Here is a 219189-nt window from a genome sequence, read left to right as displayed (position 1 = left end):
GTCGGATAGTAGCGGGCGAGTTCCGGGGTCTTTTCCGGCCAGCCGAGCGTCGAGAACGGCCACAGCGCCGACGAGAACCAGGTGTCGAGCACGTCTTCGTCGCGTGTCAGGATTTCGCCCGGCTGGAAGTTCTCGATCTTGTCCTGCACCCAGGCCTTCCACGGGCCTTCATGGGCGAGGTAATGCTGGATCGCGGCCTCGAGCGCCTCTTCCTCGGTCTTCTCGACGAAGACCTGACCATCCGGGCCATACCAGGCCGGAATCTGGTGACCCCACCAGAGCTGGCGCGAAATGCACCAGGGCTGAATGTTTTCCATCCACTGGAAATAGGTGTTTTCCCAGTTCTTCGGGACGAACTTGGTGCGGCCCTCGCGAACCGAGGCGATCGCCGGCTTGGCGAGCGTCTTGTTGTCGACCCACCACTGTTCCGTCAGGCGCGGCTCGATCGGCACGCCGCCACGGTCGCCATGGGGTACCATGTGCGTGTGCGGCTCGATCTTGTCGAGCAGGCCGGCTTCCTCGAAGATTTCGACGATGATCTTGCGGGCCGTGAAACGGTCCTGGCCTTCGAGACGGTCCCATGCGCCATGAAGTGCCGCCGGATGATCAAGGCCTTCGAGGAAATCCTCGTTGTCCTTGATATTAACGGAGGCATCGACGTTCAGGACGTTGATGGCGCGCAGGCCGGTGCGCTTGGCAACGTCGAAGTCGTTGAAGTCATGCGCCGGCGTCAGCTTGACGGCGCCGGTCCCTGCCGTCGGATCGGCGTAGCTGTCGGCGACGATCGGGATCTTGCGGCCGACGATCGGCAGGATGACATGCTTGCCGACGATCGACTTGTAGCGATCGTCATCCGGGTTCACCGCAACACCGGTATCGCCGAGCATGGTTTCCGGGCGCGTCGTGGCAACGACGAGATAGTCGCGCGTCTCGAATTCGGTCGGCTTGCCGTCCTCGTCGAAAGCGACCGGATGCTGGTAGGTGACGCCTTCTTCCAGCGGGTAGCGCAGGTGCCAGAGATTGCCCTTCACTTCGATCTGCTCGACTTCCATGTCGGAAATCGCCGTCAGAAGCTTCGGATCCCAGTTGACCAGGCGCTTGTCCTTGTAGATGAGGCCTTCCTTGTAAAGCGTTACGAAGACTTCGAGAACGGCTACCGAAAGGCCCTCGTCCATCGTAAAGCGCTCGCGCGACCAGTCGCAGGAAGCGCCAAGGCGCTTCAGCTGGTTGAAGATCAGGCCGCCCGATTCAGCCTTCCACTCCCAGACCTTGTCGATGAAGGCATCGCGGCCCATTTCGCGGCGGCCGGGAAGCTGCTGTTCCATCAGCTTGCGCTCGACGACCATCTGCGTGGCGATGCCGGCATGGTCCATGCCCGGCTGCCAGAGCACGTCCTTGCCGCGCATGCGCTCGAAGCGGATCATGACGTCCTGCAGCGTGTTGTTGAGCGCGTGGCCCATGTGCAGGGAGCCCGTCACGTTCGGCGGCGGGATCACGATCGTGAACGTTTCGGCGCCAGGCTTCTTGTTGGCACCGGCACGGAAGGCATCGGCTTCGTCCCATTTCGCAGCGATTTTCGGTTCGACTGCGGCGGAATCATAGGTCTTGTCGAGCATTTTATGACCAAACTTCGGGGTTTTAGGATGCGGGTTTGTAAATAGGATGGCTGCAGGCAAGTCAATAAAAAAGCCGCCCCGGAGACCGGAGCGGCGCATTCGGCAAAAGGCGTTTCCGGTTAGCGGCGCGGACCGCGCGCCACGCGCTCGATTTCCTCGCGCACGAGGCGCTCGACCAGCGTCGGCAGATTGTCGTCGAGCCATTCGCGCAGCATCGGGCGCAGCATGTCCTCGGCGATCTCGTCGAGCGAGCGGCGCTCGGCACCGTCGATTGCCAGCGCCAGCTCTTCGAAGGAGCGCGCAACCTGGAGGCTGGCATCCTGCGAGATCAGCGCCTGGGCTTCTTCGAGAACCTGCGGCAGGAAGGACGGAACCGGTGCTTGCGCAGTGAGCACCGGAGCAACTGCGGCCTCAGGAGCGATCGTCGCCTGCGGTTCGGCAACCGGCTCGATCTTGGGTTCGACTGCCTGCGGCAGCGGCTGAGGCTCGAGCTCGACAGGCTGAACTTCGGCAACAACCGGAGCAGGCTTCGGCGCCGGCAGCGGCGCAACGACCGGTGCAGCGGCGACCGGCTCGACCGGACGGCGGATTTCCTCGGCAACGGGCGCAGCGACGGGTTCCGGCTGACGGAAGACCGGCGGCAATTCGCGCGGCGGCTGGGCCGGCAGGCGCTCGGAAGCGGCGCGGACGCGGGCGGCGACATCTGCAAGCGACATGGCGCGCGCCGGCTGCTCGGCCTCGCGGGTACCAGCCGAATTGGCGGCAACGAAGCGCGGATCCTGTGTCAGCACCGGCTCGGGGAATTCGACATTGGCGTAGGTGTCATCGACCGTCAGGTGGATGTTGGAATCGTGGCCTTCATCCTCGGCATCGTCACCGTAAACCGGAGGCAGAGACGGGGAAATGGCCTTGCCGGCGCCCGGCTCATTGCTCTCGATGATCTGGCGGATCGACGCCAGGATCTCTTCCATGGACGGTTCACGCGCTACGCTTGGCTGAGCCATATCTATCCCCGTTAAGCTTAAAGCAACGATCGGATTGCATGGAGTGGGCATCCGAATCACCCAGACAGTAGAATACCCCAGACGCGAAAAAAATCATCGCGAATCAAATGAATGCGTCCATGCACAGTTTTGTTGGATGAACCGACGGGCAGCAAATGACGCCCGAAAACAGAAACGGGCGCCCATGGCGCCCGCATCGAAAAAGGCCTTTAGGAAAGGCTCAGAATACGAATTCGCGAAGCTTGGCAAAGCCCGGAAGCGGCTTGACCGAAGCGTTGAAGAAGACGTTTTCGGAAACGGCGCCGCGCTCGGAAACGAAGACCTTGGCGCGGGCCGCATTGCCGTAACCTTCGACGGTGACCAGACGGCCGCCTTCGGCGAGCTGGCCGAGAAGCGAAGCCGGAACTTCCTCGACGGAACCGTTGACGAAGATCAGATCGTAGGGGGCGCCGGCCGTGTGGCCCTTGGCGAGATCGCCTGCAACGACCGAGACATTCGCATAGCCGGAGAGATTGGCCTTGGCCTGTTCGGCAAGCGCTGCATCGGATTCGAGCGCGACGACGGAGCCTGCGGTCAGCGACAGCAGCGCCGAGGTATAACCCGTGCCGCAGCCGACTTCGAGAACCGTGTCTTCCTTGGTGATCGCGGCAAGCTGCAGCAGCTTGGCGAGCGGCGAAGCTTCCATCAGGAAGCGGCCGGGACAGATTTCGACATCGTTATCGATATAGGCCAGAACCTTGGCCTTCTCGGGAACGAACGCCTCGCGCGGAACCGTGAGGAACGCGCTCAACACGGAATGGGACGTCACGTCCGTCGTACGGATCTGGTTGTCGACCATCTTTACGCGTGCTGCTTCGAAATCCATCGTATCCTCTCGCCCGGCTACCGCGGCCATGTGTTCCGTCTCTTAATCCCGGGTTCGGATGCTTTCAAGGCTCCGTTCGCGCCTGCGGCAAGAATCCTTGCGGCATATCGGCCGCCTTTGCGGTGCAGGAGCGCTTTCTGAACTCCGAAGTGGAACAAAGCTTTCTCCTGTGGTATTATTGCAACCGGAGGAAATGAGGAGGAGCAGGCCATGTCTGCCTTTTTCGTACATTTGACGTTCTTCGACCTTTTCATCGCTGTGGCGCTCGTCGGCGTACTTTGCTGCGGGCTCGTCAACAGCCGGACGAGTTGAAGATAAACACAGCGCAGCAGGCAGGAATCAGACGGCCCGCTCTTTAGGTCTGAATGCGAAGCACGGGTTTTACGATTTTCATTCTGCTGCTGATCGCCGCCGCGAGCGTCATCCTCGCAGGCGTGCTGTCCTTGCGGCTATCCGTGGCGGGAACGCTCGGAGATTGCTTCGAAGGCGCTTGCGGCTACACGACCGTGTTTGTGGCCTGGCCGGGCTTTACGCTGATCTTTTTCGCCGTCGGCAGCTATCTCTACCTGAAATCCGGCCCGAAGCGCTGATGCAGCCTTCAGGAATCCGTCAGCTTTGTACAGCATAAGCTAAAAAACAAAGGCAGAGACGGAGCCCGCATGAACAGATCCCTGATGCTCGGCGCCTGCTTCATCGGCGGGCTCATCGTCATCATTCTCTGCATTCCGCTGATTGCGTCGAGCGCGCCCGGTGTGATCACCGGCGGCATCTCGCCCCTTCCCTCGCTCAGAAGCGTGAATTGAGAGCCTGCCCCCGCCGACCGGCGGCCGGCAGAATCAGCGCATCGTCTTCAGAAGCGCCATGAGAGCGGCGGAATCGGCGCGCGCCATAAGGTCCTGGATATGGCCCTCGACCAGTTCGCCGACGGCATCCACGGCTTCCTGCTCGCTCCACCCGGCCTCAACCGCGGCCTCGATCAGATCGCGGAACGCATACTGCAGCGCATCCTGACAGCGTATGTGCCGGTCAGGATCATCCCTGGTGACAAAGGGTTTTGAGATATTCCTCATATAAGGATAATGAGCGGATTCGCCGAATGATCAAGCGCATTGAATGCGACGGCCTGATGACGGCCCGATTTTTTTCGGAAAACACCTCTTGCGGTTTCCTTTGGATCATTCTAAATCCGCGCCACCACTGAACAAGTCGTTCACGGATGGCCTCGTGGCGGAGTGGTGACGCAGAGGACTGCAAATCCTTGTACCCCGGTTCAATTCCGGGCGAGGCCTCCAACTTCAAACAATCCCCGTTTGAATGATTCCGAATATAATCGCGATGATTTCATCGCGCGGGATCGTATTGCCCATTTTTGGGATAATGCTGTTTTAGGCTTATCTTATTTGTGAATAGACCAATCCTCAACTTCTGATAATATAGACAGATCTAAAATCCCATGTGACGTTGTATCTTGCGTATAGCGGCAGGATAACACATGGCGAAAACACGATATATTTTCGATCATCGATCCGAAAAGGCCGTTCTCTATCAAGCCGGCAAGTTTCTCTTCCCGATCGGCGGCAGCAAGGCCGAGCATTGGGTGGATGGCGACTATGTCTTTTCTCTTGCGACGCAGAAGATCACCTACTGGATTCTCGGCAGGGATTTGTACGGCCATCTCGGCAATGGCGAATTGACGCGCGATCCGGTTTTCTACTTCGGTGAGTGAAGCTCTTGACATTTGCATTCGTGAGAACAAAATAGGAACAAACGACGGAGGTTCCTATGACGCATGCCGAGCAGGTTATCGCAAATGCCCTCGCGACCGTCGCCGCCAGCCGGGCGGAACGGGAGAAGGACGAGGAACGCCGCAGGCGGGTTTTCGGCAAGATCGAGATCGGCCTGCCGCTGCCGCAGATCAAGAACAGGCAGCTGACGCTCGATCTTCATTGAGAGTGTGACAGCTGTGGCGGCCTGTGTGATCTCAGCCGCAAACGCGTGGAAAAGCCCGAGGCTGCGGCCCTTCCCGGCCAGCTTTTATTGCAACAGAACCCCATTTGTGACAGTTGCGTGACAACTCAAGCATCCACGGGGTCACCATGTTAAGCTGGTTTCGCAAACTTCTTCCGCGCGAAGACCGATTCTTCGATCTCTTCGCTCAGCATTCACGCACCGTCGTCGGCGCCGCAGAAGCGCTGAACGAACTTCTGGCCGGGAATGATCCGGAGCGCCATTGCGAGCGCATCGTCGCGCTCGAAAACGAGGCGGACGATATCACCCGCGAAGTTCTGCTCGCGGTCCGCCGCAGCTTCATCACGCCCTTCGACCGCGGCGATATCAAGGATCTGATCCAGTCGCTCGACGATGCGATCGACATGATGCACAAGACGGTCAAGACGATCCGGCTGTTCGAGCAGAAGAGCTTCGATCCCGGCATGCAGGAGATGGGCAAGGAAATCGTCAAGGCGGCGCATCTGATCGCCGAGGCCGTCCCGCTGCTCGACCGGATGGGCGCCAACGCGCCGCGGCTGACGGCGATCGCCGAAGAGGTGACGCGCGTCGAGGGCCGGTCCGACGAACTCTACGACCTCGGCCTCAAGGATCTCTTCCGCCGCCACGGCGGCTCGAACCCGATGGCCTATATCATCGGCAGCGAGATCTATGCCGAGCTTGAGAAGGTCGTCGACCGTTTCGAGGACGTCGCCAATGAAATCAGCGGCATCGTGATCGAGAACGTGTGATGGATGCCACCCTCGCCTTTCCGCTGCTTGCCGGGCTGATCGCCGTCGCGCTGTTCTTCGACTTCCTGAACGGACTGCATGACGCGGCGAACTCGATCGCCACGATCGTCTCGACACGCGTTCTCAGGCCGCAATATGCGGTGATGTGGGCGGCGTTCTTCAACTTCATCGCCTTCCTGTTCTTCGGCCTGCATGTCGCCGAGACCCTCGGCACCGGCATCATCAATCCTGAGATCGTCAGCCCGATGGTGATCTTTGCGGCGCTGATGGGCGCCATCATCTGGAATATCGTCACCTGGGTCTTCGGCATACCGTCGAGCTCCTCGCATGCGCTGGTCGGCGGCCTCGTCGGCGCCGGGCTTGCCAAGGTCGGTTTCAGCTCGATCGTCTGGGGCGGCCTTTTGAAGACGGCGGGCGCCATCGTGCTGTCGCCGATGATAGGCTTCCTGCTGGCGCTGTTCCTGGTGCTCGCGGTGTCCTGGATCTTCGTGCGCCAGACGCCCTTTGCCGTCGACAGCACCTTCCGCATCCTGCAATTCGTCTCGGCCTCGCTCTATTCGCTCGGCCACGGCGGCAATGATGCGCAGAAGACGATGGGCATCATTGCCGTGCTGCTCTATTCGCAGGGCTATCTCGGCGGCAGCTTCCATGTGCCGCTATGGGTGGTGCTGTCCTGTCAGGCGGCGATGGCGCTGGGCACGCTCTTCGGCGGCTGGCGAATCGTCCATACGATGGGTTCGAAGATCACCAAGCTCAATCCGATGCAGGGCTTCTGCGCCGAGACCGGCGGCGCGTTGACGCTGTTCGGCGCCACATGGCTCGGCATTCCGGTCTCGACGACGCACACGATCACCGGCGCGATCATCGGTGTCGGCGCTGCCAAGCGCGTCTCGGCCGTCCGTTGGGGGCTTGCCGGCAATATCGTCGTTGCCTGGGTCGTCACCCTGCCCGCGGCAGCGCTGATCTCGGCGCTGTTCTATTGGGCCGCCAGCCTCTTCGCCTGATGTGAGGCCTCAGTTACCGGCGGGCTTGCCCCGCCGGTGCCACCAGACCGACAGCCTGCGGCGCCAGCGCCGGGCGATCGGCAGGTCGTGCGACAGCACGATGAAGCCCAGCGGCAGCATCCAGAAGCCGAGGATGGGCAAAAATCCCAGCAAACCGCAGATGATCAGCAACAGGCCGATGGCCATGCGTGCGATGCGCGAGCGCGGCAGCGGTATGCGCCATGACCCAAGAATGAGTTCTCCGGTCGCGTGATCGATGCCGAAACGCTTTTCGCGCTTTTTATCCGTGTTGTTTTTCCCGTCAGTCATCCACAGGAGATGGGGATAAGTCCAATAATTGCAAGGAGATGTCATTTTTTTGAAAAAACCGCTTGGCAAATCGAACAAGCATTTGTATTAGCCCACTCACACCGCGGCAAGCGGTGATCCCTGGTAGCTCAGCGGTAGAGCATTCGACTGTTAATCGACAGGTCGCCGGTTCGAATCCGGCCCGGGGAGCCAGTTTCATCAGCGATAAGCTGACAGATTGAATGAGCCGGTTCGACCACGAACCGGCTCTTCTTTTTTCCACGACATCGAAACTCGGAACAATCATCCGCCTCGCCTCTTACCGCTTTATGGCAAATGATTTTTCAGAACGTTGCGAGCAGGCGCTCCAGGCCTTCATGCGGGAGTTCGGCATCACCGACCGCGACCGGGCGATGCGCCACATCGTCAAGGACTGGCTGATCAGCCACGGCTATACGAAGCCCGCAGACGAGGCTGACGGCACGCGAGAGCGCGCGGACGGCCGCGATCCTGAATTCGTGCAATACCCAAGCTATTACAAGGATGGCGGTAGCCTTTGATCAGAGCGCCGAGGCGCCGATCAGGTCGCAATCGATTCTAAGGCCGATATTGCTGACGCAGACAGCGCCGGCATCGGCGGCGACCTGCGCCGGATCATTGGCGGCGAAGCGGAACGGTGCGGGCACCCGTGTCGGCTCGGACGGCCAGAGGACGGGCCGGGAGAGGTCGAGGCGGGTGGTTTCCGTCGCCTCGGTTTTCAGCATCGCGGTCGCGGCCATCATGCCGCCGATCGTCACGGCGACCGACAGGGCTGCCTTGAACGACATATCCGCTGCTTCGAAAAAGGAAATGACCATTGGAGACCCCGGCGCCGCATCATGCGGCTGAGGGCTTCCTAGCGGCGCCCCGACGCATCTGCCAGCGGCTTTGCCTGTTAAGGTTTACGCGTAACCACGCTGCCCTACAGGCGCCTGAAACCTCTGCGGGAAAGTTCGGAACAATGACGCGGCCCGCGGGTTCCGTTTCTGTCACCCCTAGAGAAAAGCAGATCAAGGAGGAGTTTCTCCATGCGTAAGACATTTGCCGCAGCCTCGCTGCTCGCCCTCGGCCTTGCCGCTCCGGCCTTCGCCCAGTCGGCACCGGCTTACGACACCACGGCTCCCGATGCGCCGCTCTATTCTTCTGACGCGAGCAACGACAGCAACGGCTCCCATCCTGTCCGCATCGAGCGCGTCGATCCGACAACGACACAGAGCATTGCGGAGCCCCGCGGCGTTCTGGAATGCCCGAACATGCCGCGTCAGGGCCAGGGTGTGGATAGTCGCGCCGGCCAGGGCGGCGCTTCGATCAGCGAGCGCTGCCGCGAATACGACAACTGATCTCCGGATCAGCCAAGCGAAAAGGCCGGTTCTCACCGGCCTTTTTCATGTGCGCGGCAAGGCGAATAAAACTGTCTTCCCAACTGAAACTTTTGATCCAAGCCTACCGTAGATACGTAGCAGACCAAAAGAACGGGACAGGGAACGAAAGCATTGGCGAAGGCAGCGGAAAAACCGGTTATTCTCTGGTTTCGCAAGGATTTGCGTCTCGACGACAATCACGCGCTGCACGAAGCCTGCGCCTCCGGCCGCCCGATTATCCCCCTTTATATCCGCGAGCCTGAAACGTCGGGCAACGGGCCTTTGGGTTCGGCCCAGGCATGGTGGCTGCACCATTCGCTGGAGGCGCTGGAGACCTCGCTGCACAAGCACCACGGCAGGTTGGTGCTGATCACAGGAAATGCGCTGGAGGTGCTCCAGGCGCTGGTCAAATCCACCGGCGCGGAGACGGTGCTCTGGAACCGGCGCTACGATCCGCCGGGCATTGCCGTCGATATGAGGATCAAGCACGAGCTGGAGCGGCAGGCCGTCGAGGCGCGCAGCTTTGCCGGGCAGCTGCTGCATGAGCCTTCGAAGCTAAAGACCGGCGGCGGTACGCCCTATCGCGTCTACACGCCGTTCTGGCGGGCGCTCGAAGGCTCGGGCGAGCCGCCGCATCCGCTCGATGCACCGAAGAAATTCTCCTTCCCCAGCCATTGGCCGCATTCGGAGCCCCTCGCCTCCTGGAAGCTGCTGCCGGTCAAGCCGGATTGGGCATCGGAATTCAGCGATATCTGGACGCCGGGCGAAGATGCGGCGCTGGAGAAGCTGCAGGATTTCGTCGACGAGCGGCTGAACGGCTACAAGAAGGACCGCGATTTCCCGTCGGTTGCCGCGACCTCGATGCTCTCGCCGCATCTGGCACTCGGCGAAATCTCGCCGGCACGGATTTGGGAAGCGACGCGCGGTCTCTCCAAGCGGGTACCGTCAGACGATCTCGTCCATTTCCGCAAGGAGCTTGCCTGGCGCGAGTTCTGCTACCACTTGCTCTTTCATTTCCCGAAGCTTCCCTATGCCAACTGGAACGACCGCTTCGACGGCTTCGAATGGCATAATGACAAGGGACATTTCAAAGCCTGGACGCGTGGCCTGACCGGCTACCCGATCGTCGATGCCGGCATGCGCCAGCTCTGGCGTCACGGGATCATGCACAATCGTGTCAGAATGATCACCGGCTCGTTCCTGATCAAGGACCTGATGATCGACTGGCGCCGCGGCGAGAAATGGTTCCGCGACACGCTCGTCGATGCCGATCCGGCAAGCAATGCCGCCAATTGGCAATGGGTGGCGGGATCGGGCGCCGATGCCTCGCCGTTCTTCCGGATATTCAACCCGATCCTCCAGGGCGAGAAGTTCGACCCCGATGGAGATTATGTGCGGGAGTTCGTCCCGGAGCTCGCAAAGCTCGACAACAAATATATCCACCGCCCCTTCGAGGCGCCGGCGGCCGTGCTTGAGAAGGCCGGCATCGTGCTCGGCGAGACCTACCCGAAACCGATCGTCGATCACGCCAAGGCCCGCGACCGGGCGCTGAAGGCCTATAACGCCATAAAGGACGCTGCATGAACGCGCATTTTCATCTCGCCCGGCCGCCCGAAAGCCGCTTGAAGATCGCCGTCATCGGCTCGGGAATATCGGGGGCGTCGGCGGCCTGGGCGCTGAACCCAGTGCACGACGTCACGCTGTTCGAAAAGAGCAGCCTGCCCGGCGGGCACACGGCGACTGTCGATATCGACTATGACGGACAACGTGTCCCGGTCGACACGGGCTTCATTGTCTACAACGAACATTGCTATCCGAACCTGACGGCGCTGTTTGCCGAACTCGATGTCGCGACCCATGCCAGCGACATGAGCTTCTCACTGTCGCTCGATCAGGGGCGGCTGGAATGGAGCGGCTGCGGCCTGTCCTCGCTCTTTGCGCAGAAGCGCAACCTGCTGCGACCGTCCTTCCTGCTGATGATCCGCGAGATCCTGCGCTTCAACCGGACCTGCCTCGAAGACCGGGCGGCCGGCCACCTCGCCTCGCGCTCGATCGGCGACTATCTTGACTGGCGCGGTTTCTCGCCGGGATTCACCAACAATTATCTGGTGCCGATGGCGGCAGCGATCTGGTCGACGCCGTCGCAGCGGATGCTGCAATTCCCGGCCGAGCATTTCGTCAATTTCTTCGACAATCACCGGCTGATCTACAGCAAGCAGCATCAGTGGCGCACGGTGACTGGCGGCAGCCGCAACTATCTCGAAAAGCTGCTGGCGCCGCTCGGCAGCCGCCTGAAGCTTTCCTGCGGCGTGCGCGGGGTGATGCGGCATGCCAATGGCGCGACCGTCATCGACGAGAGCGGCAACGAGCAGTATTTCGACAAGGTGATCTTCGCCTCGCATAGCGACCAGACGGCGCGGATGCTCGCCGATGCCAGCGACCGCGAAAAGCGCCTGCTCGCCGCGGTTCCCTACCAGCCGAACCGGGTCGTACTGCATCGCGACACGGCATTGATGCCGAAGCGGCAGAAGGTCTGGGCCTCCTGGAACTACCTGCGCTCCAGCCAGGAGGATGGCCGGGCCGGCGTTGCCGTCAGCTACTGGATGAACCGGCTGCAGGGCATCGACGAAAAACTGCCGCTGTTCGTCACGCTCAACCCGGACCGCGAGCCCGATCCTTCCAAGGTCTTTGCCGAGTTCAGCTACGAGCACCCGCAATTCTCCGCCGATGGAATGAAGGCGCAGCAGGAGATCGCGGCAATCCAGGGCAAGAACAATTGCTATTTCGCGGGCGCCTGGACGGGCTACGGCTTCCATGAGGATGGGCTCGTATCCGGCCTGGCGGCGGCAGAGGCTCTGGGCGGGGTCATTCCCTGGCGGACTACCCAGGCTTCTTCCCGCGAACCTCTTCTGGAAGCGGTGGCATGAGCGTTGGCATGCAAAAGCATGGCGCAAGCATGGGGCGGAACGGTCCGCCGCCTGATGCGCCTGCCGTGCTCTATTGCGGCCATGTCATGCATCAGCGGATGAAGCCGTTCGGCCACCGGTTCCGCTACAGCGTCTTCTCGCTGATGGTCGATCTCGATCGTCTCGATGAGGCTGACGGTCTCTCGCCGCTGTTCTCGGTCAATGGCCGCAACCTGATTTCCTTTCATGAGGCCGATCACACCGGCGATGCTGCTGTCGCGTTGCGGACTTATGCCGACCGGCTGCTCGCGGCTGCCGGAGTTGCGGAACGCGCGACGCGCATCCTGCTCGTCTGCTATCCGCGCATCTTCGGCTACGTCTTCAACCCGCTCTCCGTCTATTACGCCTATGACGGAGCCGATGATCTGATCGCTCTGATCTACGAGGTGCGCAATACCTTCGGCGAGCGGCACACCTATGTCTGCCCGGTGGAACCGGGCGAGTTGACGGACAGCGGCCTGCGCCAGAGCTGCGGCAAGCTTTTCCATGTCTCGCCCTTCATCGGCATGGATATGGACTATCACTTCCGCATGCTGCCACCCGGCAACGAGATCCGCTGGCGGATTCTAGAGACGGATTCGGAAGGCCCGCTTCTCGCTGCGACCTTCTCGGGGGCGCAGATGCCGCTCACCAGCCGAGCGCTGGCGCGGCTGACGGCGCGCATCCCGTTCCTGACCTTCAAGATCGTCGCCGGCATCCACTGGGAGGCGCTGAAACTCTGGATCAAGGGTGCCAAGTACATCTCCCGCCCGGCTCCCCCGCCACCGGTGAGTGTGCGCCGTCCGCGGCATATTGCAGAAGCTGCTGAATGACATTAGCGTTCTCTACAAATGCCGGGGGGCTGGCTCATGCAATCGCTGTCCTTAACCGGCTAAGAGGCTGGAGGAGCCGATCATGACTGCAGAAGACTGGAATTCCTTTGCCCGCGGCGCGGTGGCGCTGACGGCCGAGAATGTCGGGCGCTTCACGAAGGGGTTGCCGCTCAAGGCGAAGCTGGCGCTCCGCGGTCTTCTGCAGATGCAGCATGGCGCGCTGGCGATCGAACTTCCCGATGGACGCAAGGCCCTGATCAGGGGCAGCGTCGAGGGACCGCAGGCGGCCGTGAGGCTGAACAACTGGAACCTCGCCAGCCGGGCGATGAACAGCGGAACGATCGGCGTTGCCGAAACCTATATGGATGGCGACTGGCAGAGCCCCGATATCACGGCTTTCCTCGAGCTTTTCCTGATCAACAGTGAATCGGCGGACAGGCATTTCAACGGCAAGCAGGGCATCATGCGCGTCGTCGAGCGCGTCCGCCACTGGATGAATGCCAATACCCGCAAGGGCTCGAAGCGCAATATCTCGGCGCACTACGATCTCGGCAACGACTTCTACAAGCAGTGGCTCGATCCGACGATGACCTATTCGTCGGCACTCTATTCCACCGGCGCAAACGATCTGCAGTCGGCGCAGAATGCCAAATACCGGGCGCTCGCCGAAGCGACCGGCATCCGGCCGGGCGATCATGTGCTGGAGATCGGCTGCGGCTGGGGCGGGTTTGCCGAATTTGCAGCGAGCGAAATGCGCTGCAAGGTGACCGGGCTGACGATCAGCCGCGAGCAGCTGGCTTTCGCGCAGGAGCGCATCCGAAAGGCCGGTCTTTCCGACCGCGTCGATCTGCGCTTTCAGGATTACCGCGACGAGAAGGGCCTGTACGACCGGATCGTCTCGATCGAGATGTTCGAGGCGGTCGGCGAGAAATACTGGCCGGCCTATTTCTCCAAGCTGCGCGAATGCCTGAAGCCGGGCGGCAAGGCCGGGCTGCAGATCATCACCATCAAGCCCGAGGCTTTCGACCAGTATCGCAGCAATCCTGATTTCATCCAGAAATACGTCTTCCCCGGCGGCATGCTGCCGACGCCGGATCATCTCGCCGAACTCGGGCGCAAGGTCGAACTGTCGATAGTCAAGGATTTCGGCTTCGGGCTCGATTATGCCCGTACACTCGCCGAATGGCGCGAGCGCTTCTGGAACGTCTGGGAGCGCGTGCGGCCGCTCGGCTTCGACGATCGCTTCAAGCGGCTCTGGGAGTTCTATCTCTTCTATTGCGAGGCGGGTTTCCGGGCGAAGAATATCGACGTCCGCCAGGTCGTCTTTTCGCGCAGCTGACGGCCGCGGATGGGAAAGCCGCGGCGGAGCGAGAGTATGACACCCGGCACGCGCCTCGCCTACGCTCTTCCCGCCGCCCCGCTCGCAGCCCTCGGCCTGCCGCTCTATGCCGTCGTTCCCACCTATTACACCGAGACGCTCGGCCTGCCGCTGGCGGCTGTCGGACTGACGCTGCTGCTGGTCAGGATTTTCGATGCCGTCTGCGATCCAGCGATCGGGGTGATTGCCGATCGGTACAGGCCGAAAATGGGGCGCAGACGCTTCTTCTTTGCGCTGGCATTGCCGGTGGCCGCTATATCGGCGCTGGCGCTCTACGCGCCTCCTGACGGCGCGGGCGCGCTCTGGCTTGGCCTCTGGGGCTGTGTTCTCTCCCTCGGCTTCACGCTCGCGACCGTTCCCTATTCCGCCTGGGGCGCGGAGCTCGTCAGCGACTATGCCGGGCGCACCTCGCTGGCAGCACTTCGGGAGGGAACGACGCTGGTGGGCACGCTGATCGCCATCGTGGTGCCCTTCGCGATCGGGCTTGATCCGCCGGGCGGACTTTCGGGGCTTGCCGTGCTCGGCATTGTCGTTGCCATCGCTCTGCCGCTCACGGGCGCACTAGCGGTCGTCAAGGTGCCCGAACCGGCAGAGCATACGGCCGCGATCGTCGGACTACGCAAAGGGCTTGGCTATCTCGCGGCGAACCGGCCGTTCGTCCGCCTGCTCGCCGCCTATTTCCTGAATGGTTTTGCCAACGGCATACCGGCAACGCTGTTTCTCTATTTCGTCTCCGACCGGCTCGGCATGCCCGAGGCTCGCGGACCGCTGCTGTTTCTCTATTTCCTCTCCGGTATCGCCGGCGTGCCGCTCGCGGCGCTGACCGCAAAGCGCCTCGGCAAGCATCGCGCCTGGTGCATTGCAATGATCGCGGCCTGCGCGTTCTTCGTCGCCGCACCGCTTCTGCAGCCCGGCGCCATCTATGCCTTCGCCTCTATCTGCGTGCTCACAGGATTGATGCTCGGTTTCGACCTGTCGCTGCCGCCGGCAATGCAGGCCGATGTCATCGATGAGGATACCGCCAATTCCGGTGAGCAGCGCAGCGGGCTCTATTTCGCGGCCTGGGGGCTCGCGACCAAGGCGTCGCTTGCGGCCGGGGTCGGCCTGGTCTTTCCGGCACTCGCCGGTTTCGGCTTCGACGCTTCCAAAGGCATGGCAAATGCGCCAGACGCATTGACGGCGCTTGCCGTCATCTATGCGTGGCTACCGATTGCGCTGAAACTCACGGCTGTCGCCCTGATGTGGAATTTCCCGCTCGACGAGGCGAAGCATCGAGAACTGCGCCAGCGGATCGAGAACCGCTGATCACTCCGCAGGATGCGGTGTCGCCGGATGGTGACCATGCTTGATGAGCGGCCGTTCGCGCCATCCCGTCGAGCGGTTCAGCAGCCAGAAATACAGGCTGTAGGGCAGCATGCGCAGCAGCTTCAGCTGATAGGTGAAGCGCTTCGGGAAGTTGATCTCAAAGGATTGCGACTTGAGCCCGGCGGCGATTTCGCTGGCGGCTTCATCGACCGAAATCAGCGACGGCATCGAGAATTCATTCTTCTGTGTCGCCGGCGTATCGACGAAGCCGGGGCAGATGACCTGGATGCGGATGCCCATCTTGTCGAGGTCGAATTTCAGGCTCTCGGCCATATTGATCAACGCCGCCTTGCTGGCACCGTAGGCTGCACTCGTCGGCAGGCCACCATATCCGGTGACGGAGGAGACGATGGCGATCTGGCCCTGCCCCTTGGCCTTCATGTGGCGGACGGCGGGGACCAGGCAGTTGACGACACCCGACAGGTTGACGGCAAAGGTCTTCTCGAAATCGTCGCGATTGAGATCTTCGGCATGGACGGGCAGGTAGACGCCGGCATTGAAAATCGCCATGGCGAGAGCGCCGTGCTCGTATTCGATCGAGGCAAAGGCATGTTCCATGTCTTCGGGGTCTGTCACATCGCCGTCGAGCACGATGATGCTGCCGGAAAGACCGTTCGCCTCGGCCTGGAGGTCGGCGAGTTTTTCATGATCCCGGGCGGTCACGGCGACCTTATAGCCCTCGCCCGCGAGCTTCAGCGCCAGCGCGCGCCCGATTCCCGAGCTTGCACCGGTAATCCAGACGATGCCGTGTTCGGGGCGGGCAATGAAATCGCGCATGATGCAATCCTCCGGGACTTCAGATTCAACACGAAACCACGTCCGGAAGTTCCTCACTGCCTCCCGGATTCAAGCCTCTATCACGCTAATGTGGCTGCTTTCAGCCGATCAGGTCGCCGATCAGCTGGCGGAACGAACCGGTGAGCTTGATCGGCGCATCAAGCACCGAGAAGGCGATGCAGGGACGGTCCTTTTCGGCGACCGGCCGGTGGTTGAGGGTCTCGTCGGCGACGGAAATGTCACCCGGGCCGAAACGGCCGCGCTCGTCGACGAAGGCGCCGTCGAGGATCAGAATCAGCTCCATGCCCTTGTGGGTATGCGCCGGAAGCGCGCGGCCCGGCCGGATCCACATCAGGCTGACCTCGCAGCCGTCGATATCGACCGAATATTCCTTGAAGCCCGGCAGCTTCGTCTTCCACGGCACCGTATCGGCGTCGAAGCCGACGAGATCGCGGATCGGGCGCGGAAAGACGCCTTGTTGATTATCCTTTGTCGCGCCTGCCGGCGCGCTCGAAGCGAAGATCGCGGCGAGGCGTTCGTCGCGGCCGGATATCGGCGTGCCCGCCGTATCCTCAAGCGCTTCACCTGCCAGCAGTTCCAGATCCTGGACCAGGGCACGGTTATCCGGCTTAATTTCAAGATGAGATTGCACGAGAACCCGCGCCGGTTCAGGTAAAGAACCGGCGACATAATGCGCCATCAATGCATCGACCGTGTCGATATGCTCGTGAACCATGTCGGATTCGGCCACGCCCTTTTCCTGCGTTCCGCGTTTGCTTTGTCGTCGTGCATACGCCGAAAGTCAATCTTCGGATCACCTGCCACTTTTGGGCGGACTGCGGGACTTGCTCAAGACGAAGACTAATTTTACCGGCGCGGGCGAAGGCGTGGAATAGCATTTCTTGCCAACCCTGCCTTGTGAAGGGAAAAGACCGTTCTTACAGTAAGAGCTCCAAAGAGGCAGATTCCATGACCTTCTACCCCTCCGTGATCGAGGCGATCGGCAACACCCCGCTCATCAAGCTCAAGGGCGCTTCCGAAGCGACCGGCTGCACCATTCTCGGCAAGGCGGAATTCCTCAATCCCGGCCAGTCGGTGAAGGATCGCGCCGCGCTCTACATCATCCGCGATGCGGAAAAGAAGGGCCTGCTGAAGCCGGGCGGCGTCATCGTCGAAGGCACCGCCGGCAACACCGGTATCGGCCTCACCGTCGTCGCCAAGGCGCTCGGCTACCGCACCGTCATCGTCATTCCTGAGACGCAGAGCCAGGAAAAGAAGGACGCGCTGAAGCTACTCGGCGCCGAGCTCGTCGAAGTGCCTGCCGTTCCCTACAAGAACCCAAACAATTACATCAAGGTCTCCGGGCGTCTGGCCGAACAGCTGGCGAAGAGCGAGCCTGATGGAGCGATCTGGGCCAACCAGTTCGACAATGTCGCCAACCGCCAGGCGCATATCGAGACCACCGCCAAGGAAATCTGGCGCGATACCGACGGCAAGATCGACGGCTTCATCTGCGCCGTTGGCTCCGGCGGGACGCTCGCCGGCGTCGCGGCCGGCCTCAAGGGCTTCAACAAGGACATCAAGATCGGGCTTGCCGATCCTGAGGGTGCGGCCCTCTACGAATTCTACAAGAACGGCGAACTGAAATCCTCCGGCAACTCGATCACCGAAGGCATCGGCCAGGGCCGCATCACCGCCAATCTCGAGGGCTTTGCGCCCGACTTCGCCTATCAGATCAGCGATGCGGAAGCCCTGCCCTACGTCTTCGACATGGTCGAGCACGAAGGCCTCTGCCTCGGCGGCTCCAGCGCCATCAACATTGCCGGCGCGGTGCATCTCGCGAAAGATCTCGGCCCGGGTCACACCGTGGTGACGATCCTCTGCGACTATGGCAACCGCTACCAGTCGAAGCTTTTCAATGCCGATTTCCTGAAGTCCAAGGGCCTGCCGGTCCCCTCCTTCATCAAGTCGTCCAGCGACCTCAAGATACCCTACGAACCTGCAGCGTGAGACCCGATGCCAGTCAATGCCCTCTACCGTGACGACTTCTACCTTTCGACATGCGAGGCGGTCGTCACCGCCGTTCACGAAGACGGGGGCATCGAGCTGGATCAGACCTGCTTCTATGCAACATCAGGCGGGCAGCCGGGCGATACCGGCTTCCTGGAACGCGCCGATGGCGCGAAGATAGCGCTGGGGCAGACGAAGCACGGCGCCACCAAGGATATCGTCATCCACGTGCCGCTCGAGGGTGAGCCGCGTCCTGATATCGGCGAGAAGCTGGTGCTGCATGTCGACTGGCCGCGCCGTTACAAGCTGATGCGCATGCACACCGCCTGCCACCTGCTTTCCGTCGTCTGCTCCTTCCCGATCACCGGTGCCGCCGTCGGCGAGGACGAAAGCCGCGTCGATTTCGACATGAGCGAGACGATCGACAAGGACGAGGTGACGGCGAAGATGATGGAACTGGTGAGCCAGAACCATCCCGTCTACCTGCAATGGATCACGGACGAAGAGCTTGCGGCCAACCCCGGCATCGTCAAGTCGAAGAACGTCCGCCCGCCAATGGGCCTCGGGCGCGTCAGCCTCGTCTGCATCGGCGAAAACTCTTCAATTGACAGCCAGCCCTGCGGCGGGACACATGTGTCCGAAACGCAGGAAGTCGGTCAGATTCACATCGCCAAGATCGAGAAGAAGGGCAAGGAAAACCGCCGCTTCCGCATTCGCTTCGGCGCTCCCGGCGACGAGGCGTAAGGCAGTCCCCGCGACTGCGACCGTGTATTCTAGGGAGATTGGAATGAGTGACGAGAAAAGCCGCTTCGTGGTTTCGGCCGACTGGCTGCAGGGCGAACTCGGAAAGCCGGATCTGCGCGTCCTCGACGCCTCCTTCTATCTCCCGGCGCAGAAGCGCGATGCGGACGCCGAATACGCCGCGGGGCATATCCCGGGCACGATCCGTTTCGATCAGGACAAGATCGCCGACCACTCCACCAACCTGCCGCACACAATCCCCTCGCCCGATCAATTCGCCGCCGAAGTCGGCAAGCTCGGCATCAGCGAAAACGACCGGATCGTCGTCTATGACGGCATCGGCATGTTCGCCTCGCCACGCGTGTGGTGGCTGTTCCGGGTGATGGGCGCCAAGAACGTCTTCGTGCTCGACGGCGGCCTGGATGGCTGGAAGGCCGAGGGCCGTGCGCTGGAAACGGCTACGCCCGCCTACCCGGCTGCGACCTTCAAGGCAAACTATGACGAAGCCCGCGTGGTGACGCTCGAGCGGATGCGCGACATCGTTTCCAGCGGCGCACTGCAGATCGCCGATGCCCGCAGCGCCGGCCGTTTCGCGGCAACCGAGCCCGAGCCCCGCGCCGGCATGCGCTCCGGCCATATGCCGGGCGCCCGCAGCCTGCCGTCGGGCGTCTTTGCCACGCAGGGCCGTTTCAAGTCGCTGCCGGAGCTGAAGCAGACGATCGAGGATGCCGGTATCGACCTTTCGAAGCCCGTCGTCACCTCCTGCGGCTCCGGCATCACCGCCGCCATCATCACGCTGGCGCTAGAGTCACTCGGGCACAGCGACAACAAGCTCTATGACGGCTCCTGGAGCGAGTGGGGCAGCCGCGACGACACGCCTGTCGTCACCGGCCCTGCCGATCCGATCAAGGTTTGAGCGGCATGGCGAAATCTCCCGCGTCGCTGACGGCCCATATCACCCGCCTTGAAATGACGGCCCCGCCGAAGAGCAGCCTGCCGATGCCGGTCAATATCCAGACGGCGATCATGCGCACCAGCGAGATCCCTCTGCCCTTCTACCGCCATCTCTACCGGCAGGTGGGCGCGCGCTGGCAATGGGTCGACCGCCTGCGGATGAGCGACGAGGAGCTGACGGCAGCGCTGCACGACAAGCGCAACAATATCAGTGTGCTCTACGTCAACGGCGCGCCGGCCGGCTTCTACGAGTATTTCTGTCAGGACGAGGACACGATCGAGCTGTCGCATTTCGGCCTGATCGAGCATGCGCTCGGCCTCGGCATCGGCAAATGGTTCCTGCTGCAGGCGCTCTACGCGATCTGGACGCTGAACCCGAAGCGCGTGCTGACCACCACCAACAATCTCGACCATCCGCGCGCCCTGCAGCTCTACCAGATGTTCGGCTTCTCGCCGGTTTCGACCGGCACCGGCATCGTCCGGCCGCTGAGCGACAAGGAATTGCTGGAGATCGCGCGCAAGAGCTGAGCCCGCAGGAATCGGGTGGTTTCGGCCGCCCGATCGGCGCATTTCATGGTGGAACCCAAGAGGAGACCGCCGTGACCGATATCCGTTTTTCCGCAATGCCGACTGCCGACGCCGATCATCTCTGGAATGGCGGCAGCGATTCCTATGGCTTTCTGCCGGAGACCATGGTCTCCGATGGGCCGGGCCATCCCTGCCGTCACTGCCTTGGGAATATCGATGCGGGCGAAGAGCTGCTAGTCTTTGCCTATCGTCCCTTCCCGGAGATGCAGCCCTATGCCGAGACCGGGCCGATCTTCCTGCACAAGCAGCGCTGCGCGCGCTATGCCGCCGAAGAGATTGCGCCGCCGGCGCTGAGCAGCAGCGACTATATCGTGCGCGGCTATGGCGAGAACAACCGCATCGTCTATGGAACGGGCGCCGTCACGCCGACGCCGGAGATTGCCGCTTACGCCGGTGGCCTGCTCGCAAGGGGCGACATTGCCTATGTGCATGTTCGCTCGGCACGCAACAACTGCTTCCAGTGCCGCATAGAAAAGGCGCCGGATTACAAGGAATCCGGCGCCTTCATCTAACGTAACGCGATGGGAATTACGCTACGTTAAGTACACTTTCCGGTGCGTAGGCTTCATAGCCCAGCGCTTCGGCGACCGGCTTGTAGGTGACACGGCCCTTGTGGACGTTCAGGCCGTTGCGCAGGTGCTTGTCTTCGGCAATGGCGCGCAGGCCGCGATCGGCGAGCGCCAGGCCGTGGACCAGCGTGGCGTTATTCAGCGCATGGGCCGAGGTGACCGGAACGGCGCCCGGCATGTTTGCGACGCAATAGTGGACGATGCCGTCGACTTCGTAGGTCGGCTCGGAATGCGTCGTTGCATGCGACGTCTCGAAGCAGCCGCCCTGGTCGATCGCGACGTCGACGATGACGGCGCCCTTCTTCATGCCCGAGAGCATTTCGCGGGTGACGAGCTTCGGCGCAGCAGCGCCCGGGATCAGCACGGCGCCGATAACGAGATCGGCAGTGAAGACTTCTTCTTCCAGCGCCTGGATGCTGGAATAGCGCGTGTGGACCCGGCCGCCGAAGATATCGTCGAGCTGGCGCAGACGCGGCAGCGAGCGATCGAGGATGCTGACATCGGCGCCGAGACCGGCTGCCATCTTCGCTGCATGCAGACCGACGACGCCGCCGCCGATGATCGCGACCTTGGCCGGCAGAACGCCGGGGACGCCGCCGAGCAGGATGCCGAGGCCGCCATTGGCCTTCTGCAGCGCAGTCGCGCCGGCCTGGATCGACAGCCGGCCGGCAACTTCAGACATCGGCGCCAGCAGCGGCAGGCCGCCGCGCTCGTCGGTGACGGTTTCATAAGCGATCGCGGTGACGCCGGAGGCGAGCAGGCCCTTGGTCTGTTCCGGATCCGGAGCGAGGTGGAGATAGGTGTAGAGAAGCTGGCCATCGCGAAGCTGCGCCCATTCGGAGGGCTGCGGCTCCTTGACCTTCACGATCATATCGCACTTCTCGAAGATATCCTTGGCGGAGGCGGCAATCTTTGCGCCAGCGGCGATATAGGCGGCGTCATCGGCACCAATGCCGGCGCCTGCCTTGGTTTCGACCCAGACCTCGTGGCCATGGGCGACATATTCACGAACCGAAGCGGGTGTCAGACCGACACGATATTCATGGTTCTTGATTTCCTTCGGGCAACCGACACGCATACTGCGTTCCTCTCATATATGCCCGCTTGGCGCGGGACGTTTTCAATGGACAAATCCAACCACCGCCGCCGCGAAATGTCCTTGCAAAGAGGCATTGCCTGAAAGCTATTTTTCGAAGATTGTGCGGTTTGATCAAACCAAATCGAAGGTTCTTCGAATGTCCGAACTCGACAGTATCGATCTTGCGATTCTGAGAGCACTTCAAGCAAACGCCCGGATCACCAACGCCGAGCTTGCCAACAAGGTCGGCCTCTCGGCTTCGGCCTGCTCGCGGCGTCTCGACATCCTGGAGAAGAACGGCGCAATTGCCGGCTATCACGCGCGCCTTTCCAACAAGGTGCTCGAATACAAGATGATCGCCATCGTCCATATCTCGCTTTCAGGGCAGTTCGCCAAGACGCTCTCGGAATTCGAGGTGGCGGTGAAGCGCTGCCCGAACGTGCTGGTCTGCTACCTGATGTCGGGCGAATACGACTATATCCTGCGGGTCGCCGCCCGCGATCTCGAAGACTACGAGCGTATCCACCGCGACTGGCTCTCGGCGCTGCCGCATGTGGTGAAGATCAATTCCAGCTTTGCGCTGCGCGAAATCTTCGATCGACCCAATGTCGGCTTCTGAGACCTTGCAAAGGATCGGGAATCCTGACCAAGCTTTGATGACGCGGATGCCCCATCCGCCTGACGGCAAGACATGAAATCCAAGACGCAAGGCTATATCTTCGTCCTTCTGGCGCTGACGATCTTCTCGACGCAGGATGCGATCTCCAAGCATCTCGGCGGCCTCTATCCGCCGATCTTCGTGACGATGATCCGCTACTGGGCCTTCGCTCTGTTCACTATTCTTCTCGCGTCGAAGATGCGCGGTGGCATCCGGCAGACGGCGAAAACCAAGCGGCCGCTGCTGCAGGTGACGCGCGGCATCCTGCTCGCCGTTCAGGTGGTGCTCGCCATCACCTGTTTCGCGGTCATCGGGCTCGCCCATTCGCAGGCGATCTTTGCGGCAACGCCGATCGTCATCGCGCTGCTGTCAATGCCGATCCTCGGCGAGCGTGTGGGCTGGCGGCGCTGGACAGCGATCGGCGCCGGGCTGTTCGGCGTGCTGCTGATCCTGAAGCCGGAGGGCGAATTCTTCGATCTCAAGCTGCTGCTCGCCATCGTCTCCTGCTTCATCTTCGCCTTCTATGTGATCGCCACGCGCCTCGTCTCCCGCGACGATTCATCGATGACCAGCTTCTTCTATACCGGCGTCGTCGGCGGCATCACCATGACGCTGATCGGGCCGTTCTACTGGACATGGATGTCGCCCGGCGACTGGGGCTGGATGGCGCTGGTTTGCATGACCAGCATCTCCAGCCATTATTTCCTGATCCGCGCCTATGACATGCTGGATGCGGCAGCCGTGCAGCCGCTCACCTACCTGCAACTCGTCTATGCCTCGATCCTCGGCGTCACCATCTTCGGCGAGAGCCTCAGCCTCAATACGGTGATCGGCTCCGTCATCGTCGTGGCGGCCGGGATTTTCACCATCTGGCGCGAACACGTGGTCTCGCGGCAGGCGGCAAAGGCGCATTAGATTTGGCGCAATTTTATCGAACAGTCTAAACGGATTTCAATTCTTCGTTGCTACGGTCTCTGCAGTATATTTTCGGAGACCCTGCATGCAACGCAATCTCAACATCATCACCCGCAAGTCGGAGCGCAAGTATTGCCGTCTCTTCGGCAAGCTGCGTTACCTGAACCAGGAGATCGACGCCCGTATCGTCAACCTGTCGACGACAGGCATCGCCGTCGACCTCAGGACACCGGTTGCCGCCGCATCCGGCAGCCGAGTGCGCATCGAAGCCGAGGATCTCGGTTCGCTCGAAGGCATCATCCGCTGGAGCCACAACGGCCGCCTCGGCATCCACTTCGACCCGAATTCCAACGCCCGCGCGCAGGTCGCCTCCTACTTCCGTTTCTTCCATAGAGACGTGAAGCCGGTGCTGGCGCGCTAGACTCTATTTCTGGACACCGACGCTGAAGTCATAGGGCTGGATCGACCTGTTTCCGAAGCCGCGCCAAAAGTCATTGGCATAGTTTCGATCACGCGCGACATCCAAGGTGACAGTTCCGTTGTTTGCGTCAGGTGCAACCTTCTGAAGATCAACGACCGCGGGGTTTGTTGCGCCGCCCGAGATCCAGACTTCTTTCGTATTGTTCGGTACGGGAACCGAGGGTGTGCCGTCTTGAGGCCCGATCGGCTGGCTCTTCAAGAGCTCGCCATTTTTGCTATAGAACTTGATTTCGCAATCTCCGCAAACGGTACCCGTCCAGGCAGGCTTTATCTGGAGTTCCAAAGAATTCGGCAGAGCCTCTTGGGCAATAGCGGGCGTGAAAAGCATCGAGACGACGGTAGGTGTCGTCACTTTGGGTATCCCATCCACATTTCCAGACTTTGCGGAAATAATAAGCGACGGAGCAGCGATACCGATAAGGATGGCCTTCCAGCCGTCCTGTTCTTTGATGCTCAGAACAACAATGCCGCCAATGATGAAGAAGATGAATGCACCGGCGGCTCCAGCCGCCAGAGAAAATAGTGCTTCTCCATGACTTGCGATCCAAGTCGTCAAGCTGCCCTCTAGCAGCGTCCGTGCAAAATCGACCAAACTCGGGGCAATTCCCCCAAAGCCACCGCAGAGAAAAATAACCAGCTTATTCATAGCGCGCCCCAACGTTTCAACAGGTTGCAGCAGACTACCATAAGCAACCCTCGGATGATTACTGCACGTTTCGCGCTTTTAGCGAGTAGCCGATTGCAGGTGATGAGCCACTGTCATTTTACGGATGCACTCCCGTGCAAATCATTCTACGTTCGACCCCGGGCTGGGCGTTGCGTGATTTTTTGAAGGAGTGTTTTGATGTCTTCCATTCTCGATTTGCACCCGATCAGCCGCAGGTCGCTGCTGAGCGGAATCGCTGCCACCTCGGCCCTCGTCCTGCTCCATCCCTTCACCGCCCGTGCCGCCGCAAACCAGGCGCATCTCCGGCTGATGGAAACGACGGATATCCACGTCAACGTCTTCCCTTACGACTATTATGCCGACAAGCCGAACGACACGATGGGCCTCTCGCGCACCGCGACGATCATCGATTCGATCCGCGCCGAGGCCGCCAATTCGCTGCTGATCGATAATGGCGACGTGCTGCAGGGCAACCCGATGGGCGACTACATGGCCTATCAGCACGGCATGAAGGACGGCGACGTCCACCCGGTTATCAAGGCGATGAACACGCTCGGTTACACGGTCGGCACGCTCGGGAATCACGAGTTCAACTACGGCCTCGATTTCATGTTCAAGGTGCTCGGCGGCGCGAACTTCCCGTTCGTCTGCGCCAACCTGACGAAGGGGCAGCTTGCCGCCGATCCCAAGAAGGACGACCTGTTCTTCAAGCCCTACATGATCGTCGAAAAGCAGATCAAGGACGGCGCCGGCAACGAGAGCCCGGTCAAGATCGGCTTCATCGGCTTCGTGCCGCCGCAGATCATGCTCTGGGACATCAAGAATCTCGAAGGCAAGGCGCAGACGCGTGATATCGTCGAGGCCGCCAAGGCCTGGGTGCCCGCCATGAAGGAGGAAGGCGCGGATATCGTCATCGCGCTTTCCCATTCCGGCATCGACGGGGCAGCACCATCCGAGAAGATGGAAAACGCCTCGCTTTACCTCGCGGCGGTCGACGGTATCGATGCGATCTTCACCGGCCACCAGCATCTGGTCTTCCCCGGCCTGAAGACCTGGGACGGCATTGCCAATGCCGATCCGGTCAAGGGCACGCTGCACGGCAAGCCCACCGTCATGGCCGGCTTCTGGGGCTCGCATCTCGGCCTGATCGATCTGCTGCTCGAAAAGGACGGCAAGAGCTGGAAGATCGTCGATTTCACCGCCGAGGCGCGGCCGATCTATCACCGCGACGACAAGAAGAAGGTGGTCGCCGACGTTGCCGACAAGAAGGAAGTCGTGGAGGCCGCCAAGGCCGAGCATGAGGCAACTCTTGCCTATGTCCGCACCCCGGTCGGCAAGACCTCGGCACCGCTCTATTCCTATTTCGCGTTGGTTGCCGATGACCCCTCGGTACAGATCGTCAGCCAGGCACAGACCTGGTACATCAAGCAGATGCTCGCCGATACCGAGTTCAAGGATCTGCCGGTGCTCTCGGCAGCAGCCCCCTTCAAGGCGGGCGGCCGCAACGGTGCCGACTACTATACCGACGTTCCCGCGGGCGACGTGGCGATCAAGAATGTCGCCGACCTCTATCTCTATCCGAACACCGTGCAGGCCGTCGTCATCAATGGCGAGCAGGTGAAGAACTGGCTGGAAATGTCGGCCGGGATGTTCAACGAGGTGAAGCCGGGCTCCAAGGACGCGCCGCTGCTGAACAACGAATTCCCGTCCTATAATTTCGACGTCATCGACGGTGTGACCTACCAGATCGACCTGTCGCAGCCGCGCAAATACGACAATGACGGTAAGGCGGTGAACGAGGCGTCGAACCGCATCCAGAACTTGCAGTTCGACGGTAAGCCGATCGATCCGAAGCAGAAATTCGTGGTGGTGACCAACAACTATCGCGCCGGCGGCGGCGGTCATTTCCCGGATATCGCTGCCGACAAGGTGGTGTTCCAGGCACCGGATACGAACCGCGACGTCATCGTCCGCTTCATCCACGATCAGGGCACGATCAACCCGTCTGCCGACGGCAACTGGACGTTCAAGCCCCTGCCCGGCACCACGGCCGTCTTCGAAAGCGGACCGAAGGCCAAACAGTTCATGGCCGACGTCAAGGGCGCCAAGATCGAGGAAGCCGGCGACGCTGCTGAAGGCTTTGCCAAGTTCCGGCTGGTGCTCTGAGATTTGATCGACAACGGGGCCGGCGGCGACGCCGGCCTATTCCGCCGCTTCCTGCATCGAGGTCAGCGCGGCAAGCTGCTCCTGGAATTCACTGTGGCTCGGGCACATGGACAGGAGATTGCGGAAGCGGTCGATCAGCCAGGCCGTCGCTGGTCCCGGGGGATTGGCGATCTTGTGCAGGCTGTAGATCGGATATTCGCCCTGCTCGTAGGCAGGAAGATCGAGCTGCACCAGTTTGCCGGAATTCAGGTCGTCGCGTGAGACCGAAGCCGGCAGACCACCCCAGCCGAGGCCGCCTGCAATGAGTTGGTGCTTGATAGCGATGTCGCTGACCCGCCAGGTCCGGTAGGAGAGCACGTTGAAATCGCGCCCGTTGGTGATGCCCGAGGTATCGCGCACCACCATCTGAACCTCTTCGCGCACATCCGAAAGCGTCAACGGACGGCGAAGCTTCGCGAGCGGATGGAAAGGTGCGGCGACGGGGATCATGAAGGAATGGCCGATGCGCTCGGCAACCAGCGTATCGTCCTGCTTCATTAGCGCGCCGCCGATGCCGACGGTCGCTTCCCCGGTTGCCACCATGTTCATGACTTCGCCGAGCTCGCCGACCATCAGGTTGACAGTCACCGACGGGAATTTGGTGCGGAACTCGCGCAGCACCATCACGACGGCCTGCGACGGCACCATGACGCTGATGGCGATCGACAGCTCGGCTTCCAGCCCCTCTTTCAGGTTTTTCACGCGGGCGCGCATGACTTCGAGATCGGCGACAAGCCGGCGAGCATCGGCCAGCATGGCGTGGCCGGCCTTGGTCAGCTTCGGCTGGCGGGCGCCGGAACGCTCGAAAAGCTCGACCTCCAGCTGCGCCTCGAGATTGGCGATCGTGTAGCTGATGACGGACTGCGCGCGGTTCAAAAGGCGCGAGGCAGCCGAGAAGCTGCCGCTATCGGCAACGGTCAGAAAGACCTGCAACTGGTCCAGCGTCGGGTTCGGGAGCATATCTAATCCATCGATAGTTTCGATCTATATTATCCCAGTTTTTTCGATAGCAGGCCAGTCCTATTTCTCTCCTCGAAGCCGCGGCGAACCTCCCTGACAGCCACGGCAAACCCAATTCGAAATGAGGAGCCTGCCATGTCTTCCATCCTTCTTCTGACCTCCAGCCCGCGTGCTGAATCGCTGTCGACGACGATCGCCGCCGATCTCGCCAACAAGATCGCCGCACAGAACGCAGGCAGCGTCGTCGTTCGCCGCGATCTTGCCGCCAACCCGCTGCCGCATATCGACGACCTCTTCACCGCCGCGATCCGCAAGCCGGCCGACCAGCGCACCGCGCAGGAAGCCGAAGCCGTCAAGACCTCCGACGCGCTGGTTGACGAACTGCTCGCTGCCGACACCGTCGTCATCGGCACCGGCCTCATCAACTTCAACATCTACTCGTCGCTGAAGACCTGGATCGACAACGTCGCCCGCGCCGGCCGTACCTTCAAGTACACGGAAAGCGGCCCGGTTGGCCTCGCCACCGGCAAGAAGGTCTATGTCGTTCTGGCTTCGGGCGGCGTCTATTCGCAGGGCCCGGCCGCCGGCATGAACCACGCCGTACCGTACCTGAAGTCGGTCCTCGGCTTCCTCGGCATCGCCGATGTCGAAACCATCTATGTCGAAGGCCTGGCCTTCGGTCCGGAAGCTGCCGAAAAGGCAATCGGTGCGGCCAAGGCCCGCGCCGAAGAGATCGCGCTCGCAGCCTAATCGGCGCAACGCATATTCGAGCAAAACGGCCGGTTCATTACCGGCCGTTTTTCATTTCCCGGCGAAGTCGTTGACGAAGCTTTCGGCGGTTTTCAGGATCTCGGCGGCGAATGCCTCGTCATTGGCGACCCGCGCCAGGCCGACCGCGCCGGTCATCAGCGCGCTGAGGATGATTGCCTTGCGGCGTGCCTCGGCATCCCCCTCGTCACCGCCGGCGATTCGCGCCGTCATCCGTCCGACATTGGTCTTCAACTGATCGGTCGCCAGCGTCCGGCATTCGTCGCCGGAGCGCGCGAGATCGGCCGTCAGCGCCGCAAACGGGCATCCTTCGCCAACACCCTCGCGATGATCCCCGCCGAGATAGGTTGCCGCATAAGCGCTGACGGGAATATCGGCCGGGTCGACGCCTTCGGCCCGAACCTTCGCTTCCCAGGAGCCGAAGGCCAGCTGCATCGCCTCACGAACCAGCTGGTCGCGTGATTCGAAGTGCTTGTAGAAGCCGCCGACCGTCAGCCCCGCTTCCTTCATAAGGTCGGCGACGCCGATGCCTTCGAGACCCTTTTCCCGGAGACGGCGGGAAGCGATCTCGACGATCTTCTCGTGCGTCTTCTGTTTTTCGACCTGCGAATGACCCATGCGACGCTCCCGCAATGCTGCTTGACAATTCTGGATTACAATCATAATCCTATTTGTGGATTTCAATCATAATCCAGAACGCAGTCAATTCCAAGAGGAGTGCTCTCATGCGTCTCAAGAACAAGGTCGCCCTGATCACCGGCGGCAATAGCGGCATCGGCCTTGCAACGGCCAAGGTCTTTCTCGCCGAAGGCGCCAAGGTGATCATCACCGGCCGCAACCCCGATACGCTCGCCGCCGCCGTCAAGACGCTCGGCGATGGCGTGCTCGCCATTTCGCTCGAGCTCACCGATGTTGCCGCGATCGACAAGGCTTTCGAGGAAGCCGCCGCCAAGTTCGGCAAGTTCGATATCGTCTTCGCCAATGCCGGCATCGGCGGCGTCACGCCGCTCGGCCAGACGTCGCTCGAACAGTTCGAGCGCTTCGTCAGCACCAACCTGACCTCGGTGTTCTTCACGGTTCAATCCGCCCTGCCGCATCTCAATGACGGCGCTTCGATCATTCTCAACGGCTCGGTTCACGCCGTGCTCGGGGCTCCGGGCTGGACGGCCTATGCAGCCACAAAGGGCGCGATCCGCGCCATGACGCGCACCATGGCCTCGGAGCTCGCCCCGCGCGGCATCCGCGTCAACCAGGTGACACCCGGCGGCACGAAGACGCCGATCTGGTCGCCCTTTGCGCCGACGGCGGATGCGAGTGCTGCTCTCGAAGAAAAGCTCGGCAGCCTCAGCGCGCTCGGCCGGATGAGCGAAGCCGAGGAGATCGCCAAGGCGGCGCTCTATCTGGCGTCTGACGATGCGGCGAATGTCACGGCGATCGAGATCACCGTCGATGGCGGCATGACCAATGCACCTTCAGGCGCGAAACTGTTCCGTGAAGGCTGATATCAGCCGACCTTGACGAGACCGGAGCGGCCGACAACGCAGTTGCGGCCGCTTTTCTTTGCCTGGTAGAGCCGGTCGTCGGCGGCAGCGAGAACGGTGGTGAAGCTGACGCCGTCCTCGTCGGCGGTGGCGACGCCGTGACGGGCTTGCCATCCGGGGTCTTGACGCTCGTCGCGATCGTCCAGCGCAACCGCTCTGCGACGATCAGGCCTTCCTCGTGATCCGTTCCCGGGCAGACGGCGACGAATTCCTCGCCGCCAAAGCGGAAGACGCGGTCGGCTGAACGCAGGATGGTGCCGAGCCGCCCGGCGATCGCCTTGAGCACCTCGTCGCCCTGCAGGTGGCCGAAATTGTCGTTCACATCCTTGAAGTGGTCGGCATCGATGATGATCACGGTGCCGTAGAGACCCTGGCGCTGCGCCTCGCGGATCATTACCGGCGCTTCCAGCTCCATGCGGCTGCGGTCATAGACGCCGGTCAGGATATCGCGGCCGGTGCGGTCGAGGAGATCATTGTAGCGCTCGCGGAAGGTCAGGTCGCCGAAGACGTCGCTGATCGAGCGGGCGGCGGCCGGCACGCCGTCGCGGCGGACGTAGATCTCGTAGAGCGCAAACAGCACGGTGTAGACGCAGACGGCGAACATCTTCGCCTTCCAGCCATCCCAGAAGGCCGACAGCGGCACGCCGAGGAAATAATGCAGGCCGCCGAAGAAGCCGACCTGGTCAAACGTCAGCAGCACGAATCCGCAGATCATGAAGCGCAGGATGACCCTGCGCTTGATGTAACGGCCGAGCCGCTCGTAGAGCAGGATGATGCCGATGGAATCGAGATAGAGGATGGCCGTACCCCAGATCATCAGCCATCCCATTTCCTTGAGGAAACCGAAATCCGCCTCGTTCCCCGGCGACATCTCGATCGTGTGATGCAGCTGCAGGATCCAGGCGATTGCCACCGTCAGCAGGTTGCCGATGAACAGGCCGTAGATCGGCTGGCGGACTGTAGAGGCATCCTCCTGCAGATAGAGCATCAGGATCATCATCAGCTTGCCGGCGAAGAACACCGACGAACCCGGTGACGCGACGCCGAACGGCAGGTTCACGTAGAAGACCGCCGCCAGATAGGTTTCCATGAAATGCATGACGCCGAGCGCGGTGACGAACACACCGAGGCCGAGGCGATTGCGGAAATGCAGGAGTGTCACCATCAGCCCGAAGTAGCCGATGGCTTCAAGAACGAAGAGACCGAGATTGGTGGCCTCTATCATGCGCCGGAAACCCTGCCCTGGCAGAACTGCCAGCGGCGCTTCATTCCGGTCTTGGGACGGGCTGCAACAACCACGAAATGATCCTGCGATTCCTTTCGCAGCACCTTTGACGGCAATCACTTAAAATTAAGTGACAAAGCAGCCGCTTGTGGATTTAGACCTGACGCTGCTTGACACCATCGCCGAACAGCGAGGCGCCGTGCTGATCGATGATCTGCTGGGCCTTGCGCACGGTGCATTCGTTGGCATCGTCGAGCGAGGAGAACATGTCGGCGCGGATGAAGGTGCGCACCAGCACCTCATCGCCGGACGTCTTTTCGATGCGGCCCGCCAGGCGATACTGGCCGCCTTCCTTCTGCGGTTCGGCATAGATCGCGCAGTCTCCGTAGAGCTGCGGCTCTGCAGCCTTGGCGCTGCCGCCGCCTTCGCTGGGCTTTGCGCCACCTGAGAATATCGAGACAATGCTGGAGAATATCGAAGCCATGTTTCGCCTTTAACACGCGGGACTTGCTGCCGCAAAGTCAAATGATGAGGTTTGCCAGGATCTCGTTTTCGGTGATGTCCTCGAAGCCCATGCCCGACTTCTCGAAATTTTCGACCAGGGTGGCGAAATTCTCGGGCGCCTTGGTTTCGATGCCGATCAGGATCGAGCCGAAATTGCGCGCCGTCTTCTTCAGATATTCGAAGCGGGCGATATCGTCGTCAGGGCCGAGCAGATTGAGGAAATCGCGCAGTGCGCCGGGGCGCTGTGCCAGCCGCAGGATGAAGTATTTCTTCAACCCCGCATAGCGCATGGCGCGCTCCTTGACGTCAGGCAGGCGCTCGAAATCGAAATTGCCGCCGGAGACGACGGCAACGATCGTCTTGCCGCGGATATCTTCCGGGTTCATCGACGCCAGCGCCGTCAGCGACAGGGCACCGGCCGGCTCGAGCACGACGCCCTCGACATTCAGCATTTCGGAGATCGTCACGCAGATCGCGTTCTCCGGCATCAGCATCACCTGCCTCGCCGGGAAATTCTTAAGGGCCGCGAAGTTCAGATCGCCGATGCGGGCAACGGCTGCGCCATCGACGAAATTGTCGACCTTGGCGAGCGTCACCGGTTCGCCGGCCTCGATGCTGCGCTTCAGGCTCGCGGCACCCGCGGGCTCGGTGAAGACGAATCCGGACTTTGCGACGATGCCGTCGAGATAGCCGGTGATCCCGGCTGCCAGACCGCCGCCGCCGACAGGCATGACGATCATGTCGGGCACCTTGCCATCCGGCAGCTGCTGCATGACCTCGGCGGCAACCGTCGCCTGCCCCTCGATGATATCCTCATGATCGAAGGGCGGCACCATGACGCCACCGGCCTGCTCCGCGTGATCGCGCGCTGCCTGGTAGCACTGGTCGAAGAAGTCGCCGTAGAGCTTGATGGTGATGAATTCGGCGCCGAACATGCGGGTCTTGTCGATCTTCTGCTGCGGCGTGGTCACCGGCATGAAGACGACGCCCGGCACGCCGAAATGACGGCAAACGAAGGCGAAGCCCTGAGCGTGATTGCCGGCCGAGGCGCAGACGAAGGTGCGCCCCTCGCCGCCTTCGGCGATCGCCTTGCGGAAGAAATTGAAGGCGCCGCGGATCTTGTAGGAACGGACCGGAGAAAGGTCTTCGCGCTTCAGCCAGATATCGGCGCCATAGCGTGCCGAAAGATGATCATTGAGCTGCAGCGGCGTAGCCGGGAAAAGGCTGCGCAGCGCTTCCTCGGCCTTTTCAACATCCTGACGGTTGACGGTCATCGGTCCATTCCTCATTTCGCCCGCCCGCTATGGCACAGAGCGGCGCCCGAAAGAAAGCCTCAAACCGGGCAAGCCGGTTCGCCCTTCGCGAAAGCATTTCTTAAGCTCAGCCGCCGAACACGCGGTGGACACGGCTTTTTGCAGTGCACCACGCGGCGCGCCCTGCTAATATGACAGGATGATAACACCGAAATTCATGAGGCCGCTGGCCTGGCTGGTGCTGGCCGGCATCATCTTCGTCACGATCTCCCCGATTGGCCTGCGCCCGCACACCGTGACCACCGTCGATTTCGACCGGGCGCTCGCCTATGCCGTGACCGGCTTCATCTTCGTGCTCGGCTATCCCAAGCAGTGGAAGCTGATCGTACTGCTCCTCGCCTTCGGCGCGATCGCCATCGAGGCGCTGCAATATTTCTCGCCGACCCGCCACGCCCGCCTGCATGACGGCATCATCAAGGGCATGGGTGCTGCAATCGGCGCTATGGCTGCCCACGCCCTCCTGAAAATCCGCGCCCGCAAGGCCATACCCAAAGCGCCCACGGAACCCGCCTCCTCCAGCGCCGCCCTTGACTGAATCGCCGATGTCGTTGATTGAGAAGCGCGCGCTGCGGGCGTGGCGAAACTGGTAGACGCAAGAGACTTAAAATCTCTCGGCCTTAGGCTATGCGGGTTCGATCCCCGCCGCCCGCACCAAGCGTTCATTCCGGATCCTTGTCGTAGACGGTGATGCCTTCGGGCAGTTGTACCCAGCGGTGCCTGCGGCAGTCGTAGACGGAATCCTGGGGCGGCGGGAAATCGGGGTCGGCGAAGGCGCCGACGGCGACGCCGACCGAGCGGTTATCCTCGCCTTCTTCCGTATGATAGAGATTGGTGCCGCAAACCGGGCAAAAGCGGAAGCGGAATTTGGCGCCCTGGTCGCCGGTGCGGACATAATCGGTGGCGCGGCCGGTTACCTTGTAGCCGGGGCCGAAGGCTGCGAGGGCGGCGAAGACGCTGCCGGTGCGGCTCTGGCAGGCGAAGCAGTGGCAGACGCCGACGCCGAGAGGCTCGCCCTCGACCGTGATCTGCAGCTGGCCGCAGGTGCATTTGGCAATTCTTGTCACCATGGCGCGAAACTCCGTGGGCGGGACCTGCCCGAAAGCTGGCGCGGATGGCGGTGAAGTCAAACCGCCGATCTCACCAGTGGCGGATCTTCCAGTAGTCGGAACCGGTGCGGCGCGAGATCAGTTTCAGCGTGCCATCGGGCTGGACGACATATTTCTCGAAGACGCGATAGCCGAACTTATCGGGGAATTCGTGGTCGACGACATGGCCGGGCGCCGCCCCATAATAGACCACCCGGCCGCCATAAGTCAGGCTGCCGCGCATCGGTTCGGGCGGCGGCATGGCGGTATTGCAGCCTGCAAGGGCCAGCAGAAGCATCAGCGAAATGACGGCGCGCATCGGCGAATCTCCTTTTCATTCAGCCATATAGGAGCTTCGTGCAGGGTGTCAGCGGCGATTGCCCCATTTTTGAGCAAGCGGGTGATTTGCCGAAGGCTTTATCATGCTGTTCGAATGTGCTTGTATACCGGGGAAAACGAGGCCCGGGCGGTTGAATGCCGGGTTCAGCATGCAAGAATGACGATGCGGCGTATGGGTAAAGCTAGTCTTGTGGGAGTAAGACGGTGGTTTACGATTGGGATGGCGTCAGAACGAAGCGTTTGAAATTCTATAAGACGACGATGGCCTGCCTGTTTGCAACGGCGGTTGTCGCGGCTTCGTTCTTCGCGTTAGCTTCGCAACTTCACAATCTCGGCGGGTGAACCCGTCTTCAGCTTGGCGCTTTCATCGTCCTTACCGTCGAAATCGATAGTTAGCGCGAGAAGGATCACCGAAAGGCACACCAGCCCGGCGATCACGCAAGCCAGCAGTTTCATCATATAGCGGTCCATCAGGGCCTCCTTACGCGTCTCCTTATGATTTTATCATATACGCATGGAATGCGCCAAAACGCCGCCCGCACGAAGACGTGAAAACGGCGCAGCCTCGGGCCGCGCCGTTTTCAATTTTTCAGGCCGTATGAAGCTTAGGCGAGCTTCGCAGCGATCTTGGCGACGTGGGCGCCCTGGAAGCGTGCACCTTCGAGTTCGATCTCGGAAGGCTGGCGCGAGCCGTCACCGTTGGTGATCGTCGACGCGCCGTAGGGCGAGCCACCCTTGACTTCTTCGGTGCCCATCTGGCCCTGGAAAGCGTAGGGAAGGCCAACATAGGCCATGCCGTGATGCAGGAAGGTCGGCACGAAGCCGAGGATCGTCGATTCCTGGCCACCGTGCTGCGTAGCGGACGAGGTGAACATCGAGCCGACCTTGCCGACGAGCTTGCCGCCAAACCAAAGACCGCCGGTCTGATCCCAGAAATTGCGCATCTGCGAGGCAACAGTGCCGAAGCGGGTGCCGGCGCCGACGATGATCGCGTCATATTCTGTGAGTTCGTCTACCGTTGCGATCGGAGCCTTCTGGTCGAGCTTGTAGTAGGAAGCCTTGGCGACTTCTTCCGACACGAGTTCCGGAACGCGCTTGACGGTTACGTCGGCACCAGCCGACTTCGCGCCTTCAGCAACGGCATAGGCCATGGTTTCGATGTGGCCGTATGCCGAATAGTAGAGAACGAGGACTTTTGCCATTTTCAAGCTCCGTCTGGGTTGATGTGCATTTAAACCGGCGATGGTTCTATCAGCGCGGCGGTGATGGCGCATCCCTTCCGGCAAGAACTCACTGTTCACTCAGCGGAGACGCGAAAGTGCTTGCTGTCTTATTTTTGTGATATTGCTTTGCCGTTCAGCCGCATTTGCAAGCGGGGAAATCGGCGCTACCTATAGCGGACCCATTTCATTCCGGACGTTTTCCATGACCAATCAGACCATCGTTACCGCCGCCATGCTCGCCATCGGCGACGAACTGCTTTCGGGCCGCACCAAGGACAAGAATATCGGCTACCTCGCCGATCTGCTGACGCTGTCGGGCATCGACCTCAAGGAAGTCCGCATCGTTGCCGACGAGGAGGATGCGATCGTCGAGGCGCTGAATGCGCTGCGCGCCCGCTACGAATATGTCTTCACCTCCGGCGGCATCGGCCCGACCCATGACGACATCACCGCGGATGCGGTTTCAAAGGCTTTCGGCCTGCCCTGCGAGCACGATGCAAAGGCGATGTCCCTGCTCGGAGACATGTACAAGCGCCGCGAACTGGAATTCACCGAGGCACGCCAGCGCATGGCGCGCATGCCGCGCGGTGCCGCCCATATCGAGAACCCGGTCTCGACGGCACCGGGCTTCATCATCGGCAATGTCTATGTGATGGCCGGGGTGCCGCAGGTGTTCCAGGCGATGATCGGCAATGTGCTGCCGACACTGAAGACCGGTGCCAAGGTTCTGTCGCTGGCTATCGCCTGCCCTTACGGCGAAGGCGATATCGGCACGCCGCTCGCGGCTATCCAGAAGGCGCACCCGGAAACCAGCATCGGCTCCTATCCGCGCTATGTCGGCCAGAAATTCTCCACCGAAATCGTCGTGCGCGGCCGCTCGCAGGATGTCATTGAGGCTGCCGGCAAGGATGTCGAGGCGATGATCGAGGATATCCGCAAGGCCAAGGAAATCGCCGAGAACCATTCGGCGGAAGCGTAAGCCCCAGCCCCCTCCTCTCAAACCATTGATCTCAGTCAAGGAACCGCAACGCAGGCCAACGCATTCTTTTCATGCGGAAGTTCATTTCAGCCGCCCAAGGAGAATTTGATATGTCCTACAAAACCATACTCGCCATTCTCGATACCGCCGATAACAGCGGTGCCGTTGCCGATTTTGCGATGACGATTGCTGCTGCCCACGGCGCGCATGTGATCGGGCTGCATGCCGAGACGATCTCGGCCGTGCCGCTGGTGGCGCCGATGGAGATTCCCGATCCCGTCGCGGTGCAGGCGCTGCAGGACATGGCGCATTCGGAGACCATAGAGGTCGAGCGGATCTTCAAACAGAAGGCGGCGGCGAGCGGCGTCTCCTTCGAGTGGCGCAGCTTCGCCACCTCGACCGGCTACGGCTCGGCGCCGCTGATCGAAACCGCCCGCAGCGCCGATCTGCTGATCGCCTCGCAGGCCGATCCGGCGCGGCCCTCCGACAGCCATGTCGATGTCGACAACTTCCTGTTTGAAAGCGGCCGTCCCGTTTTGATGATCCCCTACATCATCCGCAACCCCAAGCCGATCAAGCGGGTGCTGATCGCCTGGAACGGCTCGAAGGAAGCGGCCCGCGCCACATTCGACGCGCTGCCGATCCTCAAGGGTGCCGATGCGGTGGAGATCTTCTCCGTCGATCCTGTCGATAGCGCAACGCAGAGTGCCGGTCTCGCCGGCGCCGATATCGCCGCCACCCTCGCCCGCCATGGCGTCAACGCGACGCTTGCGACTGCCGAGAGCGCCAGCAAGAGCGCGTCGTCGGTCATAGAGAACCGGCTTTCCGACAACAGCATCGATCTTCTGGTCATGGGCGCCTATACGCATTCGTGGCTCTGGCAGACGATCTTTGGCGGCACGACCAAGTCTCTCTTGCAGTCGATGACGGCGCTGACGCTGCTATCCCGTTGATGATTGCGTGCCGGGACTTGCGCTCCGGCCGCAAATGCCGCTATTTCAGGCGACCGGTGACGGGCCCCGGCAATCATTCGCGCAGCTCCGGCTGCGCGATTTGCGTTTGTGGTCGCCCTGAGGTCGCCGGCGGTTTCCATCATGCCGCGGAGCAGTCCCATGTCCCTTCCCGATAAAGCCTTTCCCGTTTCCTGGGACCAGTTTCACCGCGATGCGCGCGCGCTCGCCTGGCGGATCGCAGGATTGAACAAGGAATTCACAGGCATCGTCTGCATCACCCGCGGCGGCCTGGTTCCGGCAGCGATCATCTGCCGCGAGCTCAACATCCGCCTGATCGAGACGGTTTGCGTCGCCTCCTACCACGACTATGTGAACCAGGGTGACATGGTCGTCCTGAAGGGCATCGCCCCCGAGCTGCAGGAAAATGGCGGCGAAGGCATTCTCGTCATCGACGATCTGACCGACACCGGCAAGACGGCGGCCCAGGTGCGCGGCATGCTGCCGAAGGCGCATTTCGCCTGCGTCTACGCCAAGCCCCAGGGCGTGCCGACCGTTGATACCTTTGTCACGGAAGTCAGCCAGGATACGTGGATCTATTTCCCGTGGGATATGGGCTTCACCTATCAGGAGCCGATTGCAAAAGGCCCGAAATAAACCTAAAGATGATAATATCCGAAGCAGCAGCCGCTGCGGGTATTGATTGTTATCTTAGTAATATTGCGAATGTATAGTGGGTGCTCGGCAAGGGCATCCACAGTTTACCGGCATCAGGGCGCGCCGGAAAACATGCCCCCGCTGCATAGACTATATGGGCAACCGCGTGCCGTCAGGCGCGCAGCAAGGAAGGGCAATGCGCTACGGGGGTTGGGTCATTGCGGTCGTGGCTTCAGGGCTTTCGATCTCGCCATTTGCGCTGCCCGCGCCGTCCTATGCCGAACCCGCCTATATCTCCGTCGTGCGCGAATATGTGGATACCGTGGTCCGGCCGATGGTCAACAATCCCGTCGTGCTGAAGGCCATCAAGGACCAGAACGTCCGCTTCGGCGATGTCAGCAAGACCGATATCCAGGTTCTGGACGGCACCTACCGCTCCGAGGTCGAGACCGGCCAGTTCCAGATGATCTCGAAGCTGATGATGAACCCGGTCTCCCGCTATCTGAAATCGAAGCAGGACAATTCCCAGGGCGTCATCATCGAGTTCTTCGTCACCGACAAGAATGGATTGAATGTCGGCGAGAGCCGCACGACGATGGATTACTGGCAGGGCGACGAGAACAAATACCTCCGAACCTTCGCGCGTGATTCGGACGAGACCTTCATCGACCGCGCCGAGCGCGATGACGTGACGCAAATCCTTGAAACACAAGCGAGTTTCACGATCCGGGACGAGACCGGCAAGGCCATCGGCATCGCCACCGTGACGATCGCGCTGGACGCAATCTGAAGCTTCTTCGCGTTTCGAATCGCTAGACCGATTTGCCGGCGAAACACCATCGCTAGATTTAAAATTTCGTGTTTTTTTGATGACATCGGTATCATTTACCGGCTTGACCGCGCCAAGCCCTTGAAAAACAAGGCCTCCAGGCTTTTCCCCAGTGTCCACAGCCCCATCCACAATATGTTGTGGTGAACGCTTCGTTAAAAACCACCCCTTGACGGAATCGCGTGTTTCAAACTTAATGGGATCCGATGTTGCGGCGGCAACTGGACCGGAATTAACGAGGCCGGTTCTCTTCAAAATTCAAGCGTGGAATCAGGGCGTTGCATCTATGACGGATGACCGCTGCGTGGCATTCCCTGCGCAAATTTTTGACCGCCCGGCAGTGACATTGGGGCTGGCGAAAAATAGCTGTTAATACTATATTTAGTGCTAGCAGCCATCATCACCACAATATACAGGAAAGACATCTCCGGATGACACCCCTGTCACAATACGGATACGAGAACTGGCTGCGCCCTTCCTGGCGCGCTGCCGGATGAGGAAACTTGCGCCTTGGTCATCGGGGACGGGCGCGCAGATTAGAGGTTGGCGACATGCGCATTGAACGGCGTTTCACGAAAGCGGAACAAGGTGCCTATGGGGAAATCGAATTCCGCAAGGCGACCAGCGAGATCAAGAACCCCGACGGTTCGATCGTCTTCCGCCTCGAGAACATCGACGTTCCCGCGCAGTTTTCGCAGGTCGCCGCCGACATCCTGGCGCAGAAGTATTTCCGCAAGGCCGGCGTTCCCGCACGCCTGAAGAAGGTCGAGGAAAACGACGTTCCGTCGTTCCTGTGGCGCTCGGTTGCCGATGAAGCAGCGCTGAAGGATCTGCCGAAGGATCAGCAGTACGGCTCGGAAACCGACGCCCGTCAGGTTTTCGACCGCTTGGCCGGCACCTGGACCTACTGGGGCTGGAAGGGTGGTTACTTCTCTTCGGAAGAAGATGCGTCGGCCTTCAAGGACGAGCTCGCCTACATGCTCGCCACGCAGCGCGTTGCCCCGAACTCGCCGCAGTGGTTCAACACCGGCATGCATTGGGCATACGGCATCGACGGCCCGGGCCAGGGCCACTATTACGTCGATCCGTTCACCGGCAAGCTGACGAAGTCGAAGTCCGCCTACGAACATCCGCAGCCGCACGCCTGCTTCATCCAGTCGGTTGAAGACGACCTCGTCAACGAGGGCGGCATCATGGACCTCTGGGTGCGCGAAGCGCGCCTCTTCAAGTACGGCTCCGGCACCGGCTCCAACTTCTCCATGCTGCGCGGCGAAGGCGAAAGGCTTTCCGGCGGCGGCCGCTCCTCCGGCCTGATGAGCTTCCTGAAGATCGGCGACCGCGCTGCCGGCGCCATCAAGTCGGGCGGCACGACCCGCCGTGCGGCCAAGATGGTCGTCGTCGACATCGACCATCCGGATATCGAGGAATACATCAACTGGAAGGTCAAGGAAGAGCAGAAGGTTGCCGCTCTCGTCACCGGTTCGAAGGTCGTCGCCAAGCATCTGAAGGCGATCATGAAGGCCTGCGTCAATTGCGACGGCGGCGATGACGGCGAGTGCTTCGACCCGGCCAAGAACCCGGCCCTGAAGCGCGAAATCCGCGCTGCCAAGAAGGACCAGGTTCCGGAAAACTATATCGGCCGCGTCATCCAGTTCGCCCGCCAGGGCTACACGGACATGGAATTCAAGACCTATGACACGGACTGGGATAGCGAAGCCTATCTCACCGTTTCGGGCCAGAACTCCAACAACTCCGTCTCGATCAAGGACGACTTCCTGCGCGCCGTCGAAAACGATGGCGACTGGCACCTGACCGCCCGCAAGGACGGCAAGGTCATGAAGACGCTGAAGGCCCGCGACCTCTGGGAGTCGATCTCCTACGCCGCCTGGGCATCGGCCGATCCGGGTCTGCACTTCAACACGACGATGAACGACTGGCACACCTCGCCGGCCGGCGGCCAGATCCGCGGCTCGAACCCGTGCTCGGAATACATGTTCCTCGACGACACGGCCTGCAACCTGGCTTCGCTGAACCTGCTGCAGTTCAAGGACAAGGCAACGAAGCGCATCGACATCGCCGACTACGAACACGCCGTCCGCCTCTGGACCGTCGTGCTCGAAGTTTCGGTCATGATGGCGCAGTTCCCGTCGAAGCGGATTGCCGAACTCTCCTACGAATACCGCACGCTCGGCCTCGGCTACGCCAATATCGGCGGCCTGCTGATGTCCTCCGGCATCCCCTATGACTCGGCAGAAGGCCGCGCCATTGCCGGCTCGCTGACCGCGATCATGACCGGCATCTGCTACGCAACCTCGGCTGAAATGGCCTCCGAGCTCGGCCCGTTCCCGAACTTTGCGCCAAACCGCGAGAGCATGCTGCGCGTCATGCGCAACCATCGCCGCGCCGCTTACGGCGAGACCTCGGGCTATGAGGCCCTGTCGGTCAACCCGGTCGCGCTGATCCACTCGGAAAACCCGGATCAGGACCTTGCCGCCCATGCCAAGAGTGCCTGGGACAAGGCGATCGAACTCGGCGAAAAGCATGGCTACCGCAACGCCCAGGTCTCGGTTATCGCTCCGACCGGCACGATCGGCCTCGTCATGGACTGCGATACGACGGGCATCGAGCCTGACTTCGCACTCGTGAAGTTCAAGAAGCTCGCCGGCGGCGGCTACTTCAAGATCATCAACCGCGCCGTTCCGGATGCGCTGCGTTCGCTCGGCTATTCCGAAGCGCAGATCGCCGAGATCGAGGCCTACGCTGTCGGCCACGGCAACCTGAACCAGGCGCCCGGCGTCAACCCCTCGACCCTGAAGACCAAGGGCTTCACCGACGAGAAGGTGGAAGCCGTCAACGCCGCGCTGAAGAACGCCTTCGACATCAAGTTCGTCTTCAACCAGTGGACGCTCGGCACAGATTTCCTCAAGGACACCCTGAAGGTTTCCGACGAGCAGCTCGCCGACATGAGCTTCAACCTGCTCGACCACATGGGCTTTTCGAAGAAGGACATCGAGGCCGCCAACGTTCACGTCTGCGGCGCGATGACCCTGGAAGGCGCCCCCTTCCTGAAGAACGAGCATCTGCCGGTCTTCGATTGCGCCAATCCCTGCGGCAAGATCGGCAAGCGTTATCTCTCGGTCGAAAGCCACATCCGCATGATGGCGGCTGCCCAGCCGTTCATCTCGGGTGCGATCTCCAAGACGATCAACATGCCGAACGACGCCACCGTCGAGGATTGCAAGAGCGCCTACATGCTCTCCTGGAAGCTCGGCCTGAAGGCAAACGCCCTCTACCGCGACGGCTCCAAGCTGTCGCAGCCGCTGAACGCTTCGCTGATCGAAGACGAGAGCGATGAGGATGCACTCGAAGAACTGCTGCAGCAGCCGGTCGCGGCCCAGGCCGTTACCGTCACCGAGAAGATCATCGAGCGCGTCATCGAGCGTGTGACCCGTGAACGCGAAAAGCTGCCGAACCGCCGCCAGGGTTACACCCAGAAGGCTGCCGTCGGCGGACATAAGGTCTATCTCCGCACCGGCGAATTCGGTGACGGCCGCCTCGGCGAAATCTTCATCGACATGCACAAGGAAGGCGCTGCTTTCCGTGCGATGATGAACAACTTCGCGATCGCCATCTCGCTCGGCCTGCAGTACGGCGTGCCGCTCGAGGAATATGTCGAGGCCTTCACCTTCACCAAGTTCGAGCCGGCCGGCATGGTCATCGGCAACGACGCGATCAAGAACGCCACGTCGATCCTCGACTACGTGTTCCGCGAACTCGCCGTCTCCTATCTCGGCCGTCATGACCTGGCGCATGTCGACACGTCCGACTTCTCGAACACGGCACTCGGCAAGGGCATCCAGGAAGGCAAGACCAACCTCGTCTCGACCGGCTGGACCCGCGGCTACAAGCCGACGCTCGTTCCCGGCACCGGCGACCGCCTGGTCGGCGAACCGAAGGGCGCATCGGCAGCAACGCCTGTCCGCGCCTCCTCGGCCGGCACGGTCACCGCCTTTGCTGGCTCTGCCGCCCGCAAGCTCGAACCGGCAACCGCCGTCGCCACCTCCGAAATTGTCGCCTTCAAGCGCGATTACGAGGAGCGCGCCAAGGAACTGGCCGAAGAGATCGCCGAGGAAGTGAACGAAGAGCTCGCTTCCGAAGCCCAGCAGCAGGCCACCGCCCTCTTCTCCGACAAGGCCGCCGCCGATGCTGCGACCGCCAAGACGGAAGCCAAGAAGGTCGAAGCCGAACGCCGCGCCCGCTCCATCATGCAGGGTTACACGGGCAACATGTGCTCCGAGTGCCAGAACTTCACGATGGTCCGCAACGGCACCTGCGAGAAGTGCGATACGTGCGGCGCGACAAGCGGCTGCAGCTGATTTCTTGATGGACAGTGAATGTGATAGGGGCGCTTCGGCGCCCCTTTTTGTTTTCGTGGCACGGCCGATCATCACCCGCCCTCGTCCTTCGAGGCTCCGGCTTCGCCTCCGCACCTCAGGATGAGGGCTAATTGTCGGCGCCTGGCCTACGGCAGGCAATGCTGCGATCAAGTTGCTTGAGGCTCGCTCCTCGCCACAGGCGCGGCACCCACTCCAGCCTCATCCTGAGGTGCGAAGCCCGCAGGGCGTAGCCTCGAAGGATCGGGGCTGGCCACCACCCCTACTTTACCGACACCGGCCCGCGCTTCGACAGACTAGGCAACGCCTCATAATTTAGGGCGATCAGCGCCTCCTTCTTGCGCCGCGACCAGCCCTTGATCTGCCGCTCCCGTGCGATGGCATCGATGATGCGGTCGTAGGTCTCGGTGAAGACCAGTTCGACGGGCAGGCGTTTGGCGGTGTAACCATCGTATACCCCGGCATTGTGCTCCCAGACGCGCGCTTCGATATTCTGCTTCGTCAGCCCGGTATAATAGGAGCCGTCGCGGCATCGCAGGATGTAGACGGTCACTTCCATGGATTGCTCCGATACCAACGACGGACGCTACCATGGCGAGTGCCAGAGCGACAACCCGCCCTCGTCCTTCGAGGCTTCGGCTTCGCCTCCGCACCTCAGGATGAGGGCTGGTCGTTGTGCGCGCGTGTTGTTTTTGCCTAGAAACACCGGCCGGCTTCATGCCATATGCAGACATGATGACAGCCGGTTGAGTTGGATAGGATCATGGACGAAAAACAATTCCTCGCGCTTTGCAAGAACGGGCAGTTCAAGGAAGCGCTGGCGCTGGCGAATGAGGGCCGTGAGGACCAGAAGTTTACGCCGAGCCGGTTCTCGATGGACAAGAAGACCAAGCGGCCGATCTTCTATCGTGGCAACAAGCGCGTCGAAGTCGATGAAAACGGCGAATGGCAGATTTCCAAGAATACGCATGATTGAGCGCTTGCGGTGACCGGCGGCGCGCGAAGCGCATAGGCGAAAAACCTATTCTGGAATATCCTGATCGGACCAGAAACGGAGGATCGCACCATGGCCTTCATTCACACTCCCGATGCATCCACAAATGACAAGACGGCATCGATGTATGCCGCGGCGGAGGCGAGTTACGGTTATCTGCCGAACATGTACCGCGCCTTCGGGCACCGGCCGGAGGTGATGGAGCACTGGGGCGCGCTGCTCTCAAGCATCCGCAGCCACATGACGCTCAGGCGCTACGAGCTGGTGACGCTGGCCGCCGCCAAGGAGCTCAAATCCTCCTATTGCATGCTGGCACACGGTTCGGTGCTGCTGCGCGAGGGCTTTACCAATGACGGGCTGGCGGCAACCGCCGATGGCGGCGAGAAGGCGCCTGTCGATGCGGCCGAGCGGGCGATCATGGCGTTTGCCGCCAAGGTGGTGCGCGACGCCACCAGCGTCACCCAGCAGGATGTCGACGCGCTGAAGAAGCACGGACTCTCGGATGCGGAGATCTTTGACATCACGGCAGCGGCCGCCGTTCGCTGCTTCTTCTCGAAGATGCTCGATGGTCTCGGCGCAGCACCGGACCACGCCTATGCCGAACGGCTCGATCCCAATCTGCGCAAATCGCTCGCCGTCGGCCGGCCGATCGACGGGCTCGTCTGACGCTGCAATCGGCCTCTCGCCGTCCACCACCTTCCGGCTGTGGCTGGTTCGTGGAGCATGCGGCTTTTCTCGCTTAGTTTCCTTGCGTCACTCAACGCTGACGGGAGGGAATGATGGCTTACAGGAAGCGCAACGGCAAAGATACCTGGCATTGGTGCCGCAACTGCAGCAACTGGCCGATGTCAGACTATGACGAACGCCCTACGAAGCCCGCGAGCGGCGAGCTTTGCAATGAGTGCTTGGCCAAGGACAATGCAGGAAACTGCACCAAGTAGATTATTCACCCCTCGGTCCCTTTGCGTCTCAGTGGGATCAAGTGCGCCCAGTATTGGGGCATGGGCGTGGAGACGTGAGTCATTCACCGCGCAGACGCGCGGTGGCTGGGTTCCTGTGACAGGCACAGGCATGGGGGAGCGGCCCTAAGCCCGCCGTCTGGCGAGCGCGATCACCGCGACGCCGACGATGGCGGCCAGCGCGCCCCAATAGATCCAGGGCGTCTGGTCGATCATGAAGCTCTCGGCGGGATAGGGGAAGTAGCCGCTGCCCTGCCCCATCCAGACGAGGCCGACGAGGATCAAGAGTATTCCGAGCACATAGGCGGCCTTGGTCATTGGCGGTCTCCTGCCTGCGTTATTGCTGCGGGCTGTCGGCGAAATGGCGCATGGCGAATTCGGCGATGCGCTGGTTGGATTTGTCGGCATCCTCGAGCAGATGCGGGAAGAGCTGCCAGCCGTGGATCAGGCCCGGCCAGACTTCGAGCGTCACATCGACACCGGCCTGGCGTGCCTTGTCGGCAAGGCGCAGGCTGTCGTCGAGCAGCGCTTCGCTACCGGAGACCTGCAGCAGCATCGGCGGCAGACCGGAAAGATCGGCGAAAAGCGGCGAGACGGCTGGATCCTGCGGCGCGGTGGCGCCGAGATAGGGCTTGGTGAACGCATCGATCACCGCCTTGCTGATCACCGGATCGGTCGCGGCATTGGCCTGCATCGAGGCGCCGCTGGCGGACAGATCGGAAACCGGGCTGATGGCGACGAACGCTGCCGGTAGCTGGCGTCCTGCCGCCTTCTGCCGCAACACCGCTTCGAGCGCCAGATTGGCGCCGGTGCCATCACCGGCGACGACGATATTGCCGCTCTCGTAGCCGTTTTCGAGCATCCAGCGATAGGCGGTCCTGATATCGTCGATCTGCGCCGGATAGCGCCCCTCCGGCACCAGACGGTAATCGATCAGCAGCACGTCCGACGAGGCCGCCTTGGCGAGCGAGCCCGCCAGCAGCCGGTGCGTGCGCGGCGAGCCACCGTGAAAACCGCCGCCATGGACATAGAGAATGCCGCGGCGGCCGAGCGGATGGTGAAGGCGGGCCGGCCAGATGAGATCGGCCTCGACGCCATCCGCATCCATATGGCGGATCTGCACACGGGTCGGTTCGGGGTTGTCGGCCATGAAGCTGCGGAAGGCGGCGGCCCGCTTTTCCGGCGTCGCGGCCTCGGCGAAATGCTTGGTCCAGCGGGAGCTCAGCGTCTCGACCTCGGTCTTCGACTTGGCGCTCTGCGGTGGCACATCGGCGGCGATCGCGAGCCCGGCCAAAGCAGGCAGGAGCGCAAGCGCCAGAACGGCCGTCCTCATCGCCCTCGCCTGAGATATTAACCGGTCACGCATCCAACCCTCCGAAAACCGCGGCCGCCCTGCCCGATCATCGGACAGGACGGCCGCAGAAGTCAAAGGGTTGCTCGGGATTGCCCTCAGCTTTTCGGGAAGTCGGCGCCGATGCTGGTATCCTTCCAGGCTTCGACCAGCGCCAGACGCTCGGCAAGCTTCTTGGTCACCGCCTCATAGCCGAAGGCGCCGAGCACGAGATGGCGGGGCGCCTTCTCGACCTCGGTGATCTTGATCATCGCTTCGGCGGCGCGCACGGGATCGCCCGGCTGCTGGCCGCTATAACCCGACGTCTGCTTCATGCGCCCGGCAGCGGTCTCGGCATAGTCGGCGATCTTGCTCTCCGTCTGGCGCAGCGAGCGGCCGGCCCAATCGGTGCGGAACGGGCCGGGTTCGACGCAGGTGACCTGGATGCCCAGGGCAGCCGTCTCGGCCGCCAGCGAATCCGAGAAACCTTCGACGGCGTGCTTGCTGGCCGAATAATAGCCGGATGCCGGGAAGCCGATGAAACCGGCAACGGAGGTGATGTTGATCACATGGCCGCGGCGGCGGGTGCGCATGCCGGGCAGTACGGCGCGGGTCATGGCAAAGAGGCCGAAGACATTGGCTTCGAACTGATCGCGGATTTCCTGATCGTCGCCTTCCTCGATCGAGGACTGGTAGCCGTAGCCGGCATTGTTGACGAGAACGTCGATGCGGCCGAAGCGCTCCTCGGCTTCCTTGACTGCCGAGGCGATCTGTCCCTTGTCGGTGACATCGAGCGCGATGGCCAGCGCATTGTCATGACCTTCGGCGAGATCGGCGACGCGGGCCTTGTCGCGGGCAGTGACGATGGTCAGCCAGCCGCGGGCAATGGTGAGCTTGGCCAGCTCGCGGCCGAAGCCTGTCGAGCAGCCGGTGATGAACCAGACGGGGGCGTTGTCTTGGGACATGGTATTTTCCTGATCTTTGGGGAGTGCCTCTGGGAGGCGAAAGGTAACAAGACTGATGTAGGTCGTGATGGCGGAATTTCCAGATTACCGGCGGAAGCTCCCCCGCCCTTTCGGCATATAAGCGATGGCTGCATCAAGCCGATCGTGCTACTTTGACGAGGGGGACGACAATGGATGCGCAAGCGCTGATCGGCACATGGAAGATGATTTCCTGGACGCGGAGAGTGGTCGCGACCGGCGAGGTCAGCGATGCCATGGGCGCCGATCCTGTTGGGTACATCGCCTATCAGCCCGATGGCCGGATGATGGCCTTCGTTGCCAACCGCCAACGCCCCGCAGGGCGCCGCGAAGGCTATTCGGATGCCGACAAGGCTACCCTCTTCGACACCATGCTTGCCTATACAGCCACCTACACGCTGGAGGGCGATCGCGTCGTCCATCATGTCGACGCCGCCTGGGACCCGGCATGGCAGGAAGATCAGATCCGGCCCATCCGGCTCGAAGGCGACAGGTTGGTGATCCACAATGCGCCGGGCAAGGATCTCCTGAGCAGCCAGGATGTGATCTTCCGCCTCGAATTCCGCAAGCTCTGACGCGCTACTCCGCCCGGATCGCCTCGATGAGCGCCCGGAAGCCGGCCGACATGTGGCGGCGGCTCGGATAGTAGAGGTAGAGCGGCTCCTCGGGCTGGCACCAGTCGTCCAGCACCTTGATCAACCTGCCGGCGGCGACATGCTCGGCGACGCGGTTTTCCCAGACATAGGCGAGCGCGACGCCGCCCAGCGCAGCCTGGGTCATCAGTTCATGATCGTCGAGCGACAGCGGCCCGTTTGGATGGAAGGTGACCGGCTGGCCGTCGCGCTCGAAATCCCAGGGATAGCGGACGCCCGAAGGATACATGTTCTGGATACAGAGATGGCGCTTCAGATCATGCGGCGTCAGCGGCTTCGGGCGATACTCGAAATAGGCGGGCGAGCCGACGACGACGAGGCGCAGGCGCGGCCGGATGCGCAAGGCAATCATCCCCTCGGTGACGCGCTCGCCGAAACGGATCCCGGCATCGAAGCCTTCCTCGACGATATCGACCAGCCGGTCCGTGGCGCTGATTTCCAGCTGCAGATTGGGGTTCTTCGACAGCAACGGGCCGATGATATGTCCGATGACGAAGGGGGCGATCGAATTGGCGACGTTGAGGCGCACCTTGCCGAAGGGCGTGTCGCGGAACTGGTTGAGCGCATCGAGCGCCGAGCTGATCTCGCCGAAGGCGGGATCGAGGTGAGATTTCAGGAGCTCGCCCGCTTCGGTCAGCGAAACGCTGCGGGTCGTCCGGTTCAACAGGCGCACGCCGATCCGCTCCTCGAGATTGAGCACGGCATGGCTGATCGCGGACGCGGTGACACCCCGCTCCTCGCCTGCCTTGCGGAAACTGAGATGCCGGGCAACGGCAGCGAAGGCTGCCATTTCGGAGAGATCGGTCGCACGCATTAATGAATCTCACTCAGCATAATTTGGAAAATAACGAATCTTATGCAGGAGCGGCTTTCAGGTCAAATTCCCCTCACCGGCACAGAGAGACCGGCACACAACGAAGAGAGATCTGAAAGGAACGTGTCATGAAAGTCTGGTTCATCACTGGTGCATCCCGCGGTTTCGGCGCGCTGATGACCAAGGAAGCCCTTGCCGCAGGCGATGCCGTCGTTGCCACCGCCCGCAATCCGAAGACCGTCATCAATGCCATCGGCAAGCATCCCAATCTGCTTGCGACGGCACTCGATGTCACCGATGAGCGACAGGCGCAGGAAGCTGCGGCCGCGGCCGTCCAGCGCTTCGGGCGCATCGACATTCTGGTCAACAATGCCGGCTACGGGCTGCTCGGCGCCGTCGAGGAGGCCACGGCCGAGGAGATCGAGAAGATCTATGCGACCAATGTCTTCGGGCTGCTGAAGGTCACCCGCGCCGTGCTGCCCCATATGCGCCGCCAGCGCTCGGGCCGCATCCTGAACTTCTCGTCGATCGGCGGCTATGCCGGCTATCCCGGCTGGGGCGTCTATGGCTCGACGAAGTTTGCGGTAGAGGGCCTGTCGGAATCGCTGGCAACCGAGATCGCGTCCTTCGGCATCAAGGTGACGATCGTCGAGCCCGGCTTCTTCCGCACGGATTTCCTCGCCGACAATTCGCTGTCGATCAGCCCCGCCTCGATCCCCGACTATGTGGGGACGCCGGCCGGCGACATGCGGGACTTCGCCGCCAGCGCCCATCATGCACAGCCCGGCGATCCCGCAAAGTTTGCGGCCGGCATCGTGACGCTCGTGAATGCCGAAAACCCGCCGCTGCGCATGCCCTTCGGCAGCGATACGGTCGCCAAGCTCGGCGAGAAGAATGCTTTCGTCGAGCAGGAACTTTCGGCCTGGCGGGCGCTTGCGGTCTCGACCGACTTCGCCGCCTGAGGCAGACCTCATCGCCAAAACGCCGCTCGCAGATTGCGGGCGGCGTTTCGGTGTCTCAGGCGATATCGACCACCAGCTTGCCTTTGGCCTGGCGTTCCTCGATCAGGCGGTGCGCCTCGGCGGTTTCCTCGAGCGTGAAGCGGCGGGCATCGAGGCGCGGGACAAGCTTCCCGGCTTCCGCAAGCCTGGTTGCCTCCTGCATGATTTCGCCGTGGTGCTCGCGGCCCTCGCCGGTCAGGAGCGGCAGCAGCGTGAAGACGCCGGAATAGCTCGCAGCCTTGAAGGAGAGCGGCGCCAGCGCATGCGTGCCCCAGCCGAGACTGGTCACAACATGGCCGAAACGCTTGACGGCCTTGAAGGCGGCATCGAGCCCTGCCCCGCCGACCGTGTCATAGACGAGATCGAAGCCCTTGCCGCCGGTATATCTGGCGACATAGTCCTCGACGCTTTCGGCAGTGTGGTCGATCGGTGTCGCGCCGAGGCTGCGGATATAATCGGCCTTGGAGGCACCATCGGCAGCGTAGACGTCGGCGCCAAATGCCCTGGCGATCTGAACCGCGACGTGGCCGACGCCACCGGCTCCGCCAAGGACCAGAACGCTCTGACCTGATTTCACGGCAGCGCGGTCGACGAGGCCTTCCCAGGCGGTGATGAAGACCAGCGGCAGGGCTGCCGCCTCGCGCATCGTCAGGTTCGCGGGCTTGATCGCCAGCAGGCGGGCATCGACAGCGGCGAATTCCGCCAGCGATCCCTGGACGCCGCCGACGCCGCCGGTCATACCGTAGACTTCATCGCCGGGGCGGAAGCCAGAGACACCCTGCCCGACCTCTTCGACGACACCGGCCATGTCGATGCCGAGAATGGCAGGCAGCGGCTGGCGGGCATGCTCTGCGGCACCGGCGCGGATCTTGGTGTCGAGCGGATTGACGCCGCTCGCCTTGATGCGGACCAGGACTTCGCCGGCAGCAGGCTTCGGACGAGCGATCTCGGCCAGCCGGAACGGTGCATTGTGGTTTTCAAGGATCAGGGCTTTCATCGTGCTCATGTCGGTCACTCCGGTTTCGATGGCCGGATGATCTCCCCAACACGATTGAATGAAAATCAAAGATATCGCATGATCTCCATTCATTATTGAATGAGGCGATCATGGAATGGAGCGATGTCAGGATCTTTCTCGCGATTGCCCGCGAAGGCACGCTCGGCGCTGCCGCCCGAAAGCTCGGGCAGACGCAGCCGACCATGGGGCGGCGGCTGAAGGCGCTGGAGGCGGCGACCGGCCACATGCTGTTCCAGCGAACAGCCGACGGCTTCGTGCTGACCGACGAGGGCAGCATCGTTCTGCAGCATGCATTGCGGATGGAGGAAGAAGCCGTTGCGCTGGAGCGGCAACTGCAAGGCAGCACGCGATCGCTCGAGGGCATGCTGCGGATCTCGTGCTCTGACTGGTTCGGCCTTCACATGCTGACGCCGGTTCTGGCGGAATTCTCGCAGGCACATCCGAAGGTTTCGGTCGAATTGCTCACCGATGCGCGGCTCCTCAACCTCTCGCGGCGCGAGGCCGATCTGGTGTTCCGCATCCGGCCGTTCACCGAGCCGGAGGTGATCTCACGCAAGCTGATGCATATCGGCTACGGGCTTTACGTTGCGAAAGGCACGCATCACCCCACGGCAGGCGATGGCAGCGGTTTTACCATCGTCACCATGGACGAGGCCTTTGCCGAAATGCCCGATGTGCATTGGGTGACGCGGACCTTCCCGAAGGCGACGATCACCATGCGCAGCAACAATCGCGATGTGCAGGCGGCACTTTGCGCCCGCGGTGCGGGAATGGCCGTTCTGCCGCGGCCGCTCGGCGATCATTTTGCAGGATTGGAGCGCGTCGAAGTGCCCGAAGCACCGCCCGGGCGCGATACGTTCCTCGGCTATCACCGCGATCTAAAGCGGCTGCCGCGGCTGCGGGCATTCATGGATGTGGTAATCAGCCGGCTCACTCCGGCCGGCTGATCACTGGTCGGTGACTTACTGCAGCGTGCGGGTCGGGATCGCCTGCGCGGCAACGCCTGGAGCAGCAGCGGGAACGCCGTTGCCATCGAGGCCGGTCGCCACGACGGAGACCCGGAACTTGCCATCGAGATTGCGGTCGAAGATCGCGCCGACGACGATGTCGGCATCGTCCTGAACCTCGTCGCGGATGCGGCTTGCGGCTTCGTCGACTTCGAACAGCGTCATGTCGGAGCCGCCGGAGATCGAGATCAGCACGCCCTTGGCGCCCTTCATCGAGATATCGTCGAGCAGCGGGTTGGCGATTGCCGCTTCGGCCGCCTTCATCGCACGGCTCTCACCGGCCGCCTCGCCCGTGCCCATCATCGCCCGGCCCATGCCGCGCATGACGGACTTGACGTCGGCGAAGTCGAGGTTGATCAGGCCTTCCTTGACGATGAGATCGGTGATGCAGCCGACACCGGCGTAGAGAACGCGGTCGGCGGTCATGAAGGCATCGGCGAAGGTGGTCTTCGCGTCGGCGATACGGAACAGGTTCTGGTTCGGGATGACGATGACGGTATCGGCGGCCTGACGCAGGGCCTCGATGCCGATCTCGGCCATCTTCATGCGGCGGTTGCCCTCGAAGGTGAAGGGCTTGGTGACGACGCCGACGGTCAGGATGCCGGCCTGGCGCGCGGCGTGGGCGATCACCGGCGCTGCACCCGTTCCGGTGCCGCCGCCCATGCCGGCGGTGACGAAGCACATGTGCGAACCGGCCAGGTGATCCATGATCTCGTCGATCGATTCCTCGGCCGCCGCATGACCGACTTCCGGGAGCGAACCGGCGCCGAGACCTTCGGTGACATGCGCACCGAGCTGGATGCGGCGCGAAGCCTTGGAGGTGGCGAGCACCTGGGCATCGGTATTGGCGGCGATGAAATCGACGCCCTCAAGATTTTCCGCGATCATGTTGTTGATCGCATTGCCGCCGCCGCCGCCGACGCCGATTACCGTAATACGCGGCCGCAGTCCCGAAATGCCGCTCTTGGCGTCCGTCATCCCATTCTCCTTTGATGCAAAGTGTATGCCCCGCCCTCGTTGCGGAACAGCGAATCGAGCGTCAGGTTATGGCTGCAAGAAGGCAGAGGCAGGGCGAAAGAACAAGATGGAGACCATCCGAAATAAAATACGGAACCTTTTCCACTGTCGTGCATTGTGACGGATTCATGTCACCATCTAACGGAGAGGAGAAAAGCTGAAATGCCTAGCATTGCCGCACGCCAGACCGTCGCCCCGCCGCATGATCACGTCCTGACAGTCCAGGAGGCGCTCGAGCCGCTGTTCCTGGCGCTCGAACAGGAAGTCGAGGTCAAGATGGTGGCCGCAGCCCTTCGCGCCGGCTGGTCAGCCGAAGACGCGGTGGCCGCCATCGACGAGCTGCGCCGTAACGAACTCGTCGACCCTCCGGCCACGCATTAATTTGATGGCCCGCGAAAAATTGTCATTCGCCATCGCGCGCGAATGACCTAAGTCTAGCGCGACACTTCATGTTCGCGGAGCCTCCCCATGTCCTTCAAATCGATCTGCGTTTACGGCGCCGGTGCGCTCGGTGGCGCCATTGCGGCAAAGCTTGCCGCCGCCGGTAACGGCGTCACTATCTCCGCCGTCGCCCGCGGCGCCCATCTCAAGAGCATCCGCGAAAACGGCCTGAAGCTCTACGAAGCCGGCGCCGAAAAGCCGATCAAGGTGGAGATCACCGCGACCGACGATCCCTACAGCCTGCCGAAACAGGACCTGATCATCACCGGCCTCAAGGGCCATCAGCTCGGCGATGCCGCCGAGGGCATTGCTGCGCTCCTGAAGGACAGCACGCGGGTGATGATGATCCTGAACGGCATTCCCTGGTGGTATTTCCACCGCGACAGCCAGAGCCCGCATGCCGAGCTGCAGTTCGAAGAGCTCGATCCGGCTGGACGCCTATGGCGGCTGATCGGACCGGAGCGCGTGATCGGCTGTGTTGCGATGCAGGGCGCCGAAGTCGTCAATCCCGGCGAGATCCAGCTGTCCAACAACGGCCGCTATATCCTGGGCGAGCCCTCGGGCGAGATGAGCGATGATCTCGAAGGCATCAAGGCGCTGCTGACTGCTGCCGGCCTCAACGTCTCGACGACGCCGCGCATCCGCGACGAGATCTGGAACAAGCTGACCGGTAACGCCGCCTTCAATCCGCTCAGCGCGCTGACACGAGCCCTGATGACTGACATCATGGCCGACCCGGCGCTCTACGACATGGTCGGCAAGATCATGAACGAGGTGCGCGCCGTCGGCACGGCGCTCGGCGCGAAATTTTCGATCACCATCGAGGAGCGCCTCGAGCAATCCCGTCATATCGGCGCCGTCAGAACATCGATGCTGCAGGATCTTCTGGCCGGCAAAGCGCTGGAGATCGTGCCTCTGAGCGGCATGGTCGTGGCGCTCGGCCGCCTTGCCTCGGTGCCCACCCCGGTATCCGAGACGGTACTGGCGCTCGTCTCGCAACTCGACATCGAGAATCGCCGCGGCGCCTAGCGCCCGGCCTTTATGCTTTTCATATATGGCGCGTGAGGGCGCGGAATGGATTTCCTACGGGCCGCGGGATTAGCCTTTGCCGGGAATGCAGAGGTAATCCCATGCGAGACGTCATGCCTGCCAATCCGCTTCCGCACCGCCCGCGCCGCGGCGCCACTCCGCGCGTGATGCGCGAACGCCGTACGGCGCAGGTGCTGATGGTGTTCGGCATCATCCTCGCCTGCGTCGAGCTCTACGTCATCCTCGGCTGGATGTGAGGCCCCGATGCGACGCAATGTTTGGCCGCGCCTATCCGGCGCGATCACCCCGCTCGTCACGCCTTTCCGTCACGGCGCCGTCGATATCGCCAGCTTGGAGCGGTTGACCGAGTGGCAGATTGCCAGCGGCATCGGCGGCTTGGCGGTCTTAACCGTCACCGGTGAAGGCCCTGCTCTCTCCGATACGGAGCGCGACCTTGTTCTCTCGACAGTGCTGCGCGCTGCCGATGATCGCGTGCCCGTCATTGCCGCAACCGGCACGAACGGCACGGCGAGCACGATCGCGCTGACCAGACGCGCCGAAGCGCTCGGCGCCAGCGCCGCCCTCGTCACCGTTCCCTATTATTCGAAGCCGGGACAGAAGGGCATTCTGCGGCATTTCAGCGAGCTTGCCTCGGCATGCAGCCTGCCCTTGATCATTTCAAGCGATCCCAGCCGTACCGCCTCGCCGTTGCCGCCATCGACCCTCGATGAACTGTCGCAGACCGGCACGATCTTCGGCCTGCTCGATGCCGGCGGCGACATCGGCACACTGGCGCCTTACCGCGACCGGTTCCACCTGTTCACCGGCAACGCGGTGACGGCACCGGCGTTCATCGCCTGCGGCGGAGACGGCATCATTGCGCCGGCCGCCAATGTGCTGCCGAAGCTCGTCTCATCGTTGCAACATGCGTCTGCCTGCGGGAACCTTCCGGCAGCGCTCGTGCTTGCCGACCGCCTTGCGCCGCTCGCCGAAGCGATCGGCGATGGTGAGCCTGCCAATATCAAATTCGCGCTCGGCGCCTTCCCCGGCATCCCCGCTGATGTCCGCCTGCCGCTGGTTCCTGCTGAGCAAACCGTGCAGGAGGCAATCTGTGCGGCTCTGCAGAGCTGCACCTCCCCGGTGCGCAATGCGCTATCCCTATGAGATTTTTATAGTTTCAGCCCTGGCCGCGAATGGAACGCCAACCGCGCCCACCATAGATTTGCCGTGCTAGCCCGCAGCGCCCAAAGGCAGATGCGGGAAAACTTCGAAAGGACATATCGATGTCACGACTTTCTTCCGGCGCGTCCGCCGATCCGCTTCAACGCAACAACGCGCCCGCCCGCTTCACCATCGGCAGGAACAGGCGCGGACAGTGGATCGTTGCCGACCGCGAAGGACTGGTCGGCGGCCTCTTCATCAACGAGGCCGCCGCCCTGCATTTCGCCGCTGCGGAGTGCAATCACAACCCGGCCGATATCTGCCGCGCGGCAGACGGCATGCTGATGGAATTCGGCGTCTCCGACGGCAGCGGCATGCGGCTGCACTAGGCGCCTACAGGCTCCCGTTGTGCCAAACCGGGAGCCTTCGCCGCCAGGCTGCCAAACCTTTCCTTAACCGCGCAGCCTTAAGATCACCGGTCAAATAGCAGCCAGTTTTCGGGACCGATGAGCAAGCCGAATTTCCGCTTCAAGCATTACGACCTTCATGAGCAGCGCGCCGGCACCATCGTCGAGGTGGCGCTCAATGCGGTGAACAATGTCCGCCTGATGACGGCACCGCAGTTCCAGCGCTTCACTGAGGTTCTCGATTTCAAATATATCGGCGGCGTCGCCAAGAAATCGCCGGTCAAGATGGTGATCCCCGATAGCGGGCATTGGCACCTGATCGTTGATATGGAAGGCCATCATGGCCTGGCGGAATCGGCCGTCAAGGTCATCGCAGCACCCGGTGGCCAGAAGAAAGCCTCCTGACGCCCTGCATCAGCGCGGATTGCGCTCTTTCCTGAGCTTCGACCACCATTCCAGCCGCTTGCGGATCTCGCGCTCGAAGCCGCGCTCCGGCGGATCGTAGAAGGTTTTGCGGCCCATCTTCTCCGGGAAATAATCCTGGCCTGAAAAGGCATCGGGCTCGTCGTGATCGTAACGATAGCCCTCGTTATAGCCTTCATCCTTCATCAGCTTGGTCGGCGCATTGAGGATGTGCTTCGGCGGCAGCAGCGAGCCATTCTGCTTGGCCGCCATGGTCGCCGCCTTGAAAGCCGTATAGACCGCGTTGGATTTCGGCGCCGTCGCAAGATAGACGCAGGCCTGCGCCAGCGCCAACTCGCCTTCCGGTGAGCCGAGATAGTCGTAAGCGTCCTTGGCGGCGTTGCAGATGACGAGCGCCTGCGGATCGGCAAGGCCGATATCCTCGACAGCCATCCGCACCAGCCGGCGGCCGAGATAGAGCGGGTCTTCGCCAGCATCGAACATGCGCGCCAGATAGTAGAGCGCCGCATCCGGATCCGAACCTCGGACCGATTTGTGAAGCGCCGAAATCAGATTGTAGTGACCGTCCTGCGCCTTGTCATAGACGGGCGCCCGTCGCTGGACGATGCGCGTCAGTCCCTCGGTGTCGAAGACCTCGCTTGGGCGCGCGGCGCGCCAGACCTCTTCGGCGAGCGTCAGCACGGCGCGGCCATCGCCATCGGCCATGCGCAGCAGGCTGGCGCGGGCGTCCTCCGTCAGCGGCAGCGGCTTCTGCTCGACCTCCTCGGCGCGCTTCAGCAATTCGCTGAGGCTTTCCTCGTCATGCGACTTGAAGGTCAGCACGCGGGCGCGCGACAGGAGAGCGGCGTTGAGCTCGAAGGACGGGTTCTCGGTGGTGGCGCCGACGAGGATGACGGTGCCGTCCTCCATCACCGGCAGGAAGCTATCCTGCTGGGCGCGGTTGAAGCGATGGATCTCGTCGACGAAGAGCAGCGTCTGGCGGCCATCCATGCGGCGCAGCCGCGCGGTTTCGAAAACCTTCTTCAGGTCGGCGACGCCGGAAAAGATCGCCGAAATCTGCTCGAAGGCGAGACCCGCCTCGCCCGAGAGAAGCCGCGCCACCGTCGTCTTGCCGGTTCCGGGCGGTCCCCAGAAGATCATCGAACCGAGCGATCCGCTCTCGATCATCCGCCGAAGAACGCCATCCTCGCCGGTCAGGTGGCCCTGCCCGGTGACTTCAGACAGCGTCTGTGGCCTCAACCGATCGGCAAGAGGCCGCCGGCTGGCGACCTCATCTGGAATGCGCGGTGCGAAGAGATCATCACTCATCGGAAGAACTGCCTGATCCTCTGGCCGTCACGCTCGATTTCGACGCGCCAGAGACCTGCATCGTCGGATGCGATCTGCGACAGCTGCTCGGTGGTCTGCACCGGCGTGCCATTGATCGCGACGATAATATCCTTCGGTTCGAAGCCGAGACGGGCGGCCGGCGAGTCATCCTTGACCTCGGCAACGACGACGCCGGTCGATTCCGTCGGCATGCGCAGCTCGTCGGCAACGCGCGGCGAGAGGTTTTCGACGACGGTGCCGGTGAAGGGCGTGCGGCCGCCGATGGTGCGCTGGTCGCGCGGCGAGGTTTCGGGGGCGCGATCGAGCTTCAGCGCAACCTGCTGTTCGCCGCCATTCTCGACGACGCCGAGCTTGACCGTATTGCCGAGGCCGGCCGTCGTCAGACGATAGAGGAGCGCATCCGGATGCTCGACCGGGATGCCGTTGACCGAGGTGACGATCTCGCCGGCCTTCAGGCCAGCCTTCTGCGCCGGACTACCGTCGGTCACCTTGACGATCAGCGCGCCGCGGGCCTTGTCGAGGCCGAGCGCCTCGGCGACCTCCGAAGTCACCGCATCGAAGGTGGCGCCGACATAGGGCCGCTCGAAGGACTTCACGCCGGCATCGGCCGAGGTGAGGAAGACCTTCACCAGATTGGCAGGGATCGCAAAGCCGATGCCGTTCGAGCCGCCGCCACGCGAGAAGATCGCCGTGTTGATGCCGATCAGCTCGCCCTTCATATTCATCAGCGCGCCGCCGGAATTGCCGGGGTTGATCGAGGCATCGGTCTGGATGAAGAAGCCGAACTCGTTCTTGACGACCTGGTTTCGGGCGAGCGCGGAAACGATGCCCGAGGTCACCGTCTGGCCGACGCCGAAGGGGTTGCCGATGGCGAGAACGAGATCGCCGACCTCGACGGCATCTGAATTGCCGATCGGCAGCGTCGGGAAGTTCGCCTTGGTATCGATCTTCAGCACTGCGAGATCGAGGCGATCGTCACGCAGCACGACCTTGCAGGGAAACTCGCGGCCGTCGGAGAGCGCGACCTTGATATCGTCGGCGCCTTCGATGACGTGGTTGTTGGTGACCACGGTGCCGTTCGCCTCGACAATGACGCCGGAACCGAGCGACGACTGCTTCTCCGACCGGTTCGGCATCTGCTGGCCGAAGAACTGCTCGAAGAAGGGATCGCCAGCGAAGGGCGACTGCCGCTGCACGGTCTTTTCGGCATAGACGTTCACAACCGCGCCCGAGGTCTGCTTGACCAGCGGGGCGAAGGACAGCTGCATTTGCATCTGGCTCTGCGGTACGGTTTTCGCGTCCTCGGCATGCGCGCCAAGCGGCAGGAGAACCGCGAGCGCAAAAAGCGGGACAAACGAACGTTTCAACAGGCCTTGCATTGGAATCCCTTCTGAAATGCTTCCGGATCAGTGTTGTAGCGCCGGACGCTAGAAAGGAAAGAGGGCGGAAGCATGGAAGCTTCCGCCCGCCTGATGATGCTTCCGGCCTGCGAGTTTGTTTCAGCAAAGCCGGATATGGAATTGATCGGCAAGGCAAAAGACCTCACCTGGTCACCGCTGTGTGAGAGCCGCCTCGAAGAGAGATGCTAGAAGGCAACCTCGAGGTTCTGGCGGTCCTGGGCGATGACCCGGCAAGAGGTCTCGAAGCCCTCGCCCTTGATCGCCAGAATGAATTCCGGCGGGATCCCGGCGGAGTTCGAAACCGAGAGGCCGGCGCTATCGGCGCCGAGCGACTTGATGGTGCAGTCGATGGTCGAGCGGCGGTCGTTGAACAGGATCGAGCCTGCCTTCAGGACGCGGCGGCGGGCGCCAGCCGAGCCTTCGGACCGGATGGAATTCCACGATACGCAGCGATCGCGCCCGCTGTTCTTGGCGTGGTACATCGCGGCATCGGCCTGGGCGAGCAGCGTTTCGATATCCTTGGTGATGATCGACATCGAGGAGATGCCGAAGCTCGCGGTTACCGTCAGCGCGCCAAAGTCGCCCTGGATCGGCTGGGCCGAGATCGCCGCCCGCATCTTTTCGGCGACGGCTGCGGCACCCTCGCGGTCGATATGCGGCAGCACGATGCAGAATTCCTCGCCGCCGAGGCGGCCGAACAGATCGCCGGCCCTGAGATTGGCCTTGCAGGTCGCGGCCACCGCGCGCAGCACCTGATCACCCGCGGCATGGCCATGGGTATCGTTGACGCTCTTGAAACGGTCGATATCGAGCACGATAGTGGAGAGATTGTGCTGATGGCGGATCGCCAGCGCGATCAGCTGGTCGGCTTCCTGCTTGAAGGCGCGCCGGGTCAAGGCTTCCGTCAGGCTGTCGGTCGCCGCTGATTGCAGGAGTTCGATACGGTCCATCGCCGCACCGGCAAGCTCTTGCAGGATCGCGAGATCGCGCGCGCCGAAGGATCGCGCCATCCGGTCGATGGCGCAGACCGTACCGATGATATGCCCGGCCTTGGTCGTCAGCGGCACGCCGGCATAGAAGCGGATATGGCTGTCGCCGGTGACTGCCGGATGCTGCGCGAAGCGTGGATCCTTGGTGGCATCCTGGACGATGACGGGCTCTTCGTAATCGACGACATAGCGGCAGAACGTATCTTCCCGCGGCACTTCATCGGCAGTGAGGCCAGAGCAGGCCTGATACCATTGCCGATGCGCATCGATGAGCGAGACGAGGCCGATATCGATCGCGAAGATCTGCTTGATCAGCCGGACGATGCGATCGAAGCCCTCGTCTCTCGGCGCGTCGAGAAGATCGAGCTGCTCCAGCGCCGCAAGACGCTCCATTTCCCGCTTCCGTGCGTCTACGGAAGACTTACCGAATGCACGTGCAACGACCATTGCCGCATTGCTCCTCAACCGACCGATATAGCGATGCATCCCATATATTGGTGAACAAATCGGATATATTGCATTTAGCGAATCCTTCATATTCCGATCGAGGCATGGCTGAAGGCGAAGGCCGACCTGCGATCTTGATTCAGGAAATGCGCATATGGAATTGATCGGAAAGGCAAAAGCCTGGGCGAAGTCACTGAAGCGTGACGTCACGGCGCTGTGGCTCGCGGCCCGCGATCCCAGAGTGCCATGGTATGCGAAAGCGGTCGCCGCGGCCGTTGCGGCCTATGCACTGTCGCCCGTCGACCTCATTCCGGATTTCATCCCGGTGCTCGGCTATCTCGACGATCTGATCATCGTGCCGCTCGGCATCATGCTGGCGATCAGGCTGATCCCGCAGCCGGTCATGGTGGAGCTGCGCCAGCGGGCTGCAGAGCGCGCGGGGCGGCCTGTCAGCCGGGCCGGATTGATTTTCATCCTTGCCGTATGGGCCTGCTGCATCATCTTTCTGGTCCGGGCGTTCCTATAAGCGCCTGCCAGGAAACAGGATCATAGCCCGCATGAAAGCAGCCATCGCCGCCCTCGCCTTCTCGACCGTCTCACTGCTCGCCCCGCTCGCACATGCCGCGAGCTTCGACTGCGATGCCAAGGAGCTGAAGCCCGACGAGAAGGCGATCTGCGACAACCGGGCGCTCAACGATGCCGACGTGAAGATGGTCACCACCTTCGACCTGCTCTCCGGCCTGCTCGCCATGGGCACGCGCGGAACCCTGCAGGACGAGCAGACAGCCTGGCTGAAGAAACGCCAGGATTGCCAGGCAGATGCCGCCTGCATCAAGGCGGCCTATGACGAGCGGATGAAGCAGCTCGACGAGACGTATAAGAATATCAATCGGCCGCTTTAGCGTTTAGCCGCCAAGTTGAGCTCGGATTGCCGATATCACCACCGCAAGCGCGGCATCCGGTAGCCGTCCGATCCGGTCGATCTGCGATGTCTCGACGGTGGCGATCTTCGCCGGTCGAACGACCGAAGGCGCCGGCAGGCCTGCCGCCTGATGATCAGGGATCTCGACATCTCCGAGCCATGGCCGATTTTCGGCCGAGGTTATCATGACGGCCCAGACGAGAGCATCATTCTCGCCGAGCGAACCGGCGGAAACAACGAGCGCCGGACGCCGCTGGCGCGTATCGCGATCGGTATAGGGAAAGGGCACCCGTATGATGTCACCCTGCTCAAAGGTCGGCATAGGCTTTCCGATCGGCTTCGCTATCCCATTCCGAGAAGGTCGCAAAAGGATCTTCGGACATCGGTTCGGCAGCCCGCGATATCACCACGCGATTGTCAGCCTCCAGCGTATAGACGATGGAATCCCCTTCCTTCAGGTGCAACGCGGAGCGTACGGCCTGCGGGATCGTCGTTTGAGCCTTGCTGGTCATCTTGCTTGTGATCATCATTCACCTCGGAATGGAATGTAAGGAAATTCCTTACCGATGACAACGGCGGATAAGCAAACCGTGCCGAGACCCGGAACCTCTGAAAACGAAAAAACCCGCTGCCTAGGAGACAGCGGGTCTTCTGATCAGATCGAAGCTTTTCAGCTTATTCCGGCAGGATCCGGACTGCGCCACGATCGGCGCTGGTGGCGAAGGCCGCGTAGGCCTTCAGCGCGGTCGTGACGTTGCGCTTGCGGACTTCGGCCGGGCGCCAGCCCTTGGCTTCCTGTTCGGCGCGGCGTGTCGCCAATTCGGCGTCGCTGACACGCAGGCTAATGGTGCGGTTCGGGATGTCGATGTCGATCATGTCGCCCGGCTGGACGAGGCCGATCGTGCCGCCGTTGGCGGCTTCCGGCGAAGCGTGGCCGATCGACAGGCCTGAGGTACCGCCCGAGAAGCGGCCGTCGGTGATCAGGGCGCAGGCCTTGCCGAGGCCCTTCGACTTCAGATAGCTGGTCGGGTAGAGCATTTCCTGCATGCCCGGGCCGCCCTTGGGGCCTTCGTAACGGATGACGACGACATCGCCGGCGACGACTTCGTTGCCGAGGATCGCCTTCACGGCGGCGTCCTGGCTCTCATAGACCTTGGCCGGACCGGAGAATTTCAGGATCGATTCATCGACGCCTGCGGTCTTCACGATGCAGCCGTCGAGCGCCAGATTGCCCTTGAGAACGGCGAGACCGCCATCCTTCGAGAACGGATGCTGGGCATCGCGGATGACGCCGTTTTCGCGGTCGAGATCGAGCTCGTCCCAGCGGGCGCTCTGGCTGAAGGCAACCTGTGTCGGTACGCCGCCGGGCGCTGCGCTGAAGAGCTTCAGGGCGACGGGATTGTCCGTGACCGAGATATCCCACTGCGCCAGTGCGTCGCCAAGCGTCGGCGAATGGACGGTCGGCAGGCCGGCATTGATCAGCCCGGCGCGGTTCAGCTCCCCGAGGATCGCCATGATGCCGCCTGCACGGTGGACATCTTCCATATGGACGTCGGACTTCGCCGGTGCGACCTTCGACAGGCACGGGACACGGCGCGACAGGCGGTCGATGTCTTCCATGGTGAAGTCGATTTCGCCCTCGTGGGCGGCTGCCAGAATGTGAAGAACGGTGTTGGTCGATCCACCCATGGCGATATCGAGCGCCATGGCGTTTTCGAAGGCGCCCTTGCTGGCGATGGTGCGCGGCAGTGCCGTTGCATCGTCCTGCTCGTAATAGCGCTTGGCGAGTGCCACGACGCGGCGGCCGGCCTCGAGGAAGAGTTCCTTGCGGTCGGAATGGGTGGCGAGCGTCGAGCCGTTGCCGGGCAGCGACAGGCCGAGCGCCTCGGTCAGGCAGTTCATCGAGTTGGCGGTGAACATGCCGGAGCATGAACCGCAGGTCGGACAGGCCGAGCGCTCGATGACCTTGACGTCTTCGTCGGAAACCTTGTCGTCGGCAGCCGCAACCATGGCATCGACGAGGTCGAGGGCGTGGGTCTTGCCGTTGAGCACGACCTTTCCGGCTTCCATCGGGCCGCCGGAGACGAAAATCGTCGGGATATTGAGGCGCAGAGACGCCATCAGCATGCCGGGGGTGATCTTGTCGCAGTTGGAAATGCAGACCATGGCGTCGGCGCAGTGAGCGTTGACCATGTATTCGACGCTGTCGGCGATCAGCTCGCGCGACGGCAGCGAATAGAGCATGCCGTCATGGCCCATGGCGATGCCGTCGTCGACGGCGATCGTGTTGAATTCCTTGGCGACGCCGCCGGCCGCTTCGATTTCGCGGGCGACGAGCTGGCCGAGATCCTTCAGGTGGACGTGGCCGGGCACGAACTGCGTGAACGAGTTCACCACCGCAATGATCGGCTTGCCGAAATCGCTGTCCTTCATGCCCGTGGCGCGCCAAAGGCCGCGCGCACCCGCCATGTTGCGGCCGTGGGTCGTGGTTCTCGAACGATAGGCTGGCATCGGTGTCTTCCTCAAAGTGCCGGATTTATCTGCGATATAGGGCGGCGAAGCTGTTTGCTGGCCGGCGATCGCCGTATTTTTGAATTGTCCTAATCCAATCGGCAGGGGCTGTCACTACCGGCAAGGGCAAATCCGGTACGGCGCGCGCGGCGTCCATCGGGCATATACGGAGCGGAGGAGCCTTTTGTTACAGGCTATTCCTTCACATCCGAACACAAAAAATTGGCTTTCCGTCAGGCCGGTTCAAGGCCTAGACACTAATCTGAAAACGCCGATCATGCGTTTAAAGAGATATTTGGGCCGCCCCCAGCCCAGGAGGTTTGAAATGCCGACCTACCGCCCCCCGAAGATCCGCTCGTCGGAGATCACGCCGCATCAGGTCTATCTGCGCCGCCGCGAATTTCTCGGCGCTGCAACGCTTGGCGCCATGGCGCTCTACGGCGCCGGAAAGGCGAGCGCTGCCGCGCTCAACGCCGTCGACAGCAAATATACCGTCGACGAGAAGACGACGCCGCTGAAGGACGTCACCACCTACAACAATTTCTACGAATTCGGCCTCGACAAGGGTGACCCAGCAGCGCTTTCGGGCGACTTCAAGCCCCTGCCCTGGACCATCAAGGTTGACGGCATGGTCAACAAGCCCGGCACTTTCGATCTCGATGCGCTGATGAAGGAATTCCCGGTCGAGAGCCGCACCTACCGGATGCGTTGCGTCGAGGCATGGTCGATGGTCATCCCCTGGGATGGCTTTCCGCTCGCAGCACTGCTGAACAAGGTCGAGCCGCAGGGAAGCGCCAAGTACGTCGCCTTCGAGACGGTCGTCCGCCCGGAAGAAATGCCGGGCCAGAAGGGCATCTTCCAGTCGCTGGAATGGCCCTATGTCGAAGGTCTGCGGCTCGATGAGGCCATGCATCCGCTGACGCTGCTTGCCGTCGGTCTCTACGGCCAGACGCTGCCGAACCAGAACGGTGCGCCGATCCGCCTCGTGGTGCCGTGGAAATATGGATTCAAGGGCATCAAGTCGATTGTCCGCATCTCGCTGACCGACAAGGAGCCAAAGAATACCTGGCAGGTCACCAATCCGCAGGAATACGGCTTCTATGCCAATGTGAACCCGGCGGTCGATCATCCGCGCTGGAGCCAGGCCACCGAACGCCGCATCGGCGAAAGCGGCTTCTTCGGCGCCAGCCGTCACCCGACGCTGCCCTTCAACGGCTATGCCGATGACGTGGCGAGCCTCTATTCCGGCATGGATCTCAGGGCGAATTTCTGATGGCGGGTATTTCGTTCAGCCTGCCGAAGCGCTGGCAGCCGGCTTCGGTCTGGGCACTTTATGCCGTCGGCCTGCTGCCGGCGGCCTGGACCTTCTATCTTGGCGCCACCGACCAGCTCGGCGCCGATCCGGTCAAGACCTTCGAGCTGTTTCTCGGCCTCTGGACCATCCGCTTCCTGATCCTGACGCTCGCGGTCTCGCCAGCACGCGATCTGCTGAGCTGGAACTACCTGCGCTATCGCCGGGCGCTCGGCCTGCTGACCTTCTATTACGCACTGATGCATTTCACCGTTTACATGGTGCTCGATCAGGCGATGGACCTTTCCGCCGTCGTCGACGACGTCCTGAAGCGGCCCTTCATCATGTTCGGCATGGCAGGCCTCGCCCTGCTCGTCCCGCTCGCCGTCACATCGAACAATTTCTCGATCCGCAAGATGGGCATGAAGTGGATCTGGCTGCACAAGCTGATCTACATCATCGCCGCCGCCGGCGCCCTGCATTTCGCGCTGTCGACGAAGATCCTCGACCTCGAGCAATATATCTATGTCGGCCTGATCATCCTGATGATCCTCTACCGTTCCTGGCGCCCGATCGCAAAAAGCCGCAAGCGCGCGGCACAGGGGCGCCAGCGCGGGCGGGCTGCGGCGACGGTCTCCTAGCGGGCGGCCTTCGCCAGGTTCGAGTGAGCCATGTCTCTCGACGTTTACGGTCCTCAGTCTAAATGATGAAGGGTGAAATAGGCGGCAGGACAGCGGAGCCGTTCGATGCAGATATCCAAACTTGCCCTCGGCATACTGGCGTCAGCACTCTTGCAATTCAACCCGGCTCAGGCGGACGAACTGGTTCGTTTCGATAGTGCAGGCACGCGGCCGAGCGCGTTTCTTGAGCGCAAGGCAAGAGAGCAAGGCGTCACGCTCCCGGACGTTCCGATAACGCATCTGCAGGGTTATCTGAGCAGACCGCCGGGAGACGGTCCGTTTCCGGCCGTTGTCGTCATGCACGGCTGCGGCGGTATCCATCCGAATACCAAGACCTATTGGCCGCAGCGATTGATCTCGTGGGGATATGTCGTGCTCGTCGTCGATAGCTTCACCACGCGTGGAATCGAAGATACCTGCCAACGCTATCTTCCTGAGCGGGTATTCGATGCCTATGGCGCTCTCGATTACCTGTCGACCCTGCCCTTCGTTGATGCCGGACATGTCGCGCTGATTGGCTTCTCGGCCGGAGGGATCGCTGCGCTTGAAGCGACGAAGACGGAAGGCGATGAGCAGCTGATGGATCGCAAGTTCAAGGCTGCCGTCGGCTATTATCCGGTCTGCGCGCCTCATGCCGGCGACGCGACGGTGCCGACATTGATCTTGAACGGCGATCTGGACGACTGGAGCCCCGTCGAGCGATGCCGGCAGAGGGTTTCACATCTCAGCGGCAAGGGACCATCCGTCGAACTCGACGTCTATCCCGGCGCCTATCATGACTTCGATGCTCCCGACGTTGCCACCCCAAAGATCAAGCTCGGGCATAGGGAGGAATATAATGCGGCAGCCGCGGAGCAGTCCTTCATTCGGGTGAAGGCATTCCTGCATCAGTATCTGCAGAATTGAGCACCACCACAAACGAAAACAGCCGGGCTTTGCAGCCCGGCTGTTTTGCTTCCGGAGAACCGGAAAGAATTAAGCAGCTTCGGCCGCAGCGGCTTCGGCTTCGACGCGGGCCTTGTCGGCTGCGCCCTTGGCGTTGACGTCGCGGTCAACGAACTCGACGACTGCGAGAGCAGCGTTGTCGCCCTGGCGGAAGCCAGCCTTCATGATACGCAGGTAGCCGCCGTTGCGGGTTGCGTAGCGCGAAGCGATGGCGTCGAAGAGCTTGGCAACGACCGCGGCGTCGCGGATCTGCGAGATCGCCTGGCGGCGAGCGTGCAGGTCGCCGCGCTTGCCGAGGGTTACGAGCTTTTCAACGATCGGACGGATTTCCTTTGCCTTCGGCAGGGTGGTCACGATCTGCTCATGGGTGATGAGCGAAGCCGCCATGTTGGCAAACATTGCCTTACGGTGGCTGGCAGTTCTGTTCAGCTTGCGGCCGGCTTTTGCGTGGCGCATTGCTATTCTCCTTTGATGCAGGGCTCTTCGCTTCTAGCGGGCCTGCCGTTTCCTGGCACATACAGGCGATCTGCCTGCTGTTTGACTGGGAAAGGCAGCCTCAGAGCCTGCCTTTTTGGTTCTTAATACTGGTCTTCGTAACGCTTGGCGAGATCTTCGATGTTCTCGGGCGGCCATGCCGGCACTTCCATGCCGAGGTGCAGGCCCATGGAAGCGAGAACTTCCTTGATTTCGTTCAGCGACTTGCGACCAAAGTTCGGGGTGCGGAGCATTTCTGCTTCGGTCTTCTGAATGAGGTCGCCGATGTAGACGATGTTGTCGTTCTTCAGGCAGTTTGCCGAGCGAACAGACAGTTCGAGTTCGTCCACCTTCTTCAGGAGCGCCGGGTTGAAGGCCAGTTCGGTGACGGCTTCTTCCTCGGTTTCCTTCTGCGGCTCGTCGAAGTTGACGAACACGCCAAGCTGATCCTGGAGAATGCGAGCCGCGAAAGCGACGGCATCTTCACCGGAGATCGAGCCATCGGTTTCGATGGTCATGTTCAGCTTGTCGTAGTCGAGAACCTGTCCTTCGCGGGTATTTTCAACCTTGTAGGACACCTTCTTGACCGGCGAATACAGGCTGTCGACCGGGATGAGTCCGATCGGAGCGTCTTCCGCACGATTGCGCTCGGCCGGAACATAGCCCTTGCCGTTGTTGACGGTGAATTCCATACGGATTTCGGCGCCCTCGTCGAGCGTGCAGATGACATGCTCGGGGTTGAGGATTTCGATATCGCCGACCGTCTGGATGTCGCCAGCCGTTACAACGCCCGGGCCCTGCTTACGCACGACCATGCGCTTTGCGTCGTCGCCATCCATCTTGATGGCGATTTCCTTGATGTTGAGCACGATGTCCGTAACGTCTTCGCGGACGCCCGGGATCGAGGAGAATTCATGCAGCACGCCATCGATCTGCACGGCCGTAACAGCGGCACCGCGCAGCGACGACAGCAGAACGCGGCGAAGCGCGTTGCCGAGGGTGAGGCCGAAACCGCGCTCCAGCGGCTCTGCTACGAGCGTCGCCTTGGTGCGCGAGCTCGAAGAGAACTCGACCTTGTTCGGCTTGATCAATTCCTGCCAGTTCTTCTGAATCATGTCTTTGCCTTCCGTTCGTTACCACCATCCAATCGTGGTAACCGAGCTTGAGAAACACCGGGAGCGCGCTAGCGCTCACCGGTGTTGTGAGTGGCGATGATCAGACGCGGCGCTTCTTGCGCGGGCGGCAGCCATTGTGCGGGATCGGCGTCACATCGCGGATGGACGTGATCATGAAACCAGCAGCCTGGAGCGCGCGCAGAGCGGATTCACGGCCGGAGCCCGGGCCGCAAACTTCGACTTCCAGCGACTTCATGCCATGTTCCTGAGCCTTCTTGGCGCAGTCTTCAGCAGCGATCTGGGCAGCGAACGGGGTCGACTTGCGCGAACCCTTGAAGCCCTTGGCACCAGCGGACGACCAGGCAATGGCGTTGCCCTGTGCGTCGGTGATGGTGATCATCGTGTTGTTGAAGGTCGAGTTGACGTGCGCCACGCCCGACGAGATGTTTTTACGTTCGCGACGGCGAACGCGTACGGCTTCCTTGGCCATTCTTATCCCTTTCTTGGATATCGTCACCGCCGTAATACCAGCGGCTCCACCGGAGCAATGCCTTGAGGCAACGCTCCAAACTCAAAAGAGGCCGGCGGACCGCCAGCCTCCCCTTCCCGGTTTCCCGGAAATTACTTCTTCTTACCAGCGATCGCCTTTGCCGGGCCCTTGCGGGTGCGGGCATTGGTGTGCGTGCGCTGACCGCGAACCGGCAGGCCGCGGCGATGACGCAGGCCGCGGTAGCAGCCGAGGTCCATAAGGCGCTTGATGTTCATCGCGGTGTCGCGACGAAGATCACCTTCGACCTGGTAATCGCGGTCGATGGTTTCGCGGATCTGGAGCACTTCGGAGTCCGTCAGCTGATGGACGCGCTTGTCAGCCGGAAGACCGACCTTCTCCATGATTTCCTGTGCGAATTTCGGACCGATCCCGTGAATGTAGGTCAGCGCGATAACAACGCGCTTTGCAGTCGGGATGTTGACGCCAGCGATACGTGCCACGCCTGTTCTCCTTGCATTCCTGTTGCCATCCGGCAAGAGGGCTTCGTTATGCCGCCCTCAAGGGGCCGCTCGTTCATATTGGGGTTCGTAACATGTCAAAACGACCGAACCCGGACTTCGTAGGAAATCCGCGCCGATCGCATCAAATGTCGCGAGTTGGCGCGGTGTTTAACGGAATCAGTGCTGAAACGCAACCGCTTCCGCCAAGTTTATTTTCGAGGCTCTAGAGCTTCGAAAGAATGGCGTCGATCTCCGTCGTGACATGATCGATGTCAGCCATTCCATCGACCACCTTCAGCTTACCCTTGGCATGGTAATAGCCGATCAGTGGCGAGGTTTCCTTGTAGTAAGCGGCCAGACGGGTCACCACGGTCTCGCGGTTATCGTCGGGGCGGCGCTTGAAATGGGTCGAACCGCAGCGGTCGCAGACCCCTTCCACCTTCGGCTTGACGTTTGTGTCGTGATAGCCGGCGCCGCAGTTGGCGCAGGTGTAACGGCCGGAGACGCGATCAGCGAGAATCTTGTCGTCGACTTCGATCTCGATGACGGCCGAAAGCTCTATGCCCTTGCCCTTCAGCATCACCTCGGTGGCATCCGCCTGCACGAGCGTGCGCGGGAAACCGTCGAGAATGAAGCCATTGGCGCAATCCGGGGCATCGAGACGCTCGGAGACGATGGCATTGACGATCTCGTCAGAAACAAGCTTGCCGGCGTCCATGACGGCCTTTGCCCGCTTGCCCACCTCCGTGCCGGCCTGAACGGCTGCACGGAGCATGTCACCGGTGGAGAGCTGCGGAATGCCGTGCTTCTCCACGATCCGCTGGGCCTGGGTCCCCTTACCCGCGCCCGGCGGCCCCAAAAGTATGAGTCTCATCGCCCCCTCTTTCCTCCACGCAACTTCGATTTCTTGATCAGACCTTCGTATTGCTGTGCAATCAGGTGACCCTGAATCTGCGCAACCGTATCAAGAGTTACGCTAACCACGATCAAAAGCGAAGTCCCACCAAGGGATAATGGGATGCCGGTTTGCGACACCAGGATCTCAGGCAGGATGCAGACGAACACGAGGTAGATTGCGCCGATGACCGTGATTCGGGTCAGGACGTAATCGATATATTCGGCGGTACGCTCACCCGGACGGATGCCCGGAATGAAGCCGCCATGCTTCTTGAGATTGTCGGCCGTGTCCTTCGGATTGAAGACGATAGCCGTATAGAAGAAGGCGAAGAATGCGATAAGTGCGCCGTAGAGCAGCATGTAGAGCGGCTGGCCGTGGCCGAGCGCTGCGACGATCGAGGTTGCCCAGGACGGCAGAGCGGTCGTGTTGGCAAAGCCTGCAACGGTTGCCGGCAAGAGCAGCAGCGACGACGAGAAGATCGCCGGGATGACGCCCGAAGTGTTGAGCTTCAGCGGCAGGTGCGACGTATCGCCCTGGAACATCCGGTTGCCGACCTGACGCTTCGGATACTGGATCAGAAGGCGGCGCTGGGCACGTTCGACGAAGACGATGATGGCGATGACGGCGATCGCGATGACGATGACTGCGAGAATCAGCGTCGTCGACAGAGCGCCGGTACGGCCGAGTTCGAGGGTGCCGGCAAGCGCGCTCGGAAGACCGGCGGCGATACCTGCGAAGATGATCAGCGAGATGCCGTTGCCGATGCCGCGCGAGGTGATCTGCTCACCGAGCCACATCAGGAACATCGTGCCACCGAGCAGCGTGATGACGGTGGAAATCTTGAAGAACCAGCCCGGATCGACCACGAGGCCGTTGCCGCTTTCGAGACCGACCGCGATGCCATAGGCCTGCAGCGTGCCGAGCAGCACCGTGCCGTAGCGGGTGTACTGGTTGATGATCTTGCGGCCCTGCTCGCCTTCCTTCTTCAGGTTTTCGAGCGCCGGGACGACCGAGGTCATCAGCTGCACGATAATCGAAGCGGAGATGTAAGGCATGATGCCGAGCGCGAAGATCGCCATGCGCTGCACGGCGCCGCCCGAGAACATGTTGAAGAGGCCGAGAATGCCGCCTGCCTGGCCGCGGAAGGCCTGGGCATAAGCTTCGGGGTTCAGACCCGGAAGCGGAATGTGCGTACCAAGCCGGTAGACGAGGAGAGCTGCCAGTGTGAACCACAGGCGCTTCTTGAGATCCTCGGCTTTGGCGAAGGTCGAAAAATTGAGGTTGGAAGCCAACTGTTCCGCTGCAGAAGCCATGCGATTCTCCGCGCTACCTCTTCCGGCGCTTCGCGAATTGGGCCGGATCCGGAAAAGGCTGTCTATTATTTAAAGCCGGGCTTCGGACGGATTGCTGGCGCAATCGATGCCTCACCCTTGATTTCGTCGAAACCTGACCGTTGCGGGGTGCAACGTTTCAGGTTTTGTGAGGCCCACATATGGGAGCAAAATCGCCCGGTGTGAAGCACCCCGGGCGACATATCATAAGATTATTATTCTGCCGCTGCGGCAGAAAGAAGCGTGATGGAACCGCCAGCCTTTTCGATCTTCTCGACGGCAGACTTGGAAGCGCCTGCAACTTCGAGCTTGATCTTGGCCTTGAGTTCGCCGCCGGAGAGGACGCGAACGCCATCCTTGGTACGGCGGATAACGCCAGCAGCCTTCAGGGCAGCTGCGTCGACGGTCTGCTTGGCATCGAGCTTGCCGGCATCGACGGCAGCCTGGATACGCTCAAGCGACACGACAACGAAGTCGGCCTTGAAGATGTTGTTGAAGCCGCGCTTCGGCAGACGACGGTAGATTGGCATCTGACCGCCTTCGAAGCCATTGATGGCAACGCCGGAACGGGACTTCTGACCCTTGACACCACGGCCGCCGGTCTTGCCGGAGCCCGAGCCGATGCCGCGTCCGAGACGCTTGCGGCTGTGCGTAGAGCCTTCGTTGTCCTTGATTTCGTTCAGTTTCATGATCGTATCCTCTGGCTTACTTCTCGTCGACGATGCGAACGAGATGCTGCACAGCACGGATCATGCCACGAACGGAAGGGGTATCTTCCAGCGTGCGGCGGCGGTGCATCTTGTTGAGGCCCAGACCGATCAGCGTGCGCTGCTGAACGTCAGGACGGCGAATGGGGCTGCCGATCTGCTCGACGGTGATCGTCTTTGCTTCGGTCTTCTTGGTAGCCTTGGCCATAGGTCAGACTCCTCTTATTCTTCAGAGGCGTTGCCGGAGGCGGCACGGCGAGCCTGGAGCGTAGCATACTTGATGCCGCGCTGAGCTGCGATGTCCTTCGGGTGAACCTGATGCTTCAGAGCGTCGAAGGTTGCACGAACCATGTTGTACGGGTTCGAGGAACCGGTCGACTTGGCGACAACGTCGTGAACGCCGAGCGTTTCGAAAACGGCGCGCATCGGACCACCGGCGATGATACCGGTACCGACCTTAGCCGAACGCAGCAGAACCTTGCCGGCGCCGTGGCGGCCGTGAACGTCGTGATGCAGGGTACGGCCTTCGCGCAGCGGCACGAAGATCAGCTCGCGCTTGGCAGCTTCGGTTGCCTTGCGGATAGCTTCCGGCACTTCGCGTGCCTTGCCATGACCGAAGCCAACGCGGCCCTTCTGGTCACCAACAACGACGAGAGCGGCGAAACCGAAACGGCGGCCACCCTTAACAACCTTAGCAACGCGGTTGATCGCGACCAGCTTGTCGACGAATTCGCTATCGCGCTCTTCACGGGCCTGGCGGTCTTCCCGCTGCGGCCTTCTTTCCTGTGCCATTGTCCTCTTCCTTTTTCTTTTCCGGGTGCAATCGGCAAACAAAATGAGGACCGGCCCGGCCTCCCCTTCGGAGACGCCTGCGGTCCGGTGAGATCCGGCCGGAGCTTTTGAGGCTTCCGGCCGGAAATTTATTAGAAGGACAGACCGCCTTCGCGGGCTGCGTCTGCCAGGGCCTTGATGCGGCCGTGGTAGATGAAGGCGCCACGGTCGAATACGACCTCCTTGACGCCTGCCTTCGTTGCGCGCTCTGCAACAAGCTTGCCTACGAGGGCAGCTGCTGCGGTGTCAGCACCGGTCTTCAGAGAACCGCGCAGATCCTTATCGAGAGTCGAGGCAGCCGCGAGGGTCTTGCCGGCAACATCGTCGATGACCTGAACATAGATGTTCTTCGAGGAGCGATGAACCGACAGGCGCGGACGGCCATTGGCCACCGACTTGAGATGACGGCGCACGCGGTTGGCACGACGTGCAAGTGCTTCTTTCCTGCTAGCCATTTCGCGTGATCCTTACTTCTTCTTGCCTTCTTTGCGGACAATCCGCTCTTCGGCATACTTAACGCCCTTGCCCTTGTAAGGCTCAGGACCGCGATATTCGCGGATTTCAGCGGCAACCTGGCCGACCTGCTGCTTGTTGATGCCGGTGACGACGATTTCCGTCGGCTTCGGCACAGCGATCGTGATGCCCTGCGGCGGCTCGTAAACTACGTCGTGGCTGAAACCGAGAGCCAGCTGCAGGTTCTTGCCCTGAAGCGATGCGCGGTAACCAACGCCGTTGATTTCGAGCTTGCGCTCGAAGCCGTCCTTAACACCCTTGAAGATGTTCTCGATCATCGTGCGGGACATGCCCCACTTCGAACGAGCATCCTTGGACTGGTTGATCGGAGCAACCGATACCGCGTTGTCCTTGAACTCGAGCTTGATTTCGTCGTTGGCGACGAAGAAGAGCTCGCCCTTCGGACCCTTTGCGGTGACCTTCTGGCCGTCAACCGATGCCGTCACACCTGCTGGAACCGGGACGGCTTTTTTACCGATACGAGACATGTTTCAATCCTGTCTGTTCGTTATGGAGTTCCCCTGCTCTGATCTTAGAAGACCGAGCAGAGAACCTCGCCGCCTACGTTCTGTTCGCGAGCCTGGTGATCGGCCATCACGCCCTTCGGGGTCGAAAGGATGGTGATGCCGAGGCCGTTCGCGACCTGCGGAATGGACTTGACCGAGACATAAACCCGGCGGCCCGGCTTGGACACACGGCCGATCTCACGGATCACCGATGCGCCTTCATAGTACTTGAGTTCGATGCTGAGCTCCGACTTGCCATTGCCGAAATCGACAACGGAATAGCCACGGATGTAGCCTTCGGACTGCAGAACATCGAGAACACGTGCACGGAGCTTCGAAGCAGGCGTCGAGACCGACGACTTGCGGCGGGAAGCGCCGTTACGGATACGGGTGAGCATATCGCCCAACGGATCAGTCATTGTCATCTAACCTGCTCCTTACCAGCTGGACTTGACGATGCCCGGCACCTTGCCGAGATTGCCGAGTTCACGCAGCGCGATACGCGACATGCGCAGTTTGCGGTAGTATGCGCGCGGACGGCCCGATACTTCGCAACGGTTGCGAATGCGGGTCTTCGATCCATCGCGCGGCAGGGATGCCAACTTGATCGAGGCCTTGAACCGCTCTTCGATCGGAAGAGACTGGTTCATGATGATCGCCTTCAGAGCTGCGCGCTTGGCAGCCTGATTTGCGACCGTATTACGGCGGCGCTTGTTCTTTTCAACTGCGCTGGTCTTCGCCATGTCAGGTTCCTTTTCTACGCTCGTCGTTACGGTTACTGACGGAACGGGAAGCTGAACTCTGTGAGCAGAGCGCGCGCTTCGTCGTCCTTCGTTGCCGTCGTGCAAACGATGATGTCCATGCCCCACATCTGATCAACCTTATCGTAGTTGATCTCAGGGAACACAATGTGCTCCTTGATGCCCATGGCGAAGTTGCCACGGCCGTCAAAGCTCTTCGGGTTCAGGCCGCGGAAGTCGCGAACGCGCGGGAGCGCGATGTTCACGAGACGGTCCAGGAACTCGTACATGCGGGCGCCGCGGAGGGTAACCTTCGCGCCGATCGGCATCTGTTCGCGGACCTTGAAGCCAGCGATAGAGTTGCGTGCACGGGTGATAACCGGCTTCTGACCAGCAATAGCGGCCAGGTCAGCTGCAGCAACAGTCGGCTTCTTCGAATCAGCCGTTGCTTCGCCAACACCCATGTTGATGACGATCTTGTCGATCTTCGGGATCATCATTTCGTTGGCGTAGGAGAACTTCTCCTGCATCGCATTGCGAATGCGCTCAACGTATTCCTTCTTGAGCCGCGGCTCGTACTTTGCCTGAGCCATTAGATCACCTCACCGGAACGCTTGGCCACACGGACCTTCTTGCCGTCAACGACCTTGAAGCCAACGCGGGTCGGCTTGCCGTCCTTGTCGACGATTGCAACGTTGGACAGGTGAACCGAGGCTTCCTTGTTGATGATGCCGGCTTCCTGGGTCTGCGTCTGGCGCTGATGGCGCTTTACGACGTTGACGCCACGGACAACCGCGCGATCTTCCTTCGGCAGAACCTGGAGGACTTCGCCGGTACGGCCCTTGTCCTTGCCCGTGAGCATGACGACCTTGTCGCCTTTACGAATCTTCTGCATCGGTCTCGCTCCTTACAGTACTTCGGGAGCCAGCGAGATGATCTTCATGTGGTTCTTGGCGCGAAGTTCGCGCGGAACCGGTCCGAAGATACGGGTGCCGATCGGCTCTTTCTTGTTGTCGATGAGAACTGCTGCGTTCGTGTCGAAGCGAATGACGGAGCCATCCGCACGGCGGATGTCCTTGGCGGTGCGAACAACAACCGCCTTCATAACGTCACCCTTCTTCACGCGGCCGCGCGGGATCGCTTCCTTGATCGAAACGACGATGACGTCGCCGATCGAGGCATACTTGCGCTTCGAGCCGCCCAGCACCTTGATGCACATGACACGACGCGCGCCGGAATTATCCGCGACGTCGAGGTTTGTTTGCATCTGAATCATATCAGGTCGCCTTTTTGGTTTACCGGACTGGTTGGGCTTTCGCCCCCTACCCCGGCTTATGAAAATTTGTCAGCCGACCGAGCCCGCAAAACGGGCACAGAAACGGCAATAGCTTGAATAGCGCGGGAAAAATCGTGCCAAGGTGGTTTCCCGGTGGGACCTTCCGTGCGCTCAAAGCAAAAGAACGCCCGGCTTTCGAGCGTTCTGACGCTGCTTCATACAGATATTTCCGCGAGACGCAAGGCCTCGCGAGAAATTCTTACTTGCCCTGGGCGGCGATAACCGTCCAGCGCTTGTCCTTGGAGATCGGAGCGCATTCCTCGATGGAAACGGTGTCGCCGATCTTGTACTGGTTGTTTTCGTCGTGGGCCTTGTACTTCTTGGAACGACGAACGGTCTTCTGAAGCAGCGGGTGAGCGAAACGGCGCTCGACGCGGACTACTACAGTCTTCTCGTTCTTGTCGCCAACGACGACGCCCTGCAGAATGCGCTTCGGCATGTTATTCTTCCTTTACGCCTTTGCTTCTGCCGCCTTCTGGCGGGCAATGGTTTTCACGCGGGCGATGTCCTTGCGGACTTCGTTGATGCGCGAGGACTTCTCGAGCTGGCCGGTTGCCTTCTGGAAGCGCAGGTTGAACTGCTCCTTCTTGAGGTCGGCGAGCTTGTCCTTGAGCTGATCGGCCGTGAGGCCGCGGACTTCTTCGGCTTTCATCTGCCTCTCCTTACTCTGCAATGCGCTGTACGAAGCGCGTCTTGACCGAGAGCTTGGCAGAGCCGAGACGAAGCGCCTCACGGGCGATTTCTTCGCTGACGCCGTCGATCTCGAACATCATACGGCCGGGCTTGACCTTGCATGCCCAGTATTCAACGGAGCCCTTACCCTTACCCATACGGACTTCGGTCGGCTTCGCGGTTACCGGAACATCCGGGAACACGCGGATCCATACACGGCCGGCGCGCTTCATGTAACGCGTGATCGCGCGGCGTGCCGCTTCGATCTCGCGTGCATTCACGCGGTTCGGCTCCTGAGCCTTAAGGCCGAATTCACCGAAGGCGAGGTCGGAACCACCCTTGGCGACGCCCTTGATGCGGCCCTTGAATTGCTTGCGGTACTTGGTACGCTTTGGCTGCAACATTTTCTTATTCTCCGAACTTCTTTGCCACCAACGCTATCAAGCGTTGTCGCGGCGACGATCGCGGTCGCGGCTTGCCGGACCCTGAGCGTCACCCTCGAGTGCGCGGCGCTCGGAGGCCATCGGATCATGCTCAAGGATTTCGCCCTTGAAGATCCAAACCTTGATGCCGCAGATGCCGAAAGCGGTTTCCGCTTCAGCTGTGCCGTAGTCGATGTCAGCGCGCAGCGTGTGCAGCGGAACGCGACCTTCGCGGTACCATTCGGTACGAGCGATTTCAGCACCGCCGAGACGGCCTGCGCAGGTGATCTTGATGCCTTCGGCGCCAAGACGCATTGCAGACTGAACAGCGCGCTTCATGGCGCGGCGGAAAGCCACGCGACGCTCGAGCTGCTGGGCGATCGACTGAGCAACGAGCGTTGCGTCGACTTCCGGCTTGCGCACTTCAACGATGTTGAGGTGCGTTTCGGAGTTCGTCATGTCCGACAGCTTCTTGCGGAGCTTGTCGATGTCTGCACCCTTCTTGCCGATGATCAGACCCGGGCGAGCCGAGTGGATCGTGACGCGGCACTTCTTGTGCGGACGCTCGATGACGACCTTGGCGATACCAGCCTGCTTCAGTTCGCTCATGACGAACTTGCGCATCTTCAGGTCTTCGTGCAGCAGCTGACCGTATTCGGCATTGTCCGCAAACCAGCGGCTATCCCAGGTACGGTTGATGCCAAGACGGAAACCGATTGGATTGATTTTCTGACCCATTATGCGGCCTCCTCTTGTGCCTGCACTTCGCGGACCACGATCGTGAGGTGCGCGAACGGCTTCTCGATGCGAGATGCACGGCCGCGGCCACGAGCGTGGAAACGCTTCATGACGATCGACTTGCCGACGTAGGCTTCTGCTACGACAAGCGTGTCAACGTCGAGATCGTGGTTGTTCTCAGCGTTGGCGATCGCAGATTCCAGCGTCTTCTTGACGGCGCCTGCGATGCGCTTGCGGGAGAACTCCAGCTCAGCGAGTGCACGGTCGACCTTCTTGCCGCGGATAGCCGCAGCAACCAGGTTGAGCTTCTGTGGGCTGACGCGGAGCGTGCGGGCGACTGCTTGCGCCTCGTTGTCCTTCAGCCGGCGTTCGGCTTTTGCCTTGCCCATTGTTACTTCCTCTTTGCCTTCTTGTCCGCGCCGTGACCGTAGTAGGTCCGCGTCGGAGAGAATTCACCGAACTTGTGACCGACCATGTCTTCGTTGACGCTGACCGGTACATGCTTGCTGCCGTTGTAGACGCCGAAGGTGAGACCGACGAACTGCGGCAGGATCGTGGAGCGGCGGCTCCAGATCTTGATTACTTCTGCACGTCCGCCTTCACGAACCTTCTCAGCCTTCTTGAGAAGATAGCCGTCAACGAACGGACCTTTCCATACTGAACGAGCCATTGGAGACTTCCTCTCTTACTTCTTACGCTGATGACGCGAGCGCATGATGAACTTGTCGGTCGACTTGTTCGACCGGGTGCGCTTGCCCTTGGTCGGCTTGCCCCACGGGGTAACCGGATGACGGCCACCAGAGGTGCGGCCTTCACCACCACCGTGCGGGTGGTCGACCGGGTTCATGACAACACCGCGGTTATGCGGACGCTTGCCGCGCCAAACCGTACGACCGGCCTTGCCGTCGTTGATGTTGGCGTGATCCGGGTTGGAAACGGCACCAATCGTCGCCAGGCACGAGCCGTGGACGAGGCGCTGTTCGCCAGAGTTCAGGCGAAGGATCGCCATGCCGGCGTCGCGGCCGACGAGCTGTGCGTAACCGCCAGCCGAACGAGCGATCTGACCGCCCTTGCCCGGCTTCATTTCCACGTTGTGGATGATGGAGCCGACCGGGATGTACTGCAGCGGCATGGTGTTGCCGGGCTTTACGTCGACAGCCTTTTCAGAAGCGATGACCTTGTCGCCGGCAGCGAGGCGCTGCGGAGCGAGGATGTAGGCCTGTTCGCCGTCCGTGTAGCTGACGAGCGCGATGAATGCAGTACGGTTCGGGTCGTATTCGATACGCTGAACGGTGCCTTCGACGTCGAACTTGCGACGCTTGAAGTCAACGATACGGTACGTACGCTTGTGACCGCCGCCGATGAAGCGGGCAGTGATACGGCCGAGGTTGTTACGACCGCCGCTCTTGGTCAGACCTTCCGTCAGCGCCTTGACCGGCTTGCCCTTCCAGAGGCCAGAACGGTCGACGATGACCAGCTGACGCTGGCTCGGGGTCGTAGGATTGAATGTTTTCAATGCCATTGTTTTATTCCTCAGAGACCGGTGGAGACGTCGATCGTCTGGCCTTCAGCCAGCGTTACGACAGCCTTCTTCACGTCCTGCTGCTTGCCGGCAAAACCGCGGAAACGCTTGGTCTTGCCCTTGCGGAGCAGCGTGTTGACGGCCGTGACCTTGACGCCGAAGAGCGCCTCGACTGCAGCCTTGATTTCCGGCTTCGACGCCGTCTTGGCGACATTGAAAACAACCTGGTTGTTTTCGGATACCAGAGTGGACTTTTCGGTGATCGCCGGCGAGACGATCACATCGTAGTGGCGAAGATCGGTCACTTGAAACGCTCCTCTAGAGCTTCAACGGCAGCCTTGGAAAGCACGAGCTTGCCGCGGCGCACGATGTCATAAACGTTGATGCCCTGGATCGGGAGAACATCGATGTTCGGGATGTTCTGGGCAGCGAGCTTGAAGTTGCCGTCGAGCTCAGCACCACCGATGAAGAGCGCGTTGGTCAGGCCGAGCGTCTCAAAGGTAGCGGCCAGAGCCTTGGTCTTGGCTTCAGCAGCAACGAGGTTGTCGATGATGATGACATCATCCGACTTCAGCTTTGCCGAGAGAGCGAGACGCAGGCCGAGAGCGCGAACCTTCTTGGGAAGGTCGTGTTCGTGGCTGCGAGCAACCGGGCCGTGAGCCTTACCACCGCCGCGGAACTGCGGAGCGCGAGCCGAATGGTGACGAGCGCGGCCCGTACCCTTCTGCTTGTACATCTTGGCGCCGGTGCGCGAAACGTCCGCGCGGCCCTTTGCCTGGTGCGTGCCCTGCTGCTTCTTGGCAAGCTGCCAGCGGATGACGCGGGCAAGAATGTCTTCGCGGGGCTCGAGACCGAAGATCGCGTCAGAGAGAGAAACCTTCCCTGCGTCTTTTCCCTCGAGGGTCTTGACGTTGAATTCCATTGGTCTGGCTCCCTTACTTCGCGGCCGACTTGACGGCGTCGCGCACGATGATCCAGGCACCCTTGGAACCGGGTACTGCACCCTTGATCAGGATCAGACCACGATCTTCGTCGGTCGAAACCACTTCAAGGTTCTGAGTCGTTACGCGCGTCTGGCCCATGTGACCAGCCATCTTCTTGTTCTTGAAAACCTTGCCCGGATCCTGGCGCGAGCCCGTCGAACCGTGCGAGCGGTGCGAAACCGACACACCGTGCGTGGCGCGGAGACCGCCGAAGCCGTGGCGCTTCATGGCGCCGGCAAAGCCCTTACCAATGGTCGTGCCCGTCACGTCGACGAGCTGACCTGCTGCGAAGTGACCAGCCTTGAGCTCGGTACCGATCTCCAGCAGGTTGTCTTCCGAAACGCGGAATTCCTGGAGCTTGGCCTTCGGCTCGACGTTGGCGACAGCAAAGTTGCCGCGCATCGCCTTGGACGTGTTCTTAACCTTCGCCTGGCCAGCACCGAGCTGAACTGCGGTATAGCCATTCTTTTCTACAGTGCGCGTTGCGACGACCTGGCAGCCGTCCATACGCAGTACCGTTACCGGAACATGTTCGCCAGCGTCGTTGTAGACGCGGGTCATGCCCACCTTCTGTGCAATCACACCTGAACGCATCGGTTCAATCCTTCCAAATCCGCTCGAGCCAGGCTCAGAGCTTGATCTCAACATCGACACCGGCGGCGAGATCGAGCTTCATCAGCGCGTCTACCGTCTGCGGGGTCGGATCTACGATGTCGAGGAGGCGCTTATGCGTGCGCATCTCGAACTGCTCGCGGCTCTTCTTGTCGATGTGTGGGGACCGGTTAACCGTAAACTTCTCGATGCGAGTCGGAAGCGGAACGGGGCCCCGGACGCTTGCGCCGGTGCGCTTCGCCGTCGACACAATCTCGCGCGTGGAAGCATCGAGAATTCGGTGATCGAACGCCTTCAGGCGAATGCGGATATTTTGGCCGTTCATTCGACATTATCCTTGTGTTCTGTTTTTCGCGCGCCTTTCTCAAGACGCGTTTTTTGTTTTCGCTAAGGCGGACCACCGGTTTCAAAGATCGAGAAGGACACCGCGGAACGGCATCCCTATCCACTCTTCGGGCCTTTTCAGCCCACCTTATTGTTAGTTTTGTTCGCCGCTTCGAAAACCGAAGCAGCACGCAAACAGCGCTCGCGCGCCATGTGCAACATTTCTGTGTAATAAGCAAGCGGCTAGAGCCGCTCACATCATAATAATGTCATCGAATCGGCCGCCCCTCTTGGAGGCGGCCGTTTCTCTGATTACTCGACGATCGAGGCAACGATGCCGGCGCCGACGGTACGGCCGCCTTCGCGGATAGCGAAGCGCAGCTTTTCTTCCATCGCGATCGGAACGATCAGCTCGACGTCAACCGTGACGTTGTCGCCCGGCATAACCATTTCCGTGCCTTCCGGCAGCGTGACGATGCCCGTCACGTCCGTCGTGCGGAAGTAGAACTGCGGACGATAGTTGGTGAAGAACGGCGTATGACGACCGCCTTCTTCCTTCGTCAGGATGTAGGCTTCTGCCTTGAACTTCTTGTGCGGCTTGACCGAACCCGGCTTGCACAGGATCTGACCACGCTCGACGCCGTCACGGTTAACACCGCGAACCAGAGCGCCGATGTTGTCGCCAGCCTGGCCCTGATCGAGCAGCTTGCGGAACATTTCAACGCCGGTAACCGTCGTCTTCGAGGTCGCGCGAATGCCGACGATTTCGACTTCTTCGCCAACCTTGACGATACCACGCTCGACGCGGCCCGTAACAACCGTACCGCGGCCCGAGATCGAGAACACGTCTTCGATCGGCATCAGGAACGGCTGGTCAACCGGACGCTCAGGCGTCGGGATGTAGGCGTCGACCTGAGCCATCAGCTCGCGGATCGCGTCTTCGCCGATCTTCTTGTCGGAATCTTCGAGAGCGGCCAGAGCCGAACCCTTGACGACCGGGATATCGTCGCCCGGGAAGTCGTAGGACGACAGCAGTTCGCGAACTTCGAGCTCGACGAGTTCGAGAAGCTCGGCGTCGTCAACCTGGTCGACCTTGTTGAGGAACACGACGATAGCCGGAACGCCAACCTGGCGAGCGAGCAGGATGTGCTCGCGGGTCTGCGGCATCGGGCCGTCAGCAGCGGAGCAAACCAGGATCGCGCCGTCCATCTGTGCGGCACCGGTGATCATGTTCTTGACGTAGTCGGCGTGGCCGGGGCAGTCGACGTGCGCGTAGTGGCGGTTCGGGGTCTCATACTCGACGTGTGCCGTCGAGATGGTGATGCCGCGTGCCTTTTCTTCCGGAGCAGCGTCGATCTGGTCGTACGCCTTGAACTCGCCGAAGTACTTCGTGATCGCTGCCGTCAGAGACGTCTTGCCGTGGTCAACGTGGCCGATCGTGCCGATGTTTACGTGCGGCTTGTTGCGCTCAAACTTACTCTTTGCCATTTTCGGCTCTCCATTTTGCTAGGCCCCGAAGGGCGCTAATTCTTGTTATCGGTCAATTGGTATTCCGGTCACTTCTGACCGGAATACTTTGCCTGGATTTCAGTTGCGACGTTCGACGGGACCGGCGCGTAGTGATCGAAGGTCATCGTGTACTGAGCACGGCCCTGCGACATGGAGCGCAGGTTATCGACGTACTTGAACATGTTCGCCAGCGGAACGTTGGCGCTGATGACGATCGCGATGCCGCGCTGTTCCTGGCCCTGAATCTGGCCACGGCGGGAGTTCAGGTCACCGATCACGTCGCCGACGTAATCTTCCGGCGTTACGACTTCGACCTTCATCATCGGCTCGAGGAGCTGAGCGCCGGCCTTCTTGGCTGCTTCACGGAAGCAGGCACGCGAAGCGATTTCGAACGCCAGAACCGACGAGTCAACGTCGTGGAAGGCACCGTCAACGAGCGTCGCCTTGACGCCGAGCATCGGGAAGCCAGCCAGCGGACCGGAGGACAGAACGCTTTCGATACCCTTCTGAACGCCCGGGATGTATTCCTTCGGAACAGCACCGCCGACGATCTTGGATTCGAACTTGAAGTCGTCGCCTTCCGGGTTCGGTTCGAAGATGATCTTGACGCGTGCGAACTGACCGGTACCACCGGACTGCTTCTTGTGCGTGTAGTCTTCTTCGTGCTGACGCGTGATCGTTTCACGGTAAGCAACCTGCGGAGCACCGACGTTGGCTTCAACCTTGAACTCGCGACGCATACGGTCGACGAGAATGTCGAGGTGAAGTTCGCCCATGCCGGCGATGATCGTCTGGCCGGATTCCTGGTCGGTCTTGACGCGGAAGGACGGGTCTTCAGCAGCGAGGCGATTGAGCGCGAGGCCCATCTTTTCCTGGTCGCCCTTGGACTTCGGCTCGATCGCGATCTGGATGACCGGCTCCGGGAATTCCATGCGCTCGAGGATAACCGGCTTCAGCGGATCGCAGAGCGTATCGCCAGTGGTGGTTTCCTTGAGGCCGGCGAGAGCAACGATGTCGCCTGCGAAGGCTTCTTCGATGTCTTCACGCGAGTTGGAGTGCATCTGCAGCATACGGCCGACACGCTCGCGCTTGTCCTTGACCGTGTTGATGACGGATACGCCCTTTTCGAGCTTGCCCGAGTAGATACGAGCGAAGGTCAGCGAACCGACGAAGGGGTCGTTCATGATCTTGAACGCCAGCATCGCGAGCGGCTCGGCGTCGTCAGCGTGACGCTCGATTTCGGCTTCGGTCTTGAAGTCGATGCCCTTGATGGCCGGAATGTCGAGCGGCGACGGCAGGTAGTCGACGACGGCGTCGAGGAGCGGCTGAACGCCCTTGTTCTTGAAGGCGGTGCCGCAGAACATCGGGTGGAACTTGACGTCGATCGTGCCGCGGCGAACCAGGGCGCGGATCTTGTCGTTGTCCGGCATGTCGCCGTTCAGGTAAGCTTCCATCGCTTCTTCGTCGATCTCGACAACGGTCTCGATCAGCTTTTCGCGATATTCTTCAGCCTTGGCCTTCAGGTCATCCGGGATTTCGACGACGTCCCACTGGGCGCCGAGCGATTCATCGCGCCACACGAGAGCGTTCATCTCGATCAGGTCGACGACGCCCTTGAAGTCGCTTTCTGCGCCGATCGGCAGCTGCATGACGACAGCCGTTGCGCCGAGACGGGTCTTGATCATCTCGACTGAGCGGTAGAAGTCCGCACCGGTCTTGTCCATCTTGTTGCAGAAGATCATGCGCGGAACATTGTACTTCTCAGCCTGACGCCAGACGGTTTCCGTCTGCGGCTCAACGCCGGCATTGGCGTCGAGAAGAGCAATGGCACCGTCGAGAACGCGCAGCGAACGCTCGACTTCGATGGTGAAGTCAACGTGGCCGGGGGTGTCGATGATGTTGAAGCGGCGCATCTTGCCGTCACGACCCTTCCAGAAGGTCGTGGTGGCAGCAGACGTGATCGTGATGCCACGCTCCTGCTCCTGCTCCATCCAGTCCATGGTGGCTGCGCCGTCGTGCACTTCGCCGATCTTGTGCGACTTGCCGGTGTAGTAAAGGATACGCTCGGTCGTCGTCGTCTTGCCGGCGTCGATGTGCGCCATGATACCGAAATTACGGTAGTCTTCGATTTTATATTCGCGAGCCATAATGGACTGCCTTTCGATACCGTTCGGGATTACCAGCGATAATGCGAGAACGCACGGTTGGCGTCAGCCATCTTGTGCGTGTCTTCGCGCTTCTTGACCGCGGAACCACGGTTGTTGGATGCGTCGAGAAGCTCGCCCGACAGACGATCGATCATGGTCGTTTCGTTGCGCTTGCGCGCAGCGGTAATCAGCCAGCGAATAGCAAGGGCCTGGCGGCGCTCAGGGCGGACATCAACCGGAACCTGATAGGTCGCACCACCGACGCGGCGCGAGCGGACTTCGACGTGCGGGGCAATGTTGTCGAGGGCGGCGTGGAAAACGACCAGCGGCTCCTGCTTGGACTTGCCCTGTACGGAGTCAAATGCGCCGTAAACGATGCTTTCAGCAACGGACTTCTTACCATCGAGCATGATGGCATTCATGAACTTCGTGACAACCAGATCGCCGAACTTGGGATCCGGGTTGATTTCACGCTTTTCTGCTCTGTGACGTCTGGACATACTTCTCGTCTCTTAATTGTTAGGGCGCTCAACCACGCGGAGAACCTCGCGCAGCGCCGGGGATTTCAAAACCGAAATTACTTCGGACGCTTCGCACCGTACTTCGAACGGCGCTGCTTGCGGTTCTTGACACCCTGGGTATCGAGAACGCCGCGGATGATGTGGTAACGAACGCCCGGCAAGTCCTTGACGCGGCCGCCACGGATCATGACGACAGAGTGTTCCTGCAGGTTGTGACCTTCGCCCGGGATATAGCCGATGACTTCGAAGCCATTGGTCAGGCGGATCTTGGCGACCTTACGGAGAGCCGAGTTCGGCTTCTTCGGGGTCGTGGTGTAGACGCGGGTGCAGACGCCGCGCTTCTGCGGGTTTTCCTGCAGAGCAGGAACCTTATTGCGCTTTACGTTCGCCTGACGCGGCTTGCGGATAAGCTGGTTTACGGTAGGCATTCAACCATCCCTTACGTTAATCTGTACCCTTTCGGGCGTAAATCGCGCCGTCTCCGGCAAGATCACACGCTAGTCTCAATGCGCAAAACGTGGCCCGATCCGCTTTCGCAGATGGACCACCGAGGGCAGAGGACGCAAAAGACATGCGTCATGCGTGCAGGCATCATATCTTCAACGTGCGTTTCGAACCTTGTTTGAGGAGAACTCCAGGGCAAGGCGCCCCAGAAAGCCATGCCTCACATGGGTTCCGATGGCGCGGGTACTACTGGTTTCCCTCACCTACGTCAAGGCCGCGCCGGAAATAATCTTTAACGGAATGCCTTGAAATGCCGGGCTATCGCCCTCTTTGCAGAGGTTCCAGCGGAATTTTGAAGCACCCAGCCAAGTTCAACTTGGGGCCGACATGAAAAGCCGCTAAGGAATCGGCGATTGCAAGCGAAATCCGCTGAGAGCGGATTCGTATTTTCGAATCGTCACGTACCCGAAGGACATGAGCATGATCGCGAGCCCAGACAATGACAACAATTCCGAAGGCCCGATGATCTTCATCATCATCGGCAAGGGCTACGAGACGGATGGTAGCGAAGGCGTCGACCTGCACGTCATGCTGAAGGCCGCCGACGACGACAGCGCGGTGCGCGAGGCGCTCAACGCGCTCGCCGAAGAAGGCTTCATCGAAGCCGACCTCGACCAGATCGGCATGCTGACCGAAGTGCCGGAAGAAGAGCCGCACGCCTCGGCCTATCAGGGCGCCCTCGAGGGCGAAGTCTCGATCATCCGCTTCAGCTGATAAGCCGCGGCCTAATCGCCGCCCGGAAACAGCACCGCTTCATAATTCATCGCACCGCTGACTATGTGCAGGATGTGAACGGTGCCCTCGCCCGCCGTATAGAATATATTGTAGCGGCCATACACAGCGCGGCGAATGCCGGACGCCTCGTGTCTCGGCACCAGAGCATAGGCAAGCGGATGATCAGCGATCCGCTTGCAGTGCCATTCGATCTCCTCGACGAAAGACAGGGCGCGGCGCGGATTATCCTTGGCGATGTAGTCGCCTATGGCGAACAGATCCCGGCGGGCTTCTTCCGCAAAGACCAGTTTCATTCGCCATCCGCCATGCGCTTGTAGCGCTCCTTCATCTCGGCAAAGACATCCTCTGCGGCATGGACGCGGCCCGCTTCGATATCCGCCCTGCCCCGTGCCAGCGCCGCATCCATGAGAGCGAGCTGCTTCTCGCGCTCCTCGACCAGGCGCACGCCTTCGCGCAGCACCTCGCTCTTCGAGTTGTAGCGGCCGCTTTCGACGAGCCGCTTTACCACCGCTTCCAGATTTCCAAGTTCAACGCTTTGAGCCATAGCAGCCTCCGATAACTATTATCGGACCGGTCTTGTTCTTTGGCAAGTCCGGCTTGCATGCGTGCCAACGGTCCGCGGCCAATATGCCGCAGCCTTTGACACCGTTCTGTCATCTTCGCCAAACAATCCTCGGTTACCCGCGGGATGCATTATTGCCCCAAGGAGTCTCCCGATGCGTTCCATTTCCAAATTCGTTGCTTTCGGCCTCGCGGCCGCGATTGCCTTTTCGGCCCCGGCCTTTGCCGAAGAGAAGGCCAAGCCCTTTACCGACAATACCGAAGTCAACCTTTTGAACCTGCTGCCGCCGCCGCCGGCCAATGATTCCGCCAAGACCAAGGCCGAGATCGGCGAACTCCTGAAGATCCAGGTGACGCGCACGCCCGAGATGGAAGCCCGCGCCGTTGCCGATGCAGAAGAGAATGTCTGGCGCTATGCCGACGTGATCGACAATCCGAAGTTCACCAAGGAGAACCTGCCGAAGTTCTCTGCCTTCTTCGACCGGATCGTCGAGACCGAAGCCGCCGTCGTCGACCCGGCCAAGGACGTCTGGAAGCGCACCCGCCCTCACCTCCTCTATCCGGATCTCGTCAAGCCGGTCGTTCCGCTCTCCAAGTCCGGTTCCTATCCGTCAGGCCACACGACGCTCGGCACGCTGATGGGCGTCGTTCTCTCCAACATGGTTCCGGAGAAGAAGGATGCGATCATGGCGCGCGCCTGGGAATACGGCTGGAACCGCGTGATCGGCGGCATCCACTACCCAACCGATATCGAAGCTGGCCGCATTGCCGGTATCGCGACGGCACAGACGATCATGCAGCATGATGACTACAAGGCGGAATACGAAGCTGCCCGCACCGAGCTGCGCACCGTTCTCGGCATGTGATATCGCCAGCATATGATCTGAAGGCCGCGGCGAGAGCTGCGGCCTTTTGCTTTGCTGAAATCTGACGAGCTGAACTTTTCGGCGCCCTTGCCGTTCACCGGAGACATTTGCACTGTCCTGGGGAGGCACCGATGGCTCGATGCGAATATTGCGAGCGGGAGATCCCGCCGGGCCTGCTGATCTGCCCACAATGCGGGCGGCGGCCGCCGGGCGATGAGGAGCGAAAGCGGCGGATGAAGCGGATCTCCGTCGTCATCGGCATCACCGCCGTCTTCATGCTGCTGCTTCTACTGCGCGATGCAGCCATGCGCGGGACGATCCCGCACTTTTCCTAAGCCCTAAAAGAAAAACCGCCCGGATTGCTCCGGGCGGTTTTCGATTTCCAAGACGCTGGTCGCTTATTCGGCGGCCGGAGCGTTTTCGGCAGCCATGTCCTGCAGCATCGGCGTGGCCGATTCTGCACCGCTGCCCTTGCGGCGCTCTTCGAGGATCATCTCGTCGCGCGACGTGGCGATGCGACGGATCTGGGTCATCGTACCGCCGGTACCAGCCGGGATGAGGCGGCCGACGATGACGTTTTCCTTCAGACCCTGCAGGCCGTCGGTCTTGCCGGCGATCGCAGCTTCCGTGAGCACCTTCGTCGTTTCCTGGAAGGACGCGGCGGAGATGAAGGACGGGGTCTGCAGCGATGCCTTGGTGATGCCGAGCAGAACCGGATCGCCGTAAGCAGGCTTCTTGCCCTGTTCGATCAGGCCGTCGTTGACGTCCTCGAGCTCGATACGATCGACGTTGTCGCCGACGATATAGGTCGAGTCGCCTGCATCGGTGATTTCCACCTTCTGCAGCATCTGACGGACAATCACTTCGATGTGCTTGTCGTTGATGACAACGCCCTGCAAGCGGTAGACTTCCTGGATTTCGTTGACCAGGTACGAAGCGAGTGCTTCGACGCCCTTGATCGCCAGGATGTCGTGCGGAGCCGGGTTACCGTCGAGGATGTAGTCACCCTTTTCGATATAGTCGCCTTCCTGAAGGTGGAAGGGCTTGCCCTTCGGGATCAGGTATTCGACCGGCTCGACACCGTCTTCCGCCGGCTCGATGATGACGCGGCGCTTGTTCTTGTAGTCGCGGCCGAGGCGGATCGTACCATCGATCTCAGCGATGATGGCGTGATCCTTCGGACGGCGGGCCTCGAACAGTTCGGCAACGCGCGGCAGACCACCGGTGATGTCCTTGGTCTTGGCGCTTTCCAGCGGCGAACGTGCGAGAACGTCACCCTGGGAGACCTTCGTGCCCGGCTCGACCGACAGAATGGCATCGACCGAGAGCAGGAAGCGGGCGTCACCACCACGCGACAGCTTCATGACATTGCCGCTGGCGTCCTTGATGACGATTGCCGGCTTCAGGTCGGAACCGCGCGGCGTCGAGCGCCAGTCGATAACCTGACGCTTGGTGATGCCGGTGGATTCGTCGGTCGCTTCGAGAACGGAGAGACCGTCGACCAGGTCTTCGAACTGAACGGTACCGGCTACTTCCGTCATCATCGGACGGGTGTAGGGGTCCCACTCTGCCAGACGCTGACCGCGCTTGACCTTGTCGCCTTCGTCGACATGCAGCTTCGAACCGTAGGCGACGCGCTGCGAGGAGCGCTCCACACCACGCTCGTCCAGGATCTGGACGGTCATGTTGCGGCCCATGGCAACGAGGTTGCCTTCCGAGTTACGCAGAACGTTGCGGTTCTTGATCTGGATCGTACCTTCGTACGAGGCTTCCAGGAACGACTGGTCGACCACGTTTGCCGTACCACCAAGGTGGAACGTACGCATGGTGAGCTGCGTGCCCGGCTCGCCGATCGACTGAGCCGCAATGACGCCGACTGCTTCGCCCATGTTGACAGGCGTACCGCGAGCAAGGTCGCGGCCGTAGCAGACCGAGCAGACGCCCGTCTGAACTTCGCAGGTCAGAGCCGAACGGATGCGGATCGACTGGATACCAGCCTTTTCGATCTCGATGACATCGGGCTCGAGGATCATCTTGCCAGCGTCGACAAGACGCTCGCCGGTGATCGGATGATCGATGTCGTCCAGAGCCGTACGGCCGAGGATACGAGCGCCGAGCGAAGCAACGACCTGACCGGCATCGACGATGGCGGTCATGGTGAGGCCCTTGTCGGTGCCGCAATCCACGAGGTTGACGATGCAATCCTGCGCGACGTCGACGAGACGGCGGGTCAGGTAACCGGAGTTAGCCGTCTTCAGAGCGGTGTCTGCCAGACCCTTACGGGCGCCGTGCGTCGAGTTGAAGTACTCGTTGACGGTCAGACCTTCCTTGAAGTTCGACGTGATCGGCGTTTCGATGATTTCGCCCGACGGCTTGGCCATGAGGCCGCGCATGCCGCCCAGCTGGCGCATCTGGTTCGGAGAACCACGGGCACCCGAGTGCGACATCATGTAGATGGCGTTCATCGGCTTCTGGCGGCCGGTGTTCGGATCGAACTCGACAGCCTTAATGCGGGCCATCATGTCTTCAGCGACCTTTTCGGTAGCCTTGCCCCAGGCGTCAACGACCTTGTTGTACTTCTCGCCCTGAGTGATCAGGCCGTCGTTGTACTGCTGCTCGTATTCCTTGACCAGGTTTTCGGTGTCGCCAACGATCTTTGCCTTGGTTTCCGGAATGACCATGTCGTCCTTGCCGAACGAAATGCCGGCGCGGCAGGCATGGGCGAAGCCGAGCTGCATGATGCGGTCGCAGAAGATGACCGTGTCCTTCTGGCCGCAATGACGGTAGACCGTGTCGATCATCTTGGAGATGTTCTTCTTGGTCATTTCCTGGTTGCAGACGTCGAAGGTCACCTTGCCGTTCTTCGGCAGGAGTTCGCCGATGAGCAGACGGCCCGGAGTCGTTTCATAGATCTTCGAGTACGGCTTGCCGTCCTCGCCGATCGACTTGAAGCGGCCGCGGATCTTGGTGTGCAGCGTCACGACCTTGTTTTCAAGCGCGTGATGCAGCTCGCCGAGATCGGAGAAGGCCATGCCTTCGCCCGGCTCGTTCTGGTTCATGATCGCGAGATAGTACAGGCCGAGAACCATGTCCTGCGACGGAACGATAATCGGTGCACCGTTTGCCGGATGCAGGATGTTGTTCGTCGACATCATCAGAACGCGGGCTTCGAGCTGGGCTTCGAGCGACAGCGGCACGTGAACGGCCATCTGGTCACCGTCGAAGTCGGCGTTGAAGGCCGTGCAGACGAGCGGGTGCAGCTGGATGGCCTTGCCTTCGACCAGGGTGGGTTCGAAGGCCTGGATACCCAGGCGGTGCAGCGTCGGTGCGCGGTTCAGGAGAACCGGATGCTCGCGGATGACCTCGTCGAGGATATCCCAGACTTCCGGCTTTTCCTTTTCAACCAGCTTCTTGGCCTGCTTGACTGTCGAGGAGTAACCCTTGGCGTCGAGGCGGGCGTAGATGAACGGCTTGAAGAGCTCGAGCGCCATCTTCTTCGGAAGACCGCACTGGTGCAGCTTCAGTTCCGGACCGGTCACGATGACCGAACGGCCGGAATAGTCGACGCGCTTGCCGAGCAGGTTCTGACGGAAGCGGCCCTGCTTGCCCTTGAGCATGTCGGACAGCGACTTCAGCGGACGCTTGTTAGCGCCGGTGATGACGCGGCCACGGCGGCCGTTGTCGAACAGCGCGTCCACAGATTCCTGCAGCATGCGCTTTTCGTTGCGGATGATGATGCCCGGAGCGCGCAGTTCGATCAGGCGCTTCAGACGGTTGTTACGGTTGATGACACGGCGGTACAGATCGTTCAGATCCGACGTCGCGAAACGGCCGCCATCGAGCGGAACGAGCGGGCGCAGGTCCGGCGGGATGACCGGGACGACCTTCATGATCATCCATTCCGGACGGTTGCCCGATTCCATGAAGTTCTCGACGATCTTCAGGCGCTTCATCAGCTTCTTCTGCTTGAGATCCGACGTGGTGTCGGCAAGCTCGGAGCGCAGATCGCCAGCGATCTTCTCGAGGTTCATCGATGCCAGCATCTCGTAGATGGCTTCAGCACCGATCATGGCGGTGAACTGGTCTTCGCCGTATTCGTCGACGGCCAGCATGTACTCTTCTTCCGTCAGGAGCTGGTGCTCCTTGAGCGCGGTGAGGCCCGGCTCGGTGACGATGTAGTTTTCGAAGTAGAGAACGCGCTCTACATCCTTCAGCGTCATGTCGAGCAGGGTCGAGATGCGCGACGGAAGCGACTTCAGGAACCAGATGTGGGCAACGGGAGCGGCGAGCTCGATGTGGCCCATGCGCTCACGGCGAACGCGCGACAGCGTGACTTCGACGCCGCACTTTTCGCAGATGATGCCCTTGTACTTCATGCGCTTGTACTTGCCGCACAGGCATTCGTAGTCCTTGATCGGTCCGAAAATGCGCGCGCAGAAGAGACCGTCGCGTTCCGGCTTGAACGTACGGTAGTTGATGGTTTCCGGCTTCTTGATCTCGCCGTAGGACCAGGAGAGGATCTTCTCCGGCGATGCGATAGAAATTCGAATGCTATCGAAATTCTGTGCAGGCACCTGCGGATTGAAAAGATTCATGACCTCTTGGTTCATGCCTGTCTCCTTCATGGGCGGATGCGCCCTTAGCTTGCGATCGACGGCGGCAAATCCCGGGAGCCGCGCCAACGCTCAAAACGACAATAACCGCAGAATGCGGCGAAATCGTCCCTGCCCGGCCAACACGTTACGGGGCCAGAGCGGGAACGGTGTGCGCTGATTTACAGCGCACACCCTATCAGATGGTTACTCGGCTGCGTCCGGCAGCTGGCTCGCCTGCTGTTCATCGACCTTGGAGTTTTCCAGTTCGACAGACAGACCGAGCGAGCGCATTTCCTTGACGAGAACGTTGAAGCTTTCGGGGATACCCGCTTCGAACGTATCGTCGCCACGGACGATGGCTTCGTAGACCTTGGTACGGCCGGCGACGTCGTCCGACTTGACCGTGAGCATTTCCTGCAGCGTGTAAGCCGCACCGTATGCTTCCAGTGCCCAGACTTCCATTTCGCCGAAGCGCTGACCGCCGAACTGCGCCTTGCCGCCCAGCGGCTGCTGGGTAACGAGCGAGTAAGGACCGATCGAACGGGCGTGGATCTTGTCGTCGACAAGGTGGTTCAGCTTCAGCATGTAGATGTAGCCAACCGTGACCTGACGGTCGAACTGCTCGCCCGTACGGCCGTCGTAAAGGGTCGACTGACCGCTTTCCTTCAGACCGGCGAGAGCCAGCATCTCGTTGACGTCACCTTCATGCGCACCGTCGAAAACCGGCGTTGCGATCGAAACGCCGCGCTTCCACTGGTCGGCAAGACGCAGGACCGACTCGTCGTCGAAATCCTTGACCTGCTCGGCCTTCGGACCTTCGCCGACAACGTCGCCGATCGTCTTGCGCAGAGGCTCGATGTTGCCGCTCGCCTTGTAGGCTTCCAGCATGTCGCCGATCTGGCGGCCCATGCCGGCGCAAGCCCAGCCGAGATGCGTTTCGAGAATCTGACCGACGTTCATGCGCGACGGCACGCCGAGCGGGTTCAGAACGACGTCGACATGCGTACCGTCTTCGAGGAACGGCATGTCTTCGACCGGCACGATACGCGACACGACACCCTTGTTGCCGTGACGGCCGGCCATCTTGTCGCCTGGCTGGATCTTGCGCTTAACAGCGACGAAGACCTTGACCATCTTCATGACACCAGGAGGCATTTCGTCGCCGCGCTGGACCTTCTCGACCTTGTCCATGAAGCGCTGTTCCAGGCGCGACTTGGATTCGTCGTACTGGCCACGCAGAGCTTCGAGTTCGCTCTGGACCTTCTCGTCTTCGACGGCGAACATCCACCACTGCGAGCGGGGATATTCGGAGACGACGGCGTTCGACAGCTCGGTGCCCTTCTTGAAGCCCTTCGGGCCCGCGATGGACATCTGGCCGCGAAGCATGTCGATCAGACGGCCGTAGACGTTACGGTCGAGGATCGCCTGTTCGTCGTCGCGGTCCTTTGCAAGACGCTCGATCTCTTCGCGCTCGATTGCCATCGCGCGCTCGTCCTTCTCAACGCCGTGGCGATTGAAGACGCGCACTTCGACGATCGTGCCGTAGGTGCCGGGCGGCATGCGCATGGACGTGTCGCGCACGTCGGATGCCTTTTCACCGAAGATGGCGCGCAGAAGCTTCTCTTCCGGCGTCATCGGGCTTTCGCCCTTCGGCGTGATCTTGCCGACGAGGATATCGCCCGGCTGAACTTCGGCGCCGATGTAGACGATACCGGCCTCGTCGAGGTTCTTCAGCGCTTCTTCCGAAACGTTCGGAATGTCGCGCGTGATTTCTTCCGGACCAAGCTTGGTGTCACGGGCCATCACTTCGAATTCTTCGATGTGAATGGAGGTGAACACGTCGTCAGCAACGATACGCTCGGAGAGCAGGATCGAGTCTTCGTAGTTGTAACCGTTCCACGGCATGAACGCGACGAGCGCGTTGCGGCCGAGCGCGAGATCGCCCAGGTCCGTCGACGGGCCGTCGGCGAGGATGTCGCCGCGGTTGACAACGTCACCGACGGTGACCAGCGGACGCTGGTTGACGCAGGTGTTCTGGTTCGAACGCTGGAACTTCTGCAGGCGGTAGATATCGACGCCGGACTTGCCAGCCTCGAGGTCTTCCGTCGCACGGATAACGATACGCGTCGCGTCGACCTGGTCGACAACGCCGCCGCGGCGGGCGCCGATAGCAGCGCCGGAGTCGCGGGCAACGACCGGCTCCATGCCGGTGCCGACGAACGGAGCTTCGGCACGCAGTAGCGGAACGGCCTGACGCTGCATGTTCGAGCCCATGAGAGCGCGGTTGGCGTCGTCGTTTTCCAGGAACGGGATGAGAGCGGCTGCGACCGAAACGACCTGCTTCGGCGAGACGTCCATCAAGTTCATGCTGTCGCGCGGAGCAAGCATAACTTCGCCGGCGTGACGGCAGACGACGAACTCGTCAACGAAGGAACCGTCCTTCTCGAGCGCGGCGTTGGCCTGTGCGACGTAGTACTTCGCTTCTTCCATGGCCGACAGGTAGAGAACGTCGTTCGTCACCTTGCCATCGACGATGCGGCGGTACGGGCTTTCGATGAAGCCGTACTTGTTGACGCGCGCAAAGGTCGCCAGCGAGTTGATGAGACCGATGTTCGGACCTTCCGGCGTTTCGATCGGGCAAATACGGCCGTAGTGGGTCGGATGAACGTCGCGGACTTCAAAGCCTGCGCGCTCGCGGGTCAGACCACCCGGGCCAAGTGCCGAGAGACGGCGCTTGTGGGTGATTTCCGAAAGCGGGTTCACCTGGTCCATGAACTGCGACAGCTGCGAGGAGCCGAAGAATTCGCGGACGGCAGCTGCTGCCGGCTTGGCGTTGATCAGATCCTGCGGCATGACCGTGTCGATTTCGATCGAGGACATGCGTTCCTTGATCGCGCGCTCCATGCGGAGCAGGCCGAGACGGTACTGGTTTTCCATCAGTTCGCCGACAGAGCGAACGCGACGGTTGCCGAGGTTGTCGATGTCGTCGATTTCGCCCTTACCGTCGCGCAGTTCGACGAGCATCTTGACCACGGCCAGGATGTCGTCCTTGCGCAGGATGCGGACGGTGTCGTCGACCTGGAGGTCGAGACGCATGTTCATCTTCACGCGGCCGACGGCGGAGAGGTCGTAACGCTCCGCATCGAAGAACAGCGAGTTGAACATGGCTTCGGCCGATTCCATGGTCGGCGGTTCACCCGGACGCATGACGCGGTAGATGTCGAACAGAGCGTCCTGACGGTTCTCGTTCTTGTCTGCGTGCAGCGTGTTGCGGATGTAGGCGCCGACATTGATGTGGTCGATACCGAGAACCGGGATTTCGTCGAAACCGTTCGACAGGATGACCGGCAGGGTCTTCTCGTCGATTTCGTCGCCGGCTTCGAGATAGATCTCACCGGTCGAGTAGTTGACGATGTCTTCGGCCAGGAAGTTGCCGTACAGGTCGTCGTCGGACGCCTTGAGGGCCTTGAGACCCTTTTCGGAGAGCTGGCGGAGCAGACGCGGGGTCAGCTTCTTGCCGGCTTCGACAACGACTTCGCCGGTGTCGGCGTCGACCATCTCGGTGATCGCCTTGGCGCCACGCAACGTTTCCGGCTTGAAGGGAATGCGCCAGCCTTCGCCGTCGCGCTTGTAGAGCGACTTCGTGTAGAAGGTGTCGAGGATTTCCTCACCGTCCATGCCGAGGGCCATCAGCAGCGACGACACCGGAATCTTGCGGCGGCGGTCGATACGGGCATAGACGATGTCCTTGGCGTCGAATTCGATATCGAGCCAGGAACCACGATACGGGATCACGCGGGCAGCAAAGAGCAGCTTGCCGGAAGAATGGCTCTTGCCCTTGTCGTGATCGAAGAACACGCCCGGCGAACGGTGCATCTGCGAAACGATGACGCGCTCGGTGCCGTTGACGATGAACGTACCGTTGTTGGTCATGAGCGGCATGTCGCCCATGTAGACGGACTGTTCCTTGATGTCCTTGATGGACTTCGCGCCGGTATCCTCGTCGATATCGAACACGATGAGGCGCAGCGTCACCTTGAGCGGCGCTGCGTAGGTCAGGTCGCGCTGACGGCATTCATCGACGTCGAACTTCGGCGGCTCGAATTCGTAGGAAACGAATTCCAGCATCGAAGCGCCGGAGAAATCCGTGATCGGGAAAACAGACTTGAAGACGGCCTGAAGGCCTTCGTCAGGGCGGCCGCCCTTGGGCTCTTCAACCATCAGGAACTGGTCGTAGGACGCCTTCTGAACCTCGATGAGGTTCGGCATCTCTGCGACTTCGGGGATTTTACCAAAAAACTTGCGTACGCGCCTACGACCGTTGAACGAAAGGGTCTGAGCCATCGTCGCTCCTTCAAAAATTGCATCCGGGCCTGCAACGGACGGGAACCGATGGCCAGTCGACCCCGTCAACCAATGGGTTGGTTCAATCTCGTCTCACTTCCCGAAACAAGAGGCCGGATTGCCTTCATGCTGCGGTTCGAGACCATCCTCTTGAAGAACCCATTACCCAAAAGCCGTTTTCACGCGGCTTTTGGGTAATTTGTTCAGGAAAACGGCAAATGGGAGACGGTAAACATACCGCCTCCCAGATGCAGTTCAAGATTACTTGACGTCGGCCTTTGCGCCAGCGTCTTCAAGCTTCTTCTTGATGTCGGCAGCTTCAGCCTTGGAAACGCCTTCCTTGACAGCCTTCGGAGCGCCTTCGACGAGGTCCTTGGCTTCCTTCAGGCCGAGGCCGGTGATGCCGCGGACTTCCTTGATGACGTTGATCTTGTTGGCGCCAGCGTCAACCAGGATAACGTCGAACTCGGTCTTTTCTTCTTCAGCCGGAGCTGCAGCGCCACCAGCGCCACCAGCAGCAGCAACTGCTACCGGAGCAGCAGCAGAAACGCCCCACTTTTCTTCGAGCATCTTGGAAAGCTCAGCAGCTTCCAGGACGGTCAGAGCAGAGAGGTCTTCAACGATCTTTACGAGATCAGCCATGTTATCAGTTCCTTTTGTTCGGTTCGAACCGGTGTTTTATAAACAGCAAAAAACCGCCTTATGCGGCTTCGTCCTTCTTGGCGTAAGCCGAGAACACGCGAGCAAGCTGGCTTGCCGGTGCTGCAACAACGCCTGCGATGCGGGTAGCCGGGGTCTGAATCATACCGACCAGCTTTGCACGCAGTTCGTCCAACGACGGCAGGGTCGCAAGCGACTTGACTGCATCGGCGTTGAGCGTGGTTGTTCCCATGGCGCCGCCCAAAACAACGATCTTATCGTTGGTCTTGGCGAAATCCACGACGACTTTCGGAGCGGTGATCGGGTCATTGCTGTATGCAATGAGCGTCTGACCGGTGAAGAGATTGGAAATCCCTTCCGCTTCCGTACCCTGAAGGGCGATCTTGGCCAGGCGGTTCTTCGCGACTTTGACGGTACCGCCAGCTGCGCGCATCTTCGAACGGAAGTCGTTCATCTGCGCGACTGTAGCACCAGCATAGTGGGCCACGACAACCGAGCCCGAAGCCTTGAAGACTTCGTTCAGTTCCGTGACGAATTCGCGTTTTTCCGCTCTTTCCACTGCCTATCTCCAGTTGGCAGGACCTATAAGGCCCTACCGGGTTGCCTTTTGCCTCCCGGGATCAATTGCGATCCCAAGCGACGCTTGAGGATCCTGTCCCCTCGCGCTTCGCGCCAGAAAAGGCCGAAGGCACAAGGCATCCAAGGCTCGAACCGGATCAATGAAGCGAACTTCAGAAATTCGGGTCTTACCCGTCTCATGCAGGCCAAGTGATTAAGGGAAAACCACCTGCAATCTCGGACAGGATTCCGGATTTCTCCGGAATATCCCGGCCCCTTGCGAGGCCGGAATTCTTGCTGCCGGGCAAAAGCCCGGCAAATTCATTAGGCGGCCGGAGCCGTGACCGAGCCAACCTCGATCTTGACGCCCGGACCCATGGTCGAAGAGATCGCTACGCGCTTGACGTAGTTACCCTTGGCGCCAGCCGGCTTTGCCTTGATGACGGCGTCAGCAAAGGCACGGATGTTTTCTTCCAGAGCCTTGGCATCGAAGGATGCCTTGCCGATGCCGGCGTGTACGATACCGGCCTTTTCGACGCGGAATTCAACGGCGCCGCCCTTGGAAGCCTTGACGGCACCCGTGACGTCCATCGTTACCGTGCCAACCTTCGGGTTCGGCATCATGCCGCGCGGGCCGAGAACCTTACCGAGACGGCCGACGAGCGGCATCATGTCGGGGGTCGCGATGACGCGGTCGAAATCGATCTTGCCGCCCTGGACGATGTCGACCAGGTCTTCGGCGCCGACGATGTCTGCGCCTGCAGCCTTGGCTTCGTCAGCCTTGGCGCCGCGGGCGAAAACAGCGACGCGAACGTCGCGGCCGGTGCCGTTCGGCAGGTTGACGACGCCGCGGACCATCTGGTCGGCGTGGCGCGGGTCAACGCCGAGATTCATCGAGATTTCGATGGTCTCGTCGAACTTGGCGACAGCACGCTCCTTGACCATGCCGATGGCGAGGCCGAGTGCGTAGAGCTTCGTGGGATCAACACCTTCGTTGATCTTCTTGGTGCGCTTGCCTGACATGGTCTTAACCTACCACTTCCAGGCCCATGGCGCGGGCAGAGCCCTCAATCATCGCCATTGCACCTTCGATATCTGCTGCGTTCAGATCCTTCATCTTGGCTTCGGCGATCGACTTGATCTGAGCCTTGGTGAGCTTGCCGGCGTTGGCGCCCTTGCCAGGCGTCTTCGAACCGGACTGGATCTTCGCTTCCTTCTTCAGGAAGTAGCTGACCGGCGGCTGCTTCATGATGAAGGTGAAGGACTTGTCCTGGTAATAGGTGATGACGACCGGGATCGGCATACCCTTTTCCATTTCCTGCGTAGCCGCGTTGAACGACTTGCAGAATTCCATGATGTTAATGCCACGCTGACCAAGCGCCGGGCCGATCGGCGGGGACGGGTTAGCCGATCCTGCCTTGACCTGAAGCTTGAGCTGGCCTGCAACTTTCTTAGCCATATCTCTCTGCCTTTCACTGACGGCCGGTTGCCCGGCCCTTGATGCCGGATTGCTCCGGCGGCTGCGGTTGCGTGGTTCGGATAATTGAGACCCGGCTAAGGCCCCTCACCTTCCACGCGCTGCGGCTTTCGCCGCCCGAAGGCCAGCCCCAAGGACCAGCCTCCGATTCTTGAAATCAGACCTTCTCGACCTGACCGTATTCGAGCTCGACCGGCGTCGCGCGGCCGAAGATCGACACTTCCACCTTCAGGCGCGAACGCTCTTCGTCCACATCCTGAACCGTGCCGTTGAACGATGCGAACGGACCATCGGAAACCCGAACCTGCTCGCCGATCTCGAAGCTGACCGAAGCCTTCGGACGCTCGACACCTTCCTGGACCTGGCCGAGAATGCGCTCGGCTTCGGAGTCCGGGATCGGAACCGGCTTGTTGTCGGAACCGAGGAAGCCCGTGACCTTCGGCGTGTTCTTGATCAGGTGGTAGGCTTCGTCGGTCAGGTTCGCACGAACCATGACGTAGCCCGGGAAGAACTTGCGCTCGCTGTCGACCTTGCGGCCGCGGCGCACTTCAACCACCTTCTCGGTTGGCACGAGGATCTTTTCGAACAGGTGCTCAAGCCCCTTCTGGCGAGCCTTGTTCTCGATGTCCTCGGCAACCTTCTTTTCAAAATTCGAATACGCGTGGACGATGTACCAACGTGCCGCCATCTTTTATCTCCACCCGATCAGTTGCTGACGTTGAGCACGAAGCTCAGAAGCCAGCTGATCAGCTGGTCGGCAGCAAAGAAAAACAGCGCGGCAAAAACCACCATTACCAGAACCATGATCGTCGAGATCATCGTCTCACGGCGCGACGGCCAAGTGATCTTCGCCGTCTCGGAGCGAACCTGCTGGAGAAACGCTAGTGGATTGGATTTGGATGCCATCGACTGCCCACGCAATTACGGCGCGTAAAGCTGAACATATCAGCCCCACGCACCGCGTGTCTGTTGAACCCTACATAAACACCGATTCCCAATTCGACAAGAGGGAAACCGAAGTTTAACGAAATTAGCGGATGCGCGGCGCACTGGCCATTCAGCCTCGCCGTTCCTCGCCAGATACGGCCTCGGCCATATCGAAGCGCCCTGTTAGCACAACCGATCACCGGATTGCAATGCGCGAAGACGATCTTTCGTGCACAACTCCCCGAACGTTAGTTCGGCATTTCACCATAAAGGCGAAGCTCGATCGGACCAAACCGGCGTTCGACCACGATGGAGCGTCCGGAGCCGATTGCTGCGGCCGTCAGGCCGTTGGGATCGTAGAGATCGGCGCGGCGCGCCACCAGCCAGACACGATGGGGATTGCCGAGCCGCGCTGCGAGATCGGCGACATCGGCCTGCGTGATCGCCGGGGCTCCAAGGTTGCCGATGTAACGTCGTTCGCCGGCTGGCGCCAGATATGGAAACTCCCCCGGAAGGTAGGTCACGCCGGGTACGTCCGAATAATACCGGAGGCCGACGCCGAGCTCATTCGGGACGGCCAATATGGCATCACCCGGGCGGACGTCTGCAGCGATCGTGGCGCTCAGCTCACGCAGATCCTCGATTGGCGGAGCGGCATATTGCATTGTCACCGCATGGAGATTTGCCAACAGAAGCACAGCAAGCGCAGCACCTCGCACCGGCACACTTCTCGATATGCCAACAATGCCACAGGCGGTCAGCACCACCAGTATCGGCCCCATCCACCCGAATAAGCGATCGATGTAGATCGGCTTGAACGCAAAGCTGATAATCAGCACAAGCGACAGCGGCACGCAAAGAATAATGCCAAGCATGACCGCAAGCTGCGGCTGACGCCGCCACATGAACCAGAGGCCCGGTACAGCAAGAAGGCAGGCAAGCACCGCGGGGGTTCTGCCGCCGCCGGCCAGAATCCAGGCGCTGATCAGGTCGAAGCGCGACAGCTCGATCCAGAACTGCATGGCGCCGAACGCCTGACTTTGCTTCAAGAACCAAGGCAGGAATGGAGACCAGAGAACCAACGCTCCAAAGCCCGAAATCACCGCAACAGCCAGCAACCGCCTGCAATCCGCGGCCGGCAACATCAACGCGGCGACGCCAAGTGCGCACCAGATACCGAAAGCAACAAACAGCGCCGTATTGTGACACCAGAGCAGCAACCCGCCTGATAGCGTGAGAACCACGGCTGCGGATGCCGCAGAGCGCAGACCAATCCCCGGCTGACGGTAGACCATCGTGACCAAGCGAGCGGCGGCGATGATCGCGATGGTGACGGCCAGCGTCTCCAGCGCGTAGGGCCGGGCTTCCTGCGCGTATTTTATATTTCCGGCGTTCATCGCCAGAAGCAGGCCAGCAAGGAGAGAAACCGCCTCCCCCTCCCGGCCAAGCTTTAATAGCCGCCCCGAAAGCGAGACTGACAAAACTGTCGCAACGCTTGCCGCGAGGGATAGGCTGCGCAAGCCGGCTTCACTCGCTCCGAACAGCCAACGCCAGCCCTTCAGCAGCGTATAATTAAGCGGCGGGTGCGTTTCGTATTGCGGCACGGAGTGCCAGAGCTCACCAAGCGGCAAGGCCGAGAACCAGGCGCTATACGCCTCGTCCAGCCACAAGGAGCGGGAGGCCAGTCCCGGGATCCGCAGAGCGGCAGCGAAGAAGACTATCGCAACGACGCCGATCCAGAAGAAGCGCAGCGCCACGTCTCGCCTTCCGCCCTCAGGAATACCGACAACGCCAAGACCGGCCTGCGCTGATCGCGATATCACCGCGCCTTGGTCGCTCAAACACGGCTCCCGTAGCGGCCCTTGACGATGAAGATCGGCCGCTGCTTGACCTCGAAGTAGATGCGCCCGACATATTCGCCAAGAATGCCGATGCCGATCAACTGGATACCGCCGAGCAACAGGATCGCCGTCGCGAGCGACGCATAGCCCGGTACGTCGACACCCCAGACCATCGTACGGATCACGAGCATCACGGCGCGCAAGATCGCGCATACGGCGACGAACGCTCCGATGTACGTCCATATGCGCATCGGCAAGGTGCTAAAACTCGTCACGCCCTCGAGCGCGAAGTTCCAGAGCTTCCAGAAGGAGAATTTGGTTTTCCCGGCAGCGCGCGGCTCGCGCATATATTCAACCTCGACCGTCGGAAAGCCGACCCAGGCAAAGAGCCCCTTCATGAAACGATGGCGTTCCGGGAGCGTCGCAAGCGCATCGGCCACTTCGCGGCTGATCAGACGAAAATCGCCGGCATTTTCGGGAACCGGCACATCGGAGAGCTTGTTGTGAAGGCGATAAAAGGCCGAAGCCGTCCAGCGCTTGAGCGGGGTGTCCGAGGAACGGTCTACCCGCTTGGCAAGGACAACGTCATATCCTTCCCGCCACTTTGCCACCATCTTGCCGATCAGTTCCGGCGGATCCTGAAGGTCGGCGTCGATCGGCACGATGATATCGCCCCTCGCCTCCTGTATCGCCGCCGACAGTGCGGCCTCCTTGCCGAAATTGCGGCTGAGGTCGAGCACTCGAATTCGAGCATCAGCCCGGCATGCAGCAAGCAACACTGCAAGTGTCTGGTCGCGGCTTCCATCATTGACGCAGACGATCTCGAAATCGATGCCGTCGATCCGGCTGAGCTCCGCGGTCACGCGGGCGAAAAACTGCGGGAGAACGTCCTGTTCGTTGTAACACGGCACGACAAGCGACAGCAGCGGCGCCGCAGTGGCGCGCTCCATCGGAGCGGCATCGCTTGATAACGCGACGTCATCGAGCCCGGGTGGCTGAAGACTGCGGCTCTGCGCCGGATTATTCATGGTTTCTGGGTGCACATCGTTCTCCGCCAGCCGGTCGCGGAAGAGAAATCCATGCAGATAACGACCGGTCACAATCCAGTCAGAAAATAGTCCATGAAAAGATAAGGAAGTCTGAAAATGGCAGGGGCAGAGGGGCTCGAACCCCCGACCTGCGGTTTTGGAGACCGCCGCTCTACCAACTGAGCTATACCCCTTTACGCTTTCGTTTCAGCTCCTTGGCCATTCGGCCGAAGCGCTTCCGCAAAGCATGGCGCTCCCTTTAAGACGGCGGCAAAGGATTGGCAAGTCCCGTTTTCGATTTTTCCCAATCCTCTGCCGCTTCAAGACGTTTCCGTCAGACCTTCACGTAGTTGCGCCAGTTGTGTTCTTCCTTGAAGCCCAGCACTTCGCGGATCTTGCGGTTGGAGAGAAGCCCCTCATATTCGCCGATCTCGCGGGTGAAGGGAACGTTGGGGAAAAACCGTCTGGCGAGCTCCTTCGACGGCGTATTGGCCGAGACGGTGTCGTTCGCGGCATTGAAGACCTGGTAGCCGAGACCATCCTTTTCGATGCAGAGATGGCAGATCTGGCCGAGATCGCGAGCATCGATATAGCTCCAGGCAATGCGCTTGCGAATCTCCGGGTTCGCAAAATAGGCCGGGAACTTCTCGTATTCATGTGGCTCGATAACGTTGCCGATACGCAGCGCATAGATGTCGGCGCCGGTGCGTTCGGCGAAGGCCCTTGCCGTCTTCTCGTTGATCACCTTCGACAAGCCATAGGAGTCCATCGGATTGACGTCGTAATCCTCGTCCAGCGGAAACTGGTGGAAATCGCGATGTCCCTCGGCGAAGCAGACGCCATAGGTCGTCTCGCTCGAGGCGACGATGATCTTGCGGATGCCGAGCTTCACCGCCGCTTCGATGACGTTATAGGTCCCCATCGTATTGATGCGGAAGGTCTCATTATCAGGCTTGATAAGGATGCGCGGCACGGCGGCGAAATGAATGACCGCGTCGAAGGGCTGGACGCCCTTCCCGCTCTCGAGATCGGGAAAGTCGCGATGCATCGACAGCGCGTTGAAGACCTGGCCGCTATCGGTGATGTCGGCGATCAGATTGGTGACGCCGGGGCTTTCCAGCGGCACGAGATCGATATTGTGGACCTCATAGCCCTTGGCGATCAGCCACGGCACGGTGTGCCGCCCTGCCTTGCCCGAACCACCGGTGAAAAGAATACGCTTCTTCATGAAATATCCTCCGCGTCATGAAAATCGCAGGGATAGATAAAGGCTTTGCAGCGGAGCGCAAGGGTGGCGCCGCTGCGTCAGGCTGCCTCGACCTCGGGGATGGCGGCAAGCGCCGTCGCCATAGCGTCCTTTTGGACCTTGATGTCGTAGCTCACCTGCAGGTTCATCCAGAACTCGGGCGTCGTGCGGAAGAATTTGGCGAGCCGCAGCGCAGTATCGGTCGTGATGCCCACCTTCCCAACCGCGATACGCTCGATACGGGTCCGGGGAACGCCGAGCTTCTTCGCCAGCATATAGGGCGAGATTTCCAATGGCTCGAGATAGAGCTCCCGCAGGATTTCACCGGGATGGATCGCCGGCAGAATATTCTCAACCATGGTCCATAGCTCCATTCATTCTAATGATAGTCCGTGATTTCGACATCGCCCGGTCCGCTTTCCGTCCAGACGAAACAGATGCGCCATTGCTTGTTGATGCGGACGGAATGCTGCCCTTCCCGGTCTCCCGCCAATTTCTCCAAGCGATTTCCCGGCGGGGATCAAAGGTCGTTGAGATCGGCCGCGGCATTCAGCACTGCCAGCATCAGCTGCGTCCTGCGAACAAGATGAGCAGGAAAACCCTTTCGGATCGATCCATCGGCAATCGATTGGCTGAGTTTGTCCTTATATGATCGGATCACCGGGCGCCTCGCATTAGTATCATACGATGATACCAATCGAAGTCAACAAAAACGAAAAAGGCCCCGCTGTTTCCAGCGAGGCCCTCCTTATTCAATGCGACAGTCGATTACTCGACGATCGAGGCAACGATGCCGGCGCCGACGGTACGGCCGCCTTCGCGGATAGCGAAGCGCAGCTTTTCTTCCATCGCGATCGGAACGATCAGCTCGACGTCAACCGTGACGTTGTCGCCTGGCATAACCATTTCCGTGCCTTCCGGCAGCGTGACGATGCCCGTCACGTCCGTCGTGCGGAAGTAGAACTGCGGACGATAGTTGGTGAAGAACGGCGTATGACGGCCGCCTTCTTCCTTCGTCAGGATGTAGGCTTCTGCCTTGAACTTCTTGTGCGGCTTGACCGAACCCGGCTTGCACAGGATCTGACCACGCTCGACGCCGTCACGGTTAACACCGCGAACCAGAGCGCCGATGTTGTCGCCGGCCTGGCCCTGATCGAGCAGCTTGCGGAACATTTCAACGCCGGTAACCGTCGTCTTCGAAGTGGCGCGGATGCCGACGATTTCGACTTCTTCGCCAACCTTGACGATACCACGCTCGACGCGGCCCGTAACAACCGTACCGCGGCCCGAGATCGAGAACACGTCTTCGATCGGCATCAGGAACGGCTGGTCAACCGGACGCTCAGGCGTCGGGATGTAGGCGTCGACCTGAGCCATCAGCTCGCGGATCGCGTCTTCGCCGATCTTCTTGTCGGAATCTTCGAGAGCGGCCAGAGCCGAACCCTTGACGACCGGGATGTCGTCGCCCGGGAAGTCGTAGGACGACAGCAGTTCGCGAACTTCGAGCTCGACGAGTTCGAGAAGCTCGGCGTCGTCAACCTGGTCGACCTTGTTGAGGAACACGACGATAGCCGGAACGCCAACCTGGCGAGCGAGCAGGATGTGCTCGCGGGTCTGCGGCATCGGGCCGTCAGCAGCGGAGCAAACCAGGATCGCGCCGTCCATCTGTGCGGCACCGGTGATCATGTTCTTGACGTAGTCGGCGTGGCCGGGGCAGTCAACGTGCGCGTAGTGGCGGTTCGGGGTCTCATACTCGACGTGCGCCGTCGAGATGGTGATGCCGCGTGCCTTTTCTTCCGGAGCAGCGTCGATCTGGTCGTACGCCTTGAACTCGCCGAAGTACTTCGTGATCGCTGCCGTCAGAGACGTCTTGCCGTGGTCAACGTGGCCGATCGTGCCGATGTTTACGTGCGGCTTGTTGCGCTCAAACTTACTCTTTGCCATTTGAATGCTTCCTGTGAACGAAATGGGTGACCCCGGCGAACCGGTTTAGTGCCGCCGTTTAAGGCTTTCGGCGGGATTGCGCAAGACCTAATTGCGAACGGTCTTCCGGGCTTTGCTGCCCATATGGGAGACAATCTTCAGCGCACAAGATCGATGCCGCTCAAGACTGCAGAATTATTTGAAAATGAAAAGAAAACCTGGAGCGGGTAGCGGGAATCGAACCCGCGTATTCAGCTTGGAAGGCTGCTGCTCTACCATTGAGCTATACCCGCGGGATTGGTCCGATCGAGACGAATGGTGGAGAGAGTTGGATTTGAACCAACGTAGGCTGAGCCAACGGATTTACAGTCCGTCCCCTTTAACCACTCGGGCATCTCTCCATAACTTTTCGTCTGGATCGGAAGACCAAGCTTGCGATCGTTTGGCGTCGCCGCCCTCGATCTGCGCCGCGTATATGACCGGTGCGTTTTCACATGTCAACACGAAGACAAAAGAAAAAATGTGAAAAAATTCATTGCCTGTTGAAAGGCCTGGAGACGAATGAGACCTATGCGCAGCGAGATCGCGCCGCTATAAAGCCGCATGAGCAAAGACAACAAATCCGGCGGCAAGCCCGCAACCGAAAAAACCCCGCGCGACACGCATTATGCAACGCTGCGCCGCCAGCACCGCGATGCAAAACGCGAGCGTGGCGAGATCCCCACCCCTGCCCCGCAAAAGCGCAAGCGCGGCGGCGACGACTGGAAGCCGCCGGTTCTGGCGCCCGAACAGGTCTATCTCTATGGCCTGCACACGGTGCGCGCCGCGCTCGACAATAAAGAGCGCCGCAACATCAAGCTTTCGGTGACGCAGAATGCGCTCGCCCGCCTGGAGATCGATCCCGAGACGCTCGGCATTCCGGTCGAGATGGTGGCGCCGCATGATATCGACAAGATGCTTGGCCCCGACGCCATCCACCAGGGCGTCATGCTGGAAACGCGGCCCCTGCCCGTACGCCGGCTGGAAGCGCTGAAGGACAGCCCGCTGCTTCTGGTTCTCGACCAGGTGACCGATCCGCACAATGTCGGCGCCATCATGCGCTCGGCCGTCGCCTTCAATGCCGGTGCTGTGATCACCACGCAGCGGCACAGCCCGACCGAATCGGGCGTGATGGCAAAATCGGCCTCCGGCGCCCTTGAACTCATTCCTTATATACAGATCACCAATCTCGCCGATGCGGTAGGCGAGCTGCACAAGCTCGGCTTCGTGACGATCGGGCTTGATTCGGAAGGACCGGCGCCGCTCGAAGGGACCTTTACCGGAGAGAAAGTGGCACTCGTTCTCGGCTCCGAGGGCAAGGGCCTGCGGCAGAAGACGCGCGAGACGGTTAATGCGCTGGCGCGGCTCGACATGCCGGGCGCGATCAAATCGCTCAACGTCTCGAACGCGGCAGCGATCGCGCTCTATGCGGCGCGGCTTTATCTGGCGAAATAGGTGAGATCAGCCGGCGGACTCAAAATGAACGCATGCGGCGGCTAGAAGCCGCCGGACCGAAACGGCAAGCGAGAAGGAAGCACTCCGGCATGGCAATCCGGCCCCTCCTGTTCGGCATTCTGTTCATCGCAGTTTTCGTCGGCATCATCCTCAGTCTGGTCTGGGTCGATCCCTCCCAGCCGACACGGCAATCCGACCCGCTGGCGCCCTCGCCACCTGCCGTTACCGACCCCACGGCGCCTGCTCCTGCGCAATAGGCGCCTGGAACCACAAACCGCACCGCGCGTTTGCCTCGCAGATTAACGCAAGGAAAACCGCATGCGAATCATGATCGTGGTCGTAGTTCTGATGGTCGGCTCGGTGCTCAGCATCGTGATGATGACGCCATCCGGCGCCGGACAGACCGGCAACGGCGCCAAGATCGAGGCTAGCATCAACGAGCCTGTGCAGCAGTAGACCTGAATCCATCACCTGATGTGCAAAGCCCCGGCATGACCGGGGCTTTCTGCTGTCAGTTGCTGGCCTTCTCGACGGTAATCTCGCCGAATTCGTCGATCATCACGGTCCAGCCATCGGGCTCGGCATCAGGATCGGTCTTCAGGTAGACCGTGGCGAAGAGGCCCGGCTGCTTGATGATGCCGGTGGAATTCTCCGGACGGATATCGGTCACATAAGGCTTGATGTCGGTGAACTCATGCAGCTCGAGAGTGGAAACGACCTCGGGGCCTTCGTCGGCCTGGGCAATCTGCTGCAGGTAGACCTTGGACGTGCGGTCCGGCTGACGGACGGCGAAGATCTTGTAATAGCCGTGCCGCGGCTCCGCACTGATGGCAGCCGGCTGGGCTGCACCTGGCGAGCGCTCGATGGCAATCTCGCCCTTGGCCTCTTCCCAGTAGCCGGTGCTCGTCGCAAAGGTGATCGACGACGGCAGGATTGTATCGGCGGCTGGTGCTGCAACCGCCATGCCCGCGCCCGAGAAAAGAGCGGCGGCCAGAAGTAAGTTTGCGGCTCTCATCTCAATCCTCGAATTGTTCTGCCAGAATGCGGTCGGACCAGGAGCGGTCCGGATCGGAGAGGATGCGTGCCGTCATATGTTCCGACTGGGCGATGCGCACATGCAGCACCGACTTGACCTCGGAATTATCGGCAACGGCATTCACCGGCCGCTTCTCCGCTTCCAGAATATGGATATCGACCGTCACCTTGTTCGGCAGCAGCGCGCCGCGCCAGCGCCGCGGACGGAAGGCGCTCACCGGCGTCATCGCCAGAAGCGGCGCCTCCAGCGGCAGGATCGGACCATGAGCCGAGAGATTATAGGCCGTCGAGCCCGCCGGCGTTGCCACCATCAGGCCGTCACAGATCAGCTCTTCGAGCCGCACATGGCCATCGACCTCGACCCGCAGCTTCGCGGCTTGATAGGACTGGCGAAACAGCGAGACCTCGTTGATCGCAAGCGCCGTCGAATTGGTACCATCGGCATTGGCTGTCGTCATCTGCAGCGGACGGAAGACATTCTCGACGGCAGCGCAGATACGGTCCTGCAGATCCTCCGTCTTGTAATCGTTCATCAGGAAGCCGACGGAACCGCGGTTCATGCCATAGACAAGCTTGCCACTGTTCATCGTACCGTGCAGCGTCTGCAGCATGAAGCCATCGCCGCCAAGCGCGACAATGACATCGGCCTCCTCGGCCGGCACATCGCCATAGATGCGAATCAATTCCTCACGCGCCGCCAGCGCCTCGGTGGCGGAAGATGCCAGAAAACCAAGCGTCTGAAATGACCGGCCCATGCAATGCCCTTTATGATGCTCGCCTAGCTAAAGGATAAAGGGCTTGTGCGACAAGGTGTTTTGCGCGGTGATGTGTTCGCCCGGTACGGTGCAATATATCGGCACGGCACGGTCCACCGTTCACGAATTCGCGCCGATGCCGGATTTTGCCTTTACACAGGGACAGAATCTGCTAGTTGGCACGCAATGCCCTTGTAGCTCAGTTGGTAGAGCACCTGATTTGTAATCAGGGGGTCGCGGGTTCGAACCCTGCCGGGGGCACCACTTCCTTCCAGAAATTGGTGTTGCGATCGCCGTCTCAAGAACCTTCGAGACAGTGCGCCGCGAACTTGACACTGCCCGATGGCAGGCCTCAACCTCAAGCTCACTGAATGAGAATCAAAACCCGGGCATGCCTGTCATGATCGGGCGATCAGGAAGGTTTTCGATTGAGCGGCATCGACGGTAAATCGGCGGGCAAGCGCGAAAGCAAAGGCGGCATCACAAGTGCCGCCATCATTCTTCTTGTAGTTTCTGTCGCCGTGATGCTGCCGGCGCTCGGTTTCGGCGATATCCTACGTGGCCAGGATGCGCTGATCCACACCCGCTGGCAGGCGGCCTATGCGCCGGTGTTCTGGAGCGGCGATATTTTCCCGCGCTGGCTTCCGGACATGAACAAGGGCTTCGGCAGCCCGGTGTTTTTTATCTACCCGCCGCTTTCGCAGATGTTTGCGGCGCTGGCTTATCCGCTTGCCCCCGGCACCGAATGGACGTCCTACCGGATCGCACTGTCCGTCACCGTGGCGATATTCGCCGGGGCGTTCGGCACGTTTCTCTGGCTCAAGAACCACATAGCGAGCCGCTCGGCGCCGATATGGGGCGCCATCGCCTATACGCTAGCGCCCTATCATTTATTCATCGATACCTATTTCCGTGGCGCCTTTGCCGAGGTCTGGTCGTTTGCGCCGTTGCCCTTCGCCTTGCTGGCCGTAGACCATTTCTTTCGTAAGGTTCATGCCGCCTTTACCGGGCTTGTATTGTCGCTCGCCTGCGCGATCCTGCTGCATGCGCCCTCGGTGCTGATCACCGTGCCGGTCGTCGGCCTCTATGCGGCTCTCGCAGCGTGGCGGCAGAGGAGCCTTGCTCCCTGCCTCCTGTTTCTCGCTGCCGCGGCGACGGCCATGTTGCTTTGCGGCGCGTATCTTGGCACGGCGCTGACGCAGGTGAACATGATTCGCAGCGAAAAGCTGTTTGGCGGGTTACTGGTCTCGACGAAATGGCTGCTGGGGCGAAACGTCTGGCCCGATATTCCGATCATGGTCATGGTCATTGTGGCGGCTGTCGCGCAAGTCGGCGTGGCGATCGATCTGTTTCGCAATGCAGTCACCCGAGAGCGGACGGGCCTGTTCACGTCTCGTCTCACTTTCCCGCTAATCCTGATGATCGTGTCGGTCATCATGACGACCGATATCAGCGAACCACTCTGGAGCCTCAACACGCCGCTCAACCGCATTCAGTTTCCCTGGAGACTGCTGTCTATCCAGGCGCTCGCGATTGCCGTCCTCTGCGCCTACGCGATCGACAAGGCAAACGTCCCGGCCACGGCGATAGGCGCCGTAGCGCATAGGAGCGTCTTCTTTGCAATAGGGCTGATGCTGGCGATCAACGCCGCGCTTTATATCTTTTGCATCGTGTATGGCGGCGATTCAGGGCGGGTGCGGGAGGCGCTCATCGAAGACACGACAGATGCCCCGGAATATCAGCTGGGTGACATTAAGTTGCTGGAGGCGCATTTTCCCGGCAATGCACGAACGCTGGCGCTCTCCGGCGGTGGCGATATCGACGTGACGCAATGGAAGCCGCGGCGGATCGAGCTGGCAACCAGTTCACCAGAGGAGATGCGCGTCGCGATCAGGCAATTCGCCTATACCGGATGGCAATACAACCAGGATGGCGGTCCGATGCAGGATGCCGGCATCTTGAGTGACGACGAGCCAGTCGTCGTGATCAGCATTCCTCCAGGCGCCCACAACACCGTCATCTCGATGCCGCCGACGAAACAGGAAACTGTGGGATGGATGGCTTCGCTCGGTGGATTGTTGTGCCTGGCCGCTGGAACGGCTGCATTGGCCAGGTGGCGCCCCGCCCACACTGGCGACATCGGTTTCGGTCGAGCAACGCAAGCTCGGCAGAATTGATGTCGGCAACCGTTCTTCGCGCCTTCCTCCGCATGAACCTAACATGAAGCCCGTCTTCAGAGCGAGTTCAGGCCGCGGGGGCCAACCTTGGGCATGAACTACCAAGGAGATGCGTTATGAAAATCGCCCATTTTGCCATTGCGGCCGTTCTTTCGATCGGCTCGGCCTTCGTTGCGGCGGAGCCTGTCTCGGCCATGCAGCGGTCGCAGGCGCCGGTTGCGGCTGTGGAAAAGAGCGATGTCGTTCAGGTCCGGCACCGTCACTACCGGAACAACCATCGTTACTATTATCGCCAAGGCTGGCGCTATAACAGGCACCACTATCGCGACTGGCGCGCCGAGCGGCGCTGGCGGGAGCATCGCTACTGGCGATATCACGACCGTTACTACCGGCCGCATCGCAACGGCGTCTATTTCCGCCTGAACCTCTAGAATGAAAAAGCCCCGGGAGACCGGGGCTTTCTTTATTCACATGCCTGCAGCGATCAATCGATGTCGTCGACGACGGCGTCGGGCTTGCCGCTGATGCGGTGCGCGAGAGCCGCTTCCATGAACTCGTTGAGTTCGCCGTCGAGAACATCGCCCGGAGCGGTGCTGGCAACGCCGGTGCGCAGATCCTTGACCAGCTGGTAGGGCTGCAGGACGTAGGAGCGGATCTGGTGGCCCCAGCCGATATCGGTCTTCGATGCGGCTTCGGCGCTGGCAGCGTCTTCACGCTTCTTCAGCTCCGCTTCGTACATGCGGGCACGCAGCATGTCCCAGGCCTTGGCACGGTTCTTGTGCTGCGAGCGTTCCTGCTGGCAGGCGACCACGATGCCGGTCGGGATATGGGTGATACGCACGGCCGAGTCGGTCGTGTTGACGTGCTGGCCGCCGGCGCCCGAGGAGCGGTAGGTATCGATGCGGCAGTCGCTTTCGTTGATCTCGATGTTGATCGAGTCATCGACGACGGGATACACCCAGATCGACGAGAAGGACGTGTGACGGCGCGCGTTGCTGTCATAAGGCGAGATACGCACCAGGCGGTGAACGCCCGATTCCGTCTTCAGCCAGCCATAGGCATTGTGGCCCTTGACGAGTAGGGTCGCGGACTTGATGCCCGCTTCTTCGCCGTCATGGACTTCCAGAAGCTCGACCTTGAATTTCGAACGCTCAGCCCAGCGGGTGTACATGCGCAGAAGCATGTTCGCCCAGTCCTGGCTTTCCGTGCCGCCGGCGCCGGAATGGACTTCGAGATAGGTATCGTTGCTGTCGGCTTCGCCCGAGAGCATGGCCTCGACCTGGCGGCGCGCAGCTTCGGCCTTCAGGCCCTTCAGCGCTTCCTCGGCCTCGGTGACGATGCTCGCATCGCCCTCTTCCTCGCCCATCTCGATGAGCTCGATATTGTCGTTCAGCTGCTGCTCGAGCTGCCGCACGCCGTTGATGCCGTCATCCAGCTGCTGGCGCTCGCGCATCAGCTTCTGTGCTTCCTGGGCATCGTTCCAGAGGTTCGGGTCCTCTGCCTTGTTGTTCAACCAGTCCAGCCGTCTTATCGCCTGGTCCCAGTCAAAGATGCCTCCTCAGCAGGGTGATAGCCTGCTTGGTTTCATCGACTACGTTTATGATCTCCGCGCGCATTTTCCTGCTTCTCTGCGTTGGTCTCGAGATGGCCCGTCAAATAGTTGCGGCGGCAGCGGATGTAAAGCCCGCAGCCGCCGCATGGCGTTCGACGAAGGTGATTAGTAGAGGCCGCCGCTGTTCGACTGAACGGCCTGGTTGGCCTGCGGCGAGGTCTTCAGGATCTCTTCCGGAGACATGGTGCTGTCCATGCCGATCACCGAGAAGCTGTCGGCCGGGCCGGTGCCGGGCTTGAAGGCTTCGATAATCGTGTTCGGATCGCCTTCCTGCGCCGCCATGCCGGTCTTGCGGTCGATGGCGACGAGGTTCATGCCTTGCGGGATCACGAATTTGGACGGCGGCATGTCCTTGACGGCGGCCTGCATGAACTCGTTGAAGATCGGCGCCGAAAGGCCGCCACCCGTACCGCCGCGGCCAAGCGGCGCCGGCGTATCGAAGCCCATGTAGAGACCGGCGACCAGATCCGGCGTGAAGCCGACGAACCAGGCGTCCTTTTCATCGTTGGTGGTACCGGTCTTGCCGGCGACATCGCGGCCGCCGAGATCAATCTTGCCTGCGGCGGTACCGCGGGTGATGACCCCCTGCATCATCGAGGTGATCTGGTAGGCGGTCATCGGGTCGAGAACCTGTTCGCGGTTGTCGACGATGTTCGGCTCTTCCTGGTTCTGCCAGTCGCCGGCATTGCAGCCGTCGCAGACGCGCTCTTCATGCTTGAAGATGGTCTTGCCGTAGCGGTCCTGGATGCGGTCGATCAGCGTCGGCTTGATCTGCTTGCCGCCATTGGCAATGACCGAATAGGCCGAGACCATGCGCAGAACGGTGGTTTCGCCGGAGCCGAGCGACATGGCGAGCAGCGGCGGCATCTTGTCGTAGATGCCGAAGCGCTCCGCATATTCGGCAACAATGTTCATGCCAAGGTCGTTGGCGAGGCGGACCGTCATCAGGTTGCGCGAATGCTCGATGCCCGAACGCAGCGTCGAGGGGCCGCCGACTTCGCCGCCGTAGTTCTCAGGCTTCCAGACCTGACCGCCGGAGACGATCTCGATCGGGGCGTCCATGATGACCGAGGCAGGCGTATAGCCGTTGTCCATCGCGGCTGCGTAGACGAAAGGCTTGAAGGAGGAACCCGGCTGGCGCATCGCCTGCGTCGCACGGTTGAATTCCGACTGGCCGTAAGAGAAGCCGCCAGCCATGGCGAGAACGCGGCCGGTTTTCGGGTCCATGGCAACGAGGCCACCCTGAACCTTCGGTGGCTGCTGCAGCCGGTATGATGTCGATGTCTCACCGCCCTGGCGCGCGACATAGACGACGTCGCCTGGCGACAGAACGCCCTCAGGCGACTTCGCCGTCTTGCGGTCGCCAGTCGACGAGCGATAGGCCCACTGCATGTTCTTTGCCTGGATGGTACCGCGCTCGCGATCCGGGCCGATCTTGCCGCCACCGTCCTTCGGCGGCTGCAGGCCGATATCGACGCTGTCGTCGGATACGGCGAGAACGACGGCAAGGCGCCATTCGGGAACGTCCGACAGCGCCGGAATGTCGGCGAGAGCCTTGCCCCAGTCGGCAGTCGTGTCGATCGTCTTGATCGGGCCGTGGAAACCGCGGCGCTCGTCATAGGTCGTCAGACCATCCTGAAGGGCGCGGCGGGCAGCCAGCTGCATCTGCGGATCGAGCGAGGTGCGGACCGAGAGGCCGCCTTCATAAAGCGCCTTCTCACCGAACTGGTCGATCAGCTGACGGCGGACGGCTTCGGCGAAGTAATCGGACGCGAAGAGCGACGGGCCGGTGCTGCGGGCGGTGACGCCGAGCGGCTGCTTTTTGGCTTCTTCGCCATCTTCCTTGCTGACATAGCCGTTTTCGACCATGCGATCGATGACCCAGTTGCGGCGCTCAAGCGCTGCTTCCGGGTGGCGGAACGGATGGTAGTTTGCCGGGCCTTTCGGCAGCGATGCCAGATAGGCGGATTCGGCGATCGTCAGTTCGGTGACCGACTTGTTGAAATAGGTGAGTGCTGCGCTACCGATACCGTAGGAGTTCAGGCCGAAGAAGATCTCGTTCAGATAAAGCTCGAGGATCTTGTCCTTGCTGTAAGCCTGCTCGATGCGGAAGGAGAGGATCGCTTCCTTGATCTTGCGGTCGATCGTCTGGTCCGAGGTCAGAAGGAAGTTCTTGGCGACCTGCTGGGTGATCGTCGAGGCGCCGACCGGGCGGCGGCCGGAGCCGAAATTCTGGACGTTGACGAGAATAGCGCGGCCGAGACCGGTGAGGTCGACGCCCGGATGGTTGTAGAAATTCTTGTCTTCAGCCGAAAGGAAGGCAGCCTTGACGCGGTCCGGGATTGCCTGGATCGGCAGGAACAGGCGCTTTTCCTTGGCATATTCGGCCATCAGCGCGCCGTTGCCGGCGTGAACGCGGGTGGTCACGGGCGGCGCATAGCTGTTCAGCACGGCGTAATCGGGGAGATCCTTCGCGACGTTGGCCAGATAAACGGCCACGACAGCTGCTGCGCCAAGAAACATGACGCAAGCAATGCCGAAGAAATATCCAAGAAGTCTGATCATGTTGGGCTACCGGTATTCCAAATCTTCAATCGGCGCAGGCGGTATCATCGCATCAGATCGCGCAATTTACACGTTGCGCGCGGCTTACTCCATGCGCGGCACTGCGACAAGCCGATTCCGCCTCTCGGGTCAGAAACATAGCCGGGAGTAACGGCCTGAATGTGAGCAAAATAGGGCTCCCCTGCCCCATTCCACTGCCATCCTCAGCTTTCGCTCAAACTGTCACATCTTCGCCACGGCATCAGCCGCCATTGGCGGCAACCGACGAATGGTATCGCTTTACGGCATCGGTCAGCAGATCGGCCATCTTCAGCCGCCACTGGTCGTCGAGGAGAAGCTTCTCATCCTCGACATTCGAGAGGAAGCCGAGTTCCAGCAGGATCGAGGGCACGTCGGGTGCGCGCAGGACCTGGAAACCGGCATGCCGGTGCGGATTGTTGATCGTGCCGATTTGATCCTTGAAGGAGCCAAGCACATTCTCGGCAAGCGAGATCGAGAAGGCCTGGGTCTCGCGCCGCGTCAGGTCGAGAAGGATGTCGGCGACTTCAGGCGGCTCGGCAACGGTTTCCTTACCGGCGATCTGGTCGGAGAGGTTTTCGCGCTCTGCGAGATCGGCGGCGAGCTTGTCGGATGCCTTGTCGGAGATCGTGTAGACGGTGGCGCCCCTGATATCCTTCTGTTTCAGCGTATCGGCATGAAGCGAGATGAACAGGCCGGCATGGTGCTGGCGGGCGAGCTGCACGCGCTCGGAAAGCGACAGGAATTCGTCGCTATCGCGGGTGAGGAAGGCCTTGATGCCGGGCTCGCGGTTCAGCCGGTCAGCCAGCGCCTTGGCAAAGGCAAGCGTCACCTGCTTTTCCTCGGTCTTGGTGTCGACGCCGATCGCGCCGGTATCGATGCCGCCGTGACCGGCATCGACGGCAATGATGAAGTCGCCGGGCTTCGGCGCCTCTCCGGCCGGTATCGCGCTCGTCACCTGCTGGTCGGCCGGATCGCTCCAGGACTGGCCTTTGACGAGGGCCGCGAATTCCTCCTTGGTCGTCATCTCGGCATCGAGCACCAGGCGGTGGCCCTTGCCGTCCTCATCCTTCTGCACCTTGGCGATCGCCAGCTTGACCGGTTTGATCGCCGTCAGCACGATGCGGGCACTGCCCTCGCCCATCGCGCCGTAGCGGATATCCTTGAAGAGACCGCGGGCACCGAGCTGCTTGGCATCGAAGCCGAAGGCGGTCGCCGGCAGGTCGATGACGATGCGCTCGGGATTAGCGATGTAGTGAACGGAGAAAGCCGGTTCGCGGTCGAAATCGACGACGATGCGGGTGCGGGCGTCATCGCCGATGATGCGGGCGCCATAGGCAAGCAGCGGTTCGGGCTTGCCGCCATCGGCAGCCGAAGCAGGTCCCACATGAAGACACAGCGCGGCAGCAACGAGCGCGCCCGCCAAAACATTCATCCGCCTGCCGGATTGCCCTTTAGCGGGCCGCTCCCTCTTAACCAATCGACCGCCACACCCTATCTGTCATTGCATATCGGTCCCGGACGCCCGCCAGCGCCGTCAGGCTCCCCCGAGCCTTGTAACACAGCGCATGCCGAATCAGGACCGTTTATCCCCGATTTTCTATGCGTGCCGAAATCCATCAATATTATGGCACATTTGGCTTTTCCCTTGCTATTGTGACAGAGAAACCATACAACGAATTTAGGTTAGAAGTGCTGACGGGATAGAGTCGCCGCGAAGGCTGCCAACCCCACGAGGACCTGGCGCCGCAACCGGCAATCGTCCGCCGTCATATGTGTTTCTAGCCGAGTGAACTGGATTCTGAATTTTCCGGCGTATGCGGAAACTTCATCGGTGGATAGCCACCAAACGCTCTGAGGAGCAAACCCATCGGACCTACGGGTCTTAGTATTGTCGATCTCGCTTGGTCATAATGGTGTCGCAGCAGGTTTTATCCAAAGTCTACAGGCCCCGGGAGAATATCTTCCCCGCTGTTGCCTGGCTGCTGCCTACCCTCCCGAACCAATCGCGACTTTCATTATCCGGCGCAACCGCTCATAACCGTTCCCTGCCTGTCCTAGACACCGGCGGGAATGCGCGTATCGGGCTGCGCCGAGGAGCACAGCTTACATGGCAGACAAAATGCTTATCGACGCGTCTCACGAGGAAGAGACGCGCGTCGTTGTCGTTCGCGGGAACCGCATAGAAGAATTTGACTTCGAGTCGCAGCACAAGAAGCAAATCCGCGGCAACATCTATCTTGCTAAGGTAACGAGGGTTGAGCCCTCGCTGCAGGCCGCTTTCGTCGATTACGGCGGCAACCGGCACGGCTTCCTGGCCTTTGCCGAAATTCACCCCGATTATTACCAGATCCCGCTGGCCGACCGTCAGGCGCTGCTGCGCGCCGAAGCCGAAGAGCATCGCCGCGACGACGACGTCGAGCATGTCGAGACCGCGCCGATGAACGATCCGGCGAACCAGGAGCAACCCGATATCGGCATCGTCGCCAAGGACGAGCCTGCCGAGGAAGTCGCAGCCGAGGCTCCGACCGAGGCAGAAGCTCCGGTTGCCGAAAAAGCCGCTCCGGCCAAGAAGAAGGCCGCGGCCAAGCCGCGCCGCAGCCGCAAGAAGGCTGTCGAAACCACCGCGACCGAAGACGCCGTTCCGACCGATGTCGAAGCACCGGTTGCTTCCGTCGACAGCGACGACGATTCGAACGGCGGATCGATGGCTGCAATGGTCGAAAGCGACTCGATCTCGGAAGAAGTCGATTCCCGCCGCCGCGGCCACGACGACGATGACGACGACGATCACGACCATGAAGAAGAAGTGATCGAATCCGTCGGCGCCGAAGACGCGATGGAAGAAGTGCCGGATCGCGCAGCCCGCCGTCCGCGCAAGCAGTACCGCATCCAGGAAGTCATCAAGCGCCGCCAGATCCTGCTCGTGCAGGTCGCTAAGGAAGAGCGCGGCAACAAGGGCGCGGCTCTCACCACCTATCTGTCGCTCGCAGGCCGCTACTCGGTTCTGATGCCGAACACGGCGCGTGGCGGCGGCATTTCGCGCAAGATCACCAACCCGCAGGACCGCAAGCGGCTGAAGGAAATCGCCCGCATGCTGGAAGTGCCGCAGGGCATGGGCGTGATCCTTCGTACCGCCGGTGCAAACCGCACCAAGGTCGAGGTCAAGCGCGACTTCGAATATCTGATGCGCCTGTGGGAGAACGTCCGCACGCTGACGCTCGCCTCGACGGCTCCTTGCCTGGTTTACGAAGAGGGATCGCTGATCAAGCGCTCGATCCGCGACCTCTACAACAAGGATATCGGCGAGATCATCGTTGCCGGCGAAGAAGGCTATCGTGAAGCGAAAGACTTCATGAAGATGCTGATGCCGAGCCATGCCAAGGTGGTTCAGCCTTACCGCGACATTCACCCGATCTTCTCGCGCTCCGGCATCGAGGCACAGCTCGACCGCATGCTGCAGCCGCAGGTGACGCTGAAGTCCGGCGGCTACCTGATCATGAACCAGACGGAAGCGCTGGTTTCGATCGACGTCAACTCCGGCCGTTCGACGCGCGAGCACTCGATCGAAGACACGGCGCTGCAGACGAACCTCGAAGCCGCCGACGAAGTGGCGCGCCAGCTTCGCCTTCGCGACCTTGCCGGCCTGATCGTCATCGACTTCATCGACATGGAAGAAAAGCGCAACAACCGCGCCGTCGAGAAGCGTCTGAAGGAATGCCTGAAGAACGACCGCGCCCGCATCCAGGTCGGCCGCATCTCGCATTTCGGCCTTCTCGAAATGTCGCGCCAGCGCATCCGCGCTTCGGTTCTGGAATCGACGACGCAGGTCTGCTCGCATTGCGGCGGCACCGGCCACGTCCGTTCGCAGTCCTCCGTTGCCCTGCACGTCCTGCGCGGCATCGAGGAATATCTGCTCAAGAACACGACGCACGATATCACCGTCCGCACCACGCCTGACATCGCGCTCTACCTGCTCAACCACAAGCGCCAGTCGATCGTCGATTACGAAACCCGCTTCGGCGTGGCGATCGTCATCGGTGCCGACAACAGCATCGGTTCGCAGCATTTCGCGATCGATCGTGGCGAGCCGGTCGAGAACCCGGTCAAGATCGAAACGCTCTTCAACTTCGCGGCTATCCCCGACGATGACGACGACGATGTCGTGATCGAGATGGACGAGGAAGAAGACGAAGAGCTCGAAGAAAAGGCAGCCGCCAGCGAGCGTCCTGCCCAGCAGCGTTCGGAAAGCGATAGCGAAGGCGGCAACCGCAAGCGCAAGCGCCGCCGCCGCCGTCGTGGTGGCCGTGGTGGCAATGGCGACCAGGCTTCGGGCCTCGAAGCCTCCGCTGAAGACGGTGCCGACGAAGCAGAAGGCGATGAGGACGAGGCAGAAGGCGATGAAGCCGCTGCGACCGAAGCCCGCGCCGAAGGCGATAGCGACAACGAGCAGCGCCGCAAGCGCCGCCGCCGTGGCAAGCGTGGCGGACGCCGCAACCGTGACGAAAACGGCGAACTGAGCGCCGATGCCGCCGACGGTGAAGGTGAAGGCGACGCCGAGTCGGAAGCTGAAGCCGGCGAGACCGTCGCGGTCGAAACCCAGGCCGAAGTGATCGAAGCCGTTGCAACTGATGCAGCCGAGGGCGAAAGCGCCATGGCAGCCGTCGAAACCGGTGCCTTCGTCACCGAAGAGGTCAAGCCTGCCAAGGGCCGCGGCCGTGGCCGCCGCAAGGCAGCTGCATCGCCTGTCGAAGAGCCTGTTGTCGCCGAAGAAGCGCCTGCAGCCGCTGCAGAGCCGGAAGCCGAGACTGTCGAAGCATCCGCCGATCTCGCCGCTCCTGCTGCTGAAGCCGCTGCGGCCGAAGAGGCAAAGCCGGTCCGCGCCAACCGCGAATCGAACATCTCCTCGTCTGCACCGACCGTGAAGTCGACCCGCGAGGCTGCCGAGGCCGAAGGCGACGGCAAGCCGAAGAAGGCTGGCTGGTGGCAGCGCCGCGGCTTCTTCTAAGAAGCCTGACAGTTCAAAACAAAAATCCGGCCGTGGAGACGCGGCCGGATTTTTTTATGGCTCAAGGATTGATTGGGATCGGCGAAGGCTCAGACTTCGACATGGATCGCCAGAACGGCGGTCGCGGCGTGGTCGCGGACGTTATAGCGCAATTCGCCCTCGACCTTGACGAGGACGTAGGACTTGCGGCCTTCCTTCAGCTTGGCATCGATGTGATCGGTATCGAAGGGGCTGACCAGCGTCACCATATGCGAGCGGTCGGTTTCGAGGCTCCCGAGCTTCTGCAAAGAGGTCAGTATCTTGACCCAGTCGCGGTCGTCCGGAAGGTATATGATAAAGCGGTTCACTGCCTGCTCCTGAACAAGAAGCAGACGTCATATCACCCTCCAGCGTGACCTGAGCGTGACACTACCGGCAGTTATCAAAGGCATCGGAAGAGCCTGCCTTCCTGCTACCGGAAAGACATTTTCATGAGTAAAGCCGGAAGTACGGATGTAGCGCCATGCCGATTTTCAAGCCTCGCCGGCGCCGAAGACGACCGCGTCCAGCCAGGGATTCGAGAACTTGCATTCCGGGTCCATCCTGTTGCGAAGATTGACGAAATCGCCAAACTTCTCATAGCGCGAACCGATGCCGCGCCCGTTGAAGACCTTGCCCCAATGCGGCAGCGCGTCGAACGGCTGTAGCGCCTCCTCGATATGGCGCACCGCCTCGTTGACGGCATCCTGATCCCGCTGCCAGGTGAAGTGCATCGATAGCGTATCGCGCTGATATTGCGGGCTGAGCCACAGCGTGTCGGCGGCGACGGTGCGGAACTCGCCGGCCTGGATCAGCGGCGCGAAACGCTCGCGAATCTTCAGCAAGGCCTCGATTGCGGCTGCGCCATGCTGCCGGGGCACGTGGAATTCCGACTGTATCTCCGCGCCGCTGCTCGGGGTGAAGCCCATCTTGAAATGCGGCAGCCGGTCGGACCAGCGTCCGTAACGGCCGAGTTGCTCCGTCGAGTTGCCGGCATCCAGCCCGATGATCGGGTGACGGTTCACCGTGGCGCGCATTGCGCCATGGAGCTCTGCCGGCCAGTCAGCGTCGGAAGCCGTCCGCTTCAGCCAGATCGCCCCCGCCTTCTCCGCCCATTGCGTGAAGACGCTGACGCTGTAGCCGCCGGCCATGATCTGATCGAGATTGGCAAGCAGCTGATCCCAGGCGAGATCTTCATAGACGCTTTGCGCGATTTCGAATTCCGGCCGGATATCGAGGCTGACCCGCGTCACGATGCCGAGCGCACCGAGATGGACGACCATACCGTCAAAGCCGGGCTCACCGCGCCTGACCTTGACGATACCGCCGTCAGCGGCGACGAATTCCAGAGCCGATACCGCGGTCGCCAGATTGCCGTTGCCGTCGCCCGATCCATGGGTAGCCGTGGCGATCGCGCCGGCAATCGAGATATGCGGCAGCGAGGCGAGATTGTGGATCGCCAGCCGCTGGCCGTGGAGAAACTGGGCAAGATCGCCATAGGTCCAGTGTCCGCCGACGCTGACTTCGGTGCCGTTGCTCTCGACCACCGGATTGGCAGGCATATCCGTCAGCCGGATCGCGGTACTGCCATCGGCGATACCGTTGAAGGAGTGGCCGGAGCCGACTGCCTTCAGCGATCCCGATTGCGCGACGATGCTGCAAAGCTCATCCACCGAGGTGGGGCTGAGGCATTCCCTGAAGCTGTAGTGATAGCTCTCCGCCCAATTGGCTGCCGGAACCTGACGCACGCTACGAACCCTCCCGAATCCATTTGTCGCCTCGAGGTTAGCCGAAACGCGCCGGGTTGAAGAGGCCGCTTGCCGTCAATTCCGTCCTGCCAGATAAGGCAGGGCGAAGAGATAGAGGCCGCTGAAAAGCAGCAGGAACAGCGGCAGAAGCGGTGAATAGACCACCCATGCCGGCGGCGTGCCGAAGGCCATGGTTGCGAAATTGGCGGCGACGGTCACCGTGAAGATGATCGAGATCCAGCGGTGCGCCTGCCGGATAAATCTGCTGAAAGCCACTGTTTCCTCCCTGAAGATATGGCCGAGATTCAAGCGCGCGCCAGCAGCTGCTCGAGGTTCTCGAAGAACTTGTGCCAGCCTGCGCGTGCGCCCATGAAGGCCTGCTGCTGGTCGGGGCGGAATCCGGATTGCTCCATGCGCAGATGCGTGCCCTTCGCCGTCGGCGTCAGGGTCCACGTCACGACGCTTTCGAGGCCATGGGCGTCCCAGCTGTAGGAGAGCGTCTTGTTCGGTTCGACTTCGCGGACAGCGCAATCGACCGAGCCCCAGTCGCCGCTGAACTTGAAGCGGTGGTCGACCACCGGCTTGAAATCGTTCCGCATGAGCCAATCCTGCAAGAGATGCGGCTGCGTCAGCGCGCGCCATATCTTTTCCGGCGGAAAGGCGATCTCCCGCTCGACGATCACGGTGCGCCGTTCGTGGGTTGCTTCGCTCATTGGTCCATCCTCTTCAAAAGCTCTTCGAGATCATCGAACCGGCTCTCCCAGAAGCCGGCCATCTTCGTCGTCCAATCCGCCAGCGGGGCCAGAGCCTCGATGCGGGCGCTGTAATGCGTCTGGCGTCCCTCATGCCGGTCGCGCACCAGGCCAGCCTGCTTGAGGACGGCGAGATGCTTCGAGACGACCGGTTGCGAGACCCCTGCTCCTGACGTCAGCACGCCGACCGTCTTCTCGCCCTCCAGGCACAGGCGCTCGAAAAGCGCGCGGCGGGTCGGATCGGCGAGCGACCGGAAAAGCAGGTCCTGGGGGCTTTGTGTTTCCAATTCATACCTCATTGGCTATGGGTTTATTCATAGCCATTTGGGTATTGATTAGTCAAGAGGCTTGTGAACGGGCTCCGCTCGAACGCAGACAGGCCTTCACCTTGCCGCTACCCTAAAAGCAATGATTCCAGCACAAGGCCCCTCCACTGGCATGACCGAGATCTTAGACGCGCCGGATATGCGCCGCGGCCTCCACCTGTTCACCGATGGCTCCTTCGATCCGAAGTCCGGCCACGGCGGCTGGGCATTCGCTGCGTATCGCGACGGCGCCGAAATCGCATCGGCATCCGGTGGCGTCGTTAAGGCCGAGAATAACGGCATGGAACTGCGGGCAATCCTGGAAGCGGCGCGGTGGGTCGATGCAAACGCATCTGGCGAGACCGCAATCATCTGGACAGACTCGGCCTATGCCATAAAGGGCTGCACGCTCTGGAGGCCGATCTGGCGGAACAACGGCTGGAAGAAGATCGGCGCCAACGCCAATCTGAGGAATCGGGCGATCGCCAACAAGGACATCTGGCAGGCGATCGACGGCGCGCTATCGCGCAACGCCGCCTTGACGATCGCCTGGTGCAAGGGCCATGCCGGCATCGGCGGCAATGAGCGGGCCGATGAGCTGGCGGAGCGCGGGCGCCTGTCGCTTCGCCCGCTCACAAACTGATTCAAGCGCCTGCGGAATTGATTCAGGAAACCGGCGCAAGCGCAGGAAAACAGACTCTATTTCAGCCAGCCGGCCATGCGCTCGACGGCCTCAGCGATCTCCGATTCGGATCCCGCATAGGACATGCGCATCGTCCTGTTGCCCTCCAGCGGATCGAAATCGAGACCCGGCGTGGCCGCGACATTGATCTCCGCCAGCATGCGCTTGGCAAAGGCCATGCTGTCATTGCTGAAGCGTGTGACGTCGACATAGGCGTAGAAGGCGCCATCCATCGGCGAGGCCACCGGCAGGCCGATCTCCGGCAGGCGGCGGAGCAGGAAGTCGCGGTTTGCGGCATAGCTCGCCTTGTAGACGTCGAGCTCGGCAGCAGCGCCAAGCGCTGCCGTCGCGGCGATCTGCGAGAGCTCCGGCGGCGAGATATAGAGGCTCTGGGCGACGCGCTCGATCGGGCGCACCAGGCGCTCGGGCAGCACCATCCAGCCGATCCGCCAGCCGGTCATGCAATAGTACTTCGAGAAGGAATTGATGACGATCGCCTCATCGGTCAGCTCCAGCGCGCTGGTCTCCTCGCCGGCGAATGTCAGGCCGTGATAGATTTCGTCGGAGATGAAGGCGATCGAATTGGCGGCGCAATAGTCCGCAAGCGCCTTCAGCGCCGCCCTGCCCGTCACGGTTCCGGTCGGGTTTGCCGGGCTTGCGAGCAGGATGCCCTTCAGCTTCACGCCATTCTCGCGCTGTGCGGCTTCCAGGCTTTCCGGCGTCAGCGTAAAATGCGTCTCGGCCGTCACGGCAACTTCGATCACCTTCAGCCCGAGCGCGCCGAGGATGTTGCGATAGGCCGGATAGCCGGGCCGGGCAATCGCCACAGCGTCACCGGCATCGAAGAGCGACAGGAAAGCGAGATTGAAACCGGCAGACGAGCCGGTGGTGATGGCGATCCGCGCCGGATCGATCTCCAAGCCATGACGGTCGCGGTAGTGCCAGGCAAGCGCATGTTTCAGCCGCGCTGTCCCCAGCGCATCGGTATAGCCGATCTTGCCTTCCGCAAGTGCCGCGCGGGCCGCCTCAAGTGATGCCTGCGGAGCAGGATGCGAGGGCTGGCCGACCGCCATCGAGATGACCGGGTGGCCGGCGGCGCGCCGTTTGGTCGCCTCCGCCAGGACATCCATGGCGTGGAATGGCTCGACTTCGCTGCGCTTCGATACGGAAAACAAGGTCTGATAACTCCGGATATTCAATTGCGGCCAGACAATTGCCGCATTATCAGGTTCATCACAATCCCGCGATTGCGCGGCGATCCAGAAAAATCCTGTTTGATGGCCGGGCCGCACACCGTAATTTGATGCTTCTCATTCAAGCCCATTAACCGGGCGATGTTATGAAGCGGCATCGCATTCGATCAGCCGACGAGGACACAATGGCTCTCTTTCCGAAAACCTTCACCGCCCTTGCGCTCGCTGCCAGCTTTGCCATGCCGCTTCCAGCGCTCGCTCTCGACGATGCGCAGAAGAAAGAATTCGGCGAGTTCATCAAGGAATACCTGATCCAGAACCCCGAGATCATGCTCGACGTTCAGGACGCGCTGCAGAAGAAGCAGGAAGAAGCACGCCTCGTCAAAGCCAACCAGGTGATCAGCGAGAACAGCAAGAGCATTTTCGACGCCAAGGACGACATCTCGATCGGCAACCCCAAGGGCGACGTCACGATCGTCGAGTTCTTCGACTACAATTGCGGCTACTGCCGCCACGCGCTCACCGACATGCAGACGATGCTGAAGAAGGACAAGAATGTCCGCTTCGTGCTGAAGGAATTCCCGATCCTCGGACCGGAATCGGTTGCCGCCCACAAGGTTTCGGACGCTTTCCGCAAGCTGGCGCCGGAGAAATACGAGCAGTTCCACCTGGCGCTGCTCGGCGGCGAAGGCCGTGCGGATGAAGACAGCGCCATGGAAGTCGCCTCCTCGCTCGGCGTCAACGAAAAGCAGATCCGCGACGAAATGGCGAAAAGCCCGGATACCGGCTCGGTGCAGAACGCCTATGACCTGGCGCAGAAACTCGGCATTTCAGGCACGCCGTCCTATGTGATCGGCAACGAGCTGGTACAGGGCGCGGTCGGCTTCGACGACCTGGAAGCGAAGGTCAAGAACATGCGGACCTGCGGCAAGACGAGCTGCTGAGGCTCTCGCCCATCAAATCGCCAAAATCCAAGCGTTTCAGCCATGTGGACAAATATGGCACGATTCGGGATGCCTATCCCAAAGGGCTTTCATTAAGGCCATGGGGAGTCTATAGGTTGCCCTCGTGCATTCAATGGAACACTCGATGACGCAAACGATTTTCGTCCTGAACGGGCCAAACCTGAACATGCTGGGCAAAAGAGAACCCGGCATCTACGGTGGCAAGACGCTTCAGGACATCGAGGCGGATTGCCGGGCTGCGGGGAAGGAACTCGGTTTCGAGATCGACTTCCGCCAGAGCAACCACGAAGGCACGCTGATCGACTGGTTCCATGAAGCCAACGACAAGGCGGCAGGCGTTGCCATCAATGCCGGCGCCTACACGCATACATCCATTGCACTGCATGATGCGATCAAGGCTATTTCCATTCCGGTGATCGAGCTCCATATCTCGAACGTGCATGCACGCGAAGAATTCAGGCACAAGTCGATGATTGCCCCTGCCTGCAAGGGTGTAATCGTCGGCTTCGGCCCCCACAGCTACATTCTGGCGCTCCAGGCGCTGAAGAACCTCACGGCATAAGAAGAAGACAGGGCAAACACTCATGGCTGAAAAGAAATCCGGTATCGACCAGGCACTGATCCGTGACCTCGCGAACATCCTCAACGACACGGACCTGACGGAAATCGAAGTCGAGCAGGACGATCTGCGCATCCGCGTTTCGCGCGGCGGCAACATGCAGTACGTCCAGGCGCCGATGGCGGCTCCGGCTTACGCTGCTGCTCCGGCAGCTGCAGCACCCGCCGCTGCCGCGGCACCGGCCGCAGCAGCCGCTCCGGCGCGCAACCCGGCCAACACCGTCAGCGCTCCGATGGTCGGCACCGCCTATATGGCACCGGCTCCGGGCGCGCGCGCCTTCATCGAAGTCGGCTCGACCGTCAAGGAGGGCCAGACGCTGCTCATCATCGAAGCGATGAAGACCATGAACCAGATCCCGTCTCCGAAGTCGGGCAAGGTCACGGAAATCCTCGTCGAGGACGGAAGCCCCGTCGAATACGGCCAGGCCCTGGTCGTCATCGAATAAGGCGGGCGTCATGGTCTCCAAAATCCTCATTGCAAACCGCGGTGAAATTGCGCTGCGCGTCTTGCGCGCCTGCAAAGAGCTCGGCATTCCCTGCGTCGTGGTTCACTCCACGGCAGATGCCGACGCCATGCATGTGCGTCTTGCCGACGAAAGCGTCTGCATCGGCCCGCCGCCTTCGCGTGACAGCTATCTGAACATTCATCAGATCGTTGCCGCCTGCGAAATCACCGGCGCCGACGCGGTTCACCCGGGCTACGGCTTCCTCTCCGAGAACGCCAAGTTCGCGGATATCCTCGAGGCCCACGGCATCACCTTCATCGGCCCGACCGCGGATCACATCCGCATCATGGGCGACAAGATCACCGCCAAGACGACGGCGCAGGAACTCGGCATCCCCGTCGTTCCGGGCTCCGACGGCGAAGTGAAGACCGAAGAGGAAGCCATCAAGACGGCGGCCGAAATCGGCTATCCCGTTCTGATCAAGGCAACCGCCGGCGGCGGCGGACGCGGCATGAAGGTTGCCAAGTCCGAAGCCGACCTGATCGAGGCATGGTCGACGGCCCGTACCGAAGCGGCTGCCGCTTTCGGCAACGAAGCCGTCTACATGGAAAAGTATCTCGGCAAGCCGCGCCATATCGAAGTTCAGGTATTCGGTGACGGCGAAGGCAATGCGATCCATCTCGGCGAACGCGACTGCTCGCTGCAGCGCCGCCACCAGAAGGTCTGGGAAGAAGCCAATTCTCCCGCCCTCAACGTCGAGCAGCGCATGAAGATCGGCCAGGTCTGCGCCGACGCCATGAAGAAGCTGAAGTACCGCGGCGCCGGTACGATCGAGTTCCTCTACGAGAACGGCGAGTTCTATTTCATCGAAATGAACACCCGCCTTCAGGTCGAGCATCCGGTCACCGAAGCGATCACCGGCATCGATCTGGTGCATGAGCAGATCCGCGTTGCCTCCGGCGGCGGTCTCTCGGTCACGCAGGACCAAATCACCTTCGAAGGCCATGCCATCGAATGCCGCATCAATGCCGAGGACGCGCGCACCTTCGTGCCCTCGCCCGGCACGATCACGCATTTCCATGCGCCCGGCGGTCTCGGCGTGCGCATCGATAGCGGCGCGTATCAGGGCTACAAGATCCCGCCCTATTACGACAGCCTCATCGGCAAGCTCATCGTGCACGGCCGCACCCGCGTCGAATGCATGATGCGCCTACGCCGCGCGCTGGACGAATTCGTCGTCGATGGCATCAAGACCACGCTGCCGCTGTTCCAGGACCTGGTTTCCAACCAGGACATCGCGAATGGCGACTACGACATTCACTGGCTGGAGCAATATCTGGCCAGCACCAAACCGGCCTGATCCGGAATGGCAGGGTCGCGCAGGAAGTCCCCAGGTATTACCCCGGAGATCCTCCTGCGCGCCTACTCCATCGGCCTCTTCCCGATGGCCGAATCGGCTGACGACCCGGAAATCTTCTGGGTCGAGCCGGAGCTTCGCGGGGTGATCCCGCTCGACGACTTCCACATTTCGAAAAGCCTGGCGAAGACCATTCGCCGAAAGCCGTTCGACATCCGCTTCAACTCGGATTTCGACGCGGTGATCTCGGCCTGCGCCGAGGAGACGTCCGGGCGGCCGAGCACCTGGATCAACGGCACCATCCGGCAACTCTATTCGACGCTCCATCGCATCGGCCACGCGCATTCGGTCGAAGCCTGGGACGGCGATGAGCTGGTCGGCGGCCTCTATGGCGTTTCGCTGGGAGCGGCCTTCTTCGGCGAGAGCATGTTCTCGCGACGCACCGATGCCTCGAAGATCTGCCTCGTGCATCTGGTCGAGCGGCTTCGGGAGAAGGAATTCAAGCTGCTCGATACGCAGTTTACCACCGAGCACCTGAAGACGTTCGGGGCGATTGATGTTCCGAAGGAAGAGTATGCCGTGATGCTTGATGCGGCGATGGATTCGCCTCATCTGCAGTTTTAGGGCGGCTATCGGTGCGCCCGCCCTCGCCCTTCGAGGGTCGCTTTGCTCCCACCTCAGGGTGAGGGCTTCTCAAGCTTGAATGCATATTCCTAGACGACGGCATATGCTCCGCCCTCATCCTGAGGTGCCCGAAGGGCTTCGAAGGACGAGGGTCGGCCACCGGCCGCAACAGCCAAACCAATCAGAAATTTACTTGGCCTTTGCCGCACCATCCGGCGCTGGCACATCCGACTGCGCCTTGCAGTCCTTCAGCCAGACGTCATAGATCGGATGCTCGACGGCATTCAGACCCGGGCTGTCGGCGAACATCCAGCCGGTGAAGATGCGGCGGATCTTGCGGTCCAGCGTGATCTCGTCGACTTCGACGAAACCGTCGATCTTCTGCGCTTCCGACTGATCGCGCGAATAGCAGGCCTTCGGCGTCACCTGCAGGGCGCCGAACTGGACGGTCTCGTTGACATAGACGTCGAAGGTGGTGATGCGGCCGGTGATCTTGTCGAGGCCGGAGAAGACGGCGACAGGGTTTTCGATGCGCGCGGCGGACGCCGCCTGCGGCAGCAAAGAGGAGCCAAGCGCCAGGGCGATCCCGGCGGCACGCAGGACATGGTTCCGCGTGAAAAGCTGCATATCTACCCGTCTCCACCGCATCTCAAGATAATGGCCGCAGCTTCTGCGGCCAACCTGCGGGTAAAGGTCAATTGTGGCCAAAAGCGGGGCCGGATGGCCCGCTTCGCGGTCGAGAAACTCAGTTGCCCGGCGTCCAGGCGTCGTAGTCGCCGGTAACGCGCGGACGCTCACCGGTTGCGGCTAGCGAACCCGGCGGACGGTAAGCCTGCGGCGAACCGGTCGGGTTAGCGCGGTGCGCCTTTTCCCATTCCTTGGCGGCGTAGTTTTCCTTGGACGGCGGGGTATCGGTGCGATGATGCATCCAGCCGTGCCAGCCCGGAGGAATGGCGGAGGCTTCGGCATAGCCGCTGTAGATCACCCAGCGCTTCGGCAGGCCGTAGGAAGACAGGCCGCCTTCGTAATAGACATTGCCGAGCTCATCTTCGCCAACACGCTTGAAGCCGCGAAGCGCAAACAGTGTTCCCAGCGTGTAGTGGTTCCACCAGGTGAAAATGTGCAGCAGGAAGTTCTTCATGTCTGTTCCTTGTGCTTGAGGGAGGTCAAGCGGGACTGGAATTCGTTCACTCGCTTATGCCGCCGGAAGACCCGATTGTCCAGTGATTCCAGATCGGCACAGGCTCATTTCAGGGCCATCTTGAAGCCGAGATGCGACGGCTCAAAGCCCAGGCGCTCGTAGAAGCGGTGTGCATCCTTGCGCTTGCCATTGGAGATCAGCTGAACGCGGGAGAAACCGCGGCTTTTTGCCTCTGCGATGCAGAACTCGATCATCTGCCTGCCGATGCCCTGCCCGCGCAAATCATCGCGCGTCTGCACCGCTTCGATGATCATGAAGGAGGCGCCGCGGCCGGTCAGCGTCGTCGCTATCGAGGTCTGAAACGTGCCGGCAACTTCGCCGGACAGTTCGGCAACATAGAGCGTCTGATCCGGTGATGCGGCAATCGCGGAGAAGGCCCGCAAATAGTCGGGAAAGGCAGCCTCGTCAGTCGTATCGCCATGGCCGCCGATATCGTCGGCGGCAAACAGCGCGATCAAGGCGGCAAGGTCGGCTTCCCGGGCTTCACGGATAATGAGCTGGCCGGTCATGAGGCTCTCAATGGGTGGGGAGATGCTTTTCGAGCACGAGCGTGGCGATGCCCGACTGGCCGGGACCGACATTCTCGTTGCGGCCGACTTCGGCGAAGCCGAGCCTGGTGTAGAAGCTGATCGCTTCGGCGTTCTTCGGCTCCACCTCGAGGCGCATGATCTCGGCATCGGGGAAACAGGTTTCGAGCTCGGCGAACATATCGCGGCCGATGCCCTGACGCTGCAGCGCCGGGCGAACGTAGAGGAGATGCAGAACCGCCGTCTTCGCCATATCCGTGGACATGACGGCATATCCGACGCCACCGATATCCTTGCCGCTGTCGGCAACGACGAACTCGGCATTCTTCTTCGCCAGCCGCTCTTTCAGGGCTGCCGGAGCAAACAGATGGGCGATGAGTTCGTTGACCTTCGGCTCGCCGTAGAAGCGATCGTAGGCGGCGTGAAAGCTCTCGACCAGGAGAGTGCGGACCTTCTCCAGATCACGCTCACCGGCGGTGCGGACGAAATAGACCATTGTCGCTTTCCTGTGGCGCGGCGGCAGCGCGGTGCTGCCGCCTGCCGAGGTTATTCCTCGACGATGCCGAGCTTGGCCTTGACCAGCGCCTGGACGGCCTGCGGATTGGCCTTGCCGCCGGTTGCCTTCATGACCTGACCGACGAACCAGCCGGCCAGTGTCGGCTTTGCCAGAACCTTGGCGACCTGATCCGGGTTGGCGGCGATGATCTCGTCGACAGCCTTTTCAATGGCGCCGGTGTCGGTCACCTGCTTCATGCCGCGGCTTTCGACGATCTCGGCCGGGTCGCCGCCTTCGTTGAGAATGATCTCGAAGACGTCCTTGGCGATCTTGCCGGAGATGGTCTCGGCCTTGATCAGGTCGATGATGCCACCGAGCTGGGCCGGGGAAACCGGAGTCGATTCAATGTCTTTGCCGAGTTTGTTCAAGGCGCCGAGCAGGTCGTTGATGACCCAGTTGGCGGCCATCTTGCCATCGCGGCCGTCTGCGACGGCTTCGAAGTAATCGGCAATCGCCTTTTCCGAAACGAGAACCGAGGCGTCGTAGATCGACAGGCCGAGCTCGCGCACGAAGCGCTCTTTCTTGTCATCCGGGAGTTCAGGCAGATCGGCTTCTAGCGCCTTGATGAAGGCGTCGTCGAATTCGAGCGGCAGCAGGTCCGGATCGGGGAAGTAGCGATAGTCATGCGCATCTTCCTTGGAGCGCATGGAGCGCGTCTCGCCCTTATTGGGATCGAACAGGCGGGTTTCCTGATCGATCGAACCGCCGTCTTCGAGAATGCCGATCTGGCGGCGTGCCTCGTATTCGATCGCCTGGCCGATGAAGCGGATCGAGTTGACGTTCTTGATTTCGCAGCGCGTGCCGAAGCCTTCGCCGGGGCGGCGCACGGATACGTTGACGTCGGCGCGCATCGACCCCTCGTCCATGTTGCCATCGCAGGTGCCGAGGTAGCGGACGATCGAGCGCAGCTTCGTCATGTAGGCCTTGGCCTCGTCGGACGAGCGCATGTCTGGCTTCGAGACGATTTCCATCAGGGCGACGCCCGAACGGTTCAGGTCGACATAGGACATGGTCGCATGCTGGTCGTGCAGCGACTTGCCGGCGTCCTGTTCCAGGTGCAGGCGCTCGATGCCGATCTCGATATCCTCGAACTGGCCCTGACGGTCCGGACCGAGCGAGATGACGATCTGGCCCTCACCGACGATCGGATCCTTGAACTGCGAGATCTGATAGCCCTGCGGCAGGTCGGGATAGAAATAGTTCTTGCGGTCGAAGAGCGAGCGCTTGTTGATCTGCGCCTTCAACCCGAGACCGGTGCGCACCGCCTGCTTGACGCATTCCTCGTTGATGACGGGCAGCATGCCGGGCATGGCCGCATCGACGAGCGAGACGTTGGAATTCTGCGGCTTGCCGAATTCGGTCGAAGCGCCGGAGAACAGCTTCGAATTCGACAGCACCTGCGCATGGACTTCCATGCCGATGATGACTTCCCAATCGCCAGTGGCGCCGGGAATGAAGCGTTTCGGATCAGGCGTGCGAACGTCGACAAGGGTCATTTGATGCTCTTTGGAAGGCTGTTCTTTTCATCTGGTGAGGTAAAGGAAATGGCTTGCGGGTGCAAGGCTTTCGGCGCGCTTGCGCTATCGGCTCCCGTTTTCGGGCTGTTAACAGCGGCGCGCTAGCATGGATCTATGATCGCCTCCCATCTGCTTCAGCTCGCCGCCCTGCTTCTCGGCTACAATCTCTTCGTCTTCGCAACCTATTTCATCGACAAGCGCGCCGCGCGGCTGGGACATCGGCGCGTCAGCGAGCGGACCTTGCTGATGCTTGCATTATTCGCCGGCAGCCCGGGCGCCATCACCGCACAGCGTCTGCTGCGTCACAAGACGCAGAAGGAGCCGTTCCGCACGCTTCTCATGGGAATCGCGGTGCTGCATGTGGTGATGCTTGGCGGCGCTGTTGCGTTTCTCACCGCACGCCGATTGGGGCTCGTCTAGAAATCCGGCCCATAAGTGCCGTCGCCAGCCGTCTCCAGCGGCTTGGTCAGGCCGACGGATGGCACGTCACGGTCGAGCTTCGGATTATAGACGATCGACAGCCAGTGGATGGAATAGCCATGCTTCTGGAAGAAGTTGATCGCCTCGTTGTTCCCCGAATGCGTCTGCATGCCGACGCTGGAAAAGCCCTGATCGGCGATATCCGTCTCGATCTGCGAAAGCAGCGCGGCACCGACGCCCTGACGGGTGAAGGAAGGGTCGATCCAGAAATCCGAGATCGTCTCGTCGAATTTTTCCCGCGCGCCCCAGCCGACAATCTGGCCGTTGAGCTCGGCAACGGTGATCGTCAGCCAGCTGTTATGGGTGAAGTTCGAAAAGGCGCTGCGCGCGGCATCGAGCAGCGCGTCCGTCTCGCCCATGGCCGCCATCGCCTTTTGCCAGGCTCTGAGGCCGATCTCACTCAAAAGGTCCGCCTCGCCCTCGCGGGCATTGCGAATGTGGATCATGGAACCCCCGTTCAATGATCAAAGTAGAACACCGAATCGCCAGCTTTTCCATCGGTTTGCGCAGCTTGCGCACCGTTTTTGCAGGCCCGTGGCGAATCCGGCGCGCTTGACGGCAACCTGTGCGTGGGTTAGGCAAACCTTATGTTGAATTCGTCTGAGACCCGCTAAGGGCCCTGCCCGCAAATCTCTTTGCGCGCATGGGCCAGAAAAAAACGAAGCCCCGCCGTTCGCCTTGAGCGACGGATCGTTTTTTTTGCGCTTTCGAGCGCTGCGACCGGATCAACACAACAATGGACATTTCACGCGCCGAACAGCGCATCCTGCACCTGCTCGCCCAGGGCGGCAGGATCGAACTCACCCGCGGCGAAAACCGCACGATCGAGAAGCTGCAACTCTTCACGAGAGAAGGCTGGGTCTTCTCCGGCCTCGACATCCTCACCTTCCGCAAGCTCAAGCAGAAACGGGCGATCCGCTCACAGGGCGGCAAGCCCTACCGGATCACCGAGCGGGGGTTGGTGCTGGTGCGGGCGGAGCAGGATAACAGGTGACGATTGTGGGTCAGCTCGCTGATGAGCTGGCCCACCTCTAAATCGACAGGGTTGGCGCAAAACCTTCTTCGCGCTATCTTAGTGTTATGAGCGATCTGCGAGACACCATCCCTGTCGAAGACCTGACCGAAGTGCAGCCCACTGCGGCTGCCGACGCGGGCTATGATGCATGGAAGGAAAAGAAGATCCGAGCCGCACTGAAGCAGGCGGATGATCGCTCCTCAATGGTCCCGGCAAAAAAGGTCTGGGAGCGTTTCGGGTTTGAACGTTAGTTTCACGCCACAGGCCATCGCCGACCTCAGCGAAATTCATAGCTATATCAGGGAATTCGACCCGAGTGCCGCCGATAGGATTCTCTCGCGCATCCGGCAAGTCATCGAGATATTCGAGAATTTCCCTCTGCTCGGCCGGGAGGGCAGCATCAACGGCACGCGAGAATTCGCGATTTCCGGACTGCCCTATACGATCGTCTATCGCATCATCTCCGCCGTCGATCTCGATATCCTGACCATCGTCCACCAACGCAAGCTTTATCCGCCGCAGCAGGATTGAAGTCATGCACGGCTGGATAGCTCAGCCTTCATCGCCGCCCATTCCTCAGCGAGCGTCCCAGCTCCACGAGAGCGTCCAGCGCGGCGGTACCAATAATCGGCGTTCCAGTCGTCGCCTTCGATGCGGTGGCAAAGGGCGTGGCCCCAGTCGAAGGGGCGCTGCCCTTCGTGCGCCTGGCAGATATTGTGAACGGCGGTCCATTCCGCGCCCATGACGAAACCGGCGGCCGCGAGGCTGTCGAGGGACGCTATCAGATTTTCAAGATCAGTTTTGGACATTGCACCTCCCAGCGTTGCCAATTCCAGATGCATTTCGAGGTTCACCTTTTCAAGGTCTATTCCGAGGCTCGCGCCGGCATCGCAAAACTCCACCTCTCCCTCGACACTCCGGCAGTAGAATTGACTTCGTCGACCACGATGTGGTCGGCGAGTGTCATTTTCCGAATTGTCAGTCCGCTTACCACCACTTGGCAGGCGAGAACTTGCCGGCCGCCTGTTCGATGACATGCGCGGTCTTGAAGAGGGTTTCCTCGTCGAAGGGCTTGCCGATCAACTGGAGACCGAGGGGCAGGCCTTTGTGGTCGAGACCGGCAGGAACGGCTATGCCCGGGAGACCGGCCATGTTGACGGTCACCGTGAAGATGTCGTTCAGGTACATGGCAACAGGATCGGCAGCCAGATTTTCGTCAGCGACGCCGAAGGCCGAGGACGGGGTGGCGGGCGTCAGGATGGCATCGACACCGGCATCGAAGGCAATTTCGAAGTCGCGCTTGATCAGCGTGCGGACCTTCTGGGCCTTGATGTAGTAAGCGTCGTAGTAACCGGCCGACAGAACGTAGGTGCCGATCATGATGCGGCGCTTGACTTCCTTGCCGAAGCCCGCGGCGCGGGTCTTCTCGTACATGTCGGCAATGTCCTTGCCGTCGACGCGCAACCCGTAGCGGACGCCGTCGTAGCGGGCAAGGTTCGAGGAGGCCTCCGCGGGGGCGACAATGTAATAGGCCGGAAGGGCGTATTTCGTGTGCGGCAGCGAGATGTTGACGATCTCAGCGCCAGCATCCTTCAGCCAGGCGATGCCCTGCTGCCAGAGGGTTTCGATCTCCTCCGGCATGCCGTCGACGCGGTATTCGTTCGGGATACCGATCTTCATGCCCTTCAGCGACTTGCCGAGTGCGGCTTCATAATCCGGAACGGGCAGATCGACCGAAGTCGTGTCCTTGGCATCGACTGATGCCATCGACTTCAGGAGAATTGCGGCGTCGCGCACGTCGCGGGCGATCGGGCCCGCCTGGTCGAGCGAGGATGCGAAGGCGACGGTGCCCCAGCGCGAGCAGCGGCCATAGGTCGGCTTGATGCCGACGGTGCCGGTGAAGGCTGCGGGCTGGCGGATCGAGCCGCCGGTATCGGTCGCGGTGGCGCCGGCACAGAGATGGGCCGCAACGGCAGCGGCCGAACCACCGGAAGAGCCACCCGGAACGAGCTGCTGGTTGGAGCCGGACGCGCGCCAGGGGTTGATGACCGCGCCGTAATGCGAGGTCTCGTTCGACGAGCCCATGGCGAATTCGTCCATGTTCAGCTTGCCGAGCATGACGGCGCCATCGTCCCAGAGGTTCTGGGTGACGGTCGATTCGTAGCGCGGCTCGAAGCCGTCGAGGATGTGGCTGCAGGCCTGGGTGTGGACGCCTACGGTGGCGAACAGATCCTTGATGCCGAGCGGAATGCCTTCGAGATCGCCAGCCTTGCCGGCAGCGATACGCTCATCCGACTTCTTGGCCATGACGCGGGCGAGATCGGGGGTGGTCTTGATATAGGCGTTCAGCTGGCCATTGGCCGCGTCGATCGCCGAGATATAGGCTTCGGTCAGTTCGGTCGCGGTGATCTCTCTGGCGCGCAGCTTCTCGCGGGCTTCGGCAATGGTCAGGCTGGTGAGTTCGCTCATGGTCTCTACTCGGATATCTCTGTTGGTAACGGGTGTCGGAAAAAGCGGCAGCGCTTATTCGACGACTTTCGGCACCAGGAAGAAATTGTGGTCGGTGACGGGGGCGTTGGCGACAACGTCGTCGGCCTTGTTGCCGTCGGTCACCTGATCGGTCCGCTTCTTCATCGCCATCGGCGTGACCGAGGTCATGGCCTCGACGCCTTCGACATTGACTTCGGAAAGCTGTTCGACGAAGCCGAGAATGCCATTGAGCTCACCCACCATGCGATTTGCCTCGTCTTCGGAGACAGCAATACGGGCAAGGCGCGCGACGCGCTTAACGGTGGCAAGATCGACGGACATGGCATACTCCGAAAGGGAAATTTCCCACTCGCTATAAAGGCCATGTCCGCCTTGTGCAACGGGCTTTCGTTAGATCGAGACGCTCTCGGAAGGCTTGATTGCCTTCACTTCGGTCTTCGAACCTTCCATGCCGGAGACGAACTTGTCGGCGGTCTGGTCGATGATCGGGAAGGTGCCGTAATGGCAGGGGATCGCGGTCTTGAAGTTGAAGTAGCGCTGGCAGGCGAGAGCCGCCACAGCACCGCCCATGGTGAAGCGGTCACCGACGGGAACGAGGCCGATATCGGGCTGGTGCAGCTCGTTGATCAGCGCCATGTCGGAGAAGATGTCGGTGTCGCCCATGGCGAGGATCGAGGCTTCGTCGTCGAAATGCAGCATCAGGCCGTTGGCATTGCCGAGTGCATGGGCGATGCCGTCTTCGGTGACCTGTGCGGAGGAATGCAGCGCATTGGTGAAGGTCGCCGAGAAGCTGCCGAGCGAGATCGTGCCGCCGGTATTGCCCATCTCGATCTTCGAGACGCCCTTGGCGGCGAGCCAGGAAGCAAGATCGGCATTGGCGAGAACGGTGGCGCCCGTCTCCTTGGCAAGTGCAATGGTGTCGCCGACATGGTCGCCATGGCCGTGGGTGAGGAGAATATGGGTGACGCCCGCCGACACATCCTTGATGTCCTGTCCCTCGAAGGAAGAGTTATAGGTCAGGAAGGGGTCAAGGAGGATGGTTGCCTTGCCGGTTTCGATGCGGAAGGCGGAATGACCGAGCCAGGTGATCTTCATGAAATGGGTCCCTTATTATCAGATGCAAAAGCGGATTTCGCTTGTTATGGACATAGCCGATATGGCCGCAAAGAAAAGCGCCGCAGGCTTCAATTTGTTTTGACGGGATGAAACGCCGATGACAGTGATGACGATCGAGGAGATGGCTGCCGCCCTGCAGCCCGGACAGGCGATCGCGGGCCTCGATCTCGGTACCAAGACGATCGGCCTTGCGATGTCCGATCTCGGCCGCCGCTTCGCCACGCCCCGGCCGGTGCTGAGGCGCGAAAAATTCACACTCGATGCCGAGGCGCTGCTGGCTTTCGCGGAGAAGGAAAAGGTCGCGGGTTTCGTGATCGGACTGCCGATGAATATGGACGGCTCTGCCGGTCCCCGCGTTCAGGCGACGCGCGCCTTCGTGCGCAACATGGAGCAGAAGACCGCCCTGCCCTTCGTCTATTGGGACGAGCGGCTGTCGACGGTGGCGGCCGAACGGGCCTTGCTTGAGATGGATGTGTCGCGCGCAAAGCGGGCCGAGCGGATCGATTCCGCTGCGGCGAGCTTCATTCTTCAGGGCGCTCTGGACAGGCTGTCGGCGCTTTCGAGATCTGCCGATTTCGACGACTGACGCGCTGCCCACCAGGCCGCGATCTTCTTGCGGCGGCGGAAGGCGATGATGGCGATGACGACGAGGCTGTCGACGGCGATGGCGCGGGCAACGAGCGGCGGGATGGTTTCCGGCGGAACGCCGAGGATCTTGCCATAGACCTCAAATGTCAGGTCATGGACCTGGCGGCTCAGCATGAAGATGCCGAAATTGATGTCGTAATAGGAAAGCCAGTACCAGCCGCTCAGGAAAACGATCGGGCCCAACCAGAAGATCAGGAACCACTTCATGCGGCCTCCCCTTGGTGACGCCAGGTGTTTCTAGAACGCCAGGCGGCCGGACTTTCGAGACCGACAACCCAGGTCGATAATGCCATGACGCTCAGGACGACCGCCGGGACGGTGATATCGAGGGCGAGCACCGCGAAAAACATCATCGCGGCGACAAGCAACGCAGCTTTGGCGGCTCTGGTTCCCATCATGGGTCCTGACAGCTAAGAATTTAACTGCCGGTACCCTGTCGCCTTAACGCCGACGGTGCAACGTAAACCAATTGTTAAGGTTAACGGCCGGGCGGGGCCTGTGGATGACCGGACGAGCGATCAGCCGTAGACGCCGCGGACGATGCGCTTGACGGCGAGCGCCGCCTTCTCCCAGTCCTTGGCATTCTTCAGCGGCAGCCCGGCGCATTGGCCGCCGGCGGCGGCCGAGAGCACCAGATGCTGGATGGCGGCGAAGAGAATCGCGTTGACGGCAGCGGTATCGACGCCCTTCGGCGGCGTCAGCGAGCCGCGCATGCGATCCAGCCAGACGGAGAGCGCCTTGGAGCGCGCCTCGGAGAGCCGCCTCACCTGCTCGGTATTTTCCGAGACTTCCCAGGCGACGATGCGGCGCATCAGCGGATCGTCGCGCAGCGCCTCGAGGAAGAGCAGTGACAGCCGCTCCATCAGGTCGCCGTAGGTCAGGAGGAACATGCCACCGGTATCTTCCGGGATACGGTCCTTGACCCAGGTGCCGAGATCGGCGCCGATCGCCTCGACCAGACCGTTGAGGCCGCCGTAATAGCGATAGATCAGCTGTTTGTCGCAACCGGCGCGGCGGGCCACCGCATTGATGCCGAAATTCTGGAAGCCTTCCTCGGCGAGCAGCGCCTTGGCGGCATTCAGGATCGCCTTTTCGGTGGCGCTGCGGTCGCGGATGCGCTTTTCCGGCTCGCCGGGGGCGACAGGCGCCAAAACCATGGTGTCGTTCAGCATATCGAGGCCGATTCCGTTCTTGTCACTACAAGGTGAGTAACAACGGCCTTCCGGCCCGGCAACGTTCAAGCCCTTGAAAGCTTGTGGATAGACGGCGCGTTCCACAGATGTCTCCTTGTGGAGACACCTAGAGATACTGGCCGAACCAGACGGAGCGGTCCGCGGGTGCCACCAGCGGCGGCGCCAGGCGTTCGAAGCCGCGGGAAGCCCAGAAGCGTTGACCACTGACATTCTCGGCATTGGCGCCGAGATAAACGCCCTTCACTCCGGCCTCGCGCGCTGTCGATATCCAGAGATCGAGAAGCTTTGTGCCGAGCCCCTGCCCCTGCAGGCGCGGCAGCAGGTTCATGTGGATATGGGCGGGAAAGGCTGCGACCCGAGGCGCGAAAGCGGCTTCGGGATGGTGGATCGTGTGGATGCGGCGCTGGTCGGCGTTCCATGCCGCGGGATCACCTTGCGGCGCCTCATAGCGGGTGCGCAGGGCCGGCCACCATTCGCGCTCGAGCCTGGCTTCGAAATCCGCCGTATCATGGGGGCCGACGATATAGCCGGCGACGCCTTCCTCATCCTCGACGACGAACGAGGTGTCCGGGCTCAGCACGATGTAAGGCGCCGAGTAGATGTGGCCGATCAGCTGGCCGTCTTTGTAAAGACGGGTGGCATCCTTGCCGGCATCGCCTGTCAGTAGCGAGATGGCGTAGATCTGGTCGAGATCGCCAAGACGGGCCTTGCGGATTTCGCTCATGCGTCAGCTGGCCGGCGGGTAGAGAAGATCGACGATGTAGCTGGCATCGAAACGGGCATCGAGCATGCCGTAGGTGGCGCGCCAGCCGCCGGCGAGACGGGTTTCGATGAAGGCATCGGCGATGCGTCCGGCTCCGAGGCGGTAGAGCTCGGCGGCGCCGGCAGCGAGCGCCAGCTGTTCGATCAGCAGGCGGGCAGCGCCCTCGTCGCGCTCGCAAAGCGCCATGGCGGCGCGCAGCACGTCGATGGTCTTCTTGCCGGCAGGGCCGAGATCGCGGGCGAGACCGGCAAAGACCGTTTCGAACAGATCCTTGCCGCGTGAGAGAACTCGCAGCAGATCGAGCGCCATCACGTTGCCGGAGCCTTCCCAGATCGCATTGACCGGGGCCTCTCTATAATGACGGGCGATCGGGCGTTCCTCGATGTAGCCGCTGCCGCCGATGCACTCCATCGCCTCATAGATCAGCGCCGGCGCGATCTTGCAGCACCAGTATTTGGCAACCGGCGTCATGACGCGGGCGTAGGCCGCCTCTTCGGCATTGTTGCGGGCCTTGTCGAAGGCATCGGCAAGCCGGAACGACAGCGCTGTTGCAGCAGCGACGTCGAGCGCCATGTCGGCAAGCACGCGGGTCATGATCGGCTGATGGACGAGCATCTTGCCGAAGACGCTGCGGCCGCGGGTGTGATGAACGGCTTCGGCGAGCGACGCGCGCATGATGCCCGAAGAAGCAAGCGCGCAATCGAGCCGCGTCAGCGTCACCATGTCGAGGATGGTGCGGATGCCGGCATCTGGACCACCGAGCAGGAAGCCGAAGGTATCGTTGAACTCGACTTCCGAGGAGGCATTCGAACGGTTGCCGATCTTGTCCTTCAGGCGCTGGAACTGCAGGCCGTTGGCGGAACCGTCTTCAAGCAGGCGCGGAACGAGGAAGCAGCCCATTCCCTCCTTCGTCTGCGCCAGCATGATGAAAGCGTCGCTCATCGGCGCCGACATGAACCACTTGTGACCCGAGAGACGATAGATGCCTTCGCTGACCTTTTCGGCGGTGCTCTTGTTGGAGCGGACGTCGGTGCCGCCCTGCTTTTCCGTCATGCCCATGCCGATCGTCACGGCAGTCTTTTGCATGGCCGGCTTGTTCGACGAATCGTATTTGCGCGACAGGATCTTCGGCGCCCAGTCCTTCTGGACGGCGGGCGATGCCGAGAGAGCGGCGACCGAGGCGCTCGTCATCGTCAGCGGGCAAAGATGTCCGGATTCGAGCTGCGCCGTCAGATAGAAACGGGCGGCGCGGATCTTGTGCGACTGGTCCTTGGCATCGGCATCGGCCTGCGGATCCCAGACCGATGAATGCAGGCCGACGGACATCGAGCGGCGCATCAGCGCGTGCCAGGCCGGATGGAACTCGACGACATCGAGGCGCTCGCCGCGCGGGCCGTGGGTGCGCAGCTGCGGCGTACCCTGGTTTGCCATGCGCGCCAGCTCCTGCGCCTCCGGAGAGGTGACGTAGCGACCCATGTTTTCCAGGTCTTCACGCGTGCCGCGCGGCAACCCTGCCGTCAGGTCGACGATCAGCGGATCGGAGCGGTAGGCATTGATACCTGACCAGAGGCTTGGCTGGTTCAGCTCGGCGAGTTTTTCTTCAGCGGGAGTCATGAGTCGCTTCTATTGCATGAGCCAGACAAAGGGAAACCGGAACTTGACGATTTCAACCTCAGCTCTAGCGGATTTGCGGCAAAATTGCATGGGGACATAAGCCTTTGCCCACAGCGCAAGCTTGCGGCGGCGGGCAGCACTCATTATAGACCCCACCGGTATAGCAAGAGGCAGGTCCATGGTCTTTTTTCCCCACCGCCACCTCATCGGCATCAAGGGTCTCACCGAGCAGGATATTACCTATCTCCTCGACAAGGCCGACGAGGCCGTCAAGATCAGCCGTCAGAGAGAAAAGAAGACGTCGACGCTCAGAGGGCTGACACAGATCAACCTCTTCTTCGAAGCATCGACGCGTACGCAGGCATCCTTCGAACTCGCCGGAAAACGGCTCGGCGCCGACGTCATGAACATGTCGGTCGGCAACTCTTCGGTAAAGAAGGGCGAGACGCTGATCGATACGGCGATGACGCTGAATGCGATGCGCCCCGATGTGCTGGTCATCCGCCATTCGAGCGCCGGTGCGGCCGCCCTCCTCGCACAAAAGGTCTCCTGCTCGGTCGTCAATGCCGGCGACGGACAGCATGAACATCCGACGCAGGCGCTGCTCGACGCGCTGACGATCCGCCGCGCCAAAGGCAAGCTCTCGCGCATCATCGTGGCGATCTGCGGTGACGTGCTGCATTCGCGCGTCGCGCGCTCCAACATCCTGCTTTTGAACGCCATGGGCGCCCGGGTCCGCGTCGTCGCTCCTGCGACGCTGTTGCCTGCCGGGATCGCCGACATGGGCGTCGAGGTCTTCCATTCGATGAAGGAAGGGCTGAAGGACGCCGATGTCGTGATGATGCTGCGCCTGCAGCGCGAGCGCATGTCCGGCGCCTTCGTGCCGTCGGTGCGTGAATATTATCACTTCTACGGCCTCGATGCCGAAACGCTGAAGGCGGCGAAGGAAGATGCGCTCGTCATGCATCCGGGACCGATGAACCGCGGCGTCGAAATCGCATCCGAAGTGGCCGATGGCCCGCAGAGCGTGATCGCCGAGCAGGTCGAAATGGGCGTTGCTGTGCGCATGGCGGTGATGGAGACCCTGCTTGTTTCCCAGAACCAGGGACCACGCACTGAAGGAGTGGGCGCATGAGCAACCTCGTCCTCAAGAACGTCCGCATCATCGATCCCTCGCGCAATCTCGATGAAACCGGCACTATCATTGTCAAGGACGGCGTGATCGTCGCATCGGGCAAGGATGCGCAGAACCAGGGCGTGCCTGATGGTGCCGAAGTGCGCGATTGCAACGGCCTCGTCGCGGTCCCCGGCCTCGTCGACGCCCGCGTGCATATCGGCGAACCCGGTGCCGAGCACCGCGAGACCATCGCGTCGGCCAGCCGTGCTGCGGCAGCGGGCGGCGTCACCTCGATCATCATGATGCCGGATACCGATCCCGTGATCGACGACATCGCGCTCGTCGAATTCGTCAAGAAGACCGCCAAGGACAAGGCGCTCGTCAATGTCTATCCGGCAGCGGCGATCACCAAGCATCTGGCCGGCGAGGAAATGACCGAGATCGGCCTGCTGATGGAAGCCGGCGCGGTTGCCTTTACCGATGGCCGTTCGAGCATCCACGACACGCAGGTGCTGCGCCGGGTGATGACCTATGCGCGCGAATTCGGCGCCGTCATTTCCTGCGAGACCCGCGACAAATATCTCGGCGCCACCGGCGTCATGAACGAAGGGCTGTTTGCCAGCTGGCTCGGTCTCGGCGGCATTCCGAAAGAAGCCGAACTTATCCCGCTGGAGCGTGATCTGCGCGTCGCGCAGCTGACGCGCGGCAACTATCACGCGGCAATGATCTCGGTGCCGGAATCGGTCGACGCGATCAAGCTTGCCAAGAGCCGCGGCGCCAAGGTCACCTGCGGCATCTCGATCAACAATCTGGCGCTCAACGAAAACGACATCGGCGAGTACCGCACCTTCTTCAAGCTCTACCCGCCGCTGCGCACCGAAGACGATCGCGTGGCGATGGTCGAGGCGCTGGCCAAGGGCGAGATCGACATCATCGTTTCCTCGCACGATCCGCAGGATGTCGACACGAAGCGCCTGCCCTTCGGCGAAGCGGCCGATGGCGCGGTCGGCCTCGAGACCCTGCTTGCCGCAGCCCTTCGGCTGCATCACAGCGGTCACGTCAGCCTGATGCGGCTGATCGATGCGATGTCGACCCGTCCGGCGCAGATCTTCGGCCTCGATGCCGGAACGCTGAAGCCCGGCGCCAAGGCCGACATCGCGCTGATCGATCTCGAAGAGCCTTGGCTTGTCGCCAAGGGCATGCTTCTGTCGCGCTCGAAGAACACGCCTTTCGAGGACGCCCGTTTCTCGGGCCGGGCGGTTGCGACGTACGTGGGTGGAACGAAGGTACATTCGCTGGACTGAGGAGGCCGCGCATGAATCAGAACGAAACCGAAAGGCATTTCCAGCAGCGCAATCTCGACAAGGACATGGCGGAGGCACACAAGAACGCCTTCCCCGTGCTTTCGAAGAAGCAGGCGTCGCGGCGCTACTCCTCGACTGTCGTGCTCGGCACGGCGTTCGTGGCGCTCTGCACGCTGATCGCCACCCTGCTCGGCGGGGCTGAAATCTGGATGATCGAAAACGGCTAAGGCAAGCGGCATCGGGACAATGCTGCGAAGGAAAAGGTAGAGGGGCATGATTTCGGAACTCACCAACTGGCAGATCGCCTTGCCGATGGCGCTTGTGGCAGCCGTCGTCGGCTACCTGCTCGGCTCGATCCCCTTCGGCCTGATCCTGACGCGGGCCGCCGGTCTCGGTGATGTCCGGAATATCGGCTCCGGCAATATCGGCGCCACCAACGTGCTGCGCACCGGCAACAAGAAGCTTGCGGCCGCAACGCTGCTGCTCGATGCGCTGAAGGCAACGGTTGCCGCCTGGATCATGGCCTATGTGGCGGGCCCGGAAGCCGGCGCGATTGCCGGTCTTTTTGCCTTCCTCGGCCACCTCTTCCCGGTCTGGCTCGGCTTCAAGGGCGGCAAGGGCGTCGCTACCTATATCGGCACGCTGCTCGGCATCGCGCCGCTTTTCGTCCTCGTCTTCGCGGCCATCTGGCTCGCGGTCGCCTTCATCTTCCGTTACTCGTCGCTGGCGGCGCTGACGGCGATGCTTGTCATTCCGGTTGCATTGTGGATATTTGGAGCCGAAAAGGTTGCAGCCGTCATGGCGATCATGTCGGTCATCTCCTATTACAAGCACAAGGCCAACATCTCCCGGCTCCTAAGCGGGACGGAAAGCAAGATCGGGGCGAAGGGATAAGATGAGCGCCGAAAGCGCAAGGCCAAAGGGAATTGCGCTTTCAGACCGGCAACGGATCGCCTGGCTGCGTCTCATCCGCTCCGACAATGTCGGCCCTGCCACCTTCCGCGATCTCATCAATCATTTCGGATCTGCCGAGGCGGCACTGGCCGCCCTCCCCGAGCTCTCGGCCCGCGGCGGCGCAACGCGCGCCATCAAAATTGCAACCGAACACGAAGCCCATCGCGAACTGGAGATCGCCCGCCGCTTCGGCGCCCGGTTCATCGGCATCGGCGAACCCGATTACCCCCAGGCCCTGCGCCAGATCGACGGCGCACCGCCGCTGATTGCCGTCAAGGGCGACGTTTCCGTTCTCCATCGCCCGGCCGTCGGCGTCGTCGGCTCCCGCAATGCCTCGATCAGCGGTGCGAAGTTTGCGGCGATGATCGCCAGGGATTGCGGACGGGCCGGATATGCCGTGGTCTCCGGCCTGGCGCGCGGCATCGATACGGCCGCCCATCGCGCCAGCCTCGATACCGGCACCGTCGCCGCGCTCGCAGGCGGCCTCGATCAACCCTACCCGCCCGAGAACGTGCCGCTGCTGGAGGAAATCTGCGAAGGGCGCGGACTGGCGATCAGCGAAATGCCGTTCGGCTGGGAACCCCGCGCCCGTGATTTCCCGCGCCGCAACCGGCTGATCGCCGGCATGTCGCTCGGCGTTGCCGTCGTCGAGGCGGCCACGCGCTCGGGATCGCTGATCACCGCACGCCTTGCCGCCGAATTCGGACGGCTGGTCTTTGCCGTTCCCGGCTCGCCGCTCGATCCGCGCTGCCAGGGCACCAACGGACTGCTGAAGGATGGGGCGATGATCATCACCTCGCCCGAGGACGTCATCGAGGCGCTGGCGCCGCTCTCGCAGCTCGACCTGTTTTCGGCACCGGTTGCCGAGGAGCCTGCGGGCAACGGCAACGATCTCACGCCTCCTGACGATTCCGATCGTGCGCGGATTGCCGATGCGCTCGGGCCGACGCCTGTCGAGGTCGACGACATCATCCGGCATACCGGCCTTCCGGCACCTTCGGTCTATCTCGTTTTATTGGAGCTGGATATTGCCGCACGGCTGCACCGGCATCCCGGCGGCATGGTCTCCCTTGCGATGGGAGACTGAGTGCACTACATGCGGTTGTGAAGTTCGCCCGCCTCAACATAGGCCATCTCGATCAGATAGCAGAGCATGCTGGCGTCCTCTTTCTCGGCAACCTGACGCAACTCCGCCAGCATCTGCCGGATGAAGGCGATGTTTTCGCGCGAAGCCGATCTGTCGGTTCTCTTGTTGAAACCCTTGGGCGACATGGACAGTCTCTGAATGACGGACGGCTGCTTGGGAGGGGCCTTGACCACACTTCAAAAACGATAACGCAATTATCTTAAATTGCAATACGTTTATAATCCCCCTAAGGTTGTATCGCGTTGCAAAGCGTAAAATTGAAGCAAACCCCTTGACCGAAGCGATTTCCCTGTCCATGTCGGAGAACCGGCAATCTGCAAGCGGCAAGTATTGCGCTCATCCTCCCGCCGGGCGCGGTAGTTTTTAGAGAATCATCATGAATGTAGTCGTGGTAGAATCGCCTGCGAAGGCAAAGACGATCAACAAGTATCTGGGCTCCGGATACAAGGTGCTCGCCTCCTTCGGTCACGTCCGCGACCTGCCTGCAAAGGACGGATCGGTTCTGCCCGATCAGGATTTCGAGATGCTGTGGGAGGTCGATGGGGCCTCGGCCAAGCGCATGAAGGATATTGCCGATGCGGTGAAATCCTCCGACGGCCTGTTTCTGGCGACCGACCCTGATCGCGAAGGCGAAGCGATCTCCTGGCATGTCCTCGACATGCTCAACAAGAAGAAGGTGCTGGGCGGCAAGACCGTCAAGCGCGTAGTCTTCAACGCCATCACCAAGAAGGCCGTGCTCGATGCGATGGCCGAACCGCGCGATATCGACGTGCCGCTGGTCGACGCCTATCTGGCGCGCCGCGCTCTCGACTATCTCGTCGGCTTCAACCTGTCGCCGGTGCTGTGGCGCAAGCTGCCGGGCGCCCGTTCGGCCGGCCGCGTGCAGTCGGTTGCGCTGCGCCTCGTCTGCGACCGTGAATCCGAGATCGAACGCTTCATCTCGGAAGAATACTGGAACATCTCAGCGCTCCTGAAGACGCCGCGCGGCGACGAATTCGAAGCCAGGCTGGTCGCTGCCGACGGCAAGCGCCTGCAGGCCCGCTCGATCGGCAACGGCGAAGAAGCCGGCAGGCTGAAGGCCCTGCTCGACGGCGCCTCCTATGTCGTCGACAGCGTCGAAGCGAAGCCCGTCAAGCGCAACCCGTCACCACCTTTCACAACCTCGACCCTGCAGCAGGCCGCATCCTCGAAGCTCGGCTTCTCGGCATCGCGCACCATGCAGGTGGCGCAGAAGCTCTATGAAGGTGTCGATATCGGCGGCGAGACCGTCGGTCTCATTACCTATATGCGTACCGACGGCGTACAGATGGCGCCCGAGGCGATCGATGCGGCACGCGCCGCGATCCTCGACCAGTTCGGCGGCCGCTACGTTCCCGACAAGGCCCGCTTCTATTCCACCAAGGCGAAGAACGCCCAGGAAGCCCACGAAGCAATCCGCCCGACCGACTTCAACCGCTCGCCGGATCAGGTGCGCAAGTATCTGGATGCCGATCAGATCCGGCTCTACGACCTGATCTGGAAGCGCGGCATCGCCAGCCAGATGGCGTCGGCCGAAATCGAGCGTACGACCGCCGAGATCACCGCCGAGAACAAGGGCCAAACGGCCGGTCTGCGCGCTGTCGGCTCCGTCATCCGTTTCGACGGCTTCATCGCTGCCTATACCGACCAGAAGGAAGACGGCGAACAGAGCGACGACAACGACGACGAAGATGGCCGCCTGCCGGAGATCAATGCCCGCGAAAACCTCGCGAAGCAGAAGATCAACTCGACGCAGCATTTCACCGAGCCGCCGCCACGCTATTCCGAAGCCTCGCTGATCAAGAAGATGGAAGAGCTCGGCATCGGCCGCCCGTCCACCTATGCAGCGACGCTCGCCACCCTTCGCGACCGCGAATATGTGACGATCGACAAGCGCAAACTGATCCCGCATTCCAAGGGCCGGCTGGTGACCGCTTTCCTCGAAAGCTTCTTCACCAAGTATGTCGAATACGACTTCACCGCCGATCTCGAAGAGAAGCTCGACCGGATCTCGGCGGGCGAACTGAACTGGAAGCAGGTTCTGCGCGATTTCTGGCAGGACTTCTTCTCGCAGATCGAAGACACCAAGGAACTGCGCGTTACCAACGTGCTGGACTCGCTGAATGAATCGCTGGCGCCGCTGGTATTCCCGAAGCGCGAGGACGGCAGCGATCCGCGCATCTGCCAGGTTTGCGGCACCGGCAACCTGTCGCTGAAGCTCGGCAAGTACGGCGCCTTTGTCGGCTGCTCGAATTATCCGGAGTGCAACTACACCCGCCAGCTCTCCTCGGAGAACAATGGCGAGGGTGAAGGCACGGCGCTGAACGAGCCGAAGAACCTCGGCACCGATCCGACGACGGGCGAAGAGCTGACGCTGCGCTCCGGCCGTTTCGGACCCTACATCCAGCGTGGCGACGGCAAGGATGCCAAGCGCTCCTCTCTGCCGAAGGGCTGGAAGCCTGAGGATATCGATTACGAGAAGGCCATGGCGCTGATCTCGCTGCCGCGCGATATCGGCAAGCATCCCGAGACCGGCAAGATGATCTCTTCCGGCATCGGCCGCTACGGACCGTTCCTGCTGCATGACGGCAGCTACGCCAACCTCGAGACGGTCGAGGACGTGTTCTCGGTCGGTCTCAACCGCGCTGTCACCGTGATCGCCGAGAAGGCGAGCAAGGGGCCGGGCGGGCGTACACGCGGCACACCGGCGGCACTGAAGGAGCTCGGCGATCACCCCGATGGCGGACCGATTACCGTGCGCGACGGCAAGTATGGTCCCTACGTCAACTGGGGCAAGGTCAACGCGACGCTGCCGAAGGGCAAGGATCCGCAGGCGATCACCGTCGAGGAAGCCCTTGAGCTGATCACGGCCAAGGCTGGCAAGGCACCGGCTGCGAAGGGCAAGGCCAAGGCGAAGACCGCTGCCGCCGAAGGCAAGGCGACCAAGACCGCCGCCAAACCGAAGGCTGCTGCGAAGCCCAAGGCCGCAGCAAAGCCGAAGGCTGCCGCCAAGACGACGAAGGCCAAGGCGCCGGCGAAACCGAAAAAGAGCTGAGTGTGAGCAAGATACCGCGCGAGAAGACTAGGGGCACGGGCAAGCGTCCGGGCAAGATCGGCCGCGCGGGCAACGATGCCGCCGCCGAAGAAGCGAAGATCACGCCCGGCGCAATGCCGTCGCGCGAGGTCATCCTGCGCTTCATCGCCGACCATCCGCAGAAGGCCTCGAAGCGCGAAATCGCCAAGGCATTCGGCCTGAAGGGCGATACGCGCGTCGAGCTCAAGCATCTGCTGCGCGACCTCGAACAAGAGGGCATGCTGCAGAAGACCCGCAAGTCGCTGATCCGGCCAGGTGCCCTGCCCCCGGTCACCGTGCTCGACATCACCACCCGCGACAAGGACGGCGAACTGATCGGCCGCCCGGCCGAATGGCCGGACGACCAGGGCGTGGCGCCCGCCGTCGCGATCCGCCAGACCTCGCCTGCGGGACGCCAGGGCAAGGGCAAGGCGCCCGTTGCCGGCATGGGCGACCGGGTTCTTGCGAAGATCTTCCCGGCTGCCGACCGTGGCGGCCCGGCCTATACGGCGCGCATCATCAAGGTTCTCGACAAGCGCCGCGGCGCCAGCATGGGCGTGTTCCGCACCGCCCCCGGTGGCGCCGGCCGCCTGCTGCCAATCGAACGGCGCGGCGAGGAAATGGTGATTGACCCTGATTATACCGGCGGCGCCAAGGACGGCGACCTGGTCGAGGTCGAAATCGCAAGGCTCGGCCGTTTCGGCCTGCCGCGCGCCAAGGTGCTCTCGGTCGTCGGTTCGGTCGGCTCCGAAAAGGCGATCTCGATGATCGCCATCCATGCCCATGGCATCCCGAATGTCTTCCCGCAGGCTGTCATCGACGAGGCGGAGGCTGCCGAGCCCGCCTCGATGTCGCATCGCGAGGACTGGCGCGACGTGCCGCTGATCACCATCGATCCGGCGGATGCCAAGGACCATGACGACGCCGTCTACGCCGAAGCCGACCCCTCGCCTGACAATGCCGACGGCGTGATCGTCACCGTGGCGATCGCCGACGTCTCCTATTACGTCCGGCCGAAATCGCAGCTGGATCGCGAAGCGCTGAAGCGCGGCAACTCCGTCTATTTCCCGGATCGCGTCGTGCCGATGCTGCCGGAGCGGATCTCCAACGACCTCTGCTCGCTGCGCGAAGGCGTCGACCGGCCGGCGCTGGCCGTGCGCATGGTGTTTTCCAAGGAAGGCCGCAAGATCGGCCATACCTTCCACCGCATCATGATGAAGAGTGCTGCAAAGCTCTCCTACCAGCAGGCGCAGGCGGCGATCGACGGCAAGCCCGACGACAAGACCGGGCCGATGCTGGAGCCGATCCTGAAGCCGCTGTGGAACGCCTATGCCGTGATGACGCGCGGCCGCGACCGGCGCCAGCCGCTTGAGCTCGACATGCCCGAGCGCAAGATCCTGCTGAAGGGCGACGGCACCGTCGATCGCGTCGTCGTGCCGCCCCGCCTCGATGCGCACAAGCTCATCGAAGAAATGATGATCCAGGCGAACGTCTCGGCTGCCGAGACGCTGGAGAAGAAGCGGCAGGTACTGATCTACCGCGTGCACGACGGCCCGACGCTGGCCAAGCAGGAAATCCTGCGCGAGTTCCTGGCGACGCTCGGCATCTCGCTTGCCAAGGGCGGCAACATGCGCGCCAACAATTTCAACGGCATCTTGGCGAAGGCCGACGGCACGCCGCATCAGACGATGGTCAACGAGATGGTGCTGCGCTCGCAGAGCCAGGCGATCTACAGCCCCGAGAATATCGGGCATTTCGGTCTGAACCTGATGAAATACGCGCATTTCACCTCGCCGATCCGCCGCTATGCCGACCTGATCGTGCATCGCGCGCTGGTGGGGTCGCTGGGGCTCGGCGAAGGCGGCATCACGCCCGAGGAAGAAGCCTCTCTCGACGATATCGCCGCCGAAATCTCGACCTTCGAGCGACGCGCCATGGCCGCCGAGCGCGAGACCGTCGACCGCCTGATCGCCCATCACCTTGCCGGCCGCGTCGGCGAGGAATTCGAGGGCCGCGTTTCCGGCGTCACGAAGTCGGGACTATTTGTCGCCCTGCCGGAGTATGGAGCAGACGGCTTCATCCCTATATCTACTCTGGGCCAGGACTATTTCATCTATGACGAGGCGCATCAGGCGCTGTCGGGTGAGAAGACTGGGCTCGGATACCGGCTTGGCGACAGCGTGACGGTGAAGCTTGCGGAAGCCATTCCGCTTGCAGGCGCGCTGCGCTTCGAGATGGTCAGCGAAGGCCGCGCCATGCCGACGGCAGTGCGCTCCTTCCACAAGGCCGGCCGCCGCGACAACCGCATGGCCGCCCGCAAGAAGGTCGGCACGAGACCGCCGAGAGGCCGGCGCTAGAAACGCCAGAGGAAAGAGCGATGACGACGCCTGCACAGGAACAGCCGATCCAATATGGCGGAAGCGACGCTTCCGAACGCCCGCTTGGCCGCTCCATCATGCGCGGCATGCTGAACAAGTGCCCGCATTGCGGCAGCGGCAAGCTGTTCCGCGCCTTTCTGAAGCCGGTCGACAATTGCGCAGCCTGCGGCGAAGCGATGCATCATCACCGCTCCGACGACCTGCCGCCCTATCTGACGATCTTCGTGATCGGCCACGTCGTTCTCGGCGGCTACATGCTGACCGATCTCGTCTGGCCGCTGCCGATGTGGCTCACCTTCGCCATCTGGGCGCCGGTGACGCTGCTTTCCGCCCTCCTGATCATCCAGCCGATCAAGGGCGGCGTCATCGGCCTGCAATGGGCGCTGCGCCTGCATGGTTTCGGCGGCCATAGCGACGATCACGACGTCTACGAGATCCCCGGCCGCGACCAGCCGTAAGCGGCATCGCGGCGACCTTCACCGTCCAGACATAATTCGCTTGTATTGGGCAACGCTCACGAACTGTGCGGGCGGCTTTTGCTGCGCGCATATGTTCTCCGGCGAATAAAATGGTGCGCGTTTTCTTGACCGATCTGACGTTCGACTATTCGATCTATTGCATTCTGCGCCGGACTTCCCGTAAAGCTCTGCCCGTCACCTGGTTTTGGCATCTCTGTGCCCTTCTATGTGGCACGAGACGGGCGATTCGTTTCAGTCATTCAAGGATGGATATATGTCTCAGCCGAGAAACGGCACGCCGGGCGATGTTGAAGAAATCCATTGGCCGTCGCTGGTTGCCGCCGTCTCGTCGATCTCTGCTGTCGGCATAGCGATCGGACTCGGACTGCCGCTGCTCTCCATCATTCTCGAGAAGCGCGGCGTTGCCTCCACTCTTATCGGGCTCAACACGGCGATGGCCGGCGTGGCCGCCATGGCTGCGGCGCCGGTGACCACCAAGCTCGCCCATAAATACGGCGTCGCCTCCACCATGCTCTGGGCGGTGGTGATCTCGGCGCTCAGCGCCATCGGCTTCTACTACGCCCAGGAATTCTGGATGTGGTTCCCGCTGCGCTTTGCCTTCCATGGCGCGACGACGACGCTGTTCATCCTGTCGGAATTCTGGATCAATGCCGCATCGCCGCCGACTAAACGCGGCTTCGTGCTCGGCATCTACGCGACTGTGCTGTCGCTCGGCTTTGCCGCCGGGCCCCTGCTCTTCTCGATCCTCGGCAGCGACGGCGTCTTGCCCTTTGCCGTGGGCGCCGTTGCCATCCTGCTTGCCGCCATCCCGATCTTCGTCGCCCGTAGCGAGAGCCCGGTGCTCGAAGAGAAGCCGGAGCTGCATTTCATGCGCTACGTCTTCCTGGTGCCAAGCGCGACGGCTGCCGTCTTCATCTTCGGCGCGGTCGAGGCCGGTGGCCTGGCGCTTTTCCCGATCTATGCGACGCGCGCCGCCTTTACCGAATCGCAGGCCGCCCTGCTGCTGACCGTGATGGGAATCGGTAACGTCATCTTCCAGATCCCCGTCGGGCTTCTTTCCGATCGCATGAAGGACAAGCGGCCGCTGCTGGCGGCTATGGCCACAATGGGCCTGATAGGCTCGCTGATGCTGCCCCTGCTCGTCCATAGCTGGGCGATGATGGCGGGCGTGCTGCTCTTCTGGGGCGGCTGTGTGGCCGGTCTCTATACGGTTGGTCTCAGCCACCTGGGCTCGCGCCTGACGGGTTCGGACCTAGCGGCTGCCAATGCCGCCTTTGTCTTCTGTTACGCCGTCGGCACCGTTGCCGGTCCACAGGTTATCGGCGCGGCCATCGATGTCGCCGGGAATAACGGTTTTGCCTGGGCAATTGCCGGTTTCTTCGGGATATATGCGGTGCTTTCAAGCATAAGACTGCTTTTCATTAGAAAGCGGGGTTGACTTTTCGGGCGGGATTCGTAGTTTCGCGCCAGAATTTGCCGTGGAGCCCATCCGGCTTGCCACGGCTTTCATTTTATTAAAGGCAGGACGACCATGGCCAAGGCTACCACAATCAAGATCAAGCTGCTGTCGACGGCCGACACCGGTTTCTTCTACGTCACGACGAAGAACAGCCGTACGATGACGGACAAGATGACGAAGACCAAGTACGACCCGATTGCTAAGAAGCATGTCGAGTTCAAGGAAACCAAGATCAAGTAATTCTTGATCCCTGGGTTTTAAAAAGGCGCGCGCCCAACGGCTGCGCGCCTTTTTCGTTTTAAGGTCTCTCATCGCGGGAAATGTTAGCGCAAACAAAAACGCCGCCCTACCGATCTATCGGCAAGGGCGGCGTTTTTACGAAAGGGGGTCGGCCAGCAAGCAACGCGGCACGAGGAACCGCTTAAGGTTGCGAACTAGCCGACCGACCCCACGACCCAGGAGATGCGGCGGACCTGAGCATCATGGGGTATCTCGGCCTCCCGGTTCCGGGAGCGCTTTTCTTATGGCTCGATAATTTGCCCGAAAATGAAAGAAAATCAACAAATTCTTAATGATTAGATTTCTTAGCTTGCTTCTATGGTTAAAAGTCCAATTTTGGGGCAGGCCCGAAAACAACGAATCACGTTTCTTTACTTGATGAAGAAAAACGCGATTGAATATAACCATAAATATACATCAGTACAATTATGGCGATCTTCCGTTACGTCAGGCGAACGCGTTACATCTCGCCGAATAGTAATACCACGATAACTCTATAAATTGCGGCAGCTATGCTTTACACGCGATACTTAGATTGATTCTATTCGTGAAAATGAGCACAAATTACCCTCAAATTGGACGATCAGGCGTCCTCTCCATTTTTGGGGTATTTGGTTGAAAAACGCCCGGCGCTTTGGCGGCGGCATTATTAAAATTTGTTAATCTTTCGCCGCCACCAGTGGAAACTGAGGATAACCTACGCGGCAAAGGCGCTCCGGCGTCAGGCCGCTGCAGCAACGACTCGGTTGCGGCCAGTATTCTTCGCTTCATAAAGCGCGAGATCGGCCTGCTTCATCAGCTGATCGGGCGTCAGTACGCTCGACAGACGAGAGGCGATACCGAAGGACGCGGTGACTTTCAACTCTTCGCCGGTTGACTTCAGCGTGAAGCCGCTGGTCTCGACCGATGCACGCAGGCGCTCGGCAACGGCGGCAGCCACCTCGGGCGAGGTATCGGGCATGATGATGACAAATTCCTCGCCGCCGTAGCGGCAGGCGAGATCGGCGCCGCGCACCGTGGAGCGGATGCGGTTGGCGAATTCCTTGAGCACCTCGTCGCCGGCATCGTGACCGTAGGTGTCGTTGACCTGCTTGAAGCGGTCGATATCGGTGATCAGCACCGAGAGCGGCTTGCCGCGCGCCATCGAGCGGTTGAACAGCACGTTCAGGTGATTGTCGAGATAGCGGCGATTGTTGAGGCCGGTCAGCGCATCGGTGACGGCGAGCTCAATCGTCTGCTTGACGCTGGCGCGCAGGCGGTCGTTAAAGCGCTTGCGGCGGATCTGCGTCAGGCTGCGGGCGACCAGCTCGTTCGGATCCAGCGGGCGGACGATATAATCGTTGACCCCGAGATCGAGCGCCCGGATGACCATCTCGTCATCGCCCTGATCGGTGACGATCAGGATCGGCAGGAAGCGCGTGCGCTCCAGCGAACGGAACTGCGAGCAGAGGCGCAGCGGATCGTAGTCGTCGAAGTTGGTATTGACGATGACGAGTTCGAAGGCGTTTTCCGCAGCTTCGAAAAGGGCCGCCTGCGGATCCGAGATTGCCGTGATGTCGGCGATCGGCTTCAGCGTCCTGATGATGCGTTCCTGGGAATTGGCGCGGCCATCGACGAGCAGGACCTGGCCTGCATCTTCGGCACGCCCCTCACCCGTCCGCAAGAGATCGTCGATACCCATCGTCTGCGCCGTCTCGGCGCGGATGCGCAGTTCATCGCTCAGCGTCTTCAGGCGCAGCAGGCTCTTCACCCGCGAGATCAGCTGCAGGTCGTTGACCGGCTTGGTCAGGAAGTCGTCGGCACCCGCCTTCAGGCCGCGCACGCGGTCGGCCGGCTGATCGAGCGCGGTGACCATGACGACAGGAATATGCGAGGTCTTCTGGTTGGCCTTCAGCCGCTCGCAGACCTCGAAACCGTTGAGGCCCGGCATCATCACGTCGAGAAGAATGATATCGACCTGGTTGCGCTCGCAGATCGCCAGCGCCTCATAGCCGTCGGCAGCCGTCAGGACATCGAAATACTCCGCGACCAGCCGCGCTTCGAGCAGCTTCACGTTTGCCGGAATATCGTCAACAACCAGAATGCGCGCAGTCATAGGCTTCTTTCCGATGCGCTAGGCATCGCCGAGATAGGTCTTGATCGTTTCGATGAATTTCGGGACGGAGATCGGTTTTGAGACATAGGCCTCGCAACCGCCCTGGCGGATACGCTCCTCATCGCCCTTCATCGCAAAGGCGGTGACGGCGATGACGGGAATGACGTGCAGCTCGTCGTCTTCCTTCAGCCACTTGGTCACCTCAAGCCCGGAAACTTCCGGCAGCTGGATGTCCATCAGGATCAGGTCCGGACGATGTTTGCGAGCAAGATCAAGCGCTTCCATGCCATTTCGGGTCTGGATCGTCGAGTATCCGGATGCCTCGATCAGGTCGCGAAAGAGCTTCATGTTGAGCTCGTTATCTTCTACAATCATCACCTGTTTGGGCATGGCAAGCTCGTTCCTATGTTCCGTCCCTGCAAATGTCCGCCTGACGTGAAGCGACATGCGAACGCGCGGCTCGACGAAACCGATAGCGGCAAGCTACCGGTATTTGGTTGAAAAAAAGGTAACTTACCCAGCGAAATGCAAAGCAACTTCAAGACTTCGAAACAACTCGCCAGAGATCCGCATGAAACGGCGATTGCCGTACTTGGCTGGCTCGCCAACGAACCCGACATGTTCTCGCGATTCCTGGCGCTGACAGGCGTCGAGCCGGTGCAGGTGCGCAACGCCATCAACGATCCGGGCTTCCTCTCCGGCATGCTCGATTTCGTCATGCAGCACGAGCCGACAGCCATGGCATTCTGCCAGGCCACCGAGACACCGCCGGAAGCGCTGACGGCTGCCTGGCAGCACTTCTCGTCGCCAGGCCTCGATTCCGGGCAGTATTGAAACCGATGCTGATCGACGGTCTCGACACATCCCATGTACGCCTCGGCGACAGGCCGCTGATCGTCTGCGATGTCGACGACGTCGTGTTGCAATTCATCGTGCCGTTCGAGCGCTTTCTGGTCAGCGAGGGCTACCGACTGGTGCCGCGCTCCTTCAAGCTGCATGGGAATATCGAGACGGCGGATGGCGCGCCAGCCGATGACGTGACAGTCAGCCGCTTGATCGAGACCTTTTTCGAGCGGCAGGAAGACTGGCAGGCGCCGCTGGCGCTTGCGGGGGAGAGCCTTGCCGTGCTGTCTGCGACAGCCGATATCGTTCTGCTCACTGCCATGCCGCCCGTCTATCGCGACCAGCGCCGCCGGCTGCTCGACCGGTTCGAACTCGACTATCCGCTGCTCGCCTCGCTGCAGCCGAAGGGGCCGATCGTCAAGGCCCTGCATGGCGCCCGCGACCTGCCCGTCGTCTTCATCGACGACATGGTGCGCAACCTGCATTCCGTGCACGAGCATGTCGATCGCTGCCTGCTGCTGCATCTGATGCCGGTATCGGAGATTCATCGCTTCGCGCCCTCCGCCATGGATGGCATTGCCAAGGTTGCGGGATGGGAAGAAGCCGCCGCCCATATCGGCGAACATCTGTCGCTGCCGCCAGCCCCTGCCCGCGGCTGACTGTCTACCCCCATCGATGAAACGGCCTCAAAATGCCGTCTGATATCCAACGCCTGGCTGCTCCTCTTGTCTTGAGACTCGAAAGCTTAGAGCGTAAAGTCGCCATGTTCAACATTTGTTCCAGCGATGACTCACCCTGCGCCTGACAAGACACACGGCTTCTGTCGCGACTGCCTTGCCGAGCAGAAGGGCGAAGCGCGCCGTTGCACGGCCTGCGGCAGCCCGCGCGTGGTGCGACACAAGGAACTCTACGGACTGACGCTGGCGCATATCGACTGCGACGCCTTCTATGCGGCTGTCGAGAAACGCGACAATCCGGAGCTTGCGGACAAGCCCGTGATCATCGGCGGCGGCAAGCGCGGTGTCGTCTCCACCGCCTGCTATATCGCCCGTATCCATGGTGTGCGTTCGGCCATGCCGATGTTCAAGGCGCTCGAGGCCTGCCCGCAGGCGGTCGTCATCCGGCCCGACATGGAGAAGTACGGCAGAGTCGGCCGCGAGGTTCGCAGCATGATGCAGGAGCTGACGCCGCTGGTGCAGCCGCTGTCGATCGACGAGGCCTTCCTGGAACTCGGCGGCACCGAGCGCCTGCACCACGATCCCCCTGCCCGCACGCTGGCGAAATTCGCCCGGCGCGTCGAAAAGGAGGTCGGCATCACCGTTTCCGTCGGGCTTTCCTATTGCAAGTTCCTGGCGAAGGTCGCCTCCGACCTGCAGAAGCCGCGGGGATTTTCGGTGATCGGCCGCGAGGAAGCGGTCGAATTTCTGGCGCCTCGCCCCGTCACCACGATCTGGGGCGTCGGCAAGGCATTTGCCGCCACGCTGGAATCCGACGGCATCCGCACGATCGGGCAGCTGCAGCAGATGGAAGAGACCGACCTGATGCGCCGCTACGGCAGCATGGGCCAGCGCCTCGCCCGTCTCTCGCGCGGCATCGACGACCGTGAGGTGCATCTGAACGAGGCGGCAAAGAGCGTCTCGGCGGAGACGACATTCTTCGAGGACATCTCGCGGTACGACGATCTGGTGCCGATCCTGCGCAATCTCTCCGAGAAGGTCTCCTGGCGGCTGAAGAAGGATGACATCGCCGGGCATACCGTGGTGCTGAAGATGAAGACCGCGGACTTCAAGCTCCGGACGCGCAACCGGCGCCTCGAAGACCCGACCCAGCTTGCCGACCGCATATTTCGCACCGGCATCGAGCTTCTGGAGAAGGAGACCGACGGCACGAAATTCCGCCTGATCGGCATCGGCGTCAGCGATCTCTGCGATCCCGGCCGCGCCGATCCGCCCGACCTGATCGACCACCAGTCGACACGGCGCGCGGCGGCGGAAGCGGCGATGGACAAGCTGCGCGACAAGTTCGGCAAGGGCACGGTCGAGACCGGCTATACATTCGGCGGCGGCAAGCGCGAGCGCTAGACAGGTTCTACCGCGTGCAGTTCGGCGAGAACGGCTGCCTTGTTCAATGCCGCCTGCGCGTAATCCGGTGCCCTTTCAAGAGCATGCGAATAGCTCTCGACGGCGTCCTCGAGACGGCCCATGCGGCGCAGGACATTGCCGCGATTGTTGAAGGCCGTGGCATAGCCGGGCGACAGGGCGATCGCCCGGTCATAGCTCGCCAGCGCCGCCTCATCGCGCTTCAGGGCCGCAAGGATGTTGCCGCAAGTGCAATGGGCGGCGGCATCTTCCGGCCGTAGCGCCAGTGCCTCGGCCACCTCTGTCTGCGCCGCCTCGAACCTGCCCTGCTGCAGCAGGACTAACGCCAGCTGATGATGGGCGGCGAAATGAGCGGGCTCGGCCTCGATGACGCGGCGATAGCCTGACGCGGCCCGATCGAGCGCGCCCTGACGGTGATCGTTGACGGCCGTCTGCATCAGCGCATCGAGCTCGCTCGCATTGGCCGGCCGGCGGCGGACGGCTTCGAGATTGGCCCAGAGGGCACGGCCGCGCGCATGATCCGGATCGGCCGCAAGGATCTGCCGGCAGCAGAGCGCCGCATTCTCCAGATCACCCTTCGCAGCCATATGCGAGGCGCGCGTGCAGACGGCATCCAGCGATCGCGGATCGAGGCGATCGCCGATATTGCGCTCCGAGACCGTCATCACCCGGCGGCGCTCGACCTGGTGCTGATCAGCACCGAACGTGAACTTGTAGGAGTAATCGCCGGTACCGAAGTCATAGACACGAAAGCCGTTCTCGATCGCCCAGCGCAGGCAGTAGCAATGCAGCGCGAAGCCCGGGCTGTGAGACTGCGCCTCGCTATCCCGGCCGCCGATGAAGCAGTGCATCGTCTTCTTCTTGTGGTCGAGATAGAGGATCTGCGCGGCAACCGCCCTGTCCTCCTCCCAGAGTACCGGCACGAAAAGCGATCCGTCGTCGAAGGAACCGCGCAGCATCTTGCGGCAACCATCAATGATCCCCGCCGCATATTCCGGCTGGCGCGCACCCCATTGCGCATTCCACATGGCGTAGAAGGTTTCGAGGTTCTGCTCGAATGTCTCTGATGTCGTGTGGGTGATGTGCATCCCGTGCTTGCCGTTCGCAAGGTCGCGCAGCGCCCATCGCGCATTACGGCGCGTCTTGGGGCTGAGACGGGTGCTGAGGAAAGTCTCGAAATCATCCTCCAGCGGAATATAGACATAGGCGTCGTGATCGATGTCTTCGCCGGCATCGGTGATATGGCTGGCGCGGACCACCTTTGCCGGGACGAAATCGGCGCGCGGAAAGCTGCCGATCAGCGCCTGCAGGCGCTCGTCCGAGAGATAGATTTCATCGAGATTGAAGCGGCGCCAGTTGAAGGTCCGCAGGCTGGCGGCGAAGGCGGCCATCGCATCGCTCATCTGCTCCGGCAGCGAGAGGATGCCGCTATAGACGGAGAACGGCATGCCGGCCATGTGAATGGCATTGTAGAAGCCGTGGCCGGGCTCGAAATCCAGGCGGATCTGCAGCGGCAGGAAGGCGACATAGGGCGCGCCTTCGGCAGGTCTCGCCGCCAGAACATGCCAGTTGCCGCGCGTTTCCAGATAGCGCCGCATCCAGTTCCAGGACATGAAATAATGCGATTCCGGATCGGCATCGTAGACGGCCTCCCAATCCGGGCGCAGTCTGTCGAGCTCGTCGAACGCGGATACAATATCGACGTACATGGCGGGTCTCCCAACCGCTTAGTCCCGGCAGATTTGCATATATTCGCCATCCCTACAATAAGCGGCCGCTTGATCACTAATGCGTGAGACGCGAAGCCGGGTGGCGCGGATCAAGCCTTCCTTAAACTTCGTTGAATATTGTCCCAGCCAAGTATTGCGTATTGGTTGGGTAACATGTTCTCGCGTATTGTTTTCGGCCTCGGCTTGCTGTCGGCGACCGCCTTGGTGAACCCTGCTCTTGCGGCAGACGCCCGGACGCTGCAAATCATCGTCTCCAAGGACAAGCAGTCGCTTGCCGTCTATGACGGCACGGAGGTTGTCGCGACCTCGAAAGTCTCGACCGGCAAGCCCGGCCACACGACGCCGAGCGGCATCTTCTCAGTGCTCGAGAAGAAGAAATATCACGAATCCAATCTCTATTCGGCTGCACCCATGCCCTGGATGCAGCGGCTGACATGGTCCGGTATCGCGCTGCACGAGTCGAATTCCGTGCCGCGCTATCCGGCCTCGCATGGCTGCGTGCGCATGCCCGCCGCCTTTGCCAAGGAACTTTACAAGATGACGGACCTCAGCGTTCCCGTCATCATCAGCAATGCGGCCGTGGTGCCCGAACCGATCGACCATCCGGCGTTGTTCCGCCCGAATGCGCCGGAACCGGCGCTCCTGCTTTCCGACGTGCAGCTGCGCCCGGCAATCGGCAGCAGCGATGGCGAGCCGGTGCAGCTGGCGATGAATACCGTCTCGGCTTCGCTGATCCCGCCCGTCGCGGCGGCGCCTGAAAATGTCGAACCGATCCGCATCCTGATCACCCGGCGCGCCCAGCGCGAGGCGATCATCGATATCCAGACCTATCTCAATCAGCTGGGCTTCAACGCCGGCAATCCCGATGGCCTGCTCGGCCCATCCACGGTGCAGGCGATCAACGCTTTCAAGGCATTGCGCCCCGCGCAGTTCAAGGGCGACCGGACGCTGACCAGCGATACTCTCCTAAGGGAAGTTTACGCAGCCGTCGGCAAGGGCGAACCGCCGAACGGCGTGTTGATGATCCGCCAGGATTTCAAGCCGCTGTTCGAGGCGCCTGTGATCATCGACAATCCGCAGCTGGCGCTCGGCACGCATTTCTTCACGCTGCATAAGGTGGATCAGGAGAACGGCACGGCCGACTGGCTGGGCCTGACGCTCGACAACAATCTGCCTTCGCAGACGATGAAGCGGCTCGGCATCAAGACGCAGGAGGGCTCGATCATCATGGGCAGCCCGATCAGCAACGCGCTGTCACGCATCCAGATCCCGGACGAGACGCGCAAGCGCGTCGACGCGCTGCTTGCCGCCGGTTCGACGATGACGATATCCGATACCGGCATTGGCCCGGAAACCGGCGCCGGCACCGATTTCATCACCGTGACGCGCTAGACAAGCTCGACATCGATAATCCCCGGCGCGGCCCGCAAGGCGGCCGCGATTTCGGGCGTGATCCGATATTTCTGCGGCAGCGCCACCTCGACCTCGCGCTTGCCATCTTCCTTGATGACGATGAAGGACACCAGGCCGTCGCCCTTGGCATTCAGGTGCGCGGCGACCGCCTTCAGCGGGCCGGAATCGCGGACATAGACGCGCAGCGCCTTCTGCATCTGCAGCGATTTCTCTTCCAGCGACTGGACGGTCTGCAGGCGCAGGCTGACGCCTTCCGGGCGCTCTTCGCCGGTTGCCGTGATCACGAAGGATTTTCCGGGCTCCAGGATATCGCGATACTGGTTCAGCATTTCCGAGAACAGCACGGATTCGAACTGGCCAGACGAATCCGAGAAGACGATGATGCCCATCTTGTTGCCGGTCTTCGTCTTGCGCTCCTGCTTGGAGATGACGGTGCCGGCGAGACGCCCGTTAGCGGCACCCTGTTTCACCGCCGCCGAGAAATCCGCGAAGGTCTGGACACGCATCTTCTGCAGCAGGCTGTTGTAGGTGTCGAGTGGATGAGCAGTCAGGTAGAAGCCGAGAACCTGGAATTCCTTGAGCAGGCGCTCCGAAGCAAGCCAGGGCGAGAATGGCGGCAGCGCGATCTTCTCGGGGCCCGACGAGAGAGCGCCGCCGAAGATGTCCGACTGGCCGCTCAGCTTGTTTTCCTGGGCGCGCTGCGCATAGCCGAGAACGCGGTCGAGGCCGGCGGAGAGCTGGGCACGGTCGATATTGAAGCAATCGAAGGCACCGGCATAGATCAGGCTTTCCAGCACGCGACGGTTCACCTGGCGCGGATCGATGCGCAGGCAGAAATCCTCGATGCTGGCGAAGGGCTTGTCGCCGCGGACCTGAACGATGTGCTCGACGGCGTTTTCGCCGACGCCCTTGATCGCCGCCAGCGCGTAATAGATCCGCTGGTCGCCGGTTTCGAAATGGCGGAAGGAGGTCTGCACCGAGGGCGCGATGACCTCGATGCCGAGACGCTTGGAATCCTGGCGGAAGTCGTTGACCTTGTCGGTATTCGACATATCGAGCGTCATCGACGCGGCCAGGAACTCGACCGGATAATGCGCCTTCATATAGGCCGTCTGGTAGGAGACGATGGCGTAGGCCGCAGCGTGCGACTTGTTGAAGCCGTAGTTCGCGAACTTCGCCAGCAGTTCGAAGATGTTGTCGGCCTGCGGCTTCGATACGCCGTTCTTGACGGCGCCGTCGACGAAGCGCTCGCGCTGCTGGTCCATCTCAGCCTTGATCTTCTTACCCATGGCGCGGCGCAGCAGGTCGGCCTCGCCGAGCGAATAGCCCGACAGCACCTGAGCGATCTGCATGACCTGCTCCTGGTAGACGATAACGCCCTGGGTTTCCTTCAGCAGATAGTCGATCGTCGGATGGATCGATTCGACCTCTTCCTCGCCATGCTTGCGGGCATTGTAGGTCGGGATGTTTTCCATCGGGCCCGGACGGTACAGCGCCACCAGCGCAATGATGTCCTCGATACAGTCGGGCTTCATGCCGATCAGCGCCTTGCGCATGCCGGCACTTTCCACCTGGAACACGCCGACCGTCTCGCCGCGCGACAGCATTTCGTAGGTCAGCTTGTCGTCGAGCGGAATGGAGGCAAGATCGACTTCGATGCCGCGCTTCTTGCAGAAGTCGACAGCGACCTTGAGCACTGTCAGCGTCTTCAGGCCGAGGAAGTCGAACTTCACCAGGCCGGCCTGCTCGACCCATTTCATGTTGAACTGGGTAACCGGCATGTCGGAACGCGGGTCCCGATACATCGGCACCAGCTTCGACAGCGGACGATCGCCGATGACGATACCGGCGGCGTGCGTGGAGGCGTGGCGGTAGAGACCTTCGATCTTCTGGGCAATATCAAGGAGACGAGCGACAACCGGCTCCTTGTCGGCCTCTTCCTGGAACTTCGGATCTTCCTCGATCGCCTTGTGCAGGGGCGTCGGGTTGGCCGGGTTGTTGGGCACCATCTTGCAGATCTTGTCGACCTGGCCATAGGGCATTTCGAGCACGCGGCCGACGTCGCGCAGTGCAGCGCGCGCCTGCAGCGAACCGAAGGTGATGATCTGCGCCACCTGTTCGCGGCCGTATTTCTTCTGCACGTAGCGGATCACCTCTTCGCGGCGATCCTGGCAGAAGTCGATATCGAAGTCAGGCATCGAGACGCGTTCCGGATTGAGGAAGCGTTCGAAGAGCAGCGAGAAGCGCAGAGGATCGACGTCGGTGATGGTCAGCGCATAGGCAACGAGCGAACCCGCACCCGAACCGCGGCCCGGGCCGACGGGGATGTCATGCTGCTTGGCCCATTTGATGAAGTCCGCAACGATCAGGAAGTAGCCGGGGAACTTCATGCGCTCGATGACGCTGAGCTCGAATTCCAACCGCTCGCGGTAATCCTTCTCTTCGTAGCCAGCCGACATGCCGAGTGTCGCGAGGCGCATGTCGAGCCCCTCCTCCGCCTGGCGGCGAAGCTCCAGCGCCTCGGCGCGCTCGGCTTCCTCGGGATCGGCGGTGGCGCCGGTGAAGCGCGGCAGGATCGGTTTGCGGGTCTTCAGGACGAAGGAGCAGCGCCGGGCGATCTCGATCGTATTCTCAAGCGCCTCTGGCAAATCGGCAAAGAGCTTCGCCATCTCGGCGCGGCTCTTCAGGTAATGGTCCGGCGTCAGGCGGAAGCGGCTGTCGTCGGAAACGATGGCATTATGGGCAACGGCCATCAGCGCGTCATGCGCGTCGTAGTCGTCGCGCGTCGGGAAGAAGGCTTCGTTGGTGGCGACCAGCGGCAAATCGTGCTCATAAGCGAGACCAATGATCTTCTGCTCATGGCGCTTGTCGTATGTGCCGTGGCGCTGCAGCTCGACATAGAGCCGGTCACCGAACAGTGACTTCAGCGTCAGCAGCCGCGATACGGCCGGCGCCAGGTGTCCCTGCTTGAGGGCCATATCGACCGGGCCGCTGAGCGAACCCGTCAAGGCGATCAGGCCTTCGGTGCCCGCCTCTTCCAGCCAGGACGAGCGAATGTGGATCGCCTGCCCGTCCTCGCCGCCGAGATAGGCGCGGCTGACGAGATCGACGAGGCGCTCATAACCGTCATCGCTGGTGGCAAGCACGACGATCGACGGGAGCTTGCCCATCATCTGCTGGCCGCCGCGCTTCTCGATCTCCAGGCCGTCTTCCATGTCGATCGACAGCTGGCAGCCGATGATCGGCTGAAGGCCCTCGTCCATGGCTTTCTGCGAGAATTCGAGCGCGACGAACAGGTTGTTCGTATCGGTGATGGCGATCGCCGGCTGGCTGTCGCCCGCTGCCTTGTAGAGAACCTTCTTCAGCGGCAGCGCGCCCTCGAGCAGCGAATAGGCCGAGTGCACGCGCAGATGAACGAAGCCCGGCGTCCCGCCGATAAATCCGCTCTCTGCTTCCGCCATGACACGTCCCTTCAATCGCCCGTATGAATCGGCGCCATTGTCGGTCGTGGCCGTGGAGATGTCCAGAAGAAGACCCCGCCTTGAACCGCATAGCAGCCATGCGGTCCCCTGAAAAATTACATCGCCATCAGGATCAGCGAGAAGCTGGCAACGAACATTGCGATGGAGGTGAATGCTGCGACGTCACGGATCATGTCAGTCATTTGGCTCTCCTTTACTCGTTATGTTTTTAGTTTGTTCCACTCTTGTTCTTTCGTCAACAGGAATCTTTTCCGTTTGGTTAACGCGCATCCGGGGACGTTCGCCCACATCTCCCTGTCGGCGGCAACTGCCATGTTCCGCATTTGTTCTTTACAGAAGGCCACGCATCTGCGACAACGCTCGCAGGAGGCGCGCCATGTATCTCACCCTGCTCAATGACTTCATCGTCGAGGCGAAATCGAGGACTTACGTGGGTGGCGGCAGTCCCCGCCCATCCTGCCGTCCGGGGTCGCATGACATCGGCTACGAGCGTGGCGAATGGCGCTATCTCGACAGCTATTTCGGCGGAACTGATTTTTGCGGCCAGGAAACGGTCTGGCTGAATGGCGAGCCCATCTGGGCGATGAACTATTTCGGCCACATCATCGAGCCCGGGCTGATCGACGGCAGCCGCGCCGGCGCCGTCATCAAGGCGGCCCTGTCGTCGATGTATTCCGAGAAGAAGCGCTTCCTCGGCGGCATGGAATTCGACCATGCCTTCGGCCTCTATATCGACAGCAGCGAGGGCGACTGTGCGCATTTCCGCGGCATGGAAATGATCATCGTCGAGGAACGGCGCGCCTATGAACTCGACTACCGCGGCGGCCTGATCCGGCTCTGAGGCTCAGAAGTCGACGACCTGGCCGTCGCTGATCGTCACCCGGCGGTCCATGCGGCTGGCGAGCTCGTGATTATGCGTGGCGATCAGGGCCGCGAGACCGGACTGGCGCACCAGCGCCTCCAGAGCATCGAAGACGTAGTTGGCCGTCTCCGGATCGAGATTGCCGGTCGGTTCGTCGGCGAGCAGCAGGCTCGGCGCATTGGCAACGGCGCGGGCGATCGCCACGCGCTGTTGCTCGCCGCCGGAGAGCTCGCCCGGGCGATGGGCGCCGCGATGGCCGATGCGCATGTATTCGAGCAGCTGCTGGGCGCGGACGGCGGCTTCCTTGCGCGCAAGGCCCGATATCATCTGCGGCATCATGATGTTTTCCTGGGCCGAGAATTCCGGCAGCAGGTGATGAAACTGATAGACGAAGCCGATCTCGCTACGGCGGATCGCCGTGCGCTTATCGTCGGACAGTCCGTTGCAGGCATGGCCGTTGATGCTGACCTCACCGTCATCAGGATGTTCCAGGAGACCCGCCAGATGGAGCAGCGTCGACTTGCCGGTGCCCGACGGCGCAACCAGAGCGACGATCTCGCCGCTATGCAGCGTGAAGTCGGCCCCCTTCAGGATGGAGAGCACCGTATCGCCCTGCCCGTAGTGACGCTCGACGCCGGAAAGCTTGAGAACGACATTGCGTTTCATGGAGTTCAGCATTCCTTATTCGTAGCGCAGCGCCTGCACCGGATCGAGCCGTGAAGCCCTCCAGGCCGGGAAGATGGTCGCAAGAAAAGACAGCGTCAGAGCCATGATGACGACCGAAGTCGTCTCGCTGACGCTCATCTGCGCCGGCAGCTGGCTCAGGAAGTAGAGCTGCGGATTGAAGAGTATCGTTCCGGTGATCCAGGAGAAAAACTGGCGGATCGACTCAATATTGATGCAGACGACGACGCCGAGCAGCACGCCGGCAAGCGTGCCGACGATGCCGATCGCAGCCCCGGTCATGAAGAAGATGCGCATGATGGCGCCGGAGCTCGCGCCCATCGTTCTCAGGATGGCGATGTCGCTGCCCTTGTCCTTCACCAGCATGATCAGGCCGGAGATGATGTTCAGCGCCGCGACGAGAACGATCAGCGTCAGGATCATGAACATAACGTTGCGCTCGACTTGGAGGGCCGAGAAGAAGGTCTGGTTGCGCTGGCGCCAGTCGGTGATGGCGATCTGGCGGCCGGCGGCAGCCTCCACCTTCGGCCTCAGATTGTCGACGTCATCTGGATTGCTGGCGAAGAGTTCGATCGATTGCACCAGCCCTTCGGAATTGAAATAGAGCTGCGATTCCTCGAGCGGCATATAGATGATGGCAGAATCGTATTCGGACATGCCGATCTCGAAGATGCCGGAGACCGTATAGGACTTCACCCGCGGATTGATGCCCATCGGCGTGACGTCACCTTCGGGCGAGATCAGCGTGATCGTATCGCCCGCCTGCAGGCCGAGCTGGTTGGCCATGCCGGAGCCGATCAGCACGCCCTGCCCGGACATGAAACCAACGAGGTCGCCCGACTTGATATTGTCGGAGACGGTCTTCAGCTTGGTCAGATCTTCCGGGCGAATGCCGCGCACCAGCGCGCCGGTGCCAGCACCGCCCTGACCGGAGGCCAGCGTCTGTCCCTCGACGAGCGGCAAGGCCATGCGAATGCCGGGAACGGCGGCGAACTTTTCCGTCAGCGCCGCATAATCGGTGAAGGGCGCATCGACCGGCTGGACGATCATGTGGCCGTTGATGCCGAGGATGCGCGAGATCAGCTCGGTGCGGAAGCCGTTCATCACCGCCATGACGATGATCAGCGTCGCAACGCCGAGCATGATGCCGACGAAGGAGAAGCCGGCGATGACCGAAATGAAGGCTTCCTTGCGCCGGGCGCGCAGATAGCGCCAGGCGACCATGCGTTCGAAGGTGGAAAATGGCTTGCTCGCCGGACCGAAGCCGGATTTCGAACCCCGCTTGTCCACTGCTGCCTCTGCCATTTCGCCTCCGTTATCAGCCCAAGAGCTTATTGATTGCCGCGTCGATGGTCATCGTCTCGCGGGCGCCCGTCTTGCGGTCCTTGACTTCCACTTCGCCGTTCGCGACCGCGCGCGGGCCGGCGATGATCTGAACGGGAACGCCGATCAGGTCAGCCGTCGCAAACTTCGTTCCGGCGCGATCGTCGGTGTCGTCATAGAGGACGTCCTTGCCACCCTTGGAGAGCGCTGCGTAGATCTTCTCGCAGGCGCTGTCGCAGGCGGCGTCGCCGGCCTTCATGTTGATCACGATCGCATCGAACGGCGCGACGGAGGCCGGCCAGATGATTCCGTTCTCATCATGCGATGCTTCGATGATGGCGGGAACAAGGCGTGTCGGGCCGATGCCGTAGGAACCCATGTGAACATTGTGTTCCTTGCCGTCGGGACCCTGGACCTTGGCGCCCATCGGCTCGGAATATTTCGTGCCGAAATAGAAGATGTGGCCGACTTCGATACCGCGGGCCGACAGGCGTTCGCCTTCGGGGATCGCGTCGAAGGCAGCCTCATCGTGCATTTCGGAGGTCGCGGCATAGAGCGACGTCCACTTGTCGAAGACGCTTTCCAGACCCTGGACGCTGTCGAAATCGGTGTCGGCTTCCGGGATGTCGAAATTGACGAAATCCTTGTGGCAGAACACTTCGGACTCGCCGGTGTCGGCAAGGATGATGAATTCGTGGCTGTGGTTGCCGCCGATCGGGCCGGTATCGGCGCGCATCGGGATGGCGCGCAGACCGAGGCGGTCGAAGGTGCGCAGGTAGGCCACGAACATCTTGTTATAGGAGTGGATCGCCCCCTCCTTCGTCAGGTCGAAGGAATAGGCATCCTTCATCATGAACTCGCGCGAGCGCATGGTGCCGAAGCGCGGACGGATCTCGTCGCGGAACTTCAGCTGGATGTGATAGAGGTTGAGCGGCAGGTTCTTGTAGGACTTGACGTAGCCTCGGAAGATATCGGTGACCATTTCCTCGTTGGTCGGGCCGTAGAGCATCGGGCGATCCTGACGATCCTTGATGCGCAGCATTTCCTTGCCGTAGGCATCATAGCGGCCGCTTTCCTGCCAGAGCTCGGCCGACTGCAGGGTCGGCATCGACAGCTCGATGGCGCCGGCGCGGTTCTGCTCCTCGCGGATGATGTTGTTCACCTTGTCGAGAACACGCTTGCCGAGCGGCAGCCAGGAATAGATGCCCTGCGACTGCTGGCGGATCATGCCGGCGCGCAGCATCAGCCGGTGGGAGACGATTTCCGCCTCCTTGGGGTTTTCCTTCAGGATGGGCAGGAAGTAGCGGGACAGACGCATGGCGGATTCCAGAGCAGTTGGGATTCCACTTCAATCGCGGAATCGACGGCATTCGTTAATGGTGGGAGCGTTCATAGCTGCTTCGCAGCCGGAAAGAAACCCGCGAGCAGCGCAAGCAGCCTTCCGCAGACGCAAGTTGGCGTCCGGAAAACGCAAATGCAGAAAAAATCGCGCGTTTATAAGGGCTTGCATCAAAATCTTGTCAACAGGAATTTTTTGCCCGACTGTAGCAAAAATGCAAAAAAAGCTGGTGACAAAGCCCAATCTTTGAGCTAGTTTCAGCTCACAAAACAGGCAAGGAGATAAATTCTTGCCAATTCGCGGTCAAGTCTTGGGAGGATCAGATCTTAGGCGCGCTCGTCGCAGCCCCGGCAACGGTTACAGATCACGCGATACTTAAAACAAGGCTTTTAGCCTTGTTTTTTTTTGGTTTTTCGGCCCCTTCCCTAACGTGAACATCAGAGAATTGACGTAACGGCAGACATCGCTGCCTCCGCGTGAGCTCTTTGCATCATGTTGATGACAGCCGTATGACGGCATTTTCGCTAGCGCTAACACATATGCTCAAAGATTGAGCAAAAGCCCTATTCGATATTGAAGCTCGGGCCGATCTGCGGCAGGGCATCGAAGCCCCAGCCGAAATAGGTCGAAGACACGTACCAGGCGCCATAAATGATGGCCGAAATCACCGTCGTCAGCGAGAAGACGAAGAGCGGGCGAAAGCGCGCCGGGGCGCTCGGAACCGTGCCGAGCACCACCTCATTGTCTTCCGCCTGGGTGCGCAGACCGATCGGCAGAACGGCGAATAGCGTGAGCCACCAGACGATGAAATAGACGGCGAAGCCCTGTAGGAAAATCTGCAGCATGGCGGGTCCCAAATCGCGTTACGACCATCGCAACGCCGCGCTTATAGAGTGGAATGGCGCAAAGCTCAAATCACGCCGCGACCAATGCTGGGGACTAGGTCACTCTGCCGCAGAAGCGGCTGTCAGACCTGCTCGAGCTCGATCAGTGTGCCGAAGAAATCCTTGGGATGCAGGAAGAGCACCGGCTTGCCATGGGCGCCGGTCTTCGGCTCGCCATTACCAAGCACCCTCGCCCCTGAGGTGATCAGATGGTCGCGGGCGGCGGTGATGTCGGCGACCTCGTAGCAGATGTGGTGCATGCCGCCGGACGGGCTCTTTTCGAGGAAGGCGGCGATCGGCGAGTTCTCGCCGAGCGGTTCCAAGAGCTCGACCTTGGTATTGTCGAGCTCGACGAAGACGACGGTAACGCCATGCTCCGGCAGGGACTGCGGCGCCGAAACCCTGGCGCCGAGCGTATCGCGGTAGCTGGCCGTCGCAGCGGCGAGATCGGGGACGGCAATCGCGATGTGATTGACGCGGCCGAGCATGATCAGACCTTGGTCAGGAAGGCGGTGACGACGGGCTTCTTGCCCCAGGCGTGGTTGGCGGCGGCGCGCACGGCGCGGCGGATCGCTTCCTGCACCATGTCGAGATCCTTGCGGCGGGCGCGCGGAATGCTCTCGACGGCGCCGATGACGGCGTCGAACAGCGTGTCTTCCATCTCGTCGCCTTCATCGTCATAGACGGGCAGACCGATGGCGACGAGATCCGGCTCGCCGATGATGTCGTAGCGGCTGTCGAGGACGACATTGACGGCGACATGACCGACATAGGCGAGCTTCTTGCGCTCGCCGATACCCATCTCGTCGAAGTCGCCGATCAGCGAGCCGTCCTTGTAGATGCGGCCATGCGGGGCTTCGTCGATGACTTCGGCCGGACCAGGTGCCAAACGCAGGATGTCGCCGTTGCGCACGCGCGGCACGCTTGCGATGCCGGACTGCTCGGCCAGCTCCTTATGCGCCGTCAGATGCGTCGCCTCGCCGTGGACCGGCACGACGATCTTCGGGCGAACCAGCTGGTACATGCGCTGCAGCTCGTTACGGCGCGGATGGCCGGAAACGTGGACCAGCGCTTCACCGTCGGTGATGATGTGGACACCCTGCTCGACGAGGCCGTTCTTGATGTCCTGGATCGCCTTCTCGTTGCCCGGGATGGCGCGCGAGGAGAAGACGACGATATCGCCGGCGGCGAGCGCCACATTGCGCATCTCGTCGCGCGAGAGCTTGGCGAGTGCGGCGCGCGGTTCACCCTGGCTGCCCGTCAGGATCACCACGACCTTGTCACGCGGGATGTAGCCGTATTCGTCTTCGGAGATGAAGGGCTTGATGCCTTCCATGATGCCGATGTCGCGCGAGACGTCGACGACGCGCTTCAGCGAGCTGCCGAGCAGCAGCACTTCGCGGCCGGCGGCTTCGGCAGCCTCGGCGACGGTACGGATACGGCCGACATTCGAGGAGAAGGTGGTGATCGCCACGCGGCCCTCGGCATTCTCGATGATCTTGCGCAGGCTTTCCGAGACGTCCTTCTCCGAGGGCGAGACGCCGTCGCGCAGGGCGTTGGTGGAATCGCACATCAGCGCCAGCACGCCTTCGTCGCCAAGCTGGCGGAAGCGGTTCTCGTCGGTCAGCGGCCCGAGCGACGGCTCGTGGTCGATCTTCCAGTCGCCGGTGTGAATGACGTTGCCGAGCGGCGTGCGGATCATCAGCGACATCGGCTCGGGGATCGAGTGGTTGACGGCGACGCCTTCGATGCTGAAGGGGCCGACATTGATCGTGTCGCCTGCCTTGAAAATCGTGACCGGCACTTCGCCGATCGCGTCCTTCTCGAAATTGCGCTTGGCTTCGAGCAGGCCCGCGGTAAAGGGCGAGGCATAGACGGGAACATTGAGGCCCGGCCAGAGATCGGCCAGCGCGCCGTAATGATCTTCGTGCGCGTGGGTGATGATGATCGCCTTCAGGCTTTTGCGCTCGGTGGCGAGATAGCGGATATCGGGCAGCACGAGATCGACGCCCGGCAGGTCTGGACCCGGGAAGGTCACGCCGCAATCGACCATGATCCACTGGCGGTGATCCGCGGGGCCATAGCCGTACAGAGCGAGATTCATGCCGATCTCGCCGACGCCGCCCAGCGGAAGAAATACCAGTTCGTCTTGTTTCGCCATTAGGTCCTACTATCCAAAGAAAACGTCGCCGGCGGCGATCTGCATCATCCTGCCTGCGCCGGTATCGAGCATCAACAGCCCATTATCATCAATTCCAGCGAAATGGCCGGAAATCGACCTGTCCGGTAAATTCACGGTAATCTTCTCGCCGACGCCACAGGCGACCTCGCGCCAGCGCGCAGTGATCTCCTTGATGCCGCGCCCGGCGTTCCAGACATCCAGCACTTCGGCCATCGAGGCGAAGAGATGGGCGAAGAGCTCTTCGGGCGAGGCCGAGCTGCCCTGCTCGCGCAGACATGTCACCGGGTACATCGGGTTTTCAGGCATGACCGAGACATTGATGCCAATGCCGATCACCAGCGCATAGCGCCCATCCGACAGCTGCTCGCCTTCGACGAGAATGCCGCAGGTCTTCTTGCGTCCGATCAGGATGTCGTTCGGCCATTTGACCTCGAGCGGCTCGGCGCCCGGCGGCAGGACCTGGCGGATCGCCTGATGGACGGCGACAGCAATCGCCAGCGGCAGGGATCCTATGCGCTCCATCGGAGCAGGATCGATCAGGAGAAGGGAAGAATAGAGATTGCCGGGTTCGGAGACCCAGGGGCGTCCGCGGCGGCCGCGGCCGCCGGTCTGCCTGACCGCGGTCACCCAGAGGAGGCCGGGATCCCCTGCCCGGGCTCGGGCAAGGCATTCTGTGTTGGTCGAAGGTGTCTCCGTCAAGGCTTCGTGCCTGATATCGCCGAGCGATATCCGGCGCCGCGCTGGAGACATCATCAGAACAGCGTCGCTGCCGCCAGCTCAGCCGCACCGCCGATCGGACCGCCGATGAGAACATAGGCGAGAACGAAGAGGCCGGAGAGACCGTAGACCAGCTTGAGGGCACCGGAAACGCGGGCAAACTCGCCCTTGGCTTCATCGAACCACATCAGCTTGATGACGCGCAGGTAGTAGTAGGCGCCGACAACCGATGCGAGAACGCCGATGATGGCGAGCGCATAGAGCTTGGCTTCGATGGCTGCGACGAAGACGAAGTACTTCGCGAAGAAGCCAGCGAGCGGCGGGATACCGGCAAGCGAGAACATCAGGATGGTGAGAACCGTCGCCATGAACGGGTTGGTGCTCGAGAGACCCGCCAGATCGTCGATCGCTTCGACGACGGTGCCATCCTTGCGGCGCATCGACATGATGATCGCGAAGGAGCCGAGCGTCATGACCATGTAGATGACCATGTAGAGCATGACGCCGGAGACGCCCGTTTGGTTGCCGGCTGCAAGACCGACCAGCGCATAGCCCATGTGACCGATCGACGAATAGGCCATCAGTCGCTTGATGTTCTTCTGGCCGATAGCGGCGAAGGAGCCGAGCAGCATCGAGGCGATCGAGATGAAGACCACGACCTGCTGCCAGTCAGCCATGATCGGCTGGAAGGCGGTGATGACGATACGGGTCATCATGGCCATGGCGGCAACCTTCGGGGCGCTCGCCAGGAAGGCGGTGACCGGGGTCGGCGCACCTTCGTAAACGTCGGGCGTCCACATGTGGAACGGCACGGCCGAGATCTTGAAGGCGATACCGGCGAGGATGAAGACCAGGCCGAAGATCAGGCCAAGCGAACGCGCGCCTTCGACATTGAGCGCCTGGGCGATATCGGCGAAGTGCGTATGGCCGGTGAAGCCATAGACCAGCGACATGCCGTAGAGCAGCATGCCCGAGGACAGCGCGCCGAGCACGAAATACTTCAGGCCGGCTTCCGTCGACTTGACGCTATCGCGGTTGATCGCAGCGACGACGTAGATCGCCAGCGACTGCAGCTCGAGGCCCAGATAGAGCGCGATCAGGTCGTTTGCCGAGATCATCAGCATGATGCCGAGGGTGCAGAGCACGAGCAGAACCGGGAACTCGAACTTGTCGAGCTGGTTCTCCTTGGCGTGGCCGAGCGACATGAAGAGCGCCACGAAGGAGCCGGTCAGCGCCGTCACCTTCATGAAGCGGGAGAAGCCGTCCGCCTTGTAGACGCCGCCAAAGGCGAGGCCGTTGGACGGGATGAAGATCAGCCAGAGAGCCGCAGCCGCGAACAGGATCATGGCGAGCACGCTCACCAGACGCCCGGACCGCTCGCCCGTGAAGACACCGATCATCAGCAGGACAAGGGCGCCTACCGCGAGGATCAGCTCCGGCGCGGTGAGATGCAGGCTTGCAAGAATGGTTTCAGCGGTCATGTCCAAAAAGTCCCGTCATCAGTTCATCGACAGCGCAACGTTCTGCGCTGCGTGTACGGCGGCCGTATAATTGTTCACCAGCATGTCAACCGAAGCGGCCGTCGCATCGAAGACCGGAGCCGGATAGACACCGAAGAAGATGGTCAGCGCGATCAGCGGGTAGAGCAGCATCTGCTCACGCGGCGAAAGATCGAGCAGAGCCTTCAGCTTTTCCTTTTCAAGCGCACCGAAGATCACGCGGCGATAAAGCCACAGAGCGTAGGCAGCCGACAGGATGACGCCGGTGGCAGCGAAGAGCGCAACCCAGGTATTGGCGCGGAAGACGCCGATCAGGGTCAGGAATTCGCCGATGAAGCCCGAGGTGCCCGGCAGACCGACATTGGCCATGGTGAAGACCATCATCGCCACTGCGTATTTCGGCATGTTGTTGACCAGGCCGCCATAGGCCGCGATCTCGCGGGTATGGGTGCGGTCGTAAACGACGCCGACGCAGAGGAAGAGCGCGCCAGAGACGATGCCGTGCGACAGCATCTGGAAGATCGAGCCCTGAACGCCCTGCATGTTGGCGGCGAAGATGCCCATGGTCACGTAGCCCATGTGCGCTACCGACGAGTAGGCGATCAGCTTCTTGATGTCGTCCTGCATCATCGCCACCAGCGAGGTGTAGATGATGGCGATGACGGACAGCGCGAAGACCATCGGTGCGAAGAAGTCGGAGGCAACAGGGAACATGCCGAGCGAGAAGCGGATCAGGCCGTAGCCGCCGAGCTTCAGGAGCACGCCTGCCAGGATGACGGACCCGGCCGTCGGCGCCTGAACGTGCGCGTCGGGAAGCCAGGTGTGAACCGGCCACATCGGCATCTTCACGGCGAAGGAGGCGAAGAAGGCCAGCCATAGCCATGTCTGCATCTGCGGCGGGAACTTGTAGGCGAGCAGCGCCGAGATATCGGTCGTGCCGGCCTGCCAGTACATCGCCATGATGGCGAGCAGCATCAGCACCGAGCCGAGCAGCGTGTAGAGGAAGAACTTGTAGCTCGCATAGACGCGGTTCGCGCCACCCCAGACACCGATGATCAGGAACATCGGGATGAGGCCGGCTTCGAAGAAGACGTAGAAGAGCACGATATCCAGCGACACGAAGACACCAACCATCATCACTTCGAGGATGAGGAAGGCGATCATGTATTCCTTCAGGCGCTTCTCGATCGAGAGCCAGCTTGCCAGCACGCAGAAGGGCATGAGGAAGGTCGACAGGATGACGAACAGCATCGAGATGCCGTCGACGCCGACATGATAGCCGATGCCGGTACCGAGCCAAGCGTGCTTCTCGACCATCTGGAAGCCCGGATTGGCGTTATCGAAGCCAGTCCAGATCAGGAGCGACAGCAGGAACGTGACGATCGTCGTGATCAACGAGATGTTCAGCACGTTGCGGCGGCCGTTCGGGCCGTTCTCATTCATCAGCAGCAGAAGCACCACGCCGACGAGCGGCAGGAAGGTGACCGTTGTAAGAATAGGCCAATCGGTCATCAGAAGGAACTCCCGAGCATCATCCAGGTAACGAGCGCTGCAATGCCGATCAGCATCGCGAAGGCGTAGTGATAGAGGTAACCGGTCTGCAGGCGGACCACGCGGTTCGTGACATCGACGACGCGGGCGGCAATGCCGTTCGGGCCGTAGGTATCGATGACGCCGACGTCACCCTTCTTCCACAGGAAGTTGCCAAGAGCCTTGGCGGAGCGGACGAAGAGGAAGTCGTAGAGTTCGTCGAAGTACCACTTGTTGAGCAGGAACTGGTAGAGGACGCGGTGCTGCTGCGCGAGAACGCGCGGCGTCGACGGCGACTTGATGTACATGTACCAGGCGGTCACGAAGCCGATGACCATCGCAATGAACGGGCTGAGCGCGACCAGGGCCGGAACGTGATGGAAGTGCTCCAGCAGCTCGTTTTCCTTGGAGGTAAACAGCGCGCCCTTCCAGAATTCGGCATATTCTTCGCCATAGAAGCGGCCCTCGAAGAGGAAGCCGGCGAAGACGGCGCCGATTGCCAGGATGTAGAGCGGCACCAGCATGACCTGAGGCGATTCATGGACGTGATGCATCACTTCGTGGGAAGCGCGCGGCTTGCCGAAGAAGGTCAGGAAGATCAGGCGCCAGGAATAGAAGCTGGTGAACAGAGCGGCGATGACGAGCAGCGTGAAGGCGAAGCCTGCAGCCGGCGAGTGCGACGCGTAGGTAGCCTCGATGATCACGTCCTTCGAGAAGAAGCCCGCAAAACCGATCGGGGTGAACGGAATGCCGACGCCGGTGATGGCGAGCGTACCGATCATCATCATCCAGAACGTGACCTTGATGTGCGGACGCAGGCCGCCCATGTAACGCATGTCCTGCTCGCCATCGACGGCGTGGATAACCGAACCGGCGCAGAGGAAGAGCAGTGCCTTGAAGAAGGCGTGCGTGAAGAGATGGAAGATCGCGGCACCATAGGCCCCTACTCCGAGCGCCACGAACATGTAGCCGAGCTGCGAGCAGGTGGAATAGGCGATGACGCGCTTGATATCGTTCTGAACGAGGCCGACCGTTGCCGCGAAGAAGGCAGTGATCGCGCCGATGATGGTGACGAAGGTCAGCGCATCATGCGACAGTTCGAAGAGCGGCGACATGCGGGCGACGAGGAAGACACCGGCGGTAACCATGGTCGCGGCATGGATGAGCGCCGAAACCGGCGTCGGGCCTTCCATGGCGTCCGGCAGCCAGGTGTGCAGCAGGAACTGAGCCGACTTGCCCATGGCACCCATGAAGAGCAGCAGGCAGACGGCGGTCAGCGCATGCGTCTTGTCGAGCTGCATGCCGAAGAGGTTCAGAACGACCTCGCTGGCAGCTTCTGCACCTTCATGCGGCGCGAAGTTCGCAGCGTTGGCGAAGATCGTGTCGAAGTTGATGGCGCCGAAGAGAACGAAGACGCCTGCGATACCGAGCACGAAGCCGAAGTCGCCGACGCGGTTGACGATGAAGGCCTTCATCGCGGCAGCCGAAGCCGACGGTTTTTTGAACCAGAAGCCGATCAGCAGATAGGACGCCAGACCCACGCCTTCCCAGCCGAAGAACATCTGCAGCAGGTTGTCGGAAGTCACCAGCATCAGCATGGCGAAGGTGAAGAGCGACAGATAGGCGAAGAAGCGCGGACGATGCGGGTCGTGATGCATGTACCCGATCGAGTAGATGTGCACGAGCGTCGAGACCGTGTTGACGACGATCAGCATAACCGAGGTCAGCGTGTCGATGCGCAGCGACCAGGAGACGTCGATGCCGCCGGACTGGATCCAGCGCAGGACTTCAACCTTGATCGCGCCTTCCGGATGGCCGAGGGCCACCGTGAAGAAGACGTACCAGGAGAGAGCGGCGGCGATGATCATCAGGCCGCTGGTGACATATTCCGATGCCTTGGCGCCGATCGCGCGGCCGAAAAGGCCGGCGATGATCGCGCCGATCAAGGGAAGAAAGACGATAGCCTTATAGAGGAACATGAGCCGCTCAGCCCTTCATCATATTGACGTCTTCGACCGCGATCGAACCGCGGTTGCGGTAGAAGACAACGAGAATTGCAAGACCGATGGCTGCTTCCGCAGCCGCGACGGTCAGAATGAAAAGTGCGAAGACCTGGCCGACGATGTCGTTGAGGAACGACGAGAAGGCGACCATGTTGATATTGACCGCAAGCAGGATCAGCTCGATCGACATGAGAATGACGATGATGTTCTTGCGGTTCAGGAAGATGCCGAAGACGCCGAGCGTGAAGAGGATGGCGCTGACCGTCAGGTAATGGGAAAGACCGATGACCATGTTCTTGTTCCTTGTCCCTGCGCTTAGAGGCCCTGCCCCGGCTTGACGGTGACCACCTCGACGGCGGTCGCCGGCGTGCGGGCAACCTGCTGGGAAATATTCTGACGGCGAATGTTGGTGCGGTGCCTCAGCGTCAGCACGATCGCACCGATCATCGCGACGAGAAGGACCAGACCGGCGATCTGGAAGAAGTAGACGTAGTTCGTATAGAGCACGTCACCGAGCGCCGCCGTGTTGGTGCGCTCCGTCAGAGCCGGGATCGGCATGGCGACGGTCTTGGCAATCTCGGGCGAGATCACGCTGCCGCCGATGACGATGATCAGCTCAGCCGCGAGGATGATACCGATCAGCGCGCCGATCGGCGCATATTCGAGAACCCCCGCGCGCAGCTCCGTGAAGTCGATGTCGAGCATCATGACCACGAAGAGGAAGAGAACCGCGACCGCGCCGACATAAACGACCAGCAGGATCATCGCTAGGAACTCGGCGCCAAGCAGCAGGAAGAGGCCCGCGGCATTGAAGAAGGTCAGGATGAGGAACAGAACCGAGTGAACCGGGTTCTTTGCCCAGATGACCATGAACGCCGACGCGACCGCGACGAAGGCGAAAAGATAGAAAAATAGAGCCTGCAGACCCATGTTGGTGCCTTTTTCATCTTCCCCCGGGCAGCCGGGAGTTTCCCTGCCCGATGAAGCTCCGTCTACCCTGAAGGGCCGGCAAAGCTCCGGTGCATGTTGACCGCGGGCGGCTGTCGCCTGCCCTGCGGCATTTCAAATTCCAATCAGCGGTACGGCGCGTCGATCGCGATATTGCGCGCGATTTCGCGTTCCCACCGGTCGCCATTGTCGAGAAGCCGCTGCTTGTCGAAGTAAAGCTCTTCGCGGGTTTCCGTGGCGAATTCGAAATTCGGGCCTTCGACGATCGCATCGACCGGGCAGGCTTCCTGGCAGAAGCCGCAGTAGATGCACTTCACCATATCGATGTCGTAACGCACCGTACGGCGGGTGCCGTCATTGCGGCGCGGGCCGGCTTCGATGGTAATCGCCTGAGCGGGACAGATCGCTTCGCAGAGCTTGCAGGCGATGCAGCGCTCTTCGCCGTTCGGATAACGGCGCAGTGCGTGTTCGCCGCGGAAGCGCGGAGAAACCGGACCCTTTTCGAACGGATAGTTGATCGTCGCCTTCTGCTTGAAGAAGTAGCGCATCGACAGAAAGAATGCGCCGACGAATTCCTTGAGGAACAGCGAGCTGACGGTGTTTGACAAGCTTGCCATCTTCAACCTCCAAATTTGCCGGAAACGAGGGATGTCATGATCATGCCCATCCCGTCAGTTTCAGCACGAATGCAACGATAATGACCATGGCGAGCGACAGTGGAAGGAAGACCTTCCAGCCGAGGCGCATCAGCTGGTCGTAGCGGTAGCGCGGCACGAATGCCTTGACCATCGCGAACATGAAGAACACCAGGCACGACTTGAGCATGAACCAGATGATGCCCGGGACCCAATTGATTAGCCAGAAATCAACCGGAGGCAGCCAGCCGCCGAGGAAGAGGATTGTCGTCAGCGAGCACATCAGGCAGACGGCCGCGTATTCGCCGAGCATGAACATCATGTACGGCGAGGAACCGTATTCGACCATGAAGCCGGCAACCAGTTCCGATTCCGCTTCCGGAAGGTCGAAGGGCGGACGGTTGGTTTCAGCCAGCGCCGAGATGAAGAAGATGATGAACATCGGGAACAGCGACAGCCAGTGCCAGTCGAGGAACGAACTGGGCAGGCCGAGCTTGGTGCCGAGACCGGTCTGCTGCGCCATGACGATATCCGTCAGGTTCAGCGAACCCACGCAGAGAAGAACGGTGACGATGACGAAGCCGATCGAGACTTCGTAGGACACCATCTGCGCTGCCGAGCGGAGCGCGCCGAGGAACGGATACTTCGAGTTCGAAGCCCAGCCGCCCATGATGATGCCGTACACTTCGAGCGACGAGATCGCGAAAATGTAGAGAATGCCGACATTGATGTTGGCGATCACCCAGCCGTTGGAGAACGGGATGACGGCCCAGGTGGACAGTGCCAGAAGCACGGTCACCAGCGGTGCCAGCAGGAAGACGACCTTATTGGCGCCGGCCGGAATGACCGGTTCCTTGAAGACGAACTTCAAAAGGTCGGCGAAGGACTGGAAAAGGCCGAAGGGACCAACCACATTGGGTCCACGGCGCAGCTGAACGGCTGCCCAGATCTTACGGTCGGCAAGCAGGATATATGCGATGAAGACCAGCAGGCAGACCAGGAGCAGCAGCGACTGACCGACCATTAGAAGGCCAGGCAAGACATAAGTTGAAACAAACGATTCCATAGTCCCCTGCCCTTACTCTGCCGCGACTTTGAAGTTGTTGCGGGCCAATGCCGAGCACTCGGCCATGACAGCCGAGGCACGCGCTATCGGGTTCGTCAAATAGAAGTCTTTGACCGGTGAAGCAAACCCGGATTTGTTCATCTTCCCGGCTTTTTTCGCAACTGCGGCAATTTTGGCGCTGTCGCTTTCCGCGATCTCGTCGATGGCTGCGAAATGCGGGAATGCCGCATAGAGCTTGCCGCGCAATTCGCCAAGCGAATCAAAGGGAAGCTTCTTGCCGAGCACGTCGGAGAGAGCACGCAGGATCGCCCAGTCTTCGCGGGCGTCGCCCGGTGCGAAGCCGGCGCGGTTGCCCATCTGGACGCGGCCTTCGGTGTTGACCCAGGTACCGGACTTTTCGGTATAGGCAGCAGCCGGAAGGATGACGTCGGCGTTATGCGCGCCCTGGTCGCCGTGCGAGCCGATATAGACCACGAACTTCGCAGCCTTCTTGGTGAAATCGAGTTCATCGGCGCCGAGCAGGAAGAGCACGTCCATGGAGGACAGCATCTCTGCGGCATCGACGCCCTTGGCGCCCGGAACGAAGCCGAGGTCGAGGCCACCGACGCGGGCCGCTGCCGTGTGCAGGACGGCAAAGCCGTTCCAGCCTTCGGCAACAGCGCCGACTGCGCCTGCGAGCTTGGCGGCGCTGGCGAGGACGCCTGCACCATCAGCGCGCGACAGAGCGCCCTGGCCGATGATGATCAGCGGCTTCTTGGCGTCAGCGAGAACCTTGGCGAAGGCATGGTTGCCGTCGACGAGATCCTTCAGCGTATCCGGACCGGCGCCGAGATATTCGTAGTCGTAGCGCATTTCGCCGGCTTCGCCGATCACACCGATCGGGAAACCGCCGCGGCGCCAGCGCTTGCGGATGCGGGCGTTGAGAACGGCTGCTTCGAAGCGCGGGTTGGCGCCGATGATGAGCAGCGCATCTGCTTCTTCGATGCCCTGAATGGTCGGGTTGAAGAGGTAGCTTGCGCGGCCGAGCGACGGATCAAGTGCCGTCCCATCCTGGCGACAGTCGAGGTTCTCGGAACCGAGCGACTTTACCAGTTCCTGCAATGCGTACATTTCCTCGACGGTTGCGAGGTCGCCGGCGATCGCGCCGATCTTCTCGCCCGTCGTGCCAGCAACTGCCGTCTTGATGGCGCCGAAGGCGTCGGCCCAGGTTGCCGGCTGCAGGCGACCGCCCTTGCGGACGTAAGGACGATCGAGGCGCTGCGTCTTCAGGCCGTCCCAGATGAAGCGGCTCTTGTCGGAGATCCACTCTTCATTGATCTGCTCGTTGACGCGCGGCATGACGCGCATGACTTCGCGGCCGCGGGTATCGACGCGGATGGCCGAGCCGAGCGCGTCCATGACGTCGATCGATTCCGTCTTGTTCAGTTCCCACGGGCGGGCCGTGAAGGCGAAGGGCTTGGAGGTCAGCGCGCCGACCGGGCAGAGGTCAACGACGTTGCCCTGCAGCTCGGACGTCATCGCCTGCTCGAGATAGGTGGTGATTTCGGCGTCTTCGCCGCGGCCGATCAGGCCGAGCTCGGAGATGCCGGCCACTTCGGTGGTGAAGCGGACGCAGCGCGTGCAGTGAATGCAGCGGTTCATGACCGTCTTGACGAGCGGTCCGATATACTTGTCCTCGACGGCGCGCTTGTCTTCCTGATAGCGCGAGGTATCGATGCCGAATGTCATCGCCTGGTCCTGCAGGTCGCACTCGCCACCCTGGTCGCAGATCGGGCAATCCAGCGGATGGTTGATCAGCAGGAATTCCATCACGCCTTCGCGGGCCTTCTTGACCATCGGCGTGTTGGTGAAAACTTCGGGCAGTTCACCGTTCGGGCCGCCGCGGATATCGCGCACGCCCATGGCGCAGGAAGCCTGCGGCTTCGGCGGGCCACCCTTCACTTCGACAAGGCACATGCGGCAATTGCCGGCGACCGACAACCGCTCATGGAAGCAGAAACGCGGAACTTCAGCGCCGGCTTCCTCACACGCCTGAATGAGCGTGTAGTGATCCGGGACCTCGATCTCGTTACCGTCAATCTTCAGTTTTGCCATCGTCACTCAGTCCTGTTTCCCGTTCGCCGGATGGCGGCAAACAAACCTTATTCTGCAACATGACCGCTGCCAGGCGGGATTTCGTCCCCGCAAGCACCGGTGTCGCCCAAATTGTCTTTCCCCGGCCCCGGGGAACCCGAGACCCGATCGGCTTGCCTGAGCGAGGCCCCTGCCCCGTCATGCCTGCCTTATTCCCTCCGGCCGCTTGGGTCAGCCGGAAAAACTCAAACCCGCTTGCGGCGCTTCGCCGCGAGAGCCTTGGCCTGCCCCCGCCAGTCGTCGCGGGCGATCCGGCCGTCAAAGCCGAGCTCGGCGTCGATGCCTGCCGCTTCCGCATCGCTCCAGGCTGCGATCGCAGCGAAGGTGCGGATACCCTTGGCGTTCAGCACCTGCTCCAGCTTCGGACCGATGCCGGAAATCAGCTTCAGGTCGTCGGCCTTTCTGCCACGGCTCGCCGGCTTCTTCGCAGCGACAGGAGCCGCCTTCGGCTCCGGCGTTGCGACGATCGACAAGGCCGCCTTCTTGGCAGCAGCCGGCCGGATGTTCTCCGGCTTGATGCGAACCTCAGGCTTTGCCGCTTGCGGCGGCGTCTCGTCGAGTGCTTCGGCAATCCGGCTCGTCGCTTCCAAGGCGCCTTGCAGCGCACCGAAGAAAGCACCGGCCATCTGCGTCGAGAAACCGATGCCGACGGCGGTTGCCGCTGCCATCGCTGCGGCCGGATGGGCCATCATCGGATGCATCGGCATCGAGCGGGCATTCTCCAGCATCTCGGCAGCAAGACGGCCGAAGTCAGCCGAGAAATCGGCCCCTCCCTGCTTGTCCTTGCTGCCCGACGCCTTCGTCATCGCTTACTCCGCAGCTTCCAGAACCGCGCCATGATCCATGGCGCTGGCGGTGTACTGGTCGATACGCGCTTCGATTTCCGGACGGAAATTGCGGATCAGACCCTGGACCGGCCATGCAGCAGCATCACCGAGCGCACAGATGGTGTGACCCTCGATCTGCTTGGTGACCTGGAACAGCATGTCGATTTCGCGCTTCTGGGCGTTGCCCTTGGCCATGCGCTCCATGACGCGCCACATCCAGCCGGTGCCTTCGCGGCACGGCGTGCACTGGCCGCAGCTCTCGTGCTTGAAGAAGGCCGAGATACGGGCGATCGCCTTGATGACGTCGGTGGACTTGTCCATGACGATCGCAGCGGCCGTACCGAAGGACGAGCCGACAGCGCGCAGGCCGTCGAAGTCCATCGGGCAATCGATGATGTCCTTGGCGGGAACGATCGGGCACGATGCGCCGCCCGGAATGACGGCGAGCAGGTTGTCCCAGCCGCCGCGGATACCGCCGGCGTGACGGTCGACCAGCTCACGGAAGGTGATGCCCATCTCTTCTTCGACGGTGCACGGCTTGTTGACGTGACCCGACAGCATGAACAGCTTGGTGCCGACATTGTTCGGACGGCCGATCGACGAGAACCAGCCGGCGCCGCGGCGCAGGATGGTCGGAGCAACGGCGATCGATTCGACGTTGTTGACGGTCGTCGGGCAGCCGTAGAGACCCATGTTGGCCGGGAACGGCGGCTTCAGGCGCGGCTGGCCCTTCTTGCCTTCAAGGCTTTCGAGCAGCGCGGTTTCTTCGCCGCAGATGTAGGCGCCGGCGCCATGGTGGACATAGATGTCCATCGGGTAGCCGAGCTTGTTGCTCTTGCCGAGCAGGCCGTAGTCGTAGCACTCGTCGATCGCCGCCTGCAGCGCTTCGCGCTCGCGGATATATTCGCCGCGGACGTAGATATAGGCAGCATTGGCACCCATGGCGAAGCTGGCGATAACGCAGCCTTCGATCAGCGTATGCGGATCGTGGCGCATGATGTCGCGGTCTTTGCAGGTGCCCGGTTCCGATTCGTCGGCGTTGACGACGAGATAGTGCGGACGGCCGTCGGATTCCTTCGGCATGAAGGACCACTTGAGACCGGTCGGGAAGCCTGCGCCGCCACGGCCGCGAAGGCCGGAAGCCTTCATCTCGTTGATGATCCAGTCGCGGCCCTTCTCGAGGATCTGCTTGGTTCCATCCCAGTGGCCGCGGCTCATCGCGCCCTTCAGGGACTTGTCCTTGAGGCCGTAGATATTGGTAAAGATGCGGTCTTTATCTTGTAACATGCTTCACCTCTTACCGCGGCTTCTTGCCGAAGACCTTGATATATTCCGCTTCACCGCCCTTGGCGAGCGCCTTGGCCTGCTTGACCCAGTCGTCGCGTTCGATGCGGCCCTTGAAATTCAAGTATCCATCGACCCATTCGCGTTCAGCCTTCTTCCACGCCGCGACTTGCGCGAAGGTGAAGATGCCGAGTTCGTTCAAAATAGCTTCGATCTTCGGACCGACGCCGGAGATCAGCTTGAGATCGTCGGGGGCTGCCGGCTTCTCAATCCCTGCAGGACGGTTCTTGTCCTCCAGCGAGGGCTTTGCAGCGGCCGGAGCGGCAGCAGCCTTGGCGGGCTTCTCGGCAACGGCCGGAGCAGCTTCAGCAGCAGCGTTCTTGGCAGCAGCCTTCGGCGCCGTGTGCGGCGTCTTCAGCGTCGGATTGGTTTCCGCATCCGTGCTCTTCGGGCGAGCGGCCTCAGACGGCGGAACGCTGACAGCGTCGGCGTCTGCCTTCTTCGCGGAAGTCTTGGCCTTCGCCTTCGGCTCTTCGCTCAGAAGCGACGTCGGGCCACCTTCCGGCGACGAGAAGTGACGGTCGATCTGTGGGCCGGGCGTGATGCTCGCACCATTGCCGGCGTTGAAGGTATCGATGATCTCTTCGAGACGCTCAGGCGTCAGATCCTCGTAGGTGTCCTTGCCGATCATGATCATCGGTGCGTTGACGCAAGCCCCGAGACATTCGACTTCTTCCCAGGACAGCGTGCCTTCGGCGTTACGCTCGAACGGATGCTGGTGGATCTTGCTGCGGCAGACGCCCATCAGCTTTTCCGAACCGCGCAGCATGCAGGGCGTGGTACCGCAGACCTGAACGTGGGCGCGCGTGCCAACCGGACCGAGCTGGAACTGGGTGTAGAAGGTCGCGACCTCGAGCACGCGGATATAGGCCATATCCAGCATGTCGGCGACCTTTTCGATCGCGGCGCGCGTGACCCAACCGTCCTGCTCCTGCGCTCGCATCAGCAGCGGAATGACCGCGGACTGCTGACGGCCTGCGGGATATTTCTGGATCGTCTTATCCGCCCAGACCGCGTTTTCGTCATTGAAGGCGAATGCGGCAGGCTGGAATTGATCTTCGGCTAGTCGACGAACGGACATTCTTCCTCACGCCTTGTCAGTTTAGGGTCCCACACTGCGAAGCTGTCAATGACTGCATCTCGCATGCGTAGGCCGACTGGTCTTTCTGCAAAAACACTACGAATTTCTTGCCATTCGGTACGGCGGCCTTGATCTGGTAACCCTTGGACAAGAGCTCCCCCATCGTGGCCCGACCGCTTGGCGGCGTTACTTCATCAGAACCGAGCTTAGGGCCGAATCCCTGCGTGTTGTTGTCCTGGGCGAAAGCCGAGGCGGCAACGAGGAATGCAGCGGCCGAGAGCACGGTGAGCTTCATCAGCGATCAACCTCACCGAAGACGATGTCGAGCGAACCGAGAACGGCGGCGACGTCGGCCAGCTGGTGACCACGGCACATGAAATCCATCGCCTGAAGGTGGGCATAGCCCGGGGCGCGGATCTTGCAGCGGTACGGCTTGTTGCTGCCGTCGGAGACGACGTAAACGCCGAATTCGCCCTTCGGCGCTTCGACGGCGGCGTAAACTTCGCCGGCCGGAACGTGGTAGCCTTCGGTGTAGAGCTTGAAGTGGTGGATCAGCGCTTCCATCGAGCGCTTCATCTGGCCACGCTTCGGCGGAACGACCTTGCCGTCAACAGACGAGAACGGGCCGGTCCTGGCATCGCCCAGCAGACGATTGACGCACTGCTTCATGATGCGAACGGATTCGCGCATTTCGATCATGCGGATCAGGTAGCGGTCGTAGCAGTCGCCGTTCTTGCCGATCGGGATGTCGAATTCGAGATCGGAATAGCACTCGTAGGGCTGCGAGCGGCGAAGGTCCCAGGCAGCGCCGGAACCGCGAACCATGACGCCCGAGAAGCCCCAGGCCCAGCAGTCTTCCAGCGACACGACGCCGATATCGACGTTACGCTGCTTGAAGATGCGGTTGCCGGTCAGCAGGTCGTCGATATCGTCGAGCTTGGACGGGAATTCGTCGCACCACTTGCCGATATCCTGGACCAGCTCTTCCGGCAGATCCTGGTGGACGCCACCCGGACGGAAATAGGCAGCATGCATACGGGCGCCACAGGCGCGCTCGTAGAACACCATCAGCTTTTCGCGCTCTTCGAAGCCCCAGAGCGGCGGCGTCAGCGCGCCGACGTCCATGGCCTGCGTCGTGACGTTCAGAAGATGCGACAGGATACGGCCGATTTCCGAATAGAGAACGCGGATCAGCTGGCCGCGGATCGGGATATCGATGCCGAGCAGCTTTTCGACGGCCAGGGCATAGGCATGCTCCTGGTTCATCGGCGCGACGTAATCCAGGCGGTCAAAATAAGGGACCGCCTGCAGATAGGTCTTGGTTTCGATCAGCTTCTCGGTGCCGCGATGCAGCAGGCCGATATGCGGGTCAACACGCTCCACAATTTCGCCGTCAAGCTCCAGGACAAGACGAAGAACGCCGTGCGCCGCCGGATGCTGCGGTCCGAAATTGATGTTGAAGTTGCGGACGTTATGTTCTGTCATGGCGATCGGGCTCGCGTTCTCAGATAATCAGTGAATGGCGGGCAACAGCCCACCAGTCGCCATAAAGCTTTACTGCTTCGCTTTTTCGTCGCCAGGCAGCACATAATCCGTGCCTTCCCAGGGTGACATGAAGTCGAAGTTGCGGAATTCCTGCTTCAGTTCCACCGGCTCGTAGACGACGCGCTTGGCGGCGTCGTCATAGCGGACTTCGACGAAACCGGTCGTCGGGAAGTCCTTGCGCAGCGGGTGTCCCTCGAAACCGTAGTCGGTCAGGATGCGGCGCAGATCCGGGTGGCCGGTGAAGAGGACGCCATACATGTCCCATGTCTCGCGCTCGAACCAGTCGGCGCCCGGATAGACGGCGCAGGCGGACGGCACCGGCGTATCTTCGTCGGTCGCGACCTTGATGCGGATGCGCAGGTTCTGCTTCGGAGACAGGAGATGATAGACGACATCGAAGCGCAGCTCGCGCTGCGGCCAGTCGACGCCGCAGATGTCGATCATGTTGACGAAGCCGCACTTGGCGTCGTCACGCAGGAACGTCAGCAGCGCGATCAGGTTTTCACCCGTCGTCGTCAGGGTCAATTCGCCGAACTTCAGCTGCGACGCGGCAACCAGGTTGCCACGCGCTTCCGAGATATAGGACGACAGCTCAGTGAGGGCTTCGCTCATATGTCTTGTCCTTAACCCTTACCGCTCGATCGTGCCGGTGCGCCGGATCTTCTTCTGCAGCAGGAGCACGCCGTAGAGCAGCGCTTCCGCCGTGGGGGGACAGCCCGGCACGTAGATGTCGATCGGCACGACGCGGTCGCAGCCGCGAACAACCGAATAGGAATAGTGATAGTAGCCGCCACCATTGGCGCAGGAGCCCATCGAGATAACGTAGCGCGGCTCAGGCATCTGGTCGTAGACCTTGCGGAGCGCGGGGGCCATCTTGTTGGTCAGCGTGCCGGCGACGATCATGACGTCGGACTGGCGCGGCGAGGCACGCGGCGCAAAGCCGAAACGCTCGACGTCGTAACGCGGCATCGACAGCTGCATCATTTCGACGGCGCAGCAGGCGAGACCGAAGGTCATCCACATCAGCGAGCCGGTACGGGCCCAGTTGATCAGCTCGTCGGTCGAGGTGACCAGAAAGCCCTTGTCGGCGAGCTCATTGTTGATTTCACCAAAGAACGCGTCGTTGGCGCCGATCGGCTTGCCGGTCGAGGGATCGATGATCCCCTTCGGAGCCTGCGAAACGAGCGGCTGATTGCCGGCGGGGGTCACTCCCATTCCAGGGCTCCCTTCTTCCATTCATAGATAAAGCCGATGGTCAGCACACCAAGGAAGACCATCATGGACCAGAAGCCGAACCAGCCGATGGCGCCGAAGGAAACGGCCCAGGGGAAGAGGAAGGCGACTTCGAGGTCGAAGATGATGAAGAGAATCGACACGAGATAGAAGCGGATATCGAACTTCATACGGGCATCGTCGAAGGCATTGAAACCGCATTCGTAAGCGGAGAGCTTTTCCGAATCAGGCGCCTTGAAGGCAACGGCGAACGGCGCAATCAGAAGCGCCAGGCCGATAACGAGAGCGATACCAATGAAAATAGCGATCGGAATGTAATTACCGAGCAGTTCAGTCATCATGTTCATCCCTGCTTGCCGGCTGCGCCGGGCGGCGCAATGGGCAAATGCCCGGCAAGCGAACGTGCGTTGCAACAAGCCGTGGTTAGCGCAGGCTGAGCCACGGCGCAAGACTTTTAGAAGACCAATTCCAACTGCGATGATGCGACATTATCAAGCAGCTGCAACGATGTCGCGACAAATCCGCGTAAGTTGCGAGAGGCTGCATGGCAGCCCACCAAAATCTGCATGGCTTGGAGAAGAAATGGCGCGAGTGACGGGGCTCGAACCCGCGACCTCCGGCGTGACAGGCCGGCACTCTAACCGACTGAGCTACACCCGCGCATTGCGAAGGAAAGACCGGACAAGCACCTTTCGGCACCTCTTGAAAATGGCGCGAGTGACGGGGCTCGAACCCGCGACCTCCGGCGTGACAGGCCGGCACTCTAACCGACTGAGCTACACCCGCACTTCATTTCAAGTCTTCCGGAGGCTTTCGCTTCCTTCACCGAGGCGGGCTGGCCGCTTCGATGAGCGGCTAACTAAGGGGTTCGCATTTGAGTGTCAAGCAGGTTTGGAGACAAAACGATGACAGCACAGAAATTGTTTTGGGCCACCCCCGGGACAGCCTCCAATGGCACCCCGGCACACACGCGCCCGCACACATGAGAGGTAGAGCGCCACCGCCGAGAAGCGCGCCTCCCCTCCCCTTTTTCCACAGGCAACCGACCCGCGGAAATCCGGGCTTGCCGCTGCCGCCCTCCAAAAAAATCAAAAAATCTTCACAAACACTCTTGCGGTTTTTTCCCGATCCGCATAGATCACGGCCACCGACGCGGCGGGCCGAACAGGCTTCGTGACGCGAGGGCGATTAGCTCAGTTGGTAGAGCGCCTCGTTTACACCGAGGATGTCGGGAGTTCGAGTCTCTCATCGCCCACCATTCTTTTCCTTATGTTGTCAGATATCTGCACCTCAGGCGCATTTCGCGGCTTTGGCCACGCGCACAACGAAAAAGCGCGGCATTTGCCGCGCTTTCGATGATTCCCGCTGCCCGACGCGTTCAGGCGCGGTCGCGGATGTTGTAATAGATCATCACGCCGACGCTCCAGGCGAAGAGGCAGCCAAGCAGGACCAGAATCGAATCAAGAAGGCGCTTCGGGTATTGCGCCTCCTCCGACAGGGTCGGGCGAATGAAGGTCGCGAGATAGCGCTCCTTGCCATTCGCATCGATTCTCGCCTTCTCCAGGCTCGCCATGGCGGCCGTGTAGGCCTTCTCAGCGAATTCCTCTTCGGTCGCGAGATTCTGGAATTTTTCGATACGTCCGGCGACATCAGACGATGCGACGTTGTTGCCGGCGCCGCTGCCCAGCCGCTCCTTCTCGGTCGCGATCTGTTCGCGGATGCTGCTCATCTGCGCCTTCAAAACTTTGATACGCGGTGATTCTTCCGCCATCTGGGTCCGCGCCGTGGTCAGCGTCGTGTTCAGGCTGGCAAGCTTGCCTTCGAGTTCCCCGATGATCTGCGAGGCGACCTTAGCGCCCTCGACAGGATCGACTTCCTGAGAGACGTCACGGTACTGGCGCACTTCGGTGCGCGCCTTCAGCAGCCGGTCCTCGGCGAACTTCACTTCCTGCTGGGCGCCGCGCATGATCTCTTCGCGAGCCCTGTCGGACAGCGTGTTGATCAACGCTTCGCTCCTGCCGATGATGAAATTGGTGAGGTTCTGGGCATCGTTGGGATCGAAAGCCCGAAGGTCGAGGGTCATGATGCCGGAGGCGTGATCGAAGCTCACGGCAACCATGTTGCGCCAATATTCAAGCTTGTCCTCGATCGGCAGGCCCGGCGTCAGCGAGAAGAAGAAATCCCCGCCCCGCCGCGCGAACATCTTTTCCAGATCGAAATTCTTCGAGACGTCGGCGAGCATCTCTTCGCTTCTGATATAGTCGATCAGGATAAAGCCATCCGAGACGGTGCTCGAGCCGGAAGCCTGCGAGAAGATGCCGAGAATGTCGCCTGCCGAGGCCGCCTCGATGCTGCGCACCGAGAAGGAGGCCGAGCTGTGATATTGGTCGGCGGCGATGAAGGCCATGTAGAAGCTGGCTGTCGATGCCGGCACGACGACGCAGAGCGCGAAGGTGGCGGCAATGATCGCATGGCGCCATTTGACGGGCTTGAGCAGACGTTTGATGAGACCCGGCTTTGCCTTGCCCTTGACGCCCTTGCGGGCCGATCCGTCATCCGTGCCAAGCAGCAGATGAAGATTCGGCGGCGCCTTCGCGGGAGCTTTCGGCTTTGCGGCAATGGGCGGATCGATTCTTACCGGTTGGCCCTCGGCGCCATCGATCCGTGCAGGTGTCTTGTCCGCGGCCGGACGTCCTGGATTTTCGCTCACCTGTCCTCGCCCCTCATTTCATTCTCATGTTGCGGTCATGCGCTTCGATCGCATGCTCGACATCTTCGTAATAAGTCAGTTTGCCATCTTCCAGCACGATGCCTGTGTCGCAGTAGTCGCGAATGGTCGATGTCGAATGCGATACCATGACCACATCGGAATCCTGGAGGCGATCCTCGAAGACCGCCTTGCACTTGGCCTTGAAATTCGCATCCCCGACGGCGGTAATCTCGTCAACCAAGTAGTAGTCGAAATTGACGCCCATCGATAGCCCGAAGGCCAGACGGGCCTTCATGCCCGAAGAATAGGTCGATGTCGGCGCTCTGAAAAACGGGCCGAGATCGGCAAAATCGGCGACATAGTCGACAAGCTGTTCTGTATCGACGCCATAGATGCGCGCGACGAAACGGACATTCTGCTCGCCCGTCATACTGCCCTGGAAGCTTCCGGCGAAGCCGAGCGGCCAGGAGACCTTGGCGCGCCTGACAATACGGCCGCCATCGAGCTGGATCGTACCGGCGATGAGGCGCAGCAGCGTCGACTTGCCGGCGCCGTTGCGTCCCAGCAGTCCGACGCTCTTGCCGCGCGGCATGACGAGATTGACCCGATCGAGAATCGTCTTGTTGATCCCCTTCGCCCGCGCGTATTTGGTGGCATCTTCCAGTCTGATCATTCTTTTCTCAGAAAATGCTTGTAGCCGGTGAATGTCAGCATGCCGACGAACAGCCAGCAGGCCGTGAAGATATAGAGATAGCGCATATCCAGCAGACCGGGGTCATATTCGGAATAGAATCCGGAGCGGAACCGCATCAGCGCGTGGCAAAGAGGATTGATCAGCAGCATGTCGCGATAGGGCGGCGGAATCAGTTCCGGCAGAAAGAAGACGCCGGAGACCATGAACAGCGGCCTATTGAGAATGCCGAAAATCTGCTCGTAGATCGGCAGCCGCGGGAAGATCACGTTGTTGAACAACGCCGCGCCAAGGCCGATCAGACAGGCAAGCGCCGCCGCCTCGATAATCGCCAGCCAGTCGAGGACGAGCGGCGTCTTCAGGAACAGCGAGATCGTGCCGAGAATCAGCACGGCGACGGCCGACGTGGTCCCAAGCTGGAGCAGAAACCGCGCGAAAACCGGATCAACAGGCGCGACGTTGGGGTAGCTCAGCAGCGCCTTGTTGGATTTGACCGCGCCGTTCACATAGGTGACGACAGCCGTATAGAACTGAAAACAGATATAGCCGGTGGCGAAGAACAGCGGGAAACTGGTGCCGAGCGCCGGTTTGTGCGAAATGGCGCCAAAGATGACGGTCAGGAAGATGATATAGGCGGCCGGATCGAGAATGGCCCAGACATAGCCGCCAGGCTTACTGCCGAAGCGCGTCGCCATTTCGCGAATCAGCAGTGCGGCGACGACACGCAAATGTGAGCCGAGATAATATCCGGGGGTATGGCCTTGCGCTTGCTGCATTCCTACCATTCACCTGCCTGTGCCGCGGCATCGTCATCGATGCCGCGCGCGAGGCTGACGGGTCACCATTGCGCGAACCCTGAGCTGCTTATACTACAACTTTAAGGGCGGCCGCTAGCCGCTCAGGTAGCGAGACCAGACGACGATGAAAACACGCGAAGAACGGCAAGCGCAGCGCGCGGCGATGCCGCGGACACAGCTTTCGGCTCATCATATGGAGAATGCAAAGCTCCTGCCGGATAGAGGGGAGTTGCTCTACCGTATCCCGAATGGCGGCGTGGGCGTCGAGGTCGGCGTGGCCTTTGGCGAGTATACGGCCGAGATCGTCGAGAAGAATCGCCCTTCGCAGCTCTTCCTTATCGATCCCTGGGGGATGGACCGGTACAGTTCCGGCCTGCATGACGTGCAGACCAAGTTCGAGGCGGAGATCGCTTCCGGACAGGTCACGCTGATGCAGGGCACGTCTCTGGAGAAGCTCAACGAGTTCGAGGACGGGTTTCTCGACTGGGCCTATATCGATACCGACCATTCGTTCGAGCTTACCTGGCAGGAGCTCCTGCTCTGCGACAGGAAGGTGAAGCGGACGGGGCGGATTGCCGGGCATGATTTCTGCACGGGCAATACGGTGAAGCCGATCGTCTATGGCGTTGTCGAGGCCGTCACCAAGTTCTGCAAGGATTACGGCTGGCAGTTCGAGTTCCTGACGGTCGAATCACATGCGCATTTTTCTTACTGCCTGAAGCGGCTCTGACGCCGCTGTGGCGGCCGGCACGGATGCCGGTCGCCTTTTGTGCCGGATGCTCACGCCTGACGCGAAACGCTCCAGCTCTTTCCTGCATACTGATCGTCGCTGACATGCTCCATCCAGTCGACCGGGGAGCCGTTCAGCGCTTCCTGGATGGCGATGTGGCTCATTGCGGTATCGGGTGCTGCACCATGCCAGTGCTTTTCGCCGGGCTCGAACCAGACGACGTCGCCGGGGCGGATCTCGCGGATGTCCTGCCCCCAGACCTGCACGAGGCCCTTGCCTGACGTCACGATCAGCGTCTGACCCAGGGGATGCGTGTGCCAGGCGGTGCGGGCGCCGGGTTCGAAGGTGACGGTGGCGGCGCGGACGCGTGCCGGATCCGGCCCTTCGACGATCGGGTCGAGACGGACGGTGCCGGTGAAATAGTCGGCGGATGGCCTGGTCGAGGGCCGCGATCCGGCCTGCTTGATGTCCATTGTGATTCTCCTGCGATTGATCCGGTGCGTGCGTGCAAACGTAGGTCAGTGACAGGATGATTTGAAGTGGAGGAAGACCATGCGACGCACAGGTCTCATCATCATCGCCGCGATTCTCGCCATCATCGCGCTGCCGCATCTGGCGAGTGCGCGCGATTTCGCGCTCGAAGATTTCTTTGCCGGGCGCAGCGTGGCCCAAGGAGAGTTCAAGGCAATCAACGGCGTCGACCGCAAGTTTCGCGTGGCGCTGACCGGCCGCTGGAACGGCAGGCAACTGACGCTGCGCGAGGATTTCGTCTATGCCGATGGGCAGCGCGAGCGAAAGACCTGGCGCTTCATCAAGACCGCGCCCGGCCGTTACAGCGGCACTCGCGAGGATGTCGTCGGCCCGGCGGCAGTGACCATCAAGGGCGATGTGGCGCGCTACAGCTATCTCGTCGATATCGCGCCCGGGCCTAAGCAGAATATCGTGCGCTTCCACGATACGATCCGGCGCCAGCCTGATGGGACGCTGCTGAATACCGCCTGGGTCAGCAAATTCGGCTTCCCGGTTGCCACCGTGCGGGTCGTCTTCTCGAAGAAGTGAGACCCTGCCCTATCTCCCTTGCGGTCGCGCGCTTGCCGACCTCTGCGGCGGCTGCTAGGTGCGATGCAGTTTCATCACGAGGGAGATTTTCCATGAAAGAGCATAGTTTCGGCCGCATGCCGTTTTCGGTCACCAATGTCGGCTTCGGCGCCTGGCAGATCGGCGGCTCCTGGGGTGACGTCAGCGAGGCCGATGGCCGCGCCACCCTCAACGCAGCACTCGATGCCGGCATGACCTTCATCGACACCGCCGACGTCTATGGCGACGGCCGCTCGGAAAAGATCGTCGCCGACGTCCTGAAGAGCCGCGGCGGCAAGCGCCCGATGGTCGCCACCAAGGCCGGACGCCGCCTCAACCCGCATGTCGCCGACGGCTACACCAAGGCCAATCTCGAGGGCTTCATCGACCGCAGCCTGAAGAATCTCGAGGTCGAGAGCCTCGACCTCGTGCAGCTGCACTGCCCGCCGACGGAAGTGCTTTACCGCGCGGAGGTCTTCGAAGGCCTGAACGAGCTACAGAAGGCCGGCAAGATCAAGGGCTACGGCGTCAGCGTCGAGAAGGTCGAGGAAGCGCTGAAGGCGATCGAATTCCCGGGCGTCGAGAGCATCCAGATCATCTACAACATCTTTCGCCAGCGCCCGGATCACCTGTTCTTCCAGGAAGCCCGCCGCAAGAACGTCGCGGTGATTGCCCGCGTGCCGCTCGCCAGCGGCCTGCTCTCCGGCAAGATCACCCGCGACACGAAATTCGCGAGCGACGACCACCGCAACTTCAACCGCAACGGCGAAGCCTTCGATGTCGGCGAGACCTTTGCCGGCGTCCCCTTCGAGGTCGGCCTGCAGGCGGTCGAGGAAGTCCGCAAGCTGGTGCCTGCGGGCGCCACGATGGCCGCATTCGCGCTGCGCTGGATCCTGATGCACGAGGCCGTTACCGTGGTCATCCCGGGCGCGCGCAATGGCGAGCAGGCGAAGGCCAATGCCGAGGCCGCCAGCCTTGCGCCGCTTTCCCAGGACGTGATGGCGGCGACGCGGGAGATCTACGAGCGGCTGATCGCACCGCATGTGCATCATCGCTGGTAGGATTTGCACGGATTGAATGAGAGATGGCCGGGTTATTGCCCGGCCGTTTTTGTTTGGCCTGACTGACACCCCAAACACTTCCCTCATCTCTGTGCTTGTCACAGAGATCCAGCCGTCCCAAGTCCTTGGGAGGGAGAGACTTTTTCGCCGCGCAGACGCGCGGCGGCTGGATCCCTGTGACAAGCACAGGGATGAGGGAGAGATTGGCGCTACCGCCTCATTTCATAGCAGGCCCAAACAACAAAAAGGCCGGGCTTGCGCCCGGCCTTCCTAATCTCATGCTGCCTGAATAGCTCAGTTCGTGCCGACCAGATTGACCGGGAAGAACAGGGTCTCGCCGGAGGAGTCGCTGACGCCGTCGTTGTCGGTGACGGCGTAGGGCTTGCCCGCGGCGTCGAAAGCGAAGCCTTCGAGCTTGTCGAGGACGTAGCCGTTGGTTGCCGTCTTCAGCTCATCGAGGAAGTCATGGGCTTCCGCCTTCTTGACGACCGGGAGCTCGCCGCCGAGCTTGGCGGGCTTCAGGTCCGAGATGGCGACCTTGTAGAGTTTCTTCAGCTTGGCAGCATCGCCGACGAGGTTGTCTCGCTCGATGATGTAGACGCTGTCGCCATGGGCGGAGATTTCCGAGAGACCGACCCAGCCGTTTTCAGACTTGTCGAGCGGGTAGCGCACGGCGCCCCATTCCTTGCTCTTCGGGTTGTAGGAGACGAGCTTCACGAAGCCCTTCTCGTCGTCCTTCCACTCGCGCTGTACGGCCATCCACAGCGTTGCGTCTTCGCCGGAGCCGACGATCGTCACGCCTTCGAAGCCGTAGCGGATTTCGTTATCCGTCAGTTCCTTCGGCAGTGCGATCTCTTCCTTGATCTCGCCCTTCGGGTTGACGTGGTAGAGAGCGTGGGGCAGCAACTTTTCGCTATTGCCTTCCGAAGCCAGCCAGAACCAGCCCTTGGCGTCGACGGCGATGCCTTCGATGTCGAGCTTCTGGGCAGCGGCGCCATCGCGCTTGACGGTCATCGCGTCGGTGATGACGGCAGGCGTCTTGGTGGCGTCGATCGTGTAGATCGTCGGCTGATTGCCGAGAACGCTGTCGGAGACGGCAAAGAGCTGGCCGGCCTTTTCAGGAACGGCAGCAAGGCCCGAAAGCGCTGCGAAGCCGATCGGATTGCCGTCCTTTTCTGCCGAGACGATCTGCGGATAGGCCTTTGCGCCTTCGCTGCGCTCATAGATCATGACATGCGAGCGCGGGCCGCCGTCTTCGCCGAGATCGGCTTCGTTGGCCGTGGCGAAGAGATTGCGGCTCGGGATGGCGATCGCGCCTTCCGGCGAGACGCCCGACGGCAGGATCTGCAGCAGTTCCGGATCAGCGCCGGTATCCTTGAAGACGCCGACGACCGAAGCGCGCTCGGCGAGCAGGAAGAACAGCTGGTCGTCGCCGAACTTGGCGGCTTCCAGGCCTTCGGGCTCGACGCCCTTCGAGGAAGAGCGGCCTTCCGGATAGTGGCCGAGATGGGCAACGGCGCGCTCGAAGGACGAGCCCGATTCGTAGAGAACCTTGCCGGTCTTGTCGAAGACGGTGAAGCCGCGCGAGCCGCCTTCATAGTCGCCTTCGTTGGCGACGACGAGACGGTTGTCGTCCAGCCACTTTACGGCGTCGGGCTCGCGAAGAACGCCCTTGGCTTCGCCGGTGAACTTCAGCTGGCCGTCCTTCTTGGTGTCGATGCCGGAGAGATCGGTGCTGCCGGCGGTGAAATGCGTCTTCACCGTGCCGGTCTTGCCGTCGATGATGACGATCTCGTTGTTTTCCTGCAGCGTCAGGGCGATTTCGTCCTGGCCGTTGAAGGAGACGAATTCGGGCTCCGGATCTTCAGGCGCGATGCCGGCGAGACCCGTCAGCGTGACGTGCTTGATGGTGCCGCAATCGACGGTGCCGTTCTTGACCTGGAAGAGCACGAGATCGCCAGCCGGCATCTGCGGGATCTTGCCGTCGTTGATCTCTTCGTCACGCTCGTTCTCGATGGCGATGGTGCCGAGCGTCTTGTCCTTGTTGAGGGCGATCGAATCCGGCTGGCCGCCGAGATCGCAGGTATTCTCGATCTTCTTGGTGGCAACATCGACGATGGCGAGGCGGCCCGACGGCTTGACCTTGCTTTCGCTGGTGTTGACGGCGACGAGCGCCTTGCCCGAGGTCGAGGTGACCGATGTCGGTTCACCGTCCATCATCAGTGCGCCGAGAGCCTTCGGGGCCTTGGCGTCGGTGATGTCGACGAACCCGATCGCGCCGAGCGGGCTGTCGCTATAGATCAGCGTGTTGCCGTCGTCGGTTGCGGTGATGATTTCTGCAGAGGTCGTCGAAAGCTTGTCCTTGCCTTCAGGCAGGTTCGAAGCGACCGGAAAAGATGCGATGCGATTGAAAACAGGCTCGGCAACTGCCGGAAAGGCAACAGAAGCCAGGAGCACGGCAGCGAGCGCTGCCTTGCGCGATGAAATAGTCATGAAATCCCCCATGCGTCGAAAAATCGAAACATGGGGGTTTTGAGGGAAACGGATGACAGGCGGATGACACCGGGTGCAGTTTTGCACCGCTTTGCATCAGGCCGCGTTCTTCTCCCGGCGCATCTCGTTGCGCATGATGAAGAGCGAGGCGGTCAGGATCAGTGCGGCGCCGAGCCAGAGATAGCCCGCTGGCGCATAGCCGAAGAACAGCCATCCCGCGAGAACGTTCAGCGGCAGCTTCAGGTCGTCGAAGGGCTGGACATAGGCGGCATCGGCGACGGTGTAGGCCAAGGTCAGCAGATATTGCGCGAAGACGGTCAGCAGACCGGCGAAGACGAAGAGCGCCAGGGTCATGCCCTGCGGCACCTCGAAACCGGCCACACCCGCCAGCACGCCGTTGATCGGCGTCAGCAGCACCAGCAGCCAGACGGTGATGGTCTCCGGCTTCTCGATGCCGGTCAGGCTCTTGGTGATCAGCGACGACGCGCCCCAGAAAAGCGCCGAGATAATCGGAAGGAGTGCCGCCCAGGTGAAGGCGTCCGACCATGGCTGCAGGATGATCATCGCACCGGCAAAGCCGACAGCGGTCGCGGCCCAGCGCGCCGGGCCGACGCGCTCGCCGAGAAACAGGCGGGCACCGAGGATGATGAAGAAGGGCGAGGTCATGACCAGCGCGATCGCCTGCCAGATCGGCACCGAGGCCAGACCGGACACCCAGGCTTCGACGCCGAGGGCGGCGAGCGCTACGCGAACGATATGGCGCCAGGGATAAGAGGTGCGCATTGCCGAGAGGCCGGCGCGGCGCAGGAAAGGAAGCGAGAAGAGGAGTGCGAAGGCATATTGCCAGAAAGCGGCGGAAGCGGCTGCGAAGCCGAGCTTCATCGTCAGCCATTGGGTGACGACATTGAGAACGGAAAAGGCGATGCCCGCCAGCACCATGAAAGCGGCACCGGCCATCGCACGCGACGAGGAAAAAGCAAGGGAAGTCTGATTCATGTCTTTCATCCAGAAAGGGACCAACACAAATCAGGACGCATGAGCGCAGGACGGCAGCCGGACAGACCCCTGCCCCGCTCACAGCTTGCGATCATTCTCTTTCATCCGGACTATACCGTCGGCTCCGGAATTGCACCGGATCTGCTGACCCCCGGCCGTTGACGGCCGAAGCGCTCGCGGGCTTGGGCCGAGACCCTTTACCGCCGGTGGGGACTTTCACCCCGCCCTGAGAACGGCCGATCCGTAGATCAAAGGCCTGCGCTCCGCAAGACCACGGAAATGCGAAAAGGGTCCGGCTTTCGCCGAACCCTTCGAAGTGATGCTCTTCTACCGGTAGCCGGTCTCAGAACTCGGACCATTCCTGCTTCACCGCGGCATTGCCGTGGCTGGCATAGACCGGGGCCGATGCAGCACTGCGCTGCGGGCGGGCCATGGCGGCCGCCGTCTGGCGCAGGGACGCAGCGTTGGTCTCGGCGCGGCTGCCGCCGAGCTGGAACTGGCCGATCAGCTGGTTCATGCGATCGGCTTCGGCGGCCAGCGTGGCGCTCGCGGCATTGGTCTCTTCGACCATCGCGGCGTTCTGCTGGGTCACCTGATCCATCTGGTTGACGGCGCTGTTAACTTCGGAAAGACCGGTCGACTGTTCGCGCGACGACGTGGCGATGGCGTCCATGTGCTGGTTGATGGTGACGACCAGCTGTTCGATGGTCTTCAGCGCCTCACCGGTTTCGCGCACCAGCTTGACGCCGCCTTCGACTTCAACCGACGAGTTGCGGATCAGGTCCTTGATCTGCTTTGCGGCCTGGGCGGAACGCTGTGCCAGTTCACGGACTTCCTGGGCAACGACGGCAAAGCCCTTGCCGGCTTCACCGGCACGCGCTGCCTCAACACCGGCGTTCAGCGCCAGCAGGTTGGTCTGGAAGGCAATCTCGTCGATGACGCCGATGATGCTGGAGATCTGGTTCGACGACTGCTCGATCCGCTCCATCGCATCGACGGCATTGGCAACAACCGTGCCGGAAGCCGTGGCGCTGCGGTTTGCCTGGATCGCCACCTGGCGGGCCTCGTCGGCGCGCTTGGAGGAGTTCGAGACATTCACGGTGATCTCATCGAGAGCGGCTGCGGTCTCTTCGAGCGAAGCGGCCTGCTGTTCGGTGCGCTTCGAGAGATCCTCGGCGCCCTGGCTGATCTCGCGAGTACCCCCGGTGATAGAGACCGCCGACTGGGCGACGGCGCGGAGCGTGCCGCCGAGCTGCGAGATCGCACCGTTCAGGTCGTGGCGGAGCGCCTCGAAATCAGGGGCGAAGGCGTCGTTGAGCTGGAAGTCGAGCTCGCCGGCTGCGAGGCGGCGCAGGCCACCGGCCAGACCGGCGGTCGCCTGCTCGAGGCGCTGCTGGGCGGCAGCTTCCGCCTCGGAAGCAAGGCGAGCCCTGTCGGCCTCTGTCTTGGCGCGGGTCATCTCGGCATCCGCCTGCAGGCGCTGATTGTCGATCGCGGCAAGACGGAAGATCTCGACGGCATTGGCCATCTGGCCGATCTCGTCCTCCCTGCCCTTACCCGGAATTTCCGATGCGGTGTCGCCGGCGGCCAGACCGCGCATCGACTTGGTGATGCGGACGATGGGGCTCGCGATGCCCGAAATTCCGAAATAGATCGCGGCGAAGACGATCAGGGCGCTGAGGCCGAGAACGGCGGAGATCAGCGTCAGGGTCGTGGAATACTGGCTGCGGCTTTCGGCGAGACCGGCAGCAGCTGCGTCCTCGTTGAAGGCGACGAGCTTGTCGACGTTGTCTGCCAGGATATCGGCGACCGGGCCGAGGTTTGCGTCGAAGGCATTGATCGCGTCCTGCTGCTTGCCGGCCTTCGCCAGCGCGATCATCTTCTGGCCCTCTTCGATATATTTCTGCGAGGAGCTGTCCATTTCCTGATAGATGCCGCGCTCGACATCGGTATCAACGAGGTCCTGATAGGCGAGGACCGTCTTGCGGAGCTTGGCTTCGCGCTCGCCGATCTTCTTTTCCAGCGCCGCCTCGTCGCCCGAGGTGCGGCCCATCGCCAGGTCGCCGTAGGAGCCGCGCAGCGAATAGCGGGCAAGCTGGATATCCTTGGCCTTGGAAATGCCGGGATGCATGCTGGTCGCGAACAACTCGTTGTTCTTGTTGGAATCGCGCAGGCCGGTGACGGCGATATAGCCGGTGGCTCCGAACATTATGGTGAGAACGGCGAAAATACTGATCATTGCCGTTTTAATATCAGGACGCTTCATCGAAAGACCTCATGAAAAACACGCCGCTACCGGCGCCAAAAATCAAGCAACAGAAAAAGGGAAAGCGGCGTCATGCCGACCGGATACGATCGGAGAGCAATGAAGGACGACCGTTGGGGGCGGATCGTATGGATCAATATTTAATCGAATGTGAACGATGCACGGCAGCTATTGCCAGAGAACTGCGCGCTTTTGCGCGGTGAAGCCAAGCCCTGAAATGCGAAAAGGGTCCGGCTTTCGCCGAACCCTTCGAAACTTTACCTGCCGGTCTCGTTATCCGGCGGCCAAGTTAAACCGGATTAGCCGTTGACGGCATCCTTCAGGCCCTTGCCGGGCGTGAACTTCGGCACGTTGCGAGCCGGAATATCGACTTCAGCGCCGGTGGACGGGTTACGGCCCTTGGTAGCTGCGCGATGAGAAACGGTGAAGCTGCCGAAACCGGCGAGGCGTACGTCGCCCTTCTTCTTCAGTTCGCCCTGGACAACGTCGAAAACAGCGTCGACAGCAGAAGCGGCATCAGCCTTGGTGAGGCCAGCCTTTTCAGCAACTGCGGACACGAGTTCATTCTTGTTCATGTTTCCACCCCTTTCAATGGTTTGAAACGACTCAAATCTGTAAGCCAGGCACAGAATAGGTTTCATCAGGCCCGCCGCAACCCAAAAGCCCTGCAAATCAAGGAAAAGCAAGCACCTCCGGCAGGTTTTCACAAAAAAGGCTGGCGATTTACGCCAGCCTTTTTCAGGATTTGCAGCAATTTGACATAAATGCGGCGGATATCGCTCAGTGAGCGATGCCGGCACCCGTGTCATCAAGGCCTTCGACCGTTGCGATGACCGGCGTTTCAACCGTTCCATCCCATTCGATCGGCTCCGGTCTGCGGATCAGAGCATGCTTGATCACCTCGCCCATGCGGGATACCGGGATGATCTCCATGTTGTTCTTCACGTTATCCGGAATCTCCGCCAGATCCTTGGCGTTCTCTTCCGGGATCAGCACCTTCTTGATGCCGCCGCGAAGCGCTGCAAGCAGCTTTTCCTTCAGGCCACCGATCGGCAGCACGCGGCCGCGAAGGGTGATTTCACCCGTCATCGCCACGTTCTTGTCGACCGGAATACCGGTCATGATCGAGACGATCGCGGTTGCCATGGCCACACCAGCAGACGGACCATCCTTCGGCGTTGCGCCTTCCGGCACGTGGACGTGGATGTCGGACTTGTCGAAGCGCGGAGGCTCGATACCGAAATCGACGGCGCGCGAGCGAACGTAGGATGCAGCAGCCGAGATCGACTCCTTCATCACGTCCTTCAGGTTGCCGGTGACCGTCATGCGGCCCTTGCCCGGCATCATCACGCCTTCGATCGTCAGCAGCTCGCCGCCGACTTCCGTCCATGCGAGACCGGTGACAACGCCGACCTGATCCTCGCGCTCGGCTTCGCCGTGGCGGAAGCGCGGAACGCCCAGATAGGTGTCGATGTTCTCGGCCGTGACATGAACCGACTTGGTCTTGCCCTTGATGATCTCGGTGACCGCCTTGCGGGCGAGCTTCATCAGCTCGCGCTCGAAGGAACGGACACCGGCTTCGCGGGTGTACTGCTGGCTGATCGCCATCAGGGCATCGTCGCTGACCGAGAACTCGTTCGGCTGCAGCGCATGTTCCTTGATGGCCTTCGGCAGCAGGTGCCGCTTGGCGATCTCGCGCTTTTCATCTTCGGTGTAGCCGGCGATACGGATGACTTCCATGCGGTCCATCAGCGGAGCCGGAATGTTCAGCGTATTCGCCGTCGTGATGAACATGACGTCGGACAGGTCGTATTCGACTTCCAGGTAGTGGTCCATGAAGGTCGAGTTCTGCGCCGGGTCCAACACTTCGAGCAGAGCCGAAGACGGATCGCCGCGGAAGTCCTGGCCCATCTTGTCGATTTCGTCGAGCAGGAAGAGCGGGTTGGACTTCTTCGCCTTCTTCATCGACTGGATGACCTTGCCGGGCATCGAGCCGATATAGGTACGGCGGTGACCGCGGATTTCAGCTTCGTCACGGACGCCGCCGAGAGCCATGCGGACGTACTCGCGGCCGGTCGCCTTGGCGATCGACTGGGCGAGCGAGGTCTTGCCGACGCCCGGAGGGCCGACGAGGCACAGGATCGGGCCCTTGATCTTGGTCGAACGGGCCTGGACGGCCAGATACTCGACGATGCGTTCCTTGACCTTCTCCAGACCGAAGTGATCGGCCTCGAGGATCTTCTCGGCATTGTTGAGATCGCTCTTGATCTTGGACTTCTTGCCCCACGGAATACCGAGCAGCCAGTCCAGATAGTTGCGCACGACGGTGGCTTCAGCCGACATCGGGCTCATCTGGCGCAGCTTCTTCAGCTCCGCATCGGCCTTTTCACGGGCTTCCTTGGACAGCTTCGTCTTGGAGATGCGCTCTTCCAGTTCGGCCATCTCGTCGCGGCCTTCCTCGCCGTCGCCGAGCTCCTTCTGGATCGCCTTCATCTGCTCATTCAGGTAGTATTCGCGCTGGGTCTTCTCCATCTGGCGCTTGACGCGCGAGCGGATGCGCTTTTCGACCTGCAGAACCGAGATCTCGCCTTCCATGAAGCCGAGCGCCTTTTCGAGACGCGCCTTGACGCTGGTGGTTTCCAGCATTTCCTGCTTCTCGGTGATCTTGATCGACAGATGCGATGCGACCGTATCGGCGAGCTTCGAGTAGTCGTCGATCTGGCTGGCAGCGCCGACAACTTCCGGAGAGATCTTCTTGTTGAGCTTCACATAGCTCTCGAACTCCGAGACGACGGAGCGCGACAGCGCTTCCAGCTCGACCGGATCGTCATGCGGCTCTTCGAGCACATGGCCGAGGGCTTCGTAAAAATCTTCACGGCTGGTGTAGGCGTCGATCTCGGCGCGGGCGCGGCCTTCGACCAGGACCTTCACGGTGCCGTCGGGCAGCTTCAGCAGCTGCAGGACGTTGGCCACGGTGCCGACATTGTGGATCGCGGACGGATCCGGATCGTCATCGCTGGCGTTGATCTGGGTAACGAGCATGATCTGCTTGTCGGAACCCATGACTTCTTCAAGCGCACGGATCGACTTTTCGCGGCCGACGAACAGCGGCACGATCATGTGAGGGAAGACTACGATGTCGCGCAGGGGCAAAACAGGATAGGCAACACTGCTCGCTACAGACGTTTTCTTCGTCATTTCTTATTCCTTTCCGTCGTCCCGTTTCCGGGCTCTCTGGCGCGGCCGCTTGGGACCCGGCCGGCACTCTCACTTGCCTATACAAGTGGAGGTTCTTCTTACGCTTTTCAAGCCACGCTAACGCCCGCGCTCCCTGCTTGTGACAGACTTATTACAATGGAACGCCAACACTATGACGCGCGTAACTGTAGTGGCGCTTACCAATTCCGGACCGGCTAAAACACAAGGCCGGAAAACACGCTACGGAATCATTCCATCATTGCCAAGGACGCGGCTTTCCGCAACGTCAGGAACAGCGTTTTCAAGCTTCTTCTGCAACAATTAACAGGCCCGGTCCCGGTTCTCAAAATAGAAAGGGGCCCGCCGACGGCAAGCCCCTAAATCTAACCATGCTGTCTACGACTATCAGGCAGAGGCGTTGGCCTTCTCATCCTGACGGTCAGCGTAGATGTAGAGCGGACGGGCAGAGCCGCGGGCAACCTCTTCCGAGATGACCACTTCGCGAACACCTTCCAGCGCCGGCAGTTCGAACATCGTGTCGAGCAGGATCTTTTCCATGATTGAGCGAAGGCCGCGGGCGCCGGTCTTGCGGACAATCGCCTTGCGGGCGATTTCGCGAAGAGCGTCCTCGTGGAAGGTCAGTTCCACGTCTTCCATCTCGAACAGGCGCTGATACTGCTTGCTGAGCGCGTTCTTCGGCTCGGACAGGATCTGGATCAGTGCGTCCTCGTCAAGATCTTCCAGCGTCGCCAGAACCGGCAGACGGCCGATGAATTCCGGGATGAGGCCGAACTTGACCAGATCTTCCGGCTCAAGCTCGCGCAGTACTTCGCCGACGCGACGGTCATCAGGAGCCTTGACGGTCGCGCCGAAGCCGATCGAGGTCTTCTCGCCACGGGCGGAGATGATCTTGTCGAGGCCTGCGAAAGCGCCGCCGCAGATGAACAGGATGTTCGTCGTATCGACCTGCAGGAATTCCTGCTGCGGATGCTTGCGGCCGCCCTGCGGCGGTACCGAGGCAACCGTGCCTTCCATGATCTTCAGCAGTGCCTGTTGCACGCCCTCGCCCGACACGTCGCGGGTGATGGACGGGTTGTCGGACTTGCGGGAGATCTTGTCCACTTCGTCGATGTAGACGATGCCGCGCTGGGCGCGCTCGACATTGTAGTCGGCAGCCTGCAGCAGCTTCAGGATGATGTTTTCAACGTCTTCACCGACATAGCCGGCTTCCGTCAGCGTCGTCGCATCGGCCATCGTGAAGGGAACGTCGATGATGCGGGCGAGCGTCTGGGCAAGATAGGTCTTGCCGCAGCCGGTCGGGCCGACCAGCATGATGTTCGACTTCGCCAGTTCGATTTCGCCGTTCTTGGTCGCATGCGCGAGGCGCTTGTAATGGTTGTGAACGGCAACCGACAGGATCTTCTTCGCCTGGCGCTGGCCGATGACGTATTCGTCGAGAACCTTGATGATGTCCTGGGGCGTGGGAACGCCGTCACGGGACTTGACCATCGAGGACTTGTTCTCTTCGCGAATGATGTCCATGCACAGTTCGACGCATTCATCGCAGATGAAAACCGTCGGTCCGGCAATCAGCTTCCGGACTTCGTGCTGGCTCTTTCCGCAGAAGGAGCAGTACAGGGTGTTTTTAGAGTCGCCGCCGTTGCTGCCGCTGACCTTGCTCATATCACTTTCCTTCCAGCACGCCGCATTTCAAGGTGAAATCGCGGTCCACTCAATGGCCCGCCAGCCCGCTCCGCCACCGGAGCGTCAGCCGGCCAAGCTTTAAAGGGGTAAGAACCGGAACCTAACCCAACACGCTCAAGTTCCGGCGGCAACGAATTCCCCTTCGAATGCCGAATGCTATGTCATAAAAATTCAACATAGCATTAATACTTATTCTTAGCGTGTTCGCTCCGCGATTAAACCCCTTGTTCAATCACAATTGGGATAGAACTGTGGCAGCGAAAACACCATCCCAATTATTCACTAGGCCGCATCGCCTTCCATCTCGCTGCGCGAGGTCAGGACCTTGTCGACGACACCCCAGTCACGGGCTTCGTCGGCAGTCATGAAATGGTCACGGTCGAGGGTCTTTTCAACTTCGTCGTAGGTACGGCCGGTATGCTTGACGTATACCTCGTTCAGGCGACGCTTCATCTTCAGGATGTCGCGGGCGTGACGCTCGATATCCGATGCCTGGCCCTGGAAGCCGCCGGACGGCTGGTGAACCATGATGCGGGAGTTCGGCGTTGCGAAGCGCATGTCCTTGTCGCCGGCGCAGAGCAGCAGCGAGCCCATGGAAGCGGCCTGACCGATGCAAAGCGTCGAGACGGCAGGCTTGATGAACTGCATCGTGTCGTAGATCGCCATGCCGGCGGTGACGACGCCACCCGGCGAATTGATGTAAAGGGCGATTTCCTTCTTCGGGTTTTCGGCCTCGAGGAAGAGAAGCTGGGCGCAGACGAGCGTCGCCATGTGGTCCTCGACAGGGCCCGTCAGGAAGATGATGCGTTCCTTGAGCAGGCGGGAATAGATGTCGTAGGAGCGTTCACCGCGATTGGTCTGTTCTACAACCATCGGCACGAGGGCCATAGCGGTATCGACTGGATTTCTCATGTGCGTCCTTTGTCAACGTCTTGCCGGCAGGGCCGGGAATCAAAGAAAATGCCTTACCCCTACATAGAGTGTCCCTGCCCTCTACTTCAAGACACGCATAAGGATAACGTTAAGAAGCAAGCGGGCGGTGGATAAGGCTTTCCCCTGCGATGTAGCTCCTATCTCCGAATTGCCTCTTAACGGCGAGAGACTGCAGGCCGCCAGCACAGCTTTTCTCGGCGACAGGATGAAGCAAAGCTTAATCCATCGGCAGGTGCTTTCGGACGTTCACGCTTTGGAAACGCTAACCGAGAATATCGCCGGCAGGCCTGCATCGAATTAATCAACTGGCGAGCTTTGGCGAATGACTATGCCCCGGATTTTGATGGGGTATTGCCGTGTTTAATATTGCTACAGGATTGGCGATCTGGTGCTCGGAAGCGATGACGCTCGCGTTGCTGCTGTTCATGGCCTGGCGCCACAACACGCGCAATCGTGCCTATCTCATCTGGGCGCTCGGCTTCCTGTTGAACGGCGCGGGCTTTGCCATGGTGGCGCTGCGCGGACAAATCCCCAACATTCTGTCGATCGAAGCCGGAAATGCCGTGGCGCTTGCTGGCCAGAGCGCCTGGGTCGCCGGTTTCATGGTGCTCGACCGCCGCAAGATCGAGTGGTGGGCGCTGCTGCCGCCGGCCGTTTGGCTCGCCGGCGTGTTCCTGCCCTGGGTCGCATCCGACTACGGCAACCGCGTCATTCTCTATAACCTCGCCTCGGCAACGGGCGCGACCGGCCTTGCCATGGCGGTTGCCACAGGCAATGTCAGGGGCGAGCGCACGCGCAGCAAGCTTGCCGCGATCTTCGTCGTCCAGGGCGTCCTCTGTTTCTCCGTGGCGCTGATGATGGCGCTGACCTTGCCAACCGACGCGCAAGCGACCAATTACGGCGGTGCGGCGGCCATGGCGAGCGCTTTCCTGCTGACGATCGCCTTTGCACTCACCTGCCGCATGATCATGGAACGCTCTGAAAGGCATTTGCGCGTGTTGAGCCTCACGGATTCACTGACCGGCGTCTGGAACCGCCGCGGCCTCTTTGCCCGCTTCGATGCCATCCAGGAAAAGGCATTCGACGAGAAGCGCCAGGTCGCCGTCCTGCTGTTCGACCTCGACCATTTCAAGCGGGTCAACGACCGCTTCGGCCATCAGGCGGGCGACGCCGTACTCTCCGCCTTTGCGCTGACGGCGCGCCAGTTCGTGCCGCACAATGTCTTCGGCCGCATGGGCGGCGAAGAGTTCGCGGCCTTTGCGACCGTTGCCGACCAGACCGAAGCGGAAGCGCTGGCGGAATCGATCCGTGCCGAATTCTGCCGCCTGCCGATCGCCACCGGCGAGGCGATCGTGCCTGCGACGGTCAGCATCGGCGTTGCCATTTCTTCGGCAATCGAAGCCAATGTCGACAAGATGATCTCCGCCGCCGACCGGGCGCTCTATGCCGCCAAGGGCGCCGGGCGCAATTGCAGCGTCATCTTTGGCGAACAGGAAACAGCAGCCCCTGCCCCGGCGCAAATGGACCAGAATGCCGGCGAACTCGTTCCGACCGTCGACGACCAAGTCGAGGCGCTGCGCCGCATGGGATCGCTTTCCCGCGCCGGTTGACGCGCGAGCCTCCCTCACGTCTTTTCGAGGCTTGGCAAATCCGCTAAGCCTCGAAGAATGATGATAGCACCCTTCCTTTCGATCGATCCCGATACCCGCAGCGTCTCTCTCGACAGCAGCGATCCTGCTTTCTACGGCAACCCAAACGCCGTCTATTCGGCGTTCCACCAGCATTGCCCGACTTTCTACTGGGAACAGCAGAAGCAATGGTTCTTCACGGGCTATGACCATGTGAACAGCCTGCTGCGCGACCGCCGTTTCGGCCGCCAGATCCTGCATATCGCGACCCGCGAAGAGCTCGGCCTGCCGGAGCCTGATCAGCATGTGGCGAATTTCGATCTGGCGGAGCGCTATTCGCTACTCGAACTCGAGCCGCCGGAGCACACGCGGCTGCGCACGCTGGTCAACCGCGCCTTCGTGTCCCGCCATGTCGAGCGGATGAAGCCGGAGCTCGAAGAGCTCGCAAACCGGCTGATCGACGACTTCCAGGACAAGGGCGAAGTCGAGCTGCTCTCGGCCTTCGCCGACATCATCCCGGTGACGATGATCGCCCGGATGATCGGCATACCCGAGGAGATGGGTCCGCAGCTTCTCGACTGGTCGCACGCCTATATCCGCATGTATCTCTTCGGCCGCACCCGCGAAGACGAGGATGGCGCCGAGAAGGCCGCCAAGGAATTTTCCGATTACGTGAAGACGGTGATCGCCGAGCGCCGCGCCAATCCGCGCGACGATCTGCTCAGCCACATGATCCATACGGAGCATAAGGGTCAGTTCCTCACCGAGGACGAGCTGATCTCGACGACCATCGTGCTGCTCAATGCCGGTCACGAGGCGACCGTTCACCAGATCGGCAACTCGGTGCGGGTCATCCTCGATAACGGCTGCGATCCCGCCCTGCTCTTCAAGGACGAGCCGACGACGGAGCGGACCGTCGAGGAGACGCTGCGCATCTGCGCGCCCGTTCACATCTTCCAGCGCTGGGCGCTCGAGCCCGTCGAAATCGACGGCATCTCCTTCAAGCGCGGCGACAAGGTGAGCCTCATCCTGGCGGCCGCCAATCTCGATCCGGCGAAGTTCACCGATCCCCTGACCTTCAAGCCGGATCGCAACGAAGCCCCCAACCTCTCCTTCGGCGCCGGCATCCATTTCTGCATCGGCGCACCGCTGGCGCGTCTCGAGCTCAACATCGTCCTGCCGATCCTCTTCAAGCGGCTGCCGGGACTCCGGATGGCGAAGGTTCCGGAGGTCAAGGACGTCTACCACTTCCACGGGCTGGAGAGGCTCGATCTGGCGTGGTGAGCTCAGCGCTTATCCGCAATCTCGCCAAATCCGCCGATTTCGCGCAGGAGCTTGCGGTAGATGGCGTTCGGGTAGTCGGCTTCCGAGCGGACAGGCATGGCGAAGGCGCCTGGGCCTCCAATAACCTCGCGGTGGAAATAGGAGAACAGAGCTTCCGGCGAGAGCGGCGGCTCGTCATCGTCGTGCTCGCCGCGGGCGCTGATGACGAGGGCGTTGATGGTCATGCCGCCGGCGATCAGTTCTCTGCGCACCGGCTCGACATCGCGGCCGATGCTGTTGACGCCGTCGCTGGAGATGTTGACGACGAGGCGCTCGGGTGCGTAGCCGCTCTGGCGCAAGAGAGACGCCGAATAGGAGAGCGCCTCGCTGATCGAGGTGCCGCGGCGCAGTTTCGTCGGGGAATTCTCCGAAAGCCGCAGCGAGAACATCCAGCAATCGGCCTCGTCCTTCAGCAGCGTCCATGGGATGACCATGCGCTGGCCGTGGTCGCCACCCCATTCGAAATAGGCAACGGCGATGCGGCCGTATTTCCCGCTGCCGATCGCGTCGATGATCTCGGGCTGGCGGAAGGCGGCGACGAAGCCCTCCTGCTGCATCGCTTTTTCGCGCGGATTCATCGACGTCGAGACGTCGGCGGCGATCACCAGCGCCAGATCGATCCTTTCGCTGGCAGCGGCGTCCGATGTCATGCAGATCGAAAGCAGAACTCCTGCGACAGCTCCGTGCAGAAGCCATCGGCGCATCATTGTCCGAACCATGGTGCCCCCCGCGCGGCATGCCGCTAGCGATGCAGCCGTCTTATCGAAAGCACCATCGGCTGTACATTAGCACATTGGGATACACCTGTATGGATATAGCCGAGCGGTTGCGGCGTCAGCCGTAACGACCGGTGATATAGTCCTCGGTGCGCTTGTTCTTCGGTGCCTGGAAGATCTGCGAGGTCGGGCCGTATTCGACGAGCTCGCCGAGATACATGAAAGCCGTGTTATCGGAGATGCGGCTCGCCTGCTGCATGTTGTGCGTGACGATGACGATGGTGAAATCGGTCTTCAGCTGCGAGACGAGCTCTTCCACCTTTGCGGTCGAGATCGGGTCGAGCGCCGAGGTCGGTTCGTCGAGCAGCAGCACTTCGGGGCGAAGGGCTACGGCGCGGGCGATGCAGAGACGCTGCTGCTGGCCGCCGGAAAGACCGAGACCGCTGCCCTTCAGCTTGTCCTTGACTTCGTCCCAGAGGGCAGCCTGGCGCAGCGCCTGCTCGACACGGACGTCCATGTCGGCCTTGCCGAGACGTTCGTGGTGGCGGATGCCATAGGCGATGTTGTCGTAGATCGACATCGGGAACGGCACCGGCTTCTGGAACACCATGCCGACGCGGGCGCGCAGTTCGTTCATCGAATAGCGCGGGTCGAGGATGTTCTGACCGTCAAGCTTGACCGTGCCGGTGGCGCGCATCTTCGGATAGAGCATGTAGATGCGGTTGAGAATGCGCAGCAGCGTGGACTTGCCGCAGCCGGAGGGACCGATCAGCGCCGAGACCTGACGTTCGGGGAAATTGAGGCTGACGCTGCGGATGGCATGGGCGTCGCCGTAGTAGAAGTTGACGTCTTCAAGGGTGAGCTTGTCGTTAGCCATCGGCGTCGCGGTCCTGCGGGTGTCTAATGTGGAGGAAGATTGCAGCATCATTTGCCACCTTTGCGGTTCAGAACGGCGCGGGAGCCCACGCTGAGCAGCAGCACGATTGCGGTCATGACGAAGGCGCCGGCCCAGGCGAGCACATGCCATTCGTCGTAGGGGCTCATCGCGTACTGGAAGATAACCACCGGGATGTTAGCCATCGGCTCGGACATATCCGTGCTCCAGTACTGGTTGTTGAGCGCGGTGAAGAGCAGCGGCGCGGTCTCGCCGGAGATGCGGGCGACGGCAAGCAGGATGCCGGTGAGGATGCCTGCCGAGGCTGCGCGGTAGAGGACGGCAACCGTCACCTTCCAGCGCGGAATGCCGAGCGACAGGGCCGCCTCGCGCATCACGTCAGGCACCAGCCGCAGCATCTCGTCAGTGGTGCGCACCACCACCGGCAGGAAGATGAAAGCGAGCGCGATGCCGCCGGCATAGCCCGAGAAATGGCCGGTCTGGCGTACCACGAGCTCGTAGACGAAGAGGCCGATGATGATCGATGGTGCCGAGAGCAGGATGTCGTTCATGAAGCGGATGACATCGCCGATCTTCTTGCCGCGACTGAATTCGGCCAGATAGGTACCGGCCAGCACGCCGATCGGCGTGCCGATGATGACGGCCAGAACGACCATCATCAAGCTGCCCATGAAGGCATTGGCAAGGCCGCCGTCTTCGCCGGGTGGCGGGGTCATTTCGGTGATGAGCTTCGGGCTCAGTGCCGAAAGGCCGTTGATCAGCGTCGTCCAAAGGATCCAGATCAGGAAGATGAGGCCGAGGCCGGTGGCGGCGACGCAGAGCGTCAGCGCGATGGCGCTCTTGATCTGGCGGCTGCGGTAAAGGGAGGAGGAAACGCTCATGTTACTCGCCTCTCTGCTTTGCCATACGCAGCAGCATCAGCTTTGCGGCGGCAAGGACGATGAAGGTGACGACAAAGAGGATGAAGCCGAGAGCAATCAGCGACGACAGATAGATGTCGGTATCGGCTTCGGTGAACTCGTTGGCGATGGCGGCGGCGATCGAGTTGCCCGGCTCCATCAGCGAGATCGCGATATTGTGGGTGTTGCCGAGCACGAAAGTGACGGCCATGGTTTCGCCGAGCGCACGGCCGAGACCGAGGAAGATGCCGCCGACGACAGCGGTGCGGGTGTGCGGGATGACGATATCGCGCACCACTTCCCAGCGGGTCGAACCCAGCGCATAGGCCGATTCCTTCAGCTGTGCCGGGACGACCAGGAAGACATCGCGCATGACCGAGGAAATATAGGGAATGATCATGATCGCCAGAACGATGCCCGATGTCAGCATGCCGATGCCCATCGGGGCGCCGGAGAACAGCAGACCGATGCCGGGGATCGGCCCCAGCCAGTCGATCAGCGCCGGCTGGACATAATCGGACATGAAGGGGGCGAAGGTGAAAAGGCCCCACATGCCGTAGATGATCGAGGGAATGCCGGCGAGCAACTCTATGGCGCCGCCGATCGGTCCGCGCAGCCAGCGTGGCGCGACTTCGGTGACGAAGACGGCAATGCCGAGGCTGATGGGAACGCCGATCAGCATCGCGAGAGCTGAGGTGACCAGCGTGCCGTAGATCGGCACCAGACCGGCAAAGTGCTGGGCAACGGGATCCCATTCGGTGCCGGTGATGAAACCGAAGCCGAAGGTGCGGAAGGCCAGAAGCCCGCCCCATGCCATGGAGATTGCAGCCGCCAGAAGGGCTGCGAGAACGAACAGGCCGCAGCCCATCACGATCCAGAAGAAAATGCGGTCGCCGGTGGCACCATCGCGGCGCTTCACCTCCGGCCCGACGGCCGGCAGCGATGCCAGTGCTTCGCTCATATCTATACTCGACTTGCTTTTGAGGGGGCTTCAAAGCAATCGGGGCAGAGAGAAACGCTCCCTGCCCCGGCATTCACGGAGGACTTAGCCCTTGAAGGACGCGGTCCAGTAGTCTTCGATCTGCTTGACCAGGCTGGCCGGAAGCGGAACGTAGTCGAGGGAAGAGGCTTCCTTCTGACCGTTCTCAAGCGCCCACTTGAAGAAGGCGAAGGCGGCCTTGGAGCGCTCGGCGTCCTTCGGCTGCTTGTACATGATCGCCCAGGTGGTCGCGGTGATCGGCCAGGCCTTTTCGCCCGGAGCGTTGGTCATGATCAGGTAGAAGTCCTGAGCCTTGCCCCATTCGGCGCTGGCAGCGGCAGCCGAGAAGCTGTCTGCATTCGGCTTCGGATACTGGCCGGCAGCGTTCTCGACGAGAACGTAGGGCAGCTTGTTCTGCAGGGCGTAGGCGTATTCGACGTAACCGATCGAATCCTTGACGCGGGTGACGTAAGCAGCGACGCCTTCGTTGCCCTTGCCGCCGATACCGACCGGCCAGTTGACGGCGGTGCCTTCACCGACCTTGGACTTCCAGTCCGGATTGACCTTGGAGAAGAAGTTCGTCCAGTTGAACGAGGTGCCCGAGCCGTCCGAACGGTGAACGACGGCGATCTGGCTGTCGGGCAGCTTGAGGCCCGGGTTCAGGTCGGCGATGGCCTTGTCATTCCACTTGGTGACGTTGCCAAGGTAGATGTCGGCGAGAACCTTGCCCGAGAGCTTGAGTTCGCCGGACTTGATGCCCTTGACGTTGATGACGGGAACGATGCCGCCGACGACGACCGGGAACTGGCCGAAGCCACCGGCCGAAAGGTCTTCAGGCTTCATCGGAGCGTCGGACGCGCCGAAATCGACCGTAGCAGCCTTGATCTGGGCGATACCGCCGCCCGAGCCGATCGACTGGTAGTTCAGCTTGTCACCGGTCTGCTTGTTGTAGTCCGCAGACCACTTGGACAGAACCGGATAGACGAAGGTCGAACCAGCGCCGGTAATGTCGGCGGCGGAAGCGGAGACTGCGAAAGCCGCAGCCAGGCCGGCGCCGAGGCAGGCCGAAAGAAGTTTCTTGGTGAGCATTATGGTCTCTTCCCTGAATGGAACGAACAATCGACGAGACCGGCGCCATGGAGGGGGTATCCATTGGCAAGGGCGCTGAAATTTCCCGTCGCAAAGGCGGGCTAGGCGCTGCACATTACAGTTTGATGACAGTTCTGCGACAGTTCGGAGTCAGCCTGTCAGGACACACACGGCGTGCAAAGATGTTCGATCACTAAATCAAGGATTTAGCCGTTAAAGCCATGTAAACATTACAAAAAGTTAATGTCCGGCTGCGTTGGTTTGACGCAGCCGGACATATCGGATGCCGTCAGGCGACGCCGTAACGGGCTGCCGGCTTGTCATGAGAGAGGTTCGGAGCAAGCGCTGCGCGCGCCGCGTCAAAGGCATTCCAGTCGGCGGCATCGGGCAGCGACGGGATGGTGACGAGCTCACCCCGGTCGAAGCCGGCAAGCGATGCCTCGACCATATCGCCGGCATCCATCACCATCGACGGCGGCAGCTGCTCAAGCGAGCGGCCGCTGCGCTCGAAGATTTCGGTGCGCGTCAAACCGGGCAGAACGGCCTGCACCTTGACGCCCTTGCCCGCAACCTCGGCATTGATCGCCTGCGTCAGATTGAGAACGAAGGCCTTGGTGCCGCTGTAGACGCCGTTGAAGCGCTCGGCGAGCAAGGCCACGACCGATGCGATGTTGATGATGCCGCCCCTGCCCCGCGCCGCGAAGGTCTGGGCTGCAGCAATGCCGAGACGGTTCACGGCGACGACATTGAGCTCTATCATCGTCTCGAGATAGTCGATGTCATCTTCGAGCAGCGTTCCCCGTGCGCCGATCCCGGCATTGTTGACCAGGAGAGTGATCGACGCATCCTCGCGCAACCGCTTCTCGACCTTGCGGACATCGTCGCGGCTGGTCAGGTCGGCAGCAAGCACTTCGGCCTCGATCCCATGCTCCGCCTTCAGCTTCCCGGCGAGCGCAGAGAGCCGGCCGGCATCGCGGGCGACGAGCAGCAGATCATAGCCGCGCTTGGCGAGGCGATCGGCATAAGTGGCGCCGATGCCGGAAGACGCTCCCGTG

General features: G+C 61.2%; 235 protein-coding genes, 10 tRNA genes, 2 pseudogenes and 1 riboswitch (2 of these 248 cut by a window edge). Of the genes and pseudogenes, 92 read left to right on the top strand and 155 right to left on the bottom strand.

Going from position 1 to position 219189, the window contains the following annotated elements; all coding sequences use genetic code 11:
* The 3 genes from ACQZ5H_RS04445 to ACQZ5H_RS04435 all read right to left on the bottom strand — a co-directional run.
* Positions 1–1616, bottom strand: partial view of a valine--tRNA ligase gene (locus ACQZ5H_RS04445; RefSeq protein WP_449096812.1) — the 5' portion only. The gene continues 1225 nt to the left of window position 1, outside the view; 1616 of the gene's 2841 nt are visible here — the first part of the coding sequence; its start codon is at positions 1614–1616; its stop codon lies beyond the left edge, outside the window.
* A gap of 119 nt (positions 1617–1735) precedes the next feature.
* Positions 1736–2620 (bottom strand): DUF2497 domain-containing protein, encoded by an 885-nt coding sequence (locus ACQZ5H_RS04440; protein WP_449096811.1) that lies wholly within the window; start codon positions 2618–2620, stop codon positions 1736–1738.
* 220 nt (positions 2621–2840) lie between these two features.
* On the bottom strand, positions 2841–3485 hold the full coding sequence (locus tag ACQZ5H_RS04435) for a protein-L-isoaspartate O-methyltransferase family protein (protein ID WP_449097018.1): 645 nt from the start codon (positions 3483–3485) through the stop codon (positions 2841–2843).
* A 365-nt stretch (positions 3486–3850) separates the two neighbouring features.
* Between ACQZ5H_RS04435 and ACQZ5H_RS04430 the strand changes: the two genes are divergently transcribed.
* Together ACQZ5H_RS04430 and ACQZ5H_RS04425 are read left to right on the top strand one after the other, a co-directional pair.
* Positions 3851–4075, top strand: a complete 225-nt coding sequence (locus ACQZ5H_RS04430; RefSeq protein ID WP_112711562.1) for a hypothetical protein — start codon at positions 3851–3853, stop codon at positions 4073–4075.
* Positions 4076–4144: 69 nt separating this feature from the next.
* A complete protein-coding gene (locus ACQZ5H_RS04425) occupies positions 4145–4288 on the top strand; it encodes a hypothetical protein (protein ID WP_165402571.1) in 144 nt (47 codons plus the stop codon).
* Between the two features lie 33 nt (positions 4289–4321).
* Here ACQZ5H_RS04425 and ACQZ5H_RS04420 read toward each other — a convergent pair whose 3' ends face one another.
* Positions 4322–4555 (bottom strand): hypothetical protein, encoded by a 234-nt coding sequence (locus ACQZ5H_RS04420; protein WP_130278453.1) that lies wholly within the window; start codon positions 4553–4555, stop codon positions 4322–4324.
* A gap of 148 nt (positions 4556–4703) precedes the next feature.
* Here ACQZ5H_RS04420 and ACQZ5H_RS04415 point away from each other — a divergent pair.
* From ACQZ5H_RS04415 to ACQZ5H_RS04395, 5 genes are all read left to right on the top strand, one after another.
* Positions 4704–4777, top strand: a tRNA-Cys gene (locus tag ACQZ5H_RS04415).
* Between the two features lie 200 nt (positions 4778–4977).
* Positions 4978–5211 carry a hypothetical protein gene (locus tag ACQZ5H_RS04410; RefSeq protein ID WP_112711560.1) on the top strand — a complete coding sequence of 78 codons (234 nt, stop codon included), beginning with the start codon at positions 4978–4980 and terminating at the stop codon, positions 5209–5211.
* 56 nt (positions 5212–5267) lie between these two features.
* The gene (locus tag ACQZ5H_RS04405) at positions 5268–5435 is read left to right on the top strand and encodes a hypothetical protein (RefSeq protein WP_199629396.1); all 168 of its coding nucleotides are present in this window, start codon (positions 5268–5270) and stop codon (positions 5433–5435) included.
* A 146-nt stretch (positions 5436–5581) separates the two neighbouring features.
* Positions 5582–6223, top strand: coding sequence for a DUF47 domain-containing protein (locus ACQZ5H_RS04400; protein WP_449096810.1), 642 nt, complete (start codon positions 5582–5584; stop codon positions 6221–6223).
* Complete coding sequence (locus tag ACQZ5H_RS04395) at positions 6223–7227, top strand: inorganic phosphate transporter (RefSeq protein WP_112711558.1); 1005 nt, start codon at positions 6223–6225, stop codon at positions 7225–7227. Before ACQZ5H_RS04400 ends, ACQZ5H_RS04395 begins: the two co-directional genes overlap by 1 nt.
* Positions 7228–7236: 9 nt before the next feature.
* On the opposite strand, the gene ACQZ5H_RS04390 is transcribed toward ACQZ5H_RS04395, so the two are convergent.
* The gene (locus ACQZ5H_RS04390; RefSeq protein ID WP_199629455.1) at positions 7237–7536 is read right to left on the bottom strand and encodes a hypothetical protein; all 300 of its coding nucleotides are present in this window, start codon (positions 7534–7536) and stop codon (positions 7237–7239) included.
* A 117-nt stretch (positions 7537–7653) separates the two neighbouring features.
* Between ACQZ5H_RS04390 and ACQZ5H_RS04385 the strand changes: the two genes are divergently transcribed.
* Both ACQZ5H_RS04385 and ACQZ5H_RS04380 read left to right on the top strand, forming a co-directional pair.
* Positions 7654–7728, top strand: a tRNA-Asn gene (locus ACQZ5H_RS04385).
* Between the two features lie 29 nt (positions 7729–7757).
* The gene (locus tag ACQZ5H_RS04380) at positions 7758–8075 is read left to right on the top strand and encodes a hypothetical protein (protein ID WP_449096809.1); all 318 of its coding nucleotides are present in this window, start codon (positions 7758–7760) and stop codon (positions 8073–8075) included.
* Here ACQZ5H_RS04380 and ACQZ5H_RS04375 read toward each other — a convergent pair whose 3' ends face one another.
* Entirely contained in the window at positions 8076–8372 is a 297-nt protein-coding gene (locus tag ACQZ5H_RS04375; RefSeq protein WP_130278457.1) for a hypothetical protein, read from the bottom strand.
* Positions 8373–8582: 210 nt separating this feature from the next.
* On the opposite strand from ACQZ5H_RS04375, the gene ACQZ5H_RS04370 reads away from it, so the two are divergent.
* The 6 genes from ACQZ5H_RS04370 (at position 8583) to ACQZ5H_RS04345 (ending at position 15376) form a co-directional block, all read left to right on the top strand.
* Positions 8583–8894 carry a hypothetical protein gene (locus ACQZ5H_RS04370; RefSeq protein WP_199629399.1) on the top strand — a complete coding sequence of 104 codons (312 nt, stop codon included), beginning with the start codon at positions 8583–8585 and terminating at the stop codon, positions 8892–8894.
* A 153-nt stretch (positions 8895–9047) separates the two neighbouring features.
* Entirely contained in the window at positions 9048–10499 is a 1452-nt protein-coding gene (locus ACQZ5H_RS04365; RefSeq protein WP_449096808.1) for a cryptochrome/photolyase family protein, read from the top strand.
* Positions 10496–11842: an NAD(P)/FAD-dependent oxidoreductase gene (locus ACQZ5H_RS04360; RefSeq protein ID WP_449096807.1), complete on the top strand. Its 1347-nt coding sequence runs from the start codon at positions 10496–10498 to the stop codon at positions 11840–11842. The genes ACQZ5H_RS04365 and ACQZ5H_RS04360 overlap by 4 nt, the downstream gene beginning before the upstream one ends.
* Positions 11839–12693: a DUF1365 domain-containing protein gene (locus ACQZ5H_RS04355; RefSeq protein ID WP_449096806.1), complete on the top strand. Its 855-nt coding sequence runs from the start codon at positions 11839–11841 to the stop codon at positions 12691–12693. The genes ACQZ5H_RS04360 and ACQZ5H_RS04355 overlap by 4 nt, the downstream gene beginning before the upstream one ends.
* A 79-nt stretch (positions 12694–12772) precedes the next feature.
* Positions 12773–14032, top strand: a complete 1260-nt coding sequence (locus ACQZ5H_RS04350) for an SAM-dependent methyltransferase (protein ID WP_199629457.1) — start codon at positions 12773–12775, stop codon at positions 14030–14032.
* A gap of 36 nt (positions 14033–14068) precedes the next feature.
* A complete protein-coding gene (locus ACQZ5H_RS04345) occupies positions 14069–15376 on the top strand; it encodes an MFS transporter (RefSeq protein WP_449096805.1) in 1308 nt (435 codons plus the stop codon).
* Here ACQZ5H_RS04345 and ACQZ5H_RS04340 read toward each other — a convergent pair whose 3' ends face one another.
* Together ACQZ5H_RS04340 and ACQZ5H_RS04335 are read right to left on the bottom strand one after the other, a co-directional pair.
* A complete protein-coding gene (locus ACQZ5H_RS04340) occupies positions 15377–16213 on the bottom strand; it encodes an SDR family NAD(P)-dependent oxidoreductase (RefSeq protein WP_449096804.1) in 837 nt (278 codons plus the stop codon).
* Positions 16214–16313: 100 nt separating this feature from the next.
* On the bottom strand, positions 16314–16964 hold the full coding sequence (locus ACQZ5H_RS04335; RefSeq protein ID WP_449096803.1) for a ChrR family anti-sigma-E factor: 651 nt from the start codon (positions 16962–16964) through the stop codon (positions 16314–16316).
* A gap of 218 nt (positions 16965–17182) precedes the next feature.
* Between ACQZ5H_RS04335 and ACQZ5H_RS04330 the strand changes: the two genes are divergently transcribed.
* From ACQZ5H_RS04330 to ACQZ5H_RS04310, 5 genes are all read left to right on the top strand, one after another.
* Positions 17183–18223 carry a cysteine synthase A gene (locus ACQZ5H_RS04330; RefSeq protein ID WP_449096802.1) on the top strand — a complete coding sequence of 347 codons (1041 nt, stop codon included), beginning with the start codon at positions 17183–17185 and terminating at the stop codon, positions 18221–18223.
* A gap of 6 nt (positions 18224–18229) precedes the next feature.
* Positions 18230–18967 (top strand): alanyl-tRNA editing protein, encoded by a 738-nt coding sequence (locus ACQZ5H_RS04325; protein ID WP_449096801.1) that lies wholly within the window; start codon positions 18230–18232, stop codon positions 18965–18967.
* Between the two features lie 43 nt (positions 18968–19010).
* Positions 19011–19880, top strand: a complete 870-nt coding sequence (gene sseA / locus ACQZ5H_RS04320) for a 3-mercaptopyruvate sulfurtransferase (RefSeq protein ID WP_449096800.1) — start codon at positions 19011–19013, stop codon at positions 19878–19880.
* Between the two features lie 5 nt (positions 19881–19885).
* Positions 19886–20446, top strand: coding sequence for a GNAT family N-acetyltransferase (locus ACQZ5H_RS04315; RefSeq protein WP_130278467.1), 561 nt, complete (start codon positions 19886–19888; stop codon positions 20444–20446).
* Between the two features lie 71 nt (positions 20447–20517).
* Positions 20518–21018 carry a DUF1203 domain-containing protein gene (locus tag ACQZ5H_RS04310; RefSeq protein ID WP_413709359.1) on the top strand — a complete coding sequence of 167 codons (501 nt, stop codon included), beginning with the start codon at positions 20518–20520 and terminating at the stop codon, positions 21016–21018.
* Positions 21019–21034: 16 nt separating this feature from the next.
* On the opposite strand, the gene ald is transcribed toward ACQZ5H_RS04310, so the two are convergent.
* The gene (ald, locus tag ACQZ5H_RS04305; protein ID WP_112711543.1) at positions 21035–22153 is read right to left on the bottom strand and encodes an alanine dehydrogenase; all 1119 of its coding nucleotides are present in this window, start codon (positions 22151–22153) and stop codon (positions 21035–21037) included.
* A gap of 157 nt (positions 22154–22310) precedes the next feature.
* On the opposite strand from ald, the gene ACQZ5H_RS04300 reads away from it, so the two are divergent.
* From ACQZ5H_RS04300 to ACQZ5H_RS04290, 3 genes are all read left to right on the top strand, one after another.
* The gene (locus ACQZ5H_RS04300) at positions 22311–22772 is read left to right on the top strand and encodes an Lrp/AsnC family transcriptional regulator (RefSeq protein ID WP_449096799.1); all 462 of its coding nucleotides are present in this window, start codon (positions 22311–22313) and stop codon (positions 22770–22772) included.
* Between the two features lie 72 nt (positions 22773–22844).
* On the top strand, positions 22845–23726 hold the full coding sequence (locus tag ACQZ5H_RS04295) for a DMT family transporter (RefSeq protein WP_449096798.1): 882 nt from the start codon (positions 22845–22847) through the stop codon (positions 23724–23726).
* Between the two features lie 85 nt (positions 23727–23811).
* Positions 23812–24147 carry a PilZ domain-containing protein gene (locus ACQZ5H_RS04290; RefSeq protein WP_112711541.1) on the top strand — a complete coding sequence of 112 codons (336 nt, stop codon included), beginning with the start codon at positions 23812–23814 and terminating at the stop codon, positions 24145–24147.
* Positions 24148–24150: 3 nt separating this feature from the next.
* On the opposite strand, the gene ACQZ5H_RS04285 is transcribed toward ACQZ5H_RS04290, so the two are convergent.
* Complete coding sequence (locus ACQZ5H_RS04285; RefSeq protein ID WP_203429000.1) at positions 24151–24852, bottom strand: hypothetical protein; 702 nt, start codon at positions 24850–24852, stop codon at positions 24151–24153.
* 198 nt (positions 24853–25050) lie between these two features.
* Here ACQZ5H_RS04285 and ACQZ5H_RS04280 point away from each other — a divergent pair, with 198 nt between their 5' ends.
* Complete coding sequence (locus tag ACQZ5H_RS04280) at positions 25051–27039, top strand: bifunctional 2',3'-cyclic-nucleotide 2'-phosphodiesterase/3'-nucleotidase (protein ID WP_449096797.1); 1989 nt, start codon at positions 25051–25053, stop codon at positions 27037–27039.
* Positions 27040–27075: 36 nt separating this feature from the next.
* Here ACQZ5H_RS04280 and ACQZ5H_RS04275 read toward each other — a convergent pair whose 3' ends face one another.
* Positions 27076–28038 (bottom strand): LysR family transcriptional regulator, encoded by a 963-nt coding sequence (locus tag ACQZ5H_RS04275; RefSeq protein WP_112711539.1) that lies wholly within the window; start codon positions 28036–28038, stop codon positions 27076–27078.
* A gap of 135 nt (positions 28039–28173) precedes the next feature.
* Between ACQZ5H_RS04275 and ACQZ5H_RS04270 the strand changes: the two genes are divergently transcribed.
* A complete protein-coding gene (locus tag ACQZ5H_RS04270; RefSeq protein WP_112711538.1) occupies positions 28174–28788 on the top strand; it encodes an FMN-dependent NADH-azoreductase in 615 nt (204 codons plus the stop codon).
* 51 nt (positions 28789–28839) lie between these two features.
* Here the strand turns inward: ACQZ5H_RS04270 and ACQZ5H_RS04265 are convergent, their stop codons facing one another.
* Positions 28840–29424: a TetR/AcrR family transcriptional regulator gene (locus tag ACQZ5H_RS04265; protein WP_449096796.1), complete on the bottom strand. Its 585-nt coding sequence runs from the start codon at positions 29422–29424 to the stop codon at positions 28840–28842.
* Positions 29425–29531: 107 nt separating this feature from the next.
* On the opposite strand from ACQZ5H_RS04265, the gene ACQZ5H_RS04260 reads away from it, so the two are divergent.
* Positions 29532–30308 carry an SDR family NAD(P)-dependent oxidoreductase gene (locus ACQZ5H_RS04260; RefSeq protein WP_112711536.1) on the top strand — a complete coding sequence of 259 codons (777 nt, stop codon included), beginning with the start codon at positions 29532–29534 and terminating at the stop codon, positions 30306–30308.
* A gap of 2 nt (positions 30309–30310) precedes the next feature.
* Here ACQZ5H_RS04260 and ACQZ5H_RS04255 read toward each other — a convergent pair.
* The 3 genes and pseudogenes from ACQZ5H_RS04255 to ilvA all read right to left on the bottom strand — a co-directional run bounded on the left by ACQZ5H_RS04255 (position 30311) and on the right by ilvA (position 33350).
* Positions 30311–31572 (bottom strand): annotated as a pseudogene (locus ACQZ5H_RS04255) (GGDEF domain-containing protein).
* Positions 31573–31726: 154 nt separating this feature from the next.
* A complete protein-coding gene (locus ACQZ5H_RS04250; RefSeq protein ID WP_449096795.1) occupies positions 31727–32056 on the bottom strand; it encodes an HlyU family transcriptional regulator in 330 nt (109 codons plus the stop codon).
* Positions 32057–32093: 37 nt separating this feature from the next.
* On the bottom strand, positions 32094–33350 hold the full coding sequence (gene ilvA, locus ACQZ5H_RS04245; protein ID WP_449096794.1) for a threonine ammonia-lyase: 1257 nt from the start codon (positions 33348–33350) through the stop codon (positions 32094–32096).
* 178 nt (positions 33351–33528) lie between these two features.
* Between ilvA and ACQZ5H_RS04240 the strand changes: the two genes are divergently transcribed.
* Positions 33529–33924, top strand: a complete 396-nt coding sequence (locus ACQZ5H_RS04240) for a VanZ family protein (RefSeq protein WP_449096793.1) — start codon at positions 33529–33531, stop codon at positions 33922–33924.
* Positions 33925–33957: 33 nt separating this feature from the next.
* Positions 33958–34043, top strand: a tRNA-Leu gene (locus tag ACQZ5H_RS04235).
* A 5-nt stretch (positions 34044–34048) separates the two neighbouring features.
* On the opposite strand, the gene ACQZ5H_RS04230 is transcribed toward ACQZ5H_RS04235, so the two are convergent.
* The 4 genes from ACQZ5H_RS04230 to wrbA all read right to left on the bottom strand — a co-directional run bounded on the left by ACQZ5H_RS04230 (position 34049) and on the right by wrbA (position 36015).
* Complete coding sequence (locus tag ACQZ5H_RS04230) at positions 34049–34456, bottom strand: GFA family protein (RefSeq protein ID WP_449096792.1); 408 nt, start codon at positions 34454–34456, stop codon at positions 34049–34051.
* A 70-nt stretch (positions 34457–34526) separates the two neighbouring features.
* Positions 34527–34793 carry a hypothetical protein gene (locus ACQZ5H_RS04225; protein WP_449096791.1) on the bottom strand — a complete coding sequence of 89 codons (267 nt, stop codon included), beginning with the start codon at positions 34791–34793 and terminating at the stop codon, positions 34527–34529.
* A gap of 329 nt (positions 34794–35122) precedes the next feature.
* Positions 35123–35284: a hypothetical protein gene (locus tag ACQZ5H_RS04220; RefSeq protein ID WP_162708602.1), complete on the bottom strand. Its 162-nt coding sequence runs from the start codon at positions 35282–35284 to the stop codon at positions 35123–35125.
* 134 nt (positions 35285–35418) lie between these two features.
* Complete coding sequence (gene wrbA, locus ACQZ5H_RS04215) at positions 35419–36015, bottom strand: NAD(P)H:quinone oxidoreductase type IV (protein WP_112711518.1); 597 nt, start codon at positions 36013–36015, stop codon at positions 35419–35421.
* Positions 36016–36238: 223 nt separating this feature from the next.
* Between wrbA and ACQZ5H_RS04210 the strand changes: the two genes are divergently transcribed.
* The 5 genes from ACQZ5H_RS04210 (at position 36239) to ACQZ5H_RS04190 (ending at position 43827) form a co-directional block, all read left to right on the top strand.
* Complete coding sequence (locus ACQZ5H_RS04210; RefSeq protein ID WP_112711517.1) at positions 36239–37015, top strand: competence/damage-inducible protein A; 777 nt, start codon at positions 36239–36241, stop codon at positions 37013–37015.
* A 110-nt stretch (positions 37016–37125) separates the two neighbouring features.
* On the top strand, positions 37126–37968 hold the full coding sequence (locus ACQZ5H_RS04205) for a universal stress protein (protein ID WP_449096790.1): 843 nt from the start codon (positions 37126–37128) through the stop codon (positions 37966–37968).
* Between the two features lie 159 nt (positions 37969–38127).
* On the top strand, positions 38128–38622 hold the full coding sequence (gene gpt / locus ACQZ5H_RS04200) for a xanthine phosphoribosyltransferase (protein WP_112711515.1): 495 nt from the start codon (positions 38128–38130) through the stop codon (positions 38620–38622).
* A 196-nt stretch (positions 38623–38818) separates the two neighbouring features.
* On the top strand, positions 38819–39412 hold the full coding sequence (locus ACQZ5H_RS04195; protein WP_130278480.1) for a hypothetical protein: 594 nt from the start codon (positions 38819–38821) through the stop codon (positions 39410–39412).
* 590 nt (positions 39413–40002) lie between these two features.
* A complete protein-coding gene (locus tag ACQZ5H_RS04190) occupies positions 40003–43827 on the top strand; it encodes a vitamin B12-dependent ribonucleotide reductase (RefSeq protein ID WP_449096789.1) in 3825 nt (1274 codons plus the stop codon).
* 280 nt (positions 43828–44107) lie between these two features.
* On the opposite strand, the gene ACQZ5H_RS04185 is transcribed toward ACQZ5H_RS04190, so the two are convergent.
* A complete protein-coding gene (locus ACQZ5H_RS04185) occupies positions 44108–44404 on the bottom strand; it encodes a GIY-YIG nuclease family protein (RefSeq protein WP_112711511.1) in 297 nt (98 codons plus the stop codon).
* Positions 44405–44608: 204 nt separating this feature from the next.
* On the opposite strand from ACQZ5H_RS04185, the gene ACQZ5H_RS04180 reads away from it, so the two are divergent.
* The gene (locus ACQZ5H_RS04180) at positions 44609–44821 is read left to right on the top strand and encodes a hypothetical protein (protein WP_130282441.1); all 213 of its coding nucleotides are present in this window, start codon (positions 44609–44611) and stop codon (positions 44819–44821) included.
* A 90-nt stretch (positions 44822–44911) separates the two neighbouring features.
* Positions 44912–45505 (top strand): carboxymuconolactone decarboxylase family protein, encoded by a 594-nt coding sequence (locus tag ACQZ5H_RS04175; protein ID WP_449096788.1) that lies wholly within the window; start codon positions 44912–44914, stop codon positions 45503–45505.
* 419 nt (positions 45506–45924) lie between these two features.
* On the opposite strand, the gene ACQZ5H_RS04170 is transcribed toward ACQZ5H_RS04175, so the two are convergent.
* The 3 genes from ACQZ5H_RS04170 to ACQZ5H_RS04160 form a co-directional block, all read right to left on the bottom strand.
* Positions 45925–46116 carry a hypothetical protein gene (locus ACQZ5H_RS04170; protein ID WP_112711507.1) on the bottom strand — a complete coding sequence of 64 codons (192 nt, stop codon included), beginning with the start codon at positions 46114–46116 and terminating at the stop codon, positions 45925–45927.
* Positions 46117–46135: 19 nt separating this feature from the next.
* On the bottom strand, positions 46136–47131 hold the full coding sequence (locus ACQZ5H_RS04165) for an alpha/beta hydrolase (RefSeq protein WP_449096787.1): 996 nt from the start codon (positions 47129–47131) through the stop codon (positions 46136–46138).
* Between the two features lie 116 nt (positions 47132–47247).
* Positions 47248–48093, bottom strand: a complete 846-nt coding sequence (locus ACQZ5H_RS04160; protein WP_449096786.1) for an oxidoreductase — start codon at positions 48091–48093, stop codon at positions 47248–47250.
* A 170-nt stretch (positions 48094–48263) separates the two neighbouring features.
* Between ACQZ5H_RS04160 and ACQZ5H_RS04155 the strand changes: the two genes are divergently transcribed.
* The gene (locus ACQZ5H_RS04155; protein WP_130282451.1) at positions 48264–48686 is read left to right on the top strand and encodes a lipocalin-like domain-containing protein; all 423 of its coding nucleotides are present in this window, start codon (positions 48264–48266) and stop codon (positions 48684–48686) included.
* 4 nt (positions 48687–48690) lie between these two features.
* On the opposite strand, the gene ACQZ5H_RS04150 is transcribed toward ACQZ5H_RS04155, so the two are convergent.
* Entirely contained in the window at positions 48691–49578 is an 888-nt protein-coding gene (locus tag ACQZ5H_RS04150; RefSeq protein ID WP_449096785.1) for a LysR family transcriptional regulator, read from the bottom strand.
* 128 nt (positions 49579–49706) lie between these two features.
* Here ACQZ5H_RS04150 and ACQZ5H_RS04145 point away from each other — a divergent pair, with 128 nt between their 5' ends.
* Positions 49707–50540, top strand: coding sequence for an oxidoreductase (locus ACQZ5H_RS04145; protein WP_449096784.1), 834 nt, complete (start codon positions 49707–49709; stop codon positions 50538–50540).
* A 55-nt stretch (positions 50541–50595) separates the two neighbouring features.
* On the opposite strand, the gene ACQZ5H_RS04140 is transcribed toward ACQZ5H_RS04145, so the two are convergent.
* Positions 50596–51585 carry a zinc-dependent alcohol dehydrogenase family protein gene (locus ACQZ5H_RS04140; RefSeq protein ID WP_449096783.1) on the bottom strand — a complete coding sequence of 330 codons (990 nt, stop codon included), beginning with the start codon at positions 51583–51585 and terminating at the stop codon, positions 50596–50598.
* Positions 51586–51686: 101 nt separating this feature from the next.
* Between ACQZ5H_RS04140 and ACQZ5H_RS04135 the strand changes: the two genes are divergently transcribed.
* Entirely contained in the window at positions 51687–52544 is an 858-nt protein-coding gene (locus ACQZ5H_RS04135) for a LysR family transcriptional regulator (protein WP_413709338.1), read from the top strand.
* A 15-nt stretch (positions 52545–52559) separates the two neighbouring features.
* Here the strand turns inward: ACQZ5H_RS04135 and ftsZ are convergent, their stop codons facing one another.
* Complete coding sequence (gene ftsZ / locus ACQZ5H_RS04130; RefSeq protein ID WP_112711502.1) at positions 52560–53582, bottom strand: cell division protein FtsZ; 1023 nt, start codon at positions 53580–53582, stop codon at positions 52560–52562.
* A 201-nt stretch (positions 53583–53783) separates the two neighbouring features.
* Between ftsZ and ACQZ5H_RS04125 the strand changes: the two genes are divergently transcribed.
* The 6 genes from ACQZ5H_RS04125 (at position 53784) to ACQZ5H_RS04100 (ending at position 57064) form a co-directional block, all read left to right on the top strand.
* Positions 53784–54002 carry a hypothetical protein gene (locus ACQZ5H_RS04125; protein WP_130282461.1) on the top strand — a complete coding sequence of 73 codons (219 nt, stop codon included), beginning with the start codon at positions 53784–53786 and terminating at the stop codon, positions 54000–54002.
* 87 nt (positions 54003–54089) lie between these two features.
* Positions 54090–55091, top strand: coding sequence for a ketopantoate reductase family protein (locus ACQZ5H_RS04120; RefSeq protein ID WP_449096782.1), 1002 nt, complete (start codon positions 54090–54092; stop codon positions 55089–55091).
* A 101-nt stretch (positions 55092–55192) separates the two neighbouring features.
* Positions 55193–55348, top strand: a complete 156-nt coding sequence (locus ACQZ5H_RS04115; protein ID WP_165402728.1) for a hypothetical protein — start codon at positions 55193–55195, stop codon at positions 55346–55348.
* Between the two features lie 7 nt (positions 55349–55355).
* Positions 55356–56255 (top strand): dihydrodipicolinate synthase family protein, encoded by a 900-nt coding sequence (locus ACQZ5H_RS04110; RefSeq protein ID WP_449096781.1) that lies wholly within the window; start codon positions 55356–55358, stop codon positions 56253–56255.
* Between the two features lie 119 nt (positions 56256–56374).
* The gene (locus ACQZ5H_RS04105; RefSeq protein ID WP_449096780.1) at positions 56375–56641 is read left to right on the top strand and encodes a hypothetical protein; all 267 of its coding nucleotides are present in this window, start codon (positions 56375–56377) and stop codon (positions 56639–56641) included.
* A 117-nt stretch (positions 56642–56758) separates the two neighbouring features.
* A complete protein-coding gene (locus tag ACQZ5H_RS04100) occupies positions 56759–57064 on the top strand; it encodes a DUF1883 domain-containing protein (protein ID WP_203429021.1) in 306 nt (101 codons plus the stop codon).
* Between the two features lie 9 nt (positions 57065–57073).
* Here ACQZ5H_RS04100 and ACQZ5H_RS04095 read toward each other — a convergent pair whose 3' ends face one another.
* Complete coding sequence (locus ACQZ5H_RS04095; RefSeq protein WP_449096779.1) at positions 57074–58390, bottom strand: replication-associated recombination protein A; 1317 nt, start codon at positions 58388–58390, stop codon at positions 57074–57076.
* On the bottom strand, positions 58387–59790 hold the full coding sequence (locus tag ACQZ5H_RS04090; protein ID WP_112711495.1) for a DegQ family serine endoprotease: 1404 nt from the start codon (positions 59788–59790) through the stop codon (positions 58387–58389). The genes ACQZ5H_RS04095 and ACQZ5H_RS04090 overlap by 4 nt, the downstream gene beginning before the upstream one ends.
* A gap of 72 nt (positions 59791–59862) precedes the next feature.
* Between ACQZ5H_RS04090 and ACQZ5H_RS04085 the strand changes: the two genes are divergently transcribed.
* Positions 59863–60000, top strand: coding sequence for a hypothetical protein (locus ACQZ5H_RS04085; protein ID WP_199629441.1), 138 nt, complete (start codon positions 59863–59865; stop codon positions 59998–60000).
* Here the strand turns inward: ACQZ5H_RS04085 and ACQZ5H_RS04080 are convergent.
* Positions 59997–61247, bottom strand: a complete 1251-nt coding sequence (locus ACQZ5H_RS04080) for a sensor domain-containing diguanylate cyclase (RefSeq protein WP_449096778.1) — start codon at positions 61245–61247, stop codon at positions 59997–59999. The genes ACQZ5H_RS04085 and ACQZ5H_RS04080 overlap by 4 nt on opposite strands.
* 154 nt (positions 61248–61401) lie before the next feature.
* Between ACQZ5H_RS04080 and ACQZ5H_RS04075 the strand changes: the two genes are divergently transcribed.
* A complete protein-coding gene (locus ACQZ5H_RS04075) occupies positions 61402–61773 on the top strand; it encodes a YkvA family protein (protein ID WP_449096777.1) in 372 nt (123 codons plus the stop codon).
* 31 nt (positions 61774–61804) lie between these two features.
* Entirely contained in the window at positions 61805–62149 is a 345-nt protein-coding gene (locus ACQZ5H_RS04070; RefSeq protein ID WP_112711492.1) for a lysozyme inhibitor LprI family protein, read from the top strand.
* Between the two features lie 3 nt (positions 62150–62152).
* Here the strand turns inward: ACQZ5H_RS04070 and ACQZ5H_RS04065 are convergent, their stop codons facing one another.
* The 3 genes from ACQZ5H_RS04065 to ilvD form a co-directional block, all read right to left on the bottom strand.
* A complete protein-coding gene (locus ACQZ5H_RS04065; RefSeq protein WP_413709329.1) occupies positions 62153–62491 on the bottom strand; it encodes a type II toxin-antitoxin system PemK/MazF family toxin in 339 nt (112 codons plus the stop codon).
* On the bottom strand, positions 62478–62696 hold the full coding sequence (locus ACQZ5H_RS04060) for a type II toxin-antitoxin system PrlF family antitoxin (protein WP_449096776.1): 219 nt from the start codon (positions 62694–62696) through the stop codon (positions 62478–62480). The genes ACQZ5H_RS04065 and ACQZ5H_RS04060 overlap by 14 nt, the downstream gene beginning before the upstream one ends.
* 148 nt (positions 62697–62844) lie before the next feature.
* The gene (ilvD, locus tag ACQZ5H_RS04055) at positions 62845–64680 is read right to left on the bottom strand and encodes a dihydroxy-acid dehydratase (protein WP_199629445.1); all 1836 of its coding nucleotides are present in this window, start codon (positions 64678–64680) and stop codon (positions 62845–62847) included.
* Positions 64681–65005: 325 nt separating this feature from the next.
* Here ilvD and msrP point away from each other — a divergent pair, with 325 nt between their 5' ends.
* From msrP to ACQZ5H_RS04040, 3 genes are all read left to right on the top strand, one after another.
* Positions 65006–65953, top strand: coding sequence for a protein-methionine-sulfoxide reductase catalytic subunit MsrP (msrP, locus tag ACQZ5H_RS04050; RefSeq protein WP_130282480.1), 948 nt, complete (start codon positions 65006–65008; stop codon positions 65951–65953).
* Complete coding sequence (gene msrQ, locus ACQZ5H_RS04045; protein ID WP_449096775.1) at positions 65953–66612, top strand: protein-methionine-sulfoxide reductase heme-binding subunit MsrQ; 660 nt, start codon at positions 65953–65955, stop codon at positions 66610–66612. Before msrP ends, msrQ begins: the two co-directional genes overlap by 1 nt.
* Before the next feature lie 105 nt (positions 66613–66717).
* Positions 66718–67557: a dienelactone hydrolase family protein gene (locus ACQZ5H_RS04040; RefSeq protein ID WP_449096774.1), complete on the top strand. Its 840-nt coding sequence runs from the start codon at positions 66718–66720 to the stop codon at positions 67555–67557.
* A 69-nt stretch (positions 67558–67626) separates the two neighbouring features.
* On the opposite strand, the gene rplQ is transcribed toward ACQZ5H_RS04040, so the two are convergent.
* From rplQ to rpsL, 31 genes are all read right to left on the bottom strand, one after another.
* Positions 67627–68052: a 50S ribosomal protein L17 gene (rplQ, locus tag ACQZ5H_RS04035; protein WP_112711485.1), complete on the bottom strand. Its 426-nt coding sequence runs from the start codon at positions 68050–68052 to the stop codon at positions 67627–67629.
* A 122-nt stretch (positions 68053–68174) separates the two neighbouring features.
* Positions 68175–69185 carry a DNA-directed RNA polymerase subunit alpha gene (locus ACQZ5H_RS04030; RefSeq protein ID WP_112387893.1) on the bottom strand — a complete coding sequence of 337 codons (1011 nt, stop codon included), beginning with the start codon at positions 69183–69185 and terminating at the stop codon, positions 68175–68177.
* 100 nt (positions 69186–69285) lie between these two features.
* Entirely contained in the window at positions 69286–69675 is a 390-nt protein-coding gene (gene rpsK / locus ACQZ5H_RS04025; RefSeq protein WP_003547577.1) for a 30S ribosomal protein S11, read from the bottom strand.
* Between the two features lie 131 nt (positions 69676–69806).
* A complete protein-coding gene (gene rpsM, locus ACQZ5H_RS04020) occupies positions 69807–70175 on the bottom strand; it encodes a 30S ribosomal protein S13 (protein ID WP_112711484.1) in 369 nt (122 codons plus the stop codon).
* Positions 70176–70398: 223 nt separating this feature from the next.
* On the bottom strand, positions 70399–71049 hold the full coding sequence (locus ACQZ5H_RS04015) for an adenylate kinase (protein ID WP_112711483.1): 651 nt from the start codon (positions 71047–71049) through the stop codon (positions 70399–70401).
* On the bottom strand, positions 71046–72386 hold the full coding sequence (gene secY, locus ACQZ5H_RS04010) for a preprotein translocase subunit SecY (RefSeq protein WP_112711482.1): 1341 nt from the start codon (positions 72384–72386) through the stop codon (positions 71046–71048). Before secY ends, ACQZ5H_RS04015 begins: the two co-directional genes overlap by 4 nt.
* Positions 72387–72619: 233 nt before the next feature.
* The gene (rplO, locus tag ACQZ5H_RS04005) at positions 72620–73093 is read right to left on the bottom strand and encodes a 50S ribosomal protein L15 (protein ID WP_112711481.1); all 474 of its coding nucleotides are present in this window, start codon (positions 73091–73093) and stop codon (positions 72620–72622) included.
* 16 nt (positions 73094–73109) lie between these two features.
* Positions 73110–73319, bottom strand: coding sequence for a 50S ribosomal protein L30 (gene rpmD / locus ACQZ5H_RS04000; RefSeq protein ID WP_112711480.1), 210 nt, complete (start codon positions 73317–73319; stop codon positions 73110–73112).
* Positions 73320–73333: 14 nt separating this feature from the next.
* Entirely contained in the window at positions 73334–73903 is a 570-nt protein-coding gene (rpsE, locus tag ACQZ5H_RS03995; protein ID WP_112711479.1) for a 30S ribosomal protein S5, read from the bottom strand.
* Between the two features lie 131 nt (positions 73904–74034).
* Positions 74035–74397 (bottom strand): 50S ribosomal protein L18, encoded by a 363-nt coding sequence (gene rplR, locus ACQZ5H_RS03990; protein ID WP_112711478.1) that lies wholly within the window; start codon positions 74395–74397, stop codon positions 74035–74037.
* Between the two features lie 12 nt (positions 74398–74409).
* Positions 74410–74943, bottom strand: coding sequence for a 50S ribosomal protein L6 (rplF, locus tag ACQZ5H_RS03985; protein ID WP_112711477.1), 534 nt, complete (start codon positions 74941–74943; stop codon positions 74410–74412).
* Positions 74944–74987: 44 nt separating this feature from the next.
* Positions 74988–75386, bottom strand: a complete 399-nt coding sequence (gene rpsH / locus ACQZ5H_RS03980; protein WP_003547562.1) for a 30S ribosomal protein S8 — start codon at positions 75384–75386, stop codon at positions 74988–74990.
* Positions 75387–75398: 12 nt separating this feature from the next.
* Positions 75399–75704: a 30S ribosomal protein S14 gene (rpsN, locus tag ACQZ5H_RS03975; protein ID WP_112711476.1), complete on the bottom strand. Its 306-nt coding sequence runs from the start codon at positions 75702–75704 to the stop codon at positions 75399–75401.
* 32 nt (positions 75705–75736) lie between these two features.
* A complete protein-coding gene (rplE, locus tag ACQZ5H_RS03970) occupies positions 75737–76294 on the bottom strand; it encodes a 50S ribosomal protein L5 (protein ID WP_112711475.1) in 558 nt (185 codons plus the stop codon).
* A complete protein-coding gene (gene rplX, locus ACQZ5H_RS03965; RefSeq protein WP_112711474.1) occupies positions 76294–76596 on the bottom strand; it encodes a 50S ribosomal protein L24 in 303 nt (100 codons plus the stop codon). The genes rplE and rplX overlap by 1 nt, the downstream gene beginning before the upstream one ends.
* A gap of 12 nt (positions 76597–76608) precedes the next feature.
* Positions 76609–76977, bottom strand: a complete 369-nt coding sequence (rplN, locus tag ACQZ5H_RS03960; RefSeq protein ID WP_003547558.1) for a 50S ribosomal protein L14 — start codon at positions 76975–76977, stop codon at positions 76609–76611.
* A 259-nt stretch (positions 76978–77236) separates the two neighbouring features.
* Complete coding sequence (gene rpsQ / locus ACQZ5H_RS03955; RefSeq protein WP_004674926.1) at positions 77237–77476, bottom strand: 30S ribosomal protein S17; 240 nt, start codon at positions 77474–77476, stop codon at positions 77237–77239.
* A gap of 12 nt (positions 77477–77488) precedes the next feature.
* Positions 77489–77689 carry a 50S ribosomal protein L29 gene (gene rpmC, locus ACQZ5H_RS03950; RefSeq protein ID WP_007531673.1) on the bottom strand — a complete coding sequence of 67 codons (201 nt, stop codon included), beginning with the start codon at positions 77687–77689 and terminating at the stop codon, positions 77489–77491.
* Between the two features lie 10 nt (positions 77690–77699).
* Complete coding sequence (gene rplP / locus ACQZ5H_RS03945; protein WP_003573792.1) at positions 77700–78113, bottom strand: 50S ribosomal protein L16; 414 nt, start codon at positions 78111–78113, stop codon at positions 77700–77702.
* Positions 78114–78149: 36 nt separating this feature from the next.
* Entirely contained in the window at positions 78150–78869 is a 720-nt protein-coding gene (gene rpsC, locus ACQZ5H_RS03940) for a 30S ribosomal protein S3 (RefSeq protein WP_018857109.1), read from the bottom strand.
* Positions 78869–79258 (bottom strand): 50S ribosomal protein L22, encoded by a 390-nt coding sequence (gene rplV, locus ACQZ5H_RS03935; protein ID WP_007531667.1) that lies wholly within the window; start codon positions 79256–79258, stop codon positions 78869–78871. Before rplV ends, rpsC begins: the two co-directional genes overlap by 1 nt.
* A 2-nt stretch (positions 79259–79260) precedes the next feature.
* Positions 79261–79539 (bottom strand): 30S ribosomal protein S19, encoded by a 279-nt coding sequence (rpsS, locus tag ACQZ5H_RS03930; protein WP_007531666.1) that lies wholly within the window; start codon positions 79537–79539, stop codon positions 79261–79263.
* 15 nt (positions 79540–79554) lie between these two features.
* Positions 79555–80391: a 50S ribosomal protein L2 gene (gene rplB, locus ACQZ5H_RS03925; protein ID WP_112711473.1), complete on the bottom strand. Its 837-nt coding sequence runs from the start codon at positions 80389–80391 to the stop codon at positions 79555–79557.
* An 11-nt stretch (positions 80392–80402) separates the two neighbouring features.
* Positions 80403–80696 (bottom strand): 50S ribosomal protein L23, encoded by a 294-nt coding sequence (locus ACQZ5H_RS03920; RefSeq protein WP_112711472.1) that lies wholly within the window; start codon positions 80694–80696, stop codon positions 80403–80405.
* Positions 80693–81313, bottom strand: a complete 621-nt coding sequence (rplD, locus tag ACQZ5H_RS03915) for a 50S ribosomal protein L4 (protein ID WP_112711471.1) — start codon at positions 81311–81313, stop codon at positions 80693–80695. The genes ACQZ5H_RS03920 and rplD overlap by 4 nt, the downstream gene beginning before the upstream one ends.
* Positions 81314–81326: 13 nt before the next feature.
* Positions 81327–81968: a 50S ribosomal protein L3 gene (gene rplC, locus ACQZ5H_RS03910; protein ID WP_008521348.1), complete on the bottom strand. Its 642-nt coding sequence runs from the start codon at positions 81966–81968 to the stop codon at positions 81327–81329.
* 34 nt (positions 81969–82002) lie between these two features.
* A complete protein-coding gene (gene rpsJ / locus ACQZ5H_RS03905; RefSeq protein ID WP_003547547.1) occupies positions 82003–82311 on the bottom strand; it encodes a 30S ribosomal protein S10 in 309 nt (102 codons plus the stop codon).
* Positions 82312–82622: 311 nt separating this feature from the next.
* Positions 82623–83798, bottom strand: coding sequence for an elongation factor Tu (gene tuf, locus ACQZ5H_RS03900; RefSeq protein WP_130282487.1), 1176 nt, complete (start codon positions 83796–83798; stop codon positions 82623–82625).
* A gap of 68 nt (positions 83799–83866) precedes the next feature.
* Entirely contained in the window at positions 83867–85966 is a 2100-nt protein-coding gene (fusA, locus tag ACQZ5H_RS03895) for an elongation factor G (RefSeq protein ID WP_112716894.1), read from the bottom strand.
* A 29-nt stretch (positions 85967–85995) separates the two neighbouring features.
* Positions 85996–86466, bottom strand: coding sequence for a 30S ribosomal protein S7 (rpsG, locus tag ACQZ5H_RS03890; protein ID WP_112716896.1), 471 nt, complete (start codon positions 86464–86466; stop codon positions 85996–85998).
* Between the two features lie 77 nt (positions 86467–86543).
* The gene (rpsL, locus tag ACQZ5H_RS03885) at positions 86544–86915 is read right to left on the bottom strand and encodes a 30S ribosomal protein S12 (protein WP_003547537.1); all 372 of its coding nucleotides are present in this window, start codon (positions 86913–86915) and stop codon (positions 86544–86546) included.
* A 496-nt stretch (positions 86916–87411) separates the two neighbouring features.
* Between rpsL and ACQZ5H_RS03880 the strand changes: the two genes are divergently transcribed.
* Positions 87412–87705, top strand: a complete 294-nt coding sequence (locus ACQZ5H_RS03880; protein ID WP_112716928.1) for a transcriptional regulator — start codon at positions 87412–87414, stop codon at positions 87703–87705.
* Between the two features lie 11 nt (positions 87706–87716).
* Here ACQZ5H_RS03880 and ACQZ5H_RS03875 read toward each other — a convergent pair whose 3' ends face one another.
* Together ACQZ5H_RS03875 and ACQZ5H_RS03870 are read right to left on the bottom strand one after the other, a co-directional pair.
* Positions 87717–88019: a type II toxin-antitoxin system RelE/ParE family toxin gene (locus ACQZ5H_RS03875; RefSeq protein WP_413709326.1), complete on the bottom strand. Its 303-nt coding sequence runs from the start codon at positions 88017–88019 to the stop codon at positions 87717–87719.
* Positions 88016–88270, bottom strand: a complete 255-nt coding sequence (locus ACQZ5H_RS03870; RefSeq protein ID WP_199630022.1) for a type II toxin-antitoxin system ParD family antitoxin — start codon at positions 88268–88270, stop codon at positions 88016–88018. The genes ACQZ5H_RS03875 and ACQZ5H_RS03870 overlap by 4 nt, the downstream gene beginning before the upstream one ends.
* Positions 88271–88442: 172 nt before the next feature.
* Here ACQZ5H_RS03870 and ACQZ5H_RS03865 point away from each other — a divergent pair, with 172 nt between their 5' ends.
* Positions 88443–89153, top strand: coding sequence for an acid phosphatase (locus ACQZ5H_RS03865; protein WP_112716902.1), 711 nt, complete (start codon positions 88443–88445; stop codon positions 89151–89153).
* A gap of 131 nt (positions 89154–89284) precedes the next feature.
* Complete coding sequence (locus tag ACQZ5H_RS03860) at positions 89285–89488, top strand: hypothetical protein (RefSeq protein WP_449096773.1); 204 nt, start codon at positions 89285–89287, stop codon at positions 89486–89488.
* A 63-nt stretch (positions 89489–89551) separates the two neighbouring features.
* Here ACQZ5H_RS03860 and rpoC read toward each other — a convergent pair whose 3' ends face one another.
* The 17 genes and pseudogenes from rpoC to ACQZ5H_RS03775 form a co-directional block, all read right to left on the bottom strand.
* Complete coding sequence (gene rpoC, locus ACQZ5H_RS03855; RefSeq protein WP_130282491.1) at positions 89552–93763, bottom strand: DNA-directed RNA polymerase subunit beta'; 4212 nt, start codon at positions 93761–93763, stop codon at positions 89552–89554.
* 189 nt (positions 93764–93952) lie between these two features.
* Positions 93953–98092, bottom strand: a complete 4140-nt coding sequence (rpoB, locus tag ACQZ5H_RS03850) for a DNA-directed RNA polymerase subunit beta (protein WP_112716906.1) — start codon at positions 98090–98092, stop codon at positions 93953–93955.
* A 261-nt stretch (positions 98093–98353) separates the two neighbouring features.
* The gene (gene rplL / locus ACQZ5H_RS03845; RefSeq protein WP_112716908.1) at positions 98354–98734 is read right to left on the bottom strand and encodes a 50S ribosomal protein L7/L12; all 381 of its coding nucleotides are present in this window, start codon (positions 98732–98734) and stop codon (positions 98354–98356) included.
* Between the two features lie 58 nt (positions 98735–98792).
* The gene (gene rplJ / locus ACQZ5H_RS03840; protein WP_112716910.1) at positions 98793–99311 is read right to left on the bottom strand and encodes a 50S ribosomal protein L10; all 519 of its coding nucleotides are present in this window, start codon (positions 99309–99311) and stop codon (positions 98793–98795) included.
* A gap of 323 nt (positions 99312–99634) precedes the next feature.
* Complete coding sequence (gene rplA, locus ACQZ5H_RS03835) at positions 99635–100333, bottom strand: 50S ribosomal protein L1 (RefSeq protein WP_112716912.1); 699 nt, start codon at positions 100331–100333, stop codon at positions 99635–99637.
* Positions 100334–100337: 4 nt separating this feature from the next.
* Entirely contained in the window at positions 100338–100769 is a 432-nt protein-coding gene (gene rplK / locus ACQZ5H_RS03830; RefSeq protein WP_112716914.1) for a 50S ribosomal protein L11, read from the bottom strand.
* Positions 100770–100944: 175 nt separating this feature from the next.
* The gene (gene nusG / locus ACQZ5H_RS03825) at positions 100945–101475 is read right to left on the bottom strand and encodes a transcription termination/antitermination protein NusG (RefSeq protein WP_112716916.1); all 531 of its coding nucleotides are present in this window, start codon (positions 101473–101475) and stop codon (positions 100945–100947) included.
* 17 nt (positions 101476–101492) lie between these two features.
* On the bottom strand, positions 101493–101693 hold the full coding sequence (gene secE, locus ACQZ5H_RS03820) for a preprotein translocase subunit SecE (RefSeq protein ID WP_112716918.1): 201 nt from the start codon (positions 101691–101693) through the stop codon (positions 101493–101495).
* 269 nt (positions 101694–101962) lie between these two features.
* Positions 101963–103555, bottom strand: coding sequence for a glycosyltransferase family 39 protein (locus ACQZ5H_RS03815; protein ID WP_449096772.1), 1593 nt, complete (start codon positions 103553–103555; stop codon positions 101963–101965).
* Positions 103552–104598, bottom strand: a complete 1047-nt coding sequence (locus ACQZ5H_RS03810; protein ID WP_449096771.1) for a glycosyltransferase family 2 protein — start codon at positions 104596–104598, stop codon at positions 103552–103554. Before ACQZ5H_RS03810 ends, ACQZ5H_RS03815 begins: the two co-directional genes overlap by 4 nt.
* A gap of 103 nt (positions 104599–104701) precedes the next feature.
* Positions 104702–104777, bottom strand: a tRNA-Trp gene (locus tag ACQZ5H_RS03805).
* 140 nt (positions 104778–104917) lie between these two features.
* On the bottom strand, positions 104918–105811 hold the full coding sequence (locus ACQZ5H_RS03800; RefSeq protein ID WP_449096770.1) for an NAD-dependent epimerase/dehydratase family protein: 894 nt from the start codon (positions 105809–105811) through the stop codon (positions 104918–104920).
* A gap of 77 nt (positions 105812–105888) precedes the next feature.
* A complete protein-coding gene (locus ACQZ5H_RS03795) occupies positions 105889–106188 on the bottom strand; it encodes a HigA family addiction module antitoxin (protein ID WP_130282501.1) in 300 nt (99 codons plus the stop codon).
* 20 nt (positions 106189–106208) lie between these two features.
* Positions 106209–106490 (bottom strand): annotated as a pseudogene (locus ACQZ5H_RS03790) (type II toxin-antitoxin system RelE/ParE family toxin).
* A gap of 107 nt (positions 106491–106597) precedes the next feature.
* The gene (gene tuf / locus ACQZ5H_RS03785; protein ID WP_130282487.1) at positions 106598–107773 is read right to left on the bottom strand and encodes an elongation factor Tu; all 1176 of its coding nucleotides are present in this window, start codon (positions 107771–107773) and stop codon (positions 106598–106600) included.
* Positions 107774–107971: 198 nt separating this feature from the next.
* Positions 107972–108045, bottom strand: a tRNA-Gly gene (locus ACQZ5H_RS03780).
* Positions 108046–108068: 23 nt separating this feature from the next.
* Positions 108069–108153: transfer RNA gene (locus tag ACQZ5H_RS03775), tRNA-Tyr, on the bottom strand.
* Positions 108154–108355: 202 nt separating this feature from the next.
* Here ACQZ5H_RS03775 and rlmB point away from each other — a divergent pair.
* The 3 genes from rlmB to ACQZ5H_RS03760 all read left to right on the top strand — a co-directional run bounded on the left by rlmB (position 108356) and on the right by ACQZ5H_RS03760 (position 109702).
* The gene (gene rlmB, locus ACQZ5H_RS03770) at positions 108356–109246 is read left to right on the top strand and encodes a 23S rRNA (guanosine(2251)-2'-O)-methyltransferase RlmB (RefSeq protein WP_203429037.1); all 891 of its coding nucleotides are present in this window, start codon (positions 108356–108358) and stop codon (positions 109244–109246) included.
* 89 nt (positions 109247–109335) lie between these two features.
* Positions 109336–109503 carry a hypothetical protein gene (locus ACQZ5H_RS03765; RefSeq protein ID WP_199628677.1) on the top strand — a complete coding sequence of 56 codons (168 nt, stop codon included), beginning with the start codon at positions 109336–109338 and terminating at the stop codon, positions 109501–109503.
* Positions 109504–109564: 61 nt separating this feature from the next.
* Positions 109565–109702 carry a hypothetical protein gene (locus ACQZ5H_RS03760; protein WP_165402738.1) on the top strand — a complete coding sequence of 46 codons (138 nt, stop codon included), beginning with the start codon at positions 109565–109567 and terminating at the stop codon, positions 109700–109702.
* 55 nt (positions 109703–109757) lie between these two features.
* Here the strand turns inward: ACQZ5H_RS03760 and ACQZ5H_RS03755 are convergent, their stop codons facing one another.
* On the bottom strand, positions 109758–110261 hold the full coding sequence (locus ACQZ5H_RS03755; RefSeq protein ID WP_449096769.1) for a hypothetical protein: 504 nt from the start codon (positions 110259–110261) through the stop codon (positions 109758–109760).
* 1 nt (position 110262) lies between these two features.
* Entirely contained in the window at positions 110263–111036 is a 774-nt protein-coding gene (locus ACQZ5H_RS03750; RefSeq protein ID WP_112720409.1) for an NAD kinase, read from the bottom strand.
* Positions 111037–111224: 188 nt separating this feature from the next.
* Here ACQZ5H_RS03750 and ACQZ5H_RS03745 point away from each other — a divergent pair.
* From ACQZ5H_RS03745 to ACQZ5H_RS03735, 3 genes are all read left to right on the top strand, one after another.
* Positions 111225–111300, top strand: a tRNA-Thr gene (locus tag ACQZ5H_RS03745).
* Between the two features lie 164 nt (positions 111301–111464).
* Positions 111465–113213 (top strand): hypothetical protein, encoded by a 1749-nt coding sequence (locus ACQZ5H_RS03740; RefSeq protein ID WP_449096768.1) that lies wholly within the window; start codon positions 111465–111467, stop codon positions 113211–113213.
* Between the two features lie 116 nt (positions 113214–113329).
* Entirely contained in the window at positions 113330–113644 is a 315-nt protein-coding gene (locus ACQZ5H_RS03735) for a hypothetical protein (RefSeq protein WP_449096767.1), read from the top strand.
* Between the two features lie 53 nt (positions 113645–113697).
* Here ACQZ5H_RS03735 and prfB read toward each other — a convergent pair.
* From prfB to ACQZ5H_RS03720, 3 genes are all read right to left on the bottom strand, one after another.
* Positions 113698–114829, bottom strand: a protein-coding gene (gene prfB / locus ACQZ5H_RS03730; RefSeq protein ID WP_112720412.1) for a peptide chain release factor 2 whose coding sequence is annotated in 2 segments (ribosomal slippage) — positions 113698–114759 and positions 114761–114829 — 1131 coding nt in all. Because the reading frame shifts where the segments join, the coding sequence is not laid out codon by codon here.
* Positions 114830–114930: 101 nt separating this feature from the next.
* Positions 114931–117390 carry a penicillin-binding protein 1A gene (locus tag ACQZ5H_RS03725; protein WP_112720413.1) on the bottom strand — a complete coding sequence of 820 codons (2460 nt, stop codon included), beginning with the start codon at positions 117388–117390 and terminating at the stop codon, positions 114931–114933.
* A gap of 241 nt (positions 117391–117631) precedes the next feature.
* Positions 117632–118843: an N-acetylmuramoyl-L-alanine amidase gene (locus tag ACQZ5H_RS03720; protein ID WP_112720414.1), complete on the bottom strand. Its 1212-nt coding sequence runs from the start codon at positions 118841–118843 to the stop codon at positions 117632–117634.
* Between the two features lie 675 nt (positions 118844–119518).
* On the opposite strand from ACQZ5H_RS03720, the gene ACQZ5H_RS03715 reads away from it, so the two are divergent.
* On the top strand, positions 119519–122416 hold the full coding sequence (locus ACQZ5H_RS03715) for an Rne/Rng family ribonuclease (RefSeq protein ID WP_449096766.1): 2898 nt from the start codon (positions 119519–119521) through the stop codon (positions 122414–122416).
* Between the two features lie 89 nt (positions 122417–122505).
* Here the strand turns inward: ACQZ5H_RS03715 and ACQZ5H_RS03710 are convergent, their stop codons facing one another.
* The 5 genes from ACQZ5H_RS03710 to ACQZ5H_RS03690 form a co-directional block, all read right to left on the bottom strand.
* Positions 122506–122763, bottom strand: a complete 258-nt coding sequence (locus tag ACQZ5H_RS03710) for a hypothetical protein (RefSeq protein ID WP_112720416.1) — start codon at positions 122761–122763, stop codon at positions 122506–122508.
* Between the two features lie 165 nt (positions 122764–122928).
* Positions 122929–124182: a D-arabinono-1,4-lactone oxidase gene (locus tag ACQZ5H_RS03705; protein WP_449096765.1), complete on the bottom strand. Its 1254-nt coding sequence runs from the start codon at positions 124180–124182 to the stop codon at positions 122929–122931.
* A gap of 75 nt (positions 124183–124257) precedes the next feature.
* Positions 124258–124458 (bottom strand): hypothetical protein, encoded by a 201-nt coding sequence (locus tag ACQZ5H_RS03700; protein ID WP_112720418.1) that lies wholly within the window; start codon positions 124456–124458, stop codon positions 124258–124260.
* Between the two features lie 29 nt (positions 124459–124487).
* The gene (locus ACQZ5H_RS03695) at positions 124488–124895 is read right to left on the bottom strand and encodes an SRPBCC family protein (protein ID WP_449096764.1); all 408 of its coding nucleotides are present in this window, start codon (positions 124893–124895) and stop codon (positions 124488–124490) included.
* Complete coding sequence (locus tag ACQZ5H_RS03690) at positions 124892–125221, bottom strand: ArsR/SmtB family transcription factor (RefSeq protein ID WP_449096763.1); 330 nt, start codon at positions 125219–125221, stop codon at positions 124892–124894. Before ACQZ5H_RS03690 ends, ACQZ5H_RS03695 begins: the two co-directional genes overlap by 4 nt.
* Positions 125222–125372: 151 nt before the next feature.
* Here ACQZ5H_RS03690 and ACQZ5H_RS03685 point away from each other — a divergent pair, with 151 nt between their 5' ends.
* Positions 125373–125882 carry a ribonuclease H family protein gene (locus ACQZ5H_RS03685; protein ID WP_449096762.1) on the top strand — a complete coding sequence of 170 codons (510 nt, stop codon included), beginning with the start codon at positions 125373–125375 and terminating at the stop codon, positions 125880–125882.
* 56 nt (positions 125883–125938) lie between these two features.
* Here ACQZ5H_RS03685 and ACQZ5H_RS03680 read toward each other — a convergent pair whose 3' ends face one another.
* Positions 125939–127096 carry a pyridoxal phosphate-dependent aminotransferase gene (locus ACQZ5H_RS03680; RefSeq protein WP_449096761.1) on the bottom strand — a complete coding sequence of 386 codons (1158 nt, stop codon included), beginning with the start codon at positions 127094–127096 and terminating at the stop codon, positions 125939–125941.
* A 203-nt stretch (positions 127097–127299) separates the two neighbouring features.
* Between ACQZ5H_RS03680 and ACQZ5H_RS03675 the strand changes: the two genes are divergently transcribed.
* From ACQZ5H_RS03675 to aat, 5 genes are all read left to right on the top strand, one after another.
* On the top strand, positions 127300–128058 hold the full coding sequence (locus ACQZ5H_RS03675) for a DsbA family protein (protein ID WP_449096760.1): 759 nt from the start codon (positions 127300–127302) through the stop codon (positions 128056–128058).
* Between the two features lie 145 nt (positions 128059–128203).
* The gene (gene aroQ / locus ACQZ5H_RS03670; RefSeq protein WP_449096759.1) at positions 128204–128641 is read left to right on the top strand and encodes a type II 3-dehydroquinate dehydratase; all 438 of its coding nucleotides are present in this window, start codon (positions 128204–128206) and stop codon (positions 128639–128641) included.
* A 22-nt stretch (positions 128642–128663) separates the two neighbouring features.
* Entirely contained in the window at positions 128664–129143 is a 480-nt protein-coding gene (accB, locus tag ACQZ5H_RS03665) for an acetyl-CoA carboxylase biotin carboxyl carrier protein (RefSeq protein ID WP_112720424.1), read from the top strand.
* Positions 129144–129153: 10 nt separating this feature from the next.
* Positions 129154–130503: an acetyl-CoA carboxylase biotin carboxylase subunit gene (accC, locus tag ACQZ5H_RS03660; RefSeq protein ID WP_449096758.1), complete on the top strand. Its 1350-nt coding sequence runs from the start codon at positions 129154–129156 to the stop codon at positions 130501–130503.
* A 6-nt stretch (positions 130504–130509) separates the two neighbouring features.
* A complete protein-coding gene (gene aat / locus ACQZ5H_RS03655; RefSeq protein WP_203429048.1) occupies positions 130510–131124 on the top strand; it encodes a leucyl/phenylalanyl-tRNA--protein transferase in 615 nt (204 codons plus the stop codon).
* A gap of 189 nt (positions 131125–131313) precedes the next feature.
* Here the strand turns inward: aat and ACQZ5H_RS03650 are convergent, their stop codons facing one another.
* The 5 genes from ACQZ5H_RS03650 to gatB all read right to left on the bottom strand — a co-directional run bounded on the left by ACQZ5H_RS03650 (position 131314) and on the right by gatB (position 134904).
* Positions 131314–131751, bottom strand: a complete 438-nt coding sequence (locus ACQZ5H_RS03650; RefSeq protein WP_449096757.1) for a DUF2155 domain-containing protein — start codon at positions 131749–131751, stop codon at positions 131314–131316.
* A gap of 118 nt (positions 131752–131869) precedes the next feature.
* Entirely contained in the window at positions 131870–132265 is a 396-nt protein-coding gene (locus ACQZ5H_RS03645; protein ID WP_112720428.1) for an NADH:ubiquinone oxidoreductase subunit NDUFA12, read from the bottom strand.
* 104 nt (positions 132266–132369) lie between these two features.
* Positions 132370–132834 carry a GNAT family N-acetyltransferase gene (locus ACQZ5H_RS03640; protein WP_449096756.1) on the bottom strand — a complete coding sequence of 155 codons (465 nt, stop codon included), beginning with the start codon at positions 132832–132834 and terminating at the stop codon, positions 132370–132372.
* Positions 132835–132841: 7 nt separating this feature from the next.
* Positions 132842–133348, bottom strand: a complete 507-nt coding sequence (locus tag ACQZ5H_RS03635) for an N-acetyltransferase family protein (RefSeq protein WP_449096755.1) — start codon at positions 133346–133348, stop codon at positions 132842–132844.
* Positions 133349–133398: 50 nt separating this feature from the next.
* Entirely contained in the window at positions 133399–134904 is a 1506-nt protein-coding gene (gene gatB / locus ACQZ5H_RS03630) for an Asp-tRNA(Asn)/Glu-tRNA(Gln) amidotransferase subunit GatB (RefSeq protein ID WP_449096754.1), read from the bottom strand.
* Positions 134905–135039: 135 nt separating this feature from the next.
* On the opposite strand from gatB, the gene ACQZ5H_RS03625 reads away from it, so the two are divergent.
* Positions 135040–135345 (top strand): DUF1294 domain-containing protein, encoded by a 306-nt coding sequence (locus tag ACQZ5H_RS03625; protein ID WP_449096753.1) that lies wholly within the window; start codon positions 135040–135042, stop codon positions 135343–135345.
* Here ACQZ5H_RS03625 and ACQZ5H_RS03620 read toward each other — a convergent pair.
* Positions 135342–135851 carry an N-acetyltransferase family protein gene (locus ACQZ5H_RS03620; protein ID WP_449096752.1) on the bottom strand — a complete coding sequence of 170 codons (510 nt, stop codon included), beginning with the start codon at positions 135849–135851 and terminating at the stop codon, positions 135342–135344. The two genes, ACQZ5H_RS03625 and ACQZ5H_RS03620, sit on opposite strands and share 4 nt — an antisense overlap.
* 290 nt (positions 135852–136141) lie before the next feature.
* Here ACQZ5H_RS03620 and ACQZ5H_RS03615 point away from each other — a divergent pair, with 290 nt between their 5' ends.
* From ACQZ5H_RS03615 to ACQZ5H_RS03605, 3 genes are all read left to right on the top strand, one after another.
* Positions 136142–136399, top strand: a complete 258-nt coding sequence (locus tag ACQZ5H_RS03615; protein ID WP_130282543.1) for a YjhX family toxin — start codon at positions 136142–136144, stop codon at positions 136397–136399.
* Positions 136400–136485: 86 nt separating this feature from the next.
* Complete coding sequence (locus ACQZ5H_RS03610) at positions 136486–136671, top strand: hypothetical protein (RefSeq protein WP_130282545.1); 186 nt, start codon at positions 136486–136488, stop codon at positions 136669–136671.
* A complete protein-coding gene (locus tag ACQZ5H_RS03605) occupies positions 136661–136951 on the top strand; it encodes a type II toxin-antitoxin system RelE/ParE family toxin (protein WP_112720436.1) in 291 nt (96 codons plus the stop codon). Before ACQZ5H_RS03610 ends, ACQZ5H_RS03605 begins: the two co-directional genes overlap by 11 nt.
* A 2-nt stretch (positions 136952–136953) precedes the next feature.
* Here ACQZ5H_RS03605 and ACQZ5H_RS03600 read toward each other — a convergent pair whose 3' ends face one another.
* From ACQZ5H_RS03600 to ACQZ5H_RS03585, 4 genes are all read right to left on the bottom strand, one after another.
* Complete coding sequence (locus ACQZ5H_RS03600) at positions 136954–137229, bottom strand: hypothetical protein (protein ID WP_112720437.1); 276 nt, start codon at positions 137227–137229, stop codon at positions 136954–136956.
* Between the two features lie 178 nt (positions 137230–137407).
* Positions 137408–138889, bottom strand: a complete 1482-nt coding sequence (gene gatA, locus ACQZ5H_RS03595; RefSeq protein WP_130282551.1) for an Asp-tRNA(Asn)/Glu-tRNA(Gln) amidotransferase subunit GatA — start codon at positions 138887–138889, stop codon at positions 137408–137410.
* Between the two features lie 54 nt (positions 138890–138943).
* Positions 138944–139231 carry an Asp-tRNA(Asn)/Glu-tRNA(Gln) amidotransferase subunit GatC gene (gene gatC, locus ACQZ5H_RS03590; RefSeq protein ID WP_112389713.1) on the bottom strand — a complete coding sequence of 96 codons (288 nt, stop codon included), beginning with the start codon at positions 139229–139231 and terminating at the stop codon, positions 138944–138946.
* A gap of 69 nt (positions 139232–139300) precedes the next feature.
* Positions 139301–140005, bottom strand: coding sequence for a metal-dependent hydrolase (locus ACQZ5H_RS03585; RefSeq protein ID WP_199628719.1), 705 nt, complete (start codon positions 140003–140005; stop codon positions 139301–139303).
* A 118-nt stretch (positions 140006–140123) separates the two neighbouring features.
* On the opposite strand from ACQZ5H_RS03585, the gene ruvX reads away from it, so the two are divergent.
* A complete protein-coding gene (gene ruvX, locus ACQZ5H_RS03580) occupies positions 140124–140612 on the top strand; it encodes a Holliday junction resolvase RuvX (RefSeq protein ID WP_112720440.1) in 489 nt (162 codons plus the stop codon).
* Here ruvX and ACQZ5H_RS03575 read toward each other — a convergent pair.
* The 5 genes from ACQZ5H_RS03575 to ACQZ5H_RS03555 all read right to left on the bottom strand — a co-directional run bounded on the left by ACQZ5H_RS03575 (position 140555) and on the right by ACQZ5H_RS03555 (position 144244).
* Positions 140555–140881, bottom strand: a complete 327-nt coding sequence (locus ACQZ5H_RS03575) for a DUF6105 family protein (protein WP_112720441.1) — start codon at positions 140879–140881, stop codon at positions 140555–140557. The genes ruvX and ACQZ5H_RS03575 overlap by 58 nt on opposite strands.
* Entirely contained in the window at positions 140878–141069 is a 192-nt protein-coding gene (locus tag ACQZ5H_RS03570; protein WP_449096751.1) for a hypothetical protein, read from the bottom strand. Before ACQZ5H_RS03570 ends, ACQZ5H_RS03575 begins: the two co-directional genes overlap by 4 nt.
* Positions 141070–141192: 123 nt before the next feature.
* A complete protein-coding gene (locus tag ACQZ5H_RS03565; RefSeq protein ID WP_199628721.1) occupies positions 141193–141846 on the bottom strand; it encodes a TetR/AcrR family transcriptional regulator in 654 nt (217 codons plus the stop codon).
* A 127-nt stretch (positions 141847–141973) separates the two neighbouring features.
* Positions 141974–142591 carry a GNAT family N-acetyltransferase gene (locus ACQZ5H_RS03560; RefSeq protein ID WP_449096750.1) on the bottom strand — a complete coding sequence of 206 codons (618 nt, stop codon included), beginning with the start codon at positions 142589–142591 and terminating at the stop codon, positions 141974–141976.
* A gap of 3 nt (positions 142592–142594) precedes the next feature.
* Positions 142595–144244 carry an acyl-CoA dehydrogenase family protein gene (locus ACQZ5H_RS03555; RefSeq protein WP_112720444.1) on the bottom strand — a complete coding sequence of 550 codons (1650 nt, stop codon included), beginning with the start codon at positions 144242–144244 and terminating at the stop codon, positions 142595–142597.
* Between the two features lie 178 nt (positions 144245–144422).
* Between ACQZ5H_RS03555 and ACQZ5H_RS03550 the strand changes: the two genes are divergently transcribed.
* Genes ACQZ5H_RS03550 through dprA form a run of 5 tightly spaced genes read left to right on the top strand, consistent with a single transcriptional unit; the run spans position 144423 to position 148706 of the window.
* A complete protein-coding gene (locus ACQZ5H_RS03550; RefSeq protein ID WP_199628724.1) occupies positions 144423–145379 on the top strand; it encodes an aspartate carbamoyltransferase catalytic subunit in 957 nt (318 codons plus the stop codon).
* A complete protein-coding gene (locus ACQZ5H_RS03545; RefSeq protein WP_449096749.1) occupies positions 145376–146665 on the top strand; it encodes a dihydroorotase in 1290 nt (429 codons plus the stop codon). Before ACQZ5H_RS03550 ends, ACQZ5H_RS03545 begins: the two co-directional genes overlap by 4 nt.
* Before the next feature lie 11 nt (positions 146666–146676).
* On the top strand, positions 146677–146892 hold the full coding sequence (locus ACQZ5H_RS03540) for a hypothetical protein (RefSeq protein ID WP_449096748.1): 216 nt from the start codon (positions 146677–146679) through the stop codon (positions 146890–146892).
* Positions 146893–146938: 46 nt separating this feature from the next.
* Positions 146939–147559, top strand: coding sequence for a glycerol-3-phosphate 1-O-acyltransferase PlsY (plsY, locus tag ACQZ5H_RS03535; protein ID WP_112720448.1), 621 nt, complete (start codon positions 146939–146941; stop codon positions 147557–147559).
* A 1-nt stretch (position 147560) separates the two neighbouring features.
* Positions 147561–148706 carry a DNA-processing protein DprA gene (gene dprA, locus ACQZ5H_RS03530; RefSeq protein WP_449096747.1) on the top strand — a complete coding sequence of 382 codons (1146 nt, stop codon included), beginning with the start codon at positions 147561–147563 and terminating at the stop codon, positions 148704–148706.
* Between the two features lie 5 nt (positions 148707–148711).
* Here dprA and ACQZ5H_RS03525 read toward each other — a convergent pair whose 3' ends face one another.
* Positions 148712–148891 (bottom strand): hypothetical protein, encoded by a 180-nt coding sequence (locus tag ACQZ5H_RS03525; RefSeq protein ID WP_112720450.1) that lies wholly within the window; start codon positions 148889–148891, stop codon positions 148712–148714.
* Positions 148892–149142: 251 nt separating this feature from the next.
* Here ACQZ5H_RS03525 and topA point away from each other — a divergent pair, with 251 nt between their 5' ends.
* The 5 genes from topA (at position 149143) to rpmG (ending at position 156413) form a co-directional block, all read left to right on the top strand.
* Entirely contained in the window at positions 149143–151839 is a 2697-nt protein-coding gene (gene topA, locus ACQZ5H_RS03520) for a type I DNA topoisomerase (RefSeq protein ID WP_449096746.1), read from the top strand.
* Positions 151840–151841: 2 nt separating this feature from the next.
* Positions 151842–154214, top strand: a complete 2373-nt coding sequence (gene rnr / locus ACQZ5H_RS03515) for a ribonuclease R (protein ID WP_449096745.1) — start codon at positions 151842–151844, stop codon at positions 154212–154214.
* A gap of 20 nt (positions 154215–154234) precedes the next feature.
* Positions 154235–154693, top strand: a complete 459-nt coding sequence (locus tag ACQZ5H_RS03510; RefSeq protein WP_112720453.1) for a DUF983 domain-containing protein — start codon at positions 154235–154237, stop codon at positions 154691–154693.
* Positions 154694–154967: 274 nt separating this feature from the next.
* Positions 154968–156152, top strand: coding sequence for an MFS transporter (locus ACQZ5H_RS03505; protein ID WP_449096744.1), 1185 nt, complete (start codon positions 154968–154970; stop codon positions 156150–156152).
* 93 nt (positions 156153–156245) lie between these two features.
* Positions 156246–156413 carry a 50S ribosomal protein L33 gene (rpmG, locus tag ACQZ5H_RS03500; protein WP_003587245.1) on the top strand — a complete coding sequence of 56 codons (168 nt, stop codon included), beginning with the start codon at positions 156246–156248 and terminating at the stop codon, positions 156411–156413.
* 760 nt (positions 156414–157173) lie between these two features.
* On the opposite strand, the gene ACQZ5H_RS03495 is transcribed toward rpmG, so the two are convergent.
* Together ACQZ5H_RS03495 and ACQZ5H_RS03490 are read right to left on the bottom strand one after the other, a co-directional pair.
* Positions 157174–158547, bottom strand: coding sequence for a PleD family two-component system response regulator (locus tag ACQZ5H_RS03495; RefSeq protein WP_130282576.1), 1374 nt, complete (start codon positions 158545–158547; stop codon positions 157174–157176).
* Positions 158548–158565: 18 nt separating this feature from the next.
* The gene (locus ACQZ5H_RS03490; protein WP_413709289.1) at positions 158566–158937 is read right to left on the bottom strand and encodes a response regulator; all 372 of its coding nucleotides are present in this window, start codon (positions 158935–158937) and stop codon (positions 158566–158568) included.
* A 135-nt stretch (positions 158938–159072) separates the two neighbouring features.
* Here ACQZ5H_RS03490 and ACQZ5H_RS03485 point away from each other — a divergent pair, with 135 nt between their 5' ends.
* The 3 genes from ACQZ5H_RS03485 (at position 159073) to ACQZ5H_RS03475 (ending at position 161471) form a co-directional block, all read left to right on the top strand.
* A complete protein-coding gene (locus ACQZ5H_RS03485) occupies positions 159073–159381 on the top strand; it encodes a DUF3572 domain-containing protein (RefSeq protein ID WP_112720455.1) in 309 nt (102 codons plus the stop codon).
* A 5-nt stretch (positions 159382–159386) separates the two neighbouring features.
* Entirely contained in the window at positions 159387–160049 is a 663-nt protein-coding gene (locus ACQZ5H_RS03480) for a hypothetical protein (RefSeq protein ID WP_449096743.1), read from the top strand.
* 126 nt (positions 160050–160175) lie between these two features.
* Positions 160176–161471, top strand: coding sequence for a DNA polymerase IV (locus ACQZ5H_RS03475; RefSeq protein ID WP_449096742.1), 1296 nt, complete (start codon positions 160176–160178; stop codon positions 161469–161471).
* On the opposite strand, the gene ACQZ5H_RS03470 is transcribed toward ACQZ5H_RS03475, so the two are convergent.
* Positions 161468–163198: a GNAT family N-acetyltransferase gene (locus ACQZ5H_RS03470; RefSeq protein WP_449096741.1), complete on the bottom strand. Its 1731-nt coding sequence runs from the start codon at positions 163196–163198 to the stop codon at positions 161468–161470. The two genes, ACQZ5H_RS03475 and ACQZ5H_RS03470, sit on opposite strands and share 4 nt — an antisense overlap.
* A 174-nt stretch (positions 163199–163372) precedes the next feature.
* Between ACQZ5H_RS03470 and ACQZ5H_RS03465 the strand changes: the two genes are divergently transcribed.
* Positions 163373–164611 carry a L,D-transpeptidase family protein gene (locus ACQZ5H_RS03465; RefSeq protein ID WP_449096740.1) on the top strand — a complete coding sequence of 413 codons (1239 nt, stop codon included), beginning with the start codon at positions 163373–163375 and terminating at the stop codon, positions 164609–164611.
* Here the strand turns inward: ACQZ5H_RS03465 and dnaE are convergent.
* Positions 164608–168093, bottom strand: coding sequence for a DNA polymerase III subunit alpha (gene dnaE, locus ACQZ5H_RS03460; RefSeq protein ID WP_449096739.1), 3486 nt, complete (start codon positions 168091–168093; stop codon positions 164608–164610). The two genes, ACQZ5H_RS03465 and dnaE, sit on opposite strands and share 4 nt — an antisense overlap.
* Positions 168094–168490: 397 nt before the next feature.
* Here dnaE and ACQZ5H_RS03455 point away from each other — a divergent pair, with 397 nt between their 5' ends.
* The gene (locus tag ACQZ5H_RS03455) at positions 168491–168955 is read left to right on the top strand and encodes a DUF5680 domain-containing protein (protein ID WP_112720461.1); all 465 of its coding nucleotides are present in this window, start codon (positions 168491–168493) and stop codon (positions 168953–168955) included.
* Positions 168956–168958: 3 nt separating this feature from the next.
* Here the strand turns inward: ACQZ5H_RS03455 and ACQZ5H_RS03450 are convergent, their stop codons facing one another.
* The 25 genes from ACQZ5H_RS03450 to ACQZ5H_RS03330 form a co-directional block, all read right to left on the bottom strand.
* Entirely contained in the window at positions 168959–169642 is a 684-nt protein-coding gene (locus tag ACQZ5H_RS03450; RefSeq protein WP_449096738.1) for an ABC transporter ATP-binding protein, read from the bottom strand.
* A 15-nt stretch (positions 169643–169657) separates the two neighbouring features.
* Positions 169658–170965, bottom strand: coding sequence for a lipoprotein-releasing ABC transporter permease subunit (locus ACQZ5H_RS03445; RefSeq protein ID WP_449096737.1), 1308 nt, complete (start codon positions 170963–170965; stop codon positions 169658–169660).
* A gap of 13 nt (positions 170966–170978) precedes the next feature.
* A complete protein-coding gene (proS, locus tag ACQZ5H_RS03440) occupies positions 170979–172301 on the bottom strand; it encodes a proline--tRNA ligase (protein ID WP_449096736.1) in 1323 nt (440 codons plus the stop codon).
* Positions 172302–172885: 584 nt separating this feature from the next.
* Positions 172886–173167, bottom strand: a complete 282-nt coding sequence (locus ACQZ5H_RS03435; protein WP_112720464.1) for a DUF1467 family protein — start codon at positions 173165–173167, stop codon at positions 172886–172888.
* A gap of 122 nt (positions 173168–173289) precedes the next feature.
* Positions 173290–173694, bottom strand: a complete 405-nt coding sequence (gene mce / locus ACQZ5H_RS03430) for a methylmalonyl-CoA epimerase (RefSeq protein ID WP_449096735.1) — start codon at positions 173692–173694, stop codon at positions 173290–173292.
* A 2-nt stretch (positions 173695–173696) separates the two neighbouring features.
* A complete protein-coding gene (locus ACQZ5H_RS03425; protein ID WP_199628738.1) occupies positions 173697–175367 on the bottom strand; it encodes a ribonuclease J in 1671 nt (556 codons plus the stop codon).
* A 9-nt stretch (positions 175368–175376) separates the two neighbouring features.
* The gene (locus ACQZ5H_RS03420; protein WP_449096734.1) at positions 175377–176141 is read right to left on the bottom strand and encodes a biotin--[acetyl-CoA-carboxylase] ligase; all 765 of its coding nucleotides are present in this window, start codon (positions 176139–176141) and stop codon (positions 175377–175379) included.
* A complete protein-coding gene (gene nuoN, locus ACQZ5H_RS03415) occupies positions 176141–177586 on the bottom strand; it encodes an NADH-quinone oxidoreductase subunit NuoN (protein WP_112720491.1) in 1446 nt (481 codons plus the stop codon). The genes ACQZ5H_RS03420 and nuoN overlap by 1 nt, the downstream gene beginning before the upstream one ends.
* Positions 177587–177604: 18 nt before the next feature.
* On the bottom strand, positions 177605–179116 hold the full coding sequence (locus ACQZ5H_RS03410; RefSeq protein ID WP_203429074.1) for an NADH-quinone oxidoreductase subunit M: 1512 nt from the start codon (positions 179114–179116) through the stop codon (positions 177605–177607).
* Positions 179116–181113, bottom strand: coding sequence for an NADH-quinone oxidoreductase subunit L (nuoL, locus tag ACQZ5H_RS03405; RefSeq protein WP_112720470.1), 1998 nt, complete (start codon positions 181111–181113; stop codon positions 179116–179118). Before nuoL ends, ACQZ5H_RS03410 begins: the two co-directional genes overlap by 1 nt.
* Before the next feature lie 7 nt (positions 181114–181120).
* Positions 181121–181429: an NADH-quinone oxidoreductase subunit NuoK gene (nuoK, locus tag ACQZ5H_RS03400; protein WP_018900202.1), complete on the bottom strand. Its 309-nt coding sequence runs from the start codon at positions 181427–181429 to the stop codon at positions 181121–181123.
* A gap of 23 nt (positions 181430–181452) precedes the next feature.
* Complete coding sequence (locus ACQZ5H_RS03395) at positions 181453–182067, bottom strand: NADH-quinone oxidoreductase subunit J (RefSeq protein WP_112720471.1); 615 nt, start codon at positions 182065–182067, stop codon at positions 181453–181455.
* 143 nt (positions 182068–182210) lie between these two features.
* Positions 182211–182702, bottom strand: a complete 492-nt coding sequence (gene nuoI, locus ACQZ5H_RS03390; protein ID WP_112720472.1) for an NADH-quinone oxidoreductase subunit NuoI — start codon at positions 182700–182702, stop codon at positions 182211–182213.
* A gap of 40 nt (positions 182703–182742) precedes the next feature.
* Complete coding sequence (gene nuoH, locus ACQZ5H_RS03385) at positions 182743–183786, bottom strand: NADH-quinone oxidoreductase subunit NuoH (protein ID WP_112720473.1); 1044 nt, start codon at positions 183784–183786, stop codon at positions 182743–182745.
* A gap of 12 nt (positions 183787–183798) precedes the next feature.
* Positions 183799–185880, bottom strand: a complete 2082-nt coding sequence (gene nuoG, locus ACQZ5H_RS03380; protein WP_130282600.1) for an NADH-quinone oxidoreductase subunit NuoG — start codon at positions 185878–185880, stop codon at positions 183799–183801.
* A gap of 224 nt (positions 185881–186104) precedes the next feature.
* On the bottom strand, positions 186105–186725 hold the full coding sequence (locus tag ACQZ5H_RS03375; RefSeq protein WP_449096733.1) for a 5' DNA nuclease: 621 nt from the start codon (positions 186723–186725) through the stop codon (positions 186105–186107).
* A gap of 3 nt (positions 186726–186728) precedes the next feature.
* Entirely contained in the window at positions 186729–188033 is a 1305-nt protein-coding gene (gene nuoF, locus ACQZ5H_RS03370; RefSeq protein WP_112720476.1) for an NADH-quinone oxidoreductase subunit NuoF, read from the bottom strand.
* Between the two features lie 10 nt (positions 188034–188043).
* Positions 188044–189171, bottom strand: a complete 1128-nt coding sequence (locus ACQZ5H_RS03365) for an NADH-quinone oxidoreductase subunit E (protein ID WP_449096732.1) — start codon at positions 189169–189171, stop codon at positions 188044–188046.
* A 16-nt stretch (positions 189172–189187) separates the two neighbouring features.
* Positions 189188–189466, bottom strand: coding sequence for a hypothetical protein (locus tag ACQZ5H_RS03360; RefSeq protein WP_199628745.1), 279 nt, complete (start codon positions 189464–189466; stop codon positions 189188–189190).
* On the bottom strand, positions 189466–190656 hold the full coding sequence (locus tag ACQZ5H_RS03355) for an NADH-quinone oxidoreductase subunit D (protein WP_449096731.1): 1191 nt from the start codon (positions 190654–190656) through the stop codon (positions 189466–189468). Before ACQZ5H_RS03355 ends, ACQZ5H_RS03360 begins: the two co-directional genes overlap by 1 nt.
* Before the next feature lie 69 nt (positions 190657–190725).
* Positions 190726–191328 carry an NADH-quinone oxidoreductase subunit C gene (locus ACQZ5H_RS03350; protein WP_112389671.1) on the bottom strand — a complete coding sequence of 201 codons (603 nt, stop codon included), beginning with the start codon at positions 191326–191328 and terminating at the stop codon, positions 190726–190728.
* A gap of 18 nt (positions 191329–191346) precedes the next feature.
* On the bottom strand, positions 191347–191931 hold the full coding sequence (locus ACQZ5H_RS03345) for a NuoB/complex I 20 kDa subunit family protein (RefSeq protein WP_112389670.1): 585 nt from the start codon (positions 191929–191931) through the stop codon (positions 191347–191349).
* Positions 191922–192287, bottom strand: coding sequence for an NADH-quinone oxidoreductase subunit A (locus tag ACQZ5H_RS03340; RefSeq protein ID WP_112720492.1), 366 nt, complete (start codon positions 192285–192287; stop codon positions 191922–191924). Before ACQZ5H_RS03340 ends, ACQZ5H_RS03345 begins: the two co-directional genes overlap by 10 nt.
* Positions 192288–192532: 245 nt before the next feature.
* Positions 192533–192609 (bottom strand) — tRNA-Asp (locus ACQZ5H_RS03335).
* A 49-nt stretch (positions 192610–192658) separates the two neighbouring features.
* A tRNA-Asp gene (locus ACQZ5H_RS03330) sits at positions 192659–192735 on the bottom strand.
* Between the two features lie 396 nt (positions 192736–193131).
* Here ACQZ5H_RS03330 and ACQZ5H_RS03325 point away from each other — a divergent pair.
* A tRNA-Val gene (locus ACQZ5H_RS03325) sits at positions 193132–193207 on the top strand.
* A 120-nt stretch (positions 193208–193327) separates the two neighbouring features.
* On the opposite strand, the gene ACQZ5H_RS03320 is transcribed toward ACQZ5H_RS03325, so the two are convergent.
* The 3 genes from ACQZ5H_RS03320 to ACQZ5H_RS03310 form a co-directional block, all read right to left on the bottom strand.
* Positions 193328–194611, bottom strand: a complete 1284-nt coding sequence (locus ACQZ5H_RS03320) for an RkpR, polysaccharide export protein (RefSeq protein WP_449097017.1) — start codon at positions 194609–194611, stop codon at positions 193328–193330.
* Positions 194612–194672: 61 nt separating this feature from the next.
* A complete protein-coding gene (locus ACQZ5H_RS03315; protein ID WP_112720482.1) occupies positions 194673–195332 on the bottom strand; it encodes an ABC transporter ATP-binding protein in 660 nt (219 codons plus the stop codon).
* Entirely contained in the window at positions 195329–196126 is a 798-nt protein-coding gene (locus ACQZ5H_RS03310; protein ID WP_199628749.1) for an ABC transporter permease, read from the bottom strand. Before ACQZ5H_RS03310 ends, ACQZ5H_RS03315 begins: the two co-directional genes overlap by 4 nt.
* Positions 196127–196271: 145 nt before the next feature.
* Here ACQZ5H_RS03310 and ACQZ5H_RS03305 point away from each other — a divergent pair, with 145 nt between their 5' ends.
* Positions 196272–196877, top strand: coding sequence for a class I SAM-dependent methyltransferase (locus tag ACQZ5H_RS03305; RefSeq protein WP_130282616.1), 606 nt, complete (start codon positions 196272–196274; stop codon positions 196875–196877).
* A 50-nt stretch (positions 196878–196927) separates the two neighbouring features.
* Here the strand turns inward: ACQZ5H_RS03305 and ACQZ5H_RS03300 are convergent, their stop codons facing one another.
* Positions 196928–197350, bottom strand: coding sequence for a (R)-mandelonitrile lyase (locus tag ACQZ5H_RS03300; RefSeq protein WP_449096730.1), 423 nt, complete (start codon positions 197348–197350; stop codon positions 196928–196930).
* 79 nt (positions 197351–197429) lie between these two features.
* Here ACQZ5H_RS03300 and ACQZ5H_RS03295 point away from each other — a divergent pair, with 79 nt between their 5' ends.
* Positions 197430–197936: a DUF3833 family protein gene (locus ACQZ5H_RS03295; protein ID WP_449096729.1), complete on the top strand. Its 507-nt coding sequence runs from the start codon at positions 197430–197432 to the stop codon at positions 197934–197936.
* A gap of 92 nt (positions 197937–198028) precedes the next feature.
* Positions 198029–199015 carry an aldo/keto reductase gene (locus tag ACQZ5H_RS03290; protein ID WP_449096728.1) on the top strand — a complete coding sequence of 329 codons (987 nt, stop codon included), beginning with the start codon at positions 198029–198031 and terminating at the stop codon, positions 199013–199015.
* A 294-nt stretch (positions 199016–199309) separates the two neighbouring features.
* On the opposite strand, the gene ACQZ5H_RS03285 is transcribed toward ACQZ5H_RS03290, so the two are convergent.
* The 7 genes from ACQZ5H_RS03285 to clpP all read right to left on the bottom strand — a co-directional run bounded on the left by ACQZ5H_RS03285 (position 199310) and on the right by clpP (position 210584).
* Complete coding sequence (locus ACQZ5H_RS03285; RefSeq protein ID WP_449096727.1) at positions 199310–201508, bottom strand: esterase-like activity of phytase family protein; 2199 nt, start codon at positions 201506–201508, stop codon at positions 199310–199312.
* 96 nt (positions 201509–201604) lie between these two features.
* Positions 201605–202504 (bottom strand): DMT family transporter, encoded by a 900-nt coding sequence (locus ACQZ5H_RS03280; protein ID WP_449096726.1) that lies wholly within the window; start codon positions 202502–202504, stop codon positions 201605–201607.
* Between the two features lie 89 nt (positions 202505–202593).
* Positions 202594–202742, bottom strand: a riboswitch (FMN riboswitch).
* A gap of 105 nt (positions 202743–202847) precedes the next feature.
* Positions 202848–204743 carry a methyl-accepting chemotaxis protein gene (locus tag ACQZ5H_RS03275; RefSeq protein ID WP_449096725.1) on the bottom strand — a complete coding sequence of 632 codons (1896 nt, stop codon included), beginning with the start codon at positions 204741–204743 and terminating at the stop codon, positions 202848–202850.
* Positions 204744–205069: 326 nt separating this feature from the next.
* Positions 205070–205345 (bottom strand): DNA-binding protein HupB, encoded by a 276-nt coding sequence (gene hupB / locus ACQZ5H_RS03270; RefSeq protein ID WP_112718664.1) that lies wholly within the window; start codon positions 205343–205345, stop codon positions 205070–205072.
* A gap of 205 nt (positions 205346–205550) precedes the next feature.
* The gene (gene lon / locus ACQZ5H_RS03265; RefSeq protein ID WP_112718666.1) at positions 205551–207968 is read right to left on the bottom strand and encodes an endopeptidase La; all 2418 of its coding nucleotides are present in this window, start codon (positions 207966–207968) and stop codon (positions 205551–205553) included.
* 405 nt (positions 207969–208373) lie between these two features.
* A complete protein-coding gene (clpX, locus tag ACQZ5H_RS03260) occupies positions 208374–209651 on the bottom strand; it encodes an ATP-dependent Clp protease ATP-binding subunit ClpX (RefSeq protein ID WP_112718668.1) in 1278 nt (425 codons plus the stop codon).
* Positions 209652–209954: 303 nt separating this feature from the next.
* Entirely contained in the window at positions 209955–210584 is a 630-nt protein-coding gene (gene clpP, locus ACQZ5H_RS03255) for an ATP-dependent Clp endopeptidase proteolytic subunit ClpP (protein WP_112718670.1), read from the bottom strand.
* Between the two features lie 377 nt (positions 210585–210961).
* Between clpP and ACQZ5H_RS03250 the strand changes: the two genes are divergently transcribed.
* Positions 210962–212215 (top strand): GGDEF domain-containing protein, encoded by a 1254-nt coding sequence (locus tag ACQZ5H_RS03250; protein ID WP_112718674.1) that lies wholly within the window; start codon positions 210962–210964, stop codon positions 212213–212215.
* 57 nt (positions 212216–212272) lie between these two features.
* Positions 212273–213517 (top strand): cytochrome P450, encoded by a 1245-nt coding sequence (locus ACQZ5H_RS03245; RefSeq protein ID WP_449096724.1) that lies wholly within the window; start codon positions 212273–212275, stop codon positions 213515–213517.
* A 2-nt stretch (positions 213518–213519) separates the two neighbouring features.
* Here the strand turns inward: ACQZ5H_RS03245 and ACQZ5H_RS03240 are convergent, their stop codons facing one another.
* The 6 genes from ACQZ5H_RS03240 to ACQZ5H_RS03215 form a co-directional block, all read right to left on the bottom strand.
* Positions 213520–214275, bottom strand: a complete 756-nt coding sequence (locus ACQZ5H_RS03240) for a DUF1194 domain-containing protein (RefSeq protein ID WP_449096723.1) — start codon at positions 214273–214275, stop codon at positions 213520–213522.
* A gap of 115 nt (positions 214276–214390) precedes the next feature.
* Entirely contained in the window at positions 214391–215197 is an 807-nt protein-coding gene (gene pstB / locus ACQZ5H_RS03235) for a phosphate ABC transporter ATP-binding protein PstB (RefSeq protein WP_449096722.1), read from the bottom strand.
* Positions 215197–216048 (bottom strand): phosphate ABC transporter permease PstA, encoded by an 852-nt coding sequence (gene pstA / locus ACQZ5H_RS03230; RefSeq protein WP_449096721.1) that lies wholly within the window; start codon positions 216046–216048, stop codon positions 215197–215199. The genes pstB and pstA overlap by 1 nt, the downstream gene beginning before the upstream one ends.
* A 1-nt stretch (position 216049) precedes the next feature.
* Entirely contained in the window at positions 216050–217027 is a 978-nt protein-coding gene (gene pstC / locus ACQZ5H_RS03225) for a phosphate ABC transporter permease subunit PstC (protein ID WP_112718689.1), read from the bottom strand.
* An 84-nt stretch (positions 217028–217111) separates the two neighbouring features.
* Positions 217112–218134, bottom strand: a complete 1023-nt coding sequence (pstS, locus tag ACQZ5H_RS03220) for a phosphate ABC transporter substrate-binding protein PstS (protein ID WP_130282636.1) — start codon at positions 218132–218134, stop codon at positions 217112–217114.
* Positions 218135–218423: 289 nt separating this feature from the next.
* Positions 218424–219189, bottom strand: partial view of an SDR family NAD(P)-dependent oxidoreductase gene (locus ACQZ5H_RS03215; protein WP_413709258.1) — the 3' portion only. Its footprint extends 32 nt past the window's final position; only the last 766 of its 798 coding nucleotides appear in the window; its start codon lies beyond the right edge, outside the window; its stop codon occupies positions 218424–218426.

This window comes from Rhizobium sp. 21-4511-3d (assembly GCF_053522545.1).
This window is presented reverse-complemented; position numbering and strand designations above follow the sequence as displayed.

Excerpts from the sequence above, each read along its gene's own strand:
- ACQZ5H_RS04440 (WP_449096811.1), bottom strand. The coding sequence starts at position 2,620 with ATGGCTCAGCCAAGCGTAGCGCGTGAACCGTCCATGGAAGAGATCCTG.
- ACQZ5H_RS04435 (WP_449097018.1), bottom strand. The coding sequence starts at position 3,485 with ATGGATTTCGAAGCAGCACGCGTAAAGATGGTCGACAACCAGATCCGT.
- ACQZ5H_RS04430 (WP_112711562.1), top strand. The coding sequence starts at position 3,851 with ATGCGAAGCACGGGTTTTACGATTTTCATTCTGCTGCTGATCGCCGCC.
- ACQZ5H_RS04425 (WP_165402571.1), top strand. The coding sequence starts at position 4,145 with ATGAACAGATCCCTGATGCTCGGCGCCTGCTTCATCGGCGGGCTCATC.
- ACQZ5H_RS04420 (WP_130278453.1), bottom strand. The coding sequence starts at position 4,555 with ATGAGGAATATCTCAAAACCCTTTGTCACCAGGGATGATCCTGACCGG.
- ACQZ5H_RS04410 (WP_112711560.1), top strand. The coding sequence starts at position 4,978 with ATGGCGAAAACACGATATATTTTCGATCATCGATCCGAAAAGGCCGTT.
- ACQZ5H_RS04405 (WP_199629396.1), top strand. The coding sequence starts at position 5,268 with ATGACGCATGCCGAGCAGGTTATCGCAAATGCCCTCGCGACCGTCGCC.
- ACQZ5H_RS04400 (WP_449096810.1), top strand. The coding sequence starts at position 5,582 with ATGTTAAGCTGGTTTCGCAAACTTCTTCCGCGCGAAGACCGATTCTTC.
- ACQZ5H_RS04395 (WP_112711558.1), top strand. The coding sequence starts at position 6,223 with ATGGATGCCACCCTCGCCTTTCCGCTGCTTGCCGGGCTGATCGCCGTC.
- ACQZ5H_RS04390 (WP_199629455.1), bottom strand. The coding sequence starts at position 7,536 with ATGACTGACGGGAAAAACAACACGGATAAAAAGCGCGAAAAGCGTTTC.
- ACQZ5H_RS04380 (WP_449096809.1), top strand. The coding sequence starts at position 7,758 with ATGAGCCGGTTCGACCACGAACCGGCTCTTCTTTTTTCCACGACATCG.
- ACQZ5H_RS04375 (WP_130278457.1), bottom strand. The coding sequence starts at position 8,372 with ATGGTCATTTCCTTTTTCGAAGCAGCGGATATGTCGTTCAAGGCAGCC.
- ACQZ5H_RS04370 (WP_199629399.1), top strand. The coding sequence starts at position 8,583 with ATGCGTAAGACATTTGCCGCAGCCTCGCTGCTCGCCCTCGGCCTTGCC.
- ACQZ5H_RS04360 (WP_449096807.1), top strand. The coding sequence starts at position 10,496 with ATGAACGCGCATTTTCATCTCGCCCGGCCGCCCGAAAGCCGCTTGAAG.
- ACQZ5H_RS04355 (WP_449096806.1), top strand. The coding sequence starts at position 11,839 with ATGAGCGTTGGCATGCAAAAGCATGGCGCAAGCATGGGGCGGAACGGT.
- ACQZ5H_RS04345 (WP_449096805.1), top strand. The coding sequence starts at position 14,069 with ATGACACCCGGCACGCGCCTCGCCTACGCTCTTCCCGCCGCCCCGCTC.
- ACQZ5H_RS04340 (WP_449096804.1), bottom strand. The coding sequence starts at position 16,213 with ATGCGCGATTTCATTGCCCGCCCCGAACACGGCATCGTCTGGATTACC.
- ACQZ5H_RS04330 (WP_449096802.1), top strand. The coding sequence starts at position 17,183 with ATGACCTTCTACCCCTCCGTGATCGAGGCGATCGGCAACACCCCGCTC.
- ACQZ5H_RS04325 (WP_449096801.1), top strand. The coding sequence starts at position 18,230 with ATGCCAGTCAATGCCCTCTACCGTGACGACTTCTACCTTTCGACATGC.
- sseA (WP_449096800.1), top strand. The coding sequence starts at position 19,011 with ATGAGTGACGAGAAAAGCCGCTTCGTGGTTTCGGCCGACTGGCTGCAG.
- ACQZ5H_RS04315 (WP_130278467.1), top strand. The coding sequence starts at position 19,886 with ATGGCGAAATCTCCCGCGTCGCTGACGGCCCATATCACCCGCCTTGAA.
- ald (WP_112711543.1), bottom strand. The coding sequence starts at position 22,153 with ATGCGTGTCGGTTGCCCGAAGGAAATCAAGAACCATGAATATCGTGTC.
- ACQZ5H_RS04300 (WP_449096799.1), top strand. The coding sequence starts at position 22,311 with ATGTCCGAACTCGACAGTATCGATCTTGCGATTCTGAGAGCACTTCAA.
- ACQZ5H_RS04295 (WP_449096798.1), top strand. The coding sequence starts at position 22,845 with ATGAAATCCAAGACGCAAGGCTATATCTTCGTCCTTCTGGCGCTGACG.
- ACQZ5H_RS04290 (WP_112711541.1), top strand. The coding sequence starts at position 23,812 with ATGCAACGCAATCTCAACATCATCACCCGCAAGTCGGAGCGCAAGTAT.
- ACQZ5H_RS04285 (WP_203429000.1), bottom strand. The coding sequence starts at position 24,852 with ATGAATAAGCTGGTTATTTTTCTCTGCGGTGGCTTTGGGGGAATTGCC.
- ACQZ5H_RS04280 (WP_449096797.1), top strand. The coding sequence starts at position 25,051 with ATGTCTTCCATTCTCGATTTGCACCCGATCAGCCGCAGGTCGCTGCTG.
- ACQZ5H_RS04275 (WP_112711539.1), bottom strand. The coding sequence starts at position 28,038 with ATGCTCCCGAACCCGACGCTGGACCAGTTGCAGGTCTTTCTGACCGTT.
- ACQZ5H_RS04270 (WP_112711538.1), top strand. The coding sequence starts at position 28,174 with ATGTCTTCCATCCTTCTTCTGACCTCCAGCCCGCGTGCTGAATCGCTG.
- ACQZ5H_RS04265 (WP_449096796.1), bottom strand. The coding sequence starts at position 29,424 with ATGGGTCATTCGCAGGTCGAAAAACAGAAGACGCACGAGAAGATCGTC.
- ACQZ5H_RS04260 (WP_112711536.1), top strand. The coding sequence starts at position 29,532 with ATGCGTCTCAAGAACAAGGTCGCCCTGATCACCGGCGGCAATAGCGGC.
- ACQZ5H_RS04250 (WP_449096795.1), bottom strand. The coding sequence starts at position 32,056 with ATGGCTTCGATATTCTCCAGCATTGTCTCGATATTCTCAGGTGGCGCA.
- ilvA (WP_449096794.1), bottom strand. The coding sequence starts at position 33,350 with ATGACCGTCAACCGTCAGGATGTTGAAAAGGCCGAGGAAGCGCTGCGC.
- ACQZ5H_RS04240 (WP_449096793.1), top strand. The coding sequence starts at position 33,529 with ATGATAACACCGAAATTCATGAGGCCGCTGGCCTGGCTGGTGCTGGCC.
- ACQZ5H_RS04230 (WP_449096792.1), bottom strand. The coding sequence starts at position 34,456 with ATGGTGACAAGAATTGCCAAATGCACCTGCGGCCAGCTGCAGATCACG.
- ACQZ5H_RS04225 (WP_449096791.1), bottom strand. The coding sequence starts at position 34,793 with ATGCGCGCCGTCATTTCGCTGATGCTTCTGCTGGCCCTTGCAGGCTGC.
- ACQZ5H_RS04220 (WP_162708602.1), bottom strand. The coding sequence starts at position 35,284 with ATGGACCGCTATATGATGAAACTGCTGGCTTGCGTGATCGCCGGGCTG.
- wrbA (WP_112711518.1), bottom strand. The coding sequence starts at position 36,015 with ATGGCAAAAGTCCTCGTTCTCTACTATTCGGCATACGGCCACATCGAA.
- ACQZ5H_RS04210 (WP_112711517.1), top strand. The coding sequence starts at position 36,239 with ATGACCAATCAGACCATCGTTACCGCCGCCATGCTCGCCATCGGCGAC.
- ACQZ5H_RS04205 (WP_449096790.1), top strand. The coding sequence starts at position 37,126 with ATGTCCTACAAAACCATACTCGCCATTCTCGATACCGCCGATAACAGC.
- gpt (WP_112711515.1), top strand. The coding sequence starts at position 38,128 with ATGTCCCTTCCCGATAAAGCCTTTCCCGTTTCCTGGGACCAGTTTCAC.
- ACQZ5H_RS04195 (WP_130278480.1), top strand. The coding sequence starts at position 38,819 with ATGCGCTACGGGGGTTGGGTCATTGCGGTCGTGGCTTCAGGGCTTTCG.
- ACQZ5H_RS04190 (WP_449096789.1), top strand. The coding sequence starts at position 40,003 with ATGCGCATTGAACGGCGTTTCACGAAAGCGGAACAAGGTGCCTATGGG.
- ACQZ5H_RS04185 (WP_112711511.1), bottom strand. The coding sequence starts at position 44,404 with ATGGAAGTGACCGTCTACATCCTGCGATGCCGCGACGGCTCCTATTAT.
- ACQZ5H_RS04180 (WP_130282441.1), top strand. The coding sequence starts at position 44,609 with ATGGACGAAAAACAATTCCTCGCGCTTTGCAAGAACGGGCAGTTCAAG.
- ACQZ5H_RS04175 (WP_449096788.1), top strand. The coding sequence starts at position 44,912 with ATGGCCTTCATTCACACTCCCGATGCATCCACAAATGACAAGACGGCA.
- ACQZ5H_RS04170 (WP_112711507.1), bottom strand. The coding sequence starts at position 46,116 with ATGACCAAGGCCGCCTATGTGCTCGGAATACTCTTGATCCTCGTCGGC.
- ACQZ5H_RS04165 (WP_449096787.1), bottom strand. The coding sequence starts at position 47,131 with ATGAGGACGGCCGTTCTGGCGCTTGCGCTCCTGCCTGCTTTGGCCGGG.
- ACQZ5H_RS04160 (WP_449096786.1), bottom strand. The coding sequence starts at position 48,093 with ATGTCCCAAGACAACGCCCCCGTCTGGTTCATCACCGGCTGCTCGACA.
- ACQZ5H_RS04155 (WP_130282451.1), top strand. The coding sequence starts at position 48,264 with ATGGATGCGCAAGCGCTGATCGGCACATGGAAGATGATTTCCTGGACG.
- ACQZ5H_RS04150 (WP_449096785.1), bottom strand. The coding sequence starts at position 49,578 with ATGCGTGCGACCGATCTCTCCGAAATGGCAGCCTTCGCTGCCGTTGCC.
- ACQZ5H_RS04145 (WP_449096784.1), top strand. The coding sequence starts at position 49,707 with ATGAAAGTCTGGTTCATCACTGGTGCATCCCGCGGTTTCGGCGCGCTG.
- ACQZ5H_RS04140 (WP_449096783.1), bottom strand. The coding sequence starts at position 51,585 with ATGAGCACGATGAAAGCCCTGATCCTTGAAAACCACAATGCACCGTTC.
- ACQZ5H_RS04135 (WP_413709338.1), top strand. The coding sequence starts at position 51,687 with ATGGAATGGAGCGATGTCAGGATCTTTCTCGCGATTGCCCGCGAAGGC.
- ftsZ (WP_112711502.1), bottom strand. The coding sequence starts at position 53,582 with ATGACGGACGCCAAGAGCGGCATTTCGGGACTGCGGCCGCGTATTACG.
- ACQZ5H_RS04125 (WP_130282461.1), top strand. The coding sequence starts at position 53,784 with ATGCCTAGCATTGCCGCACGCCAGACCGTCGCCCCGCCGCATGATCAC.
- ACQZ5H_RS04120 (WP_449096782.1), top strand. The coding sequence starts at position 54,090 with ATGTCCTTCAAATCGATCTGCGTTTACGGCGCCGGTGCGCTCGGTGGC.
- ACQZ5H_RS04115 (WP_165402728.1), top strand. The coding sequence starts at position 55,193 with ATGCGAGACGTCATGCCTGCCAATCCGCTTCCGCACCGCCCGCGCCGC.
- ACQZ5H_RS04110 (WP_449096781.1), top strand. The coding sequence starts at position 55,356 with ATGCGACGCAATGTTTGGCCGCGCCTATCCGGCGCGATCACCCCGCTC.
- ACQZ5H_RS04105 (WP_449096780.1), top strand. The coding sequence starts at position 56,375 with ATGTCACGACTTTCTTCCGGCGCGTCCGCCGATCCGCTTCAACGCAAC.
- ACQZ5H_RS04100 (WP_203429021.1), top strand. The coding sequence starts at position 56,759 with ATGAGCAAGCCGAATTTCCGCTTCAAGCATTACGACCTTCATGAGCAG.
- ACQZ5H_RS04095 (WP_449096779.1), bottom strand. The coding sequence starts at position 58,390 with ATGAGTGATGATCTCTTCGCACCGCGCATTCCAGATGAGGTCGCCAGC.
- ACQZ5H_RS04090 (WP_112711495.1), bottom strand. The coding sequence starts at position 59,790 with ATGCAAGGCCTGTTGAAACGTTCGTTTGTCCCGCTTTTTGCGCTCGCG.
- ACQZ5H_RS04085 (WP_199629441.1), top strand. The coding sequence starts at position 59,863 with ATGGAAGCTTCCGCCCGCCTGATGATGCTTCCGGCCTGCGAGTTTGTT.
- ACQZ5H_RS04080 (WP_449096778.1), bottom strand. The coding sequence starts at position 61,247 with ATGGTCGTTGCACGTGCATTCGGTAAGTCTTCCGTAGACGCACGGAAG.
- ACQZ5H_RS04075 (WP_449096777.1), top strand. The coding sequence starts at position 61,402 with ATGGAATTGATCGGAAAGGCAAAAGCCTGGGCGAAGTCACTGAAGCGT.
- ACQZ5H_RS04070 (WP_112711492.1), top strand. The coding sequence starts at position 61,805 with ATGAAAGCAGCCATCGCCGCCCTCGCCTTCTCGACCGTCTCACTGCTC.
- ACQZ5H_RS04065 (WP_413709329.1), bottom strand. The coding sequence starts at position 62,491 with ATGCCGACCTTTGAGCAGGGTGACATCATACGGGTGCCCTTTCCCTAT.
- ACQZ5H_RS04060 (WP_449096776.1), bottom strand. The coding sequence starts at position 62,696 with ATGATCACAAGCAAGATGACCAGCAAGGCTCAAACGACGATCCCGCAG.
- ilvD (WP_199629445.1), bottom strand. The coding sequence starts at position 64,680 with ATGCCAGCCTATCGTTCGAGAACCACGACCCACGGCCGCAACATGGCG.
- msrP (WP_130282480.1), top strand. The coding sequence starts at position 65,006 with ATGCCGACCTACCGCCCCCCGAAGATCCGCTCGTCGGAGATCACGCCG.
- msrQ (WP_449096775.1), top strand. The coding sequence starts at position 65,953 with ATGGCGGGTATTTCGTTCAGCCTGCCGAAGCGCTGGCAGCCGGCTTCG.
- ACQZ5H_RS04040 (WP_449096774.1), top strand. The coding sequence starts at position 66,718 with ATGCAGATATCCAAACTTGCCCTCGGCATACTGGCGTCAGCACTCTTG.
- rplQ (WP_112711485.1), bottom strand. The coding sequence starts at position 68,052 with ATGCGCCACGCAAAAGCCGGCCGCAAGCTGAACAGAACTGCCAGCCAC.
- ACQZ5H_RS04030 (WP_112387893.1), bottom strand. The coding sequence starts at position 69,185 with ATGATTCAGAAGAACTGGCAGGAATTGATCAAGCCGAACAAGGTCGAG.
- rpsK (WP_003547577.1), bottom strand. The coding sequence starts at position 69,675 with ATGGCCAAGGAAGCCGTACGCGTTCGCCGTCGCGAACGTAAAAACATC.
- ACQZ5H_RS04015 (WP_112711483.1), bottom strand. The coding sequence starts at position 71,049 with ATGAGACTCATACTTTTGGGGCCGCCGGGCGCGGGTAAGGGGACCCAG.
- secY (WP_112711482.1), bottom strand. The coding sequence starts at position 72,386 with ATGGCTTCTGCAGCGGAACAGTTGGCTTCCAACCTCAATTTTTCGACC.
- rplO (WP_112711481.1), bottom strand. The coding sequence starts at position 73,093 with ATGAAACTGAACGAAATCAAGGACAACGAAGGCTCTACGCACAGCCGC.
- rpmD (WP_112711480.1), bottom strand. The coding sequence starts at position 73,319 with ATGGCCAAGGCTACCAAGAAGACCGAAGCAAAGACGATCACCGTCGAG.
- rpsE (WP_112711479.1), bottom strand. The coding sequence starts at position 73,903 with ATGGCACAGGAAAGAAGGCCGCAGCGGGAAGACCGCCAGGCCCGTGAA.
- rplR (WP_112711478.1), bottom strand. The coding sequence starts at position 74,397 with ATGGCTAGCAGGAAAGAAGCACTTGCACGTCGTGCCAACCGCGTGCGC.
- rplF (WP_112711477.1), bottom strand. The coding sequence starts at position 74,943 with ATGTCTCGTATCGGTAAAAAAGCCGTCCCGGTTCCAGCAGGTGTGACG.
- rpsH (WP_003547562.1), bottom strand. The coding sequence starts at position 75,386 with ATGACAATGACTGATCCGTTGGGCGATATGCTCACCCGTATCCGTAAC.
- rpsN (WP_112711476.1), bottom strand. The coding sequence starts at position 75,704 with ATGGCGAAGACCAGCGCAGTTGAAAAGAACAAGCGCCGCCGTAATACG.
- rplE (WP_112711475.1), bottom strand. The coding sequence starts at position 76,294 with ATGGCTCAGGCAAAGTACGAGCCGCGGCTCAAGAAGGAATACGTTGAG.
- rplX (WP_112711474.1), bottom strand. The coding sequence starts at position 76,596 with ATGCAGAAGATTCGTAAAGGCGACAAGGTCGTCATGCTCACGGGCAAG.
- rplN (WP_003547558.1), bottom strand. The coding sequence starts at position 76,977 with ATGATTCAGATGCAAACAAACCTCGACGTCGCGGATAATTCCGGCGCG.
- rpsQ (WP_004674926.1), bottom strand. The coding sequence starts at position 77,476 with ATGCCGAAGCGCATTCTGCAGGGCGTCGTCGTTGGCGACAAGAACGAG.
- rpmC (WP_007531673.1), bottom strand. The coding sequence starts at position 77,689 with ATGAAAGCCGAAGAAGTCCGCGGCCTCACGGCCGATCAGCTCAAGGAC.
- rplP (WP_003573792.1), bottom strand. The coding sequence starts at position 78,113 with ATGTTGCAGCCAAAGCGTACCAAGTACCGCAAGCAATTCAAGGGCCGC.
- rpsC (WP_018857109.1), bottom strand. The coding sequence starts at position 78,869 with ATGGGTCAGAAAATCAATCCAATCGGTTTCCGTCTTGGCATCAACCGT.
- rplV (WP_007531667.1), bottom strand. The coding sequence starts at position 79,258 with ATGGGCAAGGCAAAAGCCGAACGCCGGCTGAAGGACAACGAGGCGCAA.
- rpsS (WP_007531666.1), bottom strand. The coding sequence starts at position 79,539 with ATGGCTCGTTCAGTATGGAAAGGTCCGTTCGTTGACGGCTATCTTCTC.
- rplB (WP_112711473.1), bottom strand. The coding sequence starts at position 80,391 with ATGGCATTGAAAACATTCAATCCTACGACCCCGAGCCAGCGTCAGCTG.
- rplD (WP_112711471.1), bottom strand. The coding sequence starts at position 81,313 with ATGGAATTCAACGTCAAGACCCTCGAGGGAAAAGACGCAGGGAAGGTT.
- rplC (WP_008521348.1), bottom strand. The coding sequence starts at position 81,968 with ATGCGTTCAGGTGTGATTGCACAGAAGGTGGGCATGACCCGCGTCTAC.
- rpsJ (WP_003547547.1), bottom strand. The coding sequence starts at position 82,311 with ATGAACGGCCAAAATATCCGCATTCGCCTGAAGGCGTTCGATCACCGA.
- tuf (WP_130282487.1), bottom strand. The coding sequence starts at position 83,798 with ATGGCAAAGAGTAAGTTTGAGCGCAACAAGCCGCACGTAAACATCGGC.
- fusA (WP_112716894.1), bottom strand. The coding sequence starts at position 85,966 with ATGGCTCGCGAATATAAAATCGAAGACTACCGTAATTTCGGTATCATG.
- rpsG (WP_112716896.1), bottom strand. The coding sequence starts at position 86,466 with ATGTCCAGACGTCACAGAGCAGAAAAGCGTGAAATCAACCCGGATCCC.
- rpsL (WP_003547537.1), bottom strand. The coding sequence starts at position 86,915 with ATGCCTACCGTAAACCAGCTTATCCGCAAGCCGCGTCAGGCGAACGTA.
- ACQZ5H_RS03880 (WP_112716928.1), top strand. The coding sequence starts at position 87,412 with ATGATCGCGAGCCCAGACAATGACAACAATTCCGAAGGCCCGATGATC.
- ACQZ5H_RS03875 (WP_413709326.1), bottom strand. The coding sequence starts at position 88,019 with ATGAAACTGGTCTTTGCGGAAGAAGCCCGCCGGGATCTGTTCGCCATA.
- ACQZ5H_RS03870 (WP_199630022.1), bottom strand. The coding sequence starts at position 88,270 with ATGGCTCAAAGCGTTGAACTTGGAAATCTGGAAGCGGTGGTAAAGCGG.
- ACQZ5H_RS03865 (WP_112716902.1), top strand. The coding sequence starts at position 88,443 with ATGCGTTCCATTTCCAAATTCGTTGCTTTCGGCCTCGCGGCCGCGATT.
- ACQZ5H_RS03860 (WP_449096773.1), top strand. The coding sequence starts at position 89,285 with ATGGCTCGATGCGAATATTGCGAGCGGGAGATCCCGCCGGGCCTGCTG.
- rpoC (WP_130282491.1), bottom strand. The coding sequence starts at position 93,763 with ATGAACCAAGAGGTCATGAATCTTTTCAATCCGCAGGTGCCTGCACAG.
- rpoB (WP_112716906.1), bottom strand. The coding sequence starts at position 98,092 with ATGGCTCAGACCCTTTCGTTCAACGGTCGTAGGCGCGTACGCAAGTTT.
- rplL (WP_112716908.1), bottom strand. The coding sequence starts at position 98,734 with ATGGCTGATCTCGTAAAGATCGTTGAAGACCTCTCTGCTCTGACCGTC.
- rplA (WP_112716912.1), bottom strand. The coding sequence starts at position 100,333 with ATGTCAGGCAAGCGCACCAAGAAGATCAACGAAGGTGTTGATCCCACG.
- rplK (WP_112716914.1), bottom strand. The coding sequence starts at position 100,769 with ATGGCTAAGAAAGTTGCAGGCCAGCTCAAGCTTCAGGTCAAGGCAGGA.
- nusG (WP_112716916.1), bottom strand. The coding sequence starts at position 101,475 with ATGGCGGCACGTTGGTACATCGTCCACGCGTATTCGAATTTTGAAAAG.
- secE (WP_112716918.1), bottom strand. The coding sequence starts at position 101,693 with ATGGCATCCAAATCCAATCCACTAGCGTTTCTCCAGCAGGTTCGCTCC.
- ACQZ5H_RS03800 (WP_449096770.1), bottom strand. The coding sequence starts at position 105,811 with ATGAAGAAGCGTATTCTTTTCACCGGTGGTTCGGGCAAGGCAGGGCGG.
- ACQZ5H_RS03795 (WP_130282501.1), bottom strand. The coding sequence starts at position 106,188 with ATGGTTGAGAATATTCTGCCGGCGATCCATCCCGGTGAAATCCTGCGG.
- tuf (WP_130282487.1), bottom strand. The coding sequence starts at position 107,773 with ATGGCAAAGAGTAAGTTTGAGCGCAACAAGCCGCACGTAAACATCGGC.
- rlmB (WP_203429037.1), top strand. The coding sequence starts at position 108,356 with ATGAGCAAAGACAACAAATCCGGCGGCAAGCCCGCAACCGAAAAAACC.
- ACQZ5H_RS03765 (WP_199628677.1), top strand. The coding sequence starts at position 109,336 with ATGGCAATCCGGCCCCTCCTGTTCGGCATTCTGTTCATCGCAGTTTTC.
- ACQZ5H_RS03760 (WP_165402738.1), top strand. The coding sequence starts at position 109,565 with ATGCGAATCATGATCGTGGTCGTAGTTCTGATGGTCGGCTCGGTGCTC.
- ACQZ5H_RS03755 (WP_449096769.1), bottom strand. The coding sequence starts at position 110,261 with ATGAGAGCCGCAAACTTACTTCTGGCCGCCGCTCTTTTCTCGGGCGCG.
- ACQZ5H_RS03750 (WP_112720409.1), bottom strand. The coding sequence starts at position 111,036 with ATGGGCCGGTCATTTCAGACGCTTGGTTTTCTGGCATCTTCCGCCACC.
- ACQZ5H_RS03735 (WP_449096767.1), top strand. The coding sequence starts at position 113,330 with ATGAAAATCGCCCATTTTGCCATTGCGGCCGTTCTTTCGATCGGCTCG.
- ACQZ5H_RS03725 (WP_112720413.1), bottom strand. The coding sequence starts at position 117,390 with ATGATCAGACTTCTTGGATATTTCTTCGGCATTGCTTGCGTCATGTTT.
- ACQZ5H_RS03720 (WP_112720414.1), bottom strand. The coding sequence starts at position 118,843 with ATGAATGTTTTGGCGGGCGCGCTCGTTGCTGCCGCGCTGTGTCTTCAT.
- ACQZ5H_RS03715 (WP_449096766.1), top strand. The coding sequence starts at position 119,519 with ATGGCAGACAAAATGCTTATCGACGCGTCTCACGAGGAAGAGACGCGC.
- ACQZ5H_RS03695 (WP_449096764.1), bottom strand. The coding sequence starts at position 124,895 with ATGAGCGAAGCAACCCACGAACGGCGCACCGTGATCGTCGAGCGGGAG.
- ACQZ5H_RS03685 (WP_449096762.1), top strand. The coding sequence starts at position 125,373 with ATGACCGAGATCTTAGACGCGCCGGATATGCGCCGCGGCCTCCACCTG.
- ACQZ5H_RS03675 (WP_449096760.1), top strand. The coding sequence starts at position 127,300 with ATGGCTCTCTTTCCGAAAACCTTCACCGCCCTTGCGCTCGCTGCCAGC.
- aroQ (WP_449096759.1), top strand. The coding sequence starts at position 128,204 with ATGACGCAAACGATTTTCGTCCTGAACGGGCCAAACCTGAACATGCTG.
- accB (WP_112720424.1), top strand. The coding sequence starts at position 128,664 with ATGGCTGAAAAGAAATCCGGTATCGACCAGGCACTGATCCGTGACCTC.
- accC (WP_449096758.1), top strand. The coding sequence starts at position 129,154 with ATGGTCTCCAAAATCCTCATTGCAAACCGCGGTGAAATTGCGCTGCGC.
- aat (WP_203429048.1), top strand. The coding sequence starts at position 130,510 with ATGGCAGGGTCGCGCAGGAAGTCCCCAGGTATTACCCCGGAGATCCTC.
- ACQZ5H_RS03650 (WP_449096757.1), bottom strand. The coding sequence starts at position 131,751 with ATGCAGCTTTTCACGCGGAACCATGTCCTGCGTGCCGCCGGGATCGCC.
- ACQZ5H_RS03645 (WP_112720428.1), bottom strand. The coding sequence starts at position 132,265 with ATGAAGAACTTCCTGCTGCACATTTTCACCTGGTGGAACCACTACACG.
- ACQZ5H_RS03640 (WP_449096756.1), bottom strand. The coding sequence starts at position 132,834 with ATGACCGGCCAGCTCATTATCCGTGAAGCCCGGGAAGCCGACCTTGCC.
- ACQZ5H_RS03635 (WP_449096755.1), bottom strand. The coding sequence starts at position 133,348 with ATGGTCTATTTCGTCCGCACCGCCGGTGAGCGTGATCTGGAGAAGGTC.
- gatB (WP_449096754.1), bottom strand. The coding sequence starts at position 134,904 with ATGACCCTTGTCGACGTTCGCACGCCTGATCCGAAACGCTTCATTCCC.
- ACQZ5H_RS03625 (WP_449096753.1), top strand. The coding sequence starts at position 135,040 with ATGATCGCCTCCCATCTGCTTCAGCTCGCCGCCCTGCTTCTCGGCTAC.
- ACQZ5H_RS03620 (WP_449096752.1), bottom strand. The coding sequence starts at position 135,851 with ATGATCCACATTCGCAATGCCCGCGAGGGCGAGGCGGACCTTTTGAGT.
- ACQZ5H_RS03615 (WP_130282543.1), top strand. The coding sequence starts at position 136,142 with ATGGACATTTCACGCGCCGAACAGCGCATCCTGCACCTGCTCGCCCAG.
- ACQZ5H_RS03610 (WP_130282545.1), top strand. The coding sequence starts at position 136,486 with ATGAGCGATCTGCGAGACACCATCCCTGTCGAAGACCTGACCGAAGTG.
- ACQZ5H_RS03600 (WP_112720437.1), bottom strand. The coding sequence starts at position 137,229 with ATGTCCAAAACTGATCTTGAAAATCTGATAGCGTCCCTCGACAGCCTC.
- gatA (WP_130282551.1), bottom strand. The coding sequence starts at position 138,889 with ATGAGCGAACTCACCAGCCTGACCATTGCCGAAGCCCGCGAGAAGCTG.
- gatC (WP_112389713.1), bottom strand. The coding sequence starts at position 139,231 with ATGTCCGTCGATCTTGCCACCGTTAAGCGCGTCGCGCGCCTTGCCCGT.
- ACQZ5H_RS03585 (WP_199628719.1), bottom strand. The coding sequence starts at position 140,005 with ATGAAGATCACCTGGCTCGGTCATTCCGCCTTCCGCATCGAAACCGGC.
- ruvX (WP_112720440.1), top strand. The coding sequence starts at position 140,124 with ATGACAGTGATGACGATCGAGGAGATGGCTGCCGCCCTGCAGCCCGGA.
- ACQZ5H_RS03575 (WP_112720441.1), bottom strand. The coding sequence starts at position 140,881 with ATGAAGTGGTTCCTGATCTTCTGGTTGGGCCCGATCGTTTTCCTGAGC.
- ACQZ5H_RS03570 (WP_449096751.1), bottom strand. The coding sequence starts at position 141,069 with ATGGGAACCAGAGCCGCCAAAGCTGCGTTGCTTGTCGCCGCGATGATG.
- ACQZ5H_RS03565 (WP_199628721.1), bottom strand. The coding sequence starts at position 141,846 with ATGCTGAACGACACCATGGTTTTGGCGCCTGTCGCCCCCGGCGAGCCG.
- ACQZ5H_RS03560 (WP_449096750.1), bottom strand. The coding sequence starts at position 142,591 with ATGAGCGAAATCCGCAAGGCCCGTCTTGGCGATCTCGACCAGATCTAC.
- ACQZ5H_RS03555 (WP_112720444.1), bottom strand. The coding sequence starts at position 144,244 with ATGACTCCCGCTGAAGAAAAACTCGCCGAGCTGAACCAGCCAAGCCTC.
- ACQZ5H_RS03550 (WP_199628724.1), top strand. The coding sequence starts at position 144,423 with ATGGTCTTTTTTCCCCACCGCCACCTCATCGGCATCAAGGGTCTCACC.
- ACQZ5H_RS03545 (WP_449096749.1), top strand. The coding sequence starts at position 145,376 with ATGAGCAACCTCGTCCTCAAGAACGTCCGCATCATCGATCCCTCGCGC.
- ACQZ5H_RS03540 (WP_449096748.1), top strand. The coding sequence starts at position 146,677 with ATGAATCAGAACGAAACCGAAAGGCATTTCCAGCAGCGCAATCTCGAC.
- plsY (WP_112720448.1), top strand. The coding sequence starts at position 146,939 with ATGATTTCGGAACTCACCAACTGGCAGATCGCCTTGCCGATGGCGCTT.
- dprA (WP_449096747.1), top strand. The coding sequence starts at position 147,561 with ATGAGCGCCGAAAGCGCAAGGCCAAAGGGAATTGCGCTTTCAGACCGG.
- ACQZ5H_RS03525 (WP_112720450.1), bottom strand. The coding sequence starts at position 148,891 with ATGTCGCCCAAGGGTTTCAACAAGAGAACCGACAGATCGGCTTCGCGC.
- topA (WP_449096746.1), top strand. The coding sequence starts at position 149,143 with ATGAATGTAGTCGTGGTAGAATCGCCTGCGAAGGCAAAGACGATCAAC.
- ACQZ5H_RS03510 (WP_112720453.1), top strand. The coding sequence starts at position 154,235 with ATGACGACGCCTGCACAGGAACAGCCGATCCAATATGGCGGAAGCGAC.
- ACQZ5H_RS03505 (WP_449096744.1), top strand. The coding sequence starts at position 154,968 with ATGTCTCAGCCGAGAAACGGCACGCCGGGCGATGTTGAAGAAATCCAT.
- rpmG (WP_003587245.1), top strand. The coding sequence starts at position 156,246 with ATGGCCAAGGCTACCACAATCAAGATCAAGCTGCTGTCGACGGCCGAC.
- ACQZ5H_RS03495 (WP_130282576.1), bottom strand. The coding sequence starts at position 158,547 with ATGACTGCGCGCATTCTGGTTGTTGACGATATTCCGGCAAACGTGAAG.
- ACQZ5H_RS03490 (WP_413709289.1), bottom strand. The coding sequence starts at position 158,937 with ATGCCCAAACAGGTGATGATTGTAGAAGATAACGAGCTCAACATGAAG.
- ACQZ5H_RS03485 (WP_112720455.1), top strand. The coding sequence starts at position 159,073 with ATGCAAAGCAACTTCAAGACTTCGAAACAACTCGCCAGAGATCCGCAT.
- ACQZ5H_RS03480 (WP_449096743.1), top strand. The coding sequence starts at position 159,387 with ATGCTGATCGACGGTCTCGACACATCCCATGTACGCCTCGGCGACAGG.
- ACQZ5H_RS03475 (WP_449096742.1), top strand. The coding sequence starts at position 160,176 with ATGACTCACCCTGCGCCTGACAAGACACACGGCTTCTGTCGCGACTGC.
- ACQZ5H_RS03470 (WP_449096741.1), bottom strand. The coding sequence starts at position 163,198 with ATGTACGTCGATATTGTATCCGCGTTCGACGAGCTCGACAGACTGCGC.
- ACQZ5H_RS03465 (WP_449096740.1), top strand. The coding sequence starts at position 163,373 with ATGTTCTCGCGTATTGTTTTCGGCCTCGGCTTGCTGTCGGCGACCGCC.
- dnaE (WP_449096739.1), bottom strand. The coding sequence starts at position 168,093 with ATGGCGGAAGCAGAGAGCGGATTTATCGGCGGGACGCCGGGCTTCGTT.
- ACQZ5H_RS03455 (WP_112720461.1), top strand. The coding sequence starts at position 168,491 with ATGTATCTCACCCTGCTCAATGACTTCATCGTCGAGGCGAAATCGAGG.
- ACQZ5H_RS03450 (WP_449096738.1), bottom strand. The coding sequence starts at position 169,642 with ATGAAACGCAATGTCGTTCTCAAGCTTTCCGGCGTCGAGCGTCACTAC.
- ACQZ5H_RS03445 (WP_449096737.1), bottom strand. The coding sequence starts at position 170,965 with ATGGCAGAGGCAGCAGTGGACAAGCGGGGTTCGAAATCCGGCTTCGGT.
- proS (WP_449096736.1), bottom strand. The coding sequence starts at position 172,301 with ATGCGTCTGTCCCGCTACTTCCTGCCCATCCTGAAGGAAAACCCCAAG.
- ACQZ5H_RS03435 (WP_112720464.1), bottom strand. The coding sequence starts at position 173,167 with ATGCTGCAGATTTTCCTACAGGGCTTCGCCGTCTATTTCATCGTCTGG.
- mce (WP_449096735.1), bottom strand. The coding sequence starts at position 173,694 with ATGCTCGGCCGCGTCAATCACATCGCGATTGCCGTCCCCGATCTCGCC.
- ACQZ5H_RS03425 (WP_199628738.1), bottom strand. The coding sequence starts at position 175,367 with ATGGCGAAACAAGACGAACTGGTATTTCTTCCGCTGGGCGGCGTCGGC.
- ACQZ5H_RS03420 (WP_449096734.1), bottom strand. The coding sequence starts at position 176,141 with ATGATGTCTCCAGCGCGGCGCCGGATATCGCTCGGCGATATCAGGCAC.
- nuoN (WP_112720491.1), bottom strand. The coding sequence starts at position 177,586 with ATGACCGCTGAAACCATTCTTGCAAGCCTGCATCTCACCGCGCCGGAG.
- ACQZ5H_RS03410 (WP_203429074.1), bottom strand. The coding sequence starts at position 179,116 with ATGACCGATTGGCCTATTCTTACAACGGTCACCTTCCTGCCGCTCGTC.
- nuoL (WP_112720470.1), bottom strand. The coding sequence starts at position 181,113 with ATGTTCCTCTATAAGGCTATCGTCTTTCTTCCCTTGATCGGCGCGATC.
- nuoK (WP_018900202.1), bottom strand. The coding sequence starts at position 181,429 with ATGGTCATCGGTCTTTCCCATTACCTGACGGTCAGCGCCATCCTCTTC.
- ACQZ5H_RS03395 (WP_112720471.1), bottom strand. The coding sequence starts at position 182,067 with ATGGGTCTGCAGGCTCTATTTTTCTATCTTTTCGCCTTCGTCGCGGTC.
- nuoI (WP_112720472.1), bottom strand. The coding sequence starts at position 182,702 with ATGGCAAGCTTGTCAAACACCGTCAGCTCGCTGTTCCTCAAGGAATTC.
- nuoH (WP_112720473.1), bottom strand. The coding sequence starts at position 183,786 with ATGGAATCGTTTGTTTCAACTTATGTCTTGCCTGGCCTTCTAATGGTC.
- nuoG (WP_130282600.1), bottom strand. The coding sequence starts at position 185,880 with ATGGCAAAACTGAAGATTGACGGTAACGAGATCGAGGTCCCGGATCAC.
- ACQZ5H_RS03375 (WP_449096733.1), bottom strand. The coding sequence starts at position 186,725 with ATGACGAAGGCGTCGGGCAGCAAGGACAAGCAGGGAGGGGCCGATTTC.
- nuoF (WP_112720476.1), bottom strand. The coding sequence starts at position 188,033 with ATGTTACAAGATAAAGACCGCATCTTTACCAATATCTACGGCCTCAAG.
- ACQZ5H_RS03365 (WP_449096732.1), bottom strand. The coding sequence starts at position 189,171 with ATGTCCGTTCGTCGACTAGCCGAAGATCAATTCCAGCCTGCCGCATTC.
- ACQZ5H_RS03360 (WP_199628745.1), bottom strand. The coding sequence starts at position 189,466 with ATGAAGCTCACCGTGCTCTCGGCCGCTGCATTCCTCGTTGCCGCCTCG.
- ACQZ5H_RS03355 (WP_449096731.1), bottom strand. The coding sequence starts at position 190,656 with ATGACAGAACATAACGTCCGCAACTTCAACATCAATTTCGGACCGCAG.
- ACQZ5H_RS03350 (WP_112389671.1), bottom strand. The coding sequence starts at position 191,328 with ATGAGCGAAGCCCTCACTGAGCTGTCGTCCTATATCTCGGAAGCGCGT.
- ACQZ5H_RS03345 (WP_112389670.1), bottom strand. The coding sequence starts at position 191,931 with ATGGGAGTGACCCCCGCCGGCAATCAGCCGCTCGTTTCGCAGGCTCCG.
- ACQZ5H_RS03340 (WP_112720492.1), bottom strand. The coding sequence starts at position 192,287 with ATGACTGAACTGCTCGGTAATTACATTCCGATCGCTATTTTCATTGGT.
- ACQZ5H_RS03315 (WP_112720482.1), bottom strand. The coding sequence starts at position 195,332 with ATGATCAGACTGGAAGATGCCACCAAATACGCGCGGGCGAAGGGGATC.
- ACQZ5H_RS03310 (WP_199628749.1), bottom strand. The coding sequence starts at position 196,126 with ATGCAGCAAGCGCAAGGCCATACCCCCGGATATTATCTCGGCTCACAT.
- ACQZ5H_RS03305 (WP_130282616.1), top strand. The coding sequence starts at position 196,272 with ATGAAAACACGCGAAGAACGGCAAGCGCAGCGCGCGGCGATGCCGCGG.
- ACQZ5H_RS03300 (WP_449096730.1), bottom strand. The coding sequence starts at position 197,350 with ATGGACATCAAGCAGGCCGGATCGCGGCCCTCGACCAGGCCATCCGCC.
- ACQZ5H_RS03295 (WP_449096729.1), top strand. The coding sequence starts at position 197,430 with ATGCGACGCACAGGTCTCATCATCATCGCCGCGATTCTCGCCATCATC.
- ACQZ5H_RS03290 (WP_449096728.1), top strand. The coding sequence starts at position 198,029 with ATGAAAGAGCATAGTTTCGGCCGCATGCCGTTTTCGGTCACCAATGTC.
- ACQZ5H_RS03285 (WP_449096727.1), bottom strand. The coding sequence starts at position 201,508 with ATGACTATTTCATCGCGCAAGGCAGCGCTCGCTGCCGTGCTCCTGGCT.
- ACQZ5H_RS03280 (WP_449096726.1), bottom strand. The coding sequence starts at position 202,504 with ATGAATCAGACTTCCCTTGCTTTTTCCTCGTCGCGTGCGATGGCCGGT.
- ACQZ5H_RS03275 (WP_449096725.1), bottom strand. The coding sequence starts at position 204,743 with ATGATCAGTATTTTCGCCGTTCTCACCATAATGTTCGGAGCCACCGGC.
- hupB (WP_112718664.1), bottom strand. The coding sequence starts at position 205,345 with ATGAACAAGAATGAACTCGTGTCCGCAGTTGCTGAAAAGGCTGGCCTC.
- lon (WP_112718666.1), bottom strand. The coding sequence starts at position 207,968 with ATGACGAAGAAAACGTCTGTAGCGAGCAGTGTTGCCTATCCTGTTTTG.
- clpX (WP_112718668.1), bottom strand. The coding sequence starts at position 209,651 with ATGAGCAAGGTCAGCGGCAGCAACGGCGGCGACTCTAAAAACACCCTG.
- clpP (WP_112718670.1), bottom strand. The coding sequence starts at position 210,584 with ATGAGAAATCCAGTCGATACCGCTATGGCCCTCGTGCCGATGGTTGTA.
- ACQZ5H_RS03245 (WP_449096724.1), top strand. The coding sequence starts at position 212,273 with ATGATGATAGCACCCTTCCTTTCGATCGATCCCGATACCCGCAGCGTC.
- ACQZ5H_RS03240 (WP_449096723.1), bottom strand. The coding sequence starts at position 214,275 with ATGGTTCGGACAATGATGCGCCGATGGCTTCTGCACGGAGCTGTCGCA.
- pstB (WP_449096722.1), bottom strand. The coding sequence starts at position 215,197 with ATGCTGCAATCTTCCTCCACATTAGACACCCGCAGGACCGCGACGCCG.
- pstA (WP_449096721.1), bottom strand. The coding sequence starts at position 216,048 with ATGAGCGTTTCCTCCTCCCTTTACCGCAGCCGCCAGATCAAGAGCGCC.
- pstC (WP_112718689.1), bottom strand. The coding sequence starts at position 217,027 with ATGAGCGAAGCACTGGCATCGCTGCCGGCCGTCGGGCCGGAGGTGAAG.
- pstS (WP_130282636.1), bottom strand. The coding sequence starts at position 218,134 with ATGCTCACCAAGAAACTTCTTTCGGCCTGCCTCGGCGCCGGCCTGGCT.